General features: G+C 36.9%; 233 protein-coding genes, 2 pseudogenes, 1 riboswitch and 2 other annotated features. Of the genes and pseudogenes, 175 read left to right on the plus strand and 60 right to left on the minus strand.

Annotated elements, in window-relative coordinates; translation table 11 throughout:
• Positions 1 to 352: 352 nt before the first annotated feature.
• From ACIP9C_RS16090 to dnaA, 7 genes are all read right to left on the minus strand, one after another.
• Positions 353 to 1,441, minus strand: coding sequence for an HD-GYP domain-containing protein (locus ACIP9C_RS16090; protein ID WP_401012228.1), 1,089 nt, complete (start codon positions 1,439 to 1,441; stop codon positions 353 to 355).
• Positions 1,442 to 1,587: 146 nt separating this feature from the next.
• Positions 1,588 to 4,065, minus strand: coding sequence for a DNA gyrase subunit A (gene gyrA / locus ACIP9C_RS16095; RefSeq protein ID WP_401012230.1), 2,478 nt, complete (start codon positions 4,063 to 4,065; stop codon positions 1,588 to 1,590).
• A gap of 25 nt (positions 4,066 to 4,090) precedes the next feature.
• Complete coding sequence (gene gyrB / locus ACIP9C_RS16100) at positions 4,091 to 6,025, minus strand: DNA topoisomerase (ATP-hydrolyzing) subunit B (RefSeq protein WP_401012232.1); 1,935 nt, start codon at positions 6,023 to 6,025, stop codon at positions 4,091 to 4,093.
• A 91-nt stretch (positions 6,026 to 6,116) separates the two neighbouring features.
• Complete coding sequence (recF, locus tag ACIP9C_RS16105; RefSeq protein ID WP_401012234.1) at positions 6,117 to 7,232, minus strand: DNA replication/repair protein RecF; 1,116 nt, start codon at positions 7,230 to 7,232, stop codon at positions 6,117 to 6,119.
• A 3-nt stretch (positions 7,233 to 7,235) separates the two neighbouring features.
• On the minus strand, positions 7,236 to 7,460 hold the full coding sequence (gene yaaA / locus ACIP9C_RS16110) for a S4 domain-containing protein YaaA (RefSeq protein ID WP_401012236.1): 225 nt from the start codon (positions 7,458 to 7,460) through the stop codon (positions 7,236 to 7,238).
• Positions 7,461 to 7,632: 172 nt separating this feature from the next.
• Positions 7,633 to 8,769, minus strand: a complete 1,137-nt coding sequence (dnaN, locus tag ACIP9C_RS16115) for a DNA polymerase III subunit beta (RefSeq protein ID WP_401012238.1) — start codon at positions 8,767 to 8,769, stop codon at positions 7,633 to 7,635.
• Between the two features lie 168 nt (positions 8,770 to 8,937).
• Complete coding sequence (gene dnaA / locus ACIP9C_RS16120) at positions 8,938 to 10,287, minus strand: chromosomal replication initiator protein DnaA (RefSeq protein ID WP_401012240.1); 1,350 nt, start codon at positions 10,285 to 10,287, stop codon at positions 8,938 to 8,940.
• Between the two features lie 554 nt (positions 10,288 to 10,841).
• On the opposite strand from dnaA, the gene rpmH reads away from it, so the two are divergent.
• From rpmH to ACIP9C_RS16175, 11 genes are all read left to right on the plus strand, one after another.
• A complete protein-coding gene (gene rpmH / locus ACIP9C_RS16125; RefSeq protein WP_004233310.1) occupies positions 10,842 to 10,976 on the plus strand; it encodes a 50S ribosomal protein L34 in 135 nt (44 codons plus the stop codon).
• Positions 10,977 to 11,070: 94 nt separating this feature from the next.
• Positions 11,071 to 11,415 carry a ribonuclease P protein component gene (rnpA, locus tag ACIP9C_RS16130; protein ID WP_340821516.1) on the plus strand — a complete coding sequence of 115 codons (345 nt, stop codon included), beginning with the start codon at positions 11,071 to 11,073 and terminating at the stop codon, positions 11,413 to 11,415.
• Positions 11,416 to 11,653: 238 nt separating this feature from the next.
• Positions 11,654 to 12,424, plus strand: a complete 771-nt coding sequence (gene yidC / locus ACIP9C_RS16135; protein WP_173479130.1) for a membrane protein insertase YidC — start codon at positions 11,654 to 11,656, stop codon at positions 12,422 to 12,424.
• Complete coding sequence (jag, locus tag ACIP9C_RS16140) at positions 12,421 to 13,242, plus strand: RNA-binding cell elongation regulator Jag/EloR (protein ID WP_401012242.1); 822 nt, start codon at positions 12,421 to 12,423, stop codon at positions 13,240 to 13,242. Before yidC ends, jag begins: the two co-directional genes overlap by 4 nt.
• Before the next feature lie 304 nt (positions 13,243 to 13,546).
• Positions 13,547 to 14,932, plus strand: coding sequence for a tRNA uridine-5-carboxymethylaminomethyl(34) synthesis GTPase MnmE (mnmE, locus tag ACIP9C_RS16145; protein ID WP_401012243.1), 1,386 nt, complete (start codon positions 13,547 to 13,549; stop codon positions 14,930 to 14,932).
• A 27-nt stretch (positions 14,933 to 14,959) separates the two neighbouring features.
• The gene (mnmG, locus tag ACIP9C_RS16150; protein WP_401012245.1) at positions 14,960 to 16,855 is read left to right on the plus strand and encodes a tRNA uridine-5-carboxymethylaminomethyl(34) synthesis enzyme MnmG; all 1,896 of its coding nucleotides are present in this window, start codon (positions 14,960 to 14,962) and stop codon (positions 16,853 to 16,855) included.
• A 152-nt stretch (positions 16,856 to 17,007) separates the two neighbouring features.
• Positions 17,008 to 17,724, plus strand: coding sequence for a 16S rRNA (guanine(527)-N(7))-methyltransferase RsmG (gene rsmG, locus ACIP9C_RS16155; RefSeq protein ID WP_401012247.1), 717 nt, complete (start codon positions 17,008 to 17,010; stop codon positions 17,722 to 17,724).
• Positions 17,725 to 17,904: 180 nt separating this feature from the next.
• The gene (gene noc, locus ACIP9C_RS16160) at positions 17,905 to 18,804 is read left to right on the plus strand and encodes a nucleoid occlusion protein (protein ID WP_401012249.1); all 900 of its coding nucleotides are present in this window, start codon (positions 17,905 to 17,907) and stop codon (positions 18,802 to 18,804) included.
• A gap of 233 nt (positions 18,805 to 19,037) precedes the next feature.
• Positions 19,038 to 19,799, plus strand: coding sequence for a ParA family protein (locus tag ACIP9C_RS16165; RefSeq protein ID WP_173479136.1), 762 nt, complete (start codon positions 19,038 to 19,040; stop codon positions 19,797 to 19,799).
• Positions 19,792 to 20,643 carry a ParB/RepB/Spo0J family partition protein gene (locus ACIP9C_RS16170; protein ID WP_401012251.1) on the plus strand — a complete coding sequence of 284 codons (852 nt, stop codon included), beginning with the start codon at positions 19,792 to 19,794 and terminating at the stop codon, positions 20,641 to 20,643. The genes ACIP9C_RS16165 and ACIP9C_RS16170 overlap by 8 nt, the downstream gene beginning before the upstream one ends.
• A 74-nt stretch (positions 20,644 to 20,717) precedes the next feature.
• The gene (locus ACIP9C_RS16175) at positions 20,718 to 21,434 is read left to right on the plus strand and encodes a DUF554 domain-containing protein (protein ID WP_401012253.1); all 717 of its coding nucleotides are present in this window, start codon (positions 20,718 to 20,720) and stop codon (positions 21,432 to 21,434) included.
• Here ACIP9C_RS16175 and yyaC read toward each other — a convergent pair.
• Positions 21,351 to 21,983, minus strand: coding sequence for a spore protease YyaC (gene yyaC / locus ACIP9C_RS16180; RefSeq protein ID WP_401012255.1), 633 nt, complete (start codon positions 21,981 to 21,983; stop codon positions 21,351 to 21,353). The genes ACIP9C_RS16175 and yyaC overlap by 84 nt on opposite strands.
• A gap of 93 nt (positions 21,984 to 22,076) precedes the next feature.
• On the opposite strand from yyaC, the gene ACIP9C_RS16185 reads away from it, so the two are divergent.
• The 4 genes from ACIP9C_RS16185 to ACIP9C_RS16200 all read left to right on the plus strand — a co-directional run bounded on the left by ACIP9C_RS16185 (position 22,077) and on the right by ACIP9C_RS16200 (position 25,789).
• Entirely contained in the window at positions 22,077 to 22,958 is an 882-nt protein-coding gene (locus ACIP9C_RS16185; protein ID WP_401012257.1) for a mechanosensitive ion channel family protein, read from the plus strand.
• A 1-nt stretch (position 22,959) separates the two neighbouring features.
• Positions 22,960 to 23,160, plus strand: coding sequence for a DUF951 domain-containing protein (locus ACIP9C_RS16190; protein ID WP_340821535.1), 201 nt, complete (start codon positions 22,960 to 22,962; stop codon positions 23,158 to 23,160).
• A gap of 260 nt (positions 23,161 to 23,420) precedes the next feature.
• Positions 23,421 to 24,521: a redox-regulated ATPase YchF gene (ychF, locus tag ACIP9C_RS16195; protein WP_401012258.1), complete on the plus strand. Its 1,101-nt coding sequence runs from the start codon at positions 23,421 to 23,423 to the stop codon at positions 24,519 to 24,521.
• Positions 24,522 to 24,748: 227 nt separating this feature from the next.
• A complete protein-coding gene (locus tag ACIP9C_RS16200; RefSeq protein ID WP_401012260.1) occupies positions 24,749 to 25,789 on the plus strand; it encodes an acyl-CoA dehydrogenase family protein in 1,041 nt (346 codons plus the stop codon).
• 17 nt (positions 25,790 to 25,806) lie between these two features.
• Here the strand turns inward: ACIP9C_RS16200 and ACIP9C_RS16205 are convergent, their stop codons facing one another.
• Positions 25,807 to 26,379, minus strand: a complete 573-nt coding sequence (locus ACIP9C_RS16205; RefSeq protein ID WP_401012262.1) for a DUF3267 domain-containing protein — start codon at positions 26,377 to 26,379, stop codon at positions 25,807 to 25,809.
• Positions 26,380 to 26,558: 179 nt separating this feature from the next.
• On the opposite strand from ACIP9C_RS16205, the gene rpsF reads away from it, so the two are divergent.
• The 12 genes from rpsF (at position 26,559) to ACIP9C_RS16265 (ending at position 37,815) form a co-directional block, all read left to right on the plus strand.
• Complete coding sequence (rpsF, locus tag ACIP9C_RS16210) at positions 26,559 to 26,849, plus strand: 30S ribosomal protein S6 (protein ID WP_024364644.1); 291 nt, start codon at positions 26,559 to 26,561, stop codon at positions 26,847 to 26,849.
• A gap of 36 nt (positions 26,850 to 26,885) precedes the next feature.
• Entirely contained in the window at positions 26,886 to 27,458 is a 573-nt protein-coding gene (gene ssb, locus ACIP9C_RS16215) for a single-stranded DNA-binding protein (RefSeq protein ID WP_024364645.1), read from the plus strand.
• Between the two features lie 46 nt (positions 27,459 to 27,504).
• Complete coding sequence (gene rpsR / locus ACIP9C_RS16220) at positions 27,505 to 27,741, plus strand: 30S ribosomal protein S18 (RefSeq protein ID WP_024364646.1); 237 nt, start codon at positions 27,505 to 27,507, stop codon at positions 27,739 to 27,741.
• Between the two features lie 241 nt (positions 27,742 to 27,982).
• Positions 27,983 to 28,402: a hypothetical protein gene (locus ACIP9C_RS16225; RefSeq protein ID WP_401012265.1), complete on the plus strand. Its 420-nt coding sequence runs from the start codon at positions 27,983 to 27,985 to the stop codon at positions 28,400 to 28,402.
• Between the two features lie 58 nt (positions 28,403 to 28,460).
• Positions 28,461 to 29,393, plus strand: coding sequence for a hypothetical protein (locus tag ACIP9C_RS16230; RefSeq protein ID WP_401012267.1), 933 nt, complete (start codon positions 28,461 to 28,463; stop codon positions 29,391 to 29,393).
• Positions 29,390 to 30,673 carry a hypothetical protein gene (locus tag ACIP9C_RS16235; protein WP_401012269.1) on the plus strand — a complete coding sequence of 428 codons (1,284 nt, stop codon included), beginning with the start codon at positions 29,390 to 29,392 and terminating at the stop codon, positions 30,671 to 30,673. The genes ACIP9C_RS16230 and ACIP9C_RS16235 overlap by 4 nt, the downstream gene beginning before the upstream one ends.
• Positions 30,666 to 31,361, plus strand: a complete 696-nt coding sequence (locus ACIP9C_RS16240) for an ABC transporter ATP-binding protein (protein WP_401012271.1) — start codon at positions 30,666 to 30,668, stop codon at positions 31,359 to 31,361. Before ACIP9C_RS16235 ends, ACIP9C_RS16240 begins: the two co-directional genes overlap by 8 nt.
• Positions 31,362 to 31,591: 230 nt before the next feature.
• The gene (locus ACIP9C_RS16245; protein WP_401012272.1) at positions 31,592 to 32,533 is read left to right on the plus strand and encodes a YybS family protein; all 942 of its coding nucleotides are present in this window, start codon (positions 31,592 to 31,594) and stop codon (positions 32,531 to 32,533) included.
• 12 nt (positions 32,534 to 32,545) lie between these two features.
• Entirely contained in the window at positions 32,546 to 34,519 is a 1,974-nt protein-coding gene (locus ACIP9C_RS16250) for a DHH family phosphoesterase (RefSeq protein ID WP_401012274.1), read from the plus strand.
• Entirely contained in the window at positions 34,516 to 34,962 is a 447-nt protein-coding gene (rplI, locus tag ACIP9C_RS16255; RefSeq protein ID WP_401012276.1) for a 50S ribosomal protein L9, read from the plus strand. Before ACIP9C_RS16250 ends, rplI begins: the two co-directional genes overlap by 4 nt.
• Before the next feature lie 13 nt (positions 34,963 to 34,975).
• Complete coding sequence (dnaB, locus tag ACIP9C_RS16260; protein ID WP_173479150.1) at positions 34,976 to 36,337, plus strand: replicative DNA helicase; 1,362 nt, start codon at positions 34,976 to 34,978, stop codon at positions 36,335 to 36,337.
• A gap of 188 nt (positions 36,338 to 36,525) precedes the next feature.
• On the plus strand, positions 36,526 to 37,815 hold the full coding sequence (locus ACIP9C_RS16265) for an adenylosuccinate synthase (protein ID WP_401012278.1): 1,290 nt from the start codon (positions 36,526 to 36,528) through the stop codon (positions 37,813 to 37,815).
• Positions 37,816 to 38,117: 302 nt separating this feature from the next.
• Here the strand turns inward: ACIP9C_RS16265 and ACIP9C_RS16270 are convergent, their stop codons facing one another.
• The gene (locus tag ACIP9C_RS16270; RefSeq protein ID WP_483869674.1) at positions 38,118 to 39,035 is read right to left on the minus strand and encodes a YitT family protein; all 918 of its coding nucleotides are present in this window, start codon (positions 39,033 to 39,035) and stop codon (positions 38,118 to 38,120) included.
• Between the two features lie 296 nt (positions 39,036 to 39,331).
• Between ACIP9C_RS16270 and ACIP9C_RS16275 the strand changes: the two genes are divergently transcribed.
• The 11 genes from ACIP9C_RS16275 (at position 39,332) to ACIP9C_RS16325 (ending at position 51,216) form a co-directional block, all read left to right on the plus strand.
• The gene (locus ACIP9C_RS16275; RefSeq protein WP_401012280.1) at positions 39,332 to 40,795 is read left to right on the plus strand and encodes a peptidoglycan DD-metalloendopeptidase family protein; all 1,464 of its coding nucleotides are present in this window, start codon (positions 39,332 to 39,334) and stop codon (positions 40,793 to 40,795) included.
• A 386-nt stretch (positions 40,796 to 41,181) separates the two neighbouring features.
• Positions 41,182 to 41,895 (plus strand): response regulator YycF, encoded by a 714-nt coding sequence (gene yycF / locus ACIP9C_RS16280; protein ID WP_173479152.1) that lies wholly within the window; start codon positions 41,182 to 41,184, stop codon positions 41,893 to 41,895.
• Between the two features lie 5 nt (positions 41,896 to 41,900).
• Positions 41,901 to 43,766, plus strand: coding sequence for a cell wall metabolism sensor histidine kinase WalK (gene walK / locus ACIP9C_RS16285; protein ID WP_401012282.1), 1,866 nt, complete (start codon positions 41,901 to 41,903; stop codon positions 43,764 to 43,766).
• Positions 43,763 to 45,079 (plus strand): YycH family regulatory protein, encoded by a 1,317-nt coding sequence (locus ACIP9C_RS16290; RefSeq protein ID WP_401012284.1) that lies wholly within the window; start codon positions 43,763 to 43,765, stop codon positions 45,077 to 45,079. Before walK ends, ACIP9C_RS16290 begins: the two co-directional genes overlap by 4 nt.
• A complete protein-coding gene (locus ACIP9C_RS16295) occupies positions 45,066 to 45,887 on the plus strand; it encodes a two-component system regulatory protein YycI (RefSeq protein WP_401012286.1) in 822 nt (273 codons plus the stop codon). The genes ACIP9C_RS16290 and ACIP9C_RS16295 overlap by 14 nt, the downstream gene beginning before the upstream one ends.
• Positions 45,888 to 45,889: 2 nt before the next feature.
• Positions 45,890 to 46,678 (plus strand): MBL fold metallo-hydrolase, encoded by a 789-nt coding sequence (locus tag ACIP9C_RS16300; RefSeq protein ID WP_401012565.1) that lies wholly within the window; start codon positions 45,890 to 45,892, stop codon positions 46,676 to 46,678.
• 248 nt (positions 46,679 to 46,926) lie between these two features.
• On the plus strand, positions 46,927 to 48,237 hold the full coding sequence (locus ACIP9C_RS16305) for a S1C family serine protease (protein WP_401012287.1): 1,311 nt from the start codon (positions 46,927 to 46,929) through the stop codon (positions 48,235 to 48,237).
• Positions 48,238 to 48,509: 272 nt separating this feature from the next.
• Positions 48,510 to 48,674, plus strand: a complete 165-nt coding sequence (locus ACIP9C_RS16310; protein ID WP_401012289.1) for a CxxH/CxxC protein — start codon at positions 48,510 to 48,512, stop codon at positions 48,672 to 48,674.
• 90 nt (positions 48,675 to 48,764) lie between these two features.
• Positions 48,765 to 49,244, plus strand: a complete 480-nt coding sequence (rlmH, locus tag ACIP9C_RS16315; RefSeq protein ID WP_401012291.1) for a 23S rRNA (pseudouridine(1915)-N(3))-methyltransferase RlmH — start codon at positions 48,765 to 48,767, stop codon at positions 49,242 to 49,244.
• Between the two features lie 75 nt (positions 49,245 to 49,319).
• The gene (locus ACIP9C_RS16320; protein ID WP_401012293.1) at positions 49,320 to 50,345 is read left to right on the plus strand and encodes a ParA family protein; all 1,026 of its coding nucleotides are present in this window, start codon (positions 49,320 to 49,322) and stop codon (positions 50,343 to 50,345) included.
• A 1-nt stretch (position 50,346) separates the two neighbouring features.
• A complete protein-coding gene (locus tag ACIP9C_RS16325) occupies positions 50,347 to 51,216 on the plus strand; it encodes an SIR2 family protein (RefSeq protein WP_401012294.1) in 870 nt (289 codons plus the stop codon).
• A gap of 208 nt (positions 51,217 to 51,424) precedes the next feature.
• Here ACIP9C_RS16325 and ACIP9C_RS16330 read toward each other — a convergent pair whose 3' ends face one another.
• Positions 51,425 to 52,591 carry a DNA-methyltransferase gene (locus ACIP9C_RS16330; RefSeq protein WP_401012296.1) on the minus strand — a complete coding sequence of 389 codons (1,167 nt, stop codon included), beginning with the start codon at positions 52,589 to 52,591 and terminating at the stop codon, positions 51,425 to 51,427.
• Between the two features lie 153 nt (positions 52,592 to 52,744).
• On the opposite strand from ACIP9C_RS16330, the gene ACIP9C_RS16335 reads away from it, so the two are divergent.
• From ACIP9C_RS16335 to ACIP9C_RS16420, 18 genes are all read left to right on the plus strand, one after another.
• Positions 52,745 to 53,344: a PDDEXK family nuclease gene (locus ACIP9C_RS16335; protein ID WP_401012298.1), complete on the plus strand. Its 600-nt coding sequence runs from the start codon at positions 52,745 to 52,747 to the stop codon at positions 53,342 to 53,344.
• A gap of 146 nt (positions 53,345 to 53,490) precedes the next feature.
• Entirely contained in the window at positions 53,491 to 53,937 is a 447-nt protein-coding gene (locus ACIP9C_RS16340) for a JAB domain-containing protein (RefSeq protein WP_401012300.1), read from the plus strand.
• 82 nt (positions 53,938 to 54,019) lie between these two features.
• Positions 54,020 to 54,535, plus strand: a complete 516-nt coding sequence (locus tag ACIP9C_RS16345) for a DUF1643 domain-containing protein (RefSeq protein ID WP_401012301.1) — start codon at positions 54,020 to 54,022, stop codon at positions 54,533 to 54,535.
• A 23-nt stretch (positions 54,536 to 54,558) separates the two neighbouring features.
• Positions 54,559 to 54,855 carry a hypothetical protein gene (locus ACIP9C_RS16350; protein ID WP_401012303.1) on the plus strand — a complete coding sequence of 99 codons (297 nt, stop codon included), beginning with the start codon at positions 54,559 to 54,561 and terminating at the stop codon, positions 54,853 to 54,855.
• A gap of 263 nt (positions 54,856 to 55,118) precedes the next feature.
• Positions 55,119 to 55,745 (plus strand): hypothetical protein, encoded by a 627-nt coding sequence (locus tag ACIP9C_RS16355; protein ID WP_401012304.1) that lies wholly within the window; start codon positions 55,119 to 55,121, stop codon positions 55,743 to 55,745.
• A 117-nt stretch (positions 55,746 to 55,862) separates the two neighbouring features.
• Positions 55,863 to 56,600 carry a hypothetical protein gene (locus ACIP9C_RS16360; protein WP_401012305.1) on the plus strand — a complete coding sequence of 246 codons (738 nt, stop codon included), beginning with the start codon at positions 55,863 to 55,865 and terminating at the stop codon, positions 56,598 to 56,600.
• 9 nt (positions 56,601 to 56,609) lie between these two features.
• Positions 56,610 to 57,557, plus strand: coding sequence for a DUF927 domain-containing protein (locus tag ACIP9C_RS16365; RefSeq protein WP_401012306.1), 948 nt, complete (start codon positions 56,610 to 56,612; stop codon positions 57,555 to 57,557).
• Between the two features lie 75 nt (positions 57,558 to 57,632).
• A complete protein-coding gene (locus ACIP9C_RS16370) occupies positions 57,633 to 58,253 on the plus strand; it encodes a hypothetical protein (protein WP_401012307.1) in 621 nt (206 codons plus the stop codon).
• The gene (locus tag ACIP9C_RS16375) at positions 58,216 to 58,422 is read left to right on the plus strand and encodes a hypothetical protein (RefSeq protein ID WP_401012309.1); all 207 of its coding nucleotides are present in this window, start codon (positions 58,216 to 58,218) and stop codon (positions 58,420 to 58,422) included. Before ACIP9C_RS16370 ends, ACIP9C_RS16375 begins: the two co-directional genes overlap by 38 nt.
• Before the next feature lie 304 nt (positions 58,423 to 58,726).
• Positions 58,727 to 59,665, plus strand: a complete 939-nt coding sequence (locus ACIP9C_RS16380) for a hypothetical protein (RefSeq protein ID WP_401012311.1) — start codon at positions 58,727 to 58,729, stop codon at positions 59,663 to 59,665.
• A gap of 218 nt (positions 59,666 to 59,883) precedes the next feature.
• The gene (locus tag ACIP9C_RS16385) at positions 59,884 to 60,756 is read left to right on the plus strand and encodes a DUF4238 domain-containing protein (protein ID WP_401012313.1); all 873 of its coding nucleotides are present in this window, start codon (positions 59,884 to 59,886) and stop codon (positions 60,754 to 60,756) included.
• A gap of 227 nt (positions 60,757 to 60,983) precedes the next feature.
• On the plus strand, positions 60,984 to 61,691 hold the full coding sequence (locus tag ACIP9C_RS16390) for a hypothetical protein (protein WP_401012314.1): 708 nt from the start codon (positions 60,984 to 60,986) through the stop codon (positions 61,689 to 61,691).
• 157 nt (positions 61,692 to 61,848) lie between these two features.
• The gene (locus ACIP9C_RS16395) at positions 61,849 to 62,634 is read left to right on the plus strand and encodes a nucleotidyltransferase domain-containing protein (RefSeq protein WP_401012316.1); all 786 of its coding nucleotides are present in this window, start codon (positions 61,849 to 61,851) and stop codon (positions 62,632 to 62,634) included.
• Between the two features lie 951 nt (positions 62,635 to 63,585).
• Complete coding sequence (locus tag ACIP9C_RS16400; RefSeq protein WP_401012318.1) at positions 63,586 to 65,637, plus strand: GAF domain-containing sensor histidine kinase; 2,052 nt, start codon at positions 63,586 to 63,588, stop codon at positions 65,635 to 65,637.
• A 53-nt stretch (positions 65,638 to 65,690) separates the two neighbouring features.
• Complete coding sequence (locus ACIP9C_RS16405) at positions 65,691 to 66,185, plus strand: LURP-one-related/scramblase family protein (protein ID WP_401012319.1); 495 nt, start codon at positions 65,691 to 65,693, stop codon at positions 66,183 to 66,185.
• A gap of 413 nt (positions 66,186 to 66,598) precedes the next feature.
• Complete coding sequence (locus tag ACIP9C_RS16410) at positions 66,599 to 67,381, plus strand: transporter substrate-binding domain-containing protein (RefSeq protein WP_401012321.1); 783 nt, start codon at positions 66,599 to 66,601, stop codon at positions 67,379 to 67,381.
• Between the two features lie 32 nt (positions 67,382 to 67,413).
• Positions 67,414 to 68,079 carry an amino acid ABC transporter permease gene (locus ACIP9C_RS16415; RefSeq protein WP_401012323.1) on the plus strand — a complete coding sequence of 222 codons (666 nt, stop codon included), beginning with the start codon at positions 67,414 to 67,416 and terminating at the stop codon, positions 68,077 to 68,079.
• A gap of 12 nt (positions 68,080 to 68,091) precedes the next feature.
• Positions 68,092 to 68,835, plus strand: coding sequence for an amino acid ABC transporter ATP-binding protein (locus ACIP9C_RS16420; RefSeq protein WP_401012324.1), 744 nt, complete (start codon positions 68,092 to 68,094; stop codon positions 68,833 to 68,835).
• Between the two features lie 130 nt (positions 68,836 to 68,965).
• On the opposite strand, the gene ACIP9C_RS16425 is transcribed toward ACIP9C_RS16420, so the two are convergent.
• The 7 genes from ACIP9C_RS16425 to ACIP9C_RS16455 all read right to left on the minus strand — a co-directional run bounded on the left by ACIP9C_RS16425 (position 68,966) and on the right by ACIP9C_RS16455 (position 77,610).
• Positions 68,966 to 69,961 (minus strand): LysM peptidoglycan-binding and 3D domain-containing protein, encoded by a 996-nt coding sequence (locus ACIP9C_RS16425; RefSeq protein WP_401012325.1) that lies wholly within the window; start codon positions 69,959 to 69,961, stop codon positions 68,966 to 68,968.
• Positions 69,962 to 70,294: 333 nt separating this feature from the next.
• Positions 70,295 to 74,131, minus strand: coding sequence for a S8 family serine peptidase (locus tag ACIP9C_RS16430; RefSeq protein WP_401012327.1), 3,837 nt, complete (start codon positions 74,129 to 74,131; stop codon positions 70,295 to 70,297).
• A gap of 325 nt (positions 74,132 to 74,456) precedes the next feature.
• Entirely contained in the window at positions 74,457 to 75,365 is a 909-nt protein-coding gene (locus ACIP9C_RS16435; protein WP_401012329.1) for a multicopper oxidase family protein, read from the minus strand.
• A gap of 414 nt (positions 75,366 to 75,779) precedes the next feature.
• Positions 75,780 to 76,103 (minus strand): zinc-ribbon domain-containing protein, encoded by a 324-nt coding sequence (locus tag ACIP9C_RS16440; protein WP_401012331.1) that lies wholly within the window; start codon positions 76,101 to 76,103, stop codon positions 75,780 to 75,782.
• Between the two features lie 230 nt (positions 76,104 to 76,333).
• Positions 76,334 to 76,615: a zinc ribbon domain-containing protein gene (locus ACIP9C_RS16445; protein ID WP_401012332.1), complete on the minus strand. Its 282-nt coding sequence runs from the start codon at positions 76,613 to 76,615 to the stop codon at positions 76,334 to 76,336.
• Positions 76,616 to 76,636: 21 nt separating this feature from the next.
• Entirely contained in the window at positions 76,637 to 76,999 is a 363-nt protein-coding gene (locus ACIP9C_RS16450) for a DUF2085 domain-containing protein (RefSeq protein ID WP_401012334.1), read from the minus strand.
• Between the two features lie 296 nt (positions 77,000 to 77,295).
• Complete coding sequence (locus ACIP9C_RS16455; RefSeq protein WP_401012335.1) at positions 77,296 to 77,610, minus strand: MazG nucleotide pyrophosphohydrolase domain-containing protein; 315 nt, start codon at positions 77,608 to 77,610, stop codon at positions 77,296 to 77,298.
• Positions 77,611 to 77,662: 52 nt separating this feature from the next.
• On the opposite strand from ACIP9C_RS16455, the gene ACIP9C_RS16460 reads away from it, so the two are divergent.
• From ACIP9C_RS16460 to ACIP9C_RS16490, 7 genes and pseudogenes are all read left to right on the plus strand, one after another.
• On the plus strand, positions 77,663 to 78,223 hold the full coding sequence (locus ACIP9C_RS16460) for an LOG family protein (RefSeq protein WP_401012336.1): 561 nt from the start codon (positions 77,663 to 77,665) through the stop codon (positions 78,221 to 78,223).
• A gap of 61 nt (positions 78,224 to 78,284) precedes the next feature.
• The gene (locus tag ACIP9C_RS16465) at positions 78,285 to 78,812 is read left to right on the plus strand and encodes a dihydrofolate reductase family protein (RefSeq protein WP_401012338.1); all 528 of its coding nucleotides are present in this window, start codon (positions 78,285 to 78,287) and stop codon (positions 78,810 to 78,812) included.
• A 308-nt stretch (positions 78,813 to 79,120) separates the two neighbouring features.
• Positions 79,121 to 79,948, plus strand: a pseudogene (locus ACIP9C_RS16470) (DUF4822 domain-containing protein); the annotation flags it as partial.
• A gap of 69 nt (positions 79,949 to 80,017) precedes the next feature.
• The gene (locus ACIP9C_RS16475; RefSeq protein WP_401012340.1) at positions 80,018 to 81,487 is read left to right on the plus strand and encodes a sensor histidine kinase; all 1,470 of its coding nucleotides are present in this window, start codon (positions 80,018 to 80,020) and stop codon (positions 81,485 to 81,487) included.
• The gene (locus ACIP9C_RS16480; RefSeq protein WP_401012342.1) at positions 81,487 to 82,179 is read left to right on the plus strand and encodes a response regulator transcription factor; all 693 of its coding nucleotides are present in this window, start codon (positions 81,487 to 81,489) and stop codon (positions 82,177 to 82,179) included. Before ACIP9C_RS16475 ends, ACIP9C_RS16480 begins: the two co-directional genes overlap by 1 nt.
• Before the next feature lie 106 nt (positions 82,180 to 82,285).
• Positions 82,286 to 82,882, plus strand: a complete 597-nt coding sequence (locus ACIP9C_RS16485; RefSeq protein ID WP_401012344.1) for an ankyrin repeat domain-containing protein — start codon at positions 82,286 to 82,288, stop codon at positions 82,880 to 82,882.
• 474 nt (positions 82,883 to 83,356) lie between these two features.
• Positions 83,357 to 84,622 carry an MFS transporter gene (locus ACIP9C_RS16490; RefSeq protein WP_401012346.1) on the plus strand — a complete coding sequence of 422 codons (1,266 nt, stop codon included), beginning with the start codon at positions 83,357 to 83,359 and terminating at the stop codon, positions 84,620 to 84,622.
• A 127-nt stretch (positions 84,623 to 84,749) separates the two neighbouring features.
• Here the strand turns inward: ACIP9C_RS16490 and ACIP9C_RS16495 are convergent, their stop codons facing one another.
• The 9 genes from ACIP9C_RS16495 to ACIP9C_RS16535 all read right to left on the minus strand — a co-directional run bounded on the left by ACIP9C_RS16495 (position 84,750) and on the right by ACIP9C_RS16535 (position 93,477).
• Positions 84,750 to 85,067, minus strand: coding sequence for an MGMT family protein (locus tag ACIP9C_RS16495; RefSeq protein ID WP_401012347.1), 318 nt, complete (start codon positions 85,065 to 85,067; stop codon positions 84,750 to 84,752).
• Positions 85,068 to 85,195: 128 nt separating this feature from the next.
• Entirely contained in the window at positions 85,196 to 85,963 is a 768-nt protein-coding gene (locus ACIP9C_RS16500; protein WP_401012349.1) for a sulfite exporter TauE/SafE family protein, read from the minus strand.
• Between the two features lie 40 nt (positions 85,964 to 86,003).
• Positions 86,004 to 87,353 carry an amidohydrolase family protein gene (locus ACIP9C_RS16505; protein WP_401012351.1) on the minus strand — a complete coding sequence of 450 codons (1,350 nt, stop codon included), beginning with the start codon at positions 87,351 to 87,353 and terminating at the stop codon, positions 86,004 to 86,006.
• 59 nt (positions 87,354 to 87,412) lie between these two features.
• Positions 87,413 to 87,871 (minus strand): hypothetical protein, encoded by a 459-nt coding sequence (locus ACIP9C_RS16510; protein ID WP_340821607.1) that lies wholly within the window; start codon positions 87,869 to 87,871, stop codon positions 87,413 to 87,415.
• Between the two features lies 1 nt (position 87,872).
• On the minus strand, positions 87,873 to 88,733 hold the full coding sequence (locus ACIP9C_RS16515; protein ID WP_401012353.1) for a DUF3100 domain-containing protein: 861 nt from the start codon (positions 88,731 to 88,733) through the stop codon (positions 87,873 to 87,875).
• A gap of 163 nt (positions 88,734 to 88,896) precedes the next feature.
• Positions 88,897 to 88,998, minus strand: a riboswitch (purine riboswitch).
• Positions 88,999 to 89,198: 200 nt separating this feature from the next.
• The gene (locus tag ACIP9C_RS16520; RefSeq protein ID WP_401012355.1) at positions 89,199 to 91,199 is read right to left on the minus strand and encodes a catalase; all 2,001 of its coding nucleotides are present in this window, start codon (positions 91,197 to 91,199) and stop codon (positions 89,199 to 89,201) included.
• 174 nt (positions 91,200 to 91,373) lie between these two features.
• A complete protein-coding gene (locus tag ACIP9C_RS16525; protein ID WP_401012357.1) occupies positions 91,374 to 92,108 on the minus strand; it encodes a glucose 1-dehydrogenase in 735 nt (244 codons plus the stop codon).
• Positions 92,109 to 92,211: 103 nt separating this feature from the next.
• The gene (locus tag ACIP9C_RS16530) at positions 92,212 to 92,844 is read right to left on the minus strand and encodes a TetR/AcrR family transcriptional regulator (protein ID WP_401012359.1); all 633 of its coding nucleotides are present in this window, start codon (positions 92,842 to 92,844) and stop codon (positions 92,212 to 92,214) included.
• 93 nt (positions 92,845 to 92,937) lie between these two features.
• Complete coding sequence (locus ACIP9C_RS16535) at positions 92,938 to 93,477, minus strand: TetR/AcrR family transcriptional regulator (RefSeq protein ID WP_401012361.1); 540 nt, start codon at positions 93,475 to 93,477, stop codon at positions 92,938 to 92,940.
• A gap of 168 nt (positions 93,478 to 93,645) precedes the next feature.
• Between ACIP9C_RS16535 and ACIP9C_RS16540 the strand changes: the two genes are divergently transcribed.
• Positions 93,646 to 95,040, plus strand: a complete 1,395-nt coding sequence (locus tag ACIP9C_RS16540) for a DHA2 family efflux MFS transporter permease subunit (RefSeq protein ID WP_401012363.1) — start codon at positions 93,646 to 93,648, stop codon at positions 95,038 to 95,040.
• A 306-nt stretch (positions 95,041 to 95,346) separates the two neighbouring features.
• Positions 95,347 to 97,683, plus strand: a complete 2,337-nt coding sequence (helD, locus tag ACIP9C_RS16545; protein WP_401012365.1) for an RNA polymerase recycling motor HelD — start codon at positions 95,347 to 95,349, stop codon at positions 97,681 to 97,683.
• A 78-nt stretch (positions 97,684 to 97,761) separates the two neighbouring features.
• On the opposite strand, the gene ACIP9C_RS16550 is transcribed toward helD, so the two are convergent.
• The 3 genes from ACIP9C_RS16550 to ACIP9C_RS16560 all read right to left on the minus strand — a co-directional run bounded on the left by ACIP9C_RS16550 (position 97,762) and on the right by ACIP9C_RS16560 (position 101,836).
• A complete protein-coding gene (locus ACIP9C_RS16550) occupies positions 97,762 to 99,078 on the minus strand; it encodes a DUF4179 domain-containing protein (protein WP_401012367.1) in 1,317 nt (438 codons plus the stop codon).
• A complete protein-coding gene (locus tag ACIP9C_RS16555) occupies positions 99,075 to 99,581 on the minus strand; it encodes a sigma-70 family RNA polymerase sigma factor (protein WP_401012369.1) in 507 nt (168 codons plus the stop codon). The genes ACIP9C_RS16550 and ACIP9C_RS16555 overlap by 4 nt, the downstream gene beginning before the upstream one ends.
• Positions 99,582 to 99,832: 251 nt before the next feature.
• Positions 99,833 to 101,836: a YhgE/Pip family protein gene (locus tag ACIP9C_RS16560; protein WP_401012371.1), complete on the minus strand. Its 2,004-nt coding sequence runs from the start codon at positions 101,834 to 101,836 to the stop codon at positions 99,833 to 99,835.
• A gap of 122 nt (positions 101,837 to 101,958) precedes the next feature.
• Between ACIP9C_RS16560 and ACIP9C_RS16565 the strand changes: the two genes are divergently transcribed.
• Positions 101,959 to 102,840 (plus strand): LysR family transcriptional regulator, encoded by an 882-nt coding sequence (locus ACIP9C_RS16565; protein WP_401012373.1) that lies wholly within the window; start codon positions 101,959 to 101,961, stop codon positions 102,838 to 102,840.
• 75 nt (positions 102,841 to 102,915) lie between these two features.
• Here ACIP9C_RS16565 and ACIP9C_RS16570 read toward each other — a convergent pair whose 3' ends face one another.
• Positions 102,916 to 103,791: a LysR family transcriptional regulator gene (locus ACIP9C_RS16570; protein ID WP_401012375.1), complete on the minus strand. Its 876-nt coding sequence runs from the start codon at positions 103,789 to 103,791 to the stop codon at positions 102,916 to 102,918.
• A gap of 319 nt (positions 103,792 to 104,110) precedes the next feature.
• On the opposite strand from ACIP9C_RS16570, the gene ACIP9C_RS16575 reads away from it, so the two are divergent.
• Positions 104,111 to 105,538 (plus strand): YfcC family protein, encoded by a 1,428-nt coding sequence (locus ACIP9C_RS16575; protein WP_401012377.1) that lies wholly within the window; start codon positions 104,111 to 104,113, stop codon positions 105,536 to 105,538.
• A 152-nt stretch (positions 105,539 to 105,690) separates the two neighbouring features.
• A complete protein-coding gene (locus ACIP9C_RS16580) occupies positions 105,691 to 107,103 on the plus strand; it encodes a M20 family metallopeptidase (protein ID WP_401012379.1) in 1,413 nt (470 codons plus the stop codon).
• 84 nt (positions 107,104 to 107,187) lie between these two features.
• Here ACIP9C_RS16580 and ACIP9C_RS16585 read toward each other — a convergent pair whose 3' ends face one another.
• The gene (locus tag ACIP9C_RS16585; RefSeq protein WP_401012381.1) at positions 107,188 to 107,679 is read right to left on the minus strand and encodes a hypothetical protein; all 492 of its coding nucleotides are present in this window, start codon (positions 107,677 to 107,679) and stop codon (positions 107,188 to 107,190) included.
• A 206-nt stretch (positions 107,680 to 107,885) separates the two neighbouring features.
• Here ACIP9C_RS16585 and ACIP9C_RS16590 point away from each other — a divergent pair, with 206 nt between their 5' ends.
• Both ACIP9C_RS16590 and ACIP9C_RS16595 read left to right on the plus strand, forming a co-directional pair.
• Entirely contained in the window at positions 107,886 to 108,035 is a 150-nt protein-coding gene (locus ACIP9C_RS16590; RefSeq protein WP_401012383.1) for a hypothetical protein, read from the plus strand.
• A gap of 129 nt (positions 108,036 to 108,164) precedes the next feature.
• On the plus strand, positions 108,165 to 108,383 hold the full coding sequence (locus ACIP9C_RS16595) for a hypothetical protein (protein ID WP_401012385.1): 219 nt from the start codon (positions 108,165 to 108,167) through the stop codon (positions 108,381 to 108,383).
• 212 nt (positions 108,384 to 108,595) lie between these two features.
• Here the strand turns inward: ACIP9C_RS16595 and ACIP9C_RS16600 are convergent, their stop codons facing one another.
• The 5 genes from ACIP9C_RS16600 to ACIP9C_RS16620 form a co-directional block, all read right to left on the minus strand.
• Entirely contained in the window at positions 108,596 to 110,326 is a 1,731-nt protein-coding gene (locus tag ACIP9C_RS16600; protein ID WP_401012387.1) for a cache domain-containing sensor histidine kinase, read from the minus strand.
• 3 nt (positions 110,327 to 110,329) lie between these two features.
• Positions 110,330 to 111,097, minus strand: coding sequence for a response regulator transcription factor (locus tag ACIP9C_RS16605; RefSeq protein WP_401012389.1), 768 nt, complete (start codon positions 111,095 to 111,097; stop codon positions 110,330 to 110,332).
• Between the two features lie 279 nt (positions 111,098 to 111,376).
• Entirely contained in the window at positions 111,377 to 112,489 is a 1,113-nt protein-coding gene (gene msrB / locus ACIP9C_RS16610) for a peptide-methionine (R)-S-oxide reductase MsrB (RefSeq protein WP_401012391.1), read from the minus strand.
• 18 nt (positions 112,490 to 112,507) lie between these two features.
• Positions 112,508 to 113,035, minus strand: a complete 528-nt coding sequence (locus tag ACIP9C_RS16615; protein WP_401012393.1) for a redoxin family protein — start codon at positions 113,033 to 113,035, stop codon at positions 112,508 to 112,510.
• A 15-nt stretch (positions 113,036 to 113,050) separates the two neighbouring features.
• Positions 113,051 to 113,767 (minus strand): cytochrome c biogenesis CcdA family protein, encoded by a 717-nt coding sequence (locus ACIP9C_RS16620; protein WP_401012395.1) that lies wholly within the window; start codon positions 113,765 to 113,767, stop codon positions 113,051 to 113,053.
• Positions 113,768 to 113,986: 219 nt separating this feature from the next.
• Between ACIP9C_RS16620 and ACIP9C_RS16625 the strand changes: the two genes are divergently transcribed.
• A complete protein-coding gene (locus ACIP9C_RS16625; RefSeq protein ID WP_401012567.1) occupies positions 113,987 to 115,192 on the plus strand; it encodes an MFS transporter in 1,206 nt (401 codons plus the stop codon).
• An 80-nt stretch (positions 115,193 to 115,272) separates the two neighbouring features.
• On the opposite strand, the gene ACIP9C_RS16630 is transcribed toward ACIP9C_RS16625, so the two are convergent.
• The 8 genes from ACIP9C_RS16630 to ACIP9C_RS16665 form a co-directional block, all read right to left on the minus strand.
• Complete coding sequence (locus tag ACIP9C_RS16630) at positions 115,273 to 115,545, minus strand: hypothetical protein (protein ID WP_401012397.1); 273 nt, start codon at positions 115,543 to 115,545, stop codon at positions 115,273 to 115,275.
• Complete coding sequence (locus tag ACIP9C_RS16635; RefSeq protein WP_401012398.1) at positions 115,542 to 116,210, minus strand: hypothetical protein; 669 nt, start codon at positions 116,208 to 116,210, stop codon at positions 115,542 to 115,544. The genes ACIP9C_RS16630 and ACIP9C_RS16635 overlap by 4 nt, the downstream gene beginning before the upstream one ends.
• Before the next feature lie 157 nt (positions 116,211 to 116,367).
• The gene (locus ACIP9C_RS16640) at positions 116,368 to 116,763 is read right to left on the minus strand and encodes a MarR family winged helix-turn-helix transcriptional regulator (protein ID WP_401012569.1); all 396 of its coding nucleotides are present in this window, start codon (positions 116,761 to 116,763) and stop codon (positions 116,368 to 116,370) included.
• Positions 116,764 to 116,862: 99 nt separating this feature from the next.
• A complete protein-coding gene (locus ACIP9C_RS16645) occupies positions 116,863 to 118,350 on the minus strand; it encodes a serine hydrolase domain-containing protein (RefSeq protein ID WP_401012400.1) in 1,488 nt (495 codons plus the stop codon).
• Positions 118,351 to 118,430: 80 nt separating this feature from the next.
• Positions 118,431 to 119,078, minus strand: coding sequence for a hypothetical protein (locus ACIP9C_RS16650; RefSeq protein ID WP_401012402.1), 648 nt, complete (start codon positions 119,076 to 119,078; stop codon positions 118,431 to 118,433).
• A gap of 1 nt (position 119,079) precedes the next feature.
• On the minus strand, positions 119,080 to 119,487 hold the full coding sequence (locus tag ACIP9C_RS16655) for a permease prefix domain 1-containing protein (RefSeq protein ID WP_401012404.1): 408 nt from the start codon (positions 119,485 to 119,487) through the stop codon (positions 119,080 to 119,082).
• Positions 119,484 to 119,813, minus strand: a complete 330-nt coding sequence (locus ACIP9C_RS16660; protein ID WP_401012406.1) for a PadR family transcriptional regulator — start codon at positions 119,811 to 119,813, stop codon at positions 119,484 to 119,486. The genes ACIP9C_RS16655 and ACIP9C_RS16660 overlap by 4 nt, the downstream gene beginning before the upstream one ends.
• A 177-nt stretch (positions 119,814 to 119,990) precedes the next feature.
• Complete coding sequence (locus ACIP9C_RS16665) at positions 119,991 to 121,181, minus strand: M14 family metallopeptidase (RefSeq protein WP_401012408.1); 1,191 nt, start codon at positions 121,179 to 121,181, stop codon at positions 119,991 to 119,993.
• 293 nt (positions 121,182 to 121,474) lie between these two features.
• On the opposite strand from ACIP9C_RS16665, the gene ACIP9C_RS16670 reads away from it, so the two are divergent.
• Entirely contained in the window at positions 121,475 to 124,225 is a 2,751-nt protein-coding gene (locus tag ACIP9C_RS16670) for an ATP-binding protein (RefSeq protein ID WP_401012410.1), read from the plus strand.
• Positions 124,226 to 124,232: 7 nt separating this feature from the next.
• The gene (locus tag ACIP9C_RS16675) at positions 124,233 to 125,090 is read left to right on the plus strand and encodes a CheR family methyltransferase (RefSeq protein ID WP_401012412.1); all 858 of its coding nucleotides are present in this window, start codon (positions 124,233 to 124,235) and stop codon (positions 125,088 to 125,090) included.
• Between the two features lie 108 nt (positions 125,091 to 125,198).
• On the opposite strand, the gene ACIP9C_RS16680 is transcribed toward ACIP9C_RS16675, so the two are convergent.
• Positions 125,199 to 126,341 carry a SpoIIE family protein phosphatase gene (locus tag ACIP9C_RS16680; RefSeq protein WP_401012414.1) on the minus strand — a complete coding sequence of 381 codons (1,143 nt, stop codon included), beginning with the start codon at positions 126,339 to 126,341 and terminating at the stop codon, positions 125,199 to 125,201.
• A 275-nt stretch (positions 126,342 to 126,616) separates the two neighbouring features.
• The gene (locus ACIP9C_RS16685; RefSeq protein ID WP_401012416.1) at positions 126,617 to 127,627 is read right to left on the minus strand and encodes a hypothetical protein; all 1,011 of its coding nucleotides are present in this window, start codon (positions 127,625 to 127,627) and stop codon (positions 126,617 to 126,619) included.
• A 301-nt stretch (positions 127,628 to 127,928) separates the two neighbouring features.
• Here ACIP9C_RS16685 and ACIP9C_RS16690 point away from each other — a divergent pair, with 301 nt between their 5' ends.
• Positions 127,929 to 129,185: a GNAT family N-acetyltransferase gene (locus ACIP9C_RS16690; RefSeq protein ID WP_401012418.1), complete on the plus strand. Its 1,257-nt coding sequence runs from the start codon at positions 127,929 to 127,931 to the stop codon at positions 129,183 to 129,185.
• 39 nt (positions 129,186 to 129,224) lie between these two features.
• Here ACIP9C_RS16690 and psiE read toward each other — a convergent pair whose 3' ends face one another.
• Positions 129,225 to 129,674 carry a phosphate-starvation-inducible protein PsiE gene (psiE, locus tag ACIP9C_RS16695; protein WP_401012420.1) on the minus strand — a complete coding sequence of 150 codons (450 nt, stop codon included), beginning with the start codon at positions 129,672 to 129,674 and terminating at the stop codon, positions 129,225 to 129,227.
• Between the two features lie 264 nt (positions 129,675 to 129,938).
• On the opposite strand from psiE, the gene ACIP9C_RS16700 reads away from it, so the two are divergent.
• Complete coding sequence (locus ACIP9C_RS16700) at positions 129,939 to 130,163, plus strand: phosphate-starvation-inducible protein PsiE (protein WP_401012421.1); 225 nt, start codon at positions 129,939 to 129,941, stop codon at positions 130,161 to 130,163.
• A 166-nt stretch (positions 130,164 to 130,329) separates the two neighbouring features.
• Here ACIP9C_RS16700 and guaC read toward each other — a convergent pair whose 3' ends face one another.
• On the minus strand, positions 130,330 to 131,313 hold the full coding sequence (gene guaC / locus ACIP9C_RS16705; RefSeq protein ID WP_401012423.1) for a GMP reductase: 984 nt from the start codon (positions 131,311 to 131,313) through the stop codon (positions 130,330 to 130,332).
• Positions 131,314 to 132,002: 689 nt separating this feature from the next.
• On the opposite strand from guaC, the gene ACIP9C_RS16710 reads away from it, so the two are divergent.
• Positions 132,003 to 132,425, plus strand: coding sequence for a VOC family protein (locus ACIP9C_RS16710; RefSeq protein WP_401012425.1), 423 nt, complete (start codon positions 132,003 to 132,005; stop codon positions 132,423 to 132,425).
• 53 nt (positions 132,426 to 132,478) lie between these two features.
• Here ACIP9C_RS16710 and ACIP9C_RS16715 read toward each other — a convergent pair whose 3' ends face one another.
• Complete coding sequence (locus ACIP9C_RS16715; RefSeq protein ID WP_401012426.1) at positions 132,479 to 134,428, minus strand: methyl-accepting chemotaxis protein; 1,950 nt, start codon at positions 134,426 to 134,428, stop codon at positions 132,479 to 132,481.
• Between the two features lie 229 nt (positions 134,429 to 134,657).
• Here ACIP9C_RS16715 and ACIP9C_RS16720 point away from each other — a divergent pair, with 229 nt between their 5' ends.
• On the plus strand, positions 134,658 to 135,032 hold the full coding sequence (locus tag ACIP9C_RS16720) for a VOC family protein (RefSeq protein WP_401012428.1): 375 nt from the start codon (positions 134,658 to 134,660) through the stop codon (positions 135,030 to 135,032).
• 150 nt (positions 135,033 to 135,182) lie between these two features.
• Here the strand turns inward: ACIP9C_RS16720 and ACIP9C_RS16725 are convergent, their stop codons facing one another.
• Entirely contained in the window at positions 135,183 to 135,929 is a 747-nt protein-coding gene (locus ACIP9C_RS16725) for a hypothetical protein (RefSeq protein WP_401012430.1), read from the minus strand.
• Between the two features lie 277 nt (positions 135,930 to 136,206).
• Between ACIP9C_RS16725 and ACIP9C_RS16730 the strand changes: the two genes are divergently transcribed.
• From ACIP9C_RS16730 to ACIP9C_RS16765, 8 genes are all read left to right on the plus strand, one after another.
• Positions 136,207 to 137,373, plus strand: a complete 1,167-nt coding sequence (locus ACIP9C_RS16730; RefSeq protein ID WP_401012432.1) for an acyl-CoA dehydrogenase family protein — start codon at positions 136,207 to 136,209, stop codon at positions 137,371 to 137,373.
• 35 nt (positions 137,374 to 137,408) lie between these two features.
• Positions 137,409 to 138,278 (plus strand): transporter substrate-binding domain-containing protein, encoded by an 870-nt coding sequence (locus ACIP9C_RS16735; protein ID WP_401012434.1) that lies wholly within the window; start codon positions 137,409 to 137,411, stop codon positions 138,276 to 138,278.
• 85 nt (positions 138,279 to 138,363) lie between these two features.
• Positions 138,364 to 139,101, plus strand: a complete 738-nt coding sequence (locus ACIP9C_RS16740; RefSeq protein WP_401012436.1) for an amino acid ABC transporter permease — start codon at positions 138,364 to 138,366, stop codon at positions 139,099 to 139,101.
• Positions 139,102 to 139,113: 12 nt separating this feature from the next.
• On the plus strand, positions 139,114 to 139,815 hold the full coding sequence (locus ACIP9C_RS16745) for an amino acid ABC transporter permease (RefSeq protein WP_401012437.1): 702 nt from the start codon (positions 139,114 to 139,116) through the stop codon (positions 139,813 to 139,815).
• A gap of 12 nt (positions 139,816 to 139,827) precedes the next feature.
• A complete protein-coding gene (locus ACIP9C_RS16750) occupies positions 139,828 to 140,583 on the plus strand; it encodes an amino acid ABC transporter ATP-binding protein (RefSeq protein ID WP_340821672.1) in 756 nt (251 codons plus the stop codon).
• 277 nt (positions 140,584 to 140,860) lie between these two features.
• Complete coding sequence (locus ACIP9C_RS16755) at positions 140,861 to 141,607, plus strand: DUF4184 family protein (protein ID WP_401012439.1); 747 nt, start codon at positions 140,861 to 140,863, stop codon at positions 141,605 to 141,607.
• 485 nt (positions 141,608 to 142,092) lie between these two features.
• Positions 142,093 to 143,505, plus strand: a complete 1,413-nt coding sequence (locus ACIP9C_RS16760) for a YfcC family protein (protein ID WP_401012441.1) — start codon at positions 142,093 to 142,095, stop codon at positions 143,503 to 143,505.
• Positions 143,506 to 143,533: 28 nt separating this feature from the next.
• Positions 143,534 to 144,703 (plus strand): M20 metallopeptidase family protein, encoded by a 1,170-nt coding sequence (locus tag ACIP9C_RS16765; RefSeq protein ID WP_401012443.1) that lies wholly within the window; start codon positions 143,534 to 143,536, stop codon positions 144,701 to 144,703.
• A gap of 252 nt (positions 144,704 to 144,955) precedes the next feature.
• Here ACIP9C_RS16765 and ACIP9C_RS16770 read toward each other — a convergent pair whose 3' ends face one another.
• Positions 144,956 to 146,146 carry a coenzyme F420-0:L-glutamate ligase gene (locus ACIP9C_RS16770; protein ID WP_401012444.1) on the minus strand — a complete coding sequence of 397 codons (1,191 nt, stop codon included), beginning with the start codon at positions 146,144 to 146,146 and terminating at the stop codon, positions 144,956 to 144,958.
• A 134-nt stretch (positions 146,147 to 146,280) separates the two neighbouring features.
• On the opposite strand from ACIP9C_RS16770, the gene ACIP9C_RS16775 reads away from it, so the two are divergent.
• On the plus strand, positions 146,281 to 147,201 hold the full coding sequence (locus tag ACIP9C_RS16775; protein WP_401012446.1) for a LysR family transcriptional regulator: 921 nt from the start codon (positions 146,281 to 146,283) through the stop codon (positions 147,199 to 147,201).
• A 35-nt stretch (positions 147,202 to 147,236) separates the two neighbouring features.
• On the opposite strand, the gene ACIP9C_RS16780 is transcribed toward ACIP9C_RS16775, so the two are convergent.
• Positions 147,237 to 148,124 carry a LysR substrate-binding domain-containing protein gene (locus tag ACIP9C_RS16780; protein ID WP_401012448.1) on the minus strand — a complete coding sequence of 296 codons (888 nt, stop codon included), beginning with the start codon at positions 148,122 to 148,124 and terminating at the stop codon, positions 147,237 to 147,239.
• A gap of 114 nt (positions 148,125 to 148,238) precedes the next feature.
• Between ACIP9C_RS16780 and ACIP9C_RS16785 the strand changes: the two genes are divergently transcribed.
• Entirely contained in the window at positions 148,239 to 149,255 is a 1,017-nt protein-coding gene (locus ACIP9C_RS16785; protein ID WP_401012449.1) for a YeiH family protein, read from the plus strand.
• Between the two features lie 160 nt (positions 149,256 to 149,415).
• Here the strand turns inward: ACIP9C_RS16785 and ACIP9C_RS16790 are convergent, their stop codons facing one another.
• Positions 149,416 to 149,751, minus strand: coding sequence for a heme oxygenase (locus tag ACIP9C_RS16790; protein ID WP_401012451.1), 336 nt, complete (start codon positions 149,749 to 149,751; stop codon positions 149,416 to 149,418).
• A gap of 306 nt (positions 149,752 to 150,057) precedes the next feature.
• Here ACIP9C_RS16790 and ACIP9C_RS16795 point away from each other — a divergent pair, with 306 nt between their 5' ends.
• The 8 genes from ACIP9C_RS16795 (at position 150,058) to ACIP9C_RS16830 (ending at position 157,575) form a co-directional block, all read left to right on the plus strand.
• Positions 150,058 to 150,744 carry a response regulator transcription factor gene (locus tag ACIP9C_RS16795; RefSeq protein WP_401012571.1) on the plus strand — a complete coding sequence of 229 codons (687 nt, stop codon included), beginning with the start codon at positions 150,058 to 150,060 and terminating at the stop codon, positions 150,742 to 150,744.
• Entirely contained in the window at positions 150,728 to 152,152 is a 1,425-nt protein-coding gene (locus ACIP9C_RS16800) for a sensor histidine kinase (protein ID WP_401012453.1), read from the plus strand. Before ACIP9C_RS16795 ends, ACIP9C_RS16800 begins: the two co-directional genes overlap by 17 nt.
• Positions 152,153 to 152,337: 185 nt before the next feature.
• Positions 152,338 to 153,201 (plus strand): peptidylprolyl isomerase, encoded by an 864-nt coding sequence (locus ACIP9C_RS16805; RefSeq protein WP_401012455.1) that lies wholly within the window; start codon positions 152,338 to 152,340, stop codon positions 153,199 to 153,201.
• An 18-nt stretch (positions 153,202 to 153,219) separates the two neighbouring features.
• On the plus strand, positions 153,220 to 153,921 hold the full coding sequence (locus tag ACIP9C_RS16810) for a polyphosphate polymerase domain-containing protein (protein ID WP_401012457.1): 702 nt from the start codon (positions 153,220 to 153,222) through the stop codon (positions 153,919 to 153,921).
• Positions 153,922 to 153,937: 16 nt separating this feature from the next.
• The gene (locus ACIP9C_RS16815; RefSeq protein WP_173479225.1) at positions 153,938 to 154,621 is read left to right on the plus strand and encodes a DUF4956 domain-containing protein; all 684 of its coding nucleotides are present in this window, start codon (positions 153,938 to 153,940) and stop codon (positions 154,619 to 154,621) included.
• 48 nt (positions 154,622 to 154,669) lie between these two features.
• Positions 154,670 to 156,583, plus strand: coding sequence for a CotH kinase family protein (locus tag ACIP9C_RS16820; protein WP_401012458.1), 1,914 nt, complete (start codon positions 154,670 to 154,672; stop codon positions 156,581 to 156,583).
• A 111-nt stretch (positions 156,584 to 156,694) separates the two neighbouring features.
• Positions 156,695 to 156,973, plus strand: a complete 279-nt coding sequence (locus tag ACIP9C_RS16825) for a hypothetical protein (RefSeq protein WP_401012460.1) — start codon at positions 156,695 to 156,697, stop codon at positions 156,971 to 156,973.
• On the plus strand, positions 156,973 to 157,575 hold the full coding sequence (locus ACIP9C_RS16830) for a class I SAM-dependent methyltransferase (protein WP_401012572.1): 603 nt from the start codon (positions 156,973 to 156,975) through the stop codon (positions 157,573 to 157,575). Before ACIP9C_RS16825 ends, ACIP9C_RS16830 begins: the two co-directional genes overlap by 1 nt.
• A gap of 236 nt (positions 157,576 to 157,811) precedes the next feature.
• Here the strand turns inward: ACIP9C_RS16830 and ACIP9C_RS16835 are convergent, their stop codons facing one another.
• Complete coding sequence (locus ACIP9C_RS16835) at positions 157,812 to 159,263, minus strand: cryptochrome/photolyase family protein (RefSeq protein WP_401012462.1); 1,452 nt, start codon at positions 159,261 to 159,263, stop codon at positions 157,812 to 157,814.
• A 50-nt stretch (positions 159,264 to 159,313) separates the two neighbouring features.
• Between ACIP9C_RS16835 and ACIP9C_RS16840 the strand changes: the two genes are divergently transcribed.
• The 7 genes from ACIP9C_RS16840 (at position 159,314) to ACIP9C_RS16870 (ending at position 165,415) form a co-directional block, all read left to right on the plus strand.
• Entirely contained in the window at positions 159,314 to 159,748 is a 435-nt protein-coding gene (locus ACIP9C_RS16840; protein ID WP_401012464.1) for a hypothetical protein, read from the plus strand.
• 307 nt (positions 159,749 to 160,055) lie between these two features.
• Positions 160,056 to 161,279 (plus strand): ABC transporter substrate-binding protein, encoded by a 1,224-nt coding sequence (locus tag ACIP9C_RS16845; protein ID WP_401012466.1) that lies wholly within the window; start codon positions 160,056 to 160,058, stop codon positions 161,277 to 161,279.
• A 213-nt stretch (positions 161,280 to 161,492) separates the two neighbouring features.
• Positions 161,493 to 162,368: a branched-chain amino acid ABC transporter permease gene (locus tag ACIP9C_RS16850; protein ID WP_340821697.1), complete on the plus strand. Its 876-nt coding sequence runs from the start codon at positions 161,493 to 161,495 to the stop codon at positions 162,366 to 162,368.
• Positions 162,369 to 162,381: 13 nt separating this feature from the next.
• Positions 162,382 to 163,317, plus strand: coding sequence for a branched-chain amino acid ABC transporter permease (locus ACIP9C_RS16855; protein ID WP_401012468.1), 936 nt, complete (start codon positions 162,382 to 162,384; stop codon positions 163,315 to 163,317).
• Entirely contained in the window at positions 163,317 to 164,096 is a 780-nt protein-coding gene (locus ACIP9C_RS16860; RefSeq protein ID WP_340821698.1) for an ABC transporter ATP-binding protein, read from the plus strand. The genes ACIP9C_RS16855 and ACIP9C_RS16860 overlap by 1 nt, the downstream gene beginning before the upstream one ends.
• Positions 164,096 to 164,803, plus strand: coding sequence for an ABC transporter ATP-binding protein (locus ACIP9C_RS16865; RefSeq protein ID WP_139859965.1), 708 nt, complete (start codon positions 164,096 to 164,098; stop codon positions 164,801 to 164,803). Before ACIP9C_RS16860 ends, ACIP9C_RS16865 begins: the two co-directional genes overlap by 1 nt.
• A 114-nt stretch (positions 164,804 to 164,917) precedes the next feature.
• A complete protein-coding gene (locus ACIP9C_RS16870; RefSeq protein WP_401012471.1) occupies positions 164,918 to 165,415 on the plus strand; it encodes a cupin domain-containing protein in 498 nt (165 codons plus the stop codon).
• 240 nt (positions 165,416 to 165,655) lie between these two features.
• Here the strand turns inward: ACIP9C_RS16870 and ACIP9C_RS16875 are convergent, their stop codons facing one another.
• Both ACIP9C_RS16875 and rluF read right to left on the minus strand, forming a co-directional pair.
• Positions 165,656 to 166,375 carry a DUF6904 family protein gene (locus ACIP9C_RS16875; protein ID WP_401012473.1) on the minus strand — a complete coding sequence of 240 codons (720 nt, stop codon included), beginning with the start codon at positions 166,373 to 166,375 and terminating at the stop codon, positions 165,656 to 165,658.
• Between the two features lie 22 nt (positions 166,376 to 166,397).
• Complete coding sequence (gene rluF, locus ACIP9C_RS16880; RefSeq protein WP_401012474.1) at positions 166,398 to 167,099, minus strand: 23S rRNA pseudouridine(2604) synthase RluF; 702 nt, start codon at positions 167,097 to 167,099, stop codon at positions 166,398 to 166,400.
• A gap of 243 nt (positions 167,100 to 167,342) precedes the next feature.
• On the opposite strand from rluF, the gene adh reads away from it, so the two are divergent.
• From adh to ACIP9C_RS16910, 6 genes are all read left to right on the plus strand, one after another.
• Positions 167,343 to 168,863, plus strand: coding sequence for an aldehyde dehydrogenase (gene adh, locus ACIP9C_RS16885; protein WP_401012476.1), 1,521 nt, complete (start codon positions 167,343 to 167,345; stop codon positions 168,861 to 168,863).
• Between the two features lie 21 nt (positions 168,864 to 168,884).
• Positions 168,885 to 169,247, plus strand: coding sequence for a DUF779 domain-containing protein (locus ACIP9C_RS16890; RefSeq protein WP_173479235.1), 363 nt, complete (start codon positions 168,885 to 168,887; stop codon positions 169,245 to 169,247).
• 470 nt (positions 169,248 to 169,717) lie between these two features.
• Entirely contained in the window at positions 169,718 to 170,062 is a 345-nt protein-coding gene (locus tag ACIP9C_RS16895; protein WP_401012479.1) for a DUF3969 family protein, read from the plus strand.
• Between the two features lie 120 nt (positions 170,063 to 170,182).
• Positions 170,183 to 170,365 (plus strand): hypothetical protein, encoded by a 183-nt coding sequence (locus tag ACIP9C_RS16900; protein ID WP_401012480.1) that lies wholly within the window; start codon positions 170,183 to 170,185, stop codon positions 170,363 to 170,365.
• A 110-nt stretch (positions 170,366 to 170,475) separates the two neighbouring features.
• The gene (locus ACIP9C_RS16905) at positions 170,476 to 171,903 is read left to right on the plus strand and encodes an aldehyde dehydrogenase family protein (RefSeq protein ID WP_401012482.1); all 1,428 of its coding nucleotides are present in this window, start codon (positions 170,476 to 170,478) and stop codon (positions 171,901 to 171,903) included.
• 69 nt (positions 171,904 to 171,972) lie between these two features.
• Positions 171,973 to 172,452: an acyl-CoA thioesterase gene (locus tag ACIP9C_RS16910; RefSeq protein ID WP_340821712.1), complete on the plus strand. Its 480-nt coding sequence runs from the start codon at positions 171,973 to 171,975 to the stop codon at positions 172,450 to 172,452.
• Between the two features lie 52 nt (positions 172,453 to 172,504).
• On the opposite strand, the gene ACIP9C_RS16915 is transcribed toward ACIP9C_RS16910, so the two are convergent.
• Positions 172,505 to 173,815 (minus strand): protoglobin domain-containing protein, encoded by a 1,311-nt coding sequence (locus tag ACIP9C_RS16915; RefSeq protein WP_340821715.1) that lies wholly within the window; start codon positions 173,813 to 173,815, stop codon positions 172,505 to 172,507.
• A 334-nt stretch (positions 173,816 to 174,149) separates the two neighbouring features.
• Between ACIP9C_RS16915 and ACIP9C_RS16920 the strand changes: the two genes are divergently transcribed.
• Positions 174,150 to 174,359, plus strand: coding sequence for a hypothetical protein (locus tag ACIP9C_RS16920; protein ID WP_139860492.1), 210 nt, complete (start codon positions 174,150 to 174,152; stop codon positions 174,357 to 174,359).
• 182 nt (positions 174,360 to 174,541) lie between these two features.
• On the opposite strand, the gene corA is transcribed toward ACIP9C_RS16920, so the two are convergent.
• Both corA and ACIP9C_RS16930 read right to left on the minus strand, forming a co-directional pair.
• Entirely contained in the window at positions 174,542 to 175,504 is a 963-nt protein-coding gene (gene corA, locus ACIP9C_RS16925) for a magnesium/cobalt transporter CorA (RefSeq protein WP_401012485.1), read from the minus strand.
• A 141-nt stretch (positions 175,505 to 175,645) separates the two neighbouring features.
• Complete coding sequence (locus tag ACIP9C_RS16930) at positions 175,646 to 176,323, minus strand: class I SAM-dependent methyltransferase (RefSeq protein WP_401012487.1); 678 nt, start codon at positions 176,321 to 176,323, stop codon at positions 175,646 to 175,648.
• A gap of 124 nt (positions 176,324 to 176,447) precedes the next feature.
• Between ACIP9C_RS16930 and ACIP9C_RS16935 the strand changes: the two genes are divergently transcribed.
• From ACIP9C_RS16935 to rplQ, 66 genes and pseudogenes are all read left to right on the plus strand, one after another.
• Positions 176,448 to 176,753, plus strand: a complete 306-nt coding sequence (locus ACIP9C_RS16935; RefSeq protein WP_401012489.1) for a magnetosome magnetite crystal formation protein family — start codon at positions 176,448 to 176,450, stop codon at positions 176,751 to 176,753.
• A 329-nt stretch (positions 176,754 to 177,082) separates the two neighbouring features.
• Positions 177,083 to 177,553 (plus strand): CtsR family transcriptional regulator, encoded by a 471-nt coding sequence (locus tag ACIP9C_RS16940; protein ID WP_340821721.1) that lies wholly within the window; start codon positions 177,083 to 177,085, stop codon positions 177,551 to 177,553.
• Positions 177,554 to 177,566: 13 nt separating this feature from the next.
• Positions 177,567 to 178,109: a UvrB/UvrC motif-containing protein gene (locus ACIP9C_RS16945; protein WP_401012491.1), complete on the plus strand. Its 543-nt coding sequence runs from the start codon at positions 177,567 to 177,569 to the stop codon at positions 178,107 to 178,109.
• Positions 178,106 to 179,215, plus strand: coding sequence for a protein-arginine kinase McsB (gene mcsB / locus ACIP9C_RS16950; protein ID WP_401012493.1), 1,110 nt, complete (start codon positions 178,106 to 178,108; stop codon positions 179,213 to 179,215). The genes ACIP9C_RS16945 and mcsB overlap by 4 nt, the downstream gene beginning before the upstream one ends.
• Positions 179,205 to 181,649 (plus strand): ATP-dependent Clp protease ATP-binding subunit, encoded by a 2,445-nt coding sequence (locus tag ACIP9C_RS16955; RefSeq protein ID WP_401012495.1) that lies wholly within the window; start codon positions 179,205 to 179,207, stop codon positions 181,647 to 181,649. Before mcsB ends, ACIP9C_RS16955 begins: the two co-directional genes overlap by 11 nt.
• Before the next feature lie 111 nt (positions 181,650 to 181,760).
• Entirely contained in the window at positions 181,761 to 183,137 is a 1,377-nt protein-coding gene (radA, locus tag ACIP9C_RS16960; protein WP_401012497.1) for a DNA repair protein RadA, read from the plus strand.
• 356 nt (positions 183,138 to 183,493) lie between these two features.
• The gene (locus tag ACIP9C_RS16965) at positions 183,494 to 184,579 is read left to right on the plus strand and encodes a PIN/TRAM domain-containing protein (protein ID WP_401012499.1); all 1,086 of its coding nucleotides are present in this window, start codon (positions 183,494 to 183,496) and stop codon (positions 184,577 to 184,579) included.
• A gap of 12 nt (positions 184,580 to 184,591) precedes the next feature.
• Entirely contained in the window at positions 184,592 to 185,284 is a 693-nt protein-coding gene (gene ispD / locus ACIP9C_RS16970; RefSeq protein WP_401012574.1) for a 2-C-methyl-D-erythritol 4-phosphate cytidylyltransferase, read from the plus strand.
• A 247-nt stretch (positions 185,285 to 185,531) separates the two neighbouring features.
• Positions 185,532 to 186,008 carry a 2-C-methyl-D-erythritol 2,4-cyclodiphosphate synthase gene (gene ispF, locus ACIP9C_RS16975; protein ID WP_401012501.1) on the plus strand — a complete coding sequence of 159 codons (477 nt, stop codon included), beginning with the start codon at positions 185,532 to 185,534 and terminating at the stop codon, positions 186,006 to 186,008.
• A gap of 124 nt (positions 186,009 to 186,132) precedes the next feature.
• A complete protein-coding gene (gene gltX / locus ACIP9C_RS16980; RefSeq protein ID WP_401012503.1) occupies positions 186,133 to 187,593 on the plus strand; it encodes a glutamate--tRNA ligase in 1,461 nt (486 codons plus the stop codon).
• A gap of 49 nt (positions 187,594 to 187,642) precedes the next feature.
• Positions 187,643 to 187,860 (plus strand) — a binding site (T-box leader).
• A gap of 189 nt (positions 187,861 to 188,049) precedes the next feature.
• A complete protein-coding gene (epsC, locus tag ACIP9C_RS16985; RefSeq protein WP_340821735.1) occupies positions 188,050 to 188,700 on the plus strand; it encodes a serine O-acetyltransferase EpsC in 651 nt (216 codons plus the stop codon).
• Positions 188,697 to 190,097 carry a cysteine--tRNA ligase gene (cysS, locus tag ACIP9C_RS16990; protein ID WP_401012505.1) on the plus strand — a complete coding sequence of 467 codons (1,401 nt, stop codon included), beginning with the start codon at positions 188,697 to 188,699 and terminating at the stop codon, positions 190,095 to 190,097. Before epsC ends, cysS begins: the two co-directional genes overlap by 4 nt.
• A gap of 5 nt (positions 190,098 to 190,102) precedes the next feature.
• Complete coding sequence (locus ACIP9C_RS16995; RefSeq protein ID WP_427430070.1) at positions 190,103 to 190,522, plus strand: Mini-ribonuclease 3; 420 nt, start codon at positions 190,103 to 190,105, stop codon at positions 190,520 to 190,522.
• Positions 190,522 to 191,274, plus strand: a complete 753-nt coding sequence (gene rlmB, locus ACIP9C_RS17000) for a 23S rRNA (guanosine(2251)-2'-O)-methyltransferase RlmB (protein ID WP_401012509.1) — start codon at positions 190,522 to 190,524, stop codon at positions 191,272 to 191,274. The genes ACIP9C_RS16995 and rlmB overlap by 1 nt, the downstream gene beginning before the upstream one ends.
• A gap of 2 nt (positions 191,275 to 191,276) precedes the next feature.
• Positions 191,277 to 191,789, plus strand: a complete 513-nt coding sequence (locus tag ACIP9C_RS17005; protein WP_139859441.1) for an NYN domain-containing protein — start codon at positions 191,277 to 191,279, stop codon at positions 191,787 to 191,789.
• Positions 191,790 to 191,857: 68 nt separating this feature from the next.
• The gene (gene sigH, locus ACIP9C_RS17010) at positions 191,858 to 192,505 is read left to right on the plus strand and encodes an RNA polymerase sporulation sigma factor SigH (protein ID WP_024364386.1); all 648 of its coding nucleotides are present in this window, start codon (positions 191,858 to 191,860) and stop codon (positions 192,503 to 192,505) included.
• A gap of 76 nt (positions 192,506 to 192,581) precedes the next feature.
• Positions 192,582 to 192,728 (plus strand): 50S ribosomal protein L33, encoded by a 147-nt coding sequence (gene rpmG, locus ACIP9C_RS17015; RefSeq protein ID WP_340821740.1) that lies wholly within the window; start codon positions 192,582 to 192,584, stop codon positions 192,726 to 192,728.
• A gap of 48 nt (positions 192,729 to 192,776) precedes the next feature.
• Positions 192,777 to 192,962, plus strand: a complete 186-nt coding sequence (gene secE, locus ACIP9C_RS17020) for a preprotein translocase subunit SecE (RefSeq protein WP_004233589.1) — start codon at positions 192,777 to 192,779, stop codon at positions 192,960 to 192,962.
• A gap of 312 nt (positions 192,963 to 193,274) precedes the next feature.
• Positions 193,275 to 193,808, plus strand: a complete 534-nt coding sequence (gene nusG / locus ACIP9C_RS17025; RefSeq protein WP_401012513.1) for a transcription termination/antitermination protein NusG — start codon at positions 193,275 to 193,277, stop codon at positions 193,806 to 193,808.
• A gap of 231 nt (positions 193,809 to 194,039) precedes the next feature.
• A complete protein-coding gene (gene rplK / locus ACIP9C_RS17030) occupies positions 194,040 to 194,465 on the plus strand; it encodes a 50S ribosomal protein L11 (RefSeq protein ID WP_004233593.1) in 426 nt (141 codons plus the stop codon).
• Positions 194,466 to 194,582: 117 nt separating this feature from the next.
• Positions 194,583 to 195,281, plus strand: coding sequence for a 50S ribosomal protein L1 (gene rplA, locus ACIP9C_RS17035; protein WP_401012515.1), 699 nt, complete (start codon positions 194,583 to 194,585; stop codon positions 195,279 to 195,281).
• A 54-nt stretch (positions 195,282 to 195,335) separates the two neighbouring features.
• Positions 195,336 to 195,482, plus strand: a sequence feature (ribosomal protein L10 leader region).
• A gap of 32 nt (positions 195,483 to 195,514) precedes the next feature.
• The gene (gene rplJ, locus ACIP9C_RS17040; protein WP_401012517.1) at positions 195,515 to 196,015 is read left to right on the plus strand and encodes a 50S ribosomal protein L10; all 501 of its coding nucleotides are present in this window, start codon (positions 195,515 to 195,517) and stop codon (positions 196,013 to 196,015) included.
• 72 nt (positions 196,016 to 196,087) lie between these two features.
• Positions 196,088 to 196,447 (plus strand): 50S ribosomal protein L7/L12, encoded by a 360-nt coding sequence (rplL, locus tag ACIP9C_RS17045; protein ID WP_010860618.1) that lies wholly within the window; start codon positions 196,088 to 196,090, stop codon positions 196,445 to 196,447.
• Positions 196,448 to 196,521: 74 nt separating this feature from the next.
• Positions 196,522 to 197,124, plus strand: coding sequence for a class I SAM-dependent methyltransferase (locus ACIP9C_RS17050; protein WP_401012519.1), 603 nt, complete (start codon positions 196,522 to 196,524; stop codon positions 197,122 to 197,124).
• 241 nt (positions 197,125 to 197,365) lie between these two features.
• Complete coding sequence (gene rpoB, locus ACIP9C_RS17055) at positions 197,366 to 200,941, plus strand: DNA-directed RNA polymerase subunit beta (RefSeq protein ID WP_401012520.1); 3,576 nt, start codon at positions 197,366 to 197,368, stop codon at positions 200,939 to 200,941.
• Between the two features lie 206 nt (positions 200,942 to 201,147).
• A complete protein-coding gene (rpoC, locus tag ACIP9C_RS17060; protein ID WP_401012522.1) occupies positions 201,148 to 204,834 on the plus strand; it encodes a DNA-directed RNA polymerase subunit beta' in 3,687 nt (1,228 codons plus the stop codon).
• Between the two features lie 136 nt (positions 204,835 to 204,970).
• Positions 204,971 to 205,219: a ribosomal L7Ae/L30e/S12e/Gadd45 family protein gene (locus tag ACIP9C_RS17065; protein WP_340821750.1), complete on the plus strand. Its 249-nt coding sequence runs from the start codon at positions 204,971 to 204,973 to the stop codon at positions 205,217 to 205,219.
• Positions 205,220 to 205,317: 98 nt separating this feature from the next.
• Positions 205,318 to 205,737, plus strand: coding sequence for a 30S ribosomal protein S12 (gene rpsL / locus ACIP9C_RS17070; protein WP_010860613.1), 420 nt, complete (start codon positions 205,318 to 205,320; stop codon positions 205,735 to 205,737).
• A 148-nt stretch (positions 205,738 to 205,885) separates the two neighbouring features.
• Positions 205,886 to 206,356: a 30S ribosomal protein S7 gene (gene rpsG / locus ACIP9C_RS17075; protein WP_024364378.1), complete on the plus strand. Its 471-nt coding sequence runs from the start codon at positions 205,886 to 205,888 to the stop codon at positions 206,354 to 206,356.
• 42 nt (positions 206,357 to 206,398) lie between these two features.
• Positions 206,399 to 208,477, plus strand: coding sequence for an elongation factor G (gene fusA / locus ACIP9C_RS17080; protein ID WP_340821752.1), 2,079 nt, complete (start codon positions 206,399 to 206,401; stop codon positions 208,475 to 208,477).
• Between the two features lie 136 nt (positions 208,478 to 208,613).
• Positions 208,614 to 209,801, plus strand: coding sequence for an elongation factor Tu (tuf, locus tag ACIP9C_RS17085; protein ID WP_401012524.1), 1,188 nt, complete (start codon positions 208,614 to 208,616; stop codon positions 209,799 to 209,801).
• A gap of 100 nt (positions 209,802 to 209,901) precedes the next feature.
• Positions 209,902 to 210,585 carry a response regulator gene (locus ACIP9C_RS17090; RefSeq protein WP_401012576.1) on the plus strand — a complete coding sequence of 228 codons (684 nt, stop codon included), beginning with the start codon at positions 209,902 to 209,904 and terminating at the stop codon, positions 210,583 to 210,585.
• Positions 210,586 to 211,608, plus strand: coding sequence for a sensor histidine kinase (locus ACIP9C_RS17095; RefSeq protein ID WP_401012526.1), 1,023 nt, complete (start codon positions 210,586 to 210,588; stop codon positions 211,606 to 211,608).
• Positions 211,609 to 211,704: 96 nt separating this feature from the next.
• Positions 211,705 to 212,466 carry an ABC transporter ATP-binding protein gene (locus tag ACIP9C_RS17100; protein WP_401012528.1) on the plus strand — a complete coding sequence of 254 codons (762 nt, stop codon included), beginning with the start codon at positions 211,705 to 211,707 and terminating at the stop codon, positions 212,464 to 212,466.
• Complete coding sequence (locus ACIP9C_RS17105) at positions 212,456 to 214,435, plus strand: FtsX-like permease family protein (RefSeq protein ID WP_401012530.1); 1,980 nt, start codon at positions 212,456 to 212,458, stop codon at positions 214,433 to 214,435. Before ACIP9C_RS17100 ends, ACIP9C_RS17105 begins: the two co-directional genes overlap by 11 nt.
• A 198-nt stretch (positions 214,436 to 214,633) precedes the next feature.
• Positions 214,634 to 215,950, plus strand: a complete 1,317-nt coding sequence (locus ACIP9C_RS17110; protein WP_401012532.1) for a Na+/H+ antiporter family protein — start codon at positions 214,634 to 214,636, stop codon at positions 215,948 to 215,950.
• A gap of 366 nt (positions 215,951 to 216,316) precedes the next feature.
• The gene (gene rpsJ, locus ACIP9C_RS17115; RefSeq protein WP_004233624.1) at positions 216,317 to 216,625 is read left to right on the plus strand and encodes a 30S ribosomal protein S10; all 309 of its coding nucleotides are present in this window, start codon (positions 216,317 to 216,319) and stop codon (positions 216,623 to 216,625) included.
• Between the two features lie 46 nt (positions 216,626 to 216,671).
• Positions 216,672 to 217,301 (plus strand): 50S ribosomal protein L3, encoded by a 630-nt coding sequence (rplC, locus tag ACIP9C_RS17120; protein ID WP_368637315.1) that lies wholly within the window; start codon positions 216,672 to 216,674, stop codon positions 217,299 to 217,301.
• A 26-nt stretch (positions 217,302 to 217,327) separates the two neighbouring features.
• The gene (gene rplD / locus ACIP9C_RS17125; RefSeq protein ID WP_340821763.1) at positions 217,328 to 217,951 is read left to right on the plus strand and encodes a 50S ribosomal protein L4; all 624 of its coding nucleotides are present in this window, start codon (positions 217,328 to 217,330) and stop codon (positions 217,949 to 217,951) included.
• On the plus strand, positions 217,951 to 218,235 hold the full coding sequence (gene rplW, locus ACIP9C_RS17130; RefSeq protein ID WP_036205532.1) for a 50S ribosomal protein L23: 285 nt from the start codon (positions 217,951 to 217,953) through the stop codon (positions 218,233 to 218,235). The genes rplD and rplW overlap by 1 nt, the downstream gene beginning before the upstream one ends.
• Positions 218,236 to 218,282: 47 nt before the next feature.
• Positions 218,283 to 219,113, plus strand: a complete 831-nt coding sequence (gene rplB / locus ACIP9C_RS17135; protein WP_340821765.1) for a 50S ribosomal protein L2 — start codon at positions 218,283 to 218,285, stop codon at positions 219,111 to 219,113.
• A gap of 60 nt (positions 219,114 to 219,173) precedes the next feature.
• Entirely contained in the window at positions 219,174 to 219,452 is a 279-nt protein-coding gene (gene rpsS / locus ACIP9C_RS17140; protein ID WP_004233637.1) for a 30S ribosomal protein S19, read from the plus strand.
• Between the two features lie 22 nt (positions 219,453 to 219,474).
• Positions 219,475 to 219,819, plus strand: coding sequence for a 50S ribosomal protein L22 (gene rplV, locus ACIP9C_RS17145; protein WP_004233639.1), 345 nt, complete (start codon positions 219,475 to 219,477; stop codon positions 219,817 to 219,819).
• A gap of 3 nt (positions 219,820 to 219,822) precedes the next feature.
• The gene (rpsC, locus tag ACIP9C_RS17150) at positions 219,823 to 220,476 is read left to right on the plus strand and encodes a 30S ribosomal protein S3 (RefSeq protein WP_340821766.1); all 654 of its coding nucleotides are present in this window, start codon (positions 219,823 to 219,825) and stop codon (positions 220,474 to 220,476) included.
• A gap of 1 nt (position 220,477) precedes the next feature.
• The gene (gene rplP, locus ACIP9C_RS17155; RefSeq protein WP_010860599.1) at positions 220,478 to 220,912 is read left to right on the plus strand and encodes a 50S ribosomal protein L16; all 435 of its coding nucleotides are present in this window, start codon (positions 220,478 to 220,480) and stop codon (positions 220,910 to 220,912) included.
• On the plus strand, positions 220,902 to 221,102 hold the full coding sequence (gene rpmC / locus ACIP9C_RS17160) for a 50S ribosomal protein L29 (protein WP_004233646.1): 201 nt from the start codon (positions 220,902 to 220,904) through the stop codon (positions 221,100 to 221,102). Before rplP ends, rpmC begins: the two co-directional genes overlap by 11 nt.
• 18 nt (positions 221,103 to 221,120) lie before the next feature.
• A complete protein-coding gene (rpsQ, locus tag ACIP9C_RS17165) occupies positions 221,121 to 221,384 on the plus strand; it encodes a 30S ribosomal protein S17 (protein WP_024364366.1) in 264 nt (87 codons plus the stop codon).
• Positions 221,385 to 221,427: 43 nt separating this feature from the next.
• The gene (rplN, locus tag ACIP9C_RS17170) at positions 221,428 to 221,796 is read left to right on the plus strand and encodes a 50S ribosomal protein L14 (protein ID WP_004233650.1); all 369 of its coding nucleotides are present in this window, start codon (positions 221,428 to 221,430) and stop codon (positions 221,794 to 221,796) included.
• Between the two features lie 35 nt (positions 221,797 to 221,831).
• A complete protein-coding gene (rplX, locus tag ACIP9C_RS17175) occupies positions 221,832 to 222,140 on the plus strand; it encodes a 50S ribosomal protein L24 (protein WP_107925086.1) in 309 nt (102 codons plus the stop codon).
• 29 nt (positions 222,141 to 222,169) lie between these two features.
• A complete protein-coding gene (gene rplE / locus ACIP9C_RS17180; protein ID WP_024364365.1) occupies positions 222,170 to 222,709 on the plus strand; it encodes a 50S ribosomal protein L5 in 540 nt (179 codons plus the stop codon).
• Positions 222,710 to 222,731: 22 nt separating this feature from the next.
• Positions 222,732 to 222,917 (plus strand): type Z 30S ribosomal protein S14, encoded by a 186-nt coding sequence (locus tag ACIP9C_RS17185; protein WP_004233656.1) that lies wholly within the window; start codon positions 222,732 to 222,734, stop codon positions 222,915 to 222,917.
• A gap of 29 nt (positions 222,918 to 222,946) precedes the next feature.
• Positions 222,947 to 223,345, plus strand: coding sequence for a 30S ribosomal protein S8 (gene rpsH / locus ACIP9C_RS17190; protein ID WP_401012537.1), 399 nt, complete (start codon positions 222,947 to 222,949; stop codon positions 223,343 to 223,345).
• A 30-nt stretch (positions 223,346 to 223,375) separates the two neighbouring features.
• On the plus strand, positions 223,376 to 223,915 hold the full coding sequence (rplF, locus tag ACIP9C_RS17195) for a 50S ribosomal protein L6 (protein ID WP_401012538.1): 540 nt from the start codon (positions 223,376 to 223,378) through the stop codon (positions 223,913 to 223,915).
• A 32-nt stretch (positions 223,916 to 223,947) separates the two neighbouring features.
• Positions 223,948 to 224,307, plus strand: a complete 360-nt coding sequence (gene rplR, locus ACIP9C_RS17200) for a 50S ribosomal protein L18 (protein ID WP_401012540.1) — start codon at positions 223,948 to 223,950, stop codon at positions 224,305 to 224,307.
• A 21-nt stretch (positions 224,308 to 224,328) separates the two neighbouring features.
• On the plus strand, positions 224,329 to 224,832 hold the full coding sequence (rpsE, locus tag ACIP9C_RS17205) for a 30S ribosomal protein S5 (protein WP_024364362.1): 504 nt from the start codon (positions 224,329 to 224,331) through the stop codon (positions 224,830 to 224,832).
• A 13-nt stretch (positions 224,833 to 224,845) separates the two neighbouring features.
• Positions 224,846 to 225,028 (plus strand): 50S ribosomal protein L30, encoded by a 183-nt coding sequence (rpmD, locus tag ACIP9C_RS17210; protein WP_024364361.1) that lies wholly within the window; start codon positions 224,846 to 224,848, stop codon positions 225,026 to 225,028.
• A 34-nt stretch (positions 225,029 to 225,062) separates the two neighbouring features.
• A complete protein-coding gene (rplO, locus tag ACIP9C_RS17215) occupies positions 225,063 to 225,503 on the plus strand; it encodes a 50S ribosomal protein L15 (RefSeq protein ID WP_173479258.1) in 441 nt (146 codons plus the stop codon).
• The gene (gene secY / locus ACIP9C_RS17220; protein ID WP_173479259.1) at positions 225,503 to 226,798 is read left to right on the plus strand and encodes a preprotein translocase subunit SecY; all 1,296 of its coding nucleotides are present in this window, start codon (positions 225,503 to 225,505) and stop codon (positions 226,796 to 226,798) included. Before rplO ends, secY begins: the two co-directional genes overlap by 1 nt.
• Positions 226,799 to 226,866: 68 nt before the next feature.
• Positions 226,867 to 227,520 carry an adenylate kinase gene (locus ACIP9C_RS17225; RefSeq protein WP_340821776.1) on the plus strand — a complete coding sequence of 218 codons (654 nt, stop codon included), beginning with the start codon at positions 226,867 to 226,869 and terminating at the stop codon, positions 227,518 to 227,520.
• Positions 227,521 to 227,769: 249 nt separating this feature from the next.
• Positions 227,770 to 227,847, plus strand: a pseudogene (locus ACIP9C_RS17230) (type I methionyl aminopeptidase); the annotation flags it as partial.
• A 90-nt stretch (positions 227,848 to 227,937) separates the two neighbouring features.
• Positions 227,938 to 228,156: a translation initiation factor IF-1 gene (gene infA / locus ACIP9C_RS17235; RefSeq protein ID WP_004233690.1), complete on the plus strand. Its 219-nt coding sequence runs from the start codon at positions 227,938 to 227,940 to the stop codon at positions 228,154 to 228,156.
• Between the two features lie 37 nt (positions 228,157 to 228,193).
• On the plus strand, positions 228,194 to 228,307 hold the full coding sequence (rpmJ, locus tag ACIP9C_RS17240) for a 50S ribosomal protein L36 (RefSeq protein WP_000868344.1): 114 nt from the start codon (positions 228,194 to 228,196) through the stop codon (positions 228,305 to 228,307).
• 24 nt (positions 228,308 to 228,331) lie between these two features.
• On the plus strand, positions 228,332 to 228,697 hold the full coding sequence (rpsM, locus tag ACIP9C_RS17245) for a 30S ribosomal protein S13 (RefSeq protein ID WP_024364357.1): 366 nt from the start codon (positions 228,332 to 228,334) through the stop codon (positions 228,695 to 228,697).
• Between the two features lie 25 nt (positions 228,698 to 228,722).
• Positions 228,723 to 229,112 (plus strand): 30S ribosomal protein S11, encoded by a 390-nt coding sequence (gene rpsK, locus ACIP9C_RS17250; RefSeq protein WP_004233731.1) that lies wholly within the window; start codon positions 228,723 to 228,725, stop codon positions 229,110 to 229,112.
• Between the two features lie 139 nt (positions 229,113 to 229,251).
• Positions 229,252 to 230,196, plus strand: a complete 945-nt coding sequence (locus ACIP9C_RS17255; protein WP_004233733.1) for a DNA-directed RNA polymerase subunit alpha — start codon at positions 229,252 to 229,254, stop codon at positions 230,194 to 230,196.
• Between the two features lie 56 nt (positions 230,197 to 230,252).
• On the plus strand, positions 230,253 to 230,633 hold the full coding sequence (gene rplQ, locus ACIP9C_RS17260; protein ID WP_010860588.1) for a 50S ribosomal protein L17: 381 nt from the start codon (positions 230,253 to 230,255) through the stop codon (positions 230,631 to 230,633).
• Positions 230,634 to 230,686: the final 53 nt, after the last annotated feature.

Below are 230,686 nucleotides of genomic sequence, written 5' to 3' on the forward strand. Positions count from 1 at the left end.
CGTTCGTCCTGAGCCAGGATCAAACTCTCCATAAAAGAAATTTGATTAGCTCAAATTGTTTTGCTGGCATCAATTTTGATGTCCAAAATTTTGTTTCGTTCACTAACGAAGTTAGCTAATAAAAACTATATTGATTACGTTTTGCTTGTTCAGTTTTCAAGGTTCATTTTGTTTCGTTTTACGCGTCACCTCTTGGCGACTCATTAATAATATCAAGTATCATAATCTATGTCAACACTTTCTCTAAAAAAAATAAAATAGTTTTTAATAACGATAATTCACTCTTATATTACAACAAGTTAATAAGGCAATCAGAACCTTTAATGACTGCCTTATTAATACTTTGCTCATGCTATTCATTTGTAATTATTCGTGAAATATAGAAAGTACGATTTTTACCTAAATCAAAAATCTCACCAGTGATACTTAATTTAATTATTGGTCGAGTTGGAGCATATTTGTTAACGAACATTACTTCCCCGCGCTCTAGATTTGAAAGCTCAATAATTGTACCAATAGGTAGGTCTGCCACTAAATCAATCAGTGCTCTTACTACTTTAATATCAAACTTTCCAAACTCTGACTCATTAATCATTTCTATAACTTTAAACGAAGATTGTTTAGATCGATAGATACGCTCACATGTCATAGCATGAAAAACATCTGCAACAGCAATAATTTGAGCAAAGATAGATATATTAGCAATTTTCTCACCTTTAGGATAACCGCTTCCGTTTAAGCGCTCATGATGCTGGAATATGGCTTCTTTTATTGTATCTTTCAAGATGGTTAAATCCTTTATCATGTTGTAGCTATATATAGGATGTTTATAAATCTCTGAAAATTCTTGTTCGGTTAAAGTCGATTTTTTATCTCGAATACGTGGATGAATTTTAGCCATTCCGCAATCTGCTAATAAACCACCAATTGCTATTTGAATCGTTAATCCTTTATCATAACCTAATTTTTGAGCAATAACGGAAGAAATCAAAGCTGTACCTACACAATGATGATATAAATAATCTTTAGGATTAGAATATTCGTTTAAGTTAAAAATTATAGTACGATCTTCTAATACCATATCTAGTAAAGGCAAAATAATTGTACGCGCTTTTGTAATATCTACCTTTGCACCAGCCTCCCAATTTTTGAACTCCCTTTTAAATTGTTCCACAGAATTGTCGTAAACTCTTTTAAAGGTTGGGATAGCTTCCGGTTGTATAACAAAATCTATTTCTTTTTCGGTTTCTACTAAAACATCTTTTACATTATCTTTATATACAGGTGCTCTTGAAATATTAAATGCACTAAAAACTTGTAAATGTTCATGGGATACTACTGTATCTTTAAAGATAATAGGATATTGTGTATTAGCAAAAATATCTTCAGAAATAACTTTTCCTAATCGTAATTCTGAAATTGGGACATGTACCGTTTCCACGAAATTAAACACCTCTTTACTATTTCACTTACTTAAATTAAGGTCTATTAATATATTATCACGAATTTCAAAATTATTACTTATTTTTCACGATATATAATAAAAACCGATGAGCAGCAACTAGAGCTGTCGTCATCGGCTTTTTTTTATTCTTCTATTTGTTCATTTTCATCTTCTTCGTCAGACACATCTTCGTCTTCTTTTTCCACTTTCGCTACAGTAGCAACCAGTTCGTCATCTCCTAAGCGAATTAAACGAACTCCTTGAGTACTACGACCGATTAGTGAAATATCATTTACATCCATACGTATAAGCATTCCGTTAATTGTAATAAGCATTAAATCTTCAGAACCATCGACAGTTTTAACAGCTACCATAGGACCGTTTTTATCGGTAATTTGAATTGTTTTTAAACCAACGCCACCGCGACTCTGTAAACGATACTCCTCTTCGGTTGTACGTTTACCATAGCCTTTTGCGGTAACAACTAAAATTTCTTGTCCTGGTTCAACGATTTCCATTCCAACTACTTCATCGCCGTCACGTAGTTTAATACCACGGACACCGCCTGCTGTACGACCCATTGATCGAATATCATCTTCTTGGAAACGAACAAGCATCCCGTCACGTGTACCTATAATAACTTGCTTTACACCATCCGTTAAACGAACAGCAATTAAATCATCATCTTCTCGTAAACTAATAGCAATTAAGCCATTTGTACGGATATTAGCAAATTGTGATACTGGTGTACGCTTCGTAATACCTGTTTTCGTCGTAAAGATAAAATAAGCATCCTTATCAAATGAATCTACGCGAATCATTGCAGTAACTTTTTCACCTTTATCGATATTGAGTAAGTTAACGATAGGTAAACCTTTAGCTGTACGGCCATACTCAGGAATTTCATAGCCTTTCGCACGGAATACTTTCCCCTTAGATGTGAAGAATAAAATAGTATCATGCGTGGAAGTATTCATAAGGTGTTCTACGAAATCATCATCGTTTGTACCCATTCCTTGTACACCACGGCCACCACGCTTTTGACTGCGGTATGTATTGGCAGCTAAGCGCTTAATATAACCATTATGCGTTAAAGTAACAACCGAATTTTCTACAGGAATTAAATCCTCATCTTCAATCATTTCCATACCGCCAGATGTAATTTCGGTACGACGTGCATCATTGAAGCGCTCTTTAAGTTCTAATATTTCAGTACGAATAATCTCAACAATTTTAGCTTCGTCAGCTAGAATTGCTTTTAATTCAGCAATTAGCACTTGTAACTCTTGATATTCTGCTTCAATTTTTTCTCGTTCTAATCCACTCAAACGAACTAAGCGCATATCTAAAATAGCTTGCGCCTGACGTTCAGATAAATTAAATCGTTCCATTAATTGTGGTTTTGCTTCTTCACCGCTACGAGAACCACGAATAATTGCAATGATTTCGTCGATATGGTCAAGTGCAATACGTAAGCCCTCTAAAATGTGCGCACGGTCTTCCGCTTTCTTTAGGTCAAATTCAGTACGGCGACGAATAATGACTTTTTGATGCTCTAAATAATGATAAAGCATCTCTTTTATGCCCATTACTTTTGGTTGACCATTTACTAACGACAGCATATTAACACCGAAGCTTGATTGCATCGCTGTTTGTTTATATAGATTATTTAAGACTACATTAGCATTTGCATCTTTTCGTATTTCAATAACTACTCGCATACCACGGCGGTCAGATTCATCACGTAAATTTGTAATGCCATCGATTTTTTTATCGCGTACTAGCTCTGCGATTTTTTCGATTAGTTTTGCTTTATTTACTTGGTAAGGTAATTCATGAATAAGAATTGTTTCCTTACCATTAGATCTTTGTTCAATTTCTACTTTAGCTCGAATAATAATTGAGCCACGACCGCTTTCATAAGCACGGCGAATACCACTACGCCCTAAAATTATTCCCCCAGTTGGGAAATCCGGACCTGGAATGATTTCCATCAATTCTTCGGTTGTAATTGCAGGATTTTCAGATAGTGCTAACACTCCATCAATCGTTTCCCCAAGATTATGCGGGGGAATGTTTGTTGCCATACCAACGGCAATCCCCGCCGCACCATTAACTAATAAGTTTGGATAGCGACTTGGTAAAACAATTGGTTCTTTTTCAGAGCCGTCATAGTTATCTGTGTAGTCAATTGTGTTTTTATTTATGTCACGAAGCATTTCCATTGCAATACGAGACATACGTGATTCTGTATAACGCATTGCCGCAGCTCCGTCGCCATCGACAGAACCAAAGTTCCCGTGACCATCAACTAGCATGTAACGATAACTAAAATCTTGCGCCATACGTACCATTGCATCATAAATAGAGGAGTCACCATGTGGATGGTACTTACCCATTACATCCCCAACGATACGTGCTGATTTTTTATACGCTTTATCTGCTGTATTACCTAGCTCTTGCATGCCGTACAGAATACGACGATGAACTGGTTTTAATCCATCGCGCACATCTGGTAATGCACGCGAAACGATTACACTCATTGCATAATCGAGGAAGGATGTTTCTATTTCTTCTGTTATATTAACTCCTTTTACTCCGGAGCGTTCTTGTTCTGACAAAGTGTAGACCTCCTCTCAAGAAAAATTAAATATCTAAATTAGCGTATACTGCATTTTCTTCAATGAATTGACGACGAGGTTCTACTTCATCGCCCATTAAGCGTTCGAAAGCTTCATTTGCTTTAATCGCGTCATCTAATTCTACTTGTAACAATGTGCGGTGCTCTGGATCCATCGTTGTATCCCATAGCTGCTCTGCGTTCATTTCCCCAAGACCTTTATAACGTTGAACGACAGGTTTTGGCATACTTGACAATCTTCCTAAAATCTCTTGTAGCGCAATATCATCATAGCAATATTCAACATGCTTACCTTGCTTCACTTGATATAGTGGTGGTTGTGCAATATAAATATAGCCAGCATCTATTAGCGGTCTTAGGAAACGGAAAAAGAATGTTAAAAGTAACGTACGGATATGTGCTCCATCTACGTCGGCATCCGTCATAATAATGATTTTATGATAACGGGCTTTTTCTAAATTAAATTCCTCACCAATACCAGTACCGAATGCTGTAATCATTGCTCGAATTTCTGCATTCGATAAAATTTTATCTAATCGTGCCTTTTCAACGTTCAAAATTTTTCCACGTAAAGGTAAAATCGCTTGGAAATGACGATCACGTCCAGATTTTGCTGAACCACCGGCAGAGTCACCCTCTACAATGTAAATTTCACATTCTGCAGGATTTGTAGAAGAACAGTCCGCAAGTTTACCAGGCAAACTTGATACTTCAAGCGCTGATTTACGGCGTGTAAATTCACGAGCCTTTTTCGCTGCTACACGTGCGCGAGCAGCCATTAAGCCTTTATCAATAATTTTACGTGCTACAGTTGGATTTTCTAACATAAAACGTTCAAAGCCATCTGAGAATAATGCATTCGTTATTTGGCTTACTTCTGAGTTACCGAGCTTTGTTTTCGTTTGTCCTTCAAATTGCGGATCAGGATGCTTAATAGATACAATAGCCGTTAACCCTTCTCGAACGTCTTCACCTGTAAGGTTGGCATCTGCTTCTTTTAATAGACCATTTTTACGTGCGTAATCATTGATAACACGAGTCAGTGCTGTTTTAAAGCCAGACTCATGTGTACCACCCTCGTACGTATTGATGTTATTTGCGAATGAGAATATATTCGAAGAAAAGCCTGCATTATATTGCATTGCAATTTCAATTGAAATACCATCCTTTTCACCAAGAACATCGATTGGTTCATGGATCGGCTCTTTAGATTTATTCAAGTGCTCTACATAAGAACGAATACCACCCTCATAATGATATGTAGTAGAACGTATCTCATCTTCACGCTCATCTGCAATTGTAATTCGAATACCGCGATTCAAATACGCTAGTTCGCGAATACGGTGTGCTAAAATATCGAATTCATAAACGGTTGTTTCTTTGAAAATTTCTGGATCTGCTTTGAAACGAGTAGTTGTTCCGTTATGATCTGTTTCACCAATAACAGTTAGCGCCTGTTTTGTTTGGCCACGTTCGAATTTTATTTCATGGATATGTCCCTCACGGTGAACTTGAACGATTGTCTCGATTGATAAAGCATTTACAACCGACGCCCCTACACCATGAAGACCACCAGATACCTTGTAACCCCCACCACCGAATTTACCTCCGGCATGGAGCACTGTCATAATTACTTCAACAGCTGGTTTACCCATTTTTTCTTGAATACTTACAGGAATTCCTCGCCCATTATCTTCTACACGAATCCAGTTATCTTTTTCAATCGTAACTGAGATATCAGTACAAAATCCTGCAAGTGCTTCATCAATACTATTATCAACTATTTCCCACACCAAATGGTGAAGTCCTTTAGAGCTTGTTGAACCGATATACATCCCTGGTCTTTTACGAACCGCTTCTAAACCTTCTAATACCTGTATCTGATCGGCTTCATACGCTTGATCTTGTAAACCTTCGTTTTCTATAGCCACGGCTTCCATCTACTCCTTCATAACATCTTTGTGTGTAAATGAATGAACAGTCAACCGAGCTGACTATTACCATTCTTTTATAATCTAAAAAACTCCCTGGCTAACTTTCTTCAATCGCACCTTGTTTCACGTGGAACAGCTGTGCATGTTCCATCGTCTCATGATGAATTCCATCAACACTTGTAGTCGTTACAAAGGTTTGGACTTCACCTTGAATGGTATTTAATAAATGCGATTGGCGATAATCGTCGAGTTCCGACAATACATCGTCTAAAAGTAGAATGGGTGTTTCATTTGTTTCTTGTTTAATTAACTCAATTTCGGCAAGCTTTAATGATAAAGCAGTAGTACGTTGCTGCCCTTGGGAGCCATATGTTTGCACATCATAGTCGTTCACCAAAAATTGCAAATCATCTCGATGTGGACCAACCATAGTGACGCCACGATCAAATTCACGGTCCTTAACCTCTATTAGCTTTTTAAGCAAGAGATCTTCAATTTCACCAGTCGTAAGTCCTTTATTAATACCTGCTACGGTGCGGTATTTAATAACTAAAGTTTCCTTGCCTTGTGAAATTCCTGCATGAATTGGTTCTGCCCACTCCTGTAACAAATCCATAAATTGAAATCTTTTTCGAATAATTTGGGTAGCTGCGTGAATATACTGCTCATTATAAACATCATACATCACGTCGTTCGTCATTACCTTGCCCTGATTCATCTTCAAATAATGATTACGTTGTTTTAAAATCTTTTGAAAGGTTAATAAATCATGTAAGTAGACTGGCGAAATTTGACCAATCTCCATATCGATAAAACGTCGTCGTATTTGCGGGCTTCCCTTTACAACGTTCAAATCTTCTGGCGCAAACATCACTACATTCATTTGACCAATGTAATGGCTCAGGCGACTTTGTTCAATATGATTAATCTTACCTTTTTTGCCCTTTTTCGTAATGGTAAGCTCTATCGGTAAAATACCATGCCTTTTTTGAACGGCCCCTTCTATTTTACCATAGTCTGAATCCCAACGTATCAATTCTTTATCGTTCGTCGTACGATGCGATTTAGCCATCGCTAATACGTAGATAGATTCCATAACATTTGTTTTCCCTTGGGCATTTTCACCAATAAATACATTTATTTTTGGAGAGAAATTTAACGCCAATTCGTCATAATTACGGTAATTTGTAAGTTTTAACTGCTCTATATGCATAATTTATTGTCCAAGAGGCCCAACAATTCGGAACCGGCCAGATCCAGGGATATTTACAACATCTCCATTACGTAATTTGCGACCACGGCGATCGTCTACCTCGCCATTTACGTAAACATCATTTTCGTGTAAAAACCATTTTGCCATTCCACCTGAGCTAATAGCATCGGTCATTTTTAAAAGTTGCCCTAATGTGACAAACTCTACGTCGATTTCAATGTCTTTCATAGCTGTGTTACCCTCCAAATACAGAATGTCTATCTCTCTATCATACCTAAAAATGCATCATAAGTAAAAAAAGATAGCCGCAACTAGCGACTATCCCAAAGTTTATCCAAATAAAGTAAACGTAACACAAATATCTTTTCTCAGCATTGCTCAACTAATAAAAATTAGATGATCAATATGTTCGTACTGGTAAAATTAATTGTAGAATTGCATCATCGTGCACAGAACGTAAAATAAACGGTCTCATAGCGCCTGTAAATTGAATCACTACATCTTGGCCATCGATTGCTTTCAATGCTTCCATCATGTATTTCGCGCTAAAGGAAATTTTTAAGCTTTCCCCTTCTAATGCTTCAACAAGTATTTCTTCTTGTACTTTACCAATCTCCGGAGAATTCGATGAAACTTCAACCGCTTGACTGTCTAAAATTTCAAATCGCACGACATTATTACGATCACCTCGCGCCACAAGTGATGCACGATCGATTGCTTGTAACAATGCTTTACCGTTAATCGTTACATTTGTTTGATATTCTTCTGGAATTAAACGTGATGTATCAGGATAGTTTCCTTCAAGCAAGCGAGAGAAGAATAATACATCTCCTGTTTTAAATAATACTTGCTGACTTGTAATAACAATTTGGACAAGGTTTGTAGAGTCTTCTAACACTTTGTTTAACTCATTTAAACTTTTACCAGGAATTACGACGCTATGTTCAACTTCTGGTAAATCTTCAAGTTGTACTTTACGTCTTGCTAAACGATGGCTATCTGTTGCAACACAGATTAATGTTTCGTTTTTTATCTGCCAGTTTACACCTGTCAACACCGGTCTGCTTTCTGAAGTAGCTACAGCAAATACTGTTTCACGGATAATTGATTTTAATAGGTCTGCAGGTATAGTAAATTTTTGATCTTCGGTTAATTCGGGTAATAAAGGATATTCAGCTGCATCTGAGCCAATTAAATGGAATTCAGATTTACCTGAGCGAATATGCGTTTGGAAACCTGTTGTAACTTGAATTTCTACCTCATTTGTTGGCAATTTACGTACGATTTCATTGAACATACGTGCTTGTACAACAATTGAACCTGTTTCTGTAATGTGTATTATTTGTTGTCCATCTTCTTCTACAGGAATAAATGTTTGAATTGTAATATCAGCATCACTACCAGTTAAACGAATTCCTTCGTGTGTCACATCAATTTTAATCCCCGTTAATATTGGAATAGTTGTTTTTGAACTTACTGCTTTCATGACATCATTTAAACCTTCTAGTAAACGGTCACGTAAAATATCAAATTTCATTTCTTTTCCCTCACATATTTATATTATTTATTTATTTAAATATAAAAGATATAGTAATAGGCCCTGTGGATTTGTGGATAAGTGCTTCTATGTGAATAAAATCAGTCTATCCACATGTAGATAGACTGTGTATAAGTTTGTGTTTAAATATTTGAGTTGTCCACAAGATTATTTCCCTAGCATGCTACGAATTTGTTTAATATCTTGTTGCAACTGAGTGTCATTTTTCAACATCGAAGATATTTTTTCATGTGCATGAATAACTGTAGTATGATCACGACCACCAAATTCTTCGCCAATTTTCGGCAATGAGAAATCTGTTAATTCGCGCGATAAAAACATCGCAATTTGTCGAGGAAAGGCGATTAGTTTTGTTCGTTTTTTAGCTGTAAAGTCTTCTAAACGAATATTAAAGTGCTCTCCTACAGCATTTTGAATGTCTAAAATAGTTACAGTTCTTGGCTTCGTATTAGGAATAATATCTTTTAACGCTTCAGCGGCTAATGTAGCATTAATATCTTTGTTAACTAGCGATGAGTATGCTACGACACGAATAAGCGCACCTTCAAGCTCCCGGATATTGGAGTCAATCTGGTTCGCGATATAGAGCATTACCTCGTTTGGTACATCCAAACCATCCGCTTTAGCTTTTTTTCGTAGAATGGCAATACGCGTTTCTAAATCTGGTGGTGCTATATCTGTAATAAGCCCCCATTCAAATCGAGAACGTAAGCGATCCTCTAAAGTAGGGATTTCCTTTGGTGGACGGTCACTAGAAATGACAATTTGTTTTGATTCCTCGTGTAATGTGTTAAAAGTATGGAAAAATTCTTCTTGAGTTGATTCTTTTCCAGCAAGGAATTGAATATCATCAATTAGCAGAACATCTACATTACGATATTTATTGCGAAAATCGAGTGCTTTATTATCACGAATAGAGTTAATAAATTCATTCGTAAATTTTTCTGATGATAAGTAAACGACTTTTGCATTAGGATTATGTTCTAACACATAATGGCCAATAGCGTGCATTAAATGCGTTTTGCCAAGCCCTACTCCCCCATATATAAAGAAAGGGTTATAAGCCTTTGCAGGGGCCTCAGCGACAGCTAATGATGCAGCATGAGCAAAGCGGTTTCCAGAGCCAATAACGAACGTATCAAATGTATATTTCGGATTTAACATTCCTGGTGAAATATCATGATGGTCGTTATTTTTAGCTTGGATAATCGGCGCTGGTAAGTCAAAATCGTCCGAATCCTGGTTTTTTTGAACAACAAATTTAATAAGCAAGTCTTCGCCTGTTAGCTCCGTTAATATACCTGTAATCAAATGAATATAATGATTTTCAAGCCAGTCTCGAGCAAACGAATTTGGCGCGGCAATTGTCACTGTTGAACCACTTCCATTGTAAGAAAGTAATTTTGTAGACTTTAGCCACGTTTCAAAGCTTGGTTTAGAAATTTTTTGTTCAACTTGAGCCAGGACATTATTCCATAATTCTTCTAAATGTTCCAAGCTGCTATTCTCCTTTACAGTTCAATACATATACAGCAATAAAAAAATATAGTGCATTTATGTGATAAGTAAATACGTTCATTTTACGACTAATCCACAAAATCACAAGCTGTGGATAATACTTAACCAAAGGCTGTGATAAAAATTATCCACAGCATATCAACAGTTGTGGATAAAAGAATAGTTCGTTTTAGTTTTCAACAAAGTGAAGCACAGTAATCGTATCAGAAAAACAAAGCTATTTCAATAGTTTATGAAACTTATCCACACAACCTTGATTTACTCACTATTGAGTTGTCCACAAGGACTGCTTATGTGAAAAAGCTGTAGATAACCGTTGTGGATAAAAAATAAGGCAAAAAATACTATACACAGGTCTGTGTAAAAAAAACAAGTATTCTGTGGATAATTTAAAAGAGGGAAATTAAAAACATAGATTAGACGGATTAAAAGAATTTTATAAAATTCATTGACAAAGTAGCTGTTTACTTTATATAATATGCAGGTCTGTATGTTGAAAAATTCAACTTTCATTCAGGAGGTGTCTATATACAATGAAACGTACTTACCAACCAAAGAAACGTAAGCACAGCAAAGTTCACGGTTTCCGCGCACGTATGAGCACGAAAAACGGTCGCAAAGTTCTTGCTGCTCGTCGTCGTAAAGGAAGAAAAGTTTTATCAGCATAAAATAAGTCCACTGAGCCACATCAGTGGTCTTTTTTTTCTTTATTTTTTGAAGCCGATAAGGATCAAAAGTATAATTTAGTAGCAGGTGAAAGTAATGAAAAAACGCCAACGAGTGAAAAAGAATGAGGATTTTCAAAAGGTGTTTAAAAAGGGTAAATCTTTCGCGAATCGACAGTTTGTCGTTTATTTTTTCCCAAAAGAGGGACAAACAGAATTTCGTGTAGGTTTATCAGTTAGTAAAAAACTTGGTAATGCGGTAACACGCAACCAAATTAAACGTTATATTCGACAAAGTATTCATGAATTAAAAGATGAACTAAAGCCGAATATGGACTATGTTATTATCGCCAGACATCCGGCGGCCACTATGGATTTTCATGAAGTGAAACAAAGTTTGCAGCATGTACTACGAATTGCTAGAGTATTAAAGAAATCGTAATACATACGGCAACCAAAGTGGCGATAAAGTACACTTATAAAAGATTCCACGATAACTTATGTTAATTTAGTAAACACAATACTGCATGAGCCTATAATAATTGGCATATTTAGTAGAGTGAAAGCTAATTTGCATGATAAAATAACTGATAACTTTATTCAGTCGTAATTATAAAATTGAATAAAGACAACGCATATAGATTTAAGAAAAGTGAATAGTAATTGTAGGGGGAAGACGGTTGAAGAAACAACTTTGGGTAATTTTGTCGCTAGTATCAGTAGCATTACTACTATCTGGATGTACAGAATTTAATGAACCAATATCCAAAGAAAGCCAAGGCTTCTGGAATGAATTCATTGTTTGGCCGCTAGTATCAGCAATTAAATATTTTGCTGATTTACTTGGTACGTATGCATGGGGGATTATTGCGGTAACAATTATTATTCGTTTAGCAATTCTTCCATTGATGATTAAACAAACGAAGAGCTCTAAAAAAATGCAAGAAATTCAGCCAAAATTGAAGGAATTGCAGAAGAAGTATGCTTCTAAGGATGCACAAACACAGAAACAGTATCAGCAAGAAATGATGAAGCTGATGAGTGAGTCCGGTGTAAACCCAGTTGCTGGATGTTTACCAGTAGTCATTCAAATGCCAATTTTAATTGGTTTCTATCATGCGATTAGTCGAATGAATGCTACACCTGCTTTTGATTTAGGAAATTTCTTTATCTTCCCATTAGCAGAATCTGCACCTGCTTTGGCAATAATTGCTGGTATCATGCAATTTTTCGTTTTACGTACGGGCCCAGCAATGGATAACCCTCAAATGAAAATAATGATGTATATTATGCCATTCATGATTATCGGTTTTGGTATGGCGTTACCAGCTGCATTATCACTATATTGGGTAATCGGGAATATTATCTCGATTCTTCAAAACCTGTATATTTATAAACCTTGGCAAAAAAATAAAACACAACCTGCTCAAAATGGAGGGGCTAAAAAGTGAAACAACTTACGCAAATAGGCGCAACAACACAAGAAGCGATCTCATTGGCGTTACAGAAACTTGGCAAAACCCGTGAACAAGTAGATGTTGAAGTTTTACAAGAAGGTAAAAAAGGATTTTTAGGTTTTGGAGCACGTTCTGCAGAAGTGCGTGTGACTGTAAAGGAAGTACAAGTTCGTCCAACTACAGAAATGGAAAGTGTAGCTGAGCAAGGTGAAACAGCTACTGAGCAATTGAACGAACAAAAGGTAGTGGATGACGTTGAAAAATCAAGTTCACAAGTTTCAGAACAACCAATGGATATTGAAGCTATTCAACAAGTAGTTAAAGAAGAGGAAAAAGAGGAAGAAGATCACTCTATAAATCCAATAGAAGAAGCAAAAGCTTACCTAGTAAGTATAGCTAAGCAATTGGACATTCAAGATCTTGAAATTGAAACAAAGCGCGAAGGTAAATATGTGATGTTTCAATTGAATAGTGAGAAGGCAGCACTGCTTATAGGGAAACGCGGTCAAACGTTAAATTCCTTGCAACAATTAACACAACTTGTATTAAATAAAACGGCTAAACAGTTCCTAATGGTTAAATTAGACGTTGAAAACTACCGAGAACGTCGTCAAGTAGCCTTAGAGCAACTGGCGGATCGTATGGCTGATAAGGCACTTCGTTTAAATCAACGTGTGGCATTTGAGCCGATGCAATCATACGAAAGAAAAATTATTCATAATCAATTAGCGAATCGCCTTGATATTGAAACATATTCAGAAGGAACAGAACCGAATCGCTATTTAGTTATTGAACCAGTAAAGAAAGCCTAGGCTCTCTTTACGAAAAGGCATACAGACATATGCTATAAAAAAAAAACGGTCATTTTATCTATGATAAAGTGGCCGTTTTTTAATGTCTTATAAGCCAATTAATGTGTGTACCCATGCAACAAGTCGAAAAATGTCGGATATTGCAAGTTTCAATACGTGGATAAAGGATTAAAATTTCCAGCTTATCCACAATTGGAAATTATCCTTACTTTAGATTTTATCGAAAATATGTTAGTCTAAGATGTTAGAAAGTGTTGATCGGTTTTAATTATCCACATGTGGATAACGTTGAGGAGGTAATGAAATGGAGTTCGATACAATTGCTGCGATATCCACACCTATGGGTGAAGGTGCTATTGCTATAGTTCGCTTAAGTGGAGATGAAGCAGTAGCGATTGCAGATAAAATATTTAAATCGCCTGGTGGGAAAAGTTTAACAAAGCAGGCTTCACATACAATTCATTATGGGCATTTAGTGGATCCTAAAACAAATGAGGTAGTAGAAGAAGTCATGCTATCGTTAATGCGAGGACCGAAAACGTTCACGCGTGAGGATGTAATCGAGATTAATTGTCATGGAGGACTTGTGTCAGTTAATCGAGTATTAAAATTAGTATTAACGAATGGTGCAAGACTTGCAGAGCCAGGAGAATTTACAAAACGTGCATTTTTAAATGGACGTATTGATTTATCGCAGGCCGAAGCGGTGATGGATTTAATTCGAGCAAAGACAGATCGTGCGATGAATGTAGCGCTTGGTCAAATGGATGGGAAATTATCTCGCCTCATCGGTGATTTACGCCAAGCATTGCTAGAGACATTAGCGCAAGTAGAGGTTAATATAGATTATCCAGAGTATGATGATGTAGAAGAAATGACAGTGCCCGTATTGCTTGAAAAATGTACATGGGTGCGTAATGAAATTATTAAACTTTTACAAACGTCTTCTCAGGGAAAAATTTTACGTGAAGGCTTATCGACTGTTATTTTAGGACGACCGAACGTAGGGAAATCTTCACTTTTAAATAGTTTAGTACAAGAAAATAAAGCGATTGTGACAGATATAGCAGGTACAACTCGTGATATTATAGAAGAGTACGTAAATGTACGTGGCGTACCTCTTCGTTTAGTCGATACGGCAGGCATTCGTGAAACAGAAGATATTGTAGAGCGAATTGGTGTTGAACGTTCTCGTGAGGCGTTACAAAGCGCAGATTTAATTTTATTCGTATTAAACTATGCAGATGAATTAACGATTGAGGATGAACGTCTTTTCGAAACAATTGAGGCGATGGATTATATCGTCATTGTCAATAAAACAGATTTACCGCAAAAAATTGATTTAGATCGTGTAAAAGATTTAGCAGGTAGTCATCGTATTGTGACAACGTCTCTTTTACAAGAAGAAGGCATAACAGAATTAGAGGAAGCAATTGCTGCATTATTCTTCGAGGGTCAAATTGAAGCGGGCGATTTAACATATGTATCAAATGCACGTCATATTGCATTACTCCACCAAGCGCAAGCGACCGTAGAGGACGCGTTAGCTGGAGCACAGGCTGGAGTACCGGTTGATATGGTGCAAATAGATGTAACAAGAACTTGGGAAATACTTGGTGAAATTATTGGGGATACGGTGCAAGAAAGCCTAATAAATCAGCTATTTTCACAGTTCTGTTTAGGGAAATAATTCTACTAGAGAAGGGAAGATACGAGCATGCCAACACAATATGAGGCAGGCACGTTTGATGTGATTGTTATTGGAGCGGGTCATGCAGGCGCAGAAGCTGCGTATGCTGCTGCTAAAATGGGCGCTAACACGCTCATGTTAACAATCAACTTAGATATGATTGCATTTATGCCATGTAACCCATCCATTGGTGGTCCTGCAAAAGGGATTGTCGTACGTGAAATTGACGCACTAGGTGGGGTCATGGGGAAAGTTATTGATAAAACGCATATTCAAATGCGTATGTTGAATACAGGGAAAGGTCCAGCTGTTCGTGCATTACGTGCACAGGCGGACAAAGTACTATACCAACAAGAAATGAAACGTGTATTAGAAGAAAATGAAAACCTAACTATACATCAAGCGATGGTAGAAGAGCTGATTATTGAAGAAGACGAAGTAAAAGGTGTTGTTACACAAATTGGTGCTATTTATCGTGCCAAAAAAGTAGTGGTAACTACAGGTACATTCCTACGTGGTGAAATTATTATAGGGGACATGAAATATTCAAGTGGCCCAAATAACCAACAGCCTTCAATTCGCTTAGCCGATAATTTAAAAGAACTAGGCTTTGATCTTGTGCGCTTTAAAACAGGTACACCACCTCGTGTTAATAGCCGTACAATTGATTATTCAAAAACAGAGATCCAACCAGGCGATGATGTACCGCATGCATTTAGCTTTGAAACAACGGAATTCATCATGGATCAACTTCCTTGTTGGTTAACATATACAAGCCCTCAAACACATGAAATTATTGAGGCGAATTTACATCTTTCACCGATGTACTCAGGTATGATTAAAGGAACTGGCCCGCGCTATTGTCCTTCAATCGAAGATAAAGTCGTGCGATTTAATGATAAGCCGCGCCACCAAATCTTCTTAGAGCCAGAAGGACGCAATACTCGAGAAGTTTATGTGCAAGGTTTATCGACAAGCTTACCTGAGCATGTTCAACAACGTTTGCTAAAATCAATACCAGGTTTAGAACAAGCTGAAATGATGCGTGCAGGCTATGCCATTGAGTATGATGCCATTGTGCCAACACAATTATGGCCAACGTTAGAAACGAAACGCATTAAAGGTTTATATACAGCAGGACAAATTAACGGAACTTCAGGCTATGAAGAAGCTGCTGCTCAAGGCTTAATGGCAGGGATGAATGCCGCTGCCAACGCCCTTGGTAAAGAAGAACTGATTTTAAGCCGTTCTGATGCTTATATCGGTGTCTTAATCGATGATTTAGTAACGAAAGGTACGAATGAGCCTTATCGTCTCCTAACATCTCGAGCTGAATATCGTTTACTACTGCGTCATGATAATGCAGATTTACGTTTAGTAGAACACGGTTATAAAATGGGTATGTTATCAGAGCAACGTTACGAAAAGTTCATGGAGAAAAAATCGTTAATTGAAAATGAAATTGCACGCCTTCGTGAAGTCATTATTAAACCGAATGAAGCAACGCAATCTACCATTCGCTCTGTAGGTGGTAGTGAACTGAAAGATGGAATCCGTGGCGCAGATTTATTAAAACGTACGGAAATGCACTATGATTTAGTCTCTTCATTAATACCAGCTGATATTGAATTTACGGATGAAATAAAAGAGCAAATCGAAATTCAGCTAAAATATGAAGGTTATATTGAAAAGGCATTGCAACAAGTTGAAAAGCTTCATAAAATGGAAAATAAAAAAATTCCAGAAAACATTGATTATGACGCCATTTCAGGTCTTGCAACAGAAGCACGACAAAAATTAAAACAAGTAACGCCACTTTCTATTGCACAGGCGTCTCGAATTTCTGGTGTAAACCCTGCAGACATTTCGATTTTACTTGTGTACATCGAACAAGGAAAAATCGCACGTGTAAGTGGCGAATAATAGAGGAACAGCAAAGTGAATAAGAGGCGGGCATACCATTGTGCCCGCTTCCTATTTTTAGGCTATATTATGCCTCGAGGTTGATTGCTTCCTAATAGACATGACAAACAGCAATTAGACTATACTGAGCCATTTTTTAAAGGAGACCTTACATGAACGAACAACAATTTATTGAGGCATTGAAGGACAAGGGCATCGAGCTTTCTGAAAAGCAAGTTGCACAGTTTAAAAAGTATTTTGAACTGCTTGTCGAGTGGAATGAAAAGATGAACCTAACTGCTATCACAGATTTTGAAGGGGTCTATTTAAAACATTTCTATGATTCAATTAGTGCCTCGTTTTATTTTGATTTTACAAAGGTAACAACAGTTTGTGATGTAGGAGCAGGAGCTGGTTTCCCAAGTATTCCAATTAAAATCTGCTTCCCACATTTACAAGTAACAATTGTAGATTCTTTAAATAAACGAATTACATTTTTAAATCATTTAAGTGATGAATTACAGTTAGACCATATGCATTTTGTTCATGCACGCGCAGAGGAATTCGGTCAAAATGTAAAATATCGTGAGCAATTTGATGTTGTGACAGCCCGTGCAGTAGCTCGCTTGTCTGTACTATCAGAATTATGTGTGCCATTGGCAAAACAGGGTGGTTATTTTGTTGCATTAAAGGCTTCTGCAGGTCCTGAAGAATTAAAAGATGCAAAAAAAGCATTGATTACTTTAGGTGTTTCACTAAAAGAAGAATATTCTTTCTCTTTACCTGTTGAAGAAAGTGAACGTACTTTATATGTTTTTGATAAAATAAAAGGAACACCAAAAAAATACCCGCGTAAACCTGGTGTACCAAATAAAACACCTATTCAATAATTAGTGTTTCATGTGAAACTTCTCAAACTGGAAATATATTTTCTCTAGTTTGAGCATACATACTAGTTATGGATGGTTCACGCAAATGACATCTATGAACTATATACATTTTAGGAAATATAATAAATAATAATAGAATGAGACAGAGCAAGATAGTTACTTAAAGGTGGTGCCACTTGGATGAAAAGTCCTTTTTCACGTTTTTTTGGAGGCGGAAATAAAGCAGAGCCTATTGTGGAAAATGAAGTAGAACAAGCAGAGGCGGTTCGTACAACAGAAGAGGTTATTAAGCTTCCAATCGATCAAATTGTACCAAACCGTTTTCAGCCACGTACTATTTTTGATGACGAAAAAATTGAAGAATTATCAAGAACCATTCATACTCATGGTGTGATTCAACCAATTGTTGTACGTAGCACAGCAAACAATCAATATGAAATCATTGCCGGTGAGCGTCGTTACCGAGCAATGAAAAAGCTACAATGGACGGAAGTTCCTGCGATTGTACGAAATTTAACGGATAAGGAAACAGCATCAATTGCATTAATCGAAAACCTTCAGCGTGAAGAGTTAACGGCAATTGAAGAAGCGGTTGCCTACCAAAAATTATTAGAGCTTCATGAACTAACACAAGAAGCACTGGCTCAACGTCTAGGAAAAGGACAATCCACGGTAGCCAATAAATTACGTCTATTAAAGCTTCCTGAAGAAGTACAGCAAGCTATTTTAAAGCGTCAAATTTCTGAAAGACATGCACGTGCACTAATTGCAATTAAAGACCAACCTTTGCAATTAGAAATTTTGCAAGGGGCAATTGAAAATGATTGGAATGTGCGTCAATTAGAAGAGCACATTCATACATTGCTACATCCTGAAGTGGTGGATCAAGAAGAAGATGTTCCTAAAAAGGTGAAGCCGAAAAGGAAAGCGATAAGTAAAGATGTTCGTATCGCATTGAATACGATTAAGCAATCGCTATCAATGGTGACGAAAAGTGGTATAACGGTTAAAACAGAGGAAGAAGATACGGAAGAATATTATCAAATTACAGTGAAAATACCTAAAAAGAAGAAATCTTAATAAATATTTAATTATACTAAAAAAGTAATTTGTACTGTACTATATCTTCTGTACAGAGGAGGATCTTAGAATTATTTCTAAGATGCCTCCTTTTTTGTATATATTCTTAATATTTTATACAACTCTATTCGTTTTTTTTGATAGAATGATAATTAAGATAACGGTATTGAACAATGATTTTACAAATGGATTTGTCAAAGCAAACTTTGATAGATGAAAGCAGGTGCTTTTAAATGGGTAGAATTATAGCAATCGCCAATCAAAAGGGTGGCGTAGGTAAAACAACGACATCGGTCAATTTGAGCGCTTGTCTGGCATACTTGGGGAAAAAAGTGCTATTAATCGATACAGATCCACAGGGCAATACAACAAGTGGACTTGGCATTAATAAAGGTGAAATACAAAGTTGTATTTATGATGTCCTAATCGATGATGAAAATGTTGAAAATGTCGTTCAACAAACAAATGTAGAAAATCTATCAATCGTTCCTGCAACCATTTCACTAGCGGGAGCAGAGATTGAATTAGTTTCCACTATTTCTCGGGAAGTACGTTTAAAGCACGCACTTCAAGATGTGAAAGAAGACTATGACTATATTATTATTGATTGTCCACCGTCACTAGGGCTTTTAACGATTAATGCATTAACTGCGTCGGACGCGTTGATTATTCCTGTGCAATGCGAATATTATGCCTTAGAGGGCTTAAGCCAATTATTGTCCACTGTACGTTTAGTGCAGAAGCATTTGAATCAGCAGCTATATATTGATGGTGTATTATTAACAATGCTTGATGCAAGAACCAATTTAGGGTTGCAAGTAATTGATGAAGTAAAAAAATATTTTCAAGATAAAGTATATAAAACAATAATTCCTCGTAATGTGCGATTAAGTGAGGCTCCGAGTCATGGACAGCCTATTATCATTTATGATGCAAAATCAAGAGGAGCTGAAGTTTATTTAGAGATGGCGAGGGAAGTGATTAAAAATGGCTAAAGGTTTAGGAAAAGGTATTGGTGCTCTATTTCCAGGAGAATCGTTAGAACAAAGCGGGCAAGTAGAAGAACTACAACTACAGCTAATAGTCGCAAACCCATTTCAGCCTCGTAAAATATTTGATGAAGAAGCTTTGCAAGAATTAGCAGATTCAATTCAAGAGCATGGTATCTTACAGCCAATTGCTGTACGAAAAAAGGCACGAAAATATGAAATTGTAGCGGGCGAACGTCGCTTTAGAGCAGCACAAATAGCTGGGCTAGACATAATACCAGCCATTGTTAAAGAGCTAACAGACTCACAAATGATGGAACTTGCAATATTAGAAAACCTTCAGCGTGAAGATTTAACAGTTATTGAAGAGGCTGAAGCATATCAAAGTTTAATGGAAAACTTACACTTAACACAAGAGGAACTATCCAAGCGATTAGGTAAGAGTAGACCACACATTGCCAATCACGTTCGATTATTAGCTTTGCCAGAGGATGTTCGTGCATTAATGAATGACGGTACATTATCAATGGGGCAAGGACGTGCATTACTTGGATTGAAAAATAAACGAAGAATTCCAGAAATTGCACTCAAGATTATAAAACAAGGTTTAAACGTACGCCAAGTTGAAATTTTAGTGCAAAATTTAAATGAAGAAGTTTCACGTGAAACATCGCAGCCGAAGAAGAAGGATATTTTTGTTGTAGCGAAGGAATCTCAGTTAAGAGATTATTTTGGTACAAATGTCCAAATTAAAAAAGCGAATAATAAAGGTAAAATTGAGATTGAATTTTATTCAGAAGATGACTTAGAACGTATTTTGGAAATATTAAACATCCAAGAAGACGATTAAGGGACCATTAATGTAAATTAGAGCGCCGACATACTAGGCGCTCTCTATTTTTTAGAGAGAAAGAAGGCCTTTGTGTGGTTATTTTAGGAGCATTAATTAATGCACTACTAATAGTAGTAGGCGCATTGGTGGGGCGCATTTTCAAAAATATTCCTGAGTCGATGAAAACTTCTGTATTATCGATTATTGGCTTATCAGTCGCACTATTAGGAATAAAAATGGGCTTTGAGAGTAATAATTTTATTATTTTAGTGGTAAGTTTAGTAGTAGGAACTGTGATAGGAGAATGGTTAGATTTAGATAAGCAAATGAATCGACTTGGTCAGTGGGTAGAATCGCTTTTTAGTAAAAGGCGTAATAGCGACAATCAAATTAATATTGCAGAAGGCTTTGTAACTGCTTCATTAATATTTGTTGTTGGATCAATGGCGATAATAGGTGCACTCGATAGTGGTCTTCGTCATGACCATAACGTCCTAATAACAAAAGGGATTATTGATGGATTTACATCGATTATTTTAGCGTCTACTTTAGGTATTGGCGTACTATTATCAGCCGTTCCAGTATTTGTTTATCAAGGTATTATTGCAATTTTTGCAGGCGTTATCAGTGCTTATATTCCAGATGATGCACTACAGATGTTCATCACAGAAATGACGTCTGTAGGTGGTGTTATGATTTTAGCGATAGGTTTGAATATAGCTGGCTTAACAAAGATCAAGGCTGCCAACTTGTTGCCGGGTATCGTCGTTGTCGGTATTATGGTTGCCATCATCTATCCTTTTCAGTGAGTAACGATGTGCAGCAAGCAGTAAAGCTCGTGAAAGCTTTTCGGCCATTGCATAAGATATATGCAACCTAGTATTTTGTAAAACAAGCATTTCCATAAAGCCTCCAATATTGACTATTCCTTTAACGGAAATGTCACCGATTGGGGGCAATTCTTTTTTTACAGCTTTCCCAGGCAATATTGGTCCATCCTGCACGGCAATATGACCAACATTTTGTTCACTACCGAGACATGCATCAATCGCAATGATAAATGGTTTCGTAGTATGATGGTGTAGCTGCTGTATTGAAGTATCTAAGTTAAGGGCATGCAATGGATTTTCCAAAGTTCCTACAACTTCATAGGGAAAACTAACAGACTTTTTCAAAAAGCTTCCTGTTAATGGACCGAGTGTATCCCCAGTACAACGATCACTACCGATACAGCAAAAAACAAGACGTTCATGATGGAAAGGGATATACTCTAAAAATAATGTACTCAATTGCCACACGGCATTTTTACTTTCATGATGAAGAGAATAGGGTAGTACTAAATTAGGTATAGTATTCATAAAAAAACTCACTTTCATTTTTATTTGGTGGAAGTGCTCAATTTTTATGCAGTATACGCAAATTTTTAACAAGTTATTCAAGAGGTGGTAATAATGGATTTTAACGCTAGGTGGATAAAGAAAAAATGGGATATAGTCACGTCCGAGACATTTTGGGATCAGGTAATTGATGCAACATTTGAGATTACGATAATCCTTATTGCATCGTGGTTAACAGTGCGATTAGGTAAAAAATTTATCAAAAAAGTATTCTTAATACGTATGCGCTCACCATTAAATCACTCAGAGCGTCGGCAACGAACAATTGCGAGATTACTACAAAGTGTTATTTCCTATGTTGTTTATTTTTCAGCTATTATAGCTATCCTATCTTCGCTAAACATTAAAGTCGCTGGTTTGCTTGCAGGGGCTGGAATTGTCGGTTTAGCTATCGGTTTTGGTGCACAAAGTTTAGTGAAGGATGTCATTACAGGGTTCTTTATTATTTTTGAAGACCAATTTGGTGTAGGGGATTATATTAAAATAAACGCAGCAGAAGGAACTGTTGTAGAAATTGGATTACGTACAACAAAAATTAAAGGTTCTACTGGTGAGCAATTTATTATTCCAAACGGTTCAATTGGAGAAGTTATTAATTACTCTATCAATAACTCGAAAATTTTTATAGATTTACAAATGACTACAGATGCAGACTTTGAAAAAGCGGAAGCGCTTATTAAACAGTATTTAGATTCGCTTCCAAAAATTCATAAAGAGCTTGTAGCAGCACCTATCTTTTTAGGTGTACAAAATGTAAAAGGTACCGAAGTAACCATTCGTATTGCTGCAGAGACATTACCACAGCAACAATATGGTGTGGCACGAACAATTCGTCGTGATGTAACAAAACTGTTTGAAGAACATAATATTCCTATGGCGTATCCTAATATGATGTTATATGGTGGAAATGGGAAAGAAGATGGGAGTAGTGAATAATATGGAAGCGAAAAAGTTTGAACTAAATGATATTGTTGAAATGAAAAAACAGCATCCTTGTGGCACAAATGAGTGGAAAATTATTCGGATGGGTGCGGATGTGCGCATTAAATGTGAAGGGTGTCAGCACAGTGTGATGATTCCACGTCGAGAATTTGAGAAAAAAATGAAAAAGGTCCTTAAGCATGCAAGTGAAGCCTAGCTTTTTGCGTATTAGACTTTTTATGGGCGAATCAATATAATAGATAGGGTTATACAGAAATCTCTAACTTGCTTCAGAAGTCCTCAAAGGGATGAATATCAACTATGCACTTAATTGCATTAGGGATTCTACCTACAATTGAATCAATTTCAATCCCTCGGCTTACACAAATGTGCTGTTTGAAGTAAGAATTTTAGCACCTAATAATACGGGATAAAAACAACAAAATTGAACTGATCATAGAAAGGTTGTGTCCATTTATGGCATTAACAGCTGGAATCGTTGGTTTACCTAACGTTGGAAAATCAACACTATTTAACGCAATTACAAAAGCGGGCGCTTTGGCTGCAAACTATCCATTCGCAACAATCGATCCAAACGTAGGTATCGTGGAAGTACCAGATGCACGTTTAGATAAACTAACAGAATTAGTAGTACCGAAAAAGACAGTCCCAACAGCTTTTGAATTTACTGATATTGCTGGTATCGTAAAAGGCGCTTCTAAAGGAGAAGGACTAGGAAACAAATTCCTTGCACATATCCGTGAAGTTGATGCAATTTGCCAAGTAGTACGTTGCTTTGTAGACGAAAATATTACACACGTATCTGGCGCAGTAGATCCAATTGATGATATTGAAGTCATTAATTTAGAGCTTGCACTTGCTGATTTAGAATCAGTTGATAAACGTTTACAACGTGTGAGCAAAATGGCGAAGCAAAAAGATAAAGAAGCGATGGTTGAAGAACCAATTCTTCTTAAAATCAAAGCAGAATTAGAAAACGGTAGACCTGCTCGTGCAGCAGAGCTTTCAGAAGACGAGTTAAAAGTCATTAAAGGTCTTCACCTATTAACTATTAAACCAATGCTATACGTTGCAAATGTTTCAGAGGACGAAGTTGCAGATGCAGATAATAATGAATATGTTCAAAAGGTACGTGAATATGCAGCGGCTGAAGGTGCTCAAGTAATTACAATTTGTGCTAAAATCGAAGAAGAAATTTCAGAGCTTGATGATGAAGAAAAAGCTATGTTCCTAGAGGAATTAGGCATTAAAGAATCAGGCCTAGATCAACTTATCCGTACTTCTTATGATTTATTAGGTCTTGCTACTTACTTCACTGCTGGGGTACAAGAAGTGCGTGCATGGACATTCCGTAAAGGCATGAAAGCACCACAATGTGCTGGTATCATTCATACAGACTTCGAACGCGGATTTATTCGTGCAGAAACAGTTGCTTACAATGATTTAGTAGAGGCAGGCTCACAAGCTGCTGCTAAAGAAGCGGGGAAAGTACGTCTTGAAGGTAAAGAATATATTGTACAAGACGGCGATATCATGTTATTCCGCTTTAACGTCTAAATAAAATGCAAACCGTTGTGCTATCTATAGGTGAGATGTTAGTTGCATCGTTATCTAGTGCTCTCTGTTGTGTAATGTGCACTTGTCTTTCCTGTGGGATTCTATGCGGTTTTTACTAATAGTTATACAAACAAAATAGGCTTCTCCTAGCGTAGTATTTTGACGTTTGGAAAAGCCTATTTTTGGTTATATAATATCAGAATTTTCAATTTCCACAGGGGGATATTATGAACATATTAGAAATAAAAGAACGTGCTTTAGAAATCGAACAGTTAGGAAAGTTGCCACAAGATATATTAGAGGTTATTTATGAGCAACAATTGTTTAAATTGTTTATAGCAAAGGAATTAGGTGGCAAAGATTTAGACTTACTAGAAGGGATAAAAGTGTTTCAGCGTATGTCTGCTATTGATGGAAACTTTGGATGGCTTGTGACGATTGGAACCGGTGGTAATCTATTTATTCCTACGTTAAATCAAGAAATAGGAGAAAAGATTTTTTCACCAAGTGATGCTGTAATAGCGGGGAGTGGCTATCCTAACGGCACGGCCGTAAAAAAGGATGGGGGCTATACAGTAACAGGGCAATGGAAGTTTTGTAGTGGTGCTGACTATGCAACAACCTTTACAATGAATTGCTTTATTAAAGAGGATGGTATTGTAACAGATAAAATCATTAGTTGTGCGATAAGTCGAGAGCAAGTGGAAATCATAAATGATTGGCAAGCGATGGGTTTAAAAGCTACAGCAAGCCATACAATTCGTGTCCAAGATGTATGGATACCGTTCGATAAAACATTCCAATTAGGCATTAGTAAAAATAGATATCATAATGTAGTCCATAGTTTTCCGTTCGCTACTTTTGCAGAAGCTTCTTTTTTAAGTGTCTGTCTCGGAATTACCGAGAATTTTTTAGATGAAGCTTTTTCCCTAATGGAGCAAAAAAATAAGAAATCCTCTTATAGTGAACGTATAGGCGCACTGCAATTTTTATTTATGCAGCAAAAAAAGCGCTTTTTACAAGTTGAAGAACAATTTTACGCTGTGCTAACAGACTATTGGCAACAACATAAACTTGGGGTTGAATTGACAGAGCAAGAATTACAACAATTTACGCAAATGAGCAAGGAAAGTGCAGCTGTCTGTGTGGATATTGCAAATAATATCATTCGTAGTCTTGGAATGGACGCTATTATTGAAACAGCCACTATTAATCGAATTTGGAGAAATTTATGTACAGCTGCACAACATGGATTTTTAACGCCATAAACATCGAAAAGAAGTGATTACTTTTGAGATAGTTTCTTTTTCTGTGGAGAATAAACATAAAGCTTTGGTAACTGAGGATCGTCCTGTACAAGGGCTTTTTTTGGATATTTGCGTAATTCCTTATACATGGCGAAATCTCCTACTGCTCCTGCTATTAAAAAGGCACCAGCAAGTAATAAAACAGTACTGTTAAAGTAAAAGCCTGCAATCGTTGGAATAATACCAGTTGTCCAAAATGGTAATAGCAACGCTTTTTTCATTGCGTGATTAGGGAGTAGCTGGTCAGTAGTTGCATAGGCAATACCAAGCTCTAAATTAACACCGTACTTTAACGACTTGTAGGGCACACCGCCGAAAATCATAAAGCCTATTAAATGAAAAGCTTCATGCAAGATGATAAGCACAATATAAAGTATGACAAAAAGGACAACTCCGCTTAGCATACTCCATAACGAAAATTGAAAATCTTTTAGACAAATATATTGTATGGCAATAAATAATAGAGAGAGACCACTAGTGATAACGGCACTATCCATCATTAGTTTTTTTATATCTAATTCAATTACATTAGGTTCTTGATCTGGTGGCATAGAAATAGCTCTCCTTTATAAAATTAATTATTGTCTTTATTATATCGAATGAATTATTTGATTGCGACTTGAAAGACAGATGCCAATGTGTTACAATTCATTGATGTGAGTAATATTTATTGCTTACTCCTTGCTCCCTGTAAACAGGAGAGCCTGAGTCCATAAGGAGGTGTAAACAGATGAGAAAATACGAATTAATGTACATTGTACGTCCGAACATTGAAGACGAAGCGAAGAAAGCTTTAGTTGAACGTTTCAACGAAATCTTAACTTCTAACGGTGCTGAAGTCATCGAAGCAAAAGAGTGGGGCAAACGCCGCTTAGCTTACGAGATCCAAGACTTCCGCGAAGGTTACTACCAAATCGTAAAAGTAAACGCTCCTTCAGAAGCAATCAACGAATACACACGTCTTGCTAACATCAGCGAAGATATCATTCGTCACATTGCAGTGCGTGAAGAAGCAAAATAATTTTAAACAAAATGCTGAAAAGGAGGTTGCATTCTGATGATAAATCGTGTCGTATTAGTTGGAAGACTAACAAAAGACCCTGAGCTGCGCTACACACCGAATGGTATTGCGTCTACTCGATTTACAGTAGCTGTAAATCGTACATTCTCAAACCAACAAGGTGAAAAAGAAGCAGATTTCATTAGCTGCGTTGCTTGGCGTAAACAGGCTGAAAACTTAGCGAACTTCATGAAAAAAGGAAGTTTGATTGGAGTAGAAGGTCGTATCCAAACAGGTAGCTATGAAGGACAAGATGGTAAGCGTGTATATACAACTGATGTTGTGGCAGATAGCGTACAGTTTTTAGAGCCTCGTAGTGGTGGAGGTGCTCCTGCATCAAACCAATACGGTGGACAATCTTACGCAAATAGCCAACCGTCATATGGCGGTGGTCAACCACAGCAACAGTATGGCGGCGCGATGCCTCAGCAAGGTTCATTTGGCGGCGGTGCTTCTTATCAGCAAAATCAACCACCAATGAATCAGCCGAACTATACACGAGTAGATGAAGATCCATTTGCTAACAGCAAGGGACCAATTGAAGTATCCGAAGACGATCTTCCATTCTAATCTTCAATCTACAAAAACTATAAACTTATAAGGAGGAGACATCACTATGGCACCACGTCGCGGAGGCCGCAAACGCCGTAAAGTTTGCTATTTTACATCTAATAACATTACGCATATCGACTATAAAGATGTGGATTTACTTAAAAAATTCATTTCTGAGCGCGGTAAAATCTTACCACGTCGCGTAACTGGCACTAGCGCTAAGTACCAACGTAAATTAACTTCAGCTATCAAAGTTTCTCGTATTATGGGATTACTTCCATTCGTATCTGAAGATAAATAAGATTGCTAAGCACAACAAGGTTTAATACCTTGTTGTGCTTTTTTATTTTGAATGAAAAATGAGATTACTTTTGCAGGACAAATTGAGAAGCGGTAGCAGATTTACATCAATACTTGTTCAAATATTTTAGTGTAAAACTATCAATTTTTTTAAATTTTGAATATTGACAAATAAATATATCGCTATTTATTATAATATTAAAAATTATCAAATTTATTTTGTAAATCAAGGGGTGTTTACATTGAAAACTACAAAATGGATGTTGGTAGGTGCACTTACATTAAGTTTAAGCGGCACAATTTTATCTTCAGCACTTGCAGTAACACTAGATGACCCAACGATTTATGGCGGTTGGAGTGAAGATACGGGCTATTTTACTGTACGACAAAATAGCGATATTTCTTCATTTGCTACTAGTAACCCGATACATAGGGCAACGAAAGAGTATACAAGAAGAGGTTCAGCTGTTTTTGAGCGAGTCATTGCAGACACGACATGGCCAGGTGTATACCATTATTCTCGAGCTCGTTACGAATCGGCTATTTCGGGTCGTGCAGAAGCAGATAGTAAGCGTCAATGGGCTGTCGGTACAACACAAGCAATTAGCGGTTGGCACCCTGGGGACTTAGACTGGGTTGCGAAAACGTACTATGGAAAATAACATACATGAAGAGATAATCAATTGATTATCTCTTTCTTGCAATGAAGGAATAAACATTATGAAAAAATATTTAGTATCCAGCAAATTTGTGCTACTAACTTCACTATTGTTTGCTAGCGCCGCTGCCTTGCTTTATAGTATGGACTCTGTTAGCTATACCAATATGATTAACAATGGCTATATCAATAAAAATGCTGTTGAATTCATTATCAATACTGAAGACTCTTCTCTAGATATCGACTTAGAAGAGCCCTATTTGTTAATGCAATATAAACTAGACAATCCGAAATTAAAATATATCTATATTAACAAATCGGTAAAGTTGCCACCTATAAACTATAAAAAACAACCACTATCAACAGACTATATCATTACAGGTACTGTTTTTCCTGAAGGGGCCCTTTCAAAAAATATGAGAAGCCTCGTTATTGGCCAATTTGACACACCTGGCTCTTATTTGAATAGGGAGGCGTGGTATATATCAGAGTCTCAACAAATCAACTTGCAAAATGGAACAAAGTTTATTCTCAATGTGGAAAGTGGAAATCCACATAAATTAATGCAAAAAATGTTTCCTAATACGAGTTATAAGCTTCTTGAAAACGAGGATAGAGGTACTTCCATATTGAAGTCAAATATTTTTTTGAAAGGGTTCTTACTCATTTCTTTACTGTTTGTAATCATCACTCAAGCTGTTACAGTCCATTATTCAATTCAAAGGAAAAAATCAATTGTTCAAATATTGTATTTAGCAGGCGGGAAATTGCAAATCATATTTGTTAAAGTTTTTAAATCAGACTTCATTATGCTATTCCTGATAATGTTATTGGAATCTATATTATTATTAGCGATTAACCACATCACTTCGATTTGGGGGAATCATTGGTACTACGTATCGGTTTTCTATATGTTCATAACATTTATAGGATATTTTTTCGCCTGTCTACTTGTAACAAAGTCCTTGATTAAAAAAGGAGTAAGATCGTTTTGAATACAACTAGACTTTTATTGAAAAATAAAAAATTGTTTACGTTGTTAACTGTGCTACTTTCATTTATATTTTCTCTCGTTTTATTTGTTCTCTTAGTAAATATAAATATTTCCAAAATAGAAATACGTTCAGCAAGTAAATTTCATAACTACAACATCTATCAGATTTCGGATGATTTAATAGGTGAAAGGGAAATTGAATTTTTCAAAGATGTAAAAAACTACGATATACTCAATGATTTTAATAATCGGGTATTTAAAAATAGTAAAGTTGTCTTTTATAATGCCGTATCGCAGCCAATAGGCCTAAAACAATATCCCCCTGATGAGAAGTTCTCCGCCTATTATGAAAGTGGCTTTAATAATATTTTCGAGTACGAAGGTGAGTTATATCAAACCACTAAATCGATACAAGTGACTAAATCCGTATTTGATTATAATGTCGTTGAACTGATGGAAGGACAGCCATTTGATGATTCCTCTTATGTCTACGTAGCAGGAAGAAATGAAATACCTGTTATTCTTGGCTCTGACTATCGTCCTTACTATAAGTTGCAAGACCAATTAGAGATTCATTATTATTCTGAAAAATTTATTGGGCGAGTAGTAGGCTTTGCAAAGGAAAATTCATTTATTTTCATTAATAATGAACCGCAGAAAGTACTCAATCGTTATATTCTATTACCTTCCATGTCGCTTTCTGAACAGCCTTCTGAATTGTTACGAAAAACGGAGGTAGATGAAGTATTCTTTAGGGCACTTCTTTTAAGTAAAATGGGTGGTTATTTAATGACCAACTTAAACGCGCTTGAAGTAAGAAAGGAAATTGGAAAGATAGAAAAAGCGACGAATTTTACTGATTATCAAATTATTGGCGCGAATTCGCTATCAGTTGATCTCTTATATAAAATGATTGATGCCAATCAAACACTTATTTTTACAATATCGGGCGTTGTATTTATTTTTATTTTGTGTGCTTTCTATTTGTTCGTGAAAAGCTTTATAAAAAGACAATTTGATACGTATTTAGTGTTCATTATGAGTGGGGTTGCAAATCATAAAATCAAAAAAAATATACAACTTGAATTTTCAATCCTCAATGGCATGAGTATAGGATTAGCATTGTTGTGCACCGTTCTATTCATGCAAGACATTTCGATTATATCCATTTTAATAATTGCGGGGTTCTTGGTTTGGTTGTTATTCAATGTCGTTGTTTACATGTTAGTGAATAACTTATTAGCAACAACGAATGTCATTGAAAAGTTAAAGGGTGATTAAAATTATAAACTTTATATCATTAGTTAACATAGTAAAAGCGTATAAAGAAAAAACGATATTGACCAACATTAATTTAGAAGTTGCCGACAATCAATTCATCTCTATAAAAGGGCCAAGCGGTATCGGTAAAAGCACGCTTCTAAATATATTAGCTGGACTTGAAAAAGCAGATAGTGGTCAGTATGTTATGGATAGTATAAAAATGCATGAGCAAAATCTTAATGAACTTTCGAATATAAGAGGCAGTCAAATCGGATACATTTCACAATATAATCCAATGATACGTAACCTGACAGTTAGGGAAAATATAGTAGCACCATTATTATTAGGTAAATATGATAAACAGCAAATCATGGCGTTTAGCGATGAGCTGAGTGCCTATTTAAAAATTAATCATTTACTTGATAAGAAAATTGAAAAGTTATCTGGGGGAGAAAGACAACGGGTAGGGGTCATCCGAGCATTAATTAAAAAGCCTAAATTGTTAATAGCAGATGAACCCACAGGGTCACTGGATGACGATACCACGATGTTAGTATTTAACCTTTTTAAAAGGCTATGCGAGAATGAAACAACTATCATTATGGCTACTCATAGTCACTTAAGTTCTCAATATGTTGATAAAGAATATAGAATGCATTCTGAAGGGATTTTTTTGAACTCCCAAACGTTGCTAAATAGCCATTAACCATTGAATTTTAGTATTTTGAGTTCGGTATTGCACCGGACTCTTCTTTATTTTGCTTTTATCCGTGACAGTAAAATGGCATGCGATTACCTTTTTTGATTATGAAACTTTACTTTTGACATCAATTTATCATAAAGCATACAGACGTTCTTAGCGTTTTTTGTTCAATAAGGTGAAAAAATGGTACAATAAAGTTTAGTAAGTTTGACTGACAAAAAGGAAGGTTTTCAATGCCGAATAATCAAACAAAGGCGCTTGTACAAGGCTCGATGATGGTTGCAATTTTTACAATCTTAATGATTGCTTCAGCGTATGTACCAATCATTTCTATGGTAGCCTTATTATTTACTCCATTACCGATTGCTTGGTATAGCGCAAGTTACAAGCGTTCCTCATCAATACTCGTTGCAGTTGTTGGCTGTATTTTAACAGTTTTAACGAGTGGACTATTTATGCTACCATTTGCCTTTATTATGGCGTTGCTTGGAGTAGTCATAGGTAATGGAATTCAATTGAAGAAGAGCAAACTTTATTTATTAATGTCATCAGGTATCGCGGTACTTTTATCGTCAGCACTTGTGTATCTAGCCTATGTGCAATTAGCGGGAATTAACGTGATTGAAATGAGTTTGGATCTTGCTCGGGACAGTTATGAGCAATCGAATGAGCTTGCTAAAAGTGTAACGGGTCAAGTTGCAATACAACCTGAACAAATGGAGGTTATGCTTAAAACTATTGAGCTAACAATACCTTCGACGGTGACAATCTTAGCATTTTCAATAGCTTTTATTGTAATTACACTGAATTTACCAATTTTAAAACGATTAGGTTTAAAAGTTCCTAAATTCTCACCGTTTGAAAATATGCGACTTCCACGCTCTGTGTTATGGTACTACATGATTATATTGTGTATTAATCTATTTATACGTCCAGAATCAGGCTCTATGCTAGATGTTATCGTATTAAATGTGTCTTATATTTTGTGGCTTTTATTAATCCTTCAAGGGATATCATTTATACATTATTTCATTGCGACGAAAGGAATGCCGAGCGTTGTAAAATGGATTGCTACTGTTTTAGCCATTCCACTTGCTTCATTCATTATTTTACTCGGTATTATCGATTTAGGTTTCGACGTGCGTTCACTTGTGAAAGGGAAGACTAAGGAATAAGGGGCTGATGTAATGGGGACTTTTAGAAGACGACCAATCCGCTATCCGCTTTTTGTTCTTTCCATTTTTGGCATTGTGACGTTTATGCTTCTATGTATATGGAATTTTGGGATTGGTATTGGCTATGGAATAGGCTTCGCTATATTAATGGCCTATACATGGAAAATTGAAAAAGCTACTTTTGAAGAGACAGAAAAGCATATTGAATCCATTTCCTTCCGTATGAAAAAGGTTGGAGAAGAGGCATTACTAGAAATGCCAATTGGGATTTTGCTGGTGAATGAGGAATATGAAATAGAATGGTCCAATCCATATATGCAAAATGTGTTAGACAATGAGGCATTAGTGGGTGAGGGGATCGTTAATATATCCGACGATATCTATGTACTGATGAAGACCGAGGAGACAAAGGAAGCTACGATTACACTTCGTGATCGGAAATATCGTGTCTTTTACAAAGAAGAAGAGCGTTTGCTATACTTCTTCGATATTACTGAACAAATTGCTATTGAAAAGCAATATTTCGCAGATCGCACAGTCATTGCTATTTTATTTGTTGATAACTATGATGAAATTACGCAAGCAATGGACGATCAACCACGTAGCTTAACAAATACGATGGTAACATCCATTGTCAACGACTGGGCAGCGGAGCATGGTATTTTTGTAAAAAGAATTTCATCGGACCGTTTTTTAGCGGTTTTAAATGAGTCAATTTTAACGGAACTAGAAAAGAAGAAATTTGCTATTTTAGATACAATCCGTGAAAAGACAGCACAAAAAAATCTTTCCTTAACGCTTAGTATTGGCGTTGGAGCAGGTTCTTCTTCATTAGTGGAGCTTGGTGAGTTAGCCCAATCAAGCTTGGACCTTGTATTAGGTCGAGGTGGGGATCAGGTAGCCATCAAGCAGCCTACTGGAAAGCTTAAATTTTACGGTGGTAAAACCAACCCTGTAGAAAAACGTACTCGTGTAAGAGCTCGTGTTATCTCACATGCATTACGTGACTTAATACAAGACAGTGACCAGGTGTTTGTAATGGGACATAAAAACCCTGATATGGACTCTATAGGCGCATCTGTCGGGGTCCGCAAAATGGCACAAATGAATGATGTAAAGGGCTATGTTGTTATTAATTTCGATGAATTAAACGGAAGTGTAACACGTTTAATGCATGAAATTGAAAGTAAATCGGACTTCTATGAGCATTTCTTAACGCCTGAAGAAGTTGCAGCGAAAATGACTGAAAAGTCCTTACTCATTATTGTGGATACACATAAGCCTGATTTAGTAATCGATCCATACTTATTAAAGCTTGCCGAAAAGGTAGTAGTTATCGACCATCATCGTCGTAGCGAAGACTTTATTGAAAATCCAACACTCGTTTATATGGAGCCTTATGCTTCGTCCACAGCAGAGCTTGTAACTGAGTTGCTAGAGTATCAGCCAAAGCGAGCAAAAATTAATATGTTAGAGGCGACAGCATTATTAGCGGGGATAATTGTTGATACAAAAAGTTTTACACTTCGTACAGGTGCACGTACTTTTGAGGCAGCTTCATATTTACGAACAAATGGTGCCGATACAGTTTTAGTACAAAGACTATTAAAAGAAGACATCATTACGTACATCGAACGTTCAAAAATTGTGCAAACGGTAAAATTCGTAAAGCCGGGCATTGCTGTAGCTGTCGGTGAAGAGGCGAAAATTTATGATTCCGTATTAATCGCACAAACGGCTGATATTTTACTAACGATGAAAGACGTTAACGCATCGTTCGTCATTGCGCATCGTGCTGATGGCAAAATCGGTATTAGTGCAAGGTCGCTAGGAGAAGTAAACGTACAGCTCATTATGGAAAGGCTTGGAGGTGGCGGGCATTTAACAAATGCAGCTTGCCAAATAGATGCACTTTCCATTGATGAAGTAAAAAAACATTTAGAAGAGGCCATATATGAGGTACTCGAAGGGAGTTCTGAATTATGAAAGTAGTATTTTTAAAAGATGTTAAAGGTAAAGGAAAAAAAGGGGAAGTTAAAAATGTAGCAGATGGCTATGCACAAAACTTCCTAATTAAAAATGGTTATGCTGCAGAAGCGAATGCTCAAGCAATGAGCCAATTAGAAGGTCAAAAGAAATTAGAACAAAAAAATGCAGCGGCAGAATTAGCTGAAGCAAAAGCATTAAAAGATAAACTAGAAGCATTAACTGTTGAGCTAAAAGCGAAATCAGGTGATGGCGGTCGCCTATTTGGTTCAGTTTCTACAAAACAAATTGCTGAAGCACTTCAAAAAGTACATGGCATTAAAATCGATAAACGTAAAATGACTTTACCTGATGGAATCCGTGCACTAGGCTTTACAAATGTACCTGTAAAACTACATCACGAAGTATCAGCAACATTAAAAGTACAAGTAACGGAAGAATAAGGGGCGACTATCCATGAACGAACCGATGATAGACCGCGTTCCACCGCATAACCGGGAAGCGGAGCAATCGGTTATCGGTGCGATTTTTCTAGAACCACAGGCACTAATCACGGCATCAGAAATATTACTAGCCGATGATTTTTACCAAAACGCACATAAGAAGATTTTTGAAACGATGCTGCGTTTAAGTGATTTAGGAAAAGCGATAGATGTTGTAACAGTTACTGAGGAATTATCAGCAAAAAAAGAGATTGAGGATGTTGGCGGGCTATCGTATTTACTAGAGCTCGCCAATGCTGTCCCTACGGCAGCAAACGTTGCTCACTATGCGAAAATCGTTGAGGAAAAAGCGCTCTTACGTCGTTTAATCCGTGTAGCTACAAAAATTGTAGAAGATGGCTACACACGTGAGGATGAGGTAGAGGCATTACTTGGCGAGGCAGAGAAGAAAATGATGGAGGTCGCCAACCGCAAAAATGCTGGCGACTTTAAACATGTAAAAGACGTTTTAGTAGAGACATTCGATAATATTGAACAGCTTCAATCACGTAAAGGTGATGTAACGGGTATTCCAACAGGGTTCCGTGATTTAGACCATATTACAGCTGGCTTCCAACGCAATGACTTAATTATAGTCGCGGCACGACCTTCTGTAGGGAAAACAGCTTTTGCGCTAAATGTTGCCCAGAGTGTTGCTGTACAAGCACGTGAAAATGTTGCCATCTTCTCATTAGAGATGGGTGCAGAGCAACTAATCATGCGTATGCTATGTGCTGAAGGAAATATTGATGCACAAGTTTTACGTACAGGTGCTTTAACAACCGAAGATTGGGGTAAACTAACGATGGCAATGGGAAGTTTATCGAATTCGGGTATTTTTATTGATGACACACCAGGTGTACGTATCAATGAAATTCGAGCAAAGTGTAGACGTTTAGCACAAGAGCATGGACTTGGAATGATTCTAATCGATTACTTACAGCTTATTCAAGGTAGTGGTAAGCCAGGTGAAAACCGTCAACAAGAAGTATCAGAAATCTCACGTTCGTTAAAACAATTAGCGCGTGAATTAAAGGTACCAGTTATTGCATTATCACAGCTTTCACGTGGCGTGGAACAACGTCAGGATAAGCGACCAATGATGAGTGACTTACGTGAATCAGGAAGTATTGAGCAGGATGCCGATATTGTTGCCTTCTTATATCGTGATGATTATTACGATAAAGAGTCCGAGAGTAAAAATATGATTGAAATTATAATTGCTAAACAACGTAACGGTCCAACTGGAACAGTTACACTTGCTTTTAAAAAGGAATTCAATAAATTTATAAACGTGGATTGGTCACAAATGCCACCACCACCTCCACGCGATTAGTAATATTTATCTAAAAAAGAGATAATATTCATACCATTCCGTCATTAAACACGAACGTTAAATCATAGTAATTGATTTTATGTTCGTGTTTTTAACTGTTTTTTGTTGACGAGTCGTTTCTATCATTGTTACAATAATTTACGGCTTGATTAATGAGATACAATACGTATCTAACGGAGGTGCTGATTATGACATCAGTTGTAGTTGTAGGAACACAGTGGGGAGACGAAGGAAAAGGTAAAATTACAGATTTTCTTTCACAAAAGGCAGATGCAATCGCTCGCTTTGCAGGTGGCGATAATGCAGGACATACCATTAAAATTGATGGTGAAACATATAAACTCCATTTAATCCCATCAGGTATTTTCTACAAAGAAAAAACTTCTGTAATGGGAAATGGGATGGTTATTAATCCGAAGTCGCTTGTAACAGAGCTAAAAGGACTTCAAGAGCGAGGCATTAATACGGATAATCTTCGTATTTCAAATCGTGCCCATGTCATTTTGCCATATCATATTAAACAAGATATCGCAGATGAGGAAAGCCGTGGCGATAATAAAATCGGTACAACGTGTAAAGGAATCGGTCCTTGTTATCAAGATAAAGTTGCACGTATCGGTATCCGCATGGCTGATTTATTAGATAAAGAAGTTTTTGAAGAAAAACTACGTCATAATTTAGCAATTAAAAATAAATTGTTTGAGAAGTTTTATGAAGTTGAAGGTGTAACATTCGAAGAAATTTTCGAAGAATTTTATGGTTATGGACAAGAAATCGCAAAATATGTTACTGATACTTCAAAAATTTTAAATGATGTGTTAGATGAGGGTGGTAAAGTATTATTTGAAGGCGCACAAGGTATTTTACTTGATGTCGATCAAGGGACTTATCCATTTGTTACTTCTTCAAACCCTGTTGCTGGTGGTGTAGCGATTGGTGCAGGTATTGGCCCATCTAAAGTATCAAGTGTTATTGGTGTATGTAAAGCCTATACTTCACGTGTAGGAGATGGCCCGTTCCCAACTGAATTATTTGATGATGTTGGTCAACAAATCCGTGAAGTGGGTCGCGAATACGGTACAACGACTGGACGCCCTCGTCGTGTAGGCTGGTTTGATACGGTTGTAGTTCGCCATTCACGTCGTGTAAGTGGTATTACACATCTATCACTTAATTCAATTGATGTTTTATCTGGCTTAGAGACAGTAAAAATCTGTACCGCTTATAAATATAAAGATGAAACAATTACGGAGTACCCAGCGAATCTTCATATAATTGAACAATGTGTACCTATCTATGAAGAGCTTCCAGGCTGGTCAGAAGATATTACAGGCTGCCGAACATTAGAAGAGCTACCAGAGAACGCACGCCGTTACGTTGAACGTGTAAGTGAATTAACTGGCATTCAAATTGCTACTTTCTCTGTCGGCCCTGGTCGTGAACAAACAAATGTGTTAGTAGATATTTGGGAAGTATAAAAAGAGGGACAAAGGTGTTCGTAATTTCCCACAATTTAAAATGTATGAAACCTTAGTTATACTTGCTATAGTAATAAATGAAAAATTAGAAGAGAGCACTAGTTGATGGTAGCGGAGTCGGTGACTCCTGCGGGAACAGCATAGGACGTAAGACGTAACAGGCGGCGCGACAGCGACGGTTGCGGCTTACGATGTGCCCGCGGAAAGCAACCGCCGTAGCGGACATCAACGGCAAAGCCAAAAGGTGTTAGATTGATTGTAATCAATCTAACACCTTTTCTCTTTTGTCCAAACTACTCTTTTTAGTGAATGTCCTTCTTCTTGAAGCGACCACCTTTTACTTCTGCAATATTCCCTATTGCAAGGAATGCATGGTCGTCAATTTCTGCGACAATCGATTTTAATTTTGATTCTTCTAATCGCGTAATGACTGTAAAAATAACTTTTTTGTCGTTCCCAGTATAGGCCCCTTCACCATGTAGAAAAGTAACCCCACGACCAAGTCGATCCATAATTGTTTGCCCAATTTCATCAATTTCATCGCTAATAATATAAACAGATTTTGATTCTTCCATCCCTTGTATCACAATATCGATCATTTTGTAGGCTATATAATAGGCCATGATGGAGTACATTGCCTGCTCCCACGTAAATACAAAACCTGCAATTGTAAAAATAAGAAGATTAAAAAACATAATAATTTCTCCGACCGAGAAGGGGGATTTTCGGTTAAATAAAATGGCTAAAATTTCTGTACCATCTAAAGAACCACCATAACGTATAACGATACCAACACCAATGCCCAAAATGATACCACCGAAAACTGTGGCGAGTAACGTGTCTGTTGTAAATGGTTGAAGATTATGTAAGAAGATTGTTGTTACAGAGAGCACGGTAATGCCGAGCCCTGTAGAAAGTGCAAATGTTTTACCGATTTGTTTATATCCTAAAAAGATAAAAGGTAAGTTTAAAACGAAGATGAATATGCCTAGGGGTAAGCTTAATAAATGCGAGGCGATAATGGAAACACCAACGATGCCACCATCCATAATATGGTTGGGTACTAAAAATAGCTCAAGCCCTACTGCCATAATGATAGCACCTATTGCAACCATAATAGTTCTGGTGGTAATTTTCCGCACTGTATTCTTTTTTTGTTGCTTTGCTTTCGCTACCTTCAATGAGGTCTGTGAATCACTCAATTCAATCGCTCCAATCAACTAGTCTCTTACTCTATTTTATCGAAATATTTAAAAACTAAAAAGTAATAAGTTCAAATTCTGTTTTGAAATAAAATAAAAAGGATAATATTTATTAATTTTGAAAAAATAGGAGTGAAAATGTGTGCTGTAAATTATAGGGATTATGTAACAATTAGTAGAGAAATAATACATTTTCATTACAAAAAGGATAAATTATTCAAACAACATTTTCTTTATGGTACATTATAGTGGTGCAAAATTCTTTGTGGGTAATTAAACCTATGTTAGGTTAAAGTTGGAAGGGGCTTTATTGAATGAGTTCGTCTTGGAATAAAAAAGAAGGAAGCAATCGATTCACCTACAATTTTTCTTCTTTTAAAAAAGTATCAATTATTGCAGTTTTAATGGCAAGTTTCGCAATAAACGTGGGCTTTACAAAAGAAAATAATCATAAAGAAGCATTAAATAAAATCTATCATGTCTATGTAGATAATGAATATATGGGTGCTGTATCTGATGACAAAGCTGTTCATGAAATTATTGCTTCAAAAGAACAACAAGCAAGTAATCAGTACAAAGACTTATTAATTGATGCTAACTCAGCGGTGAAAATAATACCAGAGCAAGTGTTTAGTAATGAAACAAAGGATGCAGAAACTTTAGCGAAGCTTGAGCAATCATTAGTAGCTCAATCGCCTGCCTTTGCATTATTAGTAGATAATAAGCCAATCGCCTATTTAAAAGATGCGGATGCCTACGAAGAAACAATTCGTATGTTAAAGCTTCAATATGTTTCACAACAAGAGTTAGACTCGCTTGCTAACCAGCAATCTATAAATAATTTACCAGCTTTACAGTCTGGTGAATCACGCCTTTTAAATATATCGTTTAAACAAGGTATTTCTGGTGTAACACAAAAGGTAGCTCCAAATGCTGTTGTATCACCTGAAGAGGCTGTCAAGTATTTAATGACAGGCTCCCTTAAGCAAGAGGAATATAAAATTCAATCAGGTGATGTATTAGGAGCAGTCGCTAAAAAACATGACTTAACAACGGCTGAATTAATTACATTAAATCCTGGGCTTACAGTTGATACAGTATTACAAATTGGACAAGCATTAAATGTTACAGTTGCAAAACCATTTGTAGCGATAGAAGTAAAACAAGAAAAGAAAATTACAGATACCATTCCATTTAAAAAAATAACTGAAGAAGACCCTACGATGTATAAAGGTGAAACAGTTGTAAAACAGCAGGGTGTTAATGGCAAAAAAGAAACCTCTTACCTAATCACCGCTGAAAATGGAACAAAAACATCAAAAGTAGCTTTAGAAGAAAAAGTCCTACAACAGCCAGTAGATCAAATTGAAGTTGTAGGAACAAAAGTTATCTCGTCTCGTGGGACGGGAGAGTTTTCTTGGCCAACAGTAGGGGGCTATATTTCAAGTGGAATGGGGCAACGTTGGGGTGCCAACCATCGTGGGATTGATATTGCTCGTCCTAGTAACTACAATATACTAGCTTCAGATAATGGTGTAGTTGTAGCGGCTGGTGTTTCTGGCAGCTATGGTAATCGCATTGTTATTAATCATAAAAATGGCTATACGACGCTTTATGGACATTTATCTTCTATAAAAGTTAGCGTTGGACAAGTAGTTGAAAAAGGTTCTGTTATTGGGATTATGGGCTCTACAGGGAATTCAACAGGTACACATTTGCACTTTGAAGTTGAGAAAAATGGAGAGCTTGTCAATCCATTATCATATGTAGGTCAGTAATTAAATTGCTTCAGCAAACATCCTTCACTTCTATAAGTGGGGATGCCAGAGATGCATTGAATTCAGTGGGGATTAAACCCCAAGCTGTATCAAGTTAAAGGCCCTAGCGGATGTCGCAGATTTTTAGAAGAGCTTTTTAAATAGCTCCAATCTGGATACAAATACGCTGAGGCGTAATTGATCTTTTGTAAATGGCAGTCCAAATAGTGGGCTGCCTTTTTGTATAGTAAGCATAAAAGTTAAGTTATTTCCCGAGAAATAATTGTCGAAATAGGGAAACTGGACATGAATAATGCATGGAAGCAAAAAGCATGTTAGAGTTAAGAGTAGTAACTTTATAAATACACATTGTTTAGAATAGATGAATGGCGAAAGGGAGAGAATGTATGAGCAAAACAATTTTAGTTGTTGACGATGAGAAACCAATCGCAGATATTTTACAGTTTAATTTAATTAAAGAAGGCTACAAAGTAATTTGTGCTTATGATGGAGATGAAGCATTAGAAAAAGTTGAGGAAGAGCAACCAGATTTAATGCTATTAGATATAATGCTACCAAAAAGAGATGGTATGGAAGTTTGTAGAGAAATCCGAAAAAAATATGATTTCCCTATTATTATGCTAACAGCTAAAGGTTCAGAGATTGATAAGGTGTTGGGCTTAGAAATGGGCGCGGATGATTATGTAACGAAACCATTTAGTACGCGTGAACTTATTGCACGTGTAAAGGCTAATATGCGTCGCCTTCAAGTAGTAGCTCCTGCAGCTGAGGAAGAAGAAGAAGCATCAAATGAAATTGTAGTAGGATCTCTTGTTATTCAGCCTGACGCTTATCAAGTGATGAAGCGTGATGAAGCAATTGAGCTAACACATCGAGAGTTTGAATTGCTACATTATTTAGGTAAACATATTGGTCAAGTGATGACTCGTGAGCATCTTTTACAAACAGTATGGGGCTACGATTATTTTGGTGACGTACGTACAGTCGATGTAACGATTCGTCGACTTCGTGAAAAAATAGAGGATAATCCAAGTCATCCGGCATGGATTGTCACTCGACGTGGTGTAGGGTATTATTTACGAAATCCTGAACAGGAGTAAAGGAAATGCAAAAAGTAAGCTTCTTTAAATCAATTCATGTCAAGCTTGTATTAATTTATATTTTGTTGATCATGTTAGCATTACAAATTATAGGTATCTATTTCGCAAAGGAATTAGAGCGGAATTTGAAAAGTAATTTTCAAGAGTCTATTTTTCAGCGTGTAGATTTGATGCAATATAGCATTCGTGAAGAAATTTTGAAAGAACGCGATGAAAGTATGCCTTCAATTGAGGAAAGCCTGAAATCCATCGTAAAGGAATTTTCAACAGGATTGAAGGATGTATCGACAGGTGATATTTTAGAAATTCGCGTAATTGATAGTAGACAGCGTATACTTGCAACTTCAGAAGTAGATAATCAAAGTTTAATAGGACAGCGTTCGAATACAGACCTTGTCCGGCGAGCAATATCGGCAGAAACATTATTTGATATTATAAAACTTGATAATAAAACAAGAAACCGAGTATGGGTGTTAGCAACGCCAATCCGTGATGGAGCAGGCCCTGACGATGAAATTATCGGGGTGCTTTATATTGAAGCAAACATCGAGTCTGTTTTTGAACAGATGAGTGATATTAACCGTATTTTCCTAGGTGGTACAGCCGTATCGTTAGTAGTTACTATTTTCTTAGGAATATTAGTGGCACGTACAATTACACAACCTATTGCTGATATGCGTAAACAAGCGCAAGCAATGGCGAAAGGAAACTTTTCTCGCAAAGTACGGGTTTATGGAACAGATGAGATTGGGCAACTTGCCACTACCTTTAACCATCTAACCAATCGGTTGCAAGAGTCTCAATCCACGACAGAGGCGGAACGGCGAAAACTCGATTCTGTTCTTAGTAATATGACCGATGGCGTTATTGCAACAGATCGCAAAGGACGTATTATCCTTATTAATGATCCAGCATTAGAGTTATTGCATATTTCAAGAGATATTACGTTAGGACGTCCAATCGCATCCGTTTTAGGAATTGATCAGGAACATAGCTTTGAGGATTTAATCCATATGAATGATGCAATCAACTTGGATTTTAGTACGTCAGAGGCTCCCTATATTTTACGTGCCAATTTTTCGGTTATTCAAAAAGAAACAGGGTTTATTAATGGTTTAATTACGGTCCTTCATGATATTACAGAGCAGGAAAAGATTGAAATGGAGCGTAGAGAATTTGTATCGAATGTATCACATGAGCTTCGTACACCATTAACAACGATGCGTAGTTATTTGGAGGCATTAATGGATGGTGCATGGAAGGATGACAATATTGCACCAACATTTTTAAACGTGACTCAAACGGAAACGGAGCGTATGATTCGTTTAGTGAATGACCTACTACAATTATCACGAATGGATAGTAGTAATTATAAATTAAATAAGGATATTGTGTTATTTAATTCATTCTTTAATCGAATTATCGATCGCTTTGAAATGTCTAAATCAGAAAATGTAACATTTGAACGATTACTTCCGGAGACATCGTATTACGTTGAAATTGATACGGATAAGGTGACGCAAGTAATTGATAATGTTATTTCGAATGCCATTAAATATTCTCCTGATGGCGGTTATGTCCGTTTTGGGTTTACTGTACAAGGAAATTTGCTCAAGGTAATGATTTCAGATGATGGAATGGGTATTCCAAAAGAAAATGTAGGTCGTATTTTTGATCGTTTTTATAGAGTCGATCGCGCGCGAGCACGCTCTATGGGTGGTACAGGCCTTGGATTAGCCATTGCACGGGAAATGATTGAAGCGCATGGTGGGAAGATTTGGGCTGAGAGTGAAGAGGGATATGGTACAACAGTCTTCTTTACACTACCATTTGAATTAGATGATTTTGACGAGGCAGGTGAGTGGGGATGAAATATATAGAACCGGTTAAATCCATTGTTTTATTTCTACTCGTCATGCTAAGTGTTGTGTTAACCTTCATTATTTGGACCTATACCCCTGATTACAAAGTAATTGAGCAAACAGAGGGCAAGGAAATTTTAATTGGCACACAAAAGAAAGTGGAAGACGTCATAAAGCCATATAAAGCAATTTATAGCAGTGATGATGAATTAACAGGTACAGTATCGAACGGCACAATGAAAGATATTATGAATATCTTTGATGGCTGGAACATTCTTGACCTTGTTCGAGTGAATAATAATATTTCTCCAACATACATCAATGAGATGATACGTGCTAATGATCGTATGACTGTGTTTTTCCCTGGAGAAATACCTTTTTCAGAGCTAAGTACGATTTTTAACTTTGACGAAAAAGAGTTACCAGAGACAACTTTCAATCGTATTATTATAGATTGGACCAATTACTCAAATAAAGAAGTACAGATGTATTTCGTTAGTAGCTCTAATAAATCACTGTTACGCTCACATGTAAGTATTACAAATGCCAATGAATTTGCTAAAGATATTATTGAACCGTCAAAACTGCAAAGTGCGTATAAAGAGGTAGAGCGTGATGGCTATACTTCCCTTTACGTTCCTAGCGATAAAATAGAGTCTGTAAAATATACGTATTATATGAATGAACTATCACCAGCACTATTTAAAAATGTCTTATTCTCAGAGCCAAATGTTGTACAACGCAATGTTGAAAGTGCGACATTTGAAAAATATACAGATGGATTATCTCTTATGACTGTCGATACAAGGTTTAAATCATTAACATACGTATATCCAGCTGCAGAAAGCAATGTTCGAATAGAGCCATCGAAGCTCTTTAAGGATAGCTTTGAATTTATTAATGAACATGGGGGCTTCACAGCGGATTACCGATATGTATCAAGCAACCCGAGTAAAAATCAAATAGATTATCAGCTTTATTTACAAGGGTTCCCTGTTTATAGTGATCAAGCAACAACTCGTATTTCAACGGTATGGGGAGATAACCGCATTTTCCGTTATAAACGACCTTACTTTTCATTAGACATATCGGAAAAAGAGATTAAAGAACTGCCATCTGGAGCCGAAATAGTTGAAAAAATTCATAAGCTAAATAATATTGTATTATCAGACGTCGATGAAATTGCAGTTGGATATTATTTAACGCAAGATGAAAATCTAAAATTATTTACGTTAGAGCCGAGCTGGTTTATCATCCGTAATGGTTCATGGATTTTACTGACACCTGAAATGCTTGGGGGTGTAAAAAATGGATTGGAATAGAACGAAATCCATTTTTATCGTTGTCTTTTTAATTTTAAATATTTTCTTATACTCATTGTATGTGAATCGTTACAATGAGGCACAAAGTGTTGAGGTTCCAGGGGAGAAAACGACAGATGCTCGTTTGAAAGAGGACAATATTACGTATGGTGTTCTGCCGAGTGGCGTCGAATCAGCTACGTATATTTCAGGTAAAGTCCACACTTTTACGGCTGCTGATTTTACCGATCCAAATCATCAAGCAAATATTACCGATCCAAAAGAGGCGCGGGTAATTTTAGTAAGTCCTGTGAAATTGAGAAATGTGAATGATGATGCAAGCTTCACAGAGTTTGTACAGGCAAATATAAAAGAAGGTGGTTCCTACGGATTATGGAAGGTCAACCGTGATGAACGTGTAGCCATCTTCTTTCAAAAAACAAATAATCGAATGCTCTATTACAATAAGAGTGGTCTGTTAAAAATACAGTGGAATGCGGACAATGAAGTAACCATGTATGAGCAAACGATGCTTGATAATATTGAGGAAGTGGAGCAACAAGAAAGTGTGCTACCGCCGATTCAGGTTATTCAGGCATTATATGCAAAAGGGCTTTTAAAGCCAGATTCACGTATAGAGCATATGCAGCTGGGCTATTCAACACTTGTCTATTTAACGCAAACACAGGTATTATTGCCAACATGGGAAGTACGAGTAAAATTATCTGACGGTGAAATTGAAGAATATTTTGTCGATGCTGTGGAAGGTAAGATTATTGAAATAAAAGAGGAAAAACAAGAGGTTGAAGAAGAAGACTGGGGAGTTTAATGATGCGATTTAGTGTTTTAGCAAGTGGCAGTACAGGCAATTCAATTTATGTAGAGAACGATAATCATGCATTTATTGTTGATGCTGGCTTTAGTGGAAAAAAGATGGAGCAGCTCTTTGCAAAAATCGACCGCAATATGAAACAGCTCAGTGGCATTTTAGTTACTCACGAACATAGTGATCATATTAAAGGAATAGGCGTATTAGCACGTAAATATAATGTACCGATATATGCAAATGCAAAAACGTGGCAGGCAATGGACGGACTCGTAGGAGATATTCCTGTAGAGCAACGCTTTGAGTTTGAAATGGAGACTGTAAAGCATTTTGGCACACTATCAATTGAATCCTTTGCCGTTTCCCACGATGCAGCAGATCCGATGTTTTATACATTTCATGAGAATGGTCGTAAACTCGTGATTATTACCGATACAGGCTATGTTAGCGACCGTATGAAGGGTATTATTCGCGGCGCAGATTCCTTTGTGTTCGAAAGTAATCATGATGTCAATATGCTACAAATGGGACGTTATCCTTGGTCCATAAAGCGTCGTATTTTGAGTGATGTAGGACATGTATCAAATGAAGATGCAGCTATTGCGATGAGCGAGGTTGTGTTTGAAAAGCCAACGAATATTTACTTATCGCATTTAAGTAAAGATAATAATATGAAAGAGCTTGCGCGCATGAGCGTTTCACAAACGTTGCAATCTTGTGGGATTATTGTAGGTGAGTATGTCCGTTTATTAGATACTGATGCTGAGGAGCCGACAAAGCTAGTAACGGTTTAAAAATGGGACAAGAGTGATTATTGAATTGGCATAAAGGCTATGAGAGGTTTTCTTGCCTGTTTTGCAGAATAATTGATAGAGTAAATATAGTTAAAAAGATAAGCTGTTCAATTGCATTTTATTATTAATGCATTGAACAGCTATTTTTTATACCCATTTTATTTATTTTTCATGTAATTTTAATGTTTGAATCGTATGATAAAGGCAAGAATTAATAGATAGAGCAGTCGCACGAAAGGATGAGGAACATGAGCTATTTTAATGAAGATGATAAAAACAGTGATTTTCTAAATAATGATGAAATCCAGAAATCACCTCTACAAGAGAGACTTGAACGTGAGGAAAAAGAAATGCAAGAGAAGCGTTCGAAAAAGAAAGGTGGAGGCAACGGAAGTGGCGGTGGTAAAGGTGGCTATTTCTTTAGTGGCCTAGTTGGTGTAATTATCGGTGCTTTACTCGTTTGGCTAATGCTTCCCGGACTTGTCAATCAAATGCCGGGGACAACTGCAAGTAGTACTGGTAAAAATGAGACAACCATCAATCAAGTAGCTACAGAAGTAACGACCGATGTCACAAGTGCAGTTGATAAAGCATCAGGTGCTGTTGTAGGGATTACCAATATTCAAGAAGTGGCAAGCGGCGGTTTTTGGGATCAGCAAACGACACAAGATACAGAAACAGGAAGCGGCTCAGGTGTTATTTATAAGGTAGAGGGCGATAAAGCCTTTATCGTAACAAATAACCACGTAATTGAAGGAGCAAAACAATTAGAAGTGACAATGCAAGATGGTTCAAAAGAAGAGGCTCAATTAGTCGGTAGCGATGTTTGGACAGACTTAGCAGTTATTTCAATCAGTTCGAAAAATGTTAAAACAGTTGCAACATTTGGTAACTCTGATGTACTAAAACAAGGTGAAACAGTTATTGCTATCGGGAATCCACTAGGATTAGAATTTTATGGCTCTGTTACAACAGGTGTTGTGTCAGGTAAAGATCGTTCTGTCCCAGTTGATTTAAATGGCGACAAGGTAGCAGATTGGCAACAAGAAGTTTTACAAACAGATGCAGCTATTAACCCTGGTAATAGTGGTGGTGCACTAGTTAACCTAGCTGGTGAATTAGTAGGCATTAACTCCATGAAAATTGCTGAATCATCTGTTGAAGGTTTAGGCTTCTCGATTCCAATTAACTCAGCAATTCCAATTATTGAGGAACTAGAACGCAACGGAGAAATGAAACGTCCAACAATGGGTATTTCATTAGTTGATTTAACAGACGTACCAGCATTCTATCAACAACAAACATTAAAACTGCCTAAAGACATTACAACAGGCGTAGTCATTACAGATGTTATTGGCAACTCACCAGCTTCAAAAGCAGGCGTGCAGCAATATGATGTGATTGTTGAAATGGATGGAGAAAAAATCGAAACATCAATTGATTTACGTAAACACTTGTATAACGACAAAAAAATTGGTGATAATTTAACAATGAAAGTTTATCGTCAAGGTAAATTAGTTGAAGTCACACTAACATTAACAAATAGCGATTCATTGTAATGACAGTATCGGAGGTAGATGTATAATCTACCTCCGATTTTTTTAAATTAAAAAAGGAAGAAATGCTTCTAATGATAAGTTTTGTTTAGGGAATAGACTCAATAGAGGTGTGGATAAGTAGATATTTGTGAATAACAACTTTACACAGCGAGTAGCGGTACAAAGCCCTCCTTCCCTACTCGCTATTCCTTTGTTACAATAGATTGTGGATAACATAGACCGAATTGTGAATAAGTTTGTGGAAATTTCGGAAAATAAGGAGAGACTATTAAATGGAAAAATACAGTTGTGAAAAGCATATAGATCACGCTTTAGACATGTTTGTCGCGGAGCAAAAAGTATTCCCAATTATGGATAAAGTAGAAGAGGAAAAAAAGTTATCCACAAAATGTAGTTACTGTGAACAGCCAGCAGAATATATTGTATCAAGTAAATAACTTTACACAATATATAGAAAGTGCCTGTGGATATGTTGATAACTTTTGTGGATAATTTGTTTGTAAATGAAATGTAAAGGTGGATAACGTGTGAATATAACAATTGTATCAGTCGGAAAACTAAAAGAAAAGTACTTAAAAATGGGGATCGACGAATACGTAAAACGCCTAGGTGGTTACGCAAAAATGGACGTAATTGAAGTACCTGATGAAAAAGCACCTGAGCAGCTAAGTGATGCAGAAATGGAAATCGTGAAGAAAAAAGAAGGCGAACGCATCCTTTCCAAACTTAGCCCAGACACATACGTTATCGCCCTTGCCATAAACGGCAAAATGAAGTCTTCTGAAGAAATGGCAGCCGATATCGAGTCACTAATGACCTATGGAAAAAGTAAAATTGCCTTTGTTATAGGCGGTTCCCTCGGCCTGCACGACGATGTCCTCAAACGTGCTGACGAAAAACAATCATTTGGCAAGATGACATTACCCCACCAGTTAATGAAGCTTGTATTGATTGAACAAATTTACCGAAGCTTTAGGATTATGAAAGGTGAACCGTATCATAAGTAAGTGCGGTTTTTATTTACTATTTATGGTATTAATAATATCATTATTAATGATAGCTTTGAATAAGGGGGCATTCAAATGAAAGTAATAACTTTTTTTAATAATAAAGGCGGAGTTGGTAAGACAACTTTAGGGGTAAATATCGCAGCATATTTTGCAATAGAGCTAAAGCAGAGGGTTTTAGTTATAGATATAGATCCACAAGCAAATACGACACAAATGTTAATCCCAGAATATGAGTGGGAGAAATTATATGATGAGAAACTTAAGATACATAAGACGTTGTATGATTATCTGGAACCACTAATTCAAGGTGATCCAGATTTAAAAGTAGAAGAAATTGTTCCATTGCAGGCAAGTGATAATCGTTTTAACGTAGATTTAATTCCTGGAGATCCTAATATATCTATTATAGAAGATATATTAAGTGATGCGTGGAATAAAAGTACAGCTGGATCAGTAGAAGGGTATAGAAAGAGTAATTGGCTAAAAAGTATTATTACAAAATTTAGTGAAAGTTACGATTATATTTTTATTGATGTAGGACCATCGTTAGGTGCACTTAATAGAAGTGTTTTAATAAACTCGGATTATATAATCACGCCTATGGGATCAGATATTTTCAGTTTAATGGCTACTAAAAATATTTCTAAGTGGATAAAAAATTGGAAAATTGATTATAACACTGGAATTCATACTATGGAAAGAAAAGGTACTGCGTTTGATAGCTTTGATTTAAATTTGGATGTATCAAGCTCAAGTATGATGCTAGGTTATTCAGTACAACAATATGTTACTAAATCATTCAAAGAGGGTAGAAGACCAATTAAATCATATGATGCTATAATTCAAGAGATTCCAGGTGTTATTGAAAAGTATTTAAATGAGCTTATACCTCCAAAATTAAATATCGATAAATTAAATTTAGGAGACGTTCCATATTTATATAGTCTTGTCCCCCTAGCCCAATCTAATACAACGCCAATATTTGAATTAAAAGGCTCTGATGGTCTTAACGGCTTACAATATGGTCAAGTAAGCAGTTATAAAGATACTATGGCTTCAATTTGTAATAAGATTATAAAAAATCTAGGGGAGGTCTAATATGGTACAGACTCCCCCAAATTTAATTAGAGAAATTGCGAATAAAAGAGTTATCTTTTTCTTCGGATCGGGAATTTCTGCAAATTCGATTTCAGAAGATAAAACTCATGGATTAGAAAAACCTTTAACATGGGGAAATTTTATTAATAAGGCTAAGGAATTATTATCTGAAGGTCATCCAGCTATTCCTTATATCGATAGTATGCTTGCAAAAGAGGATTACTTAAAAGCATTGCAAGCAATAAAAAATAATAGTGATTCAGGATTGTATGCAGAACTATTACGAAAAAATTTCGATTATCCACATTTCTTACCTAACCCAATACATGAATTTATAAAAGATATAAATTGTAAAATAGTTATTACAACAAACTTTGATAAAATATATGAACAGTGCTGTGGATCACATGGTTATCCAGTAATAAATTACAATGATGATATAAGTAAACTTATGACTAATCTACGATCTTCTGAGAATTTAATTATTAAAGCGCATGGCACTATAGATAATGCAAATAAAATTATATTTACAGAAAATGAATTTTATGAAGCTAGAAAAAAATACGCGGACTTTTATAGCGTTTTGAAGTCATTATTCTTAACTCATACAGTGGTGTTTTTGGGATATAGTTTAAATGATCCAGATATTAATTTACAGCTAGAACTTACTAACAAAACAAAAGTAGATAGTAATCCCCATTACATATTCATGGCGAAAGGTGTAGATATTGAGCTTCAAAAACAATGGAAAGAGTGTTATAACGTCAATGTTTTTGAATATGGCGATACACGTTATGATTTACCTAAATACATGGAGGATTTATCAAAAGAAGTTAATTCATACAAATTAGAGCACAGCTTACCTAAGTGAGAAAAAATATATGAAAGTGTAAAAGGGATTATTTACATATTTTTAAAAAGGTCAATACGAACGGGAAAAATATCCATAATTTTCTAAATATTTTTAGGTAGGAATCGATCTATGTAATATATCATCAAAAGTAAATCAATCACGATGAAAAAAATTATTAAAGAGACGATACTTGTATAAAAGTATCGTCTCTTTTTGAAAATTTATTTTATAGATTCTCAGGAAGCCAATGATTATTTTTACGTCGAATTTTTTTCATATCTTCTGTAAATAAGGCGTTTTTGGAATTCTGAATATCATTAATTAAAAATGTTGGGAAAGATAAATCTTCAAATCTTTCCTGAATGAGATCTATCGGACCTATTTCAGTCCCTATCCACCGTCTATTTAAAATTTCGCTAACTACAAAAGTGGTACCACTACCTCCGAACGGATCAAATACTAGGTCACCTTCATTTGTTGAGAGACTAATAATACGTTCTAATAAATTTAAAGGTAGTTCATTACTAGCCCGATTTTTATATTTTTTATGTCTAACTGGTGATATATCTTTCCAAACATCAGTTAGGCTCATACCTTCAGTATTTAGTTTATTCTTATAACCTCCGTAATCTTTTATATCTCCTCCACAATGCCTACAAATTTCTAAAGGTAGTCCTTCCTTATTAAATCTGTTAGGCTGATCACCTTTAATATAATAAAGTAATGAATAATGAGCAGGGTACAATCTGTTAGCAATCGGAAGGCTGTATTTCATGTCAGCAACGATCCAATGGCGTAAGTTTAAATATCTATTTAAAATTTCTGCAGTATAAGTATTCCATTGAGGTAAATTCCAAATAAATAATGCTCCGCCTGGTTTAAGAATGCGAACACATTCACTTACCCATTCCTCAGTCCAATTTAAATACTCGGTCTTACTAATTTTATCATTCATGCCAGATTCATATTTTTTATCAAGGTTAAATGGAGGATCAGCGAATATTAAATCAACAGTATTATCATCCATATTTCGCATAGTTTGTATGCAATCAGCGTTAAAAAGTCTACCTAGAGGTGTGGCAAAGTTGGGTTCGGGTAACTGTCTTTGAAATGGATTCGCTTGAGTAGGAATACCATATTCGGCAATATTTTTAACATTGTTTTGTAGTAAAGTTAAAACCTCATTATCAATATGCCCCAAACGAATTTTTATTTCAATTTCAGATAAGTTAGGTCTCTCATCAAGTATTTTTTTTATAAGATCTGCATCCGGATATATACAGTTGTCATTAAAGTAATCTAAAGTACCAATTTTAACTTTAAGTTTCTTTGCAAAGCTTTTTGCAATTTCTCGATCAGATATTTCTAGAATTGAGTATAAATCTTCTCTCATTATTATTAACTCCTTCGTCACAGTAATATAATTTTACATAATTTAAGTAGTAAAAGCTTTAATTTTATATTTGACAATAATTAGTATGAAATGATATCCTTTTTGTAATCCAGGTTGCAATCCTGATTGTAATCCTGAAATAGGAGGTTTCGTATGAAAGTAAAAAATGTTGAAGTTTTAATCGATAAAGGTCGCAATACACATGAGATCGAAAGAATAAAGGCACACGTCTTAAGCTCAATTGAAAACATGCAATACCCAGCTAACTCAGGTGCGTTTCATCTTTATGGTGGAAAGAAAGCAAACGGTGTCAAACCAATAAAGGATTCGTATATGATGCATCAGCAAAAGCATGGATGGATCTTAGAATATAAACTAGATGTTGGTGTTACTAATTCTCGTCCGGGTCCTATTGATGCAGTACTACCTGTGGATGACAAATATTTTGCGGTTGAATGGGAAACTGGGAATATTTCATCTTCACATAGAGCCATTAATAAAATGATTGTAGGCATGTTAAATGGCAAGTTAATCGGTGGTATTTTAATTTTACCTTCACGCGAAATGTACGATTATTTAACAGATCGTGTAGGAAATTTCCGCGAGCTGAGCCCATACTTCGATGTTTGGAAAAAAGCTAATTATGACATGGAGGAAGGTTATTTGGCTGTGGTTGAAATAGAACATGATGTACTTACTGCAGATGAATCATTACAAATTAAAAAGGGTACTGATGGACGTGCATTACGCTAAGGGATCAATTAAATAATATATATTTAATTGGGTTCTAAAAACGTTTTAACGTTCTTCTTAACTATATATTATACCTATGAATTTATAGATTAAAGCTCAAGTACTTCCAATAAGTAATTGAGCTTCTTTTATTAAGGAGGAAGTTAATGAGCGCTGCAAAACGAGTTAACATCGTAACAGTAAAGCTAGTAAAAGAATCAAGCATGCTCTACAAGCAACGTAGAGTCCGTAGCCCACAAGACAGCTACGAATTGTTCCGTGAGTATTTAGGGGAGGTGGATCGTGAGCATTTTGTTGTAGTATGTCTCGACACGAAGAACCAGCCAACAAATATTTCTATGGTCCACATTGGCAGCCTTAATGCCAGCATCGTACATCCACGTGAGGTCATGAAAACAGCAATTTTATCGAATAGCTGTTCTGTTTTGGTATGCCACTCACATCCTTCCGGAGATCCAACACCGAGCCCAGAGGATATTGATACGACGCAACGTCTTTACGAAGCAGGGCAAATTTGGGGTATCGAACTTTTGGATCACATCATTATTGGTGACGGTAAATTCATATCACTAAAAGAGAAAGGATATTTTTAAAATGAAAAATAATTACAAATGAGCTCTAACATCGGCAATCGATGTTAGGGCTTTTTATTTTGCAATGAAAGGACTGAGGCAGATGAAAATTTTGAAAAGCACATTGAAAACAGAGGTTGTCTTTGATGATGCTCTGGCAAATAAGTATGTTGTGCGTAAGGAATGGAATAAAAGTAAGAAGGCGGCTCTAGTCATTATGAAAAGTGCCGGTGAAACAAATGAGATTGAACAAGACCATACAACGATGTATGTAACAAATAACCTTGCACGTTTAGGTTATGGTACAGCAATCATTATGAATTTATTTCCAACGATTGAAGGAGCAAATACAAATAGCTCAGCTGTTGAAAATTTAAAGCACCTTAAAGAGGAATTAATAAAAGTTGATGATGTAATAATCGCGGTAGGGACAGGAATTGAAACGAATAAGGAAGCGGTAAGTCATTTGAAAATGATGGTAGTAATTCTACTTGATAAAAAAGCAAACTTACTTCAAATAGAATGTCCTAAAGGTAGAAAAGGGTTTCATCCATTATATCCAGCAGTAAAAAATGAGTGGAATTTAGTTCCGTATGAATATGTAGAATTGAGTGTGTAACTAAAATGAAAGGAGACGAGCGAGTGGGTCCGATTATAATGTTCCAAAATATATTTAAACAGCAAAAGGGCATCGAGGTTGGTCTAAATGAAATTGGTTATGAAACGATTTCCCTTTATAAAGATGAAATAGATGAATTACTAATACCAATAGATGTTTTAGAAACATTAGATGAATTAGTTGTAGCATCGACAATTGTATATATAGATGGGCATGGAGATGAATATATGCGTATAGCAGTTCAAGATTCTGAAACATTAGCGTACGACAAATATGTACGTTGGTTTATTAATAACACACTGTTAGATTGGGAAATTTGAATAAACCTATGATCCGGTAGTTGTAAAATTAGGAGGTGTACAATATGTGGGATAAAGTAGTAGGGGCAATAGTGGTAGCTGTTGCAACAGAAGTAGCAAAGGAAATCATTAATGAAAATCGTTAACCAGTAAGTGTATGTGAGTATATATCGTGTTGAGCGGTTAGTAAAGAGGGATATGTGCGTATGCATATTCCTTTTTTTGTACTTGAAAAGTAGGGGGAAAGGGGGAATGATTATACTTGAGGGAGTGTGAAATGAGCGATGGAAAAAATAACATTAAGAGCGATTATTCAAGAGAGATTAGGAACACATTATATGGAATCAATATTAATGGACAGAGATAAAGATAATAAAAATAATTATGAAAAAACGATAGAAAGAGAACAAAATAAATTTAAAAAAATAATGAAAGCATATGGTATTGAACCTAGTCTTTTTAAAGAAAGTAAACAGTATTTATTTCCAGTGCGATCGAAAGATTTAGTTGTAAAAATATTAGATTTCAATCTGAAAAAGACACCACTTCATAAATTGAACAAAAATGAACTAAAACAAAATGGATTTATTGATGAGCAACAAAAAGAAATTATTAGAATGAGGAAAATAATAAATAAGTTGATTGGTTATCAATTTAACAGTATGTACGGATTAGATGTTGCTATGTCCATTACTTCTGAGCTAGGAATTAATGAGTTAAGAGCAGAAAAGATTATAAATGAAACAATTCAATCACCCGTTCCGATCCAACAACGTTTCAGTGCCATCTTCGATGAAGAAAGGTACCCACATTTAACATTAGCACAACGAGTAGACATTTTTAATGATTTACACATGGATTTAGAGATGTATATAAATAGTGTAGAAGGAAAAATTGAATCATTGCTTTAAAAGCAATCCCCCTTTTGTATTCGGTATACAAAGATGGGGATTGCTTTTTACTTTATTCATTTAGACTGAGGTCATTAAACAGTCACATGTTTAAATAAACCTTAGGAGTGGATTGCCATGAAAAAAGTGACACAAGCTACAACTGAATACTTAGAAATTATGGAGGATCAAGAGGACGAGCTAACAGAAGACGACCTTGAGCTAGACGAAGAGGACGAGTTAACAGAAGACGACCTTGAGCTAGACGAAGGGGACGAGCTAACAGAAGACGACCTTGAGCTAGACGAAGAGGACGAGCTAACGGTAGACGACTTTGAGCTAGATGAAGAGGACGAGCTAACAGAGGACGACTTTGAGCAGAGTACAGAGGAAGAATCGATCCATACTCTAAACAGAGGGAGACGTCGAATGAGTCGAAGTCGTAATAATGTAGGATTAGTAGTTCCTGAAAGTGAAACAGATGAACTAGACCGTACATTAGAAGAAATTTTAAACCAGCAATCAACAGCAATTTCGGCTGGTCAAGGGTATGCAGCTCCATTAAAAATTGTGGTTGCAAATACCAGTGTACGCCTAGAGTTATCTAGAGAGCTGACAAAAATTTTAAATAATCCTAGCTCATTGTATATTGGAACAAATTCGACAGGTTTAGTTATTACCAATGCTGATAACTTATCGGTACAATCCGTTAGATGTTCATCTCGTAGTGGCAAAGCAACTGTTTATAATAGTAGATTAATAAAAACTATTGCGAGTCAATTTGACTTGGATTTTTCAAAATGTACGAGCTTGTCATTTCATCGATATCGAACTAAAAATCATGGTAGAACTCTTTTCTATTTCGAGTTGATTTAGGTAAAGTTAATGTCGTTTTTAATAGAAGTAGATGATTATTACTGTGATGAGACGGGCTTATATCAATCAATTTTTGATGAAAAGAAAAATAAGTATCAATGGCATTGGATTAGTAGTCCAATCTATCTTTCTAAAGCGATTCGTGTTTTAGAAAGTGAAGAGCTTATTTGGGAAATTTCATTTTTATGCAACGATGGATGGTTTACTGATTCCATCCATCGTTCAAAATTAACACAAAATGATTTCAGCATGCTTCAACGGAAAGGTGCTGATGTTACGCTGTGGAAACATAAAATAGTAATCGACTATCTAGTGAAATGCGAAAAAATCACTCCAATTTCTTATCAGTATAATTATTTGGGATGGGGAACATATAAACAAAAAATCCTATTTAAACATGCCGGTTTAGGACTTGGAGATAAAACAAATGCAGAATATAAGGGGATTTTTAATATTCAACCTAAAGGTAGTTTATTTGTCTGGGAACAAACAGTCGAAAAGTTTATTCAAGGACATACCCCGTTAGAATTAGCATTATGTTTAGGATTTTCAGCTACGTTAGTAGGTTACATTAATAAAATTTTAGGCGTTCATCAAGACTCTTTACTGTTTCATTTAAGTGGTAATAGTACAACAGGTAAAAGTACTGCTGCGATGGTTGCTGTGTCAGGTTACGGAGATCCAAAAGAGGGTCCCAATAGTTTGGTTCAAAGCTTTGATGGTACTGATAATGCATTAGTGTCATTGATTACAAAAAATTACGGTGTTCCAATTACATTTGATGAAACTACGATGACCTCGATGAAACCTGATAAACTAACTAGCTTTCTTTACAAATGGGCAAAAAATGTTGAGAAAGCTCGTCAAAATCGTAATGCAGAATTACGTGAGCGTGAAGCATGGGGTACCACAATAATTACCACAGGTGAATCTTCAATTATTGGGCAAACCAATTAAAATGAAGGTATTAGAGCAAGGGTATTTGAGTTTGAAGGTATTCAATGGACAAAAGATAAGGACCAAGCTACGAAATTGAATCATATCTTATCAGCTAATTACGGACAAGGTGTGAAATTGTTTGTTGAAAATCTGCTCAAATATAGTAAAGGACATTTTAAAGCTGCTTGGGAGAATGAAATTGAAGTAATGGAAGAACATCTCCCTAATTCCAAGTTTATAAATCGAATTAGTAAAAAATTTGCTTTGATTATAATGACAGCTAAATTGCTTAACGAAACATTTGATTTTAATTTGAACGTTGAAGGTATACGCCAGATGTTAAGACAACAGGAAATGGCTTCCTTAGAAGAGCGACTGATCGGAACAAAAGCACTTGAATATATTAGAGAGTGGGTTTTGAAACATAAAAAGCATTTCTATATTAAAGGACAAGGCATTAACGAATCACAATTAATATACGGTCGAATAGATATTGATAAAAGAAACAATATTACAATTGTATTTATTTTAGCTAATGAATTAAAAAAGATGTTAAGTTTAGCTGGTTTTAGTGATTCTAAGGTAGTGTTTCGTGAGCTTGATAAGTTGGATGTTCTTGAAAAGGAAAAAGACAGTCAGCAAAATAAATACCATATTCGTAGAGTGGGGAAGTTATATGTCATTTTTTGGAGATATGATGAACAAAGGTCTTAACAATCTTAGAGATACGCAGGACAGCATGAAAGCTGAGATGGAGAGGTTAGAATTTTATTCTGACGAAGAGCTGAAAAGTATTGCTACTGATACATCTGCTGGCAATTCAACAAATGCTAAAAACAGAAGAACAGCTGCAAGAATGGTGTTAAAACAACGTGGATATTAATTGCAGGAGGAAGAACGATGGTCAATTCTTTTCAGCTCAATGAAAGCGGATATGGTAAATGCAGATGCTGTCTAAAAAAGAAATTTGTTTCTGAGTTAAGAACCTGCCCAGCATGTGATCATTTTACCTGCAATACATGTTTCAAGGGGCAGATATGTAAAAAATGTTCTAAGTAGATTACGAATTTATATAAAGCTGTGATATCAAGGTCAGGCTTTGATTTCACAGCTTTTTAATTTAATACGATCATTAAAAACTCTAAGATGATTGAATTTATAAACCGTACATGAAGGGATGGATTTTCTTGAAGTTTTTTAGAAAAATGTTATTACCGATTACTTTTGCTTTCATTATTTCTGGCTGTAGCAATGCTAATAATGAAGCCAATGAAGTGAATGGAGAAGTTGCCAATGAAGTATCTCACGAAAATAAAAATGAAGTAGCAGTTGAAGAAGCTACATCTAAAAATGAAGAACCAAAAAGAAGTAACAACATAGATTTACTTGAAATAGTTTCATTAGACAAAGAAGGAATGATAGCTTTACTTGGACACCCTCAAGATATATATGAATGGGAAGATGGTCAAAGTTTAAGCTATGATGGTTTATCTGTTTCTTTAAATAGTACTCAAAAGTTAGAAAGCCTAGAGATAAGCAGTAACGATTATTTATTTAATGGAATTAAGATTGGCGACACGCTAGATAATGTTAGAGAAAAGTTAGGTAAACCATCAAAAGAGGGAATTTCAGAGAGTGGGGAATTCTTTGAATTGGTTTATGATACAGTCATAAACGAAAATATAACAAATAGCGTTTACTTTACAAGTAGTAATTTTAGCAGTCCAATAGACTTCATTGGATACAGCACATTAGATACTACACCACTGTTTACAACTGAAGAAGTCAAAGAAATGATTGTAGGCTCTTGGGTAGGCGAGGAAGATATGATGAATGGTGATTATTCTGATTTGGTCTATTTTACTGAGAATAAATTTGTTACTGATTCCTTCAATGGTACAATTATTGGGTTAGTAAGAGATTACAAAATAACTAATTTCGATACTATTGAAATTTCAGATATTAATACGTATAGTGATAAAAAGCAATGGGATGTCCAAACTATTAAATTTTCACCAGATGGAAGCCGAATAGAGCTTTATCGAGTAGATTCTTATTCAGGTAAGATTTATGAAAATTCGAGACAAGTTTATTATAAGTATTCAGATACTTACGTGGTTAGATAAAATGATTGTATTTTAGAATATTACAAAGAAGAGCCAATACTCAATACTTAATAAGTATTGAGAAAGCTTTGTACGATGACGATAGTAGCTGTGACAGCAAGATTATTTCTTGTTGGCATAGCTTTTTTATTTTAAGCTGAAAAACTGTATTATAATTTGCCTGTTTATGGGGAAAGAGAGCAGAAAAAAATAACGTATGGAGATTGGAGAGAAGGGTATTGGAGAAACGTAGACACCATTATGTTCCACAATTTTATTTAAAAGGGTTTTTGGATGATAGAGTAACTCCTCCACACGAACCTGGTATATGGGTTTATGATAAGCAACTTGATACATTAAAAAAGAAAGGTACAAAGAAAATCGCTGAACTAAATGGATATTATGATTTGAAATTAATCACAGGTGAAATAACCACAGCCGTTGAAGAGTTCTTTGATAAGAAAATTGAAATACCTTCAACATCAATATTGAAAAAAATCTTAAATCAAACATTGTTAACTGATGAAGAGAGAATTCAATTCTCTTACTTTATATACTTCTCATTAGCGAGAGTACCTAATTTCCTCAATTACATGACATGGTTTTATAGAAACAACGATAAATTAAATTTTAACCTTAAAACAAGTACTGAGACATCAAAATTAGTGGATGATACGCTTAGTTCTGAGGGTTTAACAACGCTGGAATTGATGATAGAGATGTCTGAAATCTTTGTCTCGATTATTTATAGGATGAACTGGCAGTTTCATATTGCACCACAAAATAAGCATTTTCTAACTTCAGACAATCCAGTAATATTAAATGATCCAAGTTCGAAAAAAATCCAACCCACTTTTATGGGGTGGAATAACCCTAATATTCACTTGACATTTCCCCTGGATTCTACAATGTGTTTAAGGGCAACATGGGGAAGGAAAAGAAAGACATATATTAAGGCTAGTCCCACATTTATGAGAGCGGTTAATTTTCGAACATCTTTTTTCGCTACACGTTATGTTTTTTCCTCAAGACCAATAGAGCTTCTCTTGTTAGATGGAGCTTTCTTATATAATATGTCTGATATATATGAAAGTAAGCAAAACTGGGAATAGATATTATACCGCATCATGTAAGATATTTTATCTATACATTATAAATAGATAAAGAAAAAAAGGAGGTATATAATTCCAATAGGAGGTGCTTTTAATGATTAGTACACAAGAAGAAAAAATAATGACTATTTATGAAAATGCTATGGATTCACTGAGTCATGGTTTACTGCATTATAGAAATTTCCTAAGTAAAAATGATTGATATCTCTGAGATAAAGCAAGCTATTATGAATTTAGTGAACTCAATTGATTTACTTATCTTGGAGAAAGTCAAATGTATAGATACAGAGAAAGTGTATGTAAAAGGGAAACCAGACAAATATGGAATTGGTTATAAAAAGACTATTTCAATTGCAGAAGCGTATAAAATCATAAAAGACGACGTAGATAAAATAACAGAAGATGAAGAAAAAGCATATTCAATTTTAAAGCTACTACGTAATGCGGCGACACATTCCGATTTTTCATATGGTGAAGATAGTGAGCAAAATATTATATTTTTACTACATTATGTCGTGAAGTTTTTGGAAAACGAATTGAGTTTAAACATTGAAAGGGAGTTGCGGAAAGCTGATTTTTACTTTATTTATGAGCAAATTAAAGATTTAGATTTCGGTCAAATTTTAAATGAGCGAATCAGAACAGCCCAAATTAAGTCCTCGATTGATTTTTATAATTATATCTCTGTTCCTGATGGTGGAGATTATGCAGTTATGGATACATTCTGTGATAATTGTGGAAGACAAGGTATATCCCAAAATCCAGATTTAGGTGAGATAGGGGTTTGTGTTTATTGTAATCATGATCATCAAATAGATGAATGGGAAACGTGTGAACAATGTGGTAAGCTTTTTGATTTAGAATCAGAAGGTAGTCGCTATGATGATATGTTGTTATGTGATGGTTGTGATATTGATTGGGATAGAGACGATTAAACCGCACTTACATCAGTTACGGAGCACCGTATCATAAGTAAGTGCGGTTAATGTGGGATTCTTTTTAATGGATAATCCTCTTACTAAAGCGTTAAGTTGAAATTAAGAAACAATGAAGCTAGTTTTTCTAAGCTAGTAAATGAAAGGAGAAATGTAAATGAACGAAATCATTCAAAAGAAATTGTTAGAAATAGAAGAGAAATATAAGGTAAAGATTTTATATGCTGTCGAATCAGGAAGTAGAGCATGGGGCTTTCCTTCAAAAGACAGCGATTATGATGTTCGATTTATTTATATTCATCCTTCAGAATGGTATCTCTCGATTGATCCACAAGGAATTGGAGTAAAGAGAGATGTAATTGAAGAACCAATTAATGATTTATTAGATATAAGCGGTTGGGAAATCACAAAAGCGCTACGCCTATTTAGAAAAAATAATCCGCCACTTTTAGAATGGTTAAGAAGCAATATTATTTATTATCAAAAATACTCATTTGTTGATAACATACGGTCTTTGGAATCGAGTGTATTTTATCCAAATTCGATGCTTCATCATTATTTAAACATGGCAAAAAACAATTATCGTGAGTACCTGCAGGGACCAGAAGTAAGAATAAAAAAATATTTTTATGTACTTCGGCCGATATTGGCTTGTAAGTGGATAGAGAAATATAATACGACACCTCCAATTAGCTTCCATGAACTATTGGAAGATAGCCTTCAGGAGGGCGAATTAAAAAATGCAATTGAGCATCTTTTAAAACGAAAGCTAATAGGTGATGAGTTAGATATTGAACCCCGTATTCATGTGATTAACGACTTTGTAGAAAGTGAATTGGAACGACTCGAAGAATATGTTAAATCACTCAAAGTTGAAGCGAAGGATCCTACTAAAATATTAGATGAATTGTTTAGAAATACATTGCAGGAAGTTTGGAAATAAGTAAATGTGGCTTATAAAAAGAACCACCTAGAATATTGTAGTGTCAGCGTTCTAGATGGTTTTCATTTATCCATATTCAATAATGTTAGTTTTAATAAATGAGGGTAGTAACTTTTGTACATCTTCTAATGTTGAAAAGTGATTTTCGTTTGAAAAATATCAGTACCTTGGAAGTCATGACTAAATAAAAATGCAGTTGTTTTTTGTTAAAATGAATACACAGGGTTTCCTCTATAATAAAAAATCGTATAAAAGAAAAACTGGATGGATTGGTTTAAGTCCAGTTGAGTATAGAAAAAACTTTGAAAAAACAGCATAAATGAAGTACAACTTTACGGGTCCATATCACTATTCCATCTGGAGTCGCCGCCTTCCGTTACAATCAATTACCAACTAAAATAGTGTTTACTAAAAAACAGGTATAGAAAAAGATCTCTTTTTCTATACCTGTTTCCATATAAGAATTTGTTGGATAATCCTTTTTCTCCAAACTGAGTATAAGAATAAAATGGGAATATAGTAGATTTATGAATCAAATATTTTATATTTTTAAATTTGCGAGCGTTAAATATTACTGCTGAAAGGGAACAAATGACAATAAAAAGCATTCTGAGAATGTAGCTCATGCAAACAGAATCAATAATCAGTTCTTATTCATTGGTATCATATGTAGGGTCTATTGAGTGGATAGATTCATTGAAAGTGACTGGCATTGGAATGATAGCAGGAACTAACAAAAACGAATTGGAGTTATTAGAAGTCCTTATGGTCGTTCCTATCATCGGGTCGAAACAGACTAGCGCTATCACGGTAAACCATATCATAAGTAATAGAGGTTTTCCATGTATAATAGGATACATATATAATATAAACTAATCTAGAACTAGACTGTTAGCTAGAAATTATACTTTTACTTTTAATTTTAGTAGGTTTTGATTGGAGACATTGTGAATGTTAAGTGAACAGACGAGATATTCTAGGCTCGCGAGTATAACCAAAGTAATTAATACAAAGTTAGAACTACGTGAAGTTTTACAGCGTGTAACACAGGCAATATCCGAGGAAATCGTGCAATGTAACTCGGTGGGTATTTATTTACCAGAAAAAGATGGCACATTTAGAGGATTTGTAGGAAAACCAGAAGATATGAATGGCATAACGCTCGATACTCAGGTAATTGATGTTGAAACAGACTTACTGGCCAAAGAGGTTATTGAAACTAAAAAAACCATCTATATCTCTGATACCTCAAAGGATAATCGACCGGACCCGAGATCGGTAGAAGCCTTCAAAATTAAGTCCTTATTAGCACTGCCTATCTCATATGAGCAAGAGATATTTGGTTTAGTTTTTTTATTTGATTATGGAACGCCGATGAATTTAACAGAATCAGAAATTCAGAGTGTTGAAGCATATGTAAATATGGCTGCAGTTGCAATTCAAAACGCAAATAATTTAAAGCAAAAGGAAAACCTTATTGCAGAAAAGCAGTTGTTACTCAATGTTACACGTGATTTGTCGATGTGTTCCTCCGTGCAGAAAAGTCTTGATAAATGTTTTTACTACTTAGGAAAGGTTTTAGGTAGCAAAAAAAGTGCAGCCCACATCCTGGATCCATTGAGAAAAAACACAATCACATTCATGAAATTTAATACAGACTGTGATTGGACAGAAGCCAATTGGATGGAGAATCTTAAAAGCATTGGAATGAACCAAAGCTACGAAGCTATGATTCAACAGATTATTGAAACAAAAAGTATAATTGTCACTCCAAATATAGATAGTATGAGTCTTTTTATGATGCCACTAGTTTCAATGGGGGAAGTATTAGGGGTTATAACAGTTGTCAATTTAGGAGGGGAAACATGTAATTTCCATGAATCTCAAATTCAATTAGCAAAATCGATAGTCGATGCCACAGCCCCTACAATTTCAAACTTGTTATATATGGACCAACTTGAAAATATGGTAGAGGAGCGAACAAGGGAACTAGCTGCTGCTAATGAAAAGGTTACAAGTGTTATTGAAAGTATTACGGATGGATTCTTTGCATTGAACAAAGAGTGGGAATTTCTTTACATGAATAAACATCAATGTTTGCCGCAAAGGAAAACGGCAAAGGATGTATTAGGACAAAATATATGGGAAATTTTCCCTAAATGTGTAGATACGGTCATGTATAAGGAATTTCATCGTGCGATGTCAGAGCGAATACCAGTACATTTCGAAATGACCTCAGCATATGGTGATTTTTGGTATGAAGCAGTTGCTTACCCATATGATGAGGGAATCTGTTGCCTTTTAAAAAACATAACTGAAAAAAAGAAATATGAGAAGGAATTGAAAAGATTATCAAACCTAGACTTAATAGGTCAGATGGCAGCAGGTATTAGCCATGAGATTAGAAATCCTATGACAACAGTACGAGGATTTTTGCAGCTATTAAAAAAAGAGAGCGAATTCGAAAAACATAATGATTACTTTAATGTCATGATCGAAGAGCTTGACCGTGCCAATTCTATTATTACTGAATTCCTTTCTATAGGTAATACAAAGACATCCGATTTACAGATGTTAGATTTAAATTCTATTATTCGAGATATTACGCCTTTAATAAAGATAGATGCATTTAATCAAAATAAAATTATTCAATTTAATCTGAATGACATTCCGAATTTACTTTTAAATCGTAACGAAATACGACAATTGATAATAAATCTATACCGTAATGGCTTAGAATCAATGAGCACAGGTAAGGTTCTATCCATCAGTACCTACAAAGGGGATGGAAATTGTGTAATTCTTGCAGTACGGGATCAAGGGGAAGGTATCAGTCCTGCGATAGTTGAGAAATTGGGTACTCCATTTTATACGACCAAAGATAATGGCACTGGCTTAGGACTAGGCATATGCTATGCAATTGCTGCCCGTCATAACGCAAAAATTGAATTTCAAACAGGATCTGAAGGAACTACCTTTTTTATAAAATTTACTTATATATGAAAAAGTTAAACTCTTTTTTAGTGTTGTTACGAAGATTTCGAAGGAGGTGTAGAATGAAGCAACTTTATATAAAGCAAAAGGTATTCAGTCTAAGTGGCAAATTCACAATAAAGGATCAGCAGGAAGAGGATGTTTATTACGTAGAAGGTAGTTTTATGCAAATTCCAAAGACTTTCTCCATTATGAATAAAACAAGAGATGAAGTAGCCCTTATTACGAAAAAGGTGTTCAGCTTTTTACCGAAGTTTTTTGTTGAGGTAAATGGTCGAGAGGTGTTAACGATTAAGAAAGAGTTTTCTTTCTTTAAAGCACGTTATACGATTGATGGAGCAGACATTGAGATACATGGTAACTGGTGGGATATGGAGTTTCAGGTCTTACAGCATGGTGTAGTCATCGGTAAAGTGAACAAGGAGTGGTTCACTTGGGGAGATAGCTATAAGGTTCAAATATTGGATGAGGAGATGGAGGCCATCATTATTGCATTCGTTGTTGCAATTGATTGTGTGAAGGCTGACCATGCGGCTGCTTCCTCAGCAGCGACTTAGAAAATTACATGTTGAAAATAACCTCCTTTGAAGATGGAACGGTGAACCATACCACATAAGTGCGGTTAATTAAGGCAGCATCAATTTTATATTGGTGCTGCTTTTTTAGTAGACAGTTGTAGAGAAGAGGGTTTAACGATTCAAAGACATATTTGTACCACACCATTTGCTTATGAAATTGTCTTCCATAATGATTACGAAAGCATTTGAAAAGCATCAATATTTGAGGAAAGAGAAGACTTGAAAGAGATGTATATAAATTAAAAATGATTAAAAAGTGTCGGGTACTATTAACAGTGCCTGACACTTTTTTTGTTTTATCAGGAGTAGATAGGGTATTAACCATCATAAGCAAGTTATTTAGCAAGAAGCATTGTAGGAATAATCGAAAGGGAAAAGGAGTCATAGCCAACATGTTGTTGAATAAAAAGTTACTATTGGTCTTTAGTATAATCGTAGTCTGCTTTTTGACTGGTTGTACAGAGAAGAAGAAGCTTGAGGATGGTTCTGAACTGATAAATAAAAACCAATTTGTTTTTGCTACTTCTGGTGAATTTAAGCCATTTAGTTATATAAATGACGATCTCACAATGTCGGGCTTTGATATTGAGGTGGGGGAAGCAATTGCAAAAGAAATGGGCCTTGAGCCGGTTCAGAAACGAATCAAGTTCAAAGGGATTGTAGAAGGGGTAAAAACAGGCCGAGCGGATGCAGCGGTTGCGAGTCACACGATTAACCCGCAGCGAAGTAAACATGTTTCTTTCTCTACCCCGTATTATTATTCGGGACCGAAAATTTTCACCAGACCGGATAGTAAAATTAAGACTGTCGAAGATTTAAAGGGAAAGGAAGTAGCTGTTGCAAAAGGATCGACATATGCCGATACAGCTTCCCAGTATACAGACAAAGTCAAAACCTATGACAGCGATATTACAGCTTTAAAGGCGTTGAGCACCGGACGTCATGATGCGGTCATTACTGATTTTGTTACAGGAAAAACAGCTGAAAAGGAAGGGTTTAAGATTAAAGGACAGCAATTAATTAATCGCAGTGAACAAGCGATTGTGCTGCCCCAGGATAATCCAAAACTATTGAAGCGTGTAAATGAAGCTTTGGAACAACTCCGGGAAAATGGGACACTGACTCAAATCAGTATCAAATATTTTGGTGAGGACATTACCAAAAAACCAGAATAAATCAATGCTATAGAAAGAAAGGAAGTAGTACTTTGCCAAGTTTTTCGCATTTTTTTAACATACTAATGGAAACAAAAGGTGTATTCTTTAAAGCTATGCTATTAACATTAGAGCTGACGGTGGTTTCTATCATACTTGGAATCGTCATTGGACTTGTCTTTGCTCTATTAAAAATTTCTAATATAAAAATTTTAAAACTTATTTCAGATATATATGTCTATTTGGTCCGCGGAACACCGCTGATTGTCCAAATATTTATCCTTTACTTCGGAATAAGTGGGATTTTCCTTATTCCTGATTTTTGGGCTGCTTCACTTGCTCTAGCATTACATAATGGAGCTTATATTTCTGAAATCCTTCGAGGCGCAATTCAGTCAGTCGATAAAGGTCAGGTTGAGGCAGGCCGCTCTTTGGGAATGACAAAGATACTGACATTAAGAAGAATTATTCTTCCACAGGCATTCCGTCGAGCGTTGCCGCCTTTAGGCAATCAATTTATCATCAGTTTAAAAGATTCTTCGTTGGCCGCATTTATCTCCATGAATGAGCTGTTTAATGTGGCGACAACACTTGGATCGAATAATTTTGATGAAATGACCTATTTACTCATCGTAGCAGTCTACTATTTATTACTGGTAGCGTTGATGACATTTGTAGTGAACCGAACTGAAATGAAATTAGCAATAAGCGACAGATAGGAGCTGAAAAAATTGGACACCAAGGAAATGATTAAAATAAATCAATTGAATAAATCGTTTGGAGATTTACATGTATTGAAAAATATCGACATGACAGTTTACGAGAGCGATGTTGTTTGTCTAATAGGATCGAGTGGGTCAGGAAAAAGTACCCTCCTGCGCTGTTTGAACTTTTTAGAAAGAAAGGATAACGGCAATATTATAATTGAGGGAAATGAAGTCAATCCACGAACAGATGACCTTAACAAGATTAGAGAAAAGGTAGGAATGGTGTTTCAAAATTTCAACTTATTCCCTCACAAAACGGTTTTAGAAAATATTATTGAAGCGCCTATCATGGTAAAGGGTGTAGACAAAGAAAAGGCCATCAACAAAGCAGAAGAATTACTGCAAAAAGTAGGTTTGGAAGATAAGGCGGATGTCTATCCTAGTAAACTATCAGGGGGGCAAAAGCAACGAGTGGCGATTGCGAGAGCACTTGCGATGGAACCAGACATTATGCTTTTTGATGAGCCAACATCGGCACTCGATCCCGAGCTTGTGGGAGAGGTTTTAACAACGATGAAAGACTTGGCTGAAGAAGGAATGACGATGGTTGTTGTAACCCATGAAATGGGATTCGCAAGAGAAGTAGCTGATTGGATTGTGTATATGCACGATGGGAAAATTATTGAACGCGGCACACCTGAACAATTTTTCGACCATCCGAAAGAGGAGCGAACTCGGGAATTTTTAACTGCGACAATGCTTAAATAATACAAGAGGCCCTGAGAAAATAAGCAAAAAAAGAACCAAATGTGGTTCTTTTTTGCTTTAAATAAGGATTCAAGTCACCTTATTGTTCATATATATTAAATCCTAAGTATAGGATGGGGATTGATGTATGTTAGTTTAATATTGTTACCTTTAATTGTTTTACTCCAAAATTGATTGCATCCTGTTGAGAAGGAAAGAAGACATCGATTCGTTTTCCTTTAATGGCTCCTCCAGTATCTCCTGCAATCGCTTCACCATAGCCTTCTACATAAACTTTACTGCCAAGCGGAATAACAGTTGGGTCAACTGAGATAACCTTTGCATTTGGGTTTGTTTTAAGGTTAATTCCAGTAGCGGTAATACCGGAACATCCCTCACATGATGCTGTATAGGCTGAAGCTTCCACTATAATTTCCTTAGAAGCTGAATTACTTGTTGAAGGAACAGTTGCTTCAGGTTTACTCTCCGTTGAAGCTGAATTACTTGTTGATGGAGCGGGTGCTTTAGGCGTACTCTCCAATGAAGCTGAATTACTTGTTGATGGAGCGGGTGCTTTAGGCGTACTCTCCAATGAAGTAGAATTACTTGTTGATGGAGCTGTTGCTTTAGGCATACTTTGCTCTGAAGCTGAATTACTTGTTGAAGGAACAGTTGCTTCAGGTTTATTCTCCGTTGAAGTAGAATCACTTGATGGAGTGGTTGCTGAAGTTGTCGTTTCCTTTGATTCATGAGTTGCAGGCATTGTTTCAGTTACAGCCGTACTAGTTTCTAAACCAATAAAGATGGATAGATTTAAACCTGGTTGAATGAGATCAGTATGTAATTGGTTCCATTCTTTAATTTGCGAAACGGTTACTTGATGATTTAGGGCTATGTCCCATAATGTATCCCCTTGCTTAACAGTATATTGTTTTTGCTGTGGTATGGTTAGAACATCCCCAGGGTGAATAAGGTTAGTATTAATATGATTGAACTTTTGGATATTTTCTACAGATGTATTATTTGCACGTGATAAATCCCAAAGGGTATCACCTTTTTGGACGGTAATTGTTGCAGCTTGAGCATTAGCACCTAAAGTTGCAGAGAGCATTGCAACTGGTACAATTGATATAATTTTTTTAAGCATTTATTTATCCTCCATGTTCTTGGTTGCTAATTTAAAATAATCGTAACATAGTTTTTTCTGAGAAAAAGAACAGGGAGGTGTTAATTTGTTTACGACTATGGCATTTATATTGCAATAATGTTTCTAATATTAAACTTGACTATATTCTAAGAAATTTAATATTAAAATAACCGAAAGGATATAAAATTATGTAGGTTTCTATGTATAGAAAGAGTAACTAGTATTTATATATTTTGTCGATATAATAAAAACTTAATAATCCATTATTTTATAATAAATAATAAAAAGAGAAATTGCGCTGTGCAATTTCTCTTTTGCTTGAACTGAAATTAATTATAACTGGACCTCGGTAACTTCATTATTGTTACCATTACCATTACCATTACCGTTGCCATTACCGTTACCGTTGCCATTACCATTACCATTACCGTTGCCATTACCGTTACCGTTGCCATTGCCATTGCCATTGCCGTTACCGTTACCGTTACCATTGCCATTGCCATTGCCATTGCCATTACCGTTGCCGTTGCCATTGCCATTGCCATTGCCATTACCATTACCTGGCTTTACAACTAACACATCAAATGTTAGTTTGTGCTCACCATATGTTACCGTAATCGTCGTATTACCTTGACCTTTTCCTTTTACAACCCCTGCTTTTACAGAAGCTATTTTATCATTCGCTACTTCGTAGGTTGCAAGCCTTGTCACATCTTTTTCTGTTGTTTTACCTTCAAAAGTAGTTACTTCAGTAATCTTAACTGTAACTTCTTTACCTATTCTTGTTTCAACCTGAGCTTGGTCGATTTCTAGTGTTACTATTGGTTCTTCTATAACAGGTACTTTAACTGTAACATTTATAATAACTTCATTATCACCATATGAAATAGTAATTGTAGTCGTGCCTGCACCTACTGCAGTTACTAATCCATTGACGATTGTTGCAACATTTTCATCTCCAACAACATACGAAGCTTTTGAAGTTACGTCTTCCTCTGTTGCCTCACCTTCTGCTGGTGTTGCCGTTTCTGTTACCGTAAGTTGTGCAGTTTCTCCAGCTGTTAGGTTTAACTCAGTTGGATTTACAGAAAGCGTTAGTACTGGTTCTACAAGTTCTTTTTCATATATCGTTGCTTCACCAACATTACCGGCAGCATCATTAATTATTACTTTTACAGCATTAGTTTCTGCTGTTACTGGGAATGTGAAGCTACCGTCTTGATTTAATGTAAAAGCAACTGGCGCTTGTACTTCGCCATTTACCGTCGAAATATAGGAAGCTTTTAATTTATCATTTAAATTGTAATTTAAACCGTATAAATATAACTCTTCATTATAGTCGATATACTTATCTGTTACCTGTCCTGTAGCGACACCGTCAGCTACTGAACCAGTAATTTCTGGTTTAGTCGTTTTTACGATAATTGGTCCAACATAATCGGAAACTACTCCTGATGCTGCGAGACCAGTGAAGTCAATTGTATACAGACCATCAGGAATCGTTGTGGCAGGTGCTGATCCCCATGGTTTGTACTGACCGCCAACATTCAGCGTATAAGAGCCTTTTCCTAGTGCAGTACCTGCATGTAGATAACCAATGTAGCCGTCTCCGTACTCTCCACCCTCAGGATTCATAATGTCCCAAAGCTCAATATAGTTAGTTGTTACATCGCCAGTTAATGTGAATGAGAGTACGGCTGAGTCTTTCACGCCATCTCCGTTAAAGGATAGGTCTGATTCTGTAATCTTATAATCTTTAATTTCAGTTACTGCTGCCCCGCTAAAGTCAGCTGCGAATGGCAAAGAAATTTCTGTAACTCCATCACTGATATAAATATACCCTAGTATTTCAGAGCCATTTGGTGCCGTAGCTTGTGAAGCAGTTAATGTAATATTTAAAACTTGCTCACCAACTAGATTAAATGTCGGCTGATCTACTGTAATAGTTGCATCACCGAATGTTTTTGTCACATCAACTGATACATTGTAATTGCCGCCGTTGCCTTTAATATCCTTTACTAAAACTTGTTTCGTTACAGAAATATCCCGATCTTTAAGAGATTGTGGACCGAAAGTAACTGTACCCTTCAAGTTTTCTGCAACTGCGCCAGATCCATCTATAATTGCGCTATCAAGTGCATAGGCAAGGATTTCAGGATGAGCTGCTGCATAAGCATTTACACGCCCTGCACCTTGAGAAAACACATCGTATTTAGTTGTATCTAAAACCTGTGCTGTATTAGAAATTGCCACTTTTACATCGAACGCGTTCCAATCAGGATTTGCTTGTTTAACTAATGCAACAATTCCTGCAATATGCGGTGTTGCCATAGAAGTGCCTGTTTTACGAGCATATGCCTCTGAATAGTCAGCATCCGGGAAATCTTTTTTATACATTGGAATCGATGACATAATGTTTGTTCCCGGTGCACTTACATCTGGTTTAATATCAAAGTTTGGTGTAGATGGTCCACGTGAACTTGAAGTGTTTACATCATCCCCCAGTGTCTTTGTGGAAGCAAATTGACTAAAGCTTACTTTTCCAGTTCCGCCTGCTAATGCAGCGCGAATTGCATCGCCATCTGTTTGTGACATATCAAATGTCGGCAGAAACTCAAATGAATCACCAAGGAATGTGCCTGAAATGTTCGGTGCATTCGTTCCACCAGCAAAGTTATGAATAATTGTTGCGACTGCTCCATTTGCCTTTGCATTCGCAATTTTATCAACGAATGCGATACCTCCACGAGCAATTAATGCCACTTTACCCTCTACATCAATGCCTTCAAAATCTTTTACTTCCCCGTTTCCAGGAACAGCAACTATGTCAAACTCTCCTTGAAGCTGGGTTGATAAATTTTTCCCAAAAGTCGTGCCCATTAATGGAAGCTGTTTAGTTAAGTTGTAGTCGCCAATTGCAACATTCACTTCCCCGTTATACATGGTTTCAGGGTATGATGTGTTACCAACAGCAATTCCTAAACGAGCGGTTGCGGGCGTGCCCATTGTTCCGCGATTTGGCCCAGAATTTCCTGTTGCAATCACTCCGATTGTTCCAGCCATCATTGCATTATTAATAGCAAATGAACCAGCATCCGTCTCAGAGTTAGCTCCACCGCCAAGTGAAAGGTTGATAATATCCATTTTTTCTATTACAGCAGTTTCAATTGCTTTAACAATACCAGATGTAGCGCCACTTCCGTAGGCCCCAAGAACACGGTAAGCATAAAGGTCTACTTTGGGAGCAATTCCTTTAATACCGAATTCGTTAGCGCCGATTGCCGCAATTGTTCCTGCAACATGTGTACCGTGGGAAGTATAGAACGAGCTTCCCTTTTCATTAAATTCAGGTGTCCCGGCTGGACGCTCCGAAGGCAATGTTTCCGATGCATCGTCATCTGCACGAGGTTTCGTGTAAGTTGCTGAATTGGGAATAAAGTTTTTTCCGCCTTTGTAAACGCCAGCAAACTCAGGGTGATCTGCATCAATACCAGTATCTAATACTGCTACTTTTATTCCTTGACCTTCAAAACCTTCCTGCCAAAGCTGTTCAATGCCAAGGAAAGAATTACTTGTATTCATTTGAGCTTCTAATTGATTTTCCTTCAGAAGTTCCGATGATTTCATCGGATTATCTTCTGATGCATAAACAATTGCATCAGGTTCGATTAATGTAATTCCTTCTACTGTAAGCAGTTTCGAAAGATCATTTGCTTTCACAGTTGCCGCAAAACCGTTTAAAACCGTATCAAAAGTGTATCCTTGAGTCATCTGTACTTTTTTAGTAGCTAGCTCTTTTTTAACTTTTGTTTGTTGTGCTTTTACATTTGAACGAACTTCATTTGCCCGGGCATTAGAGAATCTTTGGCCTTTGACTTGGCTCATTCCTTGCTCTAGTGCTACAGGCAATTCTGATAAATGAATGATAACCGCAACATCTTGATTGCCAGATACATTTTGTAAGCTTTCGTGAAGAGTTGGACCATCTTTAGACAAGCTTTGCTGTTCAGCGATAGCCGCCTTTAGTTGAATAATACTTTCACTTTGGCTATCTTGCTTGAATGGTTTCGATTCTTCAGCACGAGCACTCGATAATGGAACCAACAGAGAAAGCACCATAATGAAAGCAATAATACTACTTAAGAACTTCGTAAACTTAAACTTTTTCAAATTACATTTCCCCCTTCAGCTTTTATTGTCACACTTTTCAGTTTAATGTGATATTTCCAATTTATCACAAGGGGAGTAATTCGAATATCTTAATATTAAAATATTGATAATTAGTATTAGTTTATTAATTTATTATTAAATCTATTTTCCTGGAAATTTTAATTAAAAGTAGGACTTTTGAGTGTGGAATGACATACTATAAGTCATTAATTTTTTCATCTTTTCAAGACTGCAGTTGTAGATACATCAGTTGAGAATAAAAATAGCTGGCGTTTATTTAAAAATAACGCCAGCTATCTTATATAGTGGAAAACATAATGTTCAATCAATTATTCATTTCTTCATATTTAACTGTAGTAAACATACCACCTAAGCCAACTACACCGTTGTTTGTAACGTGATGAGGCATGTGGCAATGCATTGGCCAAATACCTGGGTTATTGGCTTGGAAGCTAATATCCCAAGTTTCACCAGATGCGACGAGGATAGTGTTTTTATAAATTTGTGTATGAGGGACAATTGGGAAACCATCAGCACCAACTACTTTAAACTGATGTCCATGTAAATGAATGGGGTGGTGGTTCATTTGAATATTACCAAAGCGTACTTTAACCGTATCTCCATATTTGACTAGTAAAGGTTCAGTTAACGGGTAGCAACGTCCGTTGATTGTAAAAAAATTAAAATCAGGTTTAATAAAAGTTAAATCATACGTACCTTTTGTTAGATCGCCCCATGGTAAAGCATTGATTGCCCATTCTTGAAGTAAACAGAGATAATCTTTGTGGTTTGGAAGGTACTCCATTAATGGATCTTCAACAATAAAGCCACCTAATAGCCCCGCATTGTCTTGTATAGAAACATCTACATGGGAATGATACATATACGTACCTGGGGGATTAACTATTGTAAAATGATAATCAAAATAATATCCAGGTTCTATAAATGGGGAGGGCTCAATTGGGGGGACACCATCCATAGCATTGGGTACGATTAATCCATGCCAGTGCACGCTAGTATGGACAGGTAATTGATTAATGACCCTAATACATATTTTATCTCCAGGAAAAACACGAATTGTTGGTCCCGGTGTTGAGCCGTTGTATCCCCATGCTTTGATAAAGATACCATCTACTAACTCCCACGTTATTTCCTCAGCAACTAAAGTAAAAAACTTTACCCCATCTTTTTGAAGTACGTATGGTAGATCCTCAATACCCGGTGTGATAACCATGATAAAACCCCCTATAAATTCACTTCTTAAAAAAATATATGTTTCGAAGGGGGACTTATTCTTTGGTAACGCTATACAAATCTATATACTACTTTTGCTTTAATGTCGTTCTCTCTTCTATTTATAAAATATTTTCAAATTAGGTGGATTCGGGATTTAAACAATAGTTGATTTAATTATGTTTATCGTTGGTAAATATACTGATAAAGATGGACATATTATAAAGTCTTAATTGATCTTAATAAGCAAAATTATTGAAATAAAAAAAACGATAGGCTCATACATACATTTTTTAAGCTTGTTGCTTTTATTTATAGCAATACGATAAAAAGAAGGGAGACTTTTCTAAATGTCTACCCTTCTTTATTGTTTATGATGGAGTGAGTGGAAACCAACGCACTGTAGTCATATTGATCAGTAATAATAACTATCATCCATCATTTCTGTAGCAAACCCTATTACAAATGAAATAATTGCGAAAATAATTGAAATAGCTAAACCAAACAAAGCAAATATTAAAGCAGACTTTGCTGCTTTAGGTTGAGTGTCTTTCCATACAAAATAGATAATAATGCCAAGCAGAGGGAAACAGCATAAGCTAAGTACATTAACCCAAATATTTGGTTTATCATTTTTTGCTACAGTTACTTGATTGTTAAACTTTAATACGTTGACACCACAATGTATACAAATTTCGGCATTCTCGTTAATGGTAGTACCACAATTAGGACAATACATATTAAAACCCCCTACATACTAAAAAAATTCCCTTTTATCACCTTGTTCATTGCGTTGTTTTCTCTTAGCAATTAGTAAGAGCCAACATTTATTGCTTGATTACTATTTATCCTAGAACCACATGTGACAGAAGATTTGTGACGTAAGGACGTACGCCACATTTAGGGCGAATTTATGCTAAATCGGAAATATGTTTAATTCAATACACAATACATATGTAATCCTTCGTTTTAGTAACTGGATAATCCAATAATGAACATTGCAATATAGAATAATACGATAATACCTATGTTAATAAAGAAGAACATTAAAGCTGATTTAGCCGCAACTGGTTTTTCGTTTTTCCAAACGAAGAACATAATTAATCCAACAAGTGGCACACAGCAAAGGGTAATGATGTTAACGCCCCAGTTTGGTTTGTCTTCACTACCTGCATTTTTTACACGGACACCACAGTGGATACAAATTTCTGCATGTTCCGAAATATGCTCGCCACAGTTTTTACAATACATAATAGAACCTCCAATAGTTTGTTATAGGTTTCTTCCAACATATTGACCAAATAAAAAAAATTGGTAACCAATAGTGTAGAAAATATAAATAATACCGATCCCACCTATTAATCCAGTAAGGAACCGTCTATTATTATTACTTGTCCATTTACCAAATAATTGACCTGTACCGTCTACGGCCATTGGTAAAATCAATAAGGCAATAATCCATAGCTTAAATATGCCTAAAAGCATGACTAAAATTATAGATAAAAGATAACCTACTGCCATACCAGTACATCTCGCACATAGAGGGAATTTCTTCCCCTTATAATGGAATGAACGGTCCGGTCTTTGATGGCAAAAGAAAACAACTCGCAATACAAAATTAATAGTATTTGCCAAATTTGTAAACTCCCTTTATTATTCTAGCGTATAGTATATAACATAAATAGAATTTTTGGAATATACTTCATAATTTAGATTTTAATATAAAAAATTTTATGAATAGAGATGGAATGAGATTTTAGCTGATTGTGAGGAATGTGCAAACGTGCATACGACAGAGGTTTATAAAACTTGTTGAGCTAGATGAAGGCCATTAAATAACTGTGGATGATGAAGAAAACCACCTAAGACGTTGATATGACAACGATTTAGGTGGTTTTCTTATGTTTAAAACTTTTAATTAGGGGCTTCTATTATTGATAGCGTTTTGTTAGTTTATCTTTATGGCTTATCATAATTTCAGTTAGATCAATTTCGTACTTATCAGCTAAAATAAATAAATTATCAAGAACATCGCCTAGTTCTTCTTTTAAATTTTCAATTTGTTGTGCTTTTGGTAGAGCTTTTTCATCTGGACGATCACGACCAATTTCAATTGTTCGAATGGCTTTTGAAACTTCACCAACCTCTTCTGTTAAAAAATTGACACGAATAAAGGGGTTTAAGTCGTACCAGCCTCGATTTTTGTAAAATTCAGTTATCCACTTTTGATATTCAAAAATATTCAATGAAAATCACTCCTTATACTTCTATAATGATAGCATAAAGGAGGAATCGAATTTGAATATTTCAGTTTATTGCGGTGCAAGTCTAGGTAACAATAATTTATACGAAGAGGCAGCAAAATTACTTGGTAAATGGATTGCAGAAAATGATCATACTTTAGTATATGGCGGAGGAAAAGCAGGTCTAATGGGTGTCATTGCAGATGAAGTTTTATTACATAACGGTAAAGTAATCGGCATTATTCCGACCTTTTTAGTTGACCGAGAGCTAAGTCATCCTAATTTAACTCGTTTAGAAGTTGTGAATTCCATGTCTGAACGAAAAAATAAGATGATTGAATTAGGGAACTGCTATATTGCGCTGCCTGGGGGACCTGGAACTTTAGAAGAAATTTCTGAGGTAATTTCATGGGCAAGAATTGGTCAACACCAAAATCCATGTATTTTATTCAATGTAGGTGGCTACTATGATAAATTAAAAGAATTTTATGATGATATGGTAACAAACGGTTTTTTAACTGAAGCAGATAAAAAAGCAATGTTATTTTCCAACTCATTTATCGAAATCGAACAATTTATTGCAAACTATACACCACCATTAGTACGAACTTATTAAATTTAGACAACTGTTACTGTTATACTTAATGTTATCTTCTGAAACAGGAATGGGGATTTATATGGGAAAAAGACGTAACGTTATTTTGTATATAGGTACTTCAATTGATGGTTTTATTGCAAATGATGATGGTACATTAGAGTGGTTGGAGTCTACGGAAGTAGAAGGCGATTCGGGTTACAATTCCCTTCTAAATAGAATTGATACTGTTGTGATGGGTAAGGGTACATATGATACCATTCGAGGATTTGACATGGACTATCCTTATAGTGATTATAAAAACTATGTGATTTCTAAATCTGTCAGCGGATCAGATGAATATGCTTCATTCATTAATGAAGATGTCAAAGCTTTCATTAACAATTTAAAGCAACAGCCTGGTAGAGATATATGGTTAATAGGTGGGGGAAAATTGGCACGTGAGTTTTTTAAAGAAAATTTAATTGATGAATTCCAACTAGCCATTGCCCCTATTATTTTAGGTAAGGGAATCTCCCTTTATAACGGAGATGATATTACCCAAAAATATAATTTAATCAAAGTTGAAAAGCTAGGTCAACTTGCTATGCTTCATTATAAAAAAATTTAATAAGTTACAAACAAACTCGTCAATTTCTGTGGCGAGTTTTGCTTTTTTATAAGCCACTTACAAGAAATATCTTTTTTTCTCGAATTTATATTTTGTTTATATTTGCGATATATGCAGTTTAGAACTGGACTTCATAATTGAGTATAAGCAAATGAAAAGGGAGAGAATATTATATGAACAACAAATTAAAATTCGCAACACTCGCTATTTTTAGTTCGGTCACAATATTAACGGCATGTAGTGATACTGGGAAAAATGAGACGGACAATTCAGTCGTGCAAAATGAACAGGCGGAAGCCAATCAAGCTGAGCAGCAACTGACAAAGGGCCAAACAATGGCAAATATTTTAAGCAGTACAAATTGGCAAGGTACGCGTGTTTACGACAAAGATAACACTGATTTAACTGAGGAGAATGCTGGATTTATCGGTTTAGCAAAATACGATTCTGAAATAGGTCGATATGAATTTTTTGACGCGAAAACAGGGAAAACTCGTGGCGATGAGGGTACATTCTTTATGACGAATGACGGTATGAAGCGTATTTTAATTTCCGATACGATGAAATATCAAGCAGTTGTTGAAATAATTGCATTAGATGAAGAAGTCTTTACTTACAAACGTATGGGGAAAGATATGAACGGTAATGACATTGAAGTGTTTGTGGAGCATATACCATATGAAAATGATTTAGCCTTCACTAACGAAGACAAAACGTTAACTACTTCTACAGGAGATATTAATACTAGTGTAGATGGAGATGCCATCCTTGGTAAAACATTATGGCGTGGAACAAAGGTACTTGATGAAAAAGGTAATGATGTCACAGAGTTTAATGGGAATTTTTTAAGTGTCGCAAAGTTTGAAGCGGACACAAATAAATATGAATTCTTTAATAGAGAAACAGGAGAAAGTCGCGGAGATTACGGTTACTTTAATGTCATTCATGACAATAAAATTCGCGCACATGTATCAATAGGTGATAATAAATATGGTGCAGCATTGGAACTTACGGAATTAAATGATGACAAGTTTACTTATAAGCGTGTAGGTAAGGATGCAGATGGTAATGATATCACAATCTACGTAGAGCATGAGCCGTATAAGGGAGATTTGAAACCAACATTTAGTTTTTAAAATTACCATATAGTCCATCACTTGAAAAAGTAAGGATTCTCCTTTATAAATTGAGGAAAGGAGATCGATATGACAATCAAGAATAGATTTTTAACTTCTTATATCGGTGGTATTGTGATTGCGAGTGTCTCCATTCTCTCCATTCTATGCATTGTTTTTTATGTGACAACAGGGTCTGTTCCGACACCTAAAACATTGTATCAAACTTTTACAAAGCAACGCTCCTTGAGCCCGGAAGAGGAGCTTGCTTATGTAGAGTTACGCAATATTGCCAAGGAGGATCCAGACAGGCTTTTAGTGCAAGATATGCAAAAGAGTTTTCAACAGATTGAGAAAAGGTCACTCGGAGTTGTCATCCGTCATGAAGAGGAAATTGTTTATTATTCGCATGGGTTAGTAGAACGGTCACTTGTCGTGCATTTTCCAACTTTCAATACGAATAATATTGAAACGAAGGGCACAATTGATAATGCAGGGGGACTGTACCGTTATATTAAGTTCGACTTTTATTATAGCGACAAGTCTAAGGGTAGCGTCTTAGTGCTGAAAAAAGAAAACAGCTTTTTAGATTTCCTTACTAAATGGGGAATTATTATTATTTTCATTATCCTTCTAGTATCGTTCGCCGCAATGCTCTTTTTAAATCAACTTTTACACAAGACAATTATTAAACCTTTAGAAAATTTAGGACAAACCATGTCTGAAATACGAGAGGGCGATTTAATGATTGAGGCACCCTCATTACTTGTTAATACAGCAAGGGAAGTACAAGAGCTGACAGCTAATTTTGAGAGTATGCGAACAGCACTGTTAGATTCTATTCAGGAGCAACGAAATCTTGAAAAAAACCGTAAAGACTTAATAGCAAGTATTTCTCATGATTTAAAAACACCGATTACAACGATTATTGGGTATGTGGAAGGTTTACAGGAGGGTGTTGCCGAAACGCCTGAAAAGCGAGAAAAGTATTTGAAGACTATCCATTCTAAATCACTTGCATTGAACAGATTAATTGAAGAACTTTTTCTTTACTCTAAGTTTGATGCAGAGGCAGTTCAGCTTCATTTTGAGCGTATACAGATTGGCAAGTTCCTTACACATATTGTAGAGGAGTTTCAATTATACAATCGAGATGTACAGTTGGCATTGAATGTAGTGGAGGATGTCTATGTTCAGATTGATCGTATGCAGATGAATCGGGCAATCTCTAATTTAATTGAAAATAGTATGAAGTTTAAAAAACCAAATGAACCTTTATGTATGATATTAGAAGTAGTAGTAATTGAGCAGCTTGTTGAAATTGTTGTAAAGGATAATGGACAAGGAATTTCGGAGCTACAACTCCCATATGTATTCGATCATTTTTATCGTGGTGAGGAAGCGCGTACGTCGACGACAGGCGGTAGCGGCTTAGGGCTTGCAATTGTGAAGCAAATTGTTGAAAAACATAATGGACAAGTAAAAATTCAAAGTAAACTACATTTTGGTACAACGGTGACAATAATCTTGAAAAGGCTTAAAGGAAGTGTCAATGACTGATGCCATCACGAATATTAATTATTGAAGATGATATTAGCATTGCAGAATTACAAAGAGATTATTTAGAAATTCATGATATAGAGGCAGAAATCATAACGGACGGTTCTGAAGGATTGAGTCGAGCATTAAATGAGCCTTTTGATTTAATTGTCGTTGATTTAATGCTCCCTTCAATGAACGGTTTTGAAATTTGTCGACGCATTCGTGAAAAGAAAAATATTCCGCTTATAATTGTTTCTGCAAAAAAAGAAGATATTGATAAGATAAGAGGACTTGGCTTAGGTGCGGATGATTATATAACAAAGCCATTTAGTCCGAGTGAGTTCGTCGCTCGTGTACAAGCGCATAGTAAACGTTACAAGCAGCTGACACGTACAGAACAAACAGAGGATTATTTAGAGATAAAAAATATTATTGTTGATAAAGCCGCACGCAAAGTATTTGTTTTAGGCCAGGAAGTTATTTTTACAACGAAGGAATTTGACCTGCTCGTGTTTTTTATGGAGCATCCAAATCGTGTTTGGACAAAGGAACAGCTTTTCCGTCAATTATGGTATATGGATGACTTAGATGGCGATGTTTTTACAGTTGTTGTTCATGTAGGTCGCATTCGAGACAAATTAAAAAAGGGAAAACTATCAGAGCTACCAATTGAGACAATTTGGGGCAGTGGATATCGCTTTAATAGCTGAAAATCTCCTTGTGAAAGGAAGGTTTTACATGAAATATTTTATAAGCATTGTAGTAAGCGCATTATTCATACTCACAGGGTGTAATGACAAGGGGGAGGAAAAGCATATGAAGCCACAATCAGGTGATCTTATTCAAGCAGTTGAAAACAATGATGTAGAAAAGGTACTAGAAATTTTACAGGATTCATCATATCCAATTAATGAAACAAATGATAAAGGGGAAACGCCTTTATTAATTGCTACACATGAAAATTATATTGAGGTTGCGAAGCGATTAATTGATGCGGGTGCTGATATTAATCAACAAGATCATATTCAGGATAGCGCCTATTTATATGCAGGGGCACAAGGAAAAACAGAGATTTTAAAGTATATGATTGAGCATGCGGAACCCAATCAAAAAATTGTTAATCGCTATGGTGGCAATACCTTAATACCTGCGGCTGAAAAAGGGCATTTAAATAATGTGAGGGTACTGTTAGAAGATGGTAAAGTAAATATCAATCATCAAAATAAATTTGGCTATACGGCATTAATTGAAGCGGTAGCATTAACGGATGGTTCAGTGGTGTATCAGCAAATTGTACAAGAATTATTAGCATACAATGCCAATAAAGAGCTTCGTGACAATTCGGGTAAGACAGCACTCGATTATGCGAAAGAAATGGGCTATACAAAAATGATTGAAATGTTAGAAGACTAGTAGGGAAACGAATATAATGAGTTAAAAAAGGAGCACCTAGAACGTTGATATGACAATGTTTTAGGTGTTTTAAAGTGTGCGATAAATTGTTTGAGTGACTGGCACACTTTCCTGCAACAAACTTTAGCTCCTGTAAGTAATGTAATAAATAGAAACACCTAAAACGTTGGGCAAAGACAACGCTTTAGGTGTTTTTTTGAAAGGTAATATTTAAAAATATAAGAATAAAAACACTTGTATTTTGAGGGCTCATAAGATACACGGGAGCCAGTGTAAATAGGCTTGTAGCATGGTGCATACATAAGTTCAACAAATATTGTGTTTATATTCGAAGTAAAACAACAAAGTTCATATATTTGACACATTATAAATAACGGGTTACTATTGCGAAGGTTGTTTATTATTAAACTAAATTACTATCTAAAGAACTAGTAAATAAAAAATAAAATCAACATGCGAATCGGGGACAACATTATGAGTCAGTCAAAGAAAAAAATCCACTACGCTTGGTGGGTATTGTTAGGTTTAGTTGTAATGGTCGGAGCTGCAAAGGGAGGCATTGCGACGACAGGTGGTCTATTTTTAACACCAGTTACAGAAGATTTAGGTATTGGAATGGGCAGTTTAACTTTGTACTTTAGCATAGCATCAATTGTCACAATGCTATCTTTACCAGTTGCAGGCAAGATGATAGCAAAATATAATATTAGAATTCTTTTAGTGGTAGCTGTTACGTTGGAGGCAGGAGCCTATGCAATGTTTGGGTTTATGAACTCCGTATGGGGTTGGTATCTGTTTGCTATTCCAATGGCAATGGGATCTGTAATCGTAACACAATTAGCAGGACCTGTGCTTATTAACAATTGGTTTAAAAAGCACAAGGGCTTGGCTTTAGGTATTATGGTTGGAGCTGGTGGTTTAATAGGTGCTTTCCTTCAACCAGTAGCGGGTAACTTAATTGCTAGTGCAGGTTGGAGAAATACGTATATTTTCTTAGGTGTAGGGGTAATGGCGATTGTTATTCCGATTGTGTTATTAACGATTAGAAAAGCTCCACAACAAATCGGGTTACAGCCATATGGTATGGATGAAGTGAAGGATGATACAACGGTTAATGCTCAAATGGCAACAAATAGTGGTGTTGCTGCTACTATAGCTAAAAAATCGAGTGCCTTTTATTTTTTAGTATTTTTCTTTTTCTGTGAAACTTCTATAGCCGCATTTAACCAACATGTTGCGCCGTTCGCAATGGGTTTGGGCTATGATGTGAAGTTTGCGGGTAATGCTATGGGCTCTTGGTCGGTAGGTGTTGTAATTGGAGCATTATTTTTCGGCTACCTCAGTGATAAAATAGGCGTGAAAAATACAGCAATCACGGCTATGCTTTTAGGGTTAGTTCCAGTAGGAATGCTTTTATTAGTACCTGAAAATCCAATGATATTTAAATTAGCTACTGGTCTATATGGATTCGTTGTTGCATCTCTTGGAACACTAGGGCCACTGTTAACAACAGCTCTATTCGGTAATAAAGAGTTCAGTCAAATTTATGGACTTGCTATAACAGGATTAGCAATTGCAGGTATTGTTGCTTTACCTATATATGGTTTTATTTTTCAATTTACAGGTAGTTACACGTATGTATTGTATACTATCTTTATTATGTTGCTGTTAAATGTGGGTGCGATTTTAATGGCCTTTAAAGGTAAAAAGAAATTAGAAAAAGCAGGATTGTGGAATTAACAATAAAAAAGCATCCTCTATCTAATTGACAATAATGAACGAGTTTAAATTCTATTATATGTATATACAGGTAAAATACCCCTAAATCATTAGACACGACAGCTAACAATTTAGGGGTACTTTTTCTTTAGAAATCAAAATCGATAGGGTCAATTTTATATTGATAGTGCTTTAAGTTAAGCGTAAAGGTAGACGTGACAACAATTCCCTCATCTTCTAATAGTGCTTTCTGACGCACTGCATCCTGAATCGTTATTTCCCCTTTCATATTGACAATACGATGCCAAGGAAGATGATATTTTTCACTCATCGTATGGAGTATTCTTACAACTTGTCTTGCCCCTCTTGGGCTACCTGCACAGGCTGCAACTTGGCCATACGTCATAACCTTACCGCTTGGGATACGCTGTATTACAGCGATCACATTTTTAGTAAATGGCTGCATATTATTCAGCTCCTTTAAGCATGGTTTTTCTCCTCATTATGTGCCACCTAATCCATTTACTCAACATTTTTAAAAAAACACATAAAAAAGAGCCTGTTTAAAGGCTCTTTTTCCGTTTGAGTCAGCTCCTACTTCAACGTAAAGAGCATATAAAGTGAAGAAAGTATAGTGATAACACCAATCATTAATTTTAACAAGTTCATAGGTACTTTATTCGCAATGCGAGTACCGGTGAGGATGCCAATCGTTACGCCGATTAAACTAGCAATTACTAAACTATAAATACTTTCGACATTGGCATATGCAAAGTATCCAAATATAGATGGTATAGCGATAAATACTGAATTTAAAAGACTAACACCTACAGCCACACGAATATTGACACCAAGGTTAACTAGTAATGGTACTAATAAAATTGGGCCACCTGCACCTGTTAAAGCACAAATCGTTGCAGTTAAAAAACCGATAATCACCACAATAAATGGTTGATTCAATACTTTCGATTTATTAATAAGTGCATTTTCATTGTTTTTCTTCAAAATAATCGACAATCCAGCTAGCAAAATAAATAGGTAGAGAAGCAGCTTGGCCAAAAAATCAGAAATGAGCACATTGATTTGGACACCTAAAAACGCGCCAGGAAGGCTACCAATGCTTAAAAATAGGGCTAATTTCAAATCCATGTTTTTAGATTTCCAATAGGAATAAGCGCCAAGTATACCTGAAACAGCAAAAGCTAAAAAGCTCAATGCAAGTGCATCATGGACAGGTATTTCTAAAAAACCTACATAAATTAACGGGAGAAGAAATCCCGCAATGCCAGACATTCCTAATAGAATACCAATCACTAAATTGGAACATAAAACAATACTTAATAGAAGTGTGTTTGTTAACATATTTTAGACCTCAATTATTATTAACCCTCTAAATAAAGGGTTAAATGTTTGCACGAATAGCAAGCTCCTTCATTGCAAGCTTACTTTCGTATTTTATTTTTTCTTCATCCAGTGTTAGAACTTCTCTGTTTTTCATTAATATTTTACCATTAACAATCGAATCTGTTACATCATTGCTGTTAACTGATTCAATTAGGGTATTTATTAAATTATGTGAAGGAGCAATATGGGGCTGATCAATGTTAATCAAGATCATGTCCGCCTTTTTGCCAACTTCCAATGTTCCTAGCTGGTTTTCTTGCATCATTGCTTTTGCTCCACCTAATGTTGCCATTTCTAAAATACTTTTTGAAGGCATCACTACCGGATCGAAAATTGGAACGCCAGAAAATGCACGTATTAATGATTTAAACACTTTCATTTGATCAAATAAGCTTAGTCCCGAATGACCTGCTCCATCTGTGCCTAAGCCAACACCAACTCCTCTATGTAACAAGCTAGGCGTTTTTGGCACACCTTTACCTGAATTACTAATAGGACAGTGAACAACTTTACTGTTATAAGTTTTAATAACTTCCATTTCGTTTTCAGAAAGCAAAATACTATGGGCACCTAAGAAATTTTCATTAAGGACACCTAAGGAAGCAAGATATTCAAATGGACGCATTTTAAATTTTTCTAAGCAATAGCTAATTTCATTTGGATATTCGTTCATATGAGACTGCACACCAGTAGAGCATTCTTTTGCTGCTGCGAAAACTTCCTGTATTAATTCTGGTGTGCAAGTAATGATGGATCTAAGAGAAAACCATACATTTAATCGCTCGTCGCCAGCTCCGTGGAATTGATTAAACAACGCTCGATTATTGTGGATATTTTCTTCGATACTAGATTTCATCGTAGGAGGGATGTCTAAGCCACTATCCATAGTCGAACATGTTAGAACACCTCGTAGTCCAGATTCTAATACCGAATTTGCTACTTGCTGCATATGTCTGCCACCAGCATCGATAAAGGCTGTTGTGCCAGACTTAATCATTTCGAGACAGCTTAACTGTGAGCTTATATTAACATCTTGTTCCTGCAAATTACTTTCAAATGGAACCATGATGCGCGTCCAAATCATAGGATATTCATCTGTAATTCTTCCACGGAGAAGTTGTTGACATGTATGAGTATGGGCATCAATTAAGCCTGGTAGTACTAGTTTGCCTTTCCCGTTTAACATGTCTTTTGATTGATAAATATTAGCAAGTGATGCAGTAGCTCCAATAGCTACGATGCTATTATTTTGAATGACAATCGATTGGTCATGAATGATGTTAAAATCAGGGGTTAAGATAGAACAATTTTTAACTATTAAATCAGCGTTATACGCTATATCCTGCATAATATGCCTCCATTAATGAATTAAGTAAAAATAGAGAGGGGGTGCCTCTCTATTTCGATTTAGAATGAATCTAATGCATCGGTTAGGTTTAAAAATATTTGAGCAAAGACTGCTTGTGTAATGAACGTACCTGTAAAAACTAATAAAGCGATAATGACCATTTTCCAGCTTTGGCTAATAAATGATTTAAAATTAAGTCCAATTCCAGCAAGGGTACCAACGATTGTTATAGGAGCCATAAAGGAAATTTTAGCTGTATACTCAATGACTGGTTGAGAAATAGGTGAAATCGGGCTAGCAACAAGTAAGCCTGTTAGAACAACATAAATAATTGCTGGGATTTTTAAAGGAATGATTTTTCCTAAAAATATACCGACGAAGGCTATAGCTGATAAAATCAGTACGCCAGGAATAGATTCTGCAATGGATACATGAGAACCAATTAGGTTTGCCATAAGAGTTGTAATAACAGACGTTAATAAAAGAGAAATTGTCCAATCTCGCATGCTCATTGTCATATTAATCACCAACCTTCATGCTTTTCATTTGTTTTGGATCACGTGTATGTTTTGGACTGATTCTTGGCTCAAGCAAGTAATATAATTTCCTAGTAAGAGGAAGAGAGATAAATAAAGTAAAGTAGATACCTATAATGGCAGCTAACGTATCACTTGCACCTGCTAGCATAATAATTTGATCGCCGTATTCTGGGTAAATTGTTGCCAATGTGCTAGATGCTGCCGCCATCATGACACCACTACCTATTCCACAAGCCATCGCTAATGCTAAAGGATGAAAAATATTAGTCGAAGCTACAATACTTGCTAAAAATCCAATATAAATGGTACCGATTAAAAAACCGATGATGTAAATAGATAGAGCACCTCTAGCTTCTGGTGAATTGGCGCCATATAAATGACAAATCAATCCGTAATCCTTATCACGGCAAGTAGAGCTAGTTGCGCCAATGGCTTCCTTTTTAATCCCTAGCAATAATGCAATCGGTAAGGCTAGAAAAATTGTGCCGACATGTCCAAGCTCTTGAAAGGCTAATGCTGGACCAACATCGACAAGCTTAGGGAGATTAGAGCCAGCAAGTACCCCAATTTTCGCCATAAAGGGTGTGATTGCTACAAGGACAAGAGATGAAGCCTTTGTAGATGCCTTTTCTTTAAAAAATCGAAAAATATCTGGGCCAAGTAAAACACTTATTACAATTGCAAAAAGCATTGGGTATATAACGATTAAAGCAGAACCTACTTGGAATTTTTTTACTCCAATCAGTTCGGCAATAATAACGATAACAAGCGCTCCTAAATATAATCTGTAATTCTGTTTAATTACTTGCCATATGGATTGATGTTGTTCTGTGTTTTCCATGCTCTTTTCCTCTCTTGGTGAAGTACTTTTTTTAAAATAATTACGTATATAAGAGTGAAAAAAGAAAAACCCTAGTTAATAAACTAGAGTTTGACATACAGAAAAACAAAAAACGTAAATAGACCGAATAAACTAACCGTTTTTTCAGTACGAGAATAATATATCGTTTTTTGTAATTCCTCATAGTCAAACTATTTACGGTAGTTTGGTAGAGACTTTTGGACCGTATTTCCAACTTTATACGAAGAATTTTAAAATGCGAACATTGTGTTTTGGTATACCAATATACGTTCGTGTATTTAACAATTTACATCAATGTTTTTCGAAAGTCAAAGTTTTTTTAGGGAATTTACGGAATGCAGGGGATGTTTAAGGGTAAAAGTTATGTAAGTAAATAAGATAATCTAATGAATAAAGCCTATCCAAACAACTGAGTTTTGGATAGGCCTTCTTTTATTTTTAGTTTTATCGATCCCAGAATCGACCTTGGGCTATGCCTTCAATAAAGGATTCAATTGTAGAGTCTTTTAAATTGTAGACACCCGATCCCTCAAGTTTTATCCTGCAAGAATCTAATGCTTGAGGATCATTAAGGTCAAAGGCTAAAGGTTTATTATGTTTAAAGGTTGTTTCTATAAACTCTAGCACAGGTGTTTGAATAGGAGATTCACTACTGATGACTAAAACAGCATCAAAAAGGCTTGGGTCTGTTGTGTCATAAGTATCGGTTACTTTAAGGGAATCGTCGAATTGAGATACCTTTTTATCGATGATACTATAATTTAAATTTTGTTTAGCTAAAGTCTGAAGCCATTCTGTTAGAAGGGATTCCTTAGGCTTTCCATTCAATAAAATCGCGACATTTTTCGTATCTGGTTTAAAGATAGTATTAGCCATGCTAAGTGCGGGCGATTTTTTATCTGATTGTATTTCAAGATTTGTCTTAGGCAATGCCACTCCAATATTGTTGGCTACTTCTTGAGCTAATTGATGGTCTATATGATTTATAAGGTCAATTGCATTTGTTTTTACGGCATTCGATTTACATTTGCCAAGTTCGAAACTAAAGGCATTTTTAATATGTTGTTTCTCAAAAGGAGCCATACTGTTATAGAAGAGCTTCGCTTGTGAATAAAAGTCTAAGAAGCTTTCGCTACGACCTCTAATCTTATTGCCATCAATTTTTTCTTGATAATGCTCGTAGCCTCCTTCTTCGGCAGAAACAGGAGCTGGTTGATTGTCATTTAAGCCGTTGCGATGATAGCTCGTTTGTCCTCGGAAAATTGCCATTTGGTGCATACCGTCACGTTGATTGTTTTGAAAAGGGCAGACTGGTTGATTAATTGGGATCTGATGGAAGTTAGGCCCTCCTAATCGAGAAAGTTGTGTATCGGTATAAGAGAATAATCGTCCTTGTAAAAGAGGGTCATTTGAGAAATCGATACCAGGTACAACATGCCCAGGATGGAAAGCAACTTGTTCTGTTTCAGAAAAGAAATTATCTACATTCCGATTTAGAGTCATTTTGCCGACTATTTTTACGGGAACTTCTTCCTCTGGCCATAATTTAGTTGGATCTAATATATCAAAATCAAATGCATGCTCATCTTCTTCCGGAATTACCTGTAAACCGAGCTCCCATTCTGGAAAGTCTCCTTTTTCAATCGCTTCATACAAATCTAGTCGATGGAAATCAGGGTTTTTACCTGCAATTTTTTGTGCCTCATCCCAAACTAATGAATGTACACCTAGAGTAGGCTTCCAATGGAACTTCACAAAATGGGCTTGTCCTTTAGCGTTAATAAGTCGGAATGTATGAACGCCGAAGCCTTCCATCATTCGTAAGCTACGAGGAATGGCACGATCACTCATATGCCACATAATCATATGAGCTGTTTCTGGATTTTGCCCGATGAAATCCCAAAAAGTATCATGAGCACTAGCACCTTGTGGTATTTCATTGTGTGGTTCAGGTTTTACCGCATGGACGAAATCAGGGAACTTAATGGCATCTTGAATAAAGAAAACAGGCATATTGTTGCCGACTAAATCATAATTACCTTCGTCTGTATAAAATTTAGTGGAAAAGCCGCGCACGTCCCTCACTGTGTCATTTGATCCCCTAGATCCCTGTACTGTCGAAAAGCGGACAAAGACAGGTGTGATTTTAGAGGGATTTGTAAGGAAATCAGCCTTTGTATAAGCTTCTAATGATTCATAAAGCTGAAAAATACCATGTGCGCCAACACCACGTGCATGAACAATACGTTCAGGAATACGTTCATGGTCGAAATGAGTCATTTTCTCACGGAAATGAAAGTCCTCCATAAGGGTAGGACCCCTTAAACCTGCTTTTAAAGAAAATTCATCCTCTGCCATTTTTAATCCTTGATTCGTCGTTAAGGCATGTTTTCCTTGGTTATCAATGATATGTTTCTTTAATTGTTCAGTTTTTTTATTTTCCATTTGAATCCTCCTCAAAGTCATCTTACTTTAATGCATTCCCTTTTAATTGGAATAAAAACATATGGTGTTATTTCAACGATGCTAAATGAGGGGGAAATAGGAGATATACAGCACGCCCATAAAAAAAAAGCCCAATTTTCTTTAATAGAAAATTGGGCTTTTTTTTATCAAGTATTATTGTGCAGTTAAGCCGCCATCGATAACGAATTCTGAACCTGTTGAGTAGCTAGAATCATCAGAAGCTAGGAATAATACCATATTAGATACTTCTTCTGGTTGAGCTACACGTTTTAATGGAATATGTTTAGAGAATTCTTCTACTGCAGCTTTTGTATCTGCTTGTACAACCATTGGTGTTGCGATAACGCCTGGGTGTACAGAGTTTACGCGAATACCCATTGGTGCTAGATTGATTGCCGCTGCCTTAGTCATACCACGAACAGCGAATTTAGTATCTGTATAACCAATAGCGCCAGCAACTAAGCCGTTCATTGAAGAAATGTTGACGATTGAACCGCCACCAGCTTTCGCCATTGAACCTGCAACAGTTTTCATACCTAAAAATACAGACACTTGGTTAATGTCTACAATACGTCGGTATTCTTCTAATGTCACTTCTAGCATATTTTTCGCCATTGTAATACCAGCATTGTTTACTAATACGTTTACTGGACCGAAAGTTTCTTCTGCTTTCGCGATAACTGTAGCCCAATCTTCTTCAGAAGTAACGTTTTGTTTAACGAAAATAGCATTTTCTCCTAATTCAGCTGCAAATGCATTTCCTTTTTCCTCATTTAAATCTGTTAAAATAACTTTTGCACCGTTTTCTACGAATAATTTTGCGTGTGCAGCACCCATACCTTGTGCAGCTCCTGTAATTATTGCTACTTTACCTGCTAAACGACTCATTTAAAAAGCCCCCTAAAAATTAAAATTTGATAGTTAACTATCACTTTTCTACTTCCTAGTTAACAACTTTCGCGTTCGAATGTCAATTCAAAACGTTCGTCATTTATTGTGGTCGAATAAAAGATAAAAATACATCCTTCATCAACTCCAGTTGCTTGTCCGTAGATAACAACGTGGAGAGGTTTGGCTCGTGGGTTGTTAGGCTTGATTTAAATGTAAATAAACTAAAATTTTGCACCATCGTCATGATAAATAAATCTAAATCAACATCATGTCTTAATGAGCTATCTTGTTTTCCTTGGTCAGCCAATGTGAATAAAATACCAGCCAATTTGTTTCGTGCAAAAAAATATTCTGCATATTGCTCAGATGATTCGGTAGCAATTTTTTCATGTAAATCAAAGGACTCAAAAAACTTTGCTAGCCGTAGCTTAGGGTCCTTTGTTCCACTTATATAATAATCCAAAATTTGTTTAATTTTTTCATAAGCAGGTATTGTTTGCTCAACAATCTGCTCTATATGCGTCGCCATGTCATTAGTAATAGTATTTGAGGCTGCAATCACTAAATACTCTTTTTTAGGGAAATAACGAAATATTGTCGCAATCCCAACACCAGAAGCGTCCGCGACATCTTGCATTTGTATATTTTGAACGCCATGTTCCAAAAATAAATCTTTTGCAATTTGGATAATATGTTGACGGCGTTGTTGTTTTTGTTGTTCTCGTTTACTCATTTTCGTCACTCCAACTGTTCTTCATACATTAATTGTAGCATGCTTAACACACACCAACTTGTATTCATGTTTATTGCTATTTTTGTATATTTATTAAGATTTATACATAAGGTGAATTTGTTCTGCTATATAATCAGAACTTAAATGTAGCCCATTTTTTAACCACCACATTATAACGCCAACTATCGAAGCTGTTTTGATTTGAGAATCAACATAGACCTTTTTAGTTGTTTTAGTATTTTTATTTCTGCGAATTTCGATTAACTTTTTTAATAATTGGAATAAATGATTTTCAAATTGTTCGAGTTGAAAAAGAATGAGTAGATGATGTCTTTGTGTATAAAGATAATCTAGTAATTGAATCAATTGTTTTTTTTCGTCGATGCCCTGAACTTGAATAAGCGCTTCAATTTTTTCAGTTAGCTCCTGTAAAATTTCCTGTGTTAATTGCGTAATTAGGGCATCGATATCTTGATAATGTAAATAAAATGTTGTTCGATTTAATAACGCCTTTTGTGTCACCTTTTGCACAGATAATTGATTAATGGTTAGTCCATTATTTAAGAGGGTTAAGGCAGCACTTTTAAGCATTTCCTGTGTTCTTATGGCACGCGGATCCTCTTTTTTAGTCATTTTTCTCATTCCTGTCTATCATTATAGATTTTATATACAGTTTGCTTCAAATTGTCTAGTAGTCGACAGTAAATACTATATTGTTCATGGTCAACTTAGTAAATTTCTTGTTAAGATATTTTTTAGACAATGTGTCGATAAAATTATGATAGCGTTAGGAGTTCTATTATGCAAAATGAAATATCTGCTCGAATGAAAAAGCTTTTGCTTTTTGTAATGATTGCAGGATGCTTCTTTTCTACATTGAATCAAACATTACTAAATGTGGCACTTAGTGATTTAATGGTTATTTTTGATGTAACCCCTACAACCATTCAGTGGTTAGCGACAGGCTTTATGTTAGTGAATGGTGTGCTAGTCCCAATCACTGCCTTTTTAATGAAACGATATTCAACTCGCCAGTTGTTTATCAGTTCTATGCTTTTTTTATTAATAGGATCTATTGTTGCTGCAAGTGCAATGAATTTCGGAATGTTACTGACAGGACGTATGATCCAGGCAGTTGGGGCAGGAATCATTATTCCATTAATGATGACAGTCATTGTTTTTTTGTATCCCATGGAAGAGCGTGGAGCTGTTATGGGGAAAGTTGGATTTGCCATTATATTCGCTCCAGCAATTGCACCAACTGTTTCAGGCTTTTTTGTTGAATATTTGTCTTGGAGATGGCTATTTATTGGCTTGATTCCATTTGTTTTGCTAATTATTTTGTTTGCCTATAAATATTTATTTAATGTAGTTGAGGGGGCAAAAGTAAAATTAGATGGATTAAGTGTTGGGTATTCAACAATCGGATTTGGATTTTTACTTTTTGGGTTCAGTATTGCAGGAAGTAGAGGATGGGCTGATTGGCTTGTTATTACATCCCTTCTTTTAGGAATCATTGTGACGTTTTTATTTTGTCAGCGCCAAATGTCTTCAGCTGAGCCATTATTAAATTTGACGGTATTTAAATATAAAATGTTTTCAATGACAACGCTTGTTAATATAGCCATTACCATATTAATGTATGCGGATTTAATTTTACTACCAATTTATTTACAAGATGGTCGTGGATTTACTGCTTTTGAAGCTGGTCTTTTATTGTTACCAGGGGCATTAATAAATGCAGGTTTATCACCGGTAACGGGGAAAATGTATGACAAATATGGTGCAAAGCCATTATTTATAGTAGGCATGAGTTTAATCGTTTTGTCGATGTGGGCAGTAATTGATTTATCTGCTTCTACTCCATATATGTATTTACTTGTCCGCACAATTATATTACGAATTGGGTTAGCTTTTATTACAATGCCTTTAAATACAGCAGCCTTAAATGCACTACCGAAAGAATTAGCTTCACATGGCTCAGCGGTTAATAATACGATTCGTCAATTAGCAGGAGCAATTGGCACAGCAGTGATTGTGACAATCTATACAATACAACTAACAAAGGTTTCAACTAGCACAAGTGGAGGTTATGCTACCGCAACTAACACGACTTATTTCACTATGCTTATCGTAGCCATTATTGCATTTGTTGTTGTTTGGTTTGTGCCAAAAACTAAAAAAGTAAGTAACTAACTAAACATCGATTGCTTGCAGTGAGCGAATAAGTAAAAGCACCGTTCTAGGTTGTAGAGCGGTGCTTTTTTGCAAATAAAAAAACACTCCTAGATGTCGATTGCGAAGTGTTTTTACGCTATGTTAAATGTTTATTTATATAGAAATAGAAATCATGGTTAATCCATTGATAAAAACATGAACATGTGTTAAATTTATATAGATAGGCACTTTATTATTAAAAGGATATATTATCCCTATCTTAATTATAAAGCATTGTTTTTTATAAGTCAACCCCTATACTTACATTTTTAAGGAGTGAATGCGATGAAATCGGAGTTTCAGCAGGAGCAAAAACGATTAGACAATGTAATGGAGACTATTTCAGAGCAACTGAGTAGGTTGGAGAAAGAAACTTTACAGCGTAAGAACGAAGTTGTAAATATTCGCAAACATTTTTGGGATGAAATTAAGGTGAATATGGATACCTTCGACGATTATCTTGAGACGATTATCGGCTTAAGACAAGAAACGCAAGCACTGTCTGTTAGTCAAAGCACCCACAAACATGCGTCTAAAAGATTGTCTACGTTACGCCGTATGCAGAAGGTTCCTTATTTTGGCCGAATTGATTTCTTAGAGGAAGGTACGTCAGCTCAGGAACAGGTCTATATAGGTATTTCTTCTCTTATGGATAAGAGTGGGGAGGATTTCCTTATCTATGACTGGCGATCTCCTATCTCAAGTGTTTACTACGATTACTCGCCTGGTCCTGCCCAGTACTCGACACCTGAAGGCATTATCCAAGGGGAGTTGGAGAAAAAGTGGCAATATCTTATTCGCGATGGTGTTCTTCAATCGATGTTTGATACAAGTCTCACTATCGGAGATGAGATTTTACAGCAAGTTTTGGGGCAAGGTACAAACAAACATATGCATAGTATAGTTGCGACGATTCAACAGGAGCAAAACCGAATTATTCGTCATGATCATGGGAGATTGCTTATAGTTCATGGTGCCGCTGGTAGTGGCAAGACATCTGCAGCTTTACAGCGAATAGCTTATTTGCTTTATAAATATCGGGATAGATTAAATGCTGATCAAATTATTTTATTTTCACCTAATGCAATGTTCAATAGCTATGTATCCAATGTGCTACCTGAACTTGGTGAAGAAAATATGCAGCAAGTTACATTTCAGGAGTACTTACATCACCGATTAAGTAAAGAGTTTTATGTTGAAAATCCTTACGAGCAATTGGAATATGTTTTAACAGCAGCAAATAGTCCAGCATATAAATCAAGAGTAGCGAGCATCCGATTCAAAGCATCTACACGTTTTTTTGAAGTCATTAAAGCATACAGAAAATCGCTGGAGTACTCCGGCATGATATTTAAGGGCATTAACTTCAGAGGGCAGCCGATTATTACCGCGCAACAAATCGCTGAGCAATTTTATAGTAGTGACGCTTCACTTAAGTTTCATAATCGACTGGAAAAGTTAAAGGAATGGATCTTGAAGGAAATAAAAGAAATAGAAAAAGTCGAATGGAAGAAGGAATGGGTACAAGAAGAAATTGAGCTGCTTAGCAACGAGGAATACCATAAGGCACGTGTCTATTTAGCTAAAAGAAAGGGCTTTGCAAGAGAGACAGTAGCCGATTATGAGATGGAGCCTGCTAAACTTGCACGATTAATTGTATCCAAGAAATTGAAGACATTGCGGAAACGAATTCGAGCGTTGCAGTTTATCGATATTAAGGAAATTTACAAGCAGTTGTTTATAGACCCTATGCAAATAAAACAGTGGATAGAGGGAGAGACACCAGTGGAGTGGGAGGCTATTTGCCACGCGACGTTGGAAATGCTAGACGAAGATAAACTATTTTACGAAGATGCAACTCCGTTTTTATTTATAAAAGAGTTAATTCAAGGTTTTCAAACGAATAGCTCGATTAAGCACATACTCGTTGACGAGGCACAGGACTATTCACCATTCCAATTTGAATTTTTAAAGCGATTGTTTCCTTTTGCGAAAATGACAGTATTAGGTGATTTTAATCAGGCAATTTTTGCGCATGCGAATGAAATGATTGATTTTAATATTCTTAGTAGCTTATATGGACCGGATGAAACAGAAGTTATCAATATGACCCGTAGTTATCGCTCTACAAAACAGATTGTCGAATTTACCCGCAGACTAGTACCTAATGGCGAACGGATTATTCCTTTTGAACGTGAAGGCGAGCTACCTGTGCTGACACAATTAGCTGATCGCACAGCTTTGCATCACTGTATTACGACTAAGGTCGAAGCTTTGCGAAGTGATGGCTATAACAGTATCGCCATCATATGTAAATCTGCCGAGGAGAGCAAGCATGCATATGAAGCTTTGTCTACTATTGAGGGTATTAAGCTTATAAAAAATGGCTCACCCGAGTATGAGCAAGGGGTTGTCATCATACCTTCTTATTTATCCAAAGGAATTGAATTTGAAGCTGTCATTATCTATGATGCATCGGAGCAAATATATGGCGATGAGAGTTTACGTCGAGTTTTCTACACAGCCTGTACGAGAGCAATGCATAATTTACAGCTTTACAGCGTAGGTGAACCGAGTCCCCTTTTGCGCAATGCCTTAGAGGATTATGAAATTAAAGTTTAAATGACGAGTAATGAACGAGGATAATGTGAAAAGCCGATTCTAGCGTATTTTTAGAATCGGCTTCTTTAGGATTACTATTTATTTAAGTTCCACTTGAATACGACCAACGCCATTTAAATATTGGTCATAGCGCGCAATTTCAAGCTTTACTGGATTAACAGGGAGATTTTTAACATTCTCCATATTAAATTTTTGTGTAACTAATAGATAGTTGTCGTGCTCAGAAAATGTTGCACTATTTGAATAGTAAATTTCACCATTAGCGTCAATTAAATGATTAAACATACTTCTAAGTTCATTTTTATTGGAGGATAATATTTTATATTGAATTTCGAAGTTATCTATTATTTCAAGCTCGGTATTAATATTCTTAGGCTGAGCAATAATTTCCTTTTTATCAAAATCAATTACTACCGATTCATCAGCTTTATTAATAGCCTCGATTTCTCGAAATTCAATCGTAATACTTTTTGGGATACGGAAAAAATTGCTCTCTAGCATGATGCTAAATTGTTTATCTTCATAATTACCAAATCCAGAATAACCGTTTCGAATTTTGCCCCATTCCTCTTGATGTTCATCATATATACGAATATCGTCAAAGTTTAATATTTTCTTAGAATTCGATGAATCAATCGACATTTTCAATTCTGATCTAATCGGAGAAATTATTAGCTCATGAATGGTAAAGCTTTGCCCATCGACAGTTAAATGTTTATTAATAGGGTATTTTTTCGATGCTTTAATGTCGTTTTTTAATGTAAATGGCATTTCAAAGACTGTTTCTGGATGATCGCTAAGCGATAATGTAATTTCAAAATTTTGCGATGAATAATTCATACCTTGGCTTGCGGCCACTTCAATTGTATTTTCAACTTCAAATGTTCCTTCAGGCTGAGCTGACCAACTACTCCCTACAGATGCATAGATTTGTTCATCTTGCTGTTTGACCTCTGTAGAGACGCCAGTGATATTCGCTAAGTCTTCGTCTGATTGAAGCTTATAGGAAATGATCATTCCTGATTCATCTGCCACAACACTTGTAATCGTAAGGGTTTTTCCATTAATCGTTTGACTCACATTAATAGGCTCGTAATATTCGTTGTTAATAATATCTTTAATGCCTTTATCTAATGCAATCATTTCAACAAGTGGTTTTAATACTGGAATTTGTGCCATCGTATAAGCAAGAGCGGGCGATACTCTAATGGAACTAATAAGGGCAATCATGATAATAGCAGCAGTAACCGCAAATTGTAAAAGTCGTTTATGGCGAGTTCTCTTTTTTAATTGCTTGTATGCAATGACCTGTTTATTTGACTGCAATGTCTCCATAGGCACTGATTCAAGTAATTCTATATATCTTTGTTGTTGGTCATTATCCAACTGACTCATGAAATGCCCCCCTCTCCTAATAAATGACGAAGCTTCTTTAATGTTTTATGTAATCTTGATTTAACCGTGCCTTCAGGTATTTTTTGTAACGTGGCAATTTCGCTGTTTTTTAAATCTTTAAAGTACTTCAAATGAATGAGCTCCTGTTGCTCAATTGGTAGCTTTGCAATGACATCATTGAGTTCAAATAGTTCCGCCATTTGCTCGGGCTGAGCCACTATATCATCTGTTACGACAATCCGTTTTTGCTGTCGTTTCATCATTAAACATGTATTGATAACAATGCGTACGAGCCAAGTTTTAAAATACTGAGGCGTCTGCACTTTATGGATATTTTTTAAGCATTGATACGTCATTTCTTGTAGTGCATCATTTGCATCATGTTCATTTTGCATATAGCCATAGGCAACACGATACATAGCTTCTTTATATATTTGTAAAAGCAGTAGCTGTGCCGCTTCATCTCCATTAATCGCTTGTTTGGCAAGTTCGATTTCGTCCATCTCCATGCCTCCTTTAATGATTAGATGCACCAATTAAATAATTCGTTCATTTAATTTTATAAAATTTTAAAATCAGTTTATAACTTTTAGGATAAGACAGAGTAGACAGTTTGTTGGATGTAGGGGGAGATATAATTTTGATTTGATTATATGAAGAACCGTATCACAAGTAAATAAAGTATGCCAATTAGATAAAGGAGCCTTTCTATTGAGGAAGGCTCCTTTTATTATGCCCTAATTTAGGAATAGCTTTATTTAGCGATTTCTACAGTTGGTTGTTCTTTATGCTGGATGTGGCTTGAAATCCAAGCAATGATGAAAGCGAGTAAAAGATAGATGAGTAAAAGTGATCCTTGTGTAACTAAGTTTGACCAGCCACCAAGGGTAATCACTTCTTGGAAACCTTTTAGTGAATGCGCCATCGGCAAAAATGCGCCAATTTTAGCTAGAATAGGGTTTCCAAGCTCACCAGGGAATGTTCCGCCACAGGTTGCTAATTGAAATACTAATAACGTAACTGCTATAAATTTACCGATATTTCCTAAAAGAATAATGAGCATTAGGATAAGGGTCATGAAAGTAAGTGACACGATCATACTTGAAAGGAAAAAGAGCGGTACACTTGCTACTTCTAATTTAAATCCTAACAGTATAACGAGATCTACAATAATTGATTGAATTAAACCAACTACGTAAACTAATCCTAATTTATTAATAAAGTGAACGGTGCCAGTCACTTTTAGAAGTTCCCTACGGCCTAGAGGCAGAATATTAGATGCCATAATGCCTCCTACAAATAAGGCAAGTGATAAGAAATAAGGTGCGATACCGACACCATAATTCGGAACATCAGATAAATCAGATTCTACCAATTCGATTGGTTGGGCAAACATCGATGTCGTTGCATCATCATATTGAAGATTAGATGTTTTTGCTGCTGCGCTATTTAGTTTTGTTGCTAATTCATTGGATCCCACTACTAAAGAAGATAGCCCATTTTGCAGTTTTGGAAATCCGTCTGATACTTTATTAATCCCACTAGATAGAGCTGTAATTCCTGTATTAAGCGTAGTAAAGCCTGTTGACCATTTAGCAAAACCACTTGAAAATTCAGTCGCTCCTTGTTGAAGTTGCTTTGCCCCCGCAGTAGCTTGAGTCATCTTTGTTCCAAATGTTTTCATGTTAGTTTCAAGAGTGGCTTGACCAGCCGCGATTTTTTTAGCAGCTACGCCTAGTTGTTGTTGACCATTTGTTAAAGTAGTTTCAGTTGCAGATAATGTCTCTGCTAAAGCAATCAATTGTTGAAGTTCCGAATCTTGCTTCGCTTCGGGATGATCTTTTATATATTGAGCTAATTGCCCGCTCAAATTACTTGCTGCTTTTGCTGCTTGTTGTTGACCTTGAACTAGCTCTGTATTTTTAGAGGACCATTCTGTCATACTTTCGCTCATTTGCCCTATTCCTGATTGAAGGGTTTGTTCAGCTCCAGTTAGTTGCTGTAGTCCACTATATAGAGAGTCAGAACCGTTTATGAGTCCTTGAGCGCCATTTGATAAGCTTTCCTGCCCTGCTGAGAGGCTTGAACTTCCTGTTTGAAGCTTTTGAGCTCCTGTATCTAAACTTTGAATGCCCTCCGCTAGCTTATCGGTGCCGCTCTGTATATCAGTCGCTCCCTTAGAAAGCTTTTCCGCCCCAGCTCCTGCTGTTGCAAAACCAGTCGAAGCATCCTGGAATTTAGTGAGAATAGATTCAGAGTAAAACTTCGTTATGCTGGCGTTAATTTTTGTTTTCATTTTTTCCACGGCTGTTGTAGTAATTTGTGAAGCTACAAAGTTTTTCCCTGGATTAATTTCATACGATAGTTTAGCTGTTTTTGGAGTTTCTTCCATTAAAGTGGTTACGCTTTTAGAAAAATCCTTTGGAATTGTGATGACCATATAATAGTCGCCTGCTTTAAGCCCTTTTTGAGCGGTGTTGGCAGAGACGAAATGGAAGTCTAATTCTTTGCCTTCCTTTAGTTCGGTAATAAAGTCATCGCCAACATGTAAAGATTCATTATCTATATTAGCTCCCTCGTCGAGATTAACGACAGCTACGGGAAGTTTGTCCAATTGCCCGTATGGGTCCCAATATCCTGCTAAAAAGAACCCAACGTAAATTAAAGGAACAAGAATTAGAAAAATAAAGGCCGTTCGCCCATGCTTATGTTTCCAAATAGCTACTAAGTCTTGCAATATTAATTGAAATCCTTTCATGAAATAATCCTACCTTCCTATTTTTAAAAGATTATTTCATAATAATCTATTATATTAATGTTGTATAATACATAAATCGTTATTACATAATAGATTTAAAGCTATACAAGAGGGGGACCAATATGGAACTTTTGCAGTTAAAGTATTTTCAAACAGTTGCCCGTCTCGAACATATGACGAAGGCAGCAAAGCAACTTCAAATTGCACAGCCATCGCTTAGTAAAACGATTTCCCGCTTGGAGGAAGATTTGGGCGTTGCATTGTTTGATCGAGAACATCGGAAAATTAGTTTAAATGAAGCTGGAAGAATTTTTTTAAACCGTGTGGAAAGGGCTTTTGCGGAATTGAATGAGGGACAAAGGGAGCTAGCTCAATTTACTGAGCAAGATCAAAAGAGTATTACATTGGCAGTAACGATTCCAAGAGTATTGCCTGCTTTATTAGGTTCATTTTTATCGAAATATCCAGATGCTCGTTTTCAACAGTTTCTAAAGTCTGTTACATCTATGAAAAAATTGTTGATGGAAGGGGAGTTGGATTATTGTATTTCCTCAGTCCCTATTGAAGGCGAAGGTATTAGATGGGAACCGCTTATTACGGAAGAAATATTTTTAATCGTACCACCTAATCATCGGTTAGCCGACAGGGAGAGTATTCAACTTGCGGAGGTGAAGGATGAAGCGTTTATTAGTATGAATACAGGGTTTGGCTTCCGAAGCTTAACAGATCAGTTTTGCCGGGAGGCGGGGTTTGTTCAAAATATTGCCTTTGAGGGGGATGAGCCTTCAGTTATTTCTGATTTAGTTAGACAAGGATTAGGTGTCGCTTTCGTTTCTGAGTTATCTTGGGTTCCGAAATCAGAGGAGTTTCCTCATAAACTACGAATTGTTGAACCATCTTGTCAACGCACAATTGGGCTAGCGTGGTCAGAAAAACGCTATTTCACGCCTATGGCTAAACAATTTCGTCAATTTGTTTTCGAATACTTTTCAACGATTGCTTAATAGAGTTAATTTACGCATTTGTTTAAAAGATGACCCAGCTATAGGGTCATCTAATATTAGGATTTTGTTCACGATTTAGTTATTACTTAGAGGACGATACATTTTACTCATTGAACTATAAAAGTCTTGTAAAATCGGATTACTTAAGTTTTTTGTTAAGGCAATGAGTTTGACCGGAATGTTTGAAGTATAGGTTTCTAAAATTGTAGCCGACCCATCCACGATTTCCTTTCTTATTCTGCTTGTCCCAATTACTCCGAGATAGGGGTGATTGAGGACGGCATTTTTTATGCTCTCATCACTATTGCAGTGAATAGTATTTGGAAAGTGAATTCCTTTGTTCAATATTTCAAATTTTATAAAGGGAGCTCTAAGGTCAACCAATACAGGATATTTTTCTAATTTGCTCTCCATTTGAGAAGTATCATTAGCAACTTTACTTGAAGAGAACAGCACTAAACTTTCATAGTCAATGCATTGATTGGAAATGTCAGAGTTTAAAGTTCTACCATTTACAATAGCAAAGTCCATCTCATTTTGTATTATCTTTTTTAAAGCCTCATCGCTACTATCTACAGAATAAACTTCTATTAAAATATCTTGGTTTCTTTTCTGAAAATTAATAATATGGGGTAGAAAAAAACGGTCACAATGTTCATCTAATGCACAAACCCGAATAACTTGCTTTTCTCCTTGAAATTCTTCGATTCTCCTTTGCATCGTAAACATCTCATTTAAGATATTTTTTGCATGCTCATAAAGAATTTCCCCAGCTTTAGTTAGTTTCCTTTTATTATCCACTTTTTCAAAGAGAGGTAAACCAATCTCATCTTCTAAGTGCTGTAGATGCTTTGTAACAGTAGGTTGTGAATAATTAAGGCGCATTGCTGCTTGAATTAGTCTTTTTTCTTCTGCTACGATTTGAAAAGTCTGAAGGTGTCTAATTTCCAATTACATAACAACCTTTCCTGTTAATTTTTGAAGCTATAAAGTAAATAAAAATGATTATATATTGCCGATTTAATTTTTGAAATATAATTATAACCCTAAATATTTAAAATAGTAATATTGAATATTCACTATTAGAATATCAATGACCTAAAATGCATTATAAAATGAAAACTATGAAAGCGTTAGCAATATTGGGTATTTTCTAAATTTTTCTAATTTTATATTTTAGCCGAGAGGATGATTAAAACTCGACTGTTTTTTGAGTTAATTCATAGTAGGACAGATTGCTTTTTACACAAATCACAAAGGGGTGTTATGTTTGAGTACTGCCAAACCAATAAAGATAGAAGAAGGTACTGAAAAGAGGAAGAAGAAAAAGGGTGGTTTGAATGCTTATGTTCTAATGTTTTTAATCATTGTTGTTCTTACGCTCTTAACCTATGTTATACCTGCTGGTCAATACGCTAGATATGAGGAAAATGGTAGAACGATTATTGACCCTACAAAATTTGAATACATCACAAATACGCCTGTAGGTTTGCTAGACATGTTTAATGCATTTCACCAAGGGATGGTCAAAGGTGCACCAATTATATTATTTGTTCTACTAATTGGTGGTGCTCTTGGAATTATGCAAGCTACAGGATCCATTGATGCTTTAATTCGATTTACTGCACAAAAATTTGGTAAGAGAAAAAAATTAATTATTCCAGTGATGGTACTTCTGTTCTCGTTACTCGGTACCCTTATTGGAGCTGCTGAAGACTCGTTAGTCTATATTACAATAGTTGCTCCAATGACCATTGCCTTAGGCTTTGATGCGCTAACAGGTGTAGCAATAGTATTTCTCGGCATGATAGGTGCTGGATTTACTGCCGGCATTACGAATCCTTTTACAATTGGTGTTGCTCAAACAGTTGCTGAACTTCCAATGTACTCGGGTATGGGCTTACGTATCGCTATTTATGTTATCTTCTACATTTTATCGGTTGCATTTATTTTACGACACGTAAATAAAATCGAGAAAAATCCTGAACTAGCTGAATACGGGAAGTTTAACCCGAATGAAAGAATTACGTTTGATGACGATTTCAAGTTAAGTAAAAGACATGCACTTTCTCTTTTAGTGTTCTTAGGCTGCTTTATAGCGTTGATTTATGGCGTTATTAGTCTTGGCTGGTACATCAGTGAAATTGTAGGGATTTTCTTATTAGGTGCAATTATTATGGGACTTATCGGAAGACTTTCTGGCAATGAAATGACGGATGCATTTTTAAAAGGATGCTCTGAAATGATTTCAGGTGCGATGATTATTGGGATTGCTAATACAATTCTTGTCGTACTTACGTCAGGCAACTTATTAGATACGATATTACATATTACTTCTAATTTACTGAATGGCCTTTCACCAAGCGTAACAGCGGTAGGTATGGCAGTTGTCAATTTCTTCATCCATTTCTTAGTGCCGTCTGGAAGTGGACATGCATCATTAGTAATGCCAATTATGGCACCGTTAGCAGACCTAGTGGGAGTAACAAGACAAACAGCTGCGTTTGCTACTGTAATGGGTGGCGGTGTTTCTAGTTTAATTATTCCGACAGGTGGCTTATTGTTAGCAGCTCTAGGTATGATGGGCATTCCTTATTCAAAATGGGCTAAATGGGTATTCCCATATGTTGCTATTCAAATTGTTATTGTTGTGATTTTTTTAATTATTGCCCAGGCAATTAATTATGGACCATTTTAATAGCAAAGATAGATCGGTATGTAGCATTGACTCTTTTCTATATTCGCCATTTTACTGAGCTGAGATGGCGAATTATTAGGAAAGTTTATTGCATTTGCTTGGATGGCTTAAAAATTTTTTAGCAAAAATAGTATTCTAACGGGGTGAAAGAAATGGATTATCGTAAAACATTATCAAAGGTTATTGAAGAAAAACGACAAAAATTAATTTCTGTAAGCGATCAAATTTGGGGTTATGCAGAAACAGGATTTGAAGAGTTCCAATCAGCAGAATTATTATGCAACACTTTAGAAGAAGAAGGTTTTACTGTAGAGAAGGGAGTAGGCAATATTGATACTGCCTTTATTGGTAGTTATGGGACAGGGAAGCCGATTATTGCTGTTTTAGGTGAATTTGATGCACTAACTGGATTAAGTCAAGTGGGTGGAGATATTCAGTATAATCCAGAAGTAACGAATGGCAACGGGCACGGCTGTGGACATAATTTACTTGGTACAGGAGCATTAGCTGCGGCAATCGCAATCCGTTCATATTTAAAAGAAAACAATCTTGAAGGTACTGTTCGTTACTATGGATGCCCTGGTGAGGAAATCGGTAGTGGTAAAACATTTATGGTAAGAGAGGGACTGTTTGATGATGTAGACTTTGCAGTATGCTGGCATCCTTGGTCTCGAAATTCTGTTTGGTCCATGTCATCTCTTGCTTGCTATGAAGTATCCTTTAGATTCAAAGGGAAAAGTTCTCATGCTGCTAGTACGCCTCATCTTGGTAGAAGTGCACTCGATGCAGTTGAACTAATGAATGTCGGCGTTAACTATTTACGAGAACATATTATTCCTGAAGCAAGGGTTCATTACGCTGTAACAAATACGGGTGGTGTTTCACCAAATGTTGTACAAGAAAAGGCAGATGTATTGTATTTTATTCGCGCACCACGCGTAGCTCAAGCAGAAGAAATTTATCAACGCATCTGTGATGTTGCAAGAGGAGCGGCTCTGATGACTGGTACACAAGTGGAAATTGATTTTGCTTCCGCTGCTTCCGATATATTGCCGAATAACACATTAGAGAAAGCAATGCATGATAACTTTGTTGCTTTAGGTGTTCCACAGTATGATGAAAATGAACAACAATTCGCGAAGGCCATTCGTGCAACTTTATCTGAGGCTGATAAAAAAGAAGATATTAAGGCTAATAAAGAACTAGAAGGCAAAGATTTAGCACATGTTATCGATCCATTTATTCCATCAAACGGAATATTGCCAGGTACGAGCGATGTTGGCGATGTGAGCTGGGTTGTCCCAACCGTACAATGCATGGTAGCATGTGAACCAATTGGAACACCTCTTCATACTTGGCAGGTCGTTTCAACAGGAAAAACTTCAATTGCACATAAAGGTATGCTGCATGCTGGTAAAGTTATTGCGGCAACTGCTATTGAAGTGCTACAAAATCCCGAAGTCCTTGAAAAAGCGAAGCTAGAATTAATTGAACAGCGAAATGGTGAGGAATACGTATGCCCAATTCCTCCTGAAGTGAAAAAGTATAAACTTCAAACTGTTTAAAATAGCTAAAATCCACTGTGCTCATTTGCAGCGCAGTGGATTTAGTGCCAGACACTCAAACAATTTTGAATATTTTTAGGGGGCTTAACACCAAACAATTACTTCATGAGGCGTAGTTTGTGCAGGAATGCTTCTTGTCGTAGGTCCATAAACAACAATGAGAGTGCGATTTGCAGGACTTTTCGAAAAAGGCTGCCCATTTATAAGTAAAATAGGCGTGTATGGTGCAAGATTTAATTGTAATTGACCATCACTACTCAACAATTGAGAATTAAAGAAGTCTACTTTTACATTTTGATAGCTGTTTTCTTTAACAATGATAAGTGCTTGATATTGAGGAGGGTAGATTAAAGGTACAGGTGCATTCCCATCATAATACCCAACAATGCGATCACCACGGCTTACAACTTCGTGATTTACAAAATAAGTAGATGGTGAAATAACAAAATTAACAATGCCGCCTGCACCATTTTCTACCGTCATTAACGTATAACATCCTTCACTTTCACCGTTTTGCCCGCCTACAAAATCATTTATCTGTGTAACGGTACCCTGAAAAAAATTAAAATTTACCATAGCCATTCCTCTCTTAAAAAAGTTTAATCAATTACTTCCCGTTTATCTTTTAATACATATCATTTTAATTTATGTCACAAGCCGTTTATGGGTGACAAGGTATGTTTCGCTTAATTTTTGATTAAAAAGGAATAATATATTTTTTTCACAAATCAATATATACTTAACAGGGACTAAAACGTAATTTTTCTAAGGAGGGGAGCCTTTTGAATTGGATTTCTAAAAATAAGAAGCCCTTTTTAGCATTCATCGTTATTATCATAATTATTGCGGGTCTGCTCGATATTAAATATGAGGGACTATTCTTTCAAATGTTACCTAAATCTTTGCAATCTTATTTAGCTAACATGCTTTAATAACGTTTCATCTTATATGCAATCTTTTTATAAATAAAAACTCATTTGCTTGGCCAAACTTTAAAATGAAAAGTATTTGAACAGATTATCTGTTTTATTACTTTTCAATAAAATCAATGGAGGATGGCTATGTCAAATATAAACACAAATTGTAACAATGCAAAAGTTAGGGACAAGCATAGTGCGAAAAAACGAGAAGTAAATCATAATGGCAAAAAGCTCTATAAAGAGGAGTTTGGCTCTGATTTCGATTTTGATGCAGCTTCAGCTCAAGCAAATAACTTTCCTGAAGCACAAGGGAAAAAAAATACCCAGCAACCGGTAAGTGAGCGGACTGCATGGCACTAGTTTTTATTTGACAACTATTCAATTCATTGAGTTAAGGACTAAGGTGTAAGCCTTAGTTCTTTTTTATTTAAAATGAATAAAGATAACTGCTGCTTTTGAAATTTTCTGCAGGAGTCGATGACTAATAAAAGGCATCAAGCACTTCTTGATGCCTATTAATAACATTTTGGTCTTTGTTGTAGAATTAAACGATTCATCTATAATACTTTTCTTTAATTCATTTCTTGTGGAATTTTAATTGTGACTGTCGTACCAATTGTTAAGCTTGAATTGATTGTGATTCCATAGCTAGGGCCGTAGTATAGTTTAATACGTTGATCTACATTTTGAATGCCAACGCCTCCAAGCTTTGTTCGCTTCTCTGTAGATTCTCTATTTAGTTGTTTGACGTCAAAGCCTTGTCCATTGTCGCGAACGATAAGCTCCACATCATCTTCAATAGGTATCGCACTAATATGAATATGACCATTACCAGGGGTACTTCGAATACCGTGATATAAAGCATTTTCAACAATTGGTTGTAGAAGAATTTTTGGCATTCGTACGTTTCGTATCGATTGATCACAGACAATCTTGTAATGTAATTTATCGCCGTAACGTTCTTTTTGAATAAACAAATATTGACGAACATGATCTAATTCATTTTCTACGGTTGTCATTTCATTCCCACCACTAAGTGATAAGCGGAAAAATTGAGCAAGTGCTTTTGTTATTTCGATTACCTTCTCACTGTCATTAAACTCCGCCATCCAAACAATTGTATCTAAAGTATTGTATAAGAAATGAGGATTAATTTGACTGTGGAGCGCACAAATTTCTGTTGCTCTTAAGTGTTTTTCCTTTTCAGTAATTTCCTGCATTAGTTTTTCAATTTGGACAATCATACTATTGAAATATTTTGCTAAACTTTGTGCCTCAAAGCATCCTTTTTCATCGATAGGTATTTCTTTTAAGCCATGTTCGATATTTTGCATCGCTTTTTCCAAACGTTGGAATGGTATCGTGATTCGTCCGGCAAATAAAGCGACACTAACAGCAGCCATAATAAAAAGAATCATGCCTACTAATAAAAAGATTTCGAGCAGCTGCCTTTTGATCATTAATAGGCCGTCTTGTGAGGAGACTCCAACAAATGTCCAGTCGGCATTATTCAGCTTATAGGTGTGCGTTAACGTATTTTTTTCTTTATCATAGCCCGCTTGATTGGTAATAATTTGCTGTAATTGTTGTTGTTTTAAGTAATTTTCGAAATACGCGGTATCCTTATGATAAACGACTTCTCCGTTGTCATTTATAATGAAAGAAAAACCATCCTTTCCTAAATCCAAATTAGCTAAAAAGTCTTCGATAACTTTATATTGAATATCGATAAGCAATACTCCAATATTTTGACCTTCAGCATTTTTTATTTCGCGGCTAACGGAGATTACCCAATTATCTTTATCCATTGAAAAGTGCTGCATGCGAGCAGATGTCAATACAGGCTTGCTGCCATTATTAACAGCTGCCACATACCATTGTTCTTTCATCATATTGCTCGACATACTCATAATTAATCCCTTTTCATTGGACAGTACTTGTCCATCTTTACTAACAATTACAACCGATTGAATGAATCGATCCGTTGCCATCGTTGTTTCAATCATAGACAGTAGATGATGCTTTATGGTAGGGTCTCGCTCTGCACTCGAAAAATATGTTACAAGCTGGGGGTTTTCAGCGAGTAAACCTGATACTGCTTTAAGACGGTCGATATAGAGGTCAATATACATACCGCTCTTTTCAACTGCCGTTTTCGTGCTAGATGTTGCTTCACTTAACACAACAGAAGCAATACTGTAATACAAAATAACGCCCATTAATAATAAAATAAGCCCACTCGCTTTTAAATAATGAAGGGCAATTTGCATGCGTAAAGTTTTCAATATATTTGATTTCTTCATCCGCTATTCTCTCATTTTTTCTCTAAATTGATTTGGAGAAATATCAAATTTCCTTTTGAATGTAGCGCTGAAATAATTGGGATCGTCAAAGCCTACAGCAGCTGCAATTTCGTACACTTTCATATCAGTGCTGAGCAAAAAGATTTTCGCTCTATCTAAGCGAATGGATAGCATATAATCTTGAAAGTTTTTACCGTATAGGCTTTTAAACAAGCTACTTAAATAAGAATTACTGAGTGCCATTTGTTTTGCTAAATAGCTTAAAGAAAAATCGACATTTGCAATGTTACGGTCTATTTCTTTTTGAATTTTAGCTTTATAGCCTGTGTCATTATTTATGTTTGTTTCATTCAAAATTCCTTCCACAAGCCGAGATAGCTCATGCTGACTTTGTGTTGCTTGAATTTTTGCAATCAGATTTTTTAACGTTTCTTGAATGTCTTTTTTAGAAACGGGTTTTAAAACGTAATCATCAATGCCTGCCTTTAATGCAGTTACGGCATAATCAAAATAATCATAGCCTGTAATAATAGCGATTTTTACATTTGGTTTAATTGTTTTTGCTGTAATGGCGAAATCGAGGCCGTTCATTTTCGGCATATTGATGTCAGCTAAAACGAGGTCAGGACTATGGTTTTTAAAGATTTCAAGAGCGGACTCTCCATTAGATGCCTCAAATACTTCAGAAATGGCAATCTCCTCAAAGTTAACAAAGGAGCGAATTCCTTTTATGATGATCGCTTCATCATCGACCACTAATAATTTGTACATCGTATCACCTCTTTGAGAAAATACTTAAAGGTATTGTCCTATCAGTAGCTCTAAGTATGCAAAAAGATTTTCTAAATCGTAAAAATCCACTGTGCTTTCCGTGGGCACAGTGTAAGCCGCAACCGTTGCTAATGCGTCGCCTGTTGCGGCTTACGTTGCGTGCGTTCCCACAGGAGCCTTCGTGGATTTTTACTTGGTGAGTAATAAATATGACTACTTGCAGTGCTAGGAGGATGCAAAATTGTTTTGGTGACTGGAACTGAATTCAAGGGTGTACTGTTATTTTGTTAGCTGTACTAAGTAACCATAACCAGCAGATTCCATTTCAGCTTGTGGAATAAACTTAATCGCTGCACTATTTATACAGTAACGCAAACCCCCACGATCGATAGGTCCATCGTTAAACACATGTCCTAAGTGACTATCACCAGCACGGCTCCTTACTTCGGTTCTAATCATATTAAAGCTCGTATCTTTATACTCAAGCACTACGGCTGGATCAATCGGCTTAGTAAAGCTTGGCCAACCGCATCTCGAATCATATTTGTCGGCTGATGAAAATAGTGGCTCACCTGTTACAATATCAACATAAATACCAGGGTCATAGTTGTCCCAGTATTCATTTGAATAAGCCATTTCCGTGCCATTCCCTTGTGTTACTCGATATTGCTCTTTTGTTAACATTTTTTTAATTTCCTCATCACTTGGCTTTGGATATAGCGCTGGGTCAATGAGGGATGGCATTTCTTGATTTTTCAATGAATCAAACTCTACATGACAATAGCCATCTGGATTTTTTTCAAGATAATCTTGGTGGTATTCTTCTGCAAGTGTAAAGTTTTTAAGTGGTTCCACTTCAGTAACAATGGGGTCCTCATAGCGTTCTTGTTCTTTCGCTACTACCTGATCAATGATTGGTTTATCTGCTTCATCTGTATAGTAAATACCTGTACGATATTGTGTGCCGCGGTCATTTCCTTGCTGATTTAATAAAGTAGGGTCAATAATTTGAAAGAAATGTGTTAATAGCTTTTCTAAATTAACTCGTTCGGGATCATAGCGGACATGAACAGTTTCTGCATGCCCTGTGTTTCTCCAAATAACATCTTCATAAGTTGGATTTTCTGTATTTCCATTGGCGTAACCTGACTCTGCATCATAAACACCGTAAACACGTGCCATATATGCTTCTACGCCCCAGAAACAACCACCTGCAAGCCAAATATCTTTTAAATTATTTGTATCAAAATTTAAGTTGACGTTTGGGTTGGCTGGATATTTAGATTCTGCTTGGGCTGTGCTTCCGCGACTAGTTAACAAAGAAGTATCGACTGAGCATGCATATAAAAATAGTAAAACACTAAATAATACACCAAATAGTTTTATATTCATTAGATGTACCTCCTTCTATTATTGGATACTTTTAAATTTCTCAATAATTTGTGGATTACTTACATGGCCGGGCAGCGTTTGAATGAGTTGACCATCTGAGCCAATATAGGACGATGTTGGATAGGCTCGTATATTGTATTGTTTCGCAATTGCACCATCTTCATCTAATAGCACTTTAATATTGGACGTTCCTTCAACACCAGTAAACCATTTAATGAATGCATCACTCTTTTTTTCATTATTGAAATTGGGTGATACGATGCTTAAGACAACAAAATCCTGCTCTTCCCCAGCTAGTGTATTTAATTCTTCTAAGCCTGCTAAGCAAATAGAGCACCAAGATGCCCAAAATTTCACATACACTTTTTTGCCTTTATAGTCAGCGAGATTGTAAGTATCGCCCTTGGTATCAACTAATTCAAAGGTTGGAGCGATAGTCCCTTCATTTTTAGCTGCTGCTTTCGTTGAGGGTGTGGAATCCCCTGCGCATGCCCCTAAAAGAAATACCGCTGCTAACATGACAATGAGCAGTTTAAAATTGTACATGGTAAGTCTCCTTTCTTATTGTGGAATGAGCGTAAGTAACACATTTAAATTATTTGTCATTAAGACAATTCCCATAAAAATAATGATAATCCCACCAGCAATTTTGATTTTCCCTATATGCTTATTCACTTTATTTACATGTCGTAATAGTAAATCAGAGAAAATTGCAAGAATCAAAAATGGGATTAATAGACCGAGTGCATAGAAAAACATCATAAGTGCCCCGTAAGTGGCCTGTCCTTCGCTAGCGGATATTCCTAATACCGCCCCTAAAATAGGTCCGATACAAGGCGTCCAGCCCATACTAAATGTAAGACCCAGTAAATAGGTACCAAGTAAATCACGTTTATCGCTTCTTTTCAGTTTTACTTTTGTTTCTTTATGGAGCACTGCTAATTTCAAAAGACCTATTTGATGTAGGCCGAGTAATACTACCACTACACCGCATATGGCGATAAACCAGTCTTTATTAATAAACGCACCAAGAAAACCGGCGCCAAAACCTAAGATGACAAAGCTTGTAGAGAGACCAAAAACAAAAATAACCGTCTTAAAAATTAAATGTGGGTTCACTTGCCATTTACCTAAGGTCAAGCTGTGTTGTATAGCGACACCACTTTCATTTGTTGAAAGTACTGAAAAGTAAACAGGTAGTAAAGGGACTATACAGGGGGAAAGGAAGGATAGTATCCCTGAAATAAAAACCGTACTGAATAAAAGCTGCTCGTCCACGATTGCAGCACCACCTTTCTTGTATAGTTTTATAGTAAGAAAAGTGAATGAAAAGCAACATAGAATGATTTCATGTAACTCTTAGATATGATCTTGTAATGAATTTCACGTGTGTAAGGTAGCGATTTTGCAAGGATAAATAAAAATGCAATTTAATTTACTTAATACTAAGTTAGAAGTAAATGGTAAAATATTAAAAAGGAGGGATTGCCTTTGGCGATGATTCGAAAATATGGGCTGTTATTAGGCGGATTTGGCTTTTCTTATCTTGGAAATTGGATTTATCTTGTCGCTTTAAATTTAATGGTTTGGCATTTAACTTATTCTGCGACAGCAGTTGCGGGTATCTTTATTGTTGGTCCGATTGCACGTATACTGACCAATTTTGTAGCAGGCTCAATTATTGATAGGTCGAACAAAAGAAAGATAATGATCGCAATGGATGTTGTACGTGGAATCATTGTTTTCCTTATGCCATTTATGACGTCTATCTGGCTCATCTATGGCTTGTTATTTTTAGCGAATATAGCGAATAGTTTTTTCGGTCCAAGTAGTACTTATTATATTGCGAAATACGTACGCGATGAAGATAAGCAACGTTTTAACGCATTATTAGGCACATTAAATTCAGGTTCTTTTATGTTAGGTCCTGCAATTGCAGGTGTCCTTATTGCTGTTTTTAATATAAGTATCGCCATATGGATTAATAGCGTGACATTTTTTGTTTGTGCGTGGGTCATTTCACGTTTACCGAATATAGAAGAGGAAATAGAAGAGAAGCGTGTCGTGCTTACAATGGGCGTAATAATAACTGATTTTAAAGCAGTTTGGTCCTTTATACAGCAACAACGTAATTTCTTAAAATTTTTTATGTCCTATCAAATTGCGCTAATGGTTGCTTTTGCATTAGATTCACAAGAAATGACTTTTATAAAGAAAGTTTTATCTGCTTCGGACAGTCTTTACGGTGTGCTAGTAAGTATTGCTGGCGTTGGAGCTATTGTAGGTGGTTTATTGGCAATGGTTTTAGTACATAGATTTTCAATTGCTACTTATGTAGGAGTTGGACTTACGTGTACGATGGTATCCTATACCGCCTTCTATGCTTCAAGCAATATATGGTTTGCTACGTGTTGTTTTATCACATTAGGCATTTTTATGGCATTCAGCAATACGGGATACGATACTGTCTATCAAAAAAATATCCCGCCAAATTTAATGGGACGATTCGGTAGTTCTGTTAGCCTTGTTCAAAGTGTTATACAAATTGTACTTACGTTTAGTTTAGGTATATTGGCAGACTGGTTTTCACTACAGCTCGTAGCTGTCATCTTTGGTACAGTGGGTCTTGTATTTGCACTCTTTATGTCTATCCATATAGCAACAAATAAGCAAGCCCTGCAAATCAAGGAAAATAATAATTAGTATTTAAAAGTGTGAGTATAGCGGAAGAAGAGGTTCGAGCAAAAGTGTGGAAGATTTGAACCTCTTTAGCATTCATGGATCTAGATTTTTAGCTTCGAAAAACAAAATGTCATGGAACGTTTTACATAAAGTGAACAATAGAACAGAAAGCCAGAAACAACAAGTGCTAAAGGTATGCTGAAAACGACCGGGAGATCAACGCCTTGCCAAATACTCATTTTTATTTGGTCAATGCCTACAGTTCGTAAAATGCCAGCAAGTATTGCTAATAAGCCACTTACAACAAGCCCCACATATAGGACAGTTAGGACAACCAGTGCTAACGAGCAAAAAAAACCACGTATCATTTTCATAGTTGCTCCCTCCGTATAACTTGTTGCACTTTCGCATTGGGAGAAATAGTATAGCTTTTTGTATAATAAAGCGTTTGTATTGAACAATGACTGCCCACTACAACAATATCTCCTTCAACGACCTCCGCATTTGTATAGGAAAGATGTAATTTTTTTCCTTTTATCGATTTACAATGAAGTTTTTTTCTAACAATTGAAACCGATAATTTATCTTTCTCTATCGTTATATCTTCGGCAATTAACCGGTCAATCTCACTTGCTCCTGATAATTTTAAGTAAAAATGTGCTGCATGTATTTCTTGTGCCTTAACAAAGCCAATTGCGTGAAACTGTTGTGCTTGTAAATTTTGCTCAATTGTTAATTTCCCTGAGCTATTAATAGTCGCGATTTGTCCATTGCGTATCTTTAAATTCCCTGCATTCGTTACTTCCGTAATTTCACAATAATCCTTCATAACACAAGAGCCTGTATTTTTTAAAACATGCGCAATAACGCATGAATGGAACGAGCTATGACCATGAGTAGAGATTGTTTTTAAGCGAAGCTCTTGATGAAAAGCAACAGCACCGCGAATTTTTAATTGTTCACAGTCAGGCGCTAAATCATTAATAGTGCCACTCGTAAGCGTAATACTACGTTGCTTTTGTATATGTTCATTTGACATGGTGATCACCTCTTTGATTTAATTGATATATATTTTAATAATTAAAATATATATCAATTAAAGTATATGCTCCGTTAATTTGTCAAGAACAAAAAATGCCTATTGTGTTAGGAAATAAAGAGGGCAATAAAAAAAGGATTTCAATTTGTTTGAAATCCTAAAAAATTTTATGCATTAATTTATTTACATCCATTAACACTTTTGCTATATCCGCTAATTTTTCTTGTGGAAACTTCAAAAATATTTCATGTACTTTTGTCTCTCCATCATTTGTTAATATCATGTTTACGACGCGTCGGTCCTCTTTTTCTCTAACTCGTTGTAATAAATTTAATTTTTCTAGTTTATCGCACATGGACGTAACAGCACCAGGGGTTACGCTAAAGAAATCCGCAATCTCAGTTGCTTTCATACCACCATTAATTTTTAGCTGAAGAAGTAAAATCAGCTGGTTCTGTGATAATGATTCACCTTCTGATAGCAGGTTAACAAACATCATCGATTTTTGTTGTATTTCAAGCATTTCCCGCATTATAACTTCTATATTTTGCATTGGGTTATTATTTAACAATTGATCACAGCCTATTATAATATTTACTAATTAAATTATATAGTAAATATATGATTTATGTTAAGTGAATAACTCTCAAATTCAAGGCAAGGTTTTTACACTTACGTTAGGTTTCTTTAACAGTAGTTTTCCTAATATGATGACACCCGCCATTAAAAGAAGTATAGGTATTATAAATAACAAATGTCCAATTCCTGGAGCAAATATTGTTACCGTAGACAGTGGCCCGAATAACTTGGGGAATCCAATTAAAATAAATAAAGGCATTAGGAAGTTAAATATAATTAGGGAGAACCAATTAAGAACTGTACGGAAAGCTGATATTTTACGTTTGTTACGTTTGAAATTTATATAGATCGAGCGAGCAATTAGCATGATGGTTATTACAAATAGCAAATCAAATATTATATATTTCATAAAAGGGTTGCTATTAGATATAGTATATTGTTCATGATGGACAAGTTTGTTAAGGCCACTAACTATGGCATCATATTCATTTAAATTAAAATAATCCATAGCATTGATTTGAAGACTAATACCGTATTGCCCATCTAACAACACTTTGGAGTAAGTGTTTTCTGTCCATCCATTATGGGAGATGACGTCATTCTTTACTTCCCAGCCCATGGCATAATAAGTATCATGTGAAATAAACGAGGATGGTTGATGCAGCGTATTCATTGCATTTGCTGACAAAATGCTTTTTCCATTAAAGAGACCTTCATTCAATTGTGCCATCATGTAATTAGCCATATCTTCTGCGCTAGAAATAATGTAACCAGAAGGAACTGTGCCATCATGGATTAATTGCTCTGTCGGTACCTTAATACCGAATACAGTTTGATAGCCGTGTGCGATAGTATTGTTGATATCATCTTTTGGATCAGCATAGCTATTGTTCATTTCAAGCGGTTTAAATATAAATTCATCTATATACTCTTTATAGGGGGTATTTGTAACTTCCTCTATGACTGCACCTAAGATGCTATAGTTTAAATTCGAATATTCGTAGTGTTTACCAACAGGTGATGACAAATTTATATATGCTAAGCTTTGTACATGTTCTTTTATTGTTTTATCTCCTTGCGATATTGCTACTTGACCATCATATGTAGAAAGACCGCTCGTTTGGTTTAGTAAGTGTTGAATAGTTATTTTTTTAGATTGCTCTTTATCTGCAAGTTGGAATCCCGGTAGCACATTGTGTACGAAATCGTCTAAATGAATCTTCTCTTGTTCTACAAGCTGCATAATGGCAAGAGCTGTAAATGATTTACTCACTGATCCGATAACAATAGGTGTTTGTGGTGTCATTTTTGTGCCATTTGGGCTAGAGTCACCATACCCTTGCAAATATTCAACTTGATTCTTCTTAACGATTGCAAGTGAAGCACCTGGAATGTTTAACCTATCGATTTCCTTTGCCATGAACGCATCAATAGCAGAAATATTTAGAGTTTTATCTGTAGCATCACCGCCGTTTGCAAAGACAACTCCGTTAACGGTCGTGAATAGCATGAGCAAGGTCATGGCGAAAATTTTTAGAGTGGCTAATTGTTTTTTATACATAACGTATATTCCCTTTAATCGTATTTTGCCTTACTTAAATAGGGGCTGGCAGACTATCACGCGAGCGATTACATGATGCCTTACATTGTAGAGCTTTTATACATTCTTCTTTTATAAACATAAAAATACATACTTAGTGGCCACCAAAGAACTAAGAAGATTGGATAGATAGCCCAAATTACGGTTGGCGAGGAAACGATGTTGACGATTATAAAAAAGATACTGATGTGTATGCTAGCATAAACCGAGAATGCAACAAAAGTTTTTTTCTTAGCGTGATATAGAGATAATGGCCACCATATAACTAAAAATGCAGGGTAGATAGCCCAAGGATATTGGGGAGACATGATGAAATTTGTTATTGAATAATAAATGATTGTGCTTGCACAGCCAATGACTGCTATGTTCATTGATTTAGCTTTTTCCTCTAAAAACATAAGAATAGGCCACCATATAATCGGATATATGGCGTATATGAACCATAAATGCTGCGGTGAATACAAAAGATTTTCAATGATAAGGAAAGCAATGACCATGGCGCTGCAAATAACAGCGTACTGTTTATATAGTTTTTTTGACATGAAATATAAAGTGATAGGCCATAGCAACAACAATAAGCAAGGGTAAATAAACCATATCGTGTTTGGCGTTGTGGAATAATTGACAATTCCTAAAAACAGCATAGTCATCAAACTACCGACAACAGAAAAACTAATGTAATGCTTCATTTTACTCACTCCATTTCTTACGTGACCATACGAAATACATTGAAAGAGGCCACCATAGTATGGCGAAAATTGGATATATCGCCCAAATGATATTTGGTGTGTAGTATAGATTGATAAAAATAAAGAAGGCTGTTATTAAGCCACTTCCCCATAAGGAAAATTCTAAATTTAACTTCGCCATACTTTTCTTTTCTGGTACTTTCACGCCTAATTCTTTTTTTAAATCGTCAATATCTCCAAATTCAACGATTGCCTTATTGATTGCATCCTCTTCTTCTTTTCCTTGCTCTATTAAGTAAAATACCTTTTCTTCAAGATTTTCAATGATTTCCTGTTTCACCAATTCAGTTTCATTATTGCGTGGCATGTCTTTAAATAGCTCATCAATATGATGTTTGATTTTTTTCATTCTAAGCCCTCCATAAATAAGTCGATAATTTCCTTCACTTCTGTCCACTCTTTAACAAGCTCGCTTAAATAAGCTTTGCCTAATGAGGTAATGCGGTAATACTTCCTTTTGCCCCCACGTGAAACATCACCATAATAGGCTTCAATTACTTCCTTTTTTTCTAAACGTTGAAATACTGCGTATAAAGTTGCTTCTTTAATTTGAAAACGATTATTTGTACGGACGCTTATTTCTTGGGAAATTTCATACCCATAACGATCCTTTTCTAAAATTAGCCGTAAAATAATTGAATCCAAATGTCCGCGGATAATGTCACTTCGAACCATAAGTCACCTACTTAACCTTTATTGCTCTATCTGATGGAGTAATATTATCAAAGATTACTCTATCTGTCAAAGTAATATTTGGGACTTTATAGAAAAAATTATTCTGTAATTCAAATATAAAAGCCGATAATGAAGGACAAGTATCCTGCATTATCGGCTTTCTAGAAGTATTAATTGTTACAAATATAATCCTGCTAGAAAAATCCCTAAAGCTTCTTGGTAAATGTCATCAAACTGACTGATTGGAAGCGGGTTCGTACCGCTACCAAGCTCCACAGTGAACCCTGGTCTTCGCCAGTCTTGTATAAACCAATCTTTATAGCCAGCATAGCTGTCTGCTGATTTAACAGGCTCGTAACCACTTACACGGCTAAATTCCTCCACCATCGTTTGTGATTCAGGTGGTTCAAGATTTTCAAATCCCCAATAGATTACTTTGCCTTGGGTATGGAACGCTAAAACCCAAGCAAAATTGCTTCTCCTTGTTAAATCGGCCATGGCGATAGCTTCAGGCTGAGTCAACGGTGCTTCTCCTCCATAATCTCGTGGTCCTGGTGATTGAGGGTTGCGAGCACTTTCAAGGTCCCATTTTGCAGGGAATTGGTCGTTTAAATCGACACCATTGATATTCGCCTTCCATCCAGAAAAATCGGTACTGTTATTGTTCCATGTAATTAGCTTATTTTTTAATGCTTCATTATCTGGTGGTCCATGAAGAACTAAATTCACACCATCGGGGTTAACCATCGGTACGATAGAAAGTGTTGTTTGCTCGTATAGAGGCAATGTGGAGAGCCCTCGAATAGTCGTTTGATTTGTTAGAGAGAGTAGGTAGTCGTTTAGAAATGTCATGATGATCGGCGTAGTAATCCATTCATTGGCATGAAATGAACCGTTATAATGAATGCGCTTTGAGCCTTTGCCAATAAGAATCTCGGGCATTTGGCGCTCTAAAACGGAGTTGCCAATGGAGGTGTTTTGAAGAAATGGATAGGCAGCTTGTAGCTTTTTAATATCATTTATCATAATGTTGTAGTCGTAATTTTGTTTACCGTTTACGAGCCGCCAAGTGAGTCTGTGAGGGACTTGAATAATCTGGCCAATGTACAGTCGATTTGGATTAACGTCGGGATTGATAAGCAAAATGGCATCGAGCTGCACATTTTGACTTTGAGCAATTTGCCACAAAGAGTCTCCTTGTTTGATTGAATAGCTAGTTGTAACAAATCCAGGAATTTGAACGCGTTGTCCAACTTGAAGTCGTTGAGAGTTGATGTTTTGGTTGGAGTCTATAATTAATTGAAGAGGTATCTTATATAACTCGCTGAAATACCACAGTGAATCACCGGGTCTTACAAATATGTCCACAGTTTTTCTCCCCTTATTTCAAAATCGTTCACTATAAGATGTATATGAAATTATAAAATGCTTATTAATAAATAAGTGCCAGGCACTGAAACAATTCTGAATTTAAAAGCAGATCGCATAGAGAAAAATTTAAAATAAAGGAGATTAGCTGAAATCCCTTCGCTGTGAGGTTTTAACTACGGTTGTACTAGGGAATTAACTAGAGTTGAACAAAGTAAAGTCAACCTGTTAATTTCAATTCCACCATTATACTGTTAATATAGCTATAGGACAGTAAAAGGTAGGGGGATTAAATGTATAAAAAGATAAAAATGGGTATACGTACAAAGATCATCCTAGGCTATGTAGTTATTATTCTTTGTTTACTTGCATCAGTGATTATATTAAACAACCAAATTACTTCCCTACAACAGGAAAGGAATCACATTATCAAATATGATGCTCAAGTTCAAACACTTACCAATCGTATTGAAAAATATATTTTAGATATGGAATCGAGCCAAAGAGGCTATATGATTACCGGTGATTCAAGTTACTTAGATCCATACATTAATGCCGAAGAAAGTTGGAAGATTGATTTTAATGAATTGTATCAGCTATTAGAAAATAGGGGAAACCAACAAGAGAAGTTAGATGCTATTAAAGTAACAATTGAGCATTGGATTGCAACTGCTGGCGAACCGACAATAAGATTAAAAAAAGAAAATAATACGGAAGCATTAAATGAATTTTTCAAAGTGGATATTGGTCGTAAAGATATGGAAACGATGCGAAATCAGTTTGATGCTTTCCGTTTAGATGAGAATACGTTAACGCAAAATAAGGCCAAGCAATTGGATAGAAAAAACAGTAATTTAACTTCAGGCTTGTTTGGCATTCTAGTGCTCGTATCTCTCATCTCGATCGTCATTGCGAGTGGGATTTCGCGGTCAATCGTTAAAACAATGAAAGAAGTCACACAAACAATTAAAGAAATGGCGGCTTCAAAGGGTAACTATCGGACAAGAATCCATGTCAAAACAAACGACGAAATAAATGATCTTGCCGATGCTACAAATGGGTTGTTAGATGCATTTGAGCGCAGAGAATGGTTGCAGGCTAATATCGCTGAAATTGTCACTAAATATCAAGGGATTTCAGCTATTACGAAATTGGCCGAAACTTTCCTTTCAGAAATGTCGCACAAGACAGGGTCTTCATTCGGAGCTTTTTATGTTCGGGAAATGCATAATAACGATGTCTATTTTGTAAAGAAAGCTGCCTTTGCCGATGCTGGAGATAATGTTGGGATTGAAAAATTTAAAATTGGACAAGGTATAATTGGCCAATGTGCGCAAGAAAAACGAGTTTTCATTAACGATGATATTTCGAAAGATTATCGTTTAATAGGAACAGGCTTAGGTGGAGCGCCACCGAAGAGCATTTTTATCTTCCCAATCATATTTGAGGAAGACGTTATAGCGGTCGTTGAATTAGCGACAATGACTAGCTACACAGCGCTACAGAAAGAATTAGTGAATCAAATAATTGAAACATTTGGGTTAACGGTTAATAGTATTTTAGGTCGAATGGAAATTGTCCGTTTACTAAACGAATCTAGAGCTATGACAGAGGAATTACAAGTTCAATCTGAAGAGCTGCAAACGCAATCGGAAGAATTGCAAATGCAAACAGAAGAACTAACAATGATTAATGAGCAGCTAGAGGAAAGAACAAAAGATGCTGAAATTAAAACACAAGAATTAGAAAAAGCTAAAAAAGAATTAGAAGATAGTGCTGAGCAACTTGTATTACATTCTAACTATAAATCTCAATTTTTAGCCAATATGTCTCATGAATTACGAACACCGTTAAATAGCATTTTAATTCTATCTGAAATGTTATCAGAGAATGGTAATAATAATTTAACTGAAGAAGAGATGGAATTTGCAAGAGTCATTCATTCATCTGGTGAGGACTTACTCGTATTAATAAATGATATTTTAGATATATCAAAGGTTGAGGCAGGGAAAATCGAAATTATTTTCGATGAAGTGAACATGAGTGAAATGCCGATGCAAATAGAGCAAATCTTTGCTCCAGTAGCGAAGAAAAAAAATCTAGAGTTGCAAATATCGAAGGCAGAAAATGTTGCTGATATTTTCTATACAGATGAAAAGAGATTCCAGCAAGTTATAAAAAATTTATTATCAAATGCATTAAAATTTACGGAACAGGGCTATGTGCGTGTAGATATCAAACAGCTTGACCTTGAACAGTTAACAAATAATATGCAAGATGTAAGCTCAGAATGGCTCGAAATTACAGTGTCTGACACAGGTATAGGTATTCCAAAAGACAAACACCAGCTAATCTTTGAATCATTCCAGCAAGCAGATGGGGCCACTGTAAGAAAATATGGTGGAACAGGGTTAGGTTTATCCATTTGTAGAGAATTTGCAAAATTACTCGGTGGCTGGGTTTCATTACAAAGTGAAGAAGGGAAGGGCAGTAGCTTCTCTCTTACTATTCCAAGTTTACCTAATGGCTTAAATGAGGCGACGACCATCGATTCCGCAGTTGTTGAAGTAGTGGCAACTCTTGAAGCTCCTGAGATAATTGAAGAGGTGCAGGAGCAAGGGAATGAAAGCGACATTGTCTCTCTACAGGAAGTAGAAGTGTTCCAAGGGAAAAATATATTAATCGTAGATGATGATTATCGTAATATTTATGCATTGAAAGCAGCCCTTGAAAATAGAGGCATGAATATTCTCGTTGCAAAAGATGGATTAGAATGTTTAAAGATCATGGAGACGAATAACAAAATAGATCTTATTCTTATGGATATCATGATGCCGAATATGGATGGATACGAGACAATGTCTATCATTCGAACAAAAATGAAGCTTACAGATTTGCCGATTATCGCCTTGACTGCTAAAGCGATGAAAACAGATCGTGATAAATCTTTAGAGGCTGGTGCTTCGGATTATATTAGTAAGCCATTAAATTTAGATCAATTAGTATCGGTGTTACGCGTATGGCTAGTTTCTAAAGGGAGTTAAAATAAGTATGGATAATCAATTCCAAAATTTTGAGCTCAAGCAACAATTGAACAAGCATTCGAATATGGAAATTGAGTTACTACTCGAAGCAGTCTATCGTTTATCAGGTTTTGATTTTCGACAATATAATCAATCTTCTATTTCTCGTAGAATATACAATCGAATGAGGGTTAGTAATATTCCAACGATTTCTCGTGTATTGGAAAAAGTTATACATGAGGAAGATTTTTTAGAGCAGCTTTTAAATGATTTTTCAATTAATGTCACGGAAATGTTTCGAAACCCTAGCTTTTTTAAAGCTTTCCGTAAAGAAGTCGTTCCTTATTTAAAACAGTACCCCGAGATCCGAATATGGCATGCAGGATGTGCAACAGGTGAGGAAGTATATTCGATGGCGATTTTACTTAAGGAAGAGGGACTAATAGATAGAGCGGTGATTTACGCAACGGATATGAATGAGCATGTGCTAGAGAAGGCAAAAAAGGGCGCGTTCTCAATCAAAAAAATGCAAGCATATACAACGAATTATATGCTTGCAGGCGGAAGCCATGCTTTTTCAGAATACTATAAAACTGACTATCAATATGCCTATTTCCATCCCGAACTTTTAAAAAACATTATTTTTGCACAGCATAATTTAGTGACAGATCAATCGTTTAATGAATTCCATGTAATTATATGTCGAAATGTATTAATTTACTTTTCACCTGTATTACAAAGCCAAGTACATCATTTATTTTACGAAAGCCTAAGTCAAAATGGCTTTTTATGCTTAGGGGATAAGGAAACACTTCGCTGTGAAGCCATTATTTCGAAATATAAAGAAACCGTGGGCGTTGAGAAAATTTATCAAAAATTAGATTAATAGGCGATAGCAATTATAAAAATCCGCTATACTTTCTGCTTAGACATTGCTTTAAGGCATGCCAATAGCAGAAGTGTATGCGGATTTTTGTTTTTATCGCTGGCTAATTTAATTTGCCTGTGCTTGAATCATTAATACACACATATCATCAGGTTGGTTTGTTTGCTTTTCTTTAGGAAGCAGGTTATCAATCAGACATTGAGTGTAATTCCATTTACTGGATGTTAGCGTTTGCAAATGTTTTTCAGACTCTATTTCACATGGGCCCATCGCCTCTAACACACCATCTGTATATAAAACAATTTGGACATCCTTTTCATATTTGATAAGTTGTTTTTCTACCTTTATTTCCTCAAAGAAACCGACAGCACAACTTCCTTGATTTAAAGGAACTAATGTTTCTTCATCAACAAGTGCGTATCCAGAAGGATGACCGGCATTTACGTATTCAATCGTTTTTTGTTCAGTATCAATTACTATGTAAATAGCTGTAAAGTAATGAATATTTTCTTCCTTAGCATTCTGTAAAAGCGTCATATAACGGTTCAGTTCCTTTATGACCAACTCAGGTTCCACGAGCTGTTTAACAGCTTCTCTTAGGACGGACGAGATAAACATACAAACAAGTGCAGCTGAAATACCATGACCCATCATATCAAGCAAAATGATTGCGTAGCGGTTATCGTTTATTTTATACCAATAATACATATCGCCTGCTAAATTAGAGGATGGGAGGTAGGAAACCTCGATTTGAATATTATCTTCATGTAAAGGTGCACTTAATAAACTGCGCTGTACATGTGTAGCTAAATCTAATTCATATTTGATTTTTGCTTCTTGTTTTGTATGCCAGTCTAATTCGGCCTTCAATCGTAGGGCAACACGAATTCTTGCAAGAAGTTCTGTCTTATTAATGGGTTTCGTAATATAATCGACCCCTCCAATATCGAGTGCTTCTGCGAGTTTGTTTTTATCTTCTAATGCTGTAACGAAAATAATTTGAATGTCGTTAAATTTTTCATTTTGTTTAATTCGTTTACAAGCTTCAATACCATCCACTTCAGGCATCATAATATCTAATAATATTAACTCTACTGAACTACCCGCCGGATTTTTAGCATCTAACTGAAGATAGTCAAAAAGCTCATAAGCTGATGAAAGAGATACACAGTTATCATAACCTGCATTTTTTAAAATTTTTTCAATTACAAATAGATTGACTTGATTGTCATCTACAAGAAGAATTGTCATAGTTTTTACCCCTTATTCTGCTTGGACGTTGATGAAGTGCAGATTATAAATTGTATTAAAAATACTCTTAATATCATTATTATACAAAACATTAGAGAATAACGGTATTTTAATGAAATTAAGGTATATTTTACTAGGTAATAAGTTTGCGTTATTATAGAGGGGACTATGTTTTTCATAGGTGAAAGTCGTCAATGAAAAGAGAAATAATAACCACTACATTAATACCCTAAAAAATCAATTATCTAACCTATTTTTTAAATAAAGTTTCAAATTTATTTAATTTTAGCCTTCTTGAAGCCGCTATAAATATCAAATGCACTTGCTAGAATGGTAATAGCAATACAAACGAGCAGTATACGATCTAATGTTACCATAATCTTTGCAGATGTGGTTTCCATAATAGCTGCCATATATGGAATAGCAGCACTATGAATAAAATCAGGCTGGTTCGCCATGGCAATAAAAACAATGGTACCAAAACAATGAAGAAGTGCGCTTATGATGGCGATTGGCATAGTCCATTGACGAATCTTCCATTTATATAGAGTTAAGGAAAAACTTAATACTATCCAACTTAAAATAAAAGGTTTAAACGACAAAAGGGTATCTTGATTGAAAATTGGCATGACAAATTTTAAGCCAATTCTGTCATCAGATGAGTAAATTCCGATAAGATGAGAAGCGTTAAAATAAATGAAAGAAAAAAAGGCTATTCCTAAAAAGCTAAATATAATATCACTTAGTGGTATGTTATTGTCTTTGGAGATTGCAGTAATTTTCTTTAAATCTTCAGGTGTCCATTTTTTGCTCCCTCTAATAAAGGGAATTTGCATTTCAGTGCCACCATAGCGCTCCGCTATAATAAAGGTAACGGTAACCCAAAAAAGTACTTGTAATACTACTCCAATAACGCTAGCAACTGTTGTAGAAAAAGCTTTGATGATTGTAGACAAAAATATTCCTTGTTCTGGAAATGAAAAAATACCACTTACAAGGTGAACAATTAATGTTATAAGAATTGCCCAGGGAATAATCAATTTGATTGTCTGAATGTAAGTATCGTATAATTCAGGGCCAATTAAATATTTAGGTCGATCTTGATAATTCATAGCAAGCTTTGCTGGGTCCCCAAGCTTTAATAATACTTCTTTTACCTCTAATTCTGAATAATTGTCAGGTAACATATCCTCAATTGTAGATTTTAGTTCGAGCTCAATAGCATTTCGCTTGTTTTTAGCGATCCTTCTAGTCACTTCATAAATATAGGCATCAATCAGATCCAACTTTTTCATCCTCCTCAGGTAATGTATATAGCTCTTACACCGTCGTTAGAAGCTAAACGTACTGATACATAATCTTTTGGGGCAATCTTCTATACTGCACAGTAGGCTAATTTATAGAGAGTGATAACTGCTGTTATTGAATGCTCTCGGTTTGAGACGCAAGCTCATCATTTCATGGTGCTTTATTGTTATCATACAGCATTAAAAGTCTTGTGGTAATATATGTTATTAATAGATGCTTGAAATAATGTAAAACCAAATCGGCTAAACCAAAATTATTTTGGACAATAGGAGGGTGTAAATGCGATCTGTAAAGAAGTTACTACAGGAAGATGAGATTTTAAAGTATGTAAATATTGTGATTGGTGCCTATCCAGGGGTAGTGGAAGCGTCCCAACAAACAACAGAACGATTAATATCAGTTTTTAAGCATAACCTTAGCAATGAACCTTCTATAAATTATTATGGGCTATGGGAGGATAAAGATTTATTGGGTTGTATGCGTATCCATGACTTTGAGATGAACCTATTTTCAAAAATAATTCCAATTGGTGGTGTAGGACAAGTTGCTGTTGACCTACTACATAAAAAAGAGCGAGTTGCCAAAGAACTAATTGATCATTTTTATAATATTTTTTTAGAGAAAGATGTCCACATCGTTGCTTTATATCCATTTAGACCTGATTTTTATAAAAAAATGGGCTTTGGCTATGGACCTCAAATGTACCAGTACTTAATAGAACCCTCTAGTTTTCCTAAAGGACCAACAAAACAGCATATCAAATATGTAAGCGAACAAGATCAGCAGCAGGTTGCAGACTGTTATAACAGAATAGCGCTTAAAAAGCATGGCATGTTTATCAAAACCCAATCTGAGCTAACAACCATTTTTAAAAATAAGCAAAACTATATTATTGCCGTTGAAAAAGATGATTATATTGAAGGTTATGTGGTGTTTTCGTTTAAAAAGCAAAGCGAGACGAATTTTATGTTAAATAATATGGTCATAAAAGAATTTATATATGAAACTCCAGAGGCTTTACTAGAACTCAGTACGTTTTTCAATAGCCAAGCAGATCAAATAAACAGAATTGAATGGAATACACAGGATGATAATATTCATTTCTTTTTAGGTGATGTACGAAATGGCTCCAATCATTTAATTCCAAGTGTATACCATGCAAATGCTGTTGTAGGGATTGGGTTAATGTATCGAATAATAAATGTTAGAGGTTTCTTTCAGGAACTAAAAACACATAATTTTAATAATAGTAATATGACGGTTAAGCTTACAGTTTCTGATTCACTATTAGCAGAAAACAACCAGACCATCATATTACAGGCAGTAGATGGCTATATAGAAATGATAGAAAATGAAAGCTATGATGTAGAAATGATTATTGATATTGCGGAGCTTTCTTCACTAATGATGGGCGTTGTCACGGTTCAAGAACTATTTATGCTTGGCAAGGTAAAGATTAGCGATAGTCAGCATTTACAGGCATTGCATAAACTTTTCTTTGTTTTTGAAAAACCAATGTGTTTGACAGCCTTTTAATAGTAAAGAGAAGTACACTGCATCACTGCATATAGAGGATTACTCTTTTTTAAAAAGAATGGATGAACGAATAGGTCTTTCTAATGGAGTAATATTGATAATAAAATAGCTAATAATTAAAATTAAAATAATAAGGGAATAGATCAAAGTGTTAATAGGATGATCGTGCTCAACGATAATTAATCGAATCATGGCAGTTATTCCAATATAAATAAAGTATCTTAGAGGGAAATGATACTCCTCTTTAAAGTACTTAATAATCATCGTAATAAATTCAAAATACAAAAAGAAAATTAGAATATTCGCGAGGAAAAGTTTATAATCACCAGTACCATCTGCTAATAATATGTGTAGAAATTCAATTAGTTCTTTCATAAGCAGGAAGGCTAATATAAGAGCTAACAATACAAGGCATACATTGAGAAACAGTTGTAAAGTTTTTGGTACAGCTTTCACAAGTTGCATATACGTATAATGCTTTTGATTCATGCTATTCCTCCATTTTCTTATTTAAAAATAATATTTATTTTATAGAATATGAAAAAAACATTATAAAGAGAATGGTGACTGTCAGAATAATTGTTACTATTTCGTGTATTTTATTAATACTATAGAATATAACATGACAACGTAAATGTGGAATGCGTAATACTGTAAATTACTGTATAGTATTGTAAAAGAAAGTTTTTAAAAAAATTAGGCGGTATGCTAAAATAGATGTGCATGAATATAAAATAAAAGGGGTTTTTTTAAATGGCAAATGCAGCAAAAAATGATGCGAAAATTACACCAGAGCGTTTGGAAGAAGCGTTAGATGTTCGTGACCGTCTTATTATTGAATTATTAGTAAAAGTACTTGACGAGAAATTAGTCATTGAACGTCCTGTATTACGTGAGCGCTTAGGTAACCTTGTTGAGCTTTCTAATCATGATGCAGAACTAAAAGAAACTTTACATGCAGTAATCAACAAGCTGTAAAAATTATTTCTGACTATAGACAAATTCAAAGAAATTTGAGTTTGCCTATAGTCTTTTTTTATTAGTATAAGCCGTTTCTCTACTAAATAAAAAAACAAAATACCTCGAAAGCTCACGAGATATTTTGTCTATTTGAGCGACTTTGAAAACAGTCGCTTTTAAAAATTTAATATACTTTATCGCCGTTAAAAATTGAATTCTTTACGATTACATAATCTACATTTCGTATAGCTTCTAGCTTAGTGCCACCTGCATACGAAATAGATGATTGAAGGTCTTGTTGCATTTCAATTAAAGTATCTTTCAGGCTACCTTTATGCTCCACAAACATTTTTTTACCTTCAACATTTTTCTTCTCACCTTTTTGGAATTCAGAAGCAGAGCCGAAGTATTCTTTTACTAATTTACCTTCGATTTCGATTGTTTCACCAGGTGATTCCTCATGACCTGCAAATAAAGAACCAATCATAACCATTGAAGCACCGAAACGGACAGATTTTGCAATATCCCCATTTGTACGGATACCACCATCAGCAATAATAGGTTTAGTTGCAGCCTTTGCACACCAACGTAATGCTGCAAGCTGCCAACCACCTGTACCAAAACCTGTTTTGATTTTTGTAATACAAACTTTACCTGGCCCAATACCAACCTTCGTTGCATCTGCACCAGCGTTTTCAAGTTCACGCACAGCTTCAGGCGTACCAACATTACCAGCGATGACAAAGCTATTTGGTAGATGTTTTTTAATATGTTGAATCATACGAATAACAGCGTTTGAATGACCATGTGCAATATCAATCGTGATGAATTCAGGAACTAGGTTAGCGGCTGCTAACTCTTCTACAAAAGCATATTCCTCTTCTTTTACTCCAACACTAATCGAAGCAATTAAGTTACGGCTTTGCATATCTTTAATGAATTGAATACGTGTTTCTGGATTGAAACGGTGCATGATATAGAAGTAACCGTTTTCAGCAAGTTTAGCTGCGATATTTTCATCAATAATAGTCTGCATGTTTGCAGGTACTACTGGTAATTTAAATTTATGTCCACCTAAAGTAACAGATGTATCACATTCTGATCGACTTTCTACAATACATTTTGCGGGAATTAGTTGAATATCCTCATAGTCAAATACGTTATCCATTATATACACTCCTAAAATACGAATATTTTTAAATGTTTACTTTAAATTGTTCGCCATTTGGTAATTTACATGATTTTTAAGTAAAAGTCAAAGATTTTAACAAAATAAATAAAAAATTTTGTAGGAGGGACAAAAAAGTGACGGAAACATAAACATTTTTGAAAGTGTAATATGTAGTCAAAAGTGAAATGGAGTCGCAATTCATTTTACTTTTTTCAATGTTAACAGCTAGTTATATACTATGCCTTTTATATAATGAAAGTAATTCTATTGTCTTTATTTAAGTTAATTTGATGAGGTGACTTATAATGGAGTTTATTAGAAAGTACATCTATATTTTTCACTTTGTATTATTGTTTATAACGTTATCGCTTTGGTCATATTTTAGAAAGGGCAGTTGGGATTTGTTTAATAATTTTTTTTATTCTATATGGGTAGTAATTGTTTTCATATTCATAGATGCCTTATTTAGTATGAAAAAACGGGAAAGAAAGTAATACTCACTTACTAATAAGTTTAGTATCGAGTTGGCCATTAGCCATAAAGATAAAGCTAAATAGTATAACCCATCAAGTAAAGCTTCGGCAGCCAAAGTTATAAAACAAGGATTTCCTAATGATAAGACTAGCTTATCGTTCGCAATCTAAGTACAATATAGTTGTTTCAGAAAATTCAGAGGAGTGGTGGAAATGGCGGTAGAGGTGTATTTAATTTTTAATGGTAATTGTCGAGAGGCTGTATCATTTTATGAGCAAGTTTTTAATACGGACAAGGCTGAAATTATGACATTTGGCGATTCACCAAGTGATCCAAGCTATCCATTACCAGAAGAAGCAAAAAATCTCGTAATGCATACACGTTTATCGATTTTGGGAAGCACAGTAATGTTTTCTGATACATTCCCAGGTTCACCATTCACAATTGGCAACAACGTAACATTGGCTGTTGTGTCCGATGATGAAGCCCAATTGCGACAAGCATTTGAAGGACTTAAAGAAGGTGGCAAAGTAACGATGGAGCTACAAGAAACGTTTTGGAGTAAATGTTACGGGTCTCTTACTGATAAGTTTGGAATTGAATGGCAGATTAGCCATGAAGAAAAAGCTAAATGATTTTATAACGAAGCACGATGAGCAGAGGGAAACCTTTGCTCATCGTGCATTTTTTAATATTTAAAACGGTTTACATAGCTTTGTAATTCATCAGCCATATCGAGTAATGCTTTGGCAGATGCAGTCATTTCTTGCATAGAGGATAATGTTTGTTCAGTTGAAGCGGCAACTTCCTCTGAAGCCGCTGCATTAAGCTTAGCGTGGTCGGTTAATTCAATCGCAGTTGCTGAAACTTCCTCCACTACCGCTGAAATTTCTTGCGCGGAAGCTGAGATACCCTCCATTTTTGGGGCAATATTGCGTAAGGTTTCAGTAATATTAGCAAATTTTTTGCTTGTATCTTCTGATAACAGTATACCTTCTTGTACATCTGAAGATGCTTTAACCATTGTTTCAACAGATTTAGCAGTATCTTGCTGAATACGTGAAATAAGCGAGGAAATTTGCTCTGCAGATTGATGTGATTGCTCGGCTAGTTTTCTAACTTCATCGGCCACTACGGCAAAACCTTTACCATGTTCACCTGCTCTAGCAGCCTCAATTGCAGCGTTTAAAGCTAGTAAATTTGTTTGGTCTGAAATAGCACTTATAATTTCTAAAATGGAACCAATCTCTTTTGAACGATCGTAAAGCGACTTAATCATTTTGTCTGATTGCGCAACCGACTCATTAATTGAATTCATTTGGTTGACAGTCCGCTCAACAGATTGACCACCCTCTTCTGCTTGCACAATAGCGTTGCTAGAAAGATCTGTAACTTGCATGGCGCTATCGGCCACTTCAACGATACCTTGTGCAATTTCCTCAATAGAGATAGCATTTTGGTCACTACCCGTTGTCTGACTTTCTGCACTAATGGCTACTTGTTGCATCGCCTGTGCAACTTGCTCTGAAGATGCAATATTTTGTTCTGCATGTGCAGATAATCCATGTGCAGATGCTTGCACATGTTGGACGCTTCGATCAACATTGCGAATAAGCTTTTTCAAATTAACTTTCATTGAAACGAAAGCCTCTCCAAGCTGTCCAATTTCATCCTTAGAATGTATTTCGATAAATTCTGTTAAATCGCCTTCGCTAATTTTAATAGCGCTATGCTTTAGTCGATTAATTGGATTTACAATGGATTTAATCATCAGAAGCATAAACACAACGCCGACAATAATTGAAATAACAATAATGATTAAGTTGATATTAAAGGTTGAAGCTGCAGCTTTTGTTGCTTCAGCTGAAAACATTGTACCAACAAGCTTCCAACCTGTTAGTTCATTGGTGATAAATTGTAGCTGTCGATCCTTTTCAGCAATTGTACCGCTGTCTTGCTCATAAATTTTTGCAATATAGCTTTCAGTAGCTTCTGAACCACTTTCTTTATCGTGTTGGGAAATATATATTTTGTTGTTATCTAAAAGTGAGGCAAAGCCTGTTTTTCCGATGTGAATATCATTGGTAATGTCACTTAGTGTAGATATATTGAGATCTAAACCAATGACACCGGAACCATCTGGTAAAGCTTGTGTAATTGTAATAACCATAGCACTTGAAGCTTGTGAAATATAAGGTGCTGTAATGGCTATTTGCCCCTTATTACTTAACGCTTGCATATACCAAGGTCTTGTACGTGGATCAAAGTCACTTTGGTATTGTTGTGCAGGCTCATCTATAATCTTACCTTCACTAGTCCCGAGATAGACTAGCTCAACTTCTGGATGCATATTTACGTATTCTTGTAATAGCGATTTAAGCTCTGGAACTTTACTTTCTTGTAAATAAGATTGATTAATTTTCTTGGTGAAATATTGGATGTCTTCAATCTTCGGTTTAATAGTACCTGTAATATTCGTATCAAGCATTCGAATACTTTCGGTAGCACTTGCTTGCTGTTCCTTAGAAATTTGCTTCTCTGCACTTTGGTAAGAAATGATCCCAATGATGAATGTTGGGATGAGAAGTATTGCTAAGAATGAAAAAATGAGCTTTTTTCGGAAACTTAGTTTTGTCACTTGTGGTTATCCTCACTATAATATTATTGTTCTATACATTTCCCAAGAAGGTAAATAATAGATGACTAGCTCATTTTAACAAAAAAAAATTAAAAGTTAAGTCTTTATCAGTTTTTCTTTTATTAAGATAATTAAGAAAATCTCAAAATTGCACTAAAAATAATGACTGCTAAAGACATATAATATTATGTTTTGATGTATACTATTGTTCAAAAGGGAGGGCTTTGTCATGATTCAACAAATTGGACAAGTAATGTTGTATGTAAATGATCAAGATGCAGCTGTAGCGTTTTGGACAGAAAAAATTGGATTTGTAGTAGTAGCAGATAATACGGAGGCGGAGATGCGTTGGATTGAAATTGCCCCTACAAAAGACGCACAAACGTCGTTTGTACTACACAACAAAGAAATGATTGCTAAAATGCAGCCTGAATTAAATTTAGCAACACCTTCTATTATGTTTTACGCCGATAATATAACGGAGATGTATCAAGATTTCCAAACGAAGGGAATTAAAGTGGGAGACTTAGTAATGATGCCAATGGGTAGAGTCTTTAACTTTGCGGACCACGAAAATAATTACTTCGCTTTAGTTGAAAAATAACATGTAGGGTCGTTTTAACGTCCTAAAAAATCCGCCTGCTTTCCGTCGAACATAGCATAGGACAGCCTTGTTTTCTCTTAGGGCTAATGTTTTATGTTGTGTTCGCAGGAATGTATGCGGACTTTTTAAGTTTATATCGATATTCACGTATTATGTTAAATCCTCGCCAAATATGGACACGGATTGTCGATCAACTACAAATTCCCGACCATTCCATTTTAAGATGTTTTCAACATACCCTAAACCATCTGCATGATATCTGCCCGCAATTTCCTGATAGGCTAATAGTTGATATGTTCCTTCCCGAGCATAATCAACAGGATATAATCCACTAATAGGGTCAACCCAGCCTTCAATCGGTTGCTTCAATGTACCGTCCTTATTATAAATTTCTGCTAAATAATCGGCTCCTTTATAATTTAAATCGAGAATATATCGTTTTTTAGGGTTTGCGCTACGGACAGATGCTTTATAGTTGTTTAAATAATTTACTGAATAAGTGAGTTTATTATTAAATGACTCCGTATCAAATATTGAAAGCAATTTTCCGTTGATTGAGGAAAAAATCTCCCCATTAATAATGCCACCACTGCCGCCTGTATCAGAAATAACAAGAATATCTTCTATATGATCCCCTGTAAAATCGCCTAGAAAAATTGTAGGGTTATAGCCAATGTTTTCTTTTAGCCCAATTTGTTGGAATTGTCTTGTTTGTCCGTAAAAGACAACTAGTGTTAGATTCTGCCATAGGGGACTTTCCAGCGTCTTAGTACCCATTAAAAAAACTGTATCAAAAAAGCCATCACCGTTTATATCTCCAAATTTTGTTTGAATAATTTGAGGAGCTATTTGTGCAATATTTACAGTATTTGGAGACTGATTCATATTTTTGGTCATTTATACACCTCTTTCTTAGTGTTAGCATATGTTTTAAATACAGCTTCGTGCACAAAATAAAGAGCTGAAAGAAGGAGAAAACAAAACCCTATAATTCTTACAAAAAAACTTGTAATTATCCATTGACAATTAAACTTGTTGAAAGTATCATAATGACAATGAATCTGAAAATTCAGTACTACAGTGATCTCACTACTAATGTAGGTAGAGATTTTTTTAAAACATTAATTCTTAGTAAATATATATGTTTTATATAATTTAGGAAGAAGGAGATTTCTTGAAAGAGTTATTTATTAAAACTGAGCGCCAGCATTACTGGTTGGAGCAGCTTGCATCAATTGCGGAACCAATTAAATCCGAGGCTGTAGAAGTCGATGAGCAATCGCGTTTCCCATTTGAGGCACATAAGCTATTATTGCAAATCGGCTATCCAAAACTAACATTACCAAAACAATATGGCGGAGAGGGATTATCTGTTTACGATATGATACTCGTTCAAGAAACACTAGCTAGCTACGACGAGAACGCCTCTCTTTCATTAGGATGGACTCTAGGCGTTGTTGGTGAGATATATGACAAGAAGTTATGGGCAGACGATATTCTCCAAGAGTTTGCTTTGGAAGTACAAAAAGGTGCCATCATAAATCGAGCTGTCAGTGAATTAGCAACTGGTAGTCCGACACGAGGTGGCCGCCCTGGAACAACTGCTGTATCAACAGATAATGGCTGGTTATTAAATGGCCGTAAAATATTTACGACAGCATCACCTGTACTAGATTATTTCTTAACATCTGCTTGGATTGAAGAAAAGGGGCAAATAGGCTTCTTTCTCATTCATAAAGATGTAACAGGTCTATCAATTGTAGAAAACTGGGAAATGTCTGCGATGCGTGGCACAAGCAGTCATGATTTAGTGTTAGAGAATGTTGTGGTCCCTAAAAATCATTTAGTAGAATTGCCGAATCACCCAAGCGGTGGCAAAATCAATGGCTGGATTTTACATATTCCAGCTACTTACTTAGGGATTGCACAGGCAGCCCGCGACTATGCGTTACATTTTGCTAATCATCATCAACCAAATAGTTTAAATGCGCCGATTAGTACATTGCCTAATGTACAGCAGCTATTAGGTGATATTGAATTGAAGCTCCAACAGGCACGATTTGTGTTATATGGGGTAGCGGAAGCTTATGATGATCCAGCAAGACGAGATACTTTAACGAATGAAATGGCGGTTGCAAAGCACACCGTGACAAATATTGCGATAGAAGTTGTAGATAAGGCGATGCGTGTTGTTGGAGCAAAAAGTTTGCAGCTTACGAATCCACTACAGCGCTATTATCGCAATGTTCGTGCAGGTTTACATAACCCGCCAATGGATGATATGACGATTATTAAACTAGCAACAGCTGCTATTGAGCAGCAGAAATTAACAGAACATTAATATTAAAATCACTTGAGATTAAGGGGAAATGACATATGTTTAAACAAAAGAAAAAATTATTTCAATTTGCAGCAGTCGGGTTGGCTTCTCTTGCTATTTTAGCAGGATGCAGTTCTAGCGAAGCATCTAAAAATGAAACTGAAGATGGGGTTAAAGTTCGAACTGTAAAGGTTGCTTACGATCAAGCTTCTAAGCCAATTAGCTATATTGATGATAAGGGAAATCCAACTGGTTATGATGTGGAAGTAATGAAGCTAGTAGATGAATTATTACCAGAATATAAGTTTGAATACGTAGGGACTACAAGCGATGATTTACTAATCGGTGTAGAGCAAGGAAAGTACCAAGTAGGTGTAAAAAATGCATTCTTTACGCAGGAACGTACAGAGAAGTTTATATTCCCTAAAGAGTTTTTAGGGTTAAGTAGTGCAGGTTTAGTGCTACGTAAAGAAGATGAAGGTGTAAAAACATTAGCTGACTTTGCGACAAAGGGCTATGCACTAGCGCCAATCGCTGCAAACAATGCACAGTATACAATTATTGATGAGTACAATAAAGCAAATCCAACTAACGAAGTTAAATTACAAGCTGGTGATGCATTTACTGTGGATGTTGTGCAATGGGTAAATGAAGGTCGCGTTGATGGTGGTGTCATGATTGAAGGGCCATTTAAACAGCAAGTATTAGCCGATGATGGCGCTTATCATAACTTAAAAGATGAAGTTGTTTACAACGAATTTGCAGTGATTAAAACATGGCCATTATTCAACAAAAAAGAGCAAGAATTTGCGGATGCTTACGATAAAGCTATTGCCCAAATTAAGGAACAAAAGAAAACAAGTGAATTAAGTAAAGAATTTTATGGCCGTGATTTATTTGAAGTGTTAGAAAACGTAAATCGATAATTTTTTTAAGGCTGCCTGAGTCAACATACTCAGCAGTCTTTCTTAATAAACGGAGAACGAAGGTTTTGTTCCGTAGCAGCCTTTAGTGAAGACATTTGATAAAGTTGGTGAGGAAATGGAGAAGTATTTTGATGCCTCGTACATTTGGAACGCTATTCCCTTATTATTGCCGTTTTTAAAAGTAACCTTTTTAGTTGCAGGTTCTTCCATTGTATTAGGTACATTTTTCGGCTTGTTATTAGCTACAGCAAAGTTAAGTTCAATGAAAGTGTTACAAAAAATAGCGAACTTGTATACAACGATTATGCGTTGTACGCCATCTATCGTTCTATTATTCCTTGTATACTACGGAGTACCTGCATTAGCAGAAAACATAGGTTTAAATCTTCATGCGATAGATACAGCGTTCTTTGTTGTCGTAACGTTCACATTGCAGTTTGCTGCAATAATGTCAGAAGTGATTAGATCTGCTTATTTGGCTATTAACAAGGGGCAGTATGAAGCGGCTGTTAGCGTAGGATTAACACCATTCCAAGCTTATCGGCGTATCATTTTCCCCCAAGCACTTGTTATTGCATTGCCGAACTTCGGGAATGGCATGATTGCGTTATTACAAGAAGGTGCATTAGCTTACACAATCGGCTTAATCGATATTGTTGGGAAAGCGAATTTAATTATAGCTAGTAATATCAATGCGCATGCACTAGAAATTTATATTGCACTTGCGATTGTCTATTGGGTACTATCCATTATTATTGAAAAATTCTTTGCTATGTTGGAAAAGTTTTTCGGCAAGGGGAAAAGAACGTTAGAAACGACGTAAGGAGGCGTAATCATGAACTATCAATTTTTAGTTGAAACCTTTTTTGTGGCATTATCCGGTGTACCGATTGCACTCCTTGTAACGGTTGTTGCGTTGCTCGTTGCCCTACCACTAGGATTTTTATTAGCACTAACACGCATCAATAAAATTCCAGTTATTCATCATCTAGCAAAAATTTATGTGTCCTTTGTTCGAGGCACTCCAATTATTATTCAGATATTTATTATTTATAGTAGCATTCCACTCATTCTAAAGATGATTTTTGAAAAATATCATATTGCCTATGATATATATAAAATCAATCCAATTTGGTATGCATTTATTGTCTTTGCCTTTAGTACAACAGCTATATTAATAGAGGTATTCCGCTCGGCTTTAAGCACTATTGAGAAGGGCCAGCTTGAGGCAGCACACGCTGTCGGTTTAACGACTTTTCAAGCCTATCGACGAATTATTATTCCACAAGCATTAGTCGTGGCTATGCCGAATATTTGTACAGCAACAGTGAACTTAATAAAAGCGACGTCATTGGGATATGCCATGTCATTGCCAGAAATTACACTGAAAGCCAAAGTAGCTGCCAATGTAGGCTACAATTATGTGGAAGCATATCTTGATATTTTCATCGTGTATTTAATTTTGTGTAGTACGGTTGAATACCTGTTTAAGCGATACGAGAAACATTTGAGCAAATACAAAATGGCAAATGCCTAAGGGGCGATTATCATGTTAAAAATCAAAAATATTCACAAATCATTTGGCAACAATGAAATTTTAAAAGGTGTAGACTTATCGATTGATAAAGGTGATGTTGTAGTTATTTTAGGCCCGAGTGGCTCAGGTAAAACGACTTTATTGCGTTGCATTAACTTTTTAGAGAAGGCCGATCAAGGGCATGCGACGTTTGGAAATATCGATGTGGATTTTCAAAATGTAAAGAAGAAGGATGTCCATGCGATTCGACAACGTGTTGCTTTTGTATTCCAAAATTACAACCTCTTTACTAATAAAACAGCTTTAGAAAATGTTACAGAAGGGCTTGTAATTGGTCGAAAAATAGCAAAAGCTGAGGCTATTGAAATCGGCAAAAAGGCGCTCGACAAAGTGGGTTTGTCAGAAAAATATGATGCTTATCCAAGTCAGTTGTCAGGTGGTCAACAGCAGCGTGTTGGTATAGCTCGTGCAGTTGCCTTGAATCCAGATATTATTTTGTTTGATGAACCGACCTCTGCGCTTGATCCAGAGTTAGTAGGAGAAGTGTTGACCGTTATGAAAAACATTGCGAAAGAAGGCACGACAATGCTTGTAGTAACGCATGAGATGGGTTTTGCAAAGGATGTCGCAAACCGCGTTATTTTTATGGACGGTGGTGTTGTTGTGGAAGAGGGGAGCCCGCATGATATATTCGTTAGTCCAAAAGAGGAGCGGACGAAGAAGTTTTTAAAACGTGTAACACCAGAGGACTATACGTTTTATATTTAAGGTTCTCCTCGAGTGAAACTAGTTTATCGTCTTTTAGTGGCAGGGATTTGGCTCCAATCGTTGTAATCTCTCTTTTTTGACCAATTATTGAGTTTTTAATTGTCAATGCTCAATATTGAATTTATACTTTTACTTGAAAAAATAGGTTCAATCCTAGCGTGCTTATATTGATTGTCGATACTCATTGTAGGCATAACAAGGAGCTGAGCTTTAAAGTTTTCGAAAAAATTTTGAGAACTTACAGCAAAAGATAAATTAACAAAAGGGGTTTAAAACAATGCCACTCACTTTTGCACATCCTGCTGCTGTATTGCTGTTCTCCAGAAAAAGCAAATACATTAATTTTTCTGCAATGGTTTTCGGTAGCATGTCTCCAGATTTTGAATATTTTCTAAGAGGTCAACCTATTGGTGAAATAGGACATACTTTTATGGGGTTTATTACTTTAAATCTACCTTTAGTAGCTTTACTCTACTTTATATATCATTACTTTATCCATCAAACCTTAATTAGTCATTTGCCTATTTTACTACAAGATACTTATACCAAAAGAGTAGATTCAAATAAAATGTTGAATTTAGTAGTCTTTATTTATTCTGCATTGTTTGGCATGTTTACTCATGTAGTATGGGATTCCTTTACTCATATAAATGGGTATATGGTGTTTCATTTCCCCGCAGTATTCACCAAAATCTATAGTATTTACGGTTTTGAAATACCATTGTATAAGTTTTTACAACATGGTAGTACATTATTTGGAATAATTTTAATAATTGGTTATATGTATTTTAGAGCTTTATCTCAAAGACATAATAATACCAATGTTTGTATTAAGCGTAAGCTCATTTATTGGTCAACTATATTTCTAGTTACGTCATTATTAGTTATTATTTGGTATGTAATAGACTATGTTTCAGTTTTAAATTACGGAATAATTGTTGTCAGAATAATAGATTCTTTTTTAATAAGTTTATTACTAATAACAATCTACTTAAAGTATAGGCCAAACAAAGATTGCAATTAGATTGAATATGAGCTGGGTTGTCCTTCTGTAACAAGCAATGAGAAGCTTAAGGCTTTATCACATAGTTGTTTCTTCTAAAGAGACTGTTCTGAAAATGGAACAGTCTTTTTTTTATGATAGAAAGTTACTGAAAATAAAGTAATGTCGTTTATTCAAAAGAAGATGATATTAGTACACGAACGATTTTACCTATGCGTAGAATTACTGTTTTCTAAAACCAAACGCATATAAATTTACAATGCTCTAATTGATTAAAGTAGTAAATTTGCGCTGTATTGTAAATAAAACTTTAATACTTTATAAAACAGAATTATCAAAAAATATTGACATTTCAGTTTTATTTTTTTATATTTTTACTAATATATTTCCGTTTATCGGAATATATTTCCGCGTAACGGAAAAGGGGTGAAGTGGGTTTCTTGTCTAGTGTAGCAAGTTTCTACTTTTGAAAGGGTTTTATATTACGAATGTAAAGGGGAGAGAGAATGGCAAATTTACAGGAAAATAATAATTTAGAAGAGCCAAAAGTTAAAGGTATCAATGCGTTTGTTTTAATGTTTATCATTATTTTGGTAATGAGCGCCCTTACTTATATTATTCCAGCAGGTCAGTACGATCGAGTGGAGAGTAATGGTCGAATGGTTGTGGATCCTGAATCATTTCATTATATTGATTCGAGTCCAGTTGGTTTTCTTCAAATATTTAATAGTGTCCATTTAGGGTTGCTGGAAGGTGCCTCCATTATTTTATTTGTATTTTTATTTGGTGGCGCACTTGGTATCATGCAAAAAACGGGAGCTATTGATTCATTTATTAAAGTAATGGCTTCTAAGTTTGGCAAGAAGGAGTATGTATTAATTCCAATTCTTATATTAATCTTCGCTAGTTTAGGAACTTTAATCGGTTCGGCTGAGGATACGCTAGTATACATTGCGATTATTATTCCATTAACGATGGCTCTTGGAATGGACGCAATTACAGGATTTGCGATAGTAATGCTAGGGACATTAGCTACTGGATTTACATCGGGGATTACAAATCCGTTTAACATCGGGGTTGCCCAAACGATAGCTGAATTGCCAATGTATTCAGGTATGTCCTATAGAATTATCGTATTTTTTGTTTTTTATCTTTTAACGGTAATCTATATTATTAGACATGCTAAAAAAGTAAAAAAAGACCCGTCTAAAGGGATTTACGGGAAATTTAAGCCAGAAGAAAGTGTTGAAATATCATTAGACTTTAAAATGAGTGGGCGCCACTTTTTAGCTTTGCTTGTGTTATTGGCGAATTTTGTCGCATTAATTGTTGGCGTTATTAAGTTCCAATGGTATATCAGTGAAATTGGTGGCGTGTTCCTACTAAGCAGTATTATTATGTCAATAATTTGTAAAATGAGCCCGAATAAGATGGCTGAAGGCTTTATTTCAGGAGCTAGAGATATGGTAGAGGGTGCGCTTATTATTGGCTTTGCTCAAACTATTTTAGTTATTACTACATCAGGTGGCTTAATTGATACGATTTTACATTTTGTAGCGAATGCAGTAAGTGTACTACCTGCTTCTATTAACGCGGTGGGCATGTTCTTACTACAGCTTTGCCTAAATTTCTTAGTGCCATCAGGAAGTGGACAAGCGGCTTTGACAATGCCAATTATGACACCGTTAGCAGATTTAATTGGTGTATCAAGACAGACAGCGGTATTGGCTTTCCAGTTTGGAGACGGTATTTCAAACATGGTAATCCCTACAAGCGGTGTATTGTTAGCAGGTCTAGCAATCGCAGGTATTCCATTCTCTAAATGGTTTAAATGGGTGTTCCCATACTTCGCTATTCAAACAGCTTTAGCTATAATTTTACTAATTATCGCTCACGCAATGAATTACGGACCGTTTTAACTTTGTAGAATGATAGGAGGATTTGCAAATGATAGAAACAAAAGATTTAAAACAACAAGTCATTGCCTGGAGACAGCATTTACATATGCATCCAGAGTTATCACATCAAGAACATGAAACAGCAAATTATATTTATAATCAATTAATAACATTCCCACATTTAGAAGTGAAGCGCTTAACTGAAACGAGCGTTTGCGCATTTTTAAAAGGAACAAAGACAGAAGGTAATGGTCATACAATTTTATTACGTGCTGACATCGATGCATTGCCAATTGAGGAAGAAACCGATCTGCCTTTTAAATCAAAAAATCCAGGTGTCATGCATGCTTGTGGGCATGATGCACACCCAGCCATGTTATTGGGGGCTGCAAAAGCATTAGCTGAGCGTGGAACGGATTTCAATGGTGAAATTCGTTTCGTTTTCCAACATGCAGAGGAGGTAACACCAGGGGGAGCAGCTCAACTTGTTTCTCTAGGTATCGCAGAAAACGTAGATTATGCATTTGCATTACATGTAAGCCCTGATTATAAAGTTGGTCAGTTTGCCATGAAGGATGGGAAATTTACAGCAGCGGCGGATGATTTTGAGATTAAGATTTATGGACGTGGTAGCCATGCATCTATGCCTGAAGTAGCGATTGACCCGTTGTTAATTGGTTCAGAAATGGTTGTTGCACTGCAAACAATCGTGTCGCGTAAAGTACCAAGCATCCATGCACCTGTTTTAACGGTAGCACAGTTCCATTGTGGCACAGCATTAAATATTATTGCTGATACTGCTGAGCTAGGTGGTACAATACGTTCACTAGACGCGACAGTACGTGTCGATGCTCGTCGTCATTTAGAAAAGATTGTCAATGGTATAGCGTCGATGCACGGAGCAACAGTAGAGATTAAATGGGAGCTTGGTTGTCCTTCAGTGACAAACGATAAGGAGCTAACGGCTTTATCACGACGTATAGCTGGCGATATTGTTGGAGCAGAGGGTGTACAAGAATTAGCTGCGCCAATGTTCGGCACAGAGGATTTTGCAGATTTTTCTGAGGCTGTCCCTTCTTCTATGCAGTTTATAGGGGTGCATAACGAAGAGTTTGGGGAAGCATATCCGTTGCACCACCCACGCTTTAAACTTGATGAGGATGCCCTTATTTACGGTGTACGCTATTTTGAAAATATCGCTCGAACATTATGCCCATAAAAAAACACCCGCCATAGATGGCGGGTGTTTTCGTGTGTCGGTGTAAGGTATCTAGTAGTTAATTGGAGTAGAGGGCGATGACTCCCATGAGACAGCACAAAATATAAGACACACCAATCCGCGCAAAAGCGAGGGTTGCGGTTTACAGTGTGCCCGCGGAAAGTGTCCGCCCGTAACGGAAAGCAACGGCAATAGTCCTCTGCAAACTAAAACACCCGCCTATGCAGGAGGGTGTTTATATGATAAAGTGTATTATTTTGTATAGTTATCGAAATAACCTTGAATATAAATCATTGGTGTTCCTTTGTCGCCTGAGCCTGAAGTTAAGTCAGAAAGAGAACCGATTAAGTCTGTTAATTTACGAGGCGTTGTACCTTGAGCTGCCATTTGACCAGTTAAATCCTCGTCTTTATTTTGAATATATTCAGAGATAGCTGCTTTTAATTCTTCTCCACGAAGATCAGCAAAATCGTTATCTGCTAAGTATTTTAATTTCACTTCATTAGGTGTACCATCTAAGCCTGCAGTGAAGGCAGGAGATACAACTGGGTCAGCAAGCTCCCAAATTTTACCTACAGGATCTTTGAACGCGCCATCGCCATAAACCATTACCTCTACTGTTTTACCAGTAGCTTCTTTGATTTTTGCTTGGATGCCGTCAACGATTGGTTGGCAAGTATGTGGGAATAATTTTACACTTTCTTCTGTCGCTTTGTTTGAACCAAGTAAGCCGTATTCAGCATTGAAGCCTGAACCATTTACAGATACAGCTAAAATGTTATCTAACGAGAATACTTTTTCAGCACCATTCGTTGTTAAAATACGTTTTGTACGGAAGCGAGTGTGAATATCACATGTTAGTACACTTTTTGTATAGTCTAAAATTGTTTTCGGGTTGTTTGAGAAGATTACTTCACAAGCAGCACCTTCAGCTTCAATTAATTCTTTGTAGTATTCGATATAATCCACACCTGTAAATGTGTGCTTTTTATAGCCGAAATGTTCACGGAATTCAGCTTCCGTTAATGTATCTGTCCAAGGGTTAATACCTTTTACATCTAGTTCGTCGATATCAACTAAGTGGTTACCAACTTCATCAGATGGGTAGCTTAGCATTAAAACAACTTTTTTAACACCTTTCGCAATACCACGTAAGCAGTTTGCAAAACGGTTACGGCTTAAAATTGGGAAAATAACACCAACAGTATCATCACCGAATTTAGCAGCTACGTCCGTTGCAATGTCATCAATTGATGCATAGTTACCTTGTGCACGAGCTACAACTGATTCTGTTACTGTAACAATATCACGATCTTCAATTGAATAGCCTTCTACTTTAGCGGCATTTAACACTGTATCTACAACGATTTGTTCAATATTATCGCCTTCGTTAATAATAGGACCACGAAGACCTCTCACAACTGTACCAACTACACGTTCCAAAATAATCTCTCCTCATAAAAAGCTATATGTTAATTTAAATAATATGAATAAAAATCAATATGATTTTACTATACGCTCAGTTAATGATATAAGTAAAATTAATAGTTCGTATAATAGCTATAAGGAGTACTTATATGATAGGGAAATTAGATTTATATCGCGTTTTTAGTGTTGTTGCTAAAAATAGTAGTTTTTCTAGGGCAGCTAAAGATTTATTTATGACACAGCCAGCAGTTAGCCAAGCAATGATGCAATTGGAAAAAGAACTTGGTACACGACTCTTCAATCGTACACCGAAAGGCGTAACATTAACGACAGAGGGGAAGCTGCTGTATGAATATACAAACTCGGCATTAGGTCTTTTAGATGCTGGAGAGGAAAAGCTTCTAGAATTTAAAAACTTAACGACAGGTCAATTGAAAATAGGTGTAGGAGATACTATTTCACGCTTCTTTTTAATGCCGTATCTCGAATCTTTTCATACGATGTATCCAAATATTAAGCTACAGATGCTAAATGGTACGACCTCTGAAATATGTAACTTTATTAAATCTGGTGAAGTGGATGTAGGGCTTTGCAATTTTCCAATAGAAGATGTGAGCCTACAATTAACAGTGTGCACGGAAATACAAGATATTTTCGTATGTGGAGAGAAATATAAAACACTGCAATCAAAAAGCCTACGTTTTGAAGATTTACTTAAGTTTCCACTTATTTTTCTTGAGAAGAAATCCAACTCAAGAAACTATGTAGAAAACTATTTAATGTCGAAAGGAATTCAAATTGCACCTGAGTTTGAACTTGGCTCGCATGATTTGGTGCTTGAATTTGCACGGAGTAATTTAGGGATTGCTTGTGTAACAAAAGAGTTTTCACAGGATTATTTGCAGCGAGGACTGCTATATGAGCTTCCACTAACAGAAAGTATTCCAAATCGTAGCATTGGTATGTGTTATTTAAAAAGCGTTCCATTGTCTCGTGCTGCTACAAAATTTATAGAGATTATCGAGCGTAAACAGGCTCGGAAAACGATAAACCCTAGAACATTAAAGTAAGCTTAGCGACTAAAATACAGCCAGCTAAGCTTTTTTTATGCCTCATTTTTCCTCGTAATAAATTCAATAAGTGCTTCAACATTCCGTTTATTCTTCATCGTAGGCGAGTGAAGGTAAGAAAAAGTCCGCATAAAGCGTTGTTCCGCAAGTGGCAAAATGGCAATATCACCATTTCGGATGTCACGCTCAATGACACTGCCAGACAGTAAAGACAGACCTAGTCCTTCAATGACACTTTCCTTCACGCCTTGATTGCTACTAATTGTTAGAAGTGAATGTACTTGAAGTCCATTTGTGCGAAATAGATGGTCTAAATAATTGCGTGTTCCTGAGCCAACTTCTCGTGCAACCCATTTTTGTCGTTGTAATTGTGAAATAGTAATAGAGGGTTGCTTAACAAGGGGGTGGTTGCTTGCACTGACGATAAATAATTCATCTTGCATAAATGGCTGAATGACGAGCTCGTTGTCATGTGCTTGTCCCTCTATAAGACCAATATCTACTTGTAATAGCTTCGTAAATTGAATAATTTCATCGGTATTGCCAATAATAACTTGTAACTCTAATTGAGGAAATTGTTGTTGAAGTTTTGACAAAATGGATGGCAGAATATTTTCACCAATCGTAAAGCTTGCCCCAATAATGAGCGTTCCTTGAATTGAATGGTGATATGCTAAAATATCTTCCTGTGCAGCCTCCGCGATGGCCATAATTTGCTTTGCACGTTTATATAAAATTTCACCAGTAGGTGTAATTTGCACAGACTTAGGCGATCGAATAAATAATGTCGTGTGAAACTCTTGTTCAAGGTTTTTAATATGTAGACTCACACTAGGTTGGGAAATATGTAAAATTTCTGAGGCTTTCGTAAAATTGTTTACCTCAACTAATGTAATAAAAGTTTTTAACGCATCGTATTGCATCACATCACCCCTTATTATTAGAAAAATTAATGATAGCAATTATATATATGTATTTTACTAATGATTACCTTTTTTATAAAGTAATATTCATAAAGAATGAAAGAAGTGGACAGCATGGATCAACAACGAGGGATCAAGAAATTCCTAACGCCTCCTTTTATAAAGGGCATTATATTGACGTTGGGCCTTGCCTTATTAGCTAAGTATATTTCTACATTTCCTTTCTTCTCGATATTAGGGCAGCTTGTGATAGCAATTATACTAGGTATGGCTTGGAGAGCAGCGTTTAGTGTGCCAGATGCGTGGCAAGCGGGTATATCATTTTCCAGTAAAAAACTATTGCGTTTCGGTATTATCTTGCTTGGTATGCGGTTGAACTTAGCTGATATTTATCATGCAGGTGCAGGCGTTTTTCTTATTGCATTTATTAATTTAGTATTTGCACTTTTTGTCGTTTACGGCTTAACGAAGGTATTTAAAGTAGATAAAAAGCTCGGCATTTTAACAGCCTGTGGGACAGCTATTTGTGGGGCTGCAGCTGTAGTTGCAATTGCTCCTCAAATTAAGGCGAATGAAAAGGAAACAGCAGTAGGTGCAGCAATTGTAGCGTTGCTTGGTACAGTATTTACACTTGTTTATACTCTGTTGTATTCAATATTTGGTTTAACGCCTACGCAATATGGTATTTTTGCGGGAGGTACATTACATGAAATAGCTCATGTCATTGCAGCAGCGTCTGCAGGTGGTGATGAGGCTGTTGATATGGCAGTCATAGTAAAATTAACTCGCGTAGCATTACTTGTGCCCGTAGCAATAGTAATCGGTATTATGTATCAAAGAAGGGATAAAGAACAAGGAAATAAAGCATTTTCTCTTTCTATTATTCCTTGGTTTATTCTCGGGTTTTTAGTAATGAGCGGGATTAATTCATTAGGAATAATACCACCGACAGTTGCGCAAACTCTTGTGAACTGTGCATATATTCTAATTGCGATGGCGATGGCGGGATTAGGATTAAATGTAGAGATTAAAACCTTTAAGCAATTGGGTATTAAAGCATTTATCGCAGGATTAATCGGTTCCGTTTGTTTATCGGTTGTGGGTTACATTTTAGTAGTCGTGTTTCAATAATTGTATTGAGTGTCTGGCACTTGTATTCCATATTACCTGGGGAATATTCAAAATTGTGTGAGTGCCTGGCACTTAAATAAAAAAACCATGCATATTTCTAGAAATATGCATGGTTTTTTAGATAGAATCAGAAGATATTTAAAAGGTTTACAACTTGTTATTAGCTTTGTGCTTCAATAGAAGAAGCAAGCTCTGCAATAACAATTTTACTGCCGATAATAGGGCTATTCTCAGGTTTTGCACTTTCGGAACCAGGCTCCGGACGGTGATGTGCCGCAGCAAAAGCATCACTATTACGCCAAGCTTGGAAATGTTCCTTCGATTCCCAGTACATATTGACGCTCATTTCGTCATATGTAGGATCATCAGTCGAGATTAATACCTCTACTTTATGAAAGCCCTCAAACTGTTGTAGAGGACCTGGCTTCGTAAAGTTTGGTGCCATTTTTGCTGCAAAGCCAGGCTTTACTTGAATACGATTTGTAACAATAATCATACTATTACCCCCTAATCATTTTATTGAAGATAGTTTAAACTACAATTGAATGAATTATCAATGATTATCATTCGCAATCAATGATAAGTGTCCAAAGAAGCCATTGTCAACCGAATTGCAAAAATTCAAGAGAAGAATAATAACTTTTTCTATAAATGCGTTAGGTAAATAGGTTGTATGGTGTATCGTTATAAGTCTGTTTTCAAATATACATATAAGCATTCTTCAGTCGAGCTTGCTGACATTTAGCTGACATAAACGGATGCTATAATAAAAAATCAACAAGCCGTGGTGGGGTGAAAAATGATGACCAAAATATTAGTGGTAGAAGATGAATTCGCAATTAGCCAAGTATTGAAGGCCTATTTGCAAAAGGTAGGATATGAAGTTGTACAATGCTTTACTGGTGGTCAGGCAATAGAATTGTTTACGGAACATCAGCCCGATTTAGTATTATTAGATATTATGTTACCTGAAAAAAACGGCTGGACGATTTTACGAGAAATTCGCAATGAGAGCGCTTGTCCAGTTATTATGCTAACTGCGTTAGGGGATGTAAATTATCGTTTAGAAGGTTTCGATCAAGGTGCAGACGATTATATTCCTAAACCATTTATAGCTGACGAAGTTGTCGCGCGAGTAAAGGCTGTATTAAGGCGAGCCGAAAACAATCATGAAACAACTTTAAAGAAGCGATTCGGTCAGTTGGAAATTGATATGCAGGCGCATCAAGTGCTCCTCAATGGTCAAGAAATTGTGTTAACACCGCGGGATTTATCGGTGCTCTTATTTTTAGCAGAACATCCAAATCAAACATTCACACGGGATCAGCTCATTGAACAAGTATGGGGCTGGGAATATGAGGGCAGTGATCGAGCCGTCGATTTGGCGGTGAAGCGATTACGTAAAGCACTTATAGACTGGGATGAAGCAGAAGGAGAGATTAAAACATTACGTGGATTGGGGTATCAGTTAAGTGTTCAAAAAAAATAGGCGAATCTCCTTACTCAACTATTGGACGAGACGTTATTTACTTACACTCTTTATAGGGCTAGCCATTATCTCTTTAATTTCCGCTAGCTGGATACGTCACACAGCTTTTGAAAATCGGCTTGATTTAATGAATTTTATAGCGGAAGAAACAGTTTATCGTTTGACGGATACAACTGGTTCAAATGGACCTACAGACGGCATACCAGGCTTTATTGGTAATCGTGAACGATATAATATGAGAGAAATTGATCCGATTTTATATGTAGTCGATGTAAAAGGCAATGTTCTGACGAGTAATCGACCGATGCCTCCAGGAAGCACTAATAACGTTGCTAACCTATTAGATGATGAAGAAGGAACGAAGAAGATACTGGTCGAAGCCGAGGGCAAAAAGACGGTTCAATATGTAGTGAAAAAGAAGATTGAAAGGGATAATAACGTAGTCGGATGGGTGCTTGTGCTAGAGAAAAAGGAAAATTTAACAAAAGTTCAACAAGAATATGGTCAACTTGCCTTATTAATTGGAGCTCTTGCTGTCCTAGGCTGGGGAGCGATCTATTTCTTATCAAAGCGCTTAGTACGCCCAATTAAGCAGGTAGCTGAAGCGGCTAAACAAGTACAAGAAGGCAATTATACATTTGATTTACCTCAAAATAATAAAGAAGAAGAAATTTTCGAGCTTGTCACCTCCTTTAAGGAAATGGCCAATAAGCTGGAACAATTAGAGAGAACGCGAACAGAGCTGCTTGCTGGTGTGACGCATGAGTTAAAAACGCCTGTTACGTCCATTAGTGGGCTTTTGCAAGCTGTAAGAGATGGCGTTGTAACTGGTAAGGACGCCAAAGAATTTATTCACATGGCATTGCTAGAAACGACGAAAATGAAAACGATGGTTGGAGATTTACTTGCTTTTAATAGTTTTGCAGTAGATGCGATTCCTGTTAAGCTCGTCACAGTGAACGTCAATCAACTTGTACGAGATGCTGTGGCACAGTGGGAAGTAATGGAGGATGAACAAAACGTTAAAATACAAGTAAATTATCTTCTAGAGTCAGTAAATGTGCAGGCAGATGTCGTACGTATGCAGCAAATATTCACAAACCTTTTAACAAATGCAAAGCAAGCAATGCAGGAAGGGTTAGTGACGATTACATTAAGGCAAAAACTTGATAGTGTCATTATTGCTGTTAAAGATACAGGGAACGGAATAACTCAAGAAGATCAGGCATTTATTTTCGAACGATTTTATAGAGGAGAAAATAAAAAATACGCTGTTCGAGGGCTAGGCTTAGGTTTACCATTAAGTAAAATGATGGCTCAGTCAATTGGTGGTGATTTACGTTTAGTTGAAAGTAATCCAACAGGAACATATTTTGAAATAACCTTATTAAAGGCTACTACGCTGTAATGGCGTGGTGGCTTTTTTTGTTGTGCTGTATGTGAAAAGAAGGGATTTGTGAAGCTATTATAAAGATTCACTAATGGAAATGTAAAAAATTTTGAAGGAATTGTAAAGCTGACATCTGACTGACACATAAGCACTTTATAGTAAGCAATGTAAACGAGAAAATAAACGAAAGGATGTTATAGAGAATGACTATAAATTCAAGGTTTATCAAGATATTTGCTGTTCCGGTTGCATTAGCAATGCTATTAACTGGATGTGGAGAGAGTAGCGATTATGTGGCAACGGTGGACGGTGAGAAGATTCTCCAGACAGAGCTAGATGAGGCATTGCGCGATCAATATGGTGCAGACGTGTTAGACACACTCATAAACAATAAAATTGTCGAGCTTGAGGCGACAAAAGAGGGCATTACCGTATCGGATGACGCCATTCAAGCAGAATACGATGAGCTTGTAGAATCTTATGGTGGAGAGGATTCTTTACAAGAGGCACTCGATGCAAATGGTCTAACAAAGGAAAGTGTTAAGGAAAATATTCGTATGTATCAGCTGACAAAAGATGTTATTGCGTCAAGTATTGATATTTCGGATGAGGAATTAACGCAATACTTTGAGGAAAACAAGGATGACTACGGTCAACAGGAACAAGTGGTAGCTAGCCATATTTTCCTTGAAGATGAAGCAACTGCAAAAGAGGTTGAAGCGAAGATAAAAGCTGGCGAGGACTTTGCTGAGCTAGCGAAAGCATATTCAACTGATACAGATACAAGTGAAGATGGTGGCGATTTAGGCTATATTAGCCGCGGTCAGATGGATGAGCAGTTCGAAGAGGCTGCATTCGCTCTTGAAAAAGGGGCTGTGAGTGGTGTGGTGCAGTCAGCAGAAGGCTATCACATTATCAAAGTGACAGATAAAGTGCCTGCAGAAGAAGCGGTATTTGAAGATGTCAAAGATGAAGTTTATGAAACTGTATTGGAATCTCGTATTAATGAAGAATATATGACTTGGCTAACTGAAAAACAAGAGCAATACAAGATTGTAAAGAAATAGTAGGAAGGAGAAAACATCATGCCTAAACTGACATCATTTAACCCGAATGGTCGGAAGGAAATTAAACAGGCTATCTCATATCCAGACTATGCACTTTTGAAAAGCAAAATCCAGCACGTGATGAAGCTGGATCACAATGCTGGTCCGGATAGGAAATATTTAATTCGAAGCACATACTTCGATAATTTTGCTAACAAAGTTTTGAATGAAAAAAAAGAAGGGTTTATTAATCGAGATAAATACCGAGTACGTATTTATGGGAAATCCTCTGCTTTGGTGAATTTAGAACGTAAAAGTAAGCGTAATAATTTAACGTTTAAAACGAAGTGTGTAATCACACAGACGGAGTACGAAAAAATGCGTACTGGTGAAATTGCATGGATGGAAAATGATGACCGCGTTTTAATACGAGAATTATTTCATGAGATGAAATATCACCAAATTAAGCCGACGACGGTTGTCGATTATGAGCGAGAGGCGTACATTTATCCCTTTGGCAATGTACGTGTAACATTCGATAGTAAGGTGCAGTCAAGCCTTCGCAATACAGATATGTTCAGTAAAAATCTGCCTATGGTAGATGTACTAGAACCGAACCTCGTCATTTTAGAAGTGAAATATGATGAGTACTTGCCAGATATTATTAAATATTTACTACAATCAGTGGATACACGTGCTGAAGCATATTCAAAATACCAGCTTAGCCGTATGCATGTATAAAAAGGAGAAATGAAAAATGGATAATATGAATTTTAGTGATATTTTTAAATCAAATTTTCTAGAGAAAACAACATCATTTTCATTAACAGATTCAATTATTGGACTAGTTGTTGCTTTCTTTGTTGGGCTATTTATTTATGCAGTATATAAGAAAACCTTTAATGGTGTGATTTATTCGCACTCCTTTAATATTTCGTTACTCATTATGACTATGGCAACATCCCTCGTTATTATGGGTATTAGTTCAAACGTCTTGTTGTCACTTGGTATGGTAGGTGCATTATCAATTGTTCGTTTCCGTACACCTATTAAGGATCCAATGGATTTAGTGTATATTTTCTGGGCAATAGTGTCAGGTATTCTTTGTGGAGCAGGATTCATTCCACTTGTTATTATTGGCGCAATATTGATTGGTCTAGTTCTACTAGTATTAGTGAATAAAATTACGATTGAAAATCCTTACTTATTAATTGTGAAATTTGAAGAAGATTTAGCTTGTGAAGAAGTGGAGCGTATCATTGCTGCACAGTCTAAAAAGTACGCGTTAAAATCAAAATCAATCATTCAAAATGATGAAATCGAAACAACATATGAAATTCGCGTGAAGCAAAATGATGCAAAGTTTATGGACAATTTAACAAAAGTACCTGGTGTAAAATCAGCAATTATGCTTAGCTACGATGGTAACTTCACAGCGTAATGAAAGTGAACGATAGTTTTCTAAATACGAGCAAGAGGGGTGCAGTCAATGATTAAAAATCGAATTGTCTATACCAGTATGGCGATTCTCCTCCTACTCTTTGGCGTGATGGTTGCTGTACTTCCAAACTTAGGCATTGAAACGAAAAATACGGAATATTCCTATGAGACGCTTGTGTTCAATAAAAGCAAAGTAACAACTGTTGATATTGAAATACCTCAAGAGGACTGGGAGGACATGCTGGAAAACGCTGCTGATGAGGAGCTAAAGCAGGGCAATATTACGATAAACGGCAAGACAATAGAAAATGTAGCGATTCGTACAAAAGGGAATTTATCGTTACGTTCTGTTGTCAATAGCGACTCCGATCGTTATAGCTTGAAAGTCGATTTTGACTATTACGATGATAATCAAAGCTTATACGGCTTAAAAAAATTAAATTTAAACAATAATTATAGTGATTCAACTTTAATGCGAGAATATATTTCATATGAGCTCATGGAAAAAATGGGCTTGCCGACACCTGCCCATTCCTATATGTATGTTACGGTGAATGGAGAAGAACGTGGCTTATATTTAGGGGTAGAAGCGGTCGATGAAACATTTTTAGCGAATAATTATGGATCCAATGACGGATTTCTATTTAAACCAGATGGTACAGGCAGTGATTTAAAATATATTAGCGATAATATTGCCGACTATACAGGTATCGGTTTGAAAACGAATGAAGACAATATTGAGGATTCAAAGCTAACTGAAATGCTTGATGCCATAAATAATGGCGGAGACATCGAACAATATATTGATGTCGATGAAATGCTACGCTACTTTGCTGTCAATACAGCACTAGTAAATCTTGATAGTTACCAGGGAAATATGAAGCACAACTACTATTTATATGAGAATAATGGAGTGTTTTCTATTATACCTTGGGATTATAATATGTCATTCGGCGGCTTTGGTGCTGGCGGTGGTGGAATGGGCGGCGGCAATCTAAATCAAATGCGGGGAAATACTGATAAGGAATTACCCGAAGGCGAGACGGAAAAGAACGCAGAAACACCAGCAATAAAGCAACCACAAGGGGGCCAACCAAATGGTGACCAACCACCAGAAGGGCAGTCAAACACCGAGCAACCTCAGGAAGATCAGTCAAATGGCGATCAAACACAAGAGGGCCAACCAAATGCCAATCGCAATAAAGGGAACTTCGACATGGGCGGTGGTATGTCTAGTAATCTAATGGCAGATAGTGCAATTAACTTTAGCATAACTACACCTGTATCTGGGACAACTCTTGAAGAGCGCCCACTTTTAAATGCGTTGCTGTCCAATGAAACATATCGCGCTAAGTATGAAAGTTATTTAGAACAACTCGCAACGACTTATTTAACAGAAGATTATATACAGTCGATTACGAACAATTTAGCGATGCTATTAACAAGCTATGAAGAAGCAGATCCTACAAAATTTTATACAACAGAGCAGTTTTTAGAGGGTGTGGCAGGAGACAACAGTCTACCTGAATTTGCTAAACAGCGTTCTACATCGATCTTAAAACAACTGTCAGGTGAATTAGTTGTAGAAACAAGTGCAACTGCTCAAAATAATATGGGTATGCCAAATGGCGACACAAATAACGAGGGAAATGGAAATCAAATGCAAATGCCTGACGATTTTGATCCAAGCCAATTACCAGAAGACTTTGATCCGAGTCAATTACCAGAAGACTTCGACCCATCACAAATGCCTGAGGGTGGCATGGGCAATGAGCAAGGCGGAGGAGATAAAGGTGGTCCTATGCAACGTCCTGATGGAAATGGGGGACCTAACCAAGGCAATGGACAGGCTACGCAAGAAGCAACAATCGATAAAAGCACAGTGTTAACAGCAACTGCTTCGTTTTCATTTTTAGTGGCTGCACTCCTCTTCGTTTTTAGATTTAATCGTAGAGGACGTTAAAAATACACCATATCCAAACGTTTTAATATGGTTAGAGTGTTAAAAATGGCATCAAGAGGCTCACTCTTGATGCCATTTATTTAGTTGAATGGAGCGGAGGGCTGAGAGTAAGTGCCCGATGAAGTGCCAGACACTCAAACAATTTACCGTGCTATTAGTAACTTGCCAAGTAAAAATCTACGCAGACCCCTGCGAGAACAGCACAAAAGTAAAGATGATTTTTACGATTTAGGACCCAAACTAAGTGCCAGGCACTCAAACAATTCTTCTTTTTTAGGTTTGATCGAAGAGGACTATAAAAATACTCTGTATCCAAATCTTTTATATAGGGTGTTTGCTTTTTTACATGCTAAAATAAAGCATTCTTTTTTTCAAGGAGTATCTAAATGATGAATGAACAACAATTTGATAAATTTTTGCACATTAATACGGTCGGGGAACAATATGGATTTCCTAAACTAGCTCATTACCATCGTTACGAGCCAACTCCCTATGCTGGATTGGAACAATTATTTACACAATATGATTTGCCGGAAAATCCAGTATTTATTGATATGGGCTGTGGAAAAGGAAGGGTCCCTATTTATATTCATCATAAATTTCACACTCCGGCAATTGGAATAGAAATGGACGTAGGTTTTTATGCAGAGGCAGAGCATAATAAGGAGAGCTATTGTCGAAAAAATGGCTCACAAGGTGCTATTTCTTTTATTCATACTATTGCAGAAAACTACAAAATAAAGCCGTGTGATAATGTTTTTTTCTTTTTTAATCCGTTCTCCATTAATATCTTTCGAACTGTCATTCATAATATATGGGAGTCTTTTGAGCAAAATATGCGTGATATTCACATTATTTTATATTACCCACCATATGATTATTTGCAGTTTTTACATCATGGAACACCTTTTGAATTAATACATGAGGTACATCTAGAAAATGAAACGAATATTAATGAACGTCTTTGCGTTTTTGCATTAAAAAAGGCTTAACTTTCATAGAGGGGGTTGATTTTCCGTTCGTGCTATTCCTGCTTGAGTGTCGCGCCTTCCACTCCAATCAACTCGAACCGCACATTGGCAGCAAAGTATGCTCCTAGTATGGTAGTAATGATATTTATTGTTTATTTTTATTCACTTTAATACAAAGCTTACGGTGTGTCCGCGGAAAGCACCGCCACAGCGAACTTCAACGTTTACAACAAAAAAAGTGTTAGATTGCTTTCAATCTAACACTTTTTTTCTTTTGTCCCAGTATCTTTTTTTATGGCGTTGTATCGCTCCAATGCACGGGCTCTTGCCGTTTTATGGTCAACAATGGGCAGCGGATAGGTGTCACCTAATGTGATACTAGCCTGCTCTAAAATAGCAGCGGGTGCTGTATGTGGAGCGTGTATATATTTTGATGGTAGGTGTGCTAATTCAGGTACCCATTTTTTTATATATGTACCATCTATATCGAACTTCTCACCTTGTAAAGAAGGATTGAAGATACGGAAATAAGGTGCGGAATCGATACCCGTGCCGCTTACCCACTGCCAGCCCATAGCATTATTTGCTGCATTAAAGTCCAGTAGCGTATGCTCAAACCATGAATAGCCTTCCTGCCAAGGCTGTAGTAAATGTTTTACTAGAAATGAAGCAACAACCATTCTTACTCGATTATGCATATAGCCGGTTTCCCAAAGCTCACGCATACCTGCGTCAACTAACGGGTAGCCTGTTTGCCCTTTTTTCCAAGCACCCAGATGCAGAGAATTAGGCTCCCATTCAAAATGCTGAAAATTACTGCGTAAAGAGAGGGTAGAAAATGAAGGATAGGACAACAACTGATAGATTGAAAACTCTCGCCATATTAGTTGTCTTAAAAAACTTTCGACTTGCTGACCGAACGCAGCGTTATCCTCAACTTCTATTAACTCCTGACAAGTAGTCCACAGAAAGCGAATACTAATATTACCCGCTGCAATAAATGGAGACATTTTAGAAATTGTTTCCTTGGTTAGGTAATCTCGCTTGTCCTTGTAGTCATATAAATTTCCCTCTATGAAAAGCTCCCATTGGTCCAATGCGCCATCCATCCCAGGACGCCAATAATTGTGAAACTTGTTATACCAGTTACCAGTCAGTAGCTGCAATTGTTCTAAAGCTAGAGATGAAACGTCCATAGGAAAAGCTTGCATGCTAGCAGGACGTCCAAGTGGTTTTTGTGCTAGCTCCTGTAAACAGCGTTTATAAAATGATGTGAAGATAGCATATGGTTTGTTTTGCTGATTTCGAATCGAAGTCACGTGAAATAACGTATCACCATAAAACGCTTTTACTTCAATTTCATTTGCACGTAATATATGGGCTAAACGTTCATCTTCAGAACGCTCAGTTTGACTAAAACGTTCGTTAAAATAAACAGCATCAGCCTGCGTATCTAATGCCAACTGAAGTACTTGCGAAATGACATCTCCCTTTCGTAAAATAAGCGGAATGTCATAGTTACTAAATGTAATTTGGAGATTTTGAAGCGAATAGTACGTCCAATAATTTTGAGCAGAGTCCTGCTCTGCCAATTGGTCATTTTGAATATAAAGGGGTAAGATGGCACCTGTATTGGCTGCATGCCAAAGTGCAGGGTGATCGTCTAGACGTAAATCATTGCGGAATAGCACAATTATTTTTTTATGCATAGTGAATCATCCTTTTATGGATTTATTAAGATTGAAGCAAGGAGGAGCACATGAAAATACTCATTAATCGTCAAGTAATAATAGCGTCCTTTGTTGCAGGTTGTATATTTGGAGCTTTCTTCAAAGTAGTTGAAAATCTAACAGGCAGCCGTGTATATACATTACTATTAAACGTCGATTATATACCAATTATAAAGAACTTTCGTTTTCCTGAAGTAATAGAATTCGCTTTTCATCTCATTATATCGTGGTTAATAACAGCCGTATTATGCGCGATTCGTAATAAGTATAAGTGGAATAATTCTATGTTAATGAGAAATAGTGTTTTTATACAAATTTTTATAGGCTGTATGTTGTTCCCTACAACAAATTTCTCAAAACGGACGCCGATTATAACTGATTATTCCGCTTTTAGTTGGTGGCTTATTGGTCATGTTGTGTACGGGGCATTGATAGGTATACTCTTAAAAAGAAAAAATAGCTAAGAATTAAAAAGAAAGCAATTTTCGCAAAATGGATGTTAGTTTTATAGTGACAAAAAATTTTGCTTAATAGCTTTCTATTAATTTAGTCCTAATTAATAGATAATTCACAAATAACTAATTATACTGAAAAATCACTCTAGACTAAATATAAAGAATGTTTTACAATGTAAAAGGCTTAATTGAATATTATTTTGTTTCAAAAATAGATAGTTATAAATAATTATTTTTGCTATTGAGCATTAGCGAAAGATTGTTTATAATTATCAGAAATATCTAACATTTGAGAATTTTCAGGGGGAATTTAATTATGAGAGAGTACAATAAGCTTAAAAAGTTCGGTTCACTTCTAGTAGCTTCTTCACTACTTGCAGGCGTACTTGCAGGTTGCGGCGCTGGAGACAGTAATACAAGTTCAGGTGGAGGCTCATCATCAGGTGGAGGCTCAAAAGATGGAGATACAATTAAAATCGGTGCAAACTTAGAGCTTTCCGGTAACGTAGCTTCATACGGTTCATCAATTGGCTTAGGTGCAGAATTAGCTGTTAAAGAAATTAATGATGCAGGCGGTATTGATGGCAAGAAGATTGAACTTATTAAAGTAGATAACAAATCAGAAAACTCAGAGGCAACTGCGGCAGCTATTAAACTAGCAACGCAAGATAAAGTAGTAGCGATGCTAGCTCCTGCAACTTCTGGTAATACTGTTGCAACAGTTCAAATCGCAAATGACAACAAAATTCCGATTGTTACTGGTTCAGGTACAGCTCCAAACATTACAGTAAATGATGATGGCAGCGTTAATGAATATGCTTTCCGTACTTGTTTCATTGACCCGTTCCAAGGGATTGTAGCAGCTAACTTTGCTTCCGGTGAAATTGGCGCGAAAAACGTAGCTATTTTTGCAGATAATGCATCTGATTATGCAAAAGGTCTAGCAAAATCATTTAAAGATACAATTTCTAAAAGTGGTGGGAAAGTTGTAAAAGAGGAAGCTTATGTAGCGAAAGATACAGACTTCCGTACGCAATTAACAAACATTAAAGCAGCGAATCCAGACTTCATCTTTATCCCTGGATATTATGAAGAAGTTGGTCTAATTGTAAAACAAGCTCGTGAAATGGGTATTACAGTACCACTTATGGGAGCAGACGGTTGGGATTCTCCAACTTTAATTGATCTTGCTGGAGCAGATGCACTGAATAATACGTACATTACAAACCACTACTCTGCAGAAGACCCAGATCAAAAAATTCAGGACTTTGTAAAATCATTTAAAGCAGCGAATGGCGATAAAGCACCGGATGCATTTAACGCACTTGGCTATGATTCAATTTACTACATTGCAGATGCTATCAAACGTGCAGGCTCTACTGACGGCGAAGCAATTAAAAATGCATTAGCTGAAACAAAAGATCTTTCATTAGTAACAGGTACTTTCTCAGTTGACGAAAACCATAACCCAATTAAAACAGCAACGGTTCTTGAATTTAAAGACGGTAAACAAGTGTTCAACTCTAAAGTAAATCCTTAATTTTTTTTAAAAAAGCAAGGGGGAGGCGGGCAACCTGCCTTCTCTTTTATTTTTTAACAGACAACTAGACTAATAAAAAAAAGCATAGATTCTAGCATAAGGAATCGGAAATAACTTTTTATGAGGGACACGAGTTTTTCTGCATTCAATTCAACTATGTAGAAATAGGTCCCGTTTTTGCATTCCTCAAAAAAAACAAAGGAGTGAACGCTCATGGAATGGATACAGCAGCTTGTGAATGGTGTTTCACTAGGTAGTATCTACGCGTTAATAGCGTTAGGGTATACGATGGTATACGGTATTATTAAGCTTATTAACTTTGCCCACGGTGATGTTTTCATGATTGGGGCATTTATTGGCTTTTACGCAATTGCTAAATGGGAGCTGGGCTTCTTACCAGCATTATTATTAGCAATGGCAGTTTGTGCAATCTTCGGTGTGTTAATCGAACGAATTGCATATAAGCGATTACGAAATGCAACGCGTATTGCGGCTTTAATTACAGCAATCGGTGTGTCGCTATTAATCGAATATACGACGATTTTCTTCAGAGGAGCTCAGCCAGCAGCATACCCTGAAGTTATTAAAAATAGAACATTCGATGTGTTCGGTGTTCAAATTAGCAGTACGTCTATTTTAATTTTATCTGTCGCTATCGTACTGATGATTCTATTACAATTCATCGTACATAAAACTAAAATTGGGAAGGCGATGCGTGCAGTTTCACATGACGCAGATGCAGCGCGCCTAATGGGCATTAACGTAGATAATACAATTTCAGCAACCTTTGCAATAGGTTCTGCTTTAGCCGGTGCTGCGGGTGTTATCTTCGGTGTGTATTATACGAAAATTGACCCGTTAATGGGGGTTATTCCAGGGGTTAAAGCGTTCATCGCTGCGGTTCTTGGTGGTATTGGTATTATTCCAGGTGCAATGGTTGGCGGTATGCTACTAGGTGTCGTGGAATCAATGGTAAGTGCACTCGGATTCTCTTTATGGCGCGATGCAGCAGCATTTGTCATTTTAATTTTAATTTTGATTTTCAGACCATCGGGTATCTTCGGTAAAAACGCCCGCGAGAAAGTGTAGGTGAGCGGTAATGATGAAGAAGTCTAAAGTTTTCTGGGGCTACGCCGTATTAGCGCTAGTCATCTATGTAGTTATTCAGGCACTTATTACAACAGAAATAATCGACTTGTATTACAAAAATATGTTAATCACAATGTGTATTAACATCATGCTAGCTGTCAGCTTGCACATCGTTATCGGGGTTACTGGCCAATTCTCTATTGGGCATGCTGGTTTCCTTGCAGTTGGTGCTTATATTTCAGCTATTATTACAACAAAACTATTGCTTCCGTTCCCGTTAGCCATTTTCTTAGGAGCGCTTGCAGCAGCAGTAGCTGGTTTGATCGTAGGTATTCCAACGCTACGTTTAAAAGGGGATTATTTAGCCATTGCAACACTTGGTTTTGCCGAGATTATTCGTATTGTCTTTTTAAATACGGATTATGTTGGTGGGGCAGCAGGGATGCAGGTTAAATATTTATCGAACTGGACATATGCTTTCATTGGTGTTGTATTAACTATTTTAGTAATTTCTAACTTTACAAATTCTCGTCATGGACGTGCATGTATTTCCATTCGAGAAGATGAAATTGCTGCGGATGCGATGGGTATTAATACAACTTACTATAAAGTTGTAGCATTCGCGATTGGATCTTTCTTTGCCGGTCTTGCAGGGGCCATTTTTGCACATAACTTCTACATTATTCAGCCAACAACTTTTGGTTTCTTAAAATCATTTGATATTTTAATATACGTCGTTCTTGGCGGCTTAGGTAGTCTGTCAGGGTCTGTTATCGCTGCGATATTTTTAACGTTAATATCAACATACCTAGCGAACTTCCCAGAAACACGAATGATTATTTACAGCTTAGTATTAATCATTGTAATGCTATATCGCCCGACTGGTTTAATGGGTACAAAAGAAATTACACACTTATTTAAGTTTGGTAAAAAAGGAGGTACAAAATAATGACTGGAAACCTTCTTATCAAAGTAGAAAATATGGGCATTCAATTCGGTGGTTTAAAGGCGGTACAGGGCGTTAATATGTACCTGAATCAAGGTGAATTAGTCGGTCTAATCGGACCAAATGGTGCAGGTAAAACAACAAGCTTTAACATGCTAACAGGGGTGTATACACCGACTGAAGGAACAATTACTTTTGACGGTTTAAAGATCAATGGCCTTGCACCATATCAAGTAACGCAAAAAGGCATTAGCCGTACGTTCCAAAATATCCGTCTATTTAAAGAATTATCTGTTTTGGATAATGTAAAAGTAGCGAACCATTCACTAGCTAAACATTCAATGTGGTCATCTATTTTCCGTTTACCGAGTCACTTTAAAGGTGAAGAAGCAATGGAACAGCAATCAACGGAATTCTTAAAAATATTTGGCTTAGATATTTATAAGAACGAACTTGCAAAAAACTTACCTTACGGGATGCAACGCCGTCTGGAAATAGCGCGTGCATTAGCTGCCAATCCAAAGCTCTTATTACTGGATGAGCCAGCAGCGGGGATGAACCCACAAGAAACACATGACTTAATGGAGTTAATAGCGTTTATTCGTAAAGAGTTTGGTTTAACGATTCTGCTCATTGAGCACGATATGAGCTTAGTAATGGGAATTTGTGAACGTATTTACGTACTGGATCACGGGCAATTAATCGCTGATGGGACACCAGAGGAAATTCGCAACAATCCAAAGGTAATTGAAGCTTACCTTGGTGAGGAGGTTATCAGCTAATGTTAAAAGTACAAAATATTGATGTATTCTATGGAAATATTCAAGCATTAAAAGGCGTCTCTTTAGAAGTAAACGAGGGAGAAATTGTTACATTAATCGGTGCAAATGGTGCTGGTAAAAGTACATTATTAAAAACCTTATCAGGCTTGCAAAAACCTAAAGGGGGCATTATCGAATATGAAGGCTTCTCGATTGCAGGTAAGGCTGCGCAAACAATTGTAAAATCAGGTATTTCACATGTTCCTGAAGGTCGCCGTGTATTTGCTAATATGTCGGTAGAGGAAAACCTAGAGCTTGGAGCATATCTTCGTAATGATAAGGCGGGTATAAAGAAAGATATGGACCATGTCTTTGAGTTATTCCCTCGTCTACTTGAGCGTCGTAAACAACAGTCTGGAACATTATCTGGTGGTGAGCAACAAATGCTTGCAATGGGTCGTGCATTAATGGCAAAACCAAAGCTATTATTAATGGATGAACCATCAATGGGGCTTGCACCGCTTATGGTAAAAAATATCTTCAATATTATTGAAAAGGTCAATAAAGAAGGTACAACCGTATTGCTTGTAGAGCAAAATGCTAATATGGCATTATCGGTAGCTGACCGTGCATATGTACTTGAAACAGGACGTATTGTGTTATCCGGTACTGCAAAAGAACTGCAAGAGAGTGAACAAGTAAAAGCAGCTTATTTAGGAGGCTTGTAATAAAAGGGGGTGTCTCGGATTTATTCGGGATACCTCTTTTTATGATGGGATGGTAGATGGAAGTAGCGTTTGACCTTTACTTTTTGGTAAGGTGGAAAAAAGGAGTGAAGTTAGATGCAATATTCTGCACAATATTTTATTGAAAATTTAGCATTAGATCAACATCCCGAGGGAGGATACTATATTTCTTCGTTTCGATCAACAGAGGAGATAGCTGTAAGAGATGTAACTAGACCAATTTATACAAGCATTTATTTTTTATTACAATCCCAGGATATTTCCCATTTGCACCGTTTAAAATCAGATGAACTTTGGTATTATCACGCTGGCAGCCCATTAACTGTACATATGATTTACCCTGATGGTACATATGAGGCGAAAAAGTTAGGGTTAAATTTAGAAGCGGGTGAGGTTCCTCAAGTGGCAGTGCCGAAAGATACGATTTTTGGATCTTCCGTTGATGATGCGAATACGTTTAGTTTAGTAGGCTGTATGGTAGCACCAGGATTTGATTTTGAGGACTTTGAGCTATTTACACAAGATGAACTTTTAGCTGATTATCCGCAACATGAAACAGTTATTCGTAAAATGGCATACGAGACGATTGAATAGCAATAGAAGAAGTGGCAGATTGCTTGCAATTAATCTACCACTTTTTTGCTATGCCTTTGTTGTCGGCTACAGCGGTTGCTTTCCGTGGGCACACCGTAAGCCGCAACCCTCGCTTGCGCTCGGACTGCTGCGTCTTACGTAGCGTGCGTTCCCGCAGGAGTCATCGCCTCCGCTACCAACAACTCGTATATGTTTTAATACCTGGCATTACCCTCCGTTAAAATGAAGAAATATTAGCATCTACCACAAAATTTCTTCAGGGTAGTTTGCGTTAATAGGGATTTCGTGTAGTGCTTTTTTTGTCGTAATGGCGACTTCAAGTAGCTTGGATTTTAGAGCGGTGTATTCCTCATCTTCGAGCATTAAGCGAAGAGCATAGGACGCTAACTGCGCTTTACGTGCTTGCATAGTCAATTGTATGTATTCCAAATTTAGTATATCTACATATTGCGTGGCATAACGGAACGTCAATGGATTCTTTGTATGAAGCATCCTTAAAAATACTAAGTATTGCTCTTCAGTAAGCTCTTGCTCTAAGCAATTAGCAACCCCTGCTTGGAATTTGCGAATTGTGGCAACATGACCATTCCAAGCAGAAGAATCGATTAACTCCTGATGTAAGCGAATAAAATCATTTAAAGCAATTGCAGTGAAAAGAAGCTCGGGCCATAAAACCTCCGCCCCGTAATAGACATTTTTATTTGGAAAAATAAGTTCATGTCGAGAAAGTATACTTTTGTTAAGCCCATTACTCACAAATTCAAGCTGATGCTCACCCTGCATAGCTTGACGGAGATCATGACAAATACCGAGGATGCGAAGACGTGCACCTTGGTAATCATAATATTTGTTTTCATCTCCAGTTACTTTATAAATGGCATGAATGAGTGCATCTAAATCCCAAAAATCACCGCTTATCCGTACACCTGTAAGTTGTTCAGTACTTTGAATGGAAAGCATCTCTCTATCCCCTCCAATTGCTTTATTTTGCTGTGTAATTAAGTAGTTTGAATAATTCTGTTCGCTCCTTATCAGTTAAATCGCGCCATTGTCCAACCTTTAAATTTCCAAGCTTAATGTTCATAATTCGTATGCGTTGTAATCGTTTAACGGAATAGTCTAATGCTGAACACATACGACGAATTTGTCGATTTAAGCCTTGTTCTAAAATAATTTTAAACACTTTATCTGAGATTTTTTCGACGTGGCAAGGCAATGTCGTAGTATCTAAAATATCAACCCCAGCGCTCATTTTTTTGATGAATTGATCTGTAATAGGCTTATCTACTTGTACAATATATTCTTTTTCATGATGGTTTTCAGCACGTAAAATTTTGTTAACAATATCGCCATCATTTGTTAGTAATAATAATCCTTCTGATTCTTTATCCAGTCGTCCGATATGGAAAATGCGCAAAGGATGATTAATAAAATCAACGACATTTCCTTTGATATGGCGCTCTGTCGTACTTGTAATACCAACTGGTTTGTTTAAGACAATATAAACGAGTTGTTCTTCTTTTTTTACCTCTTTTCCATCCACACAAACAATATCGCCAGTCTCTACTTGGCTGCCGACAGTAGCAGGTATACCATTAATGGTTACTTTACCTTCTTCGACCCATTTATCAGCACCGCGACGAGAGACGATGCCTGTTTCACTTAAGTATTTGTTAATTCTCATATTGTTCTCCTATACATTTCATATTAGCTTAAGTATACCCTATCGTTGTAAATACCGTGAATTCTAGAAGCTTTTCTACTAAAAATAAATATTATAAAAATTTATTTTAAAAAGTTGAAATAAACATTAATTTCTGACAATATAGTGGATAAGAGAGTCTCTATGAAAATATCGTTATTTCGATATAAAAATACGATATTTCTAGATATTTTCTCATTATTTTGTGTAAAGGGGAGAAGTAAAATGGTTTATGCATTTCCAAACACTGAAGGATCGGTAGTTCAATTCAAAGAGAAATATGATAATTACATTGGTGGAGAATGGACACCCCCAGTGAAAGGTCAATACTTCGATAATGTTACTCCTGTTACTGGACAAGTTTTTACACAAGCAGCACGTTCCTCTGCTGAGGATATTGAACTTGCACTTGATGCAGCACATGCAGCAAAAGATGCATGGGGACAAACATCCGCTACAGAGCGTGCTAACATTTTACTTAAAATTGCGGACCGTATTGAACAAAACTTAGAAAAGTTAGCCGTTGCCGAAACATGGGATAATGGTAAAGCGGTTCGTGAAACATTAAATGCAGATATCCCTCTAGCAATTGATCATTTCCGTTATTTTGCAGGTGCTTTACGTGCACAAGAAGGCGCGCTAAGTCAAATTGATAATGATACAGTTGCTTATCATTTCCATGAGCCAATTGGGGTAGTCGGTCAAATTATCCCTTGGAACTTCCCATTATTAATGGCTGTTTGGAAACTAGCTCCTGCTCTTGCTGCTGGCAACTGTGTTGTATTAAAACCAGCTGAGCAAACACCAGTATCTATTATGGTGCTAGTGGAGTTAATTGGCGATTTATTGCCACCAGGCGTACTAAATGTTGTGAACGGTTTCGGCTTAGAAGCAGGAAAACCACTTGCATCTAACCCGCGTATCGGCAAGATTGCCTTTACTGGTGAAACTACAACAGGCCGTTTAATTATGCAATATGCGTCACAAAACCTTATTCCAGTTACGTTAGAATTGGGCGGAAAGTCTCCGAATATTTTCTTCGAAGATATTATGGATGAAGATGATGCCTTTTTAGATAAAGCAGTAGAAGGCTTTGTATTATTTGCTCTTAACCAAGGTGAAGTATGTACATGCCCTTCACGAGCGTTAATTCAAGAATCCATTTATGATAAATTCATGGAGCGTGTCCTACAACGTGTTGAAGCTATTCAAGTTGGAAATCCGCTTGATCCAAACACGATGATGGGTGCACAAGCTTCAAGTGAGCAGATGGAAAAAATTCTGTCCTATTTAGATATTGGTAAGCAAGAAGGTGCAGAATGTCTAATTGGTGGCGAGAAAAATAATGTAGGTGAAGGCTTTGAAAATGGCTACTACATTAAACCAACTGTCTTTAAAGGACATAATAAAATGCGTATATTCCAAGAAGAAATTTTTGGACCAGTTGTTGCAGTAACAACATTTAAAACAAAAGAAGAGGCATTAGAAATTGCCAACGATACATTATATGGACTTGGCTCTGGTATTTGGACACGTGATATGAATACAGCATATCGCTTCGGTCGTGGTATTCAGGCGGGGCGTGTTTGGACAAACTGCTACCATGCATATCCAGCACATGCAGCGTTCGGTGGCTATAAAATGTCAGGTATTGGCCGTGAGACGCACAAAATGATGTTATCGCATTACCAACAAACGAAAAACTTATTGGTTAGCTATAACGAAAATAAACTTGGTTTCTTCTAATTGGTGAGGAGGTGCTAAAGCGTGGTTGAACGTGTTTTAGCAACGGAAGAAGCGCTGGCACTAATTGAATTGTTGAAGGAAAAACATGGACCGGTTATGTTTCATCAATCGGGTGGATGCTGCGATGGCTCGTCTCCGATGTGTTATCCTGACGGGGACTTAATATTAGGTGATCAGGATGTATGCTTAGGTAAAATAGGGGACACACCATTTTATATGCACAAAAACCAGTATGATTATTGGAAACATACGCAAATTATTTTAGACGTAGTTGATGGGAGAGGCGGTATGTTCTCTCTTGAAGGCGTAGAAGGTAAACGATTTTTAACAAGGTCTAGAGCATTTTCTACAGAGGAACTAAAAGAGTTAGGTTTAATTAAATAGTTTAATGACAGCGGCAAAAGCTTTTTTGTCGCTGTTTTTTATGCTAATTTTTCTGGAAAAGAAGTTGTAGGTTTACGTTATTTGGGGAATTGCGCAATAATAAATAACGCTGTAATCGTTCTTGTAGGGTCTGGGTTAATAGTAATTTTCTGATTGTCCGTTCAATCATAATATAGCCCCCGTTCATCTTTGTTTATATTAATTAAACCATATAATACCTATTTACAAACATTAAATTATGTTTACTTTTTATGTTAATTATTACAAAACGATTGAATCTTTTCGACAGAATGTTACGTAAACAGTGAAAAGGCGTGTATTGAAGATGGATATTGTTATAATTGAAAACCAATTTACACAAACTGTGGAGGCGGTTTCCCGAAAAAATTTCTATTCATTATTTTCAAAGTAAATCAGGTTTAGTTTATGATGTTAAAGTTAAGCAAGGTTGGAGTGTAAAATAATTAAATATGAATAAATTATTATTGAATACTACAAATAACGAAGAATTAGAAAAACTACTACTCATAAATGTAATAGGTTTAATTGAGGCGTTAAAAAAAGATTTATTAACAATCGAAGAAACTGAAAAAGTTTTATTTAACCCTTATACTATGGATTTATTACAGTCTAAAGGAATTTCAAAAGAAATATTAGAAATTATTCATTTAGGCACTGAATTAGAAGATATAGCGAGTCTAATGTCTGAAAAATTATTTGAAAGTTTAAGCGAAATTGAATATGAAAGTATTGCTCAATTAGAACAAAGAAAAGCATATAAATTTCGAAATAAAGTTATTGAATCAATAAATTGATTCATTTGATTTTAAGTAGTAGTAGAAAGAGGACAATTGGTACTTCTCTAGAGCAGCTCGTTTTAACATGCTAAACGAGCTGCCTTTTCTATACTGTGTTATACAAAGATTAATTTTCAAATGAATACAGGGCAGCTTCAGCAAATTGTTGATTTATATCATGAGTTAAAGGGTATGAAATTGTTGAAGTGGCATCGGGAATTTGTATTGTTTATGGCCGTACAAATTGCTATTTATGATATGGCAAAAATACAACAATCACTGTCAATGGCCATTATGTCTTCTATTGAATTACTAATCTAAGCACAGCAGGCAGTGATGATATCCGCTGTTACAGCAGCCGCAATAGCGTCAAATTCGAGCACTTCATGATAAACTAAAAAGGAACAGATTATTTGGAGGTGTATTTGAAGATGAACGAAACAAAGCTTTGGATAAATGGACAGTGGCAAGATGCTAAGGAAACGTATGAATTAACGTCACCTTATAACGGTGAGGTAATTGCAAAGGTTGCAAAGGCCTCTGTTTCTGATGTTGAACAAGCCATAGAAGGTGCCCAAGATGCATTTCTTTCATTTAAAAAAACTACCGCCTACGAACGTGCCGAAATATTATATAAAGTAGTCGACATTATGCGACGTCGAAAAGACGAATTGGCGGAAATTTTAGCGCAAGAAGCGGGCAAACCTATATCAGCAGGTTTACCTGAAATTGAACGTACAATAGCGACGTATCAGTTTGCAGCCGAAGGAGCTAAGCAGGTGAAAGGTGAAACGGTACCGATGGATGCCGCACCAGGAGCTGGTGATCGAATTGGCTGGACAAAGCGTGAGCCATTAGGCGTTATTTCTGCAATTACTCCGTTTAATTTTCCTTTTAATTTAGTTGCACATAAATTGGGACCTGCCTTTGCGGTAGGCAATACAGTCGTGTTAAAGCCGGCAACACAAACACCACTTAGTGCAATTGTGATGGCGGAAATATTTAAGGAAGCTGGACTACCAGATGGTGCATTACAAATCGTTACAGGTAGTGGTGGCGAACTAAGTGATACACTCGTAACGCATCCATTCGTGAAAAAGGTGACCTTTACTGGAAGTGGTAAGGTTGGTTTAGGTATTAAAGAAAAAGTAGGCTTGCGGAAAGTAACATTAGAGCTAGGCTCAAATGCAGCAGTTATTGTTGAGCCATCGACACCTATAGATAAAATTATTGCACGCTGTGTTAGCGGAGCTTTTAGCTTTGCTGGACAAGTATGTATTTCTTTACAACGTATTTATGTACACTCCTCAATCATTGATGCCTTTACAAAGGAATTTGTAGCGCAAACAGAAAAACTTGTTGTTGGTGATCCACTTGACAAAAATACAGATGTCAGTGCAATGATCAACCCAAATGAGGTTAGCCGAATTCGTGAATGGATTGAAGAGGCGAAAACGCAAGGTGCTGTAGTTGCTACGGGTGGAACGTTTACAGAACGTACTTTAACGCCAACAGTTATGACAAATGTAACTGCTGATATGAAAGTTGTTTGTCAGGAAACATTCGCACCAATCGTCTCAATTGTTTCATATGAAACATTAGACGACGCAATTCGACTAGTGAATGAGTCGGAACTTGGCTTAAATGCAGGAATTTTTACGAATGTATTACCAGATGCCCTGTATGCTGCTGATGAATTGCAAGCAGGTGCTGTTATTATTAATGATATTCCAACATTCCGAGTTGATAACATGCCTTATGGCGGCATAAAAATGAGTGGTTATGGTCGAGAAGGTATTAAATGGGCGATTGAAGAAATGACCGATATGAAGTTTATTACGATGAAAAAAACCTTCTAAATTTGCATCAATTCTTTTTCTACGATACGATGACGAAAGAATAATACATGAAGGGAAGTTACAAGAACTATGACAACCAATGCTGTACCAATGAGCCAATCGCGTACGCTTCAGACGCGTCTTGTGTTACCACCGGATACTAATAATCATAATTCCATTTTTGGTGGAAGAGTGTTAGCTTATATTGATGAAATTGCTGCAATTACAGCGATGAAGCATGCAAAAGGGCATGTTGTAACAGCCTCCATTGATTCTGTTGATTTTTTATCAGCAGCACATGTAGGTGATATTCTTGAAATTGAAAGTATTGTTTCTTCCACAGGACATTCATCTATGGAAGTCTATGTCCGCGTTATTTCTCGTAATATTGAAACAGGCGAAGAAAAGTTAACAACCGAATCATTTGTAACGATGGTTGCAGTGGACGATAGTGGAAAACCAAAGGCCATTCCTGCAATTTTCCCCGAAACGGATGCGGAAAAACGACTGTTTGAAACAGGCCCTGCTCGACGAGAGCATCGCAAGCAAAAACGTGCGCTGGCACATTAAATAACAAAAAAGGAAATTGACTGCATCGTGTCAATTTCCTTTTTTATTTGTGTTAAATATTTAATTCATTTACAACATTAATTAATGAGTCTGACGAAGAGGAAACGAGTGTCGCTCCCTGAGATAGCTCCGTAATTAAAGTAGAAATTGCTGAAATATCCCGTGCTGTATTTACATATTGCTGTTGAATGCCTGATACAGCATCTGCAATATCATTGAATGATTCAGATAAACTTGTTTGTGTATCAACGCTATGTTGGATTTTCTGGTCAACATTTACGACAGAACTTGCCATTGTTGAAATATTGCTTTCTGTTTCTTTAATAAGGTGTGATACATTTTGTACAGCATTTTTTGTTTCTTCTGCAAGCTTGCGGACTTCCTCTGCTACGACAGCAAAGCCTTTACCATGTTCCCCAGCACGAGCAGCTTCAATTGAAGCATTGAGTGCTAATAAATTGGTTTGGTCAGCGATGCCTGTGACAAGCCCGACAATTTCAGAAATTTTTTGCGAAGATGTACGCAACTGGTTCATCGTCACTTCAAGGCCATTAACACTTTGCAAAATAACGTGTATTAACTCATTTTGCTCTTGTAATTGCTGCTGACCCCGTTTAGATTTGTCCTGAGTATCTGCAACGAAGTTTAAACCTTGTTTAGTTGCTACTGCGATATCATCCGTTTGCGAAGATATGACTAAAAGAGAAGCGGCTGTTTCCTCACTTATCGCATTTAACTCCTCAGCAGTACTTTGAATTGTAGTTACAAGTGCATGTTTTGTTTGATCAGCCACACTACGAATCCGTTCTTCTTCCTTTTCGTATGCTTCGATAACGAGCTGCTGTTCGAAGTTAATGATTTTGCAGAATGCATTGATGGCACGTATAGCATCATGCTTTGAAATATCTAAATCGTTCGCAAAGCTTGTAAAAGTCGAAGTTAGTGATTGGAATGAAGCGATATACCATTTTGATTGGAGTCCAATTCGAACATGTGTCTCAGCGATCGCTTTTCTTTCTTTAATGTACTCGTCATTAATGTGACTCTCGAAAATATCGCTTAAATGTTTATGTAAAGTCACCTTTAAACGTTCAATTTGTGATGTTCTGTTAATAATATCTAATAAGTTTTGGCTTAAGCTAATCGCTGCATAAAATTGATCGACCATTTCAGGAATGACATTTTTAACTAAAGGTTGTAATTGTTTAATGATCGCTAAATCTTCAGTTGTTAAGTCTAATAACTGTAATTGTTTTTGTAGTTTAGGATAGTTTGAAACATCTAATTGTACGTGTTGCTTAAACTCCTCAGGTGTTAATGTAATTGAATAACCATAATTGTTCTTCTTTGTAAACCAACTCATTGTGTCTGCTCCATTCTTTATAAATCCATAATAATGATAGTAATTGAAGACTCTTTGTGTATTTATTGTTAGGTTTGTAAATTTGGTGAATATATGGTATTAAATCTATTCTACTATTTTTTGTACTATATTTGGTTAAAAATTTCCGATATTTCTATATTTTTTTATTATTTTTTTACTTGGGAAGCTGACATTAGTCGGATTACCTATGACACACTAATTTTTCATAGCATTAGGGCAATTTGAATTTCAAGTAGGAAACCTGTAAAATACGAACTGTTTAGTTTTACAAAAAAATGCATGTGAGATAAAAATAGTATTGAGGAGGTATTACATGGAGAAAAAGCGTTTTAAGTTTGTAATTCCTGTGATGGTAATTGTAGCAATTGGCTCTGTTTATATGTTAACTAAATATTATGCAGATGTACCAGATCTAAACCAACTATTAATAACGATTTGTGCAACAATAGTATCGGGTGTGCTCGCATACTTCTTATTCCCGCAACAAGGTGAAAATAAAGTGGATGATCGAGGTCCATATTAAATATTTTTGGAGACATCTATGTCCCTCATTTTTTATAAGTTAAAAATCCGCGATTGCCTTCTGTGGGCAAAGCATGAGTAGGGCTACTTGCCAAAGCATCTAGCTTATACTCGTGCCCTATTTCTCCTCAGAAGTCTACGCGGATTTTTTTGTAAGTGAGTTTTAGGAACGCTCAACACACTTTATGGTTTAAATAGTTTGAACCAGCCTTTAGATTTAAATAATGCTAGCATAGATAGTGCAAGCAAGAGCATAATGCCAAGCACGATAAAGTAGCTGTAGTGACCATGGAGTTCAGGCATATTATCGAAGTTCATGCCGTAAACACCCGCAATAAACGTTAAGGGTATAAAAATGGTAGAGACAATCGTTAACATCATCATAATGCCGTTCATACGGCTAGAACTCATGGCCATATAGCTATCGCGCATATCTGCTGTAAGCTCACGATTAGATTCGACCATTTCTGTAAGCTTTGCTAAATGATCGTGAATATCACCGAAGTAGGCTCTTTCCGATTTTTTAAGCGCAAAGCGATAAGAGCTAAGTATTCGATACAATAGGTCACGCATTGGTAAAATAGTGCGCCGTAAATGAAGTAAATCACTACGGAATTCAAAAACAATTTGCATCGCATTAACATTACTTTGATAGGTCAGCTCATCTTCAAGTGCATTTAAATGATCCTCAATTTTATAAACAAGTGGGAAATAACTATCGACTATTTTATCGATTGTTTGATAGGTCAGAAAAACAGTGCCTCGTTCCCAATATTTCGGTTGTTCTTCTAAAAACTTCTGTACCTTTTCAATTTCGGCCGCTTCATTTTTGTGGAATGTTACTATAAAATGATCGGAAACAAAAATATTTAATTCCTCAGCAATTAATGTTTCTTCATTCAATTTATGAATAACAAAGAAATGAAAATCATCATAAAAATCTAGTTTTGGTCGCTGTAAACGCATTAAGCAGTCTTCGATTGCAAGTGGATGGAAATGAAAAAATGTATCGAGCAAAAGCTCCTCTTCTGCAGTTGGGCAATTAAAATCTACCCAATACCACTCATAATCGTTTTGCTTTATGTCTTCAAGTGGGAACTCCTTTATTAATTGTTGATCTTTCGTCATAGCCATCGTGCGAATCATGGCATTCACCTCAAATCTGTTTATCTCGTATTAAGTAAGCACGAAGTCTCGCTCCTAAAGCAGAGAAGGAAGGGAGACATTTCAACGGAAGATCGTTACCTCAAGTACATATAGTACACTACTATATTGTAGCGATTAAAGTTACTCTTTATAGCATACCCAACCGCCGAATAGTGTCGTTGCAAAAAAACGCGAAGGCTGTGAAAAACCTGCCTGTTGTAAGAGTGTAACTATCGCTTCCTCACGCATAAATGAAAGCGAGCGGATGGATTGCTCCATACTAGCTAATTCTGAGGCTGAAAGTTTTGTGTGCTGTTGCCAATACGCGCGCCATAGCTCAAATTGAAGCTCTGTTTCAGTTGAGTTAAGTTGACCGTATTTAGAAACAAGGACAAATGGTGCACCTGATTTTAAGCGTTGTGCAATTCCTTTTAATGTAGCAAGTTTCTCCTCATATGATTCAATAAAATGTAGTACTAGTATACAGCTAGCCGCATCAAACTTCGTAGCAGGCACCGATGCAGTTAGTATTGTACCTTGTAATAAAGAAATATCATTTGATAATGATTGAAGACGGTTTTCTGCTATTTCCAACATCGCTTCAGATGGATCTATACCGACAAATGACCAATTGGGTCTTTGCTCGGCTAACTGTATAATTTCATTGCCACTACCAGAGCCAACAACTAAAAAACTAGCTTTCTCTTGTAGTGCGGATTGATAAAAAGCTTTCGTTAAACGCAGCATGGCATCGTAACTTGGTAATGTACGTCGAATGCCTTTTTCATATTCGTTAGCAAGCGTGCTATTAAATTCCATCTAGTATCACATACCTTTCAAAAAAGTTTTAAAAATTTAAGAAGCATTTGAAACTATTTAGCGTATAGTTCCGTAAATAGGAGTATTAATAATAATGACACACCATAAAGGAAGGTTGATATATATGGAAACAAAATGGTCTAAGGTAATCATACATGCCAGCGCGTTTTTTGCGCCATTTTTAGTGCCGATTTTATTTTTCCTAATTAGTACAGATGAAGAAGTGAAAAGTTTTTCGGTGCAAGCTTTATTGTTCCAAATCGTGATGGGCATTTTGATTGTAATTGCTGGTATCCTATCTTTTGTATTAATCGGTTTACCGTTCTTACTAATATTCATCGCTATGGTATACATCGTACCTATTATCGGAATCGTGAAGGCATTTTCAGATGAACCTTGGCGTTACCCGATAGTTGGACGCTGGGTATAATTTTTTATGACGCAAGTATATGCTCTGAGCATATACTTGCGTTTTTTCTATAAGCAAAAAGGGTACATTATAGGTAAAACCAACTTTAATTATTAGGGACAAGCCTTTTTTAATCGCCAACTCCCTTTTTTACACAGAAATAAAAGTACATCATGTTTAAGTTAATAGGTCCCTGCCGTATGTTTATTGTAGACATTCTGTTAAACAATGCGCTTTACACAAATCTTTGTGCGAAATAATTGCAATTATTTTCAAGCGTTTTGTATAATATACTCAAAGATAGTCAAAGATAGTCAAAGTCAGTGAGGTTAGCGAGGTGTATTCCTAAAGTGCGTAATATTTCAGACATCATAGAAGGCTACTTAAAGCAAGTACTTGAATTAGGTGGAGAAGGGCATATTGAAATTAAACGTAGTGAAATTGCTGATAAATTTCAATGTGTGCCCTCACAAATAAATTATGTGATTAATACAAGATTTACAGCTGAGCGGGGTTACCTGGTGGAAAGTAAACGGGGTGGCGGTGGATACATCCGTATTTTACGTGTCCGTGCAAACTCACAAATTGATTTGATAGATGATGTGCTCTTGCAAATTGAAGGGGGAGCCTCACAAACGGTTGCGGAGGGTGTAGTATATCGTTTGATTGATGAGCAGGTAATTTCGAAGCGAGAAGCGAAATTAATGTTAGCAGCGGTTGATCGTTCGACTTTAGATTTACAACTACCTTTACGGGATAGTATTCGTGCAAAAATTTTGCGAGCGATGTTAACAACCATTAAATATGAAAAGCAAAAATAAAGAGGTGATGGAAATGATTTGCGAACATTGCAAGCAACGCAATGCGACAGTAACTGTGACACAAGTACAAAGTGGGCAGAAGGTGGAACACCATTATTGCGATGTCTGTGCCTCACAGTTCCATCCGTTCCATGCAGAGTTTAAACAAGAGCCTGTATCGATTCAACAATTATTATCCAACTGGTTTGGCTCACCTACATGGCAAAAAGTCGGTGAAAAACAGCAAGCGCCACCTCAGCAACAAACATGTCCACAATGTGGATTTACGTATAAGCGATTTTTGAAAGAGGGTAAATTTGGTTGCCCTAGTTGTTATGACACGTTTAGCGAGCATTTGCCAAAGCTGTTTAATCGTATTCAAGCAGGACCTCAGCATATAGGTAAAATGCCTGGTGCTCAAAACAATGTTTTTGTCATTAAAAAACAAATTGAAGATATTCGGAAACGCATGAAGGATGCAGTGGACGAGGAGCAATTTGAGGAAGCGGCGAAGCTTCGTGACGAGGCAAAAAATCTTGAACAACAGCTACAATTCGAAGGTGGTGATGTGTCGTGATGATTGAATCGTTTTTAGAGCGTGCTACACCTGCATGGATGGATATGGAGGATGATTATTCAGATATCGTCATTAGTACACGCATCCGCCTTGCAAGGAACTTAGATGGTTTTCGTTTCCCTTTAGTTTTCTCGGAAAACGAGGCATTACAGGTAGAGCAGGCTGTCACCCACGCAATACAGGACAGTTCCAAGCTTCAAGAAAGATATTCTTATTTTTCAATAAAAGATTTAACACCGTTACAACGACAAATTTTAGTTGAAAAGCATTTAATTAGTCCACAGCTTGCAAAAAAAGAGCAAGTCGGCGCTATGTTGTTGTCTGAGGATGAATCTATTTGCATTATGGTGAACGAAGAAGACCATTTACGCATTCAATGTATGACGGCGAGTTTTCAACTTCTGAAGGCATACGAGCAAGCAAATAAGATTGATCGAGCCTTAGAAGGAGCCTTGCCATATGCGTTTCGTGACACTTTTGGATATTTAACAAGTTGCCCAACTAATATTGGTACTGGATTACGCGCTTCTGTTATGATGCACCTTCCCGCGCTTACACTGACAGGTCAGATGAATCAAATCATCAATGCAATGACTCGTTTAGGGATGACCGTTAGGGGTATATACGGTGAAGGTAGTGAAAATTTAGGGAATATTTATCAAGTATCAAATCAAATTACACTAGGAAAAACAGAAGAAGATATTTTAGCAGATATCCAAAGTGTTGCAGAAAAAATTATTCAAAAAGAACGGCAAGCAAGAAGTAAGCTAATGGAAAAAGCGGAACTTGCTTTAGAAGATCGTGTATACAGAGCTTTAGGGACATTAACACATGCTCGAATTTTAACAAGTGAAGAAGCTGCTACTTGCATATCAAATGTACGTTTAGGAGTGGATTTGCAGTTGATTGATAATATTAAAGCAACATCTTTAAACGAGTGCGTTGTCAGCATGCAGCCAGGATTTTTACAGCACTATGCAGGAGAGGTTTTACCGCCTGCTGAGCGAGACAGAGCACGAGCAAAAATGTTGCGAGAGGCATTATTTCTAGAAACTAAGAGTAAGCCTATTATAGGGGGAAAAGGAGAGGATTCATATGATGTTTAATCGTTTTACACAACGCGCACAAAAAGTATTACAGCTTGCTCAGGAAGAGGCAATTCGTTGGAAGCACGAATCAATAGGAACAGAGCATATTCTTTTAGGGCTTATTCGTGAAGGCGGTGGTATAGCTGCGAAAGCATTAGAAGCCATTGATATTAGCCCTCAAATGATTGAAGCAGGTATTGAAGAGCTAGTCGGTAAAGGAACAGAGGATGTTGGACCAATTGTGCACTACACGCCTCGTGCGAAAAAAGTAATTGAATTATCGGTCGATGAGTCGCGTAAATTAGGCCATTCCTATATTGGTACAGAACATTTATTATTAGCGCTTATTCGTGAAGGCGAAGGGGTAGCTGCTCGTGTATTAAACAATGCTGGTGTGGGCTTAAATAAAGCTCGTCAGCAAGTATTATTGTTGTTAGGTAATAACGACAATGCACAATCTGGACAACAAGCGACACAGGCTGCAAATACGCCTACATTAGATAGCTTAGCGCGCGATTTAACACAAATTGCTCGTGAAGGTTCATTAGACCCTGTTATTGGACGTAGCAAAGAAATTACACGTGTTATTGAAGTGCTATCACGTCGTACAAAAAATAACCCTGTGCTCATCGGTGAACCAGGGGTAGGTAAAACGGCAATTGCAGAAGGCTTAGCGCAACAAATCATTAACAATGAAGTGCCAGAAATTTTGCGCGATAAACGTGTAATGACGCTTGATATGGGGACAGTTGTTGCGGGTACTAAATACCGTGGTGAATTTGAGGATCGTTTGAAAAAGGTAATGGATGAAATTCGTCAAGCGGGCAACGTCATCTTATTCATTGATGAATTGCACACACTAATCGGTGCAGGTGGGGCAGAAGGTGCAATTGATGCTTCAAACATTTTAAAACCTTCATTGGCACGTGGTGAATTGCAATGTATTGGTGCTACAACATTAGATGAGTACCGCAAATACATTGAAAAAGACGCAGCTTTAGAGCGTCGTTTCCAACCGATTCAAGTCGATGAGCCAACTGTTGAAGAAGCTATTCAAATTATTCACGGCTTACGTGATCGCTATGAGGCGCATCACCGTGTGAAAATTACAGATGAAGCGATTGAGGCAGCGGCAAAAATGGGTGATCGTTATATTTCAGACCGCTTCTTGCCTGATAAAGCAATCGACTTAATCGATGAAGCTGGCTCAAAAGTACGCTTACGTTCATTCGCGGTGCCACCAAATTTAAAGGCACTTGAAGATAAACTTGAAAATGTCCGCTCTGAGAAAAATGCAGCTGTATCTGGTCAAGAATTTGAAAAGGCAGCGTCTTTAAGAGATACAGAGCAAAAGTTAAAAGACGAAATTGAAACAACTCGTAAAACATGGAAAGAAGAACAAGGTAAAGCAGAATCGAAAGTGACGGTAGACGATGTGGCAGCTGTAGTTTCTATGTGGACGGGAATCCCTGTAGCAAAAATTGCACATGAAGAATCATCTAAACTATTACAACTTGAGGAAGAGTTACACAAACGAGTTGTTGGTCAAGGTGAGGCTGTTGAGGCAATTTCTCGTGCGATTCGACGCGCAAGAGCAGGTTTAAAAGATCCGAAGCGTCCAATTGGTTCATTTATTTTCCTTGGTCCTACAGGGGTCGGGAAAACAGAACTTGCAAGAGCGCTTGCAGAAGTAATGTTCGGTGATGAAGATGCGATGATTCGCGTTGATATGTCAGAATATATGGAGAAACATTCGACTTCACGTTTAGTGGGCTCACCTCCGGGATATGTAGGTTTTGATGATGGTGGTCAGCTTACAGAAAAAGTGCGACGCAAACCGTATTCCGTTGTGCTACTTGATGAAATTGAAAAAGCTCACCCAGATGTTTTCAATATTTTACTTCAAGTACTGGAAGATGGTCGTTTAACTGATTCTAAAGGACGTGTCGTTGATTTCCGCAATACGGTTGTCATTATGACTTCTAACGTAGGCGCGGACGCGTTAAAGTATCAAAAAAATCTTGGCTTCAGCTTAGGAAGCTCAGAATCGAAGCATAAAGATATGAAGGGTACAATGCTAGAGGAATTGAAAAAAGCATTCCGCCCAGAATTTTTAAACCGTATCGATGAAATGATTGTGTTCCACTCACTAGAAAAAGAACACTTAAAAGAAATCGTTTCAATGATGGCTAATTCCTTAACAAAACGTCTACAGGAGCAGGATATTACGTTAGAGTTAACCGATGCTGCACTAAATAAAATTGCAGAGGAAGGCTATGATCCTCAATATGGTGCTCGTCCACTCCGTCGTGCATTGCAAAAACAAGTGGAAGACCGTCTATCGGAAGAACTGCTTAAAGGAAATGTAGAAAAAGGAAACCAAGTTGTGATCGATTATGTAAATGAAGAATTCGTCGTTAAGAAAAAAGAGGGCGTTTCAATTTCTAAATAAGCAGGTTGCTTATTGTTAACATGTTGATTTAAGAAGACAGCGTGGCATTTAGTGCCAAGCTGTCTTTTTTTATGTAAAATGAATATAAGAACAAATATTCGAGGTGGTACTATGGCGAAGAAAAAAACTAAATTTGTCTGTACTGGTTGTGGCTATGAATCTGCAAAGTGGATGGGCCGTTGTCCAGGGTGTGGAGAATGGAATAAAATGGTTGAGGAAGTAGAGGTCGTTGCAAAAGGTCCTCGAGGAGCATTCCAACACTCGGCTACAGTAACACAAAAGGCTATACCTATTATACAAGTGGAAGCAGCTGAAGAATCTCGTGTAGCTACTGAAATGGGAGAGCTCAATCGGGTTTTAGGCGGTGGTATCGTGCCAGGATCCCTTGTATTAATTGGTGGTGACCCTGGGATTGGGAAATCAACGCTTTTATTACAGGTATCTGCGTTGCTATCAAATAAAGGGCACCGTGTGCTGTATATTTCTGGGGAGGAATCTATTCGACAAACGAAATTGCGTGCAGAGCGTTTAGGAGTAATTTCTCAAGAGCTTTATATTTATTCGGAGACGAATTTAGAGTTGTTAAACCAAACGATTGATGATGTACAGCCGAAGTTTGTTATCGTGGATTCCATACAAACAGTTTTCCATCCAGAGGTGACAAGTGCACCTGGTAGTGTATCGCAAGTACGTGAATGTACAGCAGAGCTAATGCGAATTGCAAAAACGAAAGGCATTGCCATTTTCTTAGTAGGGCATGTAACGAAAGAAGGGCAAATTGCGGGACCACGTATTTTAGAACATATGGTGGACACAGTGTTGTATTTCGAAGGGGAGCGTCATCATAACCACCGTATTTTACGGAGTCAGAAAAACCGCTTTGGCTCTACAAATGAAATTGCTATCTTCGAAATGCTTCAGGGGGGTTTAAAGGAAGTATTGAATCCGTCTGAGTTGTTTTTACAGGAACGCTCACAAGGTGCTGCAGGTTCAACCATTGTGGCATCAATGGAGGGGACAAGACCAATTTTAGTAGAAATTCAGTCGCTAGTGACTCCGACGAGCTTCAATTATCCAAAACGTATGGCAACAGGGGTAGACCAAAACCGCGTGCAATTGCTTATGGCGGTGCTTGAAAAGCGGATGGGTCTCATGCTACAAGCGCAGGATGCATATATTAAAGTTGCTGGCGGTGTGAAGTTAGATGAACCTGCAATTGACCTAGCGGTGTTGACGAGTATTGTTTCAAGTTTTAAGGATCAGGCAGTGCGTGCTACAGATTGTTTTATTGGTGAAGTAGGCTTAACAGGAGAGGTACGTCGTGTAACACGTATTGAACAACGTGTCATTGAGGCGGCAAAACTAGGCTTTAAGCGAGCGTTTATTCCTGCCTCTAATATTGGCGGTTGGGATTTCCCACAAGGTATCGAAATTGTGGGTGTAGAGACAATTAAGGATGCATTGAATGCCTGCTTTAGAGAGCTATAAATAATTTTATGTGCCAATTTTATAACTGGTTCCTAAAAGAATACCGACATTGAAGTGGAGCGAAAGCTGTAGCGTAATGTTGAATTTTATTTTTATTTTGATGCAATGTGAATTATGAAATTGATTGAATAAATTAGTGCATGCTGAGGAATATCCTAGCATGCACTTTTCCTTCATTTTAGCGGTCATAAAAATTTCTTGAAATTGGATAACATTTATTGTGGAAGTAATGCATCTCTCAAGGCTTTAATAACGTCCAATAAACAGCAGTAAAAATAATAATGTTTTGATGGGCTCAAAACAGATTTTCTACTGAAAAATATGTATAATCGATTATAAGAATTGGAGGTGACAGTATGAAAAAATTTATTCAAATTGCTTTTTTACTGATTGGGGGAGCTTTAGGCCTTGTTTTCTTACCGCCATTATACGAATTGCTTCATTTATCATCTAATCCTTGGCTTGATAATCCTTATGTATCAGTTGCTTTAGGGGCGCTTTTACTATTTACATTATCGTTCGCATTTTCCGACTATTTCGTTCGGCTTATTAGCTGGATGGAAGAGGTGCTATTTAAAGTACCGGTTGGGGATTTATTATTTGGTACGCTTGGGCTAATTGTAGGACTTATCGTAGCGTATTTCCTAGGCTTTGCGATTGATAGCGTTCAGATACGTGGTATTACAGAAGTAATTCCAATCATCCTGTCATTTGTGCTTGGCTATTTGGGATTCCGTGTCGGCTTTAAAAAGCGAGATGAGCTACTACAGTTATTCACATTACGTGGGCATAATGCGAAGAAAAAAGCTGCTGAAGGTAGTGATGTTCCAGAAATTCGCGGTAGCTATAAATTGCTAGATACGAGCGTTATTATAGATGGCCGTATTGCGGATATTTCTGAAACTGGCTTTATTGAGGGTGTCCTAGTGGTGCCGCAGTTTGTGCTAACGGAGCTTCAGCATATTGCAGATTCCTCAGATACATTAAAACGTACAAGAGGTCGCCGTGGATTGGATATATTAAAAAAACTGCAAGATGAACGTATGACAAAGGTAGAGATTACCGAAGAAGATTTTGAAGATGTGCAGGAAGTCGATTTAAAACTTGTACGCCTTGCAAAGAAAATGGGCAATGACACTCAAATTGTTACGAATGATTTCAACTTGAACAAAGTATGTGAGCTACACCAAGTGCAAGTGCTGAACATCAATGATTTGGCAAATGCAGTGAAGCCAGTAGTTATTCCTGGTGAGGATATGCAAGTTGTCGTTATTAAAGATGGGAAAGAGCATAACCAAGGTGTCGCTTATTTGGATGATGGCACGATGATAGTTGTAGAAGGTGGTCGAAGTTATATAGGACAGGCAATTACAGTAACTGTAACGAGCGTTCTACAAACATCAGCAGGTCGTATGATTTTTGCCAAGCCAAAGGATGATTAGGAAGTGGAGAATGTGCAGTATGAAGTAGTACTTCCGGCAGCAGGTAGCGGGAAGCGAATGGGAGCAGGACAAAATAAATTATTTTTAGAGCTTTTAGGGAAACCGATTTTAATACACACATTAGAAGTATTTGAGCAAGATAGAAACTGTACAGGAATTTGGCTTGCAGTGAAGCCGGAGGAGCGAGCGTTTATTCAAGAAATGCTCGCGAATTATAGTATCTCTAAGGTTAAGGGCTTGCCCGATGGTGGTGCAGAGCGTCAACATTCGGTTCATTCCTGCATGAAGGAAATGGAGCAAGTTGATATCGTTTTAGTGCATGATGCAGCACGTCCGTTTATTACGCACGCAATTATTGCAAACCTTGTGCAAAGTGCCCATAATTATGGCGCTGCTATCGCTGGCGTTCGTGCCAAGGATACGATGAAAAAAGTACGTGATGGCATCATTGAAGAAACAGTAGATCGTGAAAGCCTGTGGATGATTCAAACACCACAAGCATTCCGCTTTGATTTGATTGTAGAGGCTGAAGATGTTGCCGAGAAAGTAGGCTTCCTAGGCACAGACGAGGCAATGCTAGTTGAACGTCTCGGCCATGCGGTTCATATTGTAGAGAGTACCTACGAGAATGTGAAGATGACGACTAAAGAAGATTTACTATTTGGTGAAGCAATTTTACGGCGCCGAGTGTCGGAAACTTATTAAAAATAACTTTGAATCTCATCAGCTTTAAACGTAGCTGATGGGATTTTTTTATTAATCTTGTACAAACTATAAAAAACTTTATGTATGTTGATTATCTCTATCGTAAGTTAGTTGTGTATGTAAAGAGTTTTGAAGATGATGTGGAGAGCTCAATTTCCTAGGAAATATGGTAAACTGTCTATAAATAGAAAATCATAAAGGCAGGTGAATGCTGTTACAATTATCTCTGTTGTAACGGCAGTATTGTATGTTTCGAGTAGGACAAGGTTTTGACGTACATGCATTTGAAGAAGGGCGTCCACTAATTATTGGTGGTATTACAATTCCACATGAAAAAGGCTTAGTAGGGCATTCGGATGCAGATGTATTATTACACACGGTAACAGATGCAGCACTTGGAGCAATAGGTGAAGGTGATATTGGTCGTCACTTTCCAGATACAGATCCTGAATGGAAGGATGCTGATTCAGCAAAGTTACTAGAGTATATTTGGAAAATCGTTGAAGACAAAGGTTATGTGCTTGGCAATGTAGATTGCACCATTATGGCACAACGTCCGAAAATGGCGCCTTACATTGAACAAATGAGAAATCGCATTGCAACGCTATTAAACGCAGAACCATCACAAGTAAATGTCAAAGCGACAACTACTGAAAGATTGGGCTTTACAGGTCGAGAAGAAGGCATTGCTTCAATGGCAACGATTCTATTGATAAAAAAATAAAAAATGCCGCGTGTCCAATTCCTAAGCACGCGCTACTTTTATTTCCTATACTACAGTGGTAAAATGAACAAAGTTAAAAAAGGTCGGAATTATTTTCAGACGAACATTTAGGAGGCATTTAATTATGACGAAAGAAGTTCGCGTTCGTTACGCGCCATCACCAACTGGATTTTTACATATTGGCGGTGCACGTACAGCGTTATTCAACTATTTATATGCAAAACATCATAACGGTAAATTCATCGTGCGTATTGAAGATACGGATATTGAGCGTAATGTAGAAGGTGGAGAAGCGTCTCAGTTAGATAACTTAAAATGGTTAGGTATCGAATATGACGAGTCAATCGATATTGGTGGTCCTTATGCACCTTATCGTCAAATGGAACGCCTGGATATTTATAAAGAGCATGCTGAAAAGTTATTACAACAAGGTAAAGCATATAAATGTTTCTGTTCATCAGAAAAATTAGAGGCGTCTCGTGAAGAGCAAAAAGCTCGTGGCGTTGCAGCACCAACTTATGATGGTACTTGCCGTCATTTATCTGCTGAAGAAGTAGCAGCTAAAGAAGCGGCTGGAGAGCAATATACAATTCGTATGCGTGTACCTGAAAATGTAACATATGAATTTGAAGATTTAGTGCGTGGACAAGTATCATTCGAATCAAAAGATGTTGGTGACTGGGTACTTGTGAAAGCAAATGGTATTCCAACATACAACTATGCGGTAGTGTTAGACGATCACTTTATGGAAATCTCACACGTATTCCGTGGGGAAGAACATTTATCAAACACACCAAAACAAATGATGATTTTTGATGCATTTGGTTGGGAATATCCTCGCTTTGGGCATATGACATTAATCATTAACGAGAACCGCAAAAAATTATCAAAACGTGACGAGTCAATAATTCAATTCGTAACGCAATATAAAGACCTTGGTTATTTACCAGAAGCTATGTTCAATTTCTTCGCTTTACTAGGTTGGTCTCCTGAAGGTGAAGAAGAGATTTTCACAAAAGAAGAATTTATTAAAATGTTTGATGAGAAACGTTTATCAAAATCGCCATCTATGTTTGATAAGCAAAAGCTTACTTGGATGAATAATCAGTACATCAAAAAATTATCTTTAGAAGAAGTAGTGGCTTTATCTTTACCACACTTACAAAAAGCTGGCTTATTACCAGAAGAGCTAACAGCTGAAGAACGTGCTTGGGCAACAGATTTAATCGCGCTTTACCATGAGCAAATGAGCTTTGGTGCTGAAATCGTGGAGCTATCTCGCCTATTCTTTAACGATCATATTGAATATGATGAGGAAGCAAAAGCAGTTTTAGCTGGAGAGCAGGTACCAGAGGTAATGGCTGCATTTAAAGTGCAACTTGAAAATTTAGAAGAATTTACACCTGAAACTGTCAAAGCAGCTATCAAAGCTGTGCAAAAAGAAACGGGTCATAAAGGTAAAAATTTATTTATGCCAATCCGTGTTGTGACTACAGGTGAAACGCACGGTCCGGAGCTACCGAATGCTATTTGTTTAATCGGTAAAGAGAAAACAATTGACCGTGTAGAAAAATACGCGAAATAATAGAAATTTATTGACAAACTGTTTCTTCGATGTAAAATGAATGTACATTGAGAAAGCGTTGATAAGGAGAAGTACGTGGCGCAAGCTCTAAAGAGAGGACCATCACCGGCTGAAAGTGGTCTGAGCCAAGGCAAAACCGAAATGCACCTTTGAGCATAAAGCTGAACAATAGTAGGCTTTATCGAGTCGTTCCCGTTATAGGACGTCCAAAGTGGAAGGCATATGCCTTCAATCAGAGTGGAACCGCGCAAATTCAGCGTCTCTGTCATTCCTTTTTAGGAATGATAGGGGCGCTTTTTATTATTTTTTTATGATTTTCGGGTGTTAGATGAAAAAGGGAAATCATTACTAATAACAATAGGTTTTAACGTCATTTTTGCGTGGGGTTATTGTAAGGGTTTGAAATAACGTGGTCGAGATCACAAACACACATTGAATCGAAAAGGGGGAGTTTTGATGTTTAAAAGAATAAAGGAAGATGTAGAGACTATTTTTGAAAATGATCCAGCAGCGCGCAGTGTACTTGAAGTTGTGTTAACATATTCAGGGCTGCATGCTACATGGGCGCATCGAGTTGCACACTGGTTTTTTAAAAGACGTTTTTATTTTATCGCACGCGTAATTTCGCAAATAAGTCGCTTCTTTACAGGAATTGAAATACACCCTGGTGCTAAAATTGGTCGTCGCTTCTTTATTGACCACGGCATGGGCGTTGTTATAGGGGAAACATGTGAGATAGGCGATAATGTTACACTTTATCAAGGTGTTACACTTGGGGGTACAGGGAAAGAAAAAGGCAAGCGCCACCCGACATTAGAAGATAATGTGTTAGTTGCCACAGGTGCAAAAGTATTAGGTTCTATTACAATTGGTGAGAATAGTAAAATTGGCGCTGGTTCAGTAGTATTAAAAGAAGTGCCACCAAATTCTACTGTAGTCGGTATCCCTGGTAAAGTAGTGATGCGAGATGGTGTTCGTTTAGAGAAAAAACTAGATCATCAAAATATTCCTGACCCTGTAGAGGAACGTTGTCAAGGTTTCGAAAAGCAAATAGCAGCATTGCAAGAAGAAATCGGACGCTTACAAAAGGAGAGAGAAACACAATGAGTATTCAAATTTTTAACTCATTAACAAGACAAAAAGAAACTTTCGTACCGCTAGAAGAAGGCAAAGTTAAAATGTATGTTTGCGGTCCGACTGTTTATAACTATATTCATATTGGGAATTCACGTCCTGTAATTGTGTACGATACTGTACGACGATATTTTCAATATAAAGGCTACGATGTGAAATTTGTATCAAATTTCACAGATGTGGATGATAAAATTATTAAAGCAGCAAACGAGCTTGGTGAAGAAGTTCATGAGCTTACCGACCGTTTTATTGCTGCATATTTTGAAGATGTTACTGCACTAGGATGCAAAAAGGCCGATGTGCATCCTCGTGTAACAGATCACATGGATGACATTATTGAATTTATTAAAGTGTTAATCGAAAAAGGCTACGCATATGAATCGGCTGGCGATGTGTATTACCGAACTCGAAAATTTAACGGCTACGGTAAGCTTTCACATCAATCGGTGGATGATTTAAAGATCGGTGCACGTATCGAAGCAGGCGAGAAAAAAGACGATGCATTAGACTTTGCATTATGGAAAGCAGCAAAGCTTGGTGAGATTTATTGGGAAAGTCCTTGGGGCAACGGACGTCCAGGATGGCATATTGAATGCTCGGTCATGGCACGTGAGCATTTAGGTGATACAATTGATATACATGCAGGTGGTCAAGATTTAACATTCCCGCACCATGAAAATGAAATTGCGCAATCTGAAGCACATAACGATACAACATTTGCGCGCTACTGGATGCATAATGGATATATTAATATAGATAATGAAAAAATGTCAAAATCCCTTGGTAATTTTGTGCTTGTGAACGATATACGTAAACAAATCGATCCACAAATTTTACGTTTCTTTATGTTATCTGTACATTATCGTCACCCAATTAACTTTGCTAAAGATTTAGTAGATGCTGCAGCTACTGGTTTAGAGCGTATTCGCACTTCCTATAACAACGTTAAGTACCGCTTATCCGCTACTGCGAGTCTCGGTGAACATTCGGACGAATGGCTCCAACAAATCGCTACACAAAAAGCACAATTTGAAGAAGCGATGGATGATGATTTCAATACAGCAAATGCTATTTCAGTATTATTTGAATTAGCTCGTATTGCTAATATTTACTTGAATGAGACGAATACTGATGAAAAGGTATTATTAACTTTTGTTGAAACTTTTGAGGTATTAGGTGACGTCTTAGGTATTGAATTTGCAAAAGAAGCTGAACTTCTAGACGAAGAGATTGAAGCCCTTTTGCAGGAACGCGTAGAAGCACGTAAAAATCGTGACTTTGCTCGTTCAGATGAAATCCGCGACCATTTACAGGCGCAAGGTATCATTTTAGAGGATACACGCCAAGGGACAAGATGGAAACGAGGGTAAGTAACTTGGATAAACTCCGAAATGAAGATGTTAAGCAATTAAATGCATTAGCGCTCGCATATATGGGAGATGCGGTTTTAGAACAAAAGGTCCGCGAGTATTTACTGCGTAGTGGCCGTGTAAAGCCGAATACACTCCATAGAGAAGCAACACATTATGTATCAGCAAAGGCACAGTCTACGATTGTACATCGCATGATGGATGAAAATTTTTTAACAGAGCAGGAATTGGCTGTGTTCCGACGAGGACGCAATGCCAAGTCCGGTTCTGTTCCGAAAAATACAGATGTCCAAACATACCGGAATAGCTCCGGCTTTGAGGCGGTACTCGGAAGCTTGTACTTACTAGGTGAATTAGAACGCGTTTATGACATCATTGCATACGCTATTCAAATAATCGAGGAATTAAAAGGAGTGTCAAAATAATGGCAGAACAAAATGGTGAAATTATTGCCGGTAAAAACCCAGTGTTAGAAGCACTTCGTTCAGGCCGCGATATGAATAAAGTATGGATTGCAGAAGGTGTTAAAAAGTCAGGGGTCAATGAACTGCTTGATTTAGCGCGTGAACGTGGCATCATTGTTCAATTTGTACCGAAAAAAAAGGTCGATCAATTATCGGATGCTAATCATCAAGGAATTGTTGCCTCTGTTGCAGCGTATAGCTATGCAGAGTTAGATGATTTATTTGCAGCGGCACAAAAAAAACAAGAAGATCCATTTTTCTTAATATTAGATGAGTTAGAGGACCCACATAATTTAGGCTCGATTATGCGAACTGCAGATGCAATTGGCGTACATGGTATAATTATTCCAAAGCGTCGCTCAGTGAGTTTGACAGCGGTTGTGGCGAAGGCTTCTACAGGAGCGATTGAGCATGTACCAGTTGTGCGTGTTATTAACCTAGCACAAACAGTAGATGAGTTAAAAGAGCGTGGCGTATGGATTGCTGGTACCGATGCAAAGGGTTCAGCGGATTATCGAAAAATGGATGCAACCTTACCACTTGCAATTATTATTGGTAGCGAGGGCAAAGGGATGGGTCGCCTGTTAAAAGAGAAATGTGACTTTTTATATCATTTGCCTATGGTTGGGCATGTCACATCATTAAATGCTTCTGTAGCTGCCGCACTTTTAATGTACGAAGTGTATCGTAAACGTCAAGAAGCGAATGAGTAACGATGAAAAACATTTTGCTTGTTGACGGCTATAATATGATTGGAGCTTGGAAAGAGCTACGTCCATTACGTGACACAAATTTTGAAGATGCACGTAAGCGATTAATTGAGCTTATGGCTGAATATAAAGCGGCGATAGGATGGCGCGTAATCGTAGTTTTTGACGCCCATCTTGTGCCGGGTGTGGAACAATCTTATATAGAGAATGGTGTCGAAATCATTTATACAAGGAAAAATGAAACAGCAGATGAACGCATTGAAAAGATGACACATGAACTAAAGGCAAGACATGTACAAATTCACGTCGCGACTTCCGATATGGCAGAACAAAGTGTTATTTTTGGTAATGGTGCACTACGCAAATCGGCAAGAGAGCTAGAAATTGATATGAGCATTATTCAGCATAAAATTTCTCACGATGTAAAAAGAAAGCAGGATAGCAAGCCACCTTCACGCATTGAGCTAAAGCCGGATGTGGCACTTGCCTTCGAAAAGTGGCGTCGTGGATTAAAATGATTGATTGACGCATATTTTCCAATTCCGTTATACTGTTCCTAATTATCTGTTGCAGCTGAGGTGATACCATGTTTAAAAATAGTATTGTACAAGTGACACAAGATTTTGAACGATTCAATGATGAAGAGCTTATTGAAATGGTGCATCAAGGTAATACAGATGCGTTGGATTTTTTAATTACAAAATACCGTTTGCTAGTAAGGGCAAAGGCAAGGTCTTATTTTTTAATTGGTGCTGATAAAGAGGATATCGTACAAGAGGGTATGATTGGCTTGTATAAAGCTGTCCGTGATTTTAAAGGGGACAAGCTTGCTTCTTTTCGAGCTTTTGCAGAGTTATGTATTACAAGACAAATTATTACAGCAATTAAAACAGCAACAAGGCAAAAACATATTCCGCTAAATTCCTATGTTTCTCTAGATAAGCCTATTTTTGATGAGGAATCAGATCGCACATTAATGGATGTGTTAACAGGCGCTATTATGGACGATCCAGAAGAGTTAATGATTCATAGAGAAGAGTTTGGTTATTTAGAAGAAAAAATGAGTGAAATTTTAAGCGAATTGGAGCTACAAGTATTAGCTCTATACTTAGATGGACAATCTTATCATGAAATTTCTGCAAAATTGAATCGGCATGTAAAGTCGATTGATAATGCTTTGCAACGAGTTAAGCGGAAATTAGAGCGTCATTTAGTGCTTGAGGAAATGTCATAGAGGGCACGTACCCTTGTTGACATTGACAATTTTAGGTGTTAGTCTTTAAAAGACAAAGTGCCGAAAAGGTGATTATATGGCAAAGAAAGTCGTGCTAAATTGTGAAAAATGCGGATCGAGAAATTACACTTTTCCTGCTAAAGGAGATACTACTGTACGTCTCGAATTAAAGAAATTTTGCTCGCATTGCAATGAACATACAGTGCATAAACAAACGTTATAAAATATTTTGTAAATAGACAGATATGATTGATTCGGAGGTTAGGCTAGAATGGGCAAGATTAAAAGTTTTTTCAGCGACGTAATGTCGGAAATGCGAAAAACTAGCTGGCCAAAAAGTAAAGAACTGACGAAATATACAGTCGTTGTAATTTCAACTGTAGTAATTATGGCTTTATTTTTTGTGTTAGTAGACTTAGGTATTTCATCATTATTCCGCTGGTACTTAGATTTATAATTTAGAAAAGAGCATGTTAATACTTTTGAAAATAGCCCGTCCATTACAATAACGGGTTTTTTCGTTTGTTTTATGAAGTAAAGAGCAGTAAAATGTTTTCATTATGATAAGTGTGACTACCAGTGAAAGTATGTTGGTAGCGATAGATGACTATGCTAATTAGGTATATATCATCGAGCTTTCGCTTGCTACGGCGAAAGCTATGTTTTTCTATTGGGAAGTTTGTGAAAAGAATAAAGGATGCACATTGCATATCGCGATCATTTTCACTTTTATTTGTAAGGGAGGGACGGACGAGTAGTCCTAGCAGTTATGGAGAAAAATTGGTATGTTGTTCATACGTATTCAGGGTATGAAAACCGTGTAAAAGCAAACCTAGAAAAACGTGTTGAAACAATGGGGATGCAAGATAAAATCTTCCGCGTTATCGTGCCTGAGCACGAGGAAACAGAAATGAAGGACGGCAAAAAGAAGACAATGATGCGTAAAGTCTTTCCTGGTTATGTCCTAGTAGAGCTAATAATGACAGATGATTCTTGGTATGTTGTCCGCAATACGCCAGGTGTAACTGGCTTTATCGGTTCATCAGGTGGCGGAGCTAAACCGACACCTCTATTACCAGAAGAAGCGGATCGTCTATTAGAACAAATGGGCATGACTGATAAAATTGTTGAAATCGATATTACTATTGGTGAAGCAGTTGAAGTATTAGAAGGACCATTTGCGCACTTCCAAGGACGTGTTGAAGAAATCGACGCTGAAAAAGGAAAACTGAAAGTATCTGTAGATATGTTTGGTCGCGAAACAATTATGGAACTTGATTTTGAACAAATTAAAAAATTATAGTTTTACATTCTAGTTACCATATTACGTATGATTGAGCGTATATCGCAGTTTTTGTTAATTACTACTTGCTTAAAAAAATTAAAAGTGGTATCATTTCAAAGGTCAGACTGTCATACTTCGGTTGGCGTCTGTAATGATAATTTTAATGTTATCGGCAATTAGCTGACAGACAGATATTGAGTGGGAGGGGCAACCCAATTACCACATCACGGACTTAAGGAGGTGTGTCTCGTGGCTAAAAAAGTTATTAAAGTAGTTAAACTTCAAATCCCTGCTGGTAAAGCAAACCCAGCTCCACCGGTTGGTCCTGCATTAGGTCAAGCAGGTGTGAACATCATGGGATTCTGTAAAGAATTCAATGCGCGTACTGCTGATCAAGCTGGTCTTATTATTCCGGTTGAAATTTCAGTATTCGAAGACCGTTCATTTACTTTCATTACGAAAACTCCACCTGCAGCAGTTTTACTTAAAGTAGCAGCTGGTATCCAATCTGGATCTGGTGAACCAAACCGTAAAAAAGTTGCAACGGTTAAACGTGATAAAGTTCGCGAAATCGCTGAAACTAAAATGCCAGACCTTAACGCTGCTTCAGTTGAAGCTGCTATGTTAATGGTTGAAGGTACTGCACGAAGCATGGGTATTGTTATCGAAGACTAATCCCAGTTACTTGATGTTTTTGTTTTTTGGAAGGTTGCGGAGTTTCTTTGTGAACGCGCAACCTTTATTCGTGGGAGGTAAAATCCGCTATAACCACAATCAAGGAGGAAATATATAATGGCTAAAAAAGGTAAAAAGCTGCAAGATGCAGTGAAATTAATCGACCGTAACAACGTATACGGCGCACAAGAAGCAATCGAACTTGCTCAAAAAACTAGCACAGTAAACTTCGACGCTACTGTAGAAGTTGCTTTCCGTTTAGGAATCGATACTCGTAAAAATGACCAACAAATCCGTGGTGCAGTAGTGCTACCAAACGGTACTGGTAAAACTCAACGCGTATTAGTTTTCGCTAAAGGTGAAAAACTTAAAGAAGCAGAAGCTGCTGGTGCTGACTATGTAGGCGATGCAGAATACATCCAAAAAATCCAACAAGGTTGGTTTGACTTCGATGTAATCGTAGCAACTCCTGACATGATGGGTGAAGTTGGTAAACTTGGTCGCGTATTAGGACCTAAAGGCTTAATGCCAAACCCTAAAACTGGTACAGTTACATTTGACGTAACAAAAGCAATCGAAGAAATCAAAGCTGGTAAAGTAGAATACCGCGCTGACAAAGCTGGTATTATCCACGCTCCTATTGGTAAAGTTTCTTTTGCTACAGAAAAACTTGTAGAAAACTTCTTAACTGTATTTGACGTTGTTCAAAAAGCAAAACCTGCTGCAGCTAAAGGTACTTACATGAAATCTGTAAACGTTACAACTACAATGGGCCCAGCTATTAAAATTGACGCTGCAAACGTAGTAGTAAAATAATTTTATATAAATCGATTGACAGCTATCCGTATCTTTGGTAAGATGGATGCTGTTGTGAATCATCCATTTGTACCGTAGACAGTAGGAGTGACTTGTCACTTAATGATCCTACCGAGGACATCGGAATTCGGATTCTTATTTTAAAGATGATGACTTTCAGCCTCTGTGTCTATATGACCCAGAGGCTTTACTTTTGTCGGTATAAATGACCCATTCTAATAGGAGGTGTCATCATGAGCAAAGCAATCGAAAACAAACAATCACAAGTGCAAGAAATCACTGAAAAATTCCAAAGCGCTGCTTCTGTAGTAGTAGTGGATTATCGTGGTCTTAACGTTGCACAAGTGACTGAACTTCGTAAACAACTTCGTGAAGCTGGTGTTGAGTTTAAAGTTTACAAAAACACTTTAACTCGTCGTGCTGCTGAAGCTGCTGGCGTTGAAGGAATCAATGAAGTATTAACTGGTCCTAACGCAATCGCGTTCTCAACTGAAGATGTTGTAGCCCCTGCTAAAATCATCAACGAGTTCGCTAAGAAAAACGAAGCTTTAGAAATTAAAGCGGGTATTATTGAAGGTACAATCTCTTCTGTTGAAGATGTTAAAGCACTTGCAGAACTTCCATCACGCGAAGGTCTTCTTTCAATGCTTTTATCTGTACTTCAAGCTCCAGTGCGCAACTTCGCACTTGCAACAAAAGCTGTTGCAGAACAAAAAGAAGAACAAGGCGCATAATTTCTTGCGTTGCATAACTTCCGCGGCTTGACCGCAAAAAACTAAAACACATCCAATTAGGAGGAAATTATAATGAACAAAGAGCAAATCTTAGAAGCTATCAAAGCTATGACAGTTCTTGAATTAAACGATTTAGTAAAAGCTATCGAAGAAGAATTCGGTGTAACAGCTGCTGCTCCAGTAGCAGTAGTTGCTGGCGGTGCTGCTGCAGCTGAAGAAAAAACAGAATTCGACGTAGTATTAGCATCTGCTGGTGCTGAAAAAATTAAAGTAATCAAAGTGGTTCGCGAAATCACTGGTTTAGGTCTTAAAGAAGCTAAAGAAGTTGTAGATAACGCTCCTAAAGCTCTTAAAGAAGGCGTTTCTAAAGATGAAGCTGAACAAATCAAAGCTAAACTTGAAGAAGTTGGCGCATCTGTAGAAGTTAAGTAATCTCGTATTACTTTTATACAAAAGGAAGCTCGTCATTGTGGCGAGCTTTTTCTTCATTCTGAGGAGGCGTGAAAATGTCAGATCACTATTATACAAGTAAGCCTCAAACTGAAAGTAAACCTCGTCACTGGACGTTCAAGTTACTTGGGCATACGTTTTCCTTTGAAACGGATGCAGGTGTATTTAGTAAAAGCGAAGTAGATTTTGGATCCCGTGTATTAATAGATGCGTTTCAAATGCCGGATGTAGATGGTGCGATTTTTGATGTAGGTTGTGGCTATGGGCCAATTGGGTTATCGATTGCCAAGGCAAATCCTGAGCGCACGGTTTTGATGATGGATATTAATGAACGAGCAGTTGCGCTTTCTCAAAAAAATGCGCAAGTAAACGGTGTTCAAAATGTACGAATATTTGTCAGTGACGGACTATCGAATGTTGATGATGAGGCGAAGGCTGCAGCTATTTTAACCAATCCTCCAATTCGTGCAGGAAAGGACACGGTTTTCCGCTTTTACGATGGTGCTTATAATAAGTTAGTCACTTCTGGAGAGTTATGGGTAGTAATTCAGAAGAAGCAAGGTGCACCATCAACGGTTAGCTATTTAGAAGAAAAGTTTTCTGAAGTCGATGTGGTGGAGAAGAAAAAAGGATACTGGATAGTGCGTGCAAAAAAATAAATGAAATATGTATAAAATATTGACTTGACAAAACGGCTATGATAACATGATACAATGCAAAAATATTATTTTGAGGTCGTGTGCCCTTTTGGTATATGAATGATTTTATATGGGTATACTTGCCAAGATAAGTTTAGTTAACCGAAAATGAGATCTTTTGAAGACTCGTTTTCTTTTTGTCTTTCGAAATCATACACTATTTGGATGATTTTGCAAAGACCTAATATCGCTTTATTGAGGGGTGAATGAGTTGACAGGTCAACTAGTTCAGTACGGACAACACCGCCAGCGTAGAAGCTTTGCGCGTATTAAAGAGGTGCTTGAGCTTCCAAATCTGATTGAGATTCAAACGGCGTCTTACGAGTGGTTCCTTGAAGAAGGTTTACGTGAAATGTTCCGTGACATTTCGCCGATCGAGGACTTTACAGGTAATCTTTCATTAGAATTCATCGATTATTCATTAGGTGATCCTAAATATGATGTCGATGAGTGTAAAGAGCGAGATGTTACTTACGCAGCTCCATTACGTGTGAAAGTACGTCTTTACAACAAAGAAACAGACGAAGTGAAAGAACAAGATGTATTTATGGGTGACTTCCCATTAATGACTGAAACAGGGACGTTCATTATCAATGGTGCTGAACGTGTTATCGTTTCACAATTAGTTCGATCACCAAGTGTGTATTTCCATGATAAAACTGATAAAAACGGTAAAAAAGGCTTCGGTGCGACAGTAATTCCAAACCGTGGTGCTTGGTTAGAATATGAAACTGACGCGAAGGATGTAGTATATGTACGTATTGATCGTACTCGTAAGCTACCAGTAACAGTGTTACTTCGTGCATTAGGGTTCGGTTCAGATCAAGAGATTATCGATATTATCGGTGATAATGAGTATTTACGTAATACGCTAGAAAAAGATAACTCTGAAAGTACAGAAAAAGCACTTTTAGAAATCTACGAGCGTTTACGTCCAGGTGAGCCACCAACAGTAGAAAGTGCGAAAAGTTTATTATATTCTCGTTTCTTTGATGCTAAACGCTATGATTTAGCGAATGTTGGTCGTTACAAAATGAACAAAAAGCTTCATATCAAAAATCGTTTATTCAACCAAACGATTGCTGAAACGCTTGTTGATCCAGAAACAGGCGAAATTTTAGTAGAGAAGGGCACTGTGCTAGATCGTCGTACTTTAGATAAGATTTTACCTTACCTAGAGGATTCTTCTAAAGGCATTGGCTACCGCACTTTATCACAAGTTGGCGGAGTACTTGAAGATGACGTAACAATCCAATCTATTAAAATTTATGCACCTAAAGATGAAGCTCAAAAAGAAATCAATGTTATTGGCAATGCCTACATTGACGAAGAAGTGAAGAATATTACACCGGCTGATGTATTATCTTCAGTAAGTTATTTCTTCAACCTACTTTACCAAGTAGGGGCAACAGATGATATTGACCATTTAGGTAACCGTCGTCTTCGCTCTGTTGGTGAGTTATTACAAAACCAATTCCGTATCGGTTTATCTCGTATGGAACGTGTTGTGCGCGAGCGTATGTCTATTAATGATACAGCCGCTATCGTACCACAACAGTTAATCAATATTCGTCCAGTAATTGCGTCTATTAAAGAATTCTTTGGTAGCTCTCAATTATCTCAATTCATGGACCAAACAAACCCACTGGCAGAGTTAACGCATAAACGTCGTCTATCTGCATTAGGGCCTGGTGGTTTAACGCGTGAGCGCGCTGGTTTCGAAGTGCGTGACGTTCACTATTCTCACTATGGTCGTATGTGTCCGATTGAGACACCTGAGGGTCCAAACATTGGTTTAATCAACTCGTTATCTTCATTCGCTAAAGTAAATAAATTTGGTTTCATTGAAACACCATATCGTCGTATTGACCATGAAACTGGTCAAGTAACGGATCAAATTGATTATTTAACAGCTGACGAAGAAGATAACTACTATGTAGCGCAAGCGAACTCGCTATTAAATCCTGATGGTACATTCACTAACGATGAAGTTGTAGGTCGTTTCCGTGGAGACAACACAGTTTTCAATAAAGCTCAAATGGACTATATGGACGTATCTCCTAAACAAGTAGTTTCTGCAGCGACTGCATGTATTCCATTCTTAGAAAACGATGACTCTAACCGTGCGCTTATGGGTGCCAACATGCAACGTCAAGCGGTTCCTCTTTTAAATCCAGAAGCTCCGTTTGTTGGTACTGGTATGGAACACGTAGATGCGCGTGACTCTGGCGCGGCTGTAGTTGCGAAATTCGATGGTATTGTTGAGCATGTTGAAGCTCGTTCAATCCATGTTCGTCGCATTGAAACAGTCGACGGTAAAGAAGTTAAAGGCGATTTAACAAAATATAAATTACAAAAATTCATTCGTTCTAACCAAGGTACTTCATACAACCAACGTCCACTTGTAAAAGTTGGCGAACGTGTGAAACCTCGCGATATTTTAGCAGACGGTCCATCTATGGAAAACGGTGAACTTGCTTTAGGTCGTAACGTACTTGTTGCGTTCATGACTTGGAACGGGTTCAACTATGAGGATGCTGTTATCATGAGTGAGCGCCTTGTAAAAGACGATGTATATACTTCAGTTCATATTGAAGAATATGAGTCAGAATCTCGTGATACAAAATTAGGACCTGAAGAAATTACACGCGACATTCCAAACGTTGGGGAAGATGCGCTTCGTAACTTAGACGAACGTGGTATTATCCGTATCGGTGCGGAAGTACGTGATGGTGATATTCTTGTAGGTAAAGTAACGCCTAAAGGGGTTACAGAATTAACAGCTGAAGAGCGCTTATTACATGCAATCTTTGGTGAAAAGGCACGTGAAGTTCGTGATACTTCATTACGCGTACCACATGGTGCGGGCGGTATCATCCTTGACGTTAAAGTATTTAACCGTGAAGACGGCGATGAGTTACCACCAGGTGTTAACCAATTAGTTCGTGCTTACATTGTTCAAAAACGTAAAATCCGCGTTGGGGACAAAATGGCCGGACGCCATGGTAACAAAGGGGTTATCTCTCGTATCTTACCGGAAGAGGATATGCCATTTATGCCAGATGGTACTCCTGTCGATATCATGTTAAACCCATTAGGTGTACCTTCTCGTATGAATATCGGACAAGTTTTAGAGTTACACTTAGGTATGGCTTCTCGTTACTTAGGTGTTCATATGGCAACACCAGTATTTGATGGTGCCAACGAAGAAGATGTATGGGAAACAATGGAAGAAGCAGGGATGAACCGTGACGGTAAAACAATCCTGTATGATGGACGTTCAGGTGAACCGTTCGATAATCGTGTATCTGTTGGGATCATGTACATGATCAAACTTGCACACATGGTTGACGATAAACTTCACGCACGTTCAACTGGTCCTTACTCACTTGTTACACAACAACCACTTGGTGGTAAAGCGCAGTTCGGTGGACAACGCTTTGGTGAGATGGAAGTATGGGCACTTGAAGCATACGGTGCGGCATACACACTTCAAGAAATTTTAACTGTTAAATCCGATGACGTTGTTGGTCGTGTGAAAACATACGAGGCTATCGTTAAAGGTGAAAGCGTACCAGAGCCAGGCGTTCCGGAATCATTCAAAGTATTGATTAAAGAACTACAATCTCTTGGTATGGATGTTAAAATGTTAACAATCAATGATGAAGAAGTAGAGCTTCGCGATCTAGACGAAGAAGAAGATCTTCAACCTGCTGACGCACTTAATATTGCGCCACAGCCAGAAACAGAAGAACAGCCAGTAGAGTCTTTTGAATAATGGATAAGGTTAAGTTCACATTCGTGTGAATATGGTCAAACTTATTTTTCAAATTAGTCGGGCAGGATTTAACGCCCTGCTCGACTTTCTTTATGAATGAAATCAATCTATTTTTAATCTTTTGTCAAAATGTATTTTTGCAAACGATTGTCGAGCTGCGTAAAAGAGTCTTTATAAAGACCTATAACTAGAGGGAGGTAGGCTCCTTGATAGACGTTAATGAATTTGAATATATGAAAATTGGTTTAGCATCCCCTGACAAGATTCGTTCTTGGTCATATGGTGAAGTAAAAAAACCAGAAACAATTAACTATCGTACATTAAAACCAGAAAAAGATGGTTTATTCTGTGAACGTATTTTCGGTCCTACGAAAGACTGGGAATGTCACTGTGGTAAATACAAACGTGTTCGCTATAAAGGCGTAGTTTGTGACCGTTGTGGTGTTGAAGTAACACGTGCAAAAGTTCGTCGTGAACGTATGGGTCATATCGAATTAGCTGCTCCAGTTTCTCATATTTGGTACTTCAAAGGTATTCCAAGCCGCATGGGACTTATTTTAGATATGTCCCCACGTGCTTTAGAAGAAGTAATTTACTTCGCATCTTACGTTGTAATTGAACCAGGTGCTACTAACTTAGAGAGTAAGCAATTACTTTCTGAAAAAGAGTACCGTGCATACCGTGAAAAATTCGGTGCAACTTTCGAAGCAGCGATGGGCGCAGAAGCAATCAAAAAGCTTCTTGCTAAAATCGATCTTGAAGATGAAACACATTCTTTAAAAGAAGAACTAAAATCAGCACAAGGTCAACGCCGTACACGTGCGATTAAACGTCTTGAAGTAGTAGAATCATTCCGTAACTCAGGTAACTCTCCAGAGTGGATGATTTTAGATGTACTACCTGTTATTCCACCGGAGCTTCGTCCAATGGTTCAATTAGATGGTGGTCGTTTTGCAACATCTGACTTAAATGATTTATATCGTCGTGTAATCAACCGTAATAACCGTTTAAAACGTTTATTAGATCTTGGAGCACCAAGCATTATCGTTCAAAACGAGAAACGTATGTTACAAGAAGCTGTTGATGCATTAATCGATAACGGTCGTCGTGGTCGTCCAGTAACTGGACCAGGTAACCGTCCGTTAAAATCACTTTCACATATGTTAAAAGGGAAACAAGGTCGTTTCCGTCAAAACTTACTTGGTAAACGTGTTGACTATTCTGGTCGTTCAGTTATCGTAGTAGGTCCAAATTTAAAAATGTACCAATGTGGTCTACCGAAGGAAATGGCAATCGAGCTATTTAAACCTTTCGTTATGAAAGAGCTAGTAGAACGTGGTCTTGCACACAATATTAAATCTGCTAAACGTAAAATCGAACGTTTAAACAACGACGTATGGGACGTTTTAGAAGATGTTATCCGTGAGCATCCAGTATTACTAAACCGTGCACCAACGCTTCACCGTCTTGGTATTCAAGCGTTTGAACCAACACTTGTTGAAGGTCGTGCGATTCGTCTTCACCCGTTAGTATGTACAGCTTACAACGCTGACTTCGATGGTGACCAAATGGCGGTTCACGTACCATTATCAGCAGAAGCACAAGCAGAAGCTCGACTTCTAATGCTTGCTGCACAAAACATCCTAAACCCGAAAGATGGTAAGCCAGTTGTAACTCCATCTCAAGATATGGTATTAGGTAACTACTATTTAACACTTGAGCGTGAAGATGCTCGTGGTGAAGGTTCAATTTTCTATGGACCAAACGAAGTTTTAATCGCATATGATACAGGTCATGTACACTTGCATACACGTATCGCGATCAAAGCAAGTTCACTGAACAACCCAACATTTACAGAAGAACAAAATAATATGTTCTTATTAACAACTGTTGGTAAAGTGATCTTTAATGAAATCTTGCCTGAATCATTCCCGTTCATTAACGAACCTACTGATTTCAACTTAGAGCAAGTAACACCAGAGAAATACTTCGTAAACTTAACAATTGACGAAGAAACTTTAGCAGAGCTTGAAGCAGATGCTGCTTACAGCCAATTAGATGAAAAAGGTAAAGTAGAGGCACAACGTTCAGCAGTACTTCGCAAACATTTTGCATCCGTACCTGTTGTAAACCCATTCCGCAAGAAATTCTTAGGAAATATCATTGCAGAAGTGTTTAAACGTTTCCACATTACTGAAACATCTAAAATGCTTGATCGCATGAAAAACTTAGGTTTCAAATACTCAACTCGCGCTGGTATCACTGTTGGTGTATCTGACATCGTGGTATTACCAGACAAAGGCGAAATCCTAGCTGAAGCACAAGAGAAAGTAGATAAAGTTCAAGCGCAATTCCGTCGTGGTTTCATTACTGAAGAAGAGCGTTATGACCGTGTTATCTCTAGCTGGAGTGCAGCGAAAGATGAAATTCAATCAAAACTGATGAAGTCACTTGAGAAAACAAACCCAATCTTTATGATGTCTGACTCAGGTGCCCGTGGTAACGCGTCTAACTTTACACAGTTAGCTGGTATGCGTGGTCTGATGGCCAACCCGGCTGGTCGTATTATCGAACTTCCAATCAAGTCTTCATTCCGTGAAGGTTTAACAGTATTGGAATACTTCATCTCAACACATGGTGCTCGTAAAGGTCTTGCCGATACAGCCCTAAAAACTGCCGACTCAGGTTACTTAACACGTCGTCTTGTAGACGTTGCACAAGATGTAATCGTTCGTGAAGATGATTGTGGAACTGACCGTGGCTTAACTATCGGTGCGTTAATGGAAGGTACAGAACTAATCGAAGCGTTAGACGAACGTATTGTTGGTCGTCATACGAAGAAAACGATTTTCCATCCAGAAACAGGCGATGTAATTTTAGAAAAAGACGGTTTAATCGACCAAGATGTCGCTCGTGTTATTACAGAAGCAGGTATCGAGGAAGTAACAATCCGTTCAGCGTTCACATGTAATACAAAACATGGTGTATGTAAAAAATGTTACGGCATGAACTTAGCAACTGGTGAAAAAGTTGAAGTTGGGGAAGCAGTTGGTATTATTGCAGCTCAATCAATCGGTGAACCAGGTACTCAGTTAACAATGCGTACATTCCATACAGGTGGGGTAGCCGGAGACGATATTACTCAAGGTCTTCCACGTATCCAAGAGATTTTCGAAGCACGTAATCCAAAAGGTCAATCTGTCATTTCAGAGATTGCTGGTACGGTTTCAGATATTACTGAAATTCGTGAAGGTCTAAAAGAAATTACAGTTCAAGGTGACGTAGAAACTCGTAAATACCAAGCACCTTATAATGCACGTCTGAAAGTTATCGAAGGTGACTCAATCGAACGTGGTCAAGTATTAACAGAAGGTTCTATCGATCCAAAACAATTATTAAAAGTAAAAGACGTTTCAACAGTTCAAGAATATTTACTAAAAGAAGTACAAAAAGTATACCGTATGCAAGGGGTAGAAATTGGAGACAAACATATCGAAGTAATGGTACGTCAAATGCTTCGTAAAGTTCGCGTAATTGAAGCTGGTGATACAGAATTATTACCAGGCTCATTATTAGATATTCACCAATTCGCAGAGGCAAACGTAGATGCTGTTATGAACGGTAAAAATCCTGCAACTTGTCGCCCTGTAATCTTAGGTATTACTAAAGCTTCACTAGAAACTGAATCATTCTTATCTGCTGCATCATTCCAAGAAACAACTCGTGTGTTAACGGATGCTGCAATTAAAGGTAAACGTGATGAACTTCTAGGGTTAAAAGAGAACGTAATTATTGGTAAACTTGTTCCAGCAGGTACTGGTATGCAACGTTATCGTCAAATCCGCATTGAAAAAGATGAGCTTGACGCAGAAGATTTAGTTTCTGCTGAATAACTTAAACTAAGCTCCGAAGAGATGGCAAAAGCGCATCTCTTCGGACTTTTTAAAGATATTAGTTGACAGTAGAAATTGATAATGATAATATATTGAAGGTTGATAGTTAACTGTCTGTACTTCGGAGGATATGAAAATGTCTTATGATAAAGTAAGGGCTAGTAAAACAATCATTGGTACAAAGCAAGCAGTAAAAGCAATGCAAGCTGGTTTAGTGAAAGAGCTTTTTGTGGCACTTGATGCAGACAATTGGGTAACCGATTCGGCCATAACTTTCGCGAGAGAGAACGGTATACCAGTTATTCTTGTCGAGTCCAAAAAGGAACTGGGCAAAGCCTGTGGAATCCATGTTGGAGCTGCGGTTGTTGCTATTGCTGTAGATTAGTTTTTGTGTATAAAACACAAAGACTTTGTTTTTACCCAAAAAATGAACCACCTGGATGTGTGGTATTAACAAGGAATAAATGAAGGGAGGAAATACCGATGCCTACAATTAACCAATTAGTACGTAAGCCTCGTCAATCTAAAATCACGAAATCAAAATCACCAGCGTTAAACAAAGGATATAACTCATTTAAAAAATCTTTAACTGATGTTAAATCTCCACAAAAACGTGGTGTTTGTACTCGTGTAGGTACAATGACACCTCGTAAACCAAACTCAGCGTTACGTAAATACGCTCGTGTACGTTTAACTAACCAAATTGAGGTTACAGCTTATATCCCAGGTGAAGGCCACAACTTACAAGAGCACAGTGTTGTTCTTATCCGTGGCGGACGCGTAAAAGACTTAGCGGGTGTTCGTTACCATATCGTACGTGGTGCTCTTGATACAGCTGGTGTAAACGGTCGTTTACAATCACGTTCTAAATACGGAACAAAACGCCCTAAAGAAAAAAAATAATTTAACACGTTAAGTGTTAATTAGTGTTGAGTCTTACGTTGATATCACCAAATTCAAATCATGCTAGCTGATTTAGAGTTAAGTGATAACTTCGTACAAGGCCAACGTATAAAAATAAATCGATAATTATTCGAAAGGAGGAAAACACATGCCTCGTAAAGGTCCTGTTTCCAAACGTGACGTGTTACCAGATCCAATTTATAATTCAAAACTAGTAACTCGTTTAATCAATAAAATGATGGTTGATGGTAAAAGAGGTACTTCTCAAAAGATTTTATACGGTGCGTTCGAACTAGTTAAAGAACGTTCTGGTGAAAATCCAATCGAAGTATTCGAAGCTGCTCTAAACAACGTAATGCCAGTTCTTGAAGTACGTGCTCGCCGTGTTGGTGGTTCTAACTACCAAGTACCGGTTGAAGTTCGTCCAGAACGCCGTACAACTTTAGGTCTTCGTTACCTAGTTAACTATTCTCGTCTTCGTGGTGAAAAAACTATGGAAGAGCGTTTAGCTAACGAAATTCTAGATGCTTCTAACAACACTGGTGCATCAGTTAAGAAACGTGAAGATATGCACAAAATGGCAGAAGCGAACAAAGCATTCGCTCACTACCGTTGGTAATCTAAACATAGCATAAGCCCAATATGGAAGGAGAAATACCTAATGAAACGCGAATTCTCTCTAGAGAATACTCGTAATATTGGGATCATGGCTCACATTGATGCTGGTAAAACAACAACAACTGAGCGTATCCTTTATTACACAGGTAAGATTCACAAAATCGGTGAAACTCATGAAGGCGCTTCTCAAATGGACTGGATGGAGCAAGAACAAGAACGTGGTATCACTATCACTTCTGCTGCTACAACAGCTCAATGGGCAGGCCACCGTGTAAACATCATCGATACTCCTGGACACGTAGACTTCACAGTTGAAGTAGAACGTTCATTACGCGTACTTGACGGTGCTGTAACAGTACTTGATGCTCAATCAGGTGTTGAGCCTCAAACTGAAACTGTATGGCGTCAAGCTACAACATACGGCGTTCCACGTATCGTATTCATTAACAAAATGGATAAAACAGGTGCAGACTTCTTGTATTCAGTAGGAACTCTACATGATCGTTTACAAGCAAACGCTCACCCAATCCAATTACCTATCGGAGCTGAAGATCAGTTCTCTGCTATCATTGACTTAGTTGAAATGAAAGCAACTTTCTACGGCGACGAAAAAGGTACTGCAGTAACTGAAGGTGAAATTCCTGAAGAACACCGCGAATTAGCTGAAGAATACCGTGAAAAATTAATCGACGCTGTTGCAAGTGTTGATGAAGAAATCATGGAAAAATATTTAGAAGGCGAAGAAATTACTGTTGCTGAGCTTAAAGCGGCTATCCGTCGTGCTACAATTGCAGTAGAATTCTACCCAGTAATCTGTGGTACAGCATTCAAACACAAAGGCGTACGCCCAATGTTAAATGCAGTTATCGATTACTTACCATCTCCAGTTGATGTACCAGCAATCAAAGGTACTTCAGTTGATGGTGACGAAGAGTTAGAACGTAAATCTTCTGATGAAGAGCCATTCTCAGCTCTTGCATTCAAAGTTATGACTGACCCATTCGTAGGTAAATTAACTTTCTTCCGTGTGTACTCTGGAACATTAGATGCAGGTTCATACGTACAAAACTCTTCTAAAGGTAAACGTGAACGTGTAGGTCGTATCCTACAAATGCACGCTAACTCTCGTGAAGAGATTTCTAAAGTATTCGCTGGGGATATCGCAGCAGCAGTAGGTCTTAAAGATACTACTACTGGTGATACACTATGTGACGAGAAAAACCTAGTTATTCTTGAATCTATGGAATTCCCAGAACCAGTAATCTCTCTTTCTGTAGAACCAAAATCAAAAGCTGACCAAGATAAAATGGGTCAAGCTTTACAAAAACTTCAAGAAGAGGATCCAACTTTCCGTGCTCACACTGACACAGAAACTGGACAAACAATCATCTCAGGTATGGGTGAGCTTCACCTTGATATCTTAGTTGACCGTATGCGCCGTGAATTCAAAGTAGAAGCTAACGTAGGTGCTCCAATGGTATCTTACCGTGAAACATTCCGTAGCTCTGCAAAAGTTCAAGGTAAATTCACTCGCCAATCTGGTGGTCGTGGACAATATGGTGACGTAACGATTGAGTTCTCTCCAAATGAAGAAGGTAAAGGCTTTGAATTCGAAAACGCTATCGTTGGTGGTGTAATTCCTCGTGAATACATTCCTGCAGTTGAAGCAGGTCTTCGTGACTCTCTTGACCGCGGTGTAGTAGCTGGTTACCCATTAATCGACATTAAAGCGAAATTAGTATTCGGTTCTTACCATGACGTTGACTCGAATGAGATGGCGTTCAAAATCGCTGCATCTATGGCTCTTAAAGAAGCATCTAAACAATGTGATGCTGTAATTTTAGAACCAATGATGAAAGTTGAAGTAGTAATTCCTGAAGAGTACCTTGGTGATATCATGGGTAACATTACATCTCGTCGCGGACGCGTTGAGGGTATGGATGCTCGCGGTAACTCTCAAGTTGTTCGTGCAATGGTTCCGTTAGCGGAAATGTTTGGTTACGCAACAACTCTTCGTTCAGCAACTCAAGGTCGTGGTGTATTCTCAATGACATTTGATCATTATGAAGAAGTACCAAAATCAATTGCTGCTGAAATCATCAAAAAAAATAAAGGTGAATAATTGAATTTTCATCTTGCATAAAGTATAACTAATTTGTAAGCTATGATTGCAGGATAGAGGATGGGCCCGTTCTCTATCAGCATTCATTCTATAAATTTTAAAAATAAAACATACAATTTCGAGGAGGCAATCTCTAATGGCTAAAGAAAAATTTGACCGTTCAAAAACGCATGCTAACATTGGTACAATCGGACACGTTGACCATGGTAAAACAACTTTAACTGCTGCAATCGCTACAGTTCTTTCTAAAAAAATGGGTGGTACAGCTAAATCATACGCTGATATCGATAACGCACCAGAAGAAAAAGAACGTGGTATCACAATCAACACTTCTCACGTAGAATACGAAACAGAAACTCGTCACTATGCACACGTTGACTGCCCAGGACACGCTGACTATGTTAAAAACATGATCACTGGTGCTGCTCAAATGGACGGCGGTATCTTAGTAGTATCTGCTGCTGATGGCCCAATGCCACAAACTCGTGAACACATCCTTTTATCTCGTCAAGTAGGTGTTCCATACTTAGTAGTATTCATGAACAAATGTGATATGGTTGACGACGAAGAATTATTAGAATTAGTAGAAATGGAAATCCGTGACCTACTATCTGAATATGACTTCCCAGGCGACGATATTCCTGTAATCAAAGGTTCTGCTCTTAAAGCTCTTGAAGGCGAACCAGAATGGGAAGAAAAAATCGTTGAATTAATGGACGCTGTAGATTCTTACATCCCAACTCCAGAACGTCAAACTGACAAACCATTCATGATGCCAGTAGAGGACGTATTCTCTATCACTGGTCGTGGTACAGTTGCAACTGGCCGTGTTGAACGTGGTCAAGTTAAAGTTGGTGACGTAGTTGAAATCGTAGGTATCGCTGAAGAAGCTAAATCTACAACTGTAACAGGCGTTGAAATGTTCCGTAAATTATTAGACTACGCTGAAGCTGGTGACAACATCGGTGCTTTACTTCGTGGTGTAGCTCGTGAAGATATCCAACGTGGTCAAGTATTAGCTAAACCAGGCTCAATTACTCCACACACTAACTTCAAAGCTGAAGTTTACGTTTTATCTAAAGAAGAGGGTGGCCGTCATACTCCATTCTTCTCTAACTACCGTCCTCAGTTCTACTTCCGTACAACTGACGTAACAGGTATCTGTAACTTACCAGAAGGCGTTGAAATGGTAATGCCTGGTGATAACATCGAAATGACAGTAGAACTTATCGCTCCAATTGCTCTTGAAGAAGGTACTAAATTCTCTATCCGTGAGGGTGGCCGTACTGTAGGCGCTGGCGTAGTTGCTACTATCCAAAAATAATTTTTAGCCTATGCTAATTTTAAAACCAATCTGTAGGGACGCTTACAGATTGGTTTTTTATGTTAAAATATAATTGCGGAAGGAGTGTATGTATATGGAAATGAAGGTTTTATTGATAGAAGATGATCCATCAATTTTTGGAATGATTCAAGAGCGTTTTTCGCAATGGTCCTTACAAGTGGTAGGTCCGAATGATTTTCAAAAGGTGATGGATGATTTTATAGAAGAGAAGCCTCAACTAGTATTAATTGATATTCAATTACCAGCATATGATGGCTTTCATTGGTGCCGTGAAATACGACATATTTCGAAAGTACCCATTCTCTTTCTATCCTCACGCGATCATCCAATGGATATGGTGATGGCTATGCAAATGGGTGCCGATGATTTTATACAAAAGCCTTTTCATATGGAAGTGTTACTTGCGAAAGTACAAGCTATTTTACGTCGAACTTATGATTATGTTGAAGAAGCAATGGATGTTACCCGTTTTAATGGTGCTGTTCTCGATTATGCGCGTAGCGAGATTATGTTTAATGGGGAGCTTGTTTCCTTAACAAAAAACGAATTGTTTATTTTACGTATTTTGTTGGAAAAGGCTAATCAAATTGTTTCAAGAGAAGACTTAATGAGAAAATTATGGGACGACGAGCGTTTCGTCAATGACAATACATTATCTGTAAATGTTAATCGATTACGTACAAAGCTAGAGGATATTGGTTTACAGGAAGTCATTGTGACAAAAAAGGGACTTGGTTATATTGCCGTAACGCAGGTGACGTGAATGAGAATGGCATTATTGTTTTTAAGAGAACGGCTTGCGTGGATTGGTTTTTTTGTGTTTCTTCTTCTTATTCTTAACATATTATTTTCTTTAGATGTTGGTTTAGTAGCCATATCCATTTGGTACGTGAATATCATCATGGTCGTCACTTTTTCTATATTTTTAATATGGCGTTATGTAAGAGAAGTCGGCCAGCTGAAAGATTTCCTGGGAAATGTGGATAGTCGACTTGATGAGCCCCATACTCGAAGTTTAGCTTTATCACCATTTCAAGAGGCTTATTACAAAAAAATTGAAGATGTCTTCTATGATAAGGATGCCGAACTAAATAATGCTAAGGTGCAGCTGCAGGAATATTCAGATGACCTCCTTGCTTGGGTACATGAGGTGAAGGCACCGTTAACAACGATAAATTTGATGTTAGATCATGTCGAGGATTTATCTTTGCGTAGAAAATTAGAGACGGAGTGGTTAAGGCTCCATTTATTGGTTGATCAGCAGTTACATCAAACACGGCTAGCTTCTATAGAAAAAGATAATTATTTAACAGAAATTGAGCTACGGACAGTTGTCTATAAAGAAATCCGTGCAATGCAGGCTTGGTGTTTAGAAAAGGATATTGGTTTCGATGTAGGAGAATTAACGGAAGTAGTCATGACAGATAGCAAATGGATAGCATTCATTGTTAGACAATTGTTATCCAATGCCATAAAATATAGCCCTGTAAATACAGAGATTTTTATTTTTACAGAAATTGATTCAACTGGGGCAACTTTGCTACATATTAAGGATGCAGGTATAGGTATCCGTAAAGAGGACATGCCACGAATTTTTCAGAAATCGTATACAGGTACGGCAGGAAGAGAATCTGCACAATCAACTGGTATGGGTCTGTATTTAGCACAGAACATTGCTCAAAAAATTGGCGTGCGAATAAGCGTACAGTCAGTTGTAAGAGAAGGCTCGATATTTACACTGCGATTTCCATTACAAAATGAATATGTCAAACTAACAGGTAGATGACGAAATTGTCACCTACCTTTTTATATTGTCATGTAAAACGCACGAAAAGAATAAGCAGACGGGGTACACTTGTAGTATAGAAAGGGGAGTTAACTTGTGGCAGTTTTAATTGGACGTAAAGTAAAAAAAGTATATGGTAAAAAATCAACGGCGCAAGAGGTGCTGAAAGGTATAGATTTAGAAGTAAATGAAGGTGAATTTGTTGGCATTATGGGTCCATCAGGCTCAGGAAAGACGACACTATTAAATGTTTTGTGTTCGATAGACTTTGCAACGGAAGGTGTAATTGAAATAAATGGTCAAAGTTTACGCGGTATGAAGGAAAAGGCGTTAGCTAATTTTCGTCGCGAGCAGCTCGGGTTCATATTCCAAGACTATAATTTATTGGACACGTTAACGGTCAAAGAAAATATTTTATTGCCATTAGCTATTGGAAAGCTACCAAAAGCTGTTGCAGAAAGTCGAGTGAAAGAGCTGACATATCTACTCGGTATTGCAGATATTTTAAATAAATATCCGAATGAGATATCAGGTGGTCAGAAGCAACGTACATCTGCTGCTCGAGCTTTAATTACAAACCCATCGATGGTATTTGCAGATGAGCCTACCGGTGCACTCGATTCAAAATCAGCAACAGCATTGCTGAAAAACTTACAAGGCATTAATGAATCTAAAAAGGCGACGATTATGATGGTCACACATGATGCGGTGGCTGCAAGTTTCTGTACACGTGTTTTGTTTTTAAAAGATGGGCTCATTTACAGTGAGTTGTATAAAGGTGATAAGACTAGACAGGCGTTTTTCCAAGAAATCATGCATACGCAAAGTGTGCTAGGTGGTGACGGTTATGAGTCTTAGTAAGCTTGTATTCCGAAGCATGAAGAAAAATATGAAGCATTATTATTTATACTTTTTCGCACTTATTTTCAGTGTGACACTCTATTTTTCTTTTGTGACATTACAGCATAATGGTGAAGTTTTCAATACAGTCCAGAAGAGTGGCACAGCATCAGCAGGTTTTAAAGCTGCAACGTATATTTTGTACTTTATTATTTTATTTTTCGTCTTGTATGCTAACCATTTATTTATGAAGCGTCGCAGTAAAGAAATTGGCTTATATCAGCTAATTGGGATGACGAAGGGCCTGATTGTACGATTATTGGCGTTAGAAAGTATTTTATTATTTGTCGGAGCTGTCGTTGTAGGAATGCTAGTAGGTTTCTTTAGCTCTCGCTTAATCGCAATGATTTTATTGCGCCTACTTGAAAAAGAAACGCTTGTGACTATGACCTTTAGTACACAGGCATTACAGCAATCAATCTTCGTTTTCGCTATTTTATTAGTAGTTGTATTGATACAAATGACATGGATGATCCACCGTGTCTCGCTACTATCATTATTTAGTGCTGCTAAACAAGCGGATGAGCGGGTGAAACGATTCAATCCATTACAAATGGTTATCGGCTTCTTAGGGTTAGTGTTCATTGCATATGGCTACTATGCATCAACAAAGCTATTTGATATTAATACTGCAGGCAATCTATTTTTAAATATGATTATTATTTTGGCTACTACAATTGGTGGAACGTTCCTAGTTTTTCGTTTCTCCGTAGCATTTATAATGAATACCATCCGTTTAAAGAAAAATGGGCATTTGTCTGTCCATGATGTATTAGCATTAACACCCATTATGCATCGCATGAAAAGTAATGCTAAATCATTGACGCTTATTACCGTTTTAACAGGTGTATCTCTTGGGATTACAACACTATCATATATTTCGTATTATTCTTCAGAGGCATCAGCCTATAGCCAAGTACCTGGAGATTATATTTTGCATGAGGATCAAGGTCAGGCCTTTTTAAATAAGCTAGAGGAAAATAATATAGCTTATAACAAGGTTGAATATCGTTTACAAGGAGTTACAGCTTCAATAGCCCAATTAATGGCTGATGAACAACAAGATAGCCCTTTTTATAATATGAAGGGAACGATATACACGATTCCGCTTTCTGATTATCAACAAAAAACACCAAATACATCAATTTCGGGTAATGATGTGATTTTAACAAACTACGGAGGCTATATGGCCGAGATGTTTCCTTTAGAAAAAGATCGAGATTTAGTAGTGTCTGCAGGTGATCTTGAAGAAACATTGCATGTCAAAGCGATTCACGATGAAAGTATTATTGGTGGAACAATAACTGCTGGAGGCGGGGGACCGATTTTCGTAGTATCGGACTCACTGTTTGAAAAATTGTCTACTCAAGCAAAGCTTTTTCCATGGCATAAACAAACTTCTATTACATTACAGTCAAAAAAAGACTTAGCGCTAGCTGAGAGATTATATAAAGAAACGAGCGCAAATGTTATATCTATTGTAGACACTGATGGCAATACCCAAAATTATATTATCGATTCATTTGAAGCAGTACGTAAAAATAATATTGAATCCCTTGGGTTAACAATTTTTACAACAGCGTTTTTAGGTTTAGCATTTTTAATGACAACTGGTAGCATTCTGTACTTTAAACAAATGTCTGAAGCAGAAGAGGAACGAGGAGCGTATACGATTTTAAGAAAAATAGGCTTTTCAGAACGAGATATTATGAAGGGAATCTTTATGAAACAAGCGTTTAACTTTGGTGTTCCATTATTGATTGGACTCCTCCATAGTTATTTTGCGGTGAAATCAGGATGGTTTTTATTTGGTACAGAGTTAACAGCTCCATTATGGATTGCTATGAGCTGTTATATAGCGTTATATGCCATCTTTGCGGTACTTTCAGTTGGTTATTATAAAAAAGTCATCAGAGAGTCTCTATAGACTATTAAATAGGTAGAAACTCCAAAAAACAGTGTGATCTTATAGAGATCATGCTGTTTTTTTGTTAATGTGACGTGGCAGGATAGATTTCATACTTTTCGGGCTTTTTGTAATGAATAAAAACTGCTTGACTTTCGTTTGTCAGAATATTAAAGTTTAACATATTAACAATCTAGTGTGTGAAAGTGAAGTGTCTTTATGAATGCGGTAATTGTGGCAGTAGCTGTCATGTTAATATTAAGTTTGCTTCGGATTAATGTAGTTCTTTCGCTTGTTTTAGGAGCCTTTGCAGGAGGCTTAGCAAGTGGTATGGGTATTCAAGCAACGGTTGAGTCATTTACAGAAGGATTAGGTGCAGGTGCCACTATCGCGCTAAGCTATGGCTTACTTGGTGGATTTGCTATAGCCATCTCTAAGACGGGAATACCTGAGTTGATGATATCGGGTATTTTGAACTTGTTAAATAAAAATGGTTCTAGTAATAGGAAGGGCTTAGTGAAAGTATTAATTTTTCTTCTTATTTTTATGATGGCGATTTTCTCTCAAAATTTAATCCCGATTCATATTGCTTTTATCCCATTACTAATACCGCCTATTTTAAAGGTTTTAAATATGCTTGAAGTGGATCGTAGAATTATAGCAACTTTGATTGCGGTTGGTTTGATTGGTACGTATAGCTTTGTGCCTGCTGGCTTTGGAGCTATTTTTCAAGAGATTGTGTCAACACAAGTTACAAATGCTGGCATGGTTGCAAAAGCAAGTGATGTTCCAGCAGCAATGGCCATTCCTATCTTGGGCATGTTGGTTGGATTAGCTATAGCATTCTTTGTTTATCGCAAACCTCGCAAATATCAAGATAATGAAGTTGAAACAACATCTTTAAATGTGAAGGTAAGTAAATCGGTAATAATTTCAACTGTGATAGCGCTAATTGTTTCGCTATGGGCACAAATCAGTACGGATTCTATGATTGTCGGAGCTTTTGCAGGGATAATGATTATGTATTTCACAGGTGCTCTTAAATGGAAAGAGGCAGATGAGATTTTATCTGAGGGTATGAAAATGATGGCGTTCATTGGCTTTGTAATGATAGCAGCAAATGGATTTGCTTCAGTTATCAACGCAACGGGTGATGTAGATAGTTTAATTACAAGCTCTCTAGCTATCCTTCAGGGGAATAAAAGCTTAGCAGTATTTATCATGTTAGTTATCGGATTAATTGTGACAATGGGAATCGGCTCTTCATTCGCTACTGTGCCGATTATTGCAACATTATTTGTTCCTTTAGCTCAAGGACTAGGTATGAGCCCTTTAGCGATACTGTGTTTAATAGGTACAGCAGGCGCATTAGGAGACGCAGGTTCACCTGCATCAGATTCAACGCTAGGACCGACTGCCGGCTTAAATGTGGATGGACAGCATAATCATATTTGGGATACATGTGTACCGACGTTTATCTTTATAAACATACCACTTGTTATTTTTGGCTGGATCGCTTGTGTGTTCTTTCTATAACGTGTAAAAGCAGTCTCTAAACTTTAGAGACTGCTTTTATATTTTATAGTTGTGCATTAATTGTTCGAAATGTCCGAAAACGTTGATAGTATTAGGTTATGTGTTGCAAAATCATAAAAAATTATATATACTAGTAAACGGCTTAAATAAGCGAGAAATATTAGTAGTAAAGAAAATCTACAACATTTAAAAGAATTTAGCGAAAAGACTTGCTTATTCTTTTTTTATTGTATATAATGTTGAATGTTGGTCTTTGACTGCGATGAAACGAGAGGTTGCCGACACACCCGGCCGCTTTGCCATGGCGGTGTGTTGGAGAATTTTCGTGGAGAATGTCTAGAAAATAGGCGAGAAGGAGGGAAAATAATGGCAAAACAAAAGATTCGTATTCGTTTAAAAGCGTATGATCACCGTATTTTAGATCAGTCTGCTGAGAAAATTGTGGAGACTGCAAAACGTTCAGGTGCAAGTGTATCAGGTCCGATTCCACTTCCAACTGAGAAGTCTGTGTACACAATTCTACGTGCTGTTCACAAGTACAAAGATTCTCGTGAACAATTCGAGATGCGTACGCATAAACGTCTGATCGATATCGTTAACCCAACACCACAAACTGTTGATGCGTTAATGAAACTTGATTTACCATCTGGCGTTGATATCGAAATCAAACTTTAATGGTAAAAACAATATAACTTTTTAAAACTTACAGGAGGTGTGACAAATGGCTAAAGGAATCTTAGGTAGAAAAATTGGTATGACACAAGTTTTCGCTGAAAACGGCGATTTAATCCCGGTAACAGTTATCGAAGCTACTCCAAACGTAGTTCTTCAAAAGAAAACTGTTGATACTGACGGCTACGAAGCGATCCAAGTTGGTTTCGAAGATAAGCGCGTTAAGCTTTCTAACAAACCAGAACAAGGTCACGTAGCAAAAGCGAATACTGCTCCTAAGCGCTTCATTCGTGAATTCCGCAACGTGAACGTTGGAGAATACGAAGTTGGTCAAGAAGTCAAAGTAGAAATTTTCGCAGAAGGCGATGTAATTGATGTAACAGGAGTTACTAAAGGTAAAGGTTTCCAAGGTGTTATTAAACGCCACGGACAATCTCGTGGTCCAATGGCCCACGGTTCTCGTTACCACCGTCGTCCTGGTTCAATGGGTCCAGTTGCTCCGAACCGCGTATTTAAACAAAAGAAATTACCTGGTCAAATGGGTGGCACAGTAGTTACAATCCAAAACTTAGAAATCGTTAAAGTTGATGCGGAACGTAACCTACTACTTGTTAAAGGTAATGTTCCTGGTTCTAAAAAAGCTCTAGTTACAGTTAAAACTGCAATTAAAGCTAACTAATCACTTCAAGAAAGGAGGAAACAGGAATGACAAAAGTATCTGTACTTAGTCAAACAGGTGCTTCAGTTGGTGAAATCGAGTTAAACGAAGCGATCTTCGGAATCGAGCCAAATGAAGCAGTATTATTCGACGCAGTAGTTGCACAACGCGCTTCTCTACGTCAAGGTAATCATAAGGTTAAAAACCGTTCTGAAGTTGCTGGTGGTGGTCGTAAACCATGGCGTCAAAAAGGAACTGGTCGTGCTCGTCAAGGTTCTATCCGTTCTCCACAATGGCGCGGCGGTGGTGTGGTATTTGGTCCAACTCCACGTAGCTACTCTTATAAATTACCTAAAAAAGTTCGCCGTTTAGCTCTTAAATCAGCTTTATCAGCTAAAGTTGTAGAACAAAACTTCTTAGTTCTTGATGCTCTTACACTAGCAGCACCAAAAACAAAAGAATTCACAAAAATTCTTAAAGATCTTTCTTTAGAGAAAAAATCTTTATTCGTAACTGCTGACCTTGATGAAAACGTAGCATTATCTGCTCGTAACATCCCTGGTGTAACAGTTTTAACTGCAAACGGAATCAACGTTCTTGATCTATTAGGTCACGAAAAAGTTGTATTCACTAAATCTGCAGTAGAAAAAGTTGAGGAGGTGCTTGGATAATGGAAGCACGTGATATTTTAAAACGTCCGGTCATTACTGAGCGTTCTTCAGAACTTATGGCAGAGAAAAAGTATACTTTCGAAGTAGACACTCGCGCTAACAAAACTCAAGTAAAAGACGCTGTAGAAGAAATCTTTGGCGTAAACGTTGAGAAAGTAAACGTTCTTAACTACAAAGGTAAATTCAAACGCGTTGGCCGTTACGGTGGTTATACTAACAAACGTCGTAAAGCGATTGTTAAACTAACTGCGGACAGCAAAGACATCGAATTATTCGAAATGTAATCCTTTAGGGATTTATGATTTGAACAATCAAGAAGGAGGGAAACACAATGGCGATTAAAAAGTATAAACCTACCTCTAATGGTCGTCGTAATATGACGTCTTTAGACTTTGCGGAAATTACAACTAACAAGCCTGAGAAATCATTGCTTGAACCAACTAAACGCAAAGCTGGTCGTAACAACCAAGGTAAAATCACTGTTCGTCATCATGGTGGTGGTCATAAGAAGCAATATCGTGTCATCGATTTCAAGCGTATTAAAGATGGCATTCCAGCGAAAGTTGCTACTATCGAATATGATCCAAACCGTTCTGCGAATATCGCATTAATCAATTACGCTGATGGAGCAAAAGCTTACATCTTAGCACCAAAAGGTCTAGAGGTTGGTCAAACAATCGTATCTGGTCCAGATGCTGATATTAAAGTAGGTAACGCATTACCATTAGCAAACATTCCAATGGGTACAACAATCCATAACATCGAGTTAAAACCTGGTAAAGGTGGACAATTAGTACGTTCTGCTGGTACTTCTGCGCAAGTACTTGGTCGTGAAGACAAATACGTAATCGTGCGTCTACAATCTGGTGAAGTACGTTTAGTTCTTGCTACTTGCCGCGCTACAATCGGTCAAGTTGGTAACGAACAACATGAACTTGTACACATCGGTAAAGCAGGTCGTAGCCGTTGGTTAGGTAAACGCCCAACTGTTCGTGGTTCTGTAATGAACCCTAACGATCACCCACACGGTGGTGGTGAAGGACGTTCTCCAATCGGACGTAAATCACCGATGACTCCTTGGGGTAAACCAGCACTTGGTTACAAAACTCGTAATAAGAAAAACAAATCGGATAAATTCATCATCCGTAGTCGTAAAAAATAAAGTGGTTAAACTACGGTTCTATGTGAGAGCCGTGGTGGAATCACAGAGGGAGGTTCCTACATGGGTCGCAGTTTGAAAAAAGGACCTTTTGTTGACGACCACTTAATGAAAAAAGTGGAAGCACAAGAGGCTTCTGAGAAGAAACAAGTTATTAAAACTTGGTCTCGCCGTTCTACAATCTTCCCGAACTTCATCGGATTAACAATTGCTGTATATGATGGACGTAAACATGTTCCTGTATACGTAACAGAAGATATGGTAGGCCACAAACTTGGTGAATTCGCGCCGACACGTACTTATAAAGGTCACGGTGCAGACGACAAGAAAACAAGACGCTAATTTTGAGAGGAGGTAATTCCTAATGACACAAGCTAAAGCTATCGCTCGCACAGTACGTATCGCTCCTCGTAAAGTCCGTCTAGTTGTAGACTTAATCCGAGGTAAGCAAGTAGGTGAGGCAGTTGCAATTTTACGTCATACTCCAAAAGCGGCGTCTCCAGTCGTTGAGAAAGTATTAAAATCTGCAGTTGCTAATGCTGAGCACAACTACGATCTAGATATCAACTCTTTAGTAGTTTCTGAAGTATTCGTTGATGAAGGTCCAACATTAAAACGTTTCCGTCCACGTGCACAAGGACGTGCAAGCGCAATTAACAAACGCACAAGCCACATCACTTTAGTGGTATCTGAGAAGAAGGAGGGTTAATCCGTGGGTCAAAAAGTACATCCAATAGGACTGCGCGTTGGTATTATTCGTGACTGGGAGTCAAAATGGTACGCTGAAAAAGACTATGCAACTCTACTTCACGAAGACATCAAAGTGCGTAAATATATTGAAACGGCTCTTAAAGACGCTTCTGTTTCTAAAGTTGAAATCGAACGTGCTGCAAACCGTGTAAACATTACAATTCACACTGCTAAACCAGGGATGGTAATCGGTAAAGGTGGTACTGAAGTTGAAAACCTTCGTAAATACCTTGGCGAACTAACTGGTAAACGTGTACACATCAACATTATCGAAATTAAACGTGCTGATCTTGACGCTCGTCTAGTAGCTGAAAATATCGCTCGTCAATTAGAAAACCGTGTTTCATTCCGTCGTGCGCAAAAGCAAGCGATCCAACGCACAATCCGTGCAGGAGCAAAAGGAATTAAAACACAAGTATCTGGTCGTTTAGGTGGCGCTGATATCGCGCGTGCTGAACACTATAGTGAAGGAACTGTTCCACTTCATACTCTACGTGCTGACATCGACTATGCACACGCAGAAGCTGACACTACTTACGGTAAATTAGGCGTTAAAGTATGGATCTACCGTGGTGAAGTTCTTCCTACGAAGAAATCTGTGGAAGGAGGCAAATAATATGTTATTGCCTAAACGCGTAAAATACCGTCGTGAACACCGCGGAAACATGCGTGGCGAAGCGAAAGGCGGCAAAGAAGTATCTTTCGGCGAATGGGGCTTACAAGCTCAAACTGCTAGCTGGATTACTAACCGTCAAATCGAATCTGCACGTATCGCGATGACTCGTTACATGAAACGTGGCGGTAAAGTTTGGATTAAAATCTTCCCGCACAAACCTTACACGAAAAAACCTCTAGAAGTCCGCATGGGTTCTGGTAAAGGTTCTCCTGAAGGTTGGGTAGCAGTTGTTAAACCAGGAAAAGTAATGTTCGAAATTGCTGGTGTATCTGAAGAGATTGCACGTGAAGCACTTCGTTTAGCATCACATAAGCTTCCTGTTAAATGTAAGATCGTAAAACGTCAAGAAACTGGTGGTGAATCTAATGAAAGCTAATGAAATCCGTGACCTTGCCACTTCTGAAATTGAATTAAAAGTGAAATCACTGAAAGAAGAGCTTTTCAACCTTCGCTTCCAATTGGCGACTGGTCAATTAGAAAACACAGCTCGTATTCGTGAAGTGCGTAAAGCAATCGCGCGTATGAAAACTGTTATTCGTGAAAGAGAAATCAGTGCAAATAACTGATAAAGGAGGTTTTCAAGTATGACTGAGCGTAATCAACGCAAAGTTTACACGGGCCGCGTCGTTTCAGATAAAATGGACAAAACAATTTCTGTTTTAGTTGAAACTCACAAAAAGCATAAGCTTTATGGTAAACGTGTAAAGTACTCTAAAAAGTTTAAAGCTCATGATGAGCAAAACCAAGCGAAAATCGGTGATATCGTACGTATCATGGAGACTCGCCCGCTATCAGCTACTAAACGTTTCCGTCTAGTTGAAGTTGTAGAAAAAGCGGTTATTATTTAATAACTATTTCGGAACAACCAATTTCCGAAGGGAGGTAACCCAAGTGATCCAACAAGAAAGTCGTATGAAAGTTGCTGACAACTCAGGTGCACGTGAAGTTCTTACAATTAAAGTGCTTGGTGGCTCTGGCCGTAAAACTGCTAACATCGGTGATATCGTTGTTTGTACAGTTAAGAAAGCAACACCAGGTGGCGTTGTCAAGAAGGGTGACGTTGTTAAAGCCGTTATCGTTCGTACTAAATCAGGCGTTCGCCGTAAAGACGGTACTTACATCAAATTTGATGAAAATGCTTGTGTAATTATTCGTGATGATAAATCACCACGCGGAACTCGTATTTTCGGACCTGTTGCACGTGAATTACGTGACAGCAACTTCATGAAAATCGTTTCTCTAGCTCCAGAAGTTCTTTAATTTCATGACAGTGCCAATCAAGGAGGTGCGACAGCATGCATGTAAAAAAAGGTGACAAGGTTAAGGTTATCACTGGTAAGGACAAAGGCAAAGAAGGAGTAATCCTAGCTTCTTTCCCTAAACAAGATCGCGTTCTTGTTGAAGGTGTAAACATCGTGAAAAAACACGTTAAACCTAACCAATTGAATCCACAAGGTGGGATTGTAAGCCAAGAGGCTGCAATTCACGTTTCGAACGTAATGCTAATCGATCCTAAATCTGGCGAGCCGACTCGTGTAGGTTATAAAATCGAAAACGGTAAAAAAGTTCGTGTTGCAAAAAAATCAGGTGCAGTAATCGACTAATTAGTAAATAAAAGAAGGGAGGTACACACATGAGCCGCCTAAAAGAAAAATATTTAAATGAAGTTTCTCCTGCTCTAATGAGCAAATTTGGATATAAATCAGTAATGCAACTTCCAAAAGTTGATAAAATCGTTATCAACATGGGTGTTGGCGACGCAGTTCAAAACTCTAAAGCGCTAGATGCAGCTGTAGAAGAATTGACAATTATCACTGGTCAAAAACCAGTAGTAACTAAAGCTAAAAAATCGATCGCAGGTTTCCGTCTACGTGAAGGTATGCCTATCGGTGCTAAAGTTACATTACGCGGTGAGCGTATGTATGAATTCTTGGATAAATTAATCGCAATCGCATTACCTCGTGTACGTGACTTCCGTGGTGTTTCTAAAAAAGCATTCGATGGTCGCGGTAACTACACTCTAGGTGTTAAAGAGCAATTAATTTTCCCAGAAATCGATTACGATAAAGTTTCAAAAGTACGCGGTATGGACATCGTGATCGTAACGACAGCGAACTCTGACGAAGAAGCTCGCGAGTTATTGACACAATTCGGTATGCCGTTCCAAAAGTAATTTAAACAAGGAGGGCGAAAACGTGGCTAAAAAATCTATGATCGTTAAACAACAACGTAAGCAAAAGTTTAAAGTGCAAGAATATACACGTTGTGAACGCTGTGGTCGTCCACACTCAGTATATCGCAAATTCAAACTTTGCCGTATTTGTTTCCGAGAACTTGCATATAAGGGACAAATTCCTGGCGTGAAAAAAGCCAGCTGGTAATCCCCTAATTTGGGAAGGAGGTAAATGTAATGACAATGACTGATCCGATTGCAGATATGCTAACTCGCATTCGTAATGCGAACATGGTTCGTCACGAGAAGTTAGAAGTACCAGCTTCCAACGTGAAAAAAGAAATCGCTGAAATTTTAAAGCGTGAAGGTTTCGTACGTGACGTAGAATACGTGGAAGACAACAAACAAGGTATCATCCGTATCTTCTTAAAATACGGTAAAGAAAACGAACGCGTTATCACTGGCCTAAAACGTATTTCTAAACCTGGTCTACGTGTATATGCTAAAACAAATGAAGTTCCTAAAGTACTGAACGGTCTTGGTATCGCTTTAGTGTCAACTTCACAAGGTTTATTAACAGATAAAGAAGCTCGCGCTAAACAAGTTGGCGGCGAAGTTCTAGCATACGTTTGGTAATTAGCAATAAATGAATGGAGGTGCAACTAAATGTCTCGTGTAGGTAAAAAAATTATCGAGGTACCAGCTAACGTAACTATTACTGTCGAAGCTGACAACACTGTTACTGTTAAAGGTCCTAAAGGCGAACTTGTTCGTTCTTTCCACCAAGATATGAAAATTGAGCAAGAAGGTAATGTGATCTCTGTATCTCGTCCTTCTGATTCAAAAGAACACCGCACAAACCACGGTACAACTCGTGCGCTATTAGCGAACATGGTTACTGGTGTTTCTGTAGGTTTCGAAAAATCATTAGAACTTATCGGTGTCGGTTACCGTGCGCAATTACAAGGTAAAAAGCTTGTACTTAACGTAGGTTACTCTCACCCAGTTGAGTTCACACCAGAAGATGGTCTTGAAGTAGAAGTTCCTTCTAACACAAAAATCATCGTTAAAGGTATCAGCAAAGAACGCGTTGGCGCTCTTGCATCTAATATCCGTGACGTTCGTCCACCAGAGCCGTATAAAGGTAAAGGTATCCGTTACGAAGGCGAATACGTTCGTCGTAAAGAAGGTAAAACAGGTAAATAATGCTGCTTAAGCATTAGAAAGGAGTGACCCTTGTGATTACGAAACAGGATAAAAATCAAGTTCGTAAAAAACGTCATGCGCGAGTACGTTCTAAAATTACGGGTACTGCTGAGCGTCCACGCTTAAACGTATTCCGTTCTAACAAGAACATCTACGCTCAACTTATCGATGACGTAGCAGGCGTAACACTTGTTAGCGCATCTTCTCAAGAGAATGGTTTTGAAGGTGCTGGTAACAACGTAGAAGCTGCATCAAAAATCGGTGAAACAATCGCGAAACGCGCTACGGAAAAAAATATTACTGCTATAGTATTTGACCGTGGTGGTTACTTATATCATGGACGTGTTAAAGCTTTAGCTGAAGCTGCACGTGAGAACGGTTTAGAATTTTAATAAGAAGGAGGGACACATTTCATGAGTCGAATTGACGCAAACAAACTTGGAGAACTTGAAGAACGCGTAGTTACTATTAACCGTGTTGCTAAAGTTGTTAAAGGTGGACGTCGCTTCCGCTTCACAGCATTAGTTGTAGTTGGCGATAGAAACGGACATGTTGGTTTCGGTACTGGTAAAGCTCAAGAGGTGCCAGATGCTATCCGTAAAGCTGTTGAAGATGCGAAGAAAAACTTAATCGAAGTGCCACGTGTAGGTGGAACAACTCCACACTTAGTGCTTGGTCGCTTCGGTGCAGGAGAAATCCTAATCAAACCTGCTGCTCCTGGTACAGGGGTTATCGCTGGTGGTCCAGTACGTGCCGTACTAGAACTTGCTGGTATTACTGATATTCTTTCAAAATCACTTGGATCTAACACACCAATTAACATGGTGCGTGCTACTGTTCAAGGTTTAACTGAATTAAAACGCGTAGAGGACGTTGCAAAATTACGTGGCAAATCAGTGGAAGAAATATTAGGATAAGGGGGGAATAATAATGGCTAACAAATTAGAAATCACCCTTACAAAATCTGTGATCGGTTCTAAACCGGCACAACGTAAAACTATTGAAGCTCTTGGTTTACGTAAATTAAATCAAACTGTTGAGAAAGCTGATAATGCAGCTACTCGCGGTATGCTTGATAAAGTAGCTCACTTAGTTACTGTAAAAGAAAATTAATTTTTAATTAATGAACAAGGAGGTGCCACCCACTATGAAACTGCATGAGTTAAAACCAGCAGAAGGTTCTCGTAAGCAACGCAATCGCGTTGGTCGTGGTATCGGTTCTGGTAACGGTAAAACTGCGGGTAGAGGACATAAAGGTCAAAACTCTCGATCTGGCGGCGGTGTACGCCCAGGCTTTGAGGGCGGACAAAACCCGTTATTCCGTCGTTTACCAAAACGTGGCTTTACGAACATTAACCGTAAAGAATACGCTATCGTTAACCTTGACACATTAAACCGTTTCGAAGACGGTGCAGAAGTAACAACTGCATTATTACTTGAAACTGGTCTTGTGAGCAATGAAAAAGCTGGAATTAAAGTTCTTGGAAACGGAACACTTAACAAAAAGCTTACAGTTAAAGCTCATAAATTCTCAGCTTCAGCGAAAGAAGCAATCGAGAATGCCGGCGGAACTACTGAGGTGATTTAATGTTTCAGACAATCTCTAACTTTATGCGTGTTCGAGATATAAGAAATAAAATCATTTTCACTCTTTTAATGTTAATCGTTTTCCGTATTGGTACATTCATACCAGTACCGAACGTTGACGCAAATGTATTAAAGGCAACTGATGAGTTTAACCTCGTTGGTTTCCTCAATACTTTTGGCGGTGGTGCTTTGAAAAACTTCTCTATCTTCGCGATGGGAATTATGCCATACATCACAGCCTCAATTATTGTTCAGTTATTGCAAATGGACGTAGTACCGAAGTTTGCTGAGTGGGCAAAGCAAGGGGAAGTCGGAAGACGTAAACTTGCACAATTTACTCGCTACTTTACAATTATTCTTGCCTTTATCCAATCATTCGCGATGTCATTTGGTTTCAACAAAATGTATGGTGGATCTTTGATTAAAGAAGAGGGAATTCTAACTTATGTTACAATTTCAATTGTATTGACAGCTGGTACAGCTTTCCTTGTATGGCTTGCTGAGCAAATTACTGCACATGGTGTTGGTAATGGTATTTCTGTTGTAATTTTCGCAGGTATCGTTGCAGCATTACCTACAGGAATAAACCAAATTTATGCACAACAAATAGAGGGTGCTGGTGATAAACTGTTTATTAACATTATCATCCTTGCATTACTTGCTTTGATTTTACTTGCAATTGTCGTTGGTGTAATTTACGTGCAACAAGCACTTCGTAAAATCCCAATTCAATATGCAAAACGAGTTACTGGACGCAACCAACAAACAGGTGGTCAACAAACGCACTTACCGTTAAAAGTAAATGCTGCAGGGGTTATTCCGGTAATCTTCTCAGTAGCGTTCCTTGTAACGCCTCGTACGTTAGCAGCGTTCTTTGGTCAAAATGATGTAACAACATTCATTGAAAACACTTTCGATTATCAGAAACCTGTTGGAATGTTGATTTACGTCGCATTGATCGTCGCGTTCACATATTTCTATGCATTCGTACAAGTGAATCCAGAAAATGTGGCAGACAACTTGAAAAAACAAGGTGCTTACATTCCAGGTATTCGCCCGGGTGAAAACACTCAAACGTATTTAACAAGCGTGTTATATCGTCTGACTTTTGTTGGCGCGATATTCTTAACTGTAATTGCTGTAATGCCGATTATATTCATCAACCTTATGAATCTACCTGCTTCAGTGCAAATCGGTGGTACTAGTATAATTATCGTAGTCGGCGTAGCGCTAGAAACGATGAAACAGCTAGAATCCCAACTTGTTAAACGTCACTACAAAGGCTTTATGAAATAATGTTGATTTTTAGGGAACGTTCTTCGTTTCCTGAAATCAGCAAACCTTTTGTGGGAGGACTATTTCCGATGAATATCGTTTTAATGGGTCTGCCAGGTGCTGGTAAAGGTACACAGGCAGATAAAATTGTTGAGAAGTATGCAATTCCTCATATTTCTACAGGAGATATGTTCCGTGCCGCTATTAAAGATGGTACAGAACTAGGCTTACAGGCTAAATCGTTTATGGATCAAGGTGCACTAGTACCTGATGAAGTAACGATTGGTATTGTTCGTGAGCGACTTGCTAAACCTGATTGTGAAAAGGGCTTCTTATTAGATGGATTCCCACGTACTGTTCCACAAGCTGAAGCTTTAGATAGCATTTTAGCTGATCTTGGTAAAGCTATTGAGCATACGTTAAACATTCAAGTTGAAAAAGATGAGCTCATTGCTCGTTTATCAGGTCGTCGTATTTGTAAAACTTGTGGTACATCTTATCATTTAATTTTCAATCCACCAGCTGTGGAAGGTAAATGTGATAAAGACGGCGGCGAACTTTACACACGTGCGGATGATAATCCTGAAACGGTTGCAAACCGTCTGGAAGTAAATATGAATCAAGCACAACCTTTACTTAACTTCTATGAAGCTAAAGGTGTGTTAACAAATATTGATGGACAGCAAGATATTAATAAAGTGTTTGCTGATCTTGATGCTCTTTTACAGAGCAGCCGCAGCTGATACCCGGCTCCGGGCGCAGAATACTGCTTCCGCGGGAGGCATGCGGGAGCAACACCGAAACATAATTTTTTTGAGAGTTGCAAAAGCATATTGTGCCCGGTATATATTTCTTTTAAAAAGTGCAACATTACTTTTGAGAGAGTATAATGGGTTTCGTGGAAGCATCTGTGTAACGGGTATGAATATCTCATCAAAGACATTCCGGTATTCGTGTAAACATGGGAGATTCAGTGCCCATACTGGTCCTGTATATTCCGTGGATTGTGTGAAGCGAAACCAGACGAGCGTCTTTCAAACATCTCTCATACAATCCAAACATATGTTGAAACGAGGTTGCTTCTATAGTTGCAGCAGATATCCGTTTGATGTAACGATGAGAACTTTAATTTGCATATATAGAGAGGAGAGACAGAGTAGATGGCGAAAGATGATGTAATTGAAGTCGAAGGGACAGTTGTTGAGACTTTGCCAAACGCGATGTTTAAGGTAGAATTAGAAAATGGACATGTGATTTTAGCACACGTATCTGGTAAGATTCGTATGCACTTTATCCGCATTCTACCTGGAGATAAGGTTACTATCGAGTTATCTCCTTATGATTTAACTCGCGGTCGTATCACATACCGTTTTAAATAATCTTTTGCGCTCCGGACTATTAAGGAGGTTAGGTTAGATGAAAGTGAGACCATCTGTGAAACCGATCTGCGAAAAATGTAAAGTAATTCGCCGACGCGGTAAAGTAATGGTAATCTGTGAAAATCCTAAACACAAACAAAAACAAGGTTGATTCTAAAGGAGGTGCACAACGTACATGGCACGTATTGCTGGTGTTGACATTCCTCGCGACAAACGCGTGGTAATTTCATTAACTTACATTTACGGTATTGGTAAAACTACAGCTCAGAAAGTATTAGCTGGCGCAGGTATTTCAGAAGATACACGCGTACGCGACTTAACTGAAGATCAGTTAAACCTAATCCGTGAACAATTAGATTCTTACAAACTTGAAGGTGACTTACGTCGCGAAACTTCATTAAATATTAAACGTCTGATGGAAATCGGTTCATTCCGTGGTATCCGTCACCGTCGTGGTTTACCTGTTCGTGGTCAAAATACGAAGAACAATGCGCGTACGCGTAAAGGTCCTCGTAAAACAGTTGCGAACAAGAAAAAATAATACGTAAAGGAGGTTCCTTCTTAACATGGCTCGTAAACAACAAACTCGTAAACGTCGTGTGAAAAAGAATATCGAATCTGGTATTGCACACATTCGTTCTACATTTAACAATACAATTGTAACGATTACAGATATGCAAGGTAACGCTGTATCTTGGTCAAGTGCTGGTGCTCTTGGTTTCCGTGGTTCACGTAAATCTACACCATTCGCTGCACAAATGGCTGCAGAAACTGCTGCTAAAACATCCCTTGAACATGGTCTGAAAACGTTGGAAGTAACTGTTAAAGGTCCTGGTGCTGGTCGTGAAGCTGCAATTCGTGCACTTCAAGCTGCTGGTTTAGAAGTAACTGCTATTAAAGACGTTACTCCAGTTCCTCACAATGGTTGCCGTCCGCCAAAACGTCGTCGCGTGTAATGGGTGCGTCTCATATTGTATGAGAACATCATTTTTTGTACAGACTGTCTTGTGCAGATATTAAACGATACGTCAATGACGATCGAATCTATGATGGAAAGAACCTATACATTCGATGTTTTGAAGGAGGGTAAATGAAATGATCGAAATTGAAAAACCAAAGATTGAAACGGTGGAGATCAGCGAAGATTCCAAATATGGAAAGTTTGTTGTAGAACCGCTTGAACGCGGATATGGAAACACTTTGGGTAATTCTTTACGTCGTATCCTTCTGTCTTCATTACCAGGAGCTGCTGTCACTTCAATCCAAATTGATGGTGTACTTCACGAATTCTCTACTGTAGAAGGCGTTGTAGAAGATGTAGCTTCAATTATTTTGAACGTGAAAAAGCTTGCTCTTAAAATCTACTCTGACGAAGAAAAAGTTATTGAGATTGATGTAAAGGGCGATGGTACAGTTACGGCTGCTGACATTACACATGACAGTGACGTAGAAATTTTAAACCCAGATCTATATATTGCAACAATCGCTAAAAACGGTCATTTACGTATGCGTATGTACGCTCAACGCGGCCGTGGTTACACTCCTGCTGATCAAAACAAACGTGAGGATCTTCCTATCGGCGTGATCCCGATCGACTCTATTTACACTCCAGTATCACGCGTCAATTTCCAAGTGGAAAATACTCGTGTAGGTCAGTCTTCTGACTACGATAAACTTTCTCTTGATGTGTGGACAGATGGTAGCATCGGTCCGAAAGAGGCGATTTCGCTCGGAGCAAAAATTTTAACCGAGCATCTAAACATCTTCGTTGGCATGACAGATGAGGCACAAACTGCTGAAATCATGGTCGAAAAAGAAGAAGATCAAAAAGAAAAAGTTTTAGAGATGACTATTGAAGAACTTGATCTTTCTGTTCGTTCTTATAACTGCTTAAAACGCGCTGGTATTAATACAGTACTAGAACTTGCGAATAAGTCAGAAGACGACATGATGAAAGTTCGTAACCTTGGACGTAAGTCATTAGAAGAGGTAAAAGCGAAGTTAGAAGAGCTTGGTTTAGGGTTACGCAAAGAAGACTAAGCGATTTAAACAAAACTTATAAGATCAGATATTTTTTATAAAGGAGGGAAACATCCATGGGTTACAGAAAACTTGGTCGTACAAGTTCTCAACGTAAAGCGATGTTACGTGACTTAGCTACTGATTTAATCATCAACGAGCGTATCGAAACTACTGAGGCTCGCGCTAAAGAAGTACGTAAAGCTGTTGAAAAAATGATTACTTTAGGTAAACGCGGAGATTTACACGCACGCCGTCAAGCTGCTGCATTCATCCGTCGTGAACTAGTAACAACTACTGACGAAGAAGGTAACGAAACAACTTCATTTGCGCTACAAAAGCTATTTGATGATGTTGCACCACGTTACGCAGAACGTCAAGGTGGTTACACTCGTATTCTTAAAGTAGGTCCTCGTCGTGGTGACGGTGCACCTGTTGTTGTGATTGAATTAGTTTAATCATAAGAGAAAACAAGTGGTGAAGAGGGTGGAACCACCACCCTCTTTCTTTA

Source organism: Lysinibacillus sp. NPDC093210 (assembly GCF_044753985.1).
In the GTDB taxonomy this organism is placed as follows: domain Bacteria; phylum Bacillota; class Bacilli; order Bacillales_A; family Planococcaceae; genus Lysinibacillus.

What these genes read in the sequence shown, in the direction of transcription:
- gyrB (WP_401012232.1), bottom strand. Translation starts at nt 6,025, where the DNA reads ATGGAAGCCGTGGCTATAGAAAACGAAGGTTTACAAGATCAAGCGTAT.
- recF (WP_401012234.1), bottom strand. Translation starts at nt 7,232, where the DNA reads ATGCATATAGAGCAGTTAAAACTTACAAATTACCGTAATTATGACGAA.
- yaaA (WP_401012236.1), bottom strand. Translation starts at nt 7,460, where the DNA reads ATGAAAGACATTGAAATCGACGTAGAGTTTGTCACATTAGGGCAACTT.
- dnaN (WP_401012238.1), bottom strand. Translation starts at nt 8,769, where the DNA reads ATGAAATTTGATATTTTACGTGACCGTTTACTAGAAGGTTTAAATGAT.
- rpmH (WP_004233310.1), top strand. Translation starts at nt 10,842, where the DNA reads ATGAAACGTACTTACCAACCAAAGAAACGTAAGCACAGCAAAGTTCAC.
- rnpA (WP_340821516.1), top strand. Translation starts at nt 11,071, where the DNA reads ATGAAAAAACGCCAACGAGTGAAAAAGAATGAGGATTTTCAAAAGGTG.
- mnmE (WP_401012243.1), top strand. Translation starts at nt 13,547, where the DNA reads ATGGAGTTCGATACAATTGCTGCGATATCCACACCTATGGGTGAAGGT.
- mnmG (WP_401012245.1), top strand. Translation starts at nt 14,960, where the DNA reads ATGCCAACACAATATGAGGCAGGCACGTTTGATGTGATTGTTATTGGA.
- rsmG (WP_401012247.1), top strand. Translation starts at nt 17,008, where the DNA reads ATGAACGAACAACAATTTATTGAGGCATTGAAGGACAAGGGCATCGAG.
- noc (WP_401012249.1), top strand. Translation starts at nt 17,905, where the DNA reads ATGAAAAGTCCTTTTTCACGTTTTTTTGGAGGCGGAAATAAAGCAGAG.
- ACIP9C_RS16165 (WP_173479136.1), top strand. Translation starts at nt 19,038, where the DNA reads ATGGGTAGAATTATAGCAATCGCCAATCAAAAGGGTGGCGTAGGTAAA.
- ACIP9C_RS16170 (WP_401012251.1), top strand. Translation starts at nt 19,792, where the DNA reads ATGGCTAAAGGTTTAGGAAAAGGTATTGGTGCTCTATTTCCAGGAGAA.
- yyaC (WP_401012255.1), bottom strand. Translation starts at nt 21,983, where the DNA reads ATGAATACTATACCTAATTTAGTACTACCCTATTCTCTTCATCATGAA.
- ACIP9C_RS16185 (WP_401012257.1), top strand. Translation starts at nt 22,077, where the DNA reads ATGGATTTTAACGCTAGGTGGATAAAGAAAAAATGGGATATAGTCACG.
- ACIP9C_RS16190 (WP_340821535.1), top strand. Translation starts at nt 22,960, where the DNA reads ATGGAAGCGAAAAAGTTTGAACTAAATGATATTGTTGAAATGAAAAAA.
- ychF (WP_401012258.1), top strand. Translation starts at nt 23,421, where the DNA reads ATGGCATTAACAGCTGGAATCGTTGGTTTACCTAACGTTGGAAAATCA.
- ACIP9C_RS16200 (WP_401012260.1), top strand. Translation starts at nt 24,749, where the DNA reads ATGAACATATTAGAAATAAAAGAACGTGCTTTAGAAATCGAACAGTTA.
- ACIP9C_RS16205 (WP_401012262.1), bottom strand. Translation starts at nt 26,379, where the DNA reads ATGCCACCAGATCAAGAACCTAATGTAATTGAATTAGATATAAAAAAA.
- rpsF (WP_024364644.1), top strand. Translation starts at nt 26,559, where the DNA reads ATGAGAAAATACGAATTAATGTACATTGTACGTCCGAACATTGAAGAC.
- ssb (WP_024364645.1), top strand. Translation starts at nt 26,886, where the DNA reads ATGATAAATCGTGTCGTATTAGTTGGAAGACTAACAAAAGACCCTGAG.
- rpsR (WP_024364646.1), top strand. Translation starts at nt 27,505, where the DNA reads ATGGCACCACGTCGCGGAGGCCGCAAACGCCGTAAAGTTTGCTATTTT.
- ACIP9C_RS16230 (WP_401012267.1), top strand. Translation starts at nt 28,461, where the DNA reads ATGAAAAAATATTTAGTATCCAGCAAATTTGTGCTACTAACTTCACTA.
- ACIP9C_RS16245 (WP_401012272.1), top strand. Translation starts at nt 31,592, where the DNA reads ATGCCGAATAATCAAACAAAGGCGCTTGTACAAGGCTCGATGATGGTT.
- ACIP9C_RS16250 (WP_401012274.1), top strand. Translation starts at nt 32,546, where the DNA reads ATGGGGACTTTTAGAAGACGACCAATCCGCTATCCGCTTTTTGTTCTT.
- rplI (WP_401012276.1), top strand. Translation starts at nt 34,516, where the DNA reads ATGAAAGTAGTATTTTTAAAAGATGTTAAAGGTAAAGGAAAAAAAGGG.
- dnaB (WP_173479150.1), top strand. Translation starts at nt 34,976, where the DNA reads ATGAACGAACCGATGATAGACCGCGTTCCACCGCATAACCGGGAAGCG.
- ACIP9C_RS16265 (WP_401012278.1), top strand. Translation starts at nt 36,526, where the DNA reads ATGACATCAGTTGTAGTTGTAGGAACACAGTGGGGAGACGAAGGAAAA.
- ACIP9C_RS16275 (WP_401012280.1), top strand. Translation starts at nt 39,332, where the DNA reads ATGAGTTCGTCTTGGAATAAAAAAGAAGGAAGCAATCGATTCACCTAC.
- yycF (WP_173479152.1), top strand. Translation starts at nt 41,182, where the DNA reads ATGAGCAAAACAATTTTAGTTGTTGACGATGAGAAACCAATCGCAGAT.
- walK (WP_401012282.1), top strand. Translation starts at nt 41,901, where the DNA reads ATGCAAAAAGTAAGCTTCTTTAAATCAATTCATGTCAAGCTTGTATTA.
- ACIP9C_RS16290 (WP_401012284.1), top strand. Translation starts at nt 43,763, where the DNA reads ATGAAATATATAGAACCGGTTAAATCCATTGTTTTATTTCTACTCGTC.
- ACIP9C_RS16295 (WP_401012286.1), top strand. Translation starts at nt 45,066, where the DNA reads ATGGATTGGAATAGAACGAAATCCATTTTTATCGTTGTCTTTTTAATT.
- ACIP9C_RS16300 (WP_401012565.1), top strand. Translation starts at nt 45,890, where the DNA reads ATGCGATTTAGTGTTTTAGCAAGTGGCAGTACAGGCAATTCAATTTAT.
- ACIP9C_RS16305 (WP_401012287.1), top strand. Translation starts at nt 46,927, where the DNA reads ATGAGCTATTTTAATGAAGATGATAAAAACAGTGATTTTCTAAATAAT.
- ACIP9C_RS16310 (WP_401012289.1), top strand. Translation starts at nt 48,510, where the DNA reads ATGGAAAAATACAGTTGTGAAAAGCATATAGATCACGCTTTAGACATG.
- ACIP9C_RS16320 (WP_401012293.1), top strand. Translation starts at nt 49,320, where the DNA reads ATGAAAGTAATAACTTTTTTTAATAATAAAGGCGGAGTTGGTAAGACA.
- ACIP9C_RS16325 (WP_401012294.1), top strand. Translation starts at nt 50,347, where the DNA reads ATGGTACAGACTCCCCCAAATTTAATTAGAGAAATTGCGAATAAAAGA.
- ACIP9C_RS16330 (WP_401012296.1), bottom strand. Translation starts at nt 52,591, where the DNA reads ATGAGAGAAGATTTATACTCAATTCTAGAAATATCTGATCGAGAAATT.
- ACIP9C_RS16335 (WP_401012298.1), top strand. Translation starts at nt 52,745, where the DNA reads ATGAAAGTAAAAAATGTTGAAGTTTTAATCGATAAAGGTCGCAATACA.
- ACIP9C_RS16340 (WP_401012300.1), top strand. Translation starts at nt 53,491, where the DNA reads ATGAGCGCTGCAAAACGAGTTAACATCGTAACAGTAAAGCTAGTAAAA.
- ACIP9C_RS16345 (WP_401012301.1), top strand. Translation starts at nt 54,020, where the DNA reads ATGAAAATTTTGAAAAGCACATTGAAAACAGAGGTTGTCTTTGATGAT.
- ACIP9C_RS16355 (WP_401012304.1), top strand. Translation starts at nt 55,119, where the DNA reads ATGGAAAAAATAACATTAAGAGCGATTATTCAAGAGAGATTAGGAACA.
- ACIP9C_RS16360 (WP_401012305.1), top strand. Translation starts at nt 55,863, where the DNA reads ATGAAAAAAGTGACACAAGCTACAACTGAATACTTAGAAATTATGGAG.
- ACIP9C_RS16365 (WP_401012306.1), top strand. Translation starts at nt 56,610, where the DNA reads ATGTCGTTTTTAATAGAAGTAGATGATTATTACTGTGATGAGACGGGC.
- ACIP9C_RS16375 (WP_401012309.1), top strand. Translation starts at nt 58,216, where the DNA reads ATGTCATTTTTTGGAGATATGATGAACAAAGGTCTTAACAATCTTAGA.
- ACIP9C_RS16390 (WP_401012314.1), top strand. Translation starts at nt 60,984, where the DNA reads ATGAATTTAGTGAACTCAATTGATTTACTTATCTTGGAGAAAGTCAAA.
- ACIP9C_RS16395 (WP_401012316.1), top strand. Translation starts at nt 61,849, where the DNA reads ATGAACGAAATCATTCAAAAGAAATTGTTAGAAATAGAAGAGAAATAT.
- ACIP9C_RS16400 (WP_401012318.1), top strand. Translation starts at nt 63,586, where the DNA reads ATGTTAAGTGAACAGACGAGATATTCTAGGCTCGCGAGTATAACCAAA.
- ACIP9C_RS16405 (WP_401012319.1), top strand. Translation starts at nt 65,691, where the DNA reads ATGAAGCAACTTTATATAAAGCAAAAGGTATTCAGTCTAAGTGGCAAA.
- ACIP9C_RS16410 (WP_401012321.1), top strand. Translation starts at nt 66,599, where the DNA reads ATGTTGTTGAATAAAAAGTTACTATTGGTCTTTAGTATAATCGTAGTC.
- ACIP9C_RS16425 (WP_401012325.1), bottom strand. Translation starts at nt 69,961, where the DNA reads ATGCTTAAAAAAATTATATCAATTGTACCAGTTGCAATGCTCTCTGCA.
- ACIP9C_RS16435 (WP_401012329.1), bottom strand. Translation starts at nt 75,365, where the DNA reads ATGGTTATCACACCGGGTATTGAGGATCTACCATACGTACTTCAAAAA.
- ACIP9C_RS16440 (WP_401012331.1), bottom strand. Translation starts at nt 76,103, where the DNA reads ATGTATTGTCCTAATTGTGGTACTACCATTAACGAGAATGCCGAAATT.
- ACIP9C_RS16445 (WP_401012332.1), bottom strand. Translation starts at nt 76,615, where the DNA reads ATGTATTGTAAAAACTGTGGCGAGCATATTTCGGAACATGCAGAAATT.
- ACIP9C_RS16465 (WP_401012338.1), top strand. Translation starts at nt 78,285, where the DNA reads ATGGGAAAAAGACGTAACGTTATTTTGTATATAGGTACTTCAATTGAT.
- ACIP9C_RS16475 (WP_401012340.1), top strand. Translation starts at nt 80,018, where the DNA reads ATGACAATCAAGAATAGATTTTTAACTTCTTATATCGGTGGTATTGTG.
- ACIP9C_RS16480 (WP_401012342.1), top strand. Translation starts at nt 81,487, where the DNA reads ATGCCATCACGAATATTAATTATTGAAGATGATATTAGCATTGCAGAA.
- ACIP9C_RS16485 (WP_401012344.1), top strand. Translation starts at nt 82,286, where the DNA reads ATGAAGCCACAATCAGGTGATCTTATTCAAGCAGTTGAAAACAATGAT.
- ACIP9C_RS16490 (WP_401012346.1), top strand. Translation starts at nt 83,357, where the DNA reads ATGAGTCAGTCAAAGAAAAAAATCCACTACGCTTGGTGGGTATTGTTA.
- ACIP9C_RS16495 (WP_401012347.1), bottom strand. Translation starts at nt 85,067, where the DNA reads ATGCAGCCATTTACTAAAAATGTGATCGCTGTAATACAGCGTATCCCA.
- ACIP9C_RS16500 (WP_401012349.1), bottom strand. Translation starts at nt 85,963, where the DNA reads ATGTTAACAAACACACTTCTATTAAGTATTGTTTTATGTTCCAATTTA.
- ACIP9C_RS16505 (WP_401012351.1), bottom strand. Translation starts at nt 87,353, where the DNA reads ATGCAGGATATAGCGTATAACGCTGATTTAATAGTTAAAAATTGTTCT.
- ACIP9C_RS16510 (WP_340821607.1), bottom strand. Translation starts at nt 87,871, where the DNA reads ATGACAATGAGCATGCGAGATTGGACAATTTCTCTTTTATTAACGTCT.
- ACIP9C_RS16515 (WP_401012353.1), bottom strand. Translation starts at nt 88,733, where the DNA reads ATGGAAAACACAGAACAACATCAATCCATATGGCAAGTAATTAAACAG.
- ACIP9C_RS16520 (WP_401012355.1), bottom strand. Translation starts at nt 91,199, where the DNA reads ATGGAAAATAAAAAAACTGAACAATTAAAGAAACATATCATTGATAAC.
- ACIP9C_RS16525 (WP_401012357.1), bottom strand. Translation starts at nt 92,108, where the DNA reads ATGAGTCGTTTAGCAGGTAAAGTAGCAATAATTACAGGAGCTGCACAA.
- ACIP9C_RS16530 (WP_401012359.1), bottom strand. Translation starts at nt 92,844, where the DNA reads ATGAGTAAACGAGAACAACAAAAACAACAACGCCGTCAACATATTATC.
- ACIP9C_RS16535 (WP_401012361.1), bottom strand. Translation starts at nt 93,477, where the DNA reads ATGACTAAAAAAGAGGATCCGCGTGCCATAAGAACACAGGAAATGCTT.
- ACIP9C_RS16540 (WP_401012363.1), top strand. Translation starts at nt 93,646, where the DNA reads ATGCAAAATGAAATATCTGCTCGAATGAAAAAGCTTTTGCTTTTTGTA.
- helD (WP_401012365.1), top strand. Translation starts at nt 95,347, where the DNA reads ATGAAATCGGAGTTTCAGCAGGAGCAAAAACGATTAGACAATGTAATG.
- ACIP9C_RS16550 (WP_401012367.1), bottom strand. Translation starts at nt 99,078, where the DNA reads ATGAGTCAGTTGGATAATGACCAACAACAAAGATATATAGAATTACTT.
- ACIP9C_RS16555 (WP_401012369.1), bottom strand. Translation starts at nt 99,581, where the DNA reads ATGGACGAAATCGAACTTGCCAAACAAGCGATTAATGGAGATGAAGCG.
- ACIP9C_RS16560 (WP_401012371.1), bottom strand. Translation starts at nt 101,836, where the DNA reads ATGAAAGGATTTCAATTAATATTGCAAGACTTAGTAGCTATTTGGAAA.
- ACIP9C_RS16565 (WP_401012373.1), top strand. Translation starts at nt 101,959, where the DNA reads ATGGAACTTTTGCAGTTAAAGTATTTTCAAACAGTTGCCCGTCTCGAA.
- ACIP9C_RS16580 (WP_401012379.1), top strand. Translation starts at nt 105,691, where the DNA reads ATGGATTATCGTAAAACATTATCAAAGGTTATTGAAGAAAAACGACAA.
- ACIP9C_RS16585 (WP_401012381.1), bottom strand. Translation starts at nt 107,679, where the DNA reads ATGGTAAATTTTAATTTTTTTCAGGGTACCGTTACACAGATAAATGAT.
- ACIP9C_RS16595 (WP_401012385.1), top strand. Translation starts at nt 108,165, where the DNA reads ATGTCAAATATAAACACAAATTGTAACAATGCAAAAGTTAGGGACAAG.
- ACIP9C_RS16600 (WP_401012387.1), bottom strand. Translation starts at nt 110,326, where the DNA reads ATGAAGAAATCAAATATATTGAAAACTTTACGCATGCAAATTGCCCTT.
- ACIP9C_RS16605 (WP_401012389.1), bottom strand. Translation starts at nt 111,097, where the DNA reads ATGTACAAATTATTAGTGGTCGATGATGAAGCGATCATCATAAAAGGA.
- msrB (WP_401012391.1), bottom strand. Translation starts at nt 112,489, where the DNA reads ATGAATATAAAACTATTTGGTGTATTATTTAGTGTTTTACTATTTTTA.
- ACIP9C_RS16615 (WP_401012393.1), bottom strand. Translation starts at nt 113,035, where the DNA reads ATGTACAATTTTAAACTGCTCATTGTCATGTTAGCAGCGGTATTTCTT.
- ACIP9C_RS16625 (WP_401012567.1), top strand. Translation starts at nt 113,987, where the DNA reads ATGATTCGAAAATATGGGCTGTTATTAGGCGGATTTGGCTTTTCTTAT.
- ACIP9C_RS16630 (WP_401012397.1), bottom strand. Translation starts at nt 115,545, where the DNA reads ATGAAAATGATACGTGGTTTTTTTTGCTCGTTAGCACTGGTTGTCCTA.
- ACIP9C_RS16635 (WP_401012398.1), bottom strand. Translation starts at nt 116,210, where the DNA reads ATGTCAAATGAACATATACAAAAGCAACGTAGTATTACGCTTACGAGT.
- ACIP9C_RS16640 (WP_401012569.1), bottom strand. Translation starts at nt 116,763, where the DNA reads ATGCAAAATATAGAAGTTATAATGCGGGAAATGCTTGAAATACAACAA.
- ACIP9C_RS16645 (WP_401012400.1), bottom strand. Translation starts at nt 118,350, where the DNA reads ATGTATAAAAAACAATTAGCCACTCTAAAAATTTTCGCCATGACCTTG.
- ACIP9C_RS16650 (WP_401012402.1), bottom strand. Translation starts at nt 119,078, where the DNA reads ATGAAGCATTACATTAGTTTTTCTGTTGTCGGTAGTTTGATGACTATG.
- ACIP9C_RS16655 (WP_401012404.1), bottom strand. Translation starts at nt 119,487, where the DNA reads ATGAAAAAAATCAAACATCATATTGATGAGCTATTTAAAGACATGCCA.
- ACIP9C_RS16660 (WP_401012406.1), bottom strand. Translation starts at nt 119,813, where the DNA reads ATGGTTCGAAGTGACATTATCCGCGGACATTTGGATTCAATTATTTTA.
- ACIP9C_RS16670 (WP_401012410.1), top strand. Translation starts at nt 121,475, where the DNA reads ATGTATAAAAAGATAAAAATGGGTATACGTACAAAGATCATCCTAGGC.
- ACIP9C_RS16675 (WP_401012412.1), top strand. Translation starts at nt 124,233, where the DNA reads ATGGATAATCAATTCCAAAATTTTGAGCTCAAGCAACAATTGAACAAG.
- ACIP9C_RS16680 (WP_401012414.1), bottom strand. Translation starts at nt 126,341, where the DNA reads ATGACAATTCTTCTTGTAGATGACAATCAAGTCAATCTATTTGTAATT.
- ACIP9C_RS16690 (WP_401012418.1), top strand. Translation starts at nt 127,929, where the DNA reads ATGCGATCTGTAAAGAAGTTACTACAGGAAGATGAGATTTTAAAGTAT.
- psiE (WP_401012420.1), bottom strand. Translation starts at nt 129,674, where the DNA reads ATGAATCAAAAGCATTATACGTATATGCAACTTGTGAAAGCTGTACCA.
- ACIP9C_RS16700 (WP_401012421.1), top strand. Translation starts at nt 129,939, where the DNA reads ATGGCAAATGCAGCAAAAAATGATGCGAAAATTACACCAGAGCGTTTG.
- guaC (WP_401012423.1), bottom strand. Translation starts at nt 131,313, where the DNA reads ATGGATAACGTATTTGACTATGAGGATATTCAACTAATTCCCGCAAAA.
- ACIP9C_RS16710 (WP_401012425.1), top strand. Translation starts at nt 132,003, where the DNA reads ATGGCGGTAGAGGTGTATTTAATTTTTAATGGTAATTGTCGAGAGGCT.
- ACIP9C_RS16720 (WP_401012428.1), top strand. Translation starts at nt 134,658, where the DNA reads ATGATTCAACAAATTGGACAAGTAATGTTGTATGTAAATGATCAAGAT.
- ACIP9C_RS16725 (WP_401012430.1), bottom strand. Translation starts at nt 135,929, where the DNA reads ATGACCAAAAATATGAATCAGTCTCCAAATACTGTAAATATTGCACAA.
- ACIP9C_RS16735 (WP_401012434.1), top strand. Translation starts at nt 137,409, where the DNA reads ATGTTTAAACAAAAGAAAAAATTATTTCAATTTGCAGCAGTCGGGTTG.
- ACIP9C_RS16745 (WP_401012437.1), top strand. Translation starts at nt 139,114, where the DNA reads ATGAACTATCAATTTTTAGTTGAAACCTTTTTTGTGGCATTATCCGGT.
- ACIP9C_RS16750 (WP_340821672.1), top strand. Translation starts at nt 139,828, where the DNA reads ATGTTAAAAATCAAAAATATTCACAAATCATTTGGCAACAATGAAATT.
- ACIP9C_RS16755 (WP_401012439.1), top strand. Translation starts at nt 140,861, where the DNA reads ATGCCACTCACTTTTGCACATCCTGCTGCTGTATTGCTGTTCTCCAGA.
- ACIP9C_RS16760 (WP_401012441.1), top strand. Translation starts at nt 142,093, where the DNA reads ATGGCAAATTTACAGGAAAATAATAATTTAGAAGAGCCAAAAGTTAAA.
- ACIP9C_RS16765 (WP_401012443.1), top strand. Translation starts at nt 143,534, where the DNA reads ATGATAGAAACAAAAGATTTAAAACAACAAGTCATTGCCTGGAGACAG.
- ACIP9C_RS16775 (WP_401012446.1), top strand. Translation starts at nt 146,281, where the DNA reads ATGATAGGGAAATTAGATTTATATCGCGTTTTTAGTGTTGTTGCTAAA.
- ACIP9C_RS16780 (WP_401012448.1), bottom strand. Translation starts at nt 148,124, where the DNA reads ATGCAATACGATGCGTTAAAAACTTTTATTACATTAGTTGAGGTAAAC.
- ACIP9C_RS16785 (WP_401012449.1), top strand. Translation starts at nt 148,239, where the DNA reads ATGGATCAACAACGAGGGATCAAGAAATTCCTAACGCCTCCTTTTATA.
- ACIP9C_RS16790 (WP_401012451.1), bottom strand. Translation starts at nt 149,751, where the DNA reads ATGATTATTGTTACAAATCGTATTCAAGTAAAGCCTGGCTTTGCAGCA.
- ACIP9C_RS16795 (WP_401012571.1), top strand. Translation starts at nt 150,058, where the DNA reads ATGACCAAAATATTAGTGGTAGAAGATGAATTCGCAATTAGCCAAGTA.
- ACIP9C_RS16805 (WP_401012455.1), top strand. Translation starts at nt 152,338, where the DNA reads ATGACTATAAATTCAAGGTTTATCAAGATATTTGCTGTTCCGGTTGCA.
- ACIP9C_RS16810 (WP_401012457.1), top strand. Translation starts at nt 153,220, where the DNA reads ATGCCTAAACTGACATCATTTAACCCGAATGGTCGGAAGGAAATTAAA.
- ACIP9C_RS16815 (WP_173479225.1), top strand. Translation starts at nt 153,938, where the DNA reads ATGGATAATATGAATTTTAGTGATATTTTTAAATCAAATTTTCTAGAG.
- ACIP9C_RS16820 (WP_401012458.1), top strand. Translation starts at nt 154,670, where the DNA reads ATGATTAAAAATCGAATTGTCTATACCAGTATGGCGATTCTCCTCCTA.
- ACIP9C_RS16830 (WP_401012572.1), top strand. Translation starts at nt 156,973, where the DNA reads ATGAATGAACAACAATTTGATAAATTTTTGCACATTAATACGGTCGGG.
- ACIP9C_RS16835 (WP_401012462.1), bottom strand. Translation starts at nt 159,263, where the DNA reads ATGCATAAAAAAATAATTGTGCTATTCCGCAATGATTTACGTCTAGAC.
- ACIP9C_RS16840 (WP_401012464.1), top strand. Translation starts at nt 159,314, where the DNA reads ATGAAAATACTCATTAATCGTCAAGTAATAATAGCGTCCTTTGTTGCA.
- ACIP9C_RS16845 (WP_401012466.1), top strand. Translation starts at nt 160,056, where the DNA reads ATGAGAGAGTACAATAAGCTTAAAAAGTTCGGTTCACTTCTAGTAGCT.
- ACIP9C_RS16850 (WP_340821697.1), top strand. Translation starts at nt 161,493, where the DNA reads ATGGAATGGATACAGCAGCTTGTGAATGGTGTTTCACTAGGTAGTATC.
- ACIP9C_RS16855 (WP_401012468.1), top strand. Translation starts at nt 162,382, where the DNA reads ATGAAGAAGTCTAAAGTTTTCTGGGGCTACGCCGTATTAGCGCTAGTC.
- ACIP9C_RS16860 (WP_340821698.1), top strand. Translation starts at nt 163,317, where the DNA reads ATGACTGGAAACCTTCTTATCAAAGTAGAAAATATGGGCATTCAATTC.
- ACIP9C_RS16865 (WP_139859965.1), top strand. Translation starts at nt 164,096, where the DNA reads ATGTTAAAAGTACAAAATATTGATGTATTCTATGGAAATATTCAAGCA.
- ACIP9C_RS16870 (WP_401012471.1), top strand. Translation starts at nt 164,918, where the DNA reads ATGCAATATTCTGCACAATATTTTATTGAAAATTTAGCATTAGATCAA.
- ACIP9C_RS16875 (WP_401012473.1), bottom strand. Translation starts at nt 166,375, where the DNA reads ATGCTTTCCATTCAAAGTACTGAACAACTTACAGGTGTACGGATAAGC.
- rluF (WP_401012474.1), bottom strand. Translation starts at nt 167,099, where the DNA reads ATGAGAATTAACAAATACTTAAGTGAAACAGGCATCGTCTCTCGTCGC.
- adh (WP_401012476.1), top strand. Translation starts at nt 167,343, where the DNA reads ATGGTTTATGCATTTCCAAACACTGAAGGATCGGTAGTTCAATTCAAA.
- ACIP9C_RS16895 (WP_401012479.1), top strand. Translation starts at nt 169,718, where the DNA reads ATGAATAAATTATTATTGAATACTACAAATAACGAAGAATTAGAAAAA.
- ACIP9C_RS16900 (WP_401012480.1), top strand. Translation starts at nt 170,183, where the DNA reads ATGAATACAGGGCAGCTTCAGCAAATTGTTGATTTATATCATGAGTTA.
- ACIP9C_RS16905 (WP_401012482.1), top strand. Translation starts at nt 170,476, where the DNA reads ATGAACGAAACAAAGCTTTGGATAAATGGACAGTGGCAAGATGCTAAG.
- ACIP9C_RS16910 (WP_340821712.1), top strand. Translation starts at nt 171,973, where the DNA reads ATGACAACCAATGCTGTACCAATGAGCCAATCGCGTACGCTTCAGACG.
- ACIP9C_RS16915 (WP_340821715.1), bottom strand. Translation starts at nt 173,815, where the DNA reads ATGAGTTGGTTTACAAAGAAGAACAATTATGGTTATTCAATTACATTA.
- ACIP9C_RS16920 (WP_139860492.1), top strand. Translation starts at nt 174,150, where the DNA reads ATGGAGAAAAAGCGTTTTAAGTTTGTAATTCCTGTGATGGTAATTGTA.
- corA (WP_401012485.1), bottom strand. Translation starts at nt 175,504, where the DNA reads ATGATTCGCACGATGGCTATGACGAAAGATCAACAATTAATAAAGGAG.
- ACIP9C_RS16930 (WP_401012487.1), bottom strand. Translation starts at nt 176,323, where the DNA reads ATGGAATTTAATAGCACGCTTGCTAACGAATATGAAAAAGGCATTCGA.
- ACIP9C_RS16935 (WP_401012489.1), top strand. Translation starts at nt 176,448, where the DNA reads ATGGAAACAAAATGGTCTAAGGTAATCATACATGCCAGCGCGTTTTTT.
- ACIP9C_RS16945 (WP_401012491.1), top strand. Translation starts at nt 177,567, where the DNA reads ATGATTTGCGAACATTGCAAGCAACGCAATGCGACAGTAACTGTGACA.
- ACIP9C_RS16955 (WP_401012495.1), top strand. Translation starts at nt 179,205, where the DNA reads ATGATGTTTAATCGTTTTACACAACGCGCACAAAAAGTATTACAGCTT.
- radA (WP_401012497.1), top strand. Translation starts at nt 181,761, where the DNA reads ATGGCGAAGAAAAAAACTAAATTTGTCTGTACTGGTTGTGGCTATGAA.
- ACIP9C_RS16965 (WP_401012499.1), top strand. Translation starts at nt 183,494, where the DNA reads ATGAAAAAATTTATTCAAATTGCTTTTTTACTGATTGGGGGAGCTTTA.
- ispF (WP_401012501.1), top strand. Translation starts at nt 185,532, where the DNA reads ATGTTTCGAGTAGGACAAGGTTTTGACGTACATGCATTTGAAGAAGGG.
- gltX (WP_401012503.1), top strand. Translation starts at nt 186,133, where the DNA reads ATGACGAAAGAAGTTCGCGTTCGTTACGCGCCATCACCAACTGGATTT.
- epsC (WP_340821735.1), top strand. Translation starts at nt 188,050, where the DNA reads ATGTTTAAAAGAATAAAGGAAGATGTAGAGACTATTTTTGAAAATGAT.
- cysS (WP_401012505.1), top strand. Translation starts at nt 188,697, where the DNA reads ATGAGTATTCAAATTTTTAACTCATTAACAAGACAAAAAGAAACTTTC.
- rlmB (WP_401012509.1), top strand. Translation starts at nt 190,522, where the DNA reads ATGGCAGAACAAAATGGTGAAATTATTGCCGGTAAAAACCCAGTGTTA.
- ACIP9C_RS17005 (WP_139859441.1), top strand. Translation starts at nt 191,277, where the DNA reads ATGAAAAACATTTTGCTTGTTGACGGCTATAATATGATTGGAGCTTGG.
- sigH (WP_024364386.1), top strand. Translation starts at nt 191,858, where the DNA reads ATGTTTAAAAATAGTATTGTACAAGTGACACAAGATTTTGAACGATTC.
- rpmG (WP_340821740.1), top strand. Translation starts at nt 192,582, where the DNA reads ATGGCAAAGAAAGTCGTGCTAAATTGTGAAAAATGCGGATCGAGAAAT.
- secE (WP_004233589.1), top strand. Translation starts at nt 192,777, where the DNA reads ATGGGCAAGATTAAAAGTTTTTTCAGCGACGTAATGTCGGAAATGCGA.
- nusG (WP_401012513.1), top strand. Translation starts at nt 193,275, where the DNA reads ATGGAGAAAAATTGGTATGTTGTTCATACGTATTCAGGGTATGAAAAC.
- rplA (WP_401012515.1), top strand. Translation starts at nt 194,583, where the DNA reads ATGGCTAAAAAAGGTAAAAAGCTGCAAGATGCAGTGAAATTAATCGAC.
- rplJ (WP_401012517.1), top strand. Translation starts at nt 195,515, where the DNA reads ATGAGCAAAGCAATCGAAAACAAACAATCACAAGTGCAAGAAATCACT.
- rplL (WP_010860618.1), top strand. Translation starts at nt 196,088, where the DNA reads ATGAACAAAGAGCAAATCTTAGAAGCTATCAAAGCTATGACAGTTCTT.
- ACIP9C_RS17050 (WP_401012519.1), top strand. Translation starts at nt 196,522, where the DNA reads ATGTCAGATCACTATTATACAAGTAAGCCTCAAACTGAAAGTAAACCT.
- ACIP9C_RS17065 (WP_340821750.1), top strand. Translation starts at nt 204,971, where the DNA reads ATGTCTTATGATAAAGTAAGGGCTAGTAAAACAATCATTGGTACAAAG.
- rpsL (WP_010860613.1), top strand. Translation starts at nt 205,318, where the DNA reads ATGCCTACAATTAACCAATTAGTACGTAAGCCTCGTCAATCTAAAATC.
- rpsG (WP_024364378.1), top strand. Translation starts at nt 205,886, where the DNA reads ATGCCTCGTAAAGGTCCTGTTTCCAAACGTGACGTGTTACCAGATCCA.
- fusA (WP_340821752.1), top strand. Translation starts at nt 206,399, where the DNA reads ATGAAACGCGAATTCTCTCTAGAGAATACTCGTAATATTGGGATCATG.
- tuf (WP_401012524.1), top strand. Translation starts at nt 208,614, where the DNA reads ATGGCTAAAGAAAAATTTGACCGTTCAAAAACGCATGCTAACATTGGT.
- ACIP9C_RS17090 (WP_401012576.1), top strand. Translation starts at nt 209,902, where the DNA reads ATGAAGGTTTTATTGATAGAAGATGATCCATCAATTTTTGGAATGATT.
- ACIP9C_RS17095 (WP_401012526.1), top strand. Translation starts at nt 210,586, where the DNA reads ATGAGAATGGCATTATTGTTTTTAAGAGAACGGCTTGCGTGGATTGGT.
- ACIP9C_RS17105 (WP_401012530.1), top strand. Translation starts at nt 212,456, where the DNA reads ATGAGTCTTAGTAAGCTTGTATTCCGAAGCATGAAGAAAAATATGAAG.
- ACIP9C_RS17110 (WP_401012532.1), top strand. Translation starts at nt 214,634, where the DNA reads ATGAATGCGGTAATTGTGGCAGTAGCTGTCATGTTAATATTAAGTTTG.
- rpsJ (WP_004233624.1), top strand. Translation starts at nt 216,317, where the DNA reads ATGGCAAAACAAAAGATTCGTATTCGTTTAAAAGCGTATGATCACCGT.
- rplC (WP_368637315.1), top strand. Translation starts at nt 216,672, where the DNA reads ATGGCTAAAGGAATCTTAGGTAGAAAAATTGGTATGACACAAGTTTTC.
- rplD (WP_340821763.1), top strand. Translation starts at nt 217,328, where the DNA reads ATGACAAAAGTATCTGTACTTAGTCAAACAGGTGCTTCAGTTGGTGAA.
- rplW (WP_036205532.1), top strand. Translation starts at nt 217,951, where the DNA reads ATGGAAGCACGTGATATTTTAAAACGTCCGGTCATTACTGAGCGTTCT.
- rplB (WP_340821765.1), top strand. Translation starts at nt 218,283, where the DNA reads ATGGCGATTAAAAAGTATAAACCTACCTCTAATGGTCGTCGTAATATG.
- rpsS (WP_004233637.1), top strand. Translation starts at nt 219,174, where the DNA reads ATGGGTCGCAGTTTGAAAAAAGGACCTTTTGTTGACGACCACTTAATG.
- rplV (WP_004233639.1), top strand. Translation starts at nt 219,475, where the DNA reads ATGACACAAGCTAAAGCTATCGCTCGCACAGTACGTATCGCTCCTCGT.
- rplP (WP_010860599.1), top strand. Translation starts at nt 220,478, where the DNA reads ATGTTATTGCCTAAACGCGTAAAATACCGTCGTGAACACCGCGGAAAC.
- rpmC (WP_004233646.1), top strand. Translation starts at nt 220,902, where the DNA reads ATGAAAGCTAATGAAATCCGTGACCTTGCCACTTCTGAAATTGAATTA.
- rpsQ (WP_024364366.1), top strand. Translation starts at nt 221,121, where the DNA reads ATGACTGAGCGTAATCAACGCAAAGTTTACACGGGCCGCGTCGTTTCA.
- rplX (WP_107925086.1), top strand. Translation starts at nt 221,832, where the DNA reads ATGCATGTAAAAAAAGGTGACAAGGTTAAGGTTATCACTGGTAAGGAC.
- rplE (WP_024364365.1), top strand. Translation starts at nt 222,170, where the DNA reads ATGAGCCGCCTAAAAGAAAAATATTTAAATGAAGTTTCTCCTGCTCTA.
- rpsH (WP_401012537.1), top strand. Translation starts at nt 222,947, where the DNA reads ATGACAATGACTGATCCGATTGCAGATATGCTAACTCGCATTCGTAAT.
- rplF (WP_401012538.1), top strand. Translation starts at nt 223,376, where the DNA reads ATGTCTCGTGTAGGTAAAAAAATTATCGAGGTACCAGCTAACGTAACT.
- rpsE (WP_024364362.1), top strand. Translation starts at nt 224,329, where the DNA reads ATGAGTCGAATTGACGCAAACAAACTTGGAGAACTTGAAGAACGCGTA.
- rpmD (WP_024364361.1), top strand. Translation starts at nt 224,846, where the DNA reads ATGGCTAACAAATTAGAAATCACCCTTACAAAATCTGTGATCGGTTCT.
- rplO (WP_173479258.1), top strand. Translation starts at nt 225,063, where the DNA reads ATGAAACTGCATGAGTTAAAACCAGCAGAAGGTTCTCGTAAGCAACGC.
- secY (WP_173479259.1), top strand. Translation starts at nt 225,503, where the DNA reads ATGTTTCAGACAATCTCTAACTTTATGCGTGTTCGAGATATAAGAAAT.
- ACIP9C_RS17225 (WP_340821776.1), top strand. Translation starts at nt 226,867, where the DNA reads ATGAATATCGTTTTAATGGGTCTGCCAGGTGCTGGTAAAGGTACACAG.
- infA (WP_004233690.1), top strand. Translation starts at nt 227,938, where the DNA reads ATGGCGAAAGATGATGTAATTGAAGTCGAAGGGACAGTTGTTGAGACT.
- rpmJ (WP_000868344.1), top strand. Translation starts at nt 228,194, where the DNA reads ATGAAAGTGAGACCATCTGTGAAACCGATCTGCGAAAAATGTAAAGTA.
- rpsM (WP_024364357.1), top strand. Translation starts at nt 228,332, where the DNA reads ATGGCACGTATTGCTGGTGTTGACATTCCTCGCGACAAACGCGTGGTA.
- rpsK (WP_004233731.1), top strand. Translation starts at nt 228,723, where the DNA reads ATGGCTCGTAAACAACAAACTCGTAAACGTCGTGTGAAAAAGAATATC.
- ACIP9C_RS17255 (WP_004233733.1), top strand. Translation starts at nt 229,252, where the DNA reads ATGATCGAAATTGAAAAACCAAAGATTGAAACGGTGGAGATCAGCGAA.
- rplQ (WP_010860588.1), top strand. Translation starts at nt 230,253, where the DNA reads ATGGGTTACAGAAAACTTGGTCGTACAAGTTCTCAACGTAAAGCGATG.